Annotated in this window: 177 protein-coding genes, 1 tRNA gene and 1 pseudogene; 79 read left to right on the forward strand and 100 right to left on the reverse strand. The window is 70.8% G+C overall.

Annotated features, from left to right (window positions below; all coding sequences use genetic code 11):
- The 16 genes from WD341_RS01425 to WD341_RS01500 all read left to right on the forward strand — a co-directional run.
- On the forward strand, positions 1 to 1,072 hold a 1,072-nt coding region (locus tag WD341_RS01425), incomplete at its 5' end, for an NADH-quinone oxidoreductase subunit D (protein WP_368423623.1).
- Positions 1,069 to 1,719: an NADH-quinone oxidoreductase subunit NuoE gene (nuoE, locus tag WD341_RS01430; RefSeq protein ID WP_368423624.1), complete on the forward strand. Its 651-nt coding sequence runs from the start codon at positions 1,069 to 1,071 to the stop codon at positions 1,717 to 1,719. The genes WD341_RS01425 and nuoE, both read left to right, overlap by 4 nt.
- A complete protein-coding gene (gene nuoF, locus WD341_RS01435; RefSeq protein WP_368423625.1) occupies positions 1,706 to 3,019 on the forward strand; it encodes an NADH-quinone oxidoreductase subunit NuoF in 1,314 nt (437 codons plus the stop codon). Before nuoE ends, nuoF begins: the two co-directional genes overlap by 14 nt.
- A gap of 43 nt (positions 3,020 to 3,062) precedes the next feature.
- Entirely contained in the window at positions 3,063 to 5,156 is a 2,094-nt protein-coding gene (gene nuoG, locus WD341_RS01440) for an NADH-quinone oxidoreductase subunit NuoG (RefSeq protein ID WP_368423626.1), read from the forward strand.
- Positions 5,157 to 5,178: 22 nt separating this feature from the next.
- The gene (nuoH, locus tag WD341_RS01445; RefSeq protein WP_368423627.1) at positions 5,179 to 6,189 is read left to right on the forward strand and encodes an NADH-quinone oxidoreductase subunit NuoH; all 1,011 of its coding nucleotides are present in this window, start codon (positions 5,179 to 5,181) and stop codon (positions 6,187 to 6,189) included.
- A gap of 39 nt (positions 6,190 to 6,228) precedes the next feature.
- Positions 6,229 to 6,717, forward strand: a complete 489-nt coding sequence (gene nuoI, locus WD341_RS01450; protein ID WP_368423628.1) for an NADH-quinone oxidoreductase subunit NuoI — start codon at positions 6,229 to 6,231, stop codon at positions 6,715 to 6,717.
- A 90-nt stretch (positions 6,718 to 6,807) separates the two neighbouring features.
- Positions 6,808 to 7,422, forward strand: coding sequence for an NADH-quinone oxidoreductase subunit J (locus tag WD341_RS01455; RefSeq protein ID WP_368423629.1), 615 nt, complete (start codon positions 6,808 to 6,810; stop codon positions 7,420 to 7,422).
- The gene (gene nuoK / locus WD341_RS01460) at positions 7,422 to 7,733 is read left to right on the forward strand and encodes an NADH-quinone oxidoreductase subunit NuoK (protein ID WP_368423630.1); all 312 of its coding nucleotides are present in this window, start codon (positions 7,422 to 7,424) and stop codon (positions 7,731 to 7,733) included. The genes WD341_RS01455 and nuoK overlap by 1 nt, the downstream gene beginning before the upstream one ends.
- A gap of 10 nt (positions 7,734 to 7,743) precedes the next feature.
- Positions 7,744 to 9,684, forward strand: coding sequence for an NADH-quinone oxidoreductase subunit L (gene nuoL / locus WD341_RS01465; RefSeq protein ID WP_368423631.1), 1,941 nt, complete (start codon positions 7,744 to 7,746; stop codon positions 9,682 to 9,684).
- Between the two features lie 10 nt (positions 9,685 to 9,694).
- Entirely contained in the window at positions 9,695 to 11,236 is a 1,542-nt protein-coding gene (locus tag WD341_RS01470) for an NADH-quinone oxidoreductase subunit M (protein ID WP_368423632.1), read from the forward strand.
- 22 nt (positions 11,237 to 11,258) lie between these two features.
- Positions 11,259 to 12,716 (forward strand): NADH-quinone oxidoreductase subunit NuoN, encoded by a 1,458-nt coding sequence (gene nuoN, locus WD341_RS01475; RefSeq protein WP_368423633.1) that lies wholly within the window; start codon positions 11,259 to 11,261, stop codon positions 12,714 to 12,716.
- Complete coding sequence (locus tag WD341_RS01480; RefSeq protein ID WP_368423634.1) at positions 12,713 to 13,504, forward strand: biotin--[acetyl-CoA-carboxylase] ligase; 792 nt, start codon at positions 12,713 to 12,715, stop codon at positions 13,502 to 13,504. Before nuoN ends, WD341_RS01480 begins: the two co-directional genes overlap by 4 nt.
- Positions 13,505 to 13,580: 76 nt before the next feature.
- Positions 13,581 to 14,381: a type III pantothenate kinase gene (locus WD341_RS01485; protein WP_368423635.1), complete on the forward strand. Its 801-nt coding sequence runs from the start codon at positions 13,581 to 13,583 to the stop codon at positions 14,379 to 14,381.
- Complete coding sequence (locus tag WD341_RS01490) at positions 14,378 to 16,066, forward strand: ribonuclease J (RefSeq protein WP_368423636.1); 1,689 nt, start codon at positions 14,378 to 14,380, stop codon at positions 16,064 to 16,066. Before WD341_RS01485 ends, WD341_RS01490 begins: the two co-directional genes overlap by 4 nt.
- A 218-nt stretch (positions 16,067 to 16,284) precedes the next feature.
- The gene (mce, locus tag WD341_RS01495) at positions 16,285 to 16,689 is read left to right on the forward strand and encodes a methylmalonyl-CoA epimerase (protein ID WP_368423637.1); all 405 of its coding nucleotides are present in this window, start codon (positions 16,285 to 16,287) and stop codon (positions 16,687 to 16,689) included.
- A 6-nt stretch (positions 16,690 to 16,695) separates the two neighbouring features.
- Positions 16,696 to 16,950, forward strand: coding sequence for a DUF1467 family protein (locus WD341_RS01500; RefSeq protein ID WP_368423638.1), 255 nt, complete (start codon positions 16,696 to 16,698; stop codon positions 16,948 to 16,950).
- Positions 16,951 to 17,223: 273 nt separating this feature from the next.
- Here WD341_RS01500 and WD341_RS01505 read toward each other — a convergent pair whose 3' ends face one another.
- Together WD341_RS01505 and WD341_RS01510 are read right to left on the reverse strand one after the other, a co-directional pair.
- Positions 17,224 to 18,516 carry an NCS2 family permease gene (locus WD341_RS01505; RefSeq protein WP_368423639.1) on the reverse strand — a complete coding sequence of 431 codons (1,293 nt, stop codon included), beginning with the start codon at positions 18,514 to 18,516 and terminating at the stop codon, positions 17,224 to 17,226.
- A gap of 230 nt (positions 18,517 to 18,746) precedes the next feature.
- A complete protein-coding gene (locus WD341_RS01510) occupies positions 18,747 to 19,397 on the reverse strand; it encodes a DsbA family oxidoreductase (RefSeq protein ID WP_368423640.1) in 651 nt (216 codons plus the stop codon).
- Between the two features lie 211 nt (positions 19,398 to 19,608).
- On the opposite strand from WD341_RS01510, the gene WD341_RS01515 reads away from it, so the two are divergent.
- The 5 genes from WD341_RS01515 (at position 19,609) to WD341_RS01535 (ending at position 25,049) form a co-directional block, all read left to right on the forward strand.
- Positions 19,609 to 21,261 (forward strand): acyl-CoA synthetase, encoded by a 1,653-nt coding sequence (locus tag WD341_RS01515; RefSeq protein ID WP_368423641.1) that lies wholly within the window; start codon positions 19,609 to 19,611, stop codon positions 21,259 to 21,261.
- A gap of 242 nt (positions 21,262 to 21,503) precedes the next feature.
- Positions 21,504 to 22,268: an SDR family NAD(P)-dependent oxidoreductase gene (locus tag WD341_RS01520; protein ID WP_368423642.1), complete on the forward strand. Its 765-nt coding sequence runs from the start codon at positions 21,504 to 21,506 to the stop codon at positions 22,266 to 22,268.
- A gap of 186 nt (positions 22,269 to 22,454) precedes the next feature.
- Positions 22,455 to 23,651, forward strand: coding sequence for an acyl-CoA dehydrogenase family protein (locus tag WD341_RS01525; RefSeq protein ID WP_368423643.1), 1,197 nt, complete (start codon positions 22,455 to 22,457; stop codon positions 23,649 to 23,651).
- Positions 23,648 to 24,703, forward strand: a complete 1,056-nt coding sequence (locus WD341_RS01530) for a phosphotransferase family protein (protein ID WP_368423644.1) — start codon at positions 23,648 to 23,650, stop codon at positions 24,701 to 24,703. Before WD341_RS01525 ends, WD341_RS01530 begins: the two co-directional genes overlap by 4 nt.
- Positions 24,696 to 25,049 (forward strand): DUF6285 domain-containing protein, encoded by a 354-nt coding sequence (locus WD341_RS01535; protein WP_368423645.1) that lies wholly within the window; start codon positions 24,696 to 24,698, stop codon positions 25,047 to 25,049. The genes WD341_RS01530 and WD341_RS01535 overlap by 8 nt, the downstream gene beginning before the upstream one ends.
- A gap of 151 nt (positions 25,050 to 25,200) precedes the next feature.
- Here WD341_RS01535 and WD341_RS01540 read toward each other — a convergent pair whose 3' ends face one another.
- Entirely contained in the window at positions 25,201 to 25,752 is a 552-nt protein-coding gene (locus tag WD341_RS01540; protein ID WP_368423646.1) for a TetR/AcrR family transcriptional regulator, read from the reverse strand.
- A gap of 168 nt (positions 25,753 to 25,920) precedes the next feature.
- On the opposite strand from WD341_RS01540, the gene lipA reads away from it, so the two are divergent.
- Positions 25,921 to 26,874, forward strand: a complete 954-nt coding sequence (gene lipA, locus WD341_RS01545; RefSeq protein WP_368423647.1) for a lipoyl synthase — start codon at positions 25,921 to 25,923, stop codon at positions 26,872 to 26,874.
- Positions 26,875 to 26,890: 16 nt separating this feature from the next.
- Positions 26,891 to 27,340, forward strand: coding sequence for a type II toxin-antitoxin system RatA family toxin (locus WD341_RS01550; RefSeq protein ID WP_368423648.1), 450 nt, complete (start codon positions 26,891 to 26,893; stop codon positions 27,338 to 27,340).
- Between the two features lie 11 nt (positions 27,341 to 27,351).
- Here WD341_RS01550 and WD341_RS01555 read toward each other — a convergent pair whose 3' ends face one another.
- Genes WD341_RS01555 through WD341_RS01565 form a run of 3 tightly spaced genes read right to left on the reverse strand, consistent with a single transcriptional unit; the run spans position 27,352 to position 29,548 of the window.
- Positions 27,352 to 27,837, reverse strand: a complete 486-nt coding sequence (locus tag WD341_RS01555) for a CinA family protein (protein WP_368423649.1) — start codon at positions 27,835 to 27,837, stop codon at positions 27,352 to 27,354.
- Positions 27,819 to 28,340, reverse strand: coding sequence for a phosphatidylglycerophosphatase A (locus WD341_RS01560; protein ID WP_368423650.1), 522 nt, complete (start codon positions 28,338 to 28,340; stop codon positions 27,819 to 27,821). Before WD341_RS01560 ends, WD341_RS01555 begins: the two co-directional genes overlap by 19 nt.
- Positions 28,337 to 29,548, reverse strand: a complete 1,212-nt coding sequence (locus tag WD341_RS01565; protein WP_368423651.1) for a bifunctional 2-C-methyl-D-erythritol 4-phosphate cytidylyltransferase/2-C-methyl-D-erythritol 2,4-cyclodiphosphate synthase — start codon at positions 29,546 to 29,548, stop codon at positions 28,337 to 28,339. The genes WD341_RS01560 and WD341_RS01565 overlap by 4 nt, the downstream gene beginning before the upstream one ends.
- A gap of 96 nt (positions 29,549 to 29,644) precedes the next feature.
- Here WD341_RS01565 and ccsA point away from each other — a divergent pair, with 96 nt between their 5' ends.
- From ccsA to WD341_RS01605, 8 genes are all read left to right on the forward strand, one after another.
- Positions 29,645 to 30,448, forward strand: a complete 804-nt coding sequence (gene ccsA, locus WD341_RS01570; protein ID WP_368423652.1) for a cytochrome c biogenesis protein CcsA — start codon at positions 29,645 to 29,647, stop codon at positions 30,446 to 30,448.
- A 99-nt stretch (positions 30,449 to 30,547) separates the two neighbouring features.
- A complete protein-coding gene (locus WD341_RS01575; protein WP_368423653.1) occupies positions 30,548 to 31,654 on the forward strand; it encodes a nitrogen regulation protein NR(II) in 1,107 nt (368 codons plus the stop codon).
- A gap of 45 nt (positions 31,655 to 31,699) precedes the next feature.
- Complete coding sequence (gene ntrC / locus WD341_RS01580; RefSeq protein ID WP_368423654.1) at positions 31,700 to 33,148, forward strand: nitrogen regulation protein NR(I); 1,449 nt, start codon at positions 31,700 to 31,702, stop codon at positions 33,146 to 33,148.
- A 151-nt stretch (positions 33,149 to 33,299) separates the two neighbouring features.
- A complete protein-coding gene (locus WD341_RS01585; protein WP_368423655.1) occupies positions 33,300 to 35,675 on the forward strand; it encodes an ATP-binding protein in 2,376 nt (791 codons plus the stop codon).
- The gene (locus tag WD341_RS01590; protein WP_368423656.1) at positions 35,665 to 37,050 is read left to right on the forward strand and encodes a sigma-54-dependent transcriptional regulator; all 1,386 of its coding nucleotides are present in this window, start codon (positions 35,665 to 35,667) and stop codon (positions 37,048 to 37,050) included. Before WD341_RS01585 ends, WD341_RS01590 begins: the two co-directional genes overlap by 11 nt.
- Positions 37,051 to 37,063: 13 nt before the next feature.
- The gene (trkA, locus tag WD341_RS01595) at positions 37,064 to 38,440 is read left to right on the forward strand and encodes a Trk system potassium transporter TrkA (protein WP_368423657.1); all 1,377 of its coding nucleotides are present in this window, start codon (positions 37,064 to 37,066) and stop codon (positions 38,438 to 38,440) included.
- Between the two features lie 78 nt (positions 38,441 to 38,518).
- Entirely contained in the window at positions 38,519 to 39,400 is an 882-nt protein-coding gene (locus tag WD341_RS01600; protein WP_368423658.1) for a D-amino-acid transaminase, read from the forward strand.
- A gap of 119 nt (positions 39,401 to 39,519) precedes the next feature.
- Positions 39,520 to 40,164 (forward strand): HAD family hydrolase, encoded by a 645-nt coding sequence (locus tag WD341_RS01605; RefSeq protein WP_368423659.1) that lies wholly within the window; start codon positions 39,520 to 39,522, stop codon positions 40,162 to 40,164.
- Positions 40,165 to 40,186: 22 nt separating this feature from the next.
- Here the strand turns inward: WD341_RS01605 and WD341_RS01610 are convergent, their stop codons facing one another.
- Together WD341_RS01610 and WD341_RS01615 are read right to left on the reverse strand one after the other, a co-directional pair.
- Positions 40,187 to 40,786, reverse strand: a complete 600-nt coding sequence (locus tag WD341_RS01610; RefSeq protein ID WP_368423660.1) for an autotransporter outer membrane beta-barrel domain-containing protein — start codon at positions 40,784 to 40,786, stop codon at positions 40,187 to 40,189.
- A gap of 14 nt (positions 40,787 to 40,800) precedes the next feature.
- Entirely contained in the window at positions 40,801 to 41,487 is a 687-nt protein-coding gene (locus WD341_RS01615; RefSeq protein WP_368423661.1) for a hypothetical protein, read from the reverse strand.
- 447 nt (positions 41,488 to 41,934) lie between these two features.
- On the opposite strand from WD341_RS01615, the gene hfq reads away from it, so the two are divergent.
- From hfq to WD341_RS01640, 5 genes and pseudogenes are all read left to right on the forward strand, one after another.
- The gene (gene hfq, locus WD341_RS01620) at positions 41,935 to 42,195 is read left to right on the forward strand and encodes an RNA chaperone Hfq (RefSeq protein WP_368423662.1); all 261 of its coding nucleotides are present in this window, start codon (positions 41,935 to 41,937) and stop codon (positions 42,193 to 42,195) included.
- A gap of 103 nt (positions 42,196 to 42,298) precedes the next feature.
- On the forward strand, positions 42,299 to 43,579 hold the full coding sequence (hflX, locus tag WD341_RS01625) for a GTPase HflX (protein WP_368423663.1): 1,281 nt from the start codon (positions 42,299 to 42,301) through the stop codon (positions 43,577 to 43,579).
- A 160-nt stretch (positions 43,580 to 43,739) separates the two neighbouring features.
- A pseudogene (locus WD341_RS01630) lies at positions 43,740 to 44,021 on the forward strand (co-chaperone GroES); the annotation flags it as partial.
- A gap of 486 nt (positions 44,022 to 44,507) precedes the next feature.
- On the forward strand, positions 44,508 to 46,172 hold the full coding sequence (gene groL, locus WD341_RS01635) for a chaperonin GroEL (protein ID WP_368423664.1): 1,665 nt from the start codon (positions 44,508 to 44,510) through the stop codon (positions 46,170 to 46,172).
- 105 nt (positions 46,173 to 46,277) lie between these two features.
- Positions 46,278 to 47,099 (forward strand): inositol monophosphatase, encoded by an 822-nt coding sequence (locus WD341_RS01640; RefSeq protein WP_368423665.1) that lies wholly within the window; start codon positions 46,278 to 46,280, stop codon positions 47,097 to 47,099.
- Between the two features lie 9 nt (positions 47,100 to 47,108).
- On the opposite strand, the gene WD341_RS01645 is transcribed toward WD341_RS01640, so the two are convergent.
- The 6 genes from WD341_RS01645 to WD341_RS01670 all read right to left on the reverse strand — a co-directional run bounded on the left by WD341_RS01645 (position 47,109) and on the right by WD341_RS01670 (position 53,630).
- Positions 47,109 to 47,699 carry a DUF4142 domain-containing protein gene (locus tag WD341_RS01645; protein ID WP_368423666.1) on the reverse strand — a complete coding sequence of 197 codons (591 nt, stop codon included), beginning with the start codon at positions 47,697 to 47,699 and terminating at the stop codon, positions 47,109 to 47,111.
- A 32-nt stretch (positions 47,700 to 47,731) separates the two neighbouring features.
- On the reverse strand, positions 47,732 to 49,135 hold the full coding sequence (locus WD341_RS01650) for a hypothetical protein (RefSeq protein ID WP_368423667.1): 1,404 nt from the start codon (positions 49,133 to 49,135) through the stop codon (positions 47,732 to 47,734).
- A 112-nt stretch (positions 49,136 to 49,247) separates the two neighbouring features.
- On the reverse strand, positions 49,248 to 50,573 hold the full coding sequence (locus tag WD341_RS01655) for a TRAP transporter large permease subunit (protein ID WP_368423668.1): 1,326 nt from the start codon (positions 50,571 to 50,573) through the stop codon (positions 49,248 to 49,250).
- A gap of 30 nt (positions 50,574 to 50,603) precedes the next feature.
- Positions 50,604 to 51,131, reverse strand: coding sequence for a TRAP transporter small permease subunit (locus WD341_RS01660; RefSeq protein ID WP_368423669.1), 528 nt, complete (start codon positions 51,129 to 51,131; stop codon positions 50,604 to 50,606).
- 91 nt (positions 51,132 to 51,222) lie between these two features.
- Positions 51,223 to 52,275, reverse strand: a complete 1,053-nt coding sequence (dctP, locus tag WD341_RS01665) for a TRAP transporter substrate-binding protein DctP (RefSeq protein ID WP_368423670.1) — start codon at positions 52,273 to 52,275, stop codon at positions 51,223 to 51,225.
- A gap of 56 nt (positions 52,276 to 52,331) precedes the next feature.
- Positions 52,332 to 53,630: a hydroxymethylglutaryl-CoA reductase, degradative gene (locus tag WD341_RS01670; protein WP_368423671.1), complete on the reverse strand. Its 1,299-nt coding sequence runs from the start codon at positions 53,628 to 53,630 to the stop codon at positions 52,332 to 52,334.
- 201 nt (positions 53,631 to 53,831) lie between these two features.
- On the opposite strand from WD341_RS01670, the gene WD341_RS01675 reads away from it, so the two are divergent.
- Positions 53,832 to 55,220 (forward strand): PLP-dependent aminotransferase family protein, encoded by a 1,389-nt coding sequence (locus WD341_RS01675; protein ID WP_368423672.1) that lies wholly within the window; start codon positions 53,832 to 53,834, stop codon positions 55,218 to 55,220.
- Positions 55,221 to 55,356: 136 nt separating this feature from the next.
- Here the strand turns inward: WD341_RS01675 and WD341_RS01680 are convergent, their stop codons facing one another.
- From WD341_RS01680 to WD341_RS01705, 6 genes are all read right to left on the reverse strand, one after another.
- Positions 55,357 to 56,127, reverse strand: coding sequence for an SDR family oxidoreductase (locus tag WD341_RS01680; protein WP_368423673.1), 771 nt, complete (start codon positions 56,125 to 56,127; stop codon positions 55,357 to 55,359).
- Positions 56,127 to 57,026: a nucleoside triphosphate pyrophosphohydrolase gene (mazG, locus tag WD341_RS01685; RefSeq protein ID WP_368423674.1), complete on the reverse strand. Its 900-nt coding sequence runs from the start codon at positions 57,024 to 57,026 to the stop codon at positions 56,127 to 56,129. The genes WD341_RS01680 and mazG overlap by 1 nt, the downstream gene beginning before the upstream one ends.
- A gap of 152 nt (positions 57,027 to 57,178) precedes the next feature.
- Positions 57,179 to 58,555 carry a TRAP transporter large permease gene (locus WD341_RS01690; RefSeq protein WP_368423675.1) on the reverse strand — a complete coding sequence of 459 codons (1,377 nt, stop codon included), beginning with the start codon at positions 58,553 to 58,555 and terminating at the stop codon, positions 57,179 to 57,181.
- Positions 58,555 to 59,064, reverse strand: a complete 510-nt coding sequence (locus WD341_RS01695; RefSeq protein WP_368423676.1) for a TRAP transporter small permease — start codon at positions 59,062 to 59,064, stop codon at positions 58,555 to 58,557. Before WD341_RS01695 ends, WD341_RS01690 begins: the two co-directional genes overlap by 1 nt.
- The gene (locus WD341_RS01700; protein WP_368423677.1) at positions 59,052 to 60,116 is read right to left on the reverse strand and encodes a C4-dicarboxylate TRAP transporter substrate-binding protein; all 1,065 of its coding nucleotides are present in this window, start codon (positions 60,114 to 60,116) and stop codon (positions 59,052 to 59,054) included. The genes WD341_RS01695 and WD341_RS01700 overlap by 13 nt, the downstream gene beginning before the upstream one ends.
- 153 nt (positions 60,117 to 60,269) lie before the next feature.
- Positions 60,270 to 61,439 carry a hypothetical protein gene (locus WD341_RS01705; protein ID WP_368423678.1) on the reverse strand — a complete coding sequence of 390 codons (1,170 nt, stop codon included), beginning with the start codon at positions 61,437 to 61,439 and terminating at the stop codon, positions 60,270 to 60,272.
- Positions 61,440 to 61,571: 132 nt separating this feature from the next.
- Between WD341_RS01705 and WD341_RS01710 the strand changes: the two genes are divergently transcribed.
- The 6 genes from WD341_RS01710 to WD341_RS01735 all read left to right on the forward strand — a co-directional run bounded on the left by WD341_RS01710 (position 61,572) and on the right by WD341_RS01735 (position 67,941).
- Positions 61,572 to 62,300 (forward strand): GntR family transcriptional regulator, encoded by a 729-nt coding sequence (locus WD341_RS01710; protein WP_368423679.1) that lies wholly within the window; start codon positions 61,572 to 61,574, stop codon positions 62,298 to 62,300.
- Positions 62,301 to 62,370: 70 nt separating this feature from the next.
- Entirely contained in the window at positions 62,371 to 63,294 is a 924-nt protein-coding gene (locus WD341_RS01715) for a hypothetical protein (RefSeq protein WP_368423680.1), read from the forward strand.
- Positions 63,291 to 65,270 (forward strand): ABC transporter substrate-binding protein, encoded by a 1,980-nt coding sequence (locus tag WD341_RS01720; RefSeq protein WP_368423681.1) that lies wholly within the window; start codon positions 63,291 to 63,293, stop codon positions 65,268 to 65,270. The genes WD341_RS01715 and WD341_RS01720 overlap by 4 nt, the downstream gene beginning before the upstream one ends.
- Before the next feature lie 7 nt (positions 65,271 to 65,277).
- Positions 65,278 to 65,928, forward strand: coding sequence for a methyltransferase domain-containing protein (locus tag WD341_RS01725; RefSeq protein WP_368423682.1), 651 nt, complete (start codon positions 65,278 to 65,280; stop codon positions 65,926 to 65,928).
- A gap of 155 nt (positions 65,929 to 66,083) precedes the next feature.
- Complete coding sequence (locus WD341_RS01730) at positions 66,084 to 66,932, forward strand: transporter substrate-binding domain-containing protein (RefSeq protein ID WP_368423683.1); 849 nt, start codon at positions 66,084 to 66,086, stop codon at positions 66,930 to 66,932.
- Between the two features lie 25 nt (positions 66,933 to 66,957).
- A complete protein-coding gene (locus WD341_RS01735; RefSeq protein WP_368423684.1) occupies positions 66,958 to 67,941 on the forward strand; it encodes an amino acid ABC transporter permease in 984 nt (327 codons plus the stop codon).
- Positions 67,942 to 68,168: 227 nt separating this feature from the next.
- On the opposite strand, the gene WD341_RS01740 is transcribed toward WD341_RS01735, so the two are convergent.
- The 9 genes from WD341_RS01740 to WD341_RS01780 form a co-directional block, all read right to left on the reverse strand.
- Positions 68,169 to 68,954 carry an MBL fold metallo-hydrolase gene (locus tag WD341_RS01740; protein WP_368423685.1) on the reverse strand — a complete coding sequence of 262 codons (786 nt, stop codon included), beginning with the start codon at positions 68,952 to 68,954 and terminating at the stop codon, positions 68,169 to 68,171.
- On the reverse strand, positions 68,951 to 69,754 hold the full coding sequence (locus WD341_RS01745; protein WP_368423686.1) for a TatD family hydrolase: 804 nt from the start codon (positions 69,752 to 69,754) through the stop codon (positions 68,951 to 68,953). Before WD341_RS01745 ends, WD341_RS01740 begins: the two co-directional genes overlap by 4 nt.
- A complete protein-coding gene (gene metG / locus WD341_RS01750) occupies positions 69,751 to 71,310 on the reverse strand; it encodes a methionine--tRNA ligase (RefSeq protein ID WP_368423687.1) in 1,560 nt (519 codons plus the stop codon). The genes WD341_RS01745 and metG overlap by 4 nt, the downstream gene beginning before the upstream one ends.
- Before the next feature lie 294 nt (positions 71,311 to 71,604).
- On the reverse strand, positions 71,605 to 72,699 hold the full coding sequence (locus WD341_RS01755) for a DNA polymerase III subunit delta' (RefSeq protein WP_368423688.1): 1,095 nt from the start codon (positions 72,697 to 72,699) through the stop codon (positions 71,605 to 71,607).
- Positions 72,696 to 73,352, reverse strand: coding sequence for a dTMP kinase (gene tmk, locus WD341_RS01760; protein ID WP_368423689.1), 657 nt, complete (start codon positions 73,350 to 73,352; stop codon positions 72,696 to 72,698). The genes WD341_RS01755 and tmk overlap by 4 nt, the downstream gene beginning before the upstream one ends.
- Before the next feature lie 42 nt (positions 73,353 to 73,394).
- Positions 73,395 to 74,570, reverse strand: coding sequence for a D-alanyl-D-alanine carboxypeptidase family protein (locus WD341_RS01765; RefSeq protein WP_368423797.1), 1,176 nt, complete (start codon positions 74,568 to 74,570; stop codon positions 73,395 to 73,397).
- Between the two features lie 54 nt (positions 74,571 to 74,624).
- Positions 74,625 to 75,572 (reverse strand): septal ring lytic transglycosylase RlpA family protein, encoded by a 948-nt coding sequence (locus WD341_RS01770; protein WP_368423690.1) that lies wholly within the window; start codon positions 75,570 to 75,572, stop codon positions 74,625 to 74,627.
- Positions 75,573 to 75,715: 143 nt separating this feature from the next.
- Positions 75,716 to 76,978, reverse strand: coding sequence for a lytic murein transglycosylase (locus tag WD341_RS01775; protein ID WP_368423691.1), 1,263 nt, complete (start codon positions 76,976 to 76,978; stop codon positions 75,716 to 75,718).
- 149 nt (positions 76,979 to 77,127) lie between these two features.
- The gene (locus tag WD341_RS01780; protein WP_368423692.1) at positions 77,128 to 77,940 is read right to left on the reverse strand and encodes a YdcF family protein; all 813 of its coding nucleotides are present in this window, start codon (positions 77,938 to 77,940) and stop codon (positions 77,128 to 77,130) included.
- Between the two features lie 380 nt (positions 77,941 to 78,320).
- Here WD341_RS01780 and WD341_RS01785 point away from each other — a divergent pair, with 380 nt between their 5' ends.
- On the forward strand, positions 78,321 to 78,689 hold the full coding sequence (locus WD341_RS01785; RefSeq protein ID WP_368423693.1) for a DUF2513 domain-containing protein: 369 nt from the start codon (positions 78,321 to 78,323) through the stop codon (positions 78,687 to 78,689).
- On the opposite strand, the gene WD341_RS01790 is transcribed toward WD341_RS01785, so the two are convergent.
- From WD341_RS01790 to WD341_RS01815, 6 genes are all read right to left on the reverse strand, one after another.
- Entirely contained in the window at positions 78,637 to 78,891 is a 255-nt protein-coding gene (locus WD341_RS01790) for a hypothetical protein (protein ID WP_368423694.1), read from the reverse strand. The two genes, WD341_RS01785 and WD341_RS01790, sit on opposite strands and share 53 nt — an antisense overlap.
- Positions 78,892 to 79,128: 237 nt before the next feature.
- Complete coding sequence (locus WD341_RS01795; RefSeq protein WP_368423695.1) at positions 79,129 to 79,416, reverse strand: hypothetical protein; 288 nt, start codon at positions 79,414 to 79,416, stop codon at positions 79,129 to 79,131.
- 179 nt (positions 79,417 to 79,595) lie between these two features.
- Entirely contained in the window at positions 79,596 to 80,159 is a 564-nt protein-coding gene (locus tag WD341_RS01800; protein WP_368423696.1) for a hypothetical protein, read from the reverse strand.
- Positions 80,156 to 80,908, reverse strand: coding sequence for a hypothetical protein (locus WD341_RS01805; RefSeq protein ID WP_368423697.1), 753 nt, complete (start codon positions 80,906 to 80,908; stop codon positions 80,156 to 80,158). Before WD341_RS01805 ends, WD341_RS01800 begins: the two co-directional genes overlap by 4 nt.
- 133 nt (positions 80,909 to 81,041) lie before the next feature.
- Positions 81,042 to 82,991, reverse strand: coding sequence for a hypothetical protein (locus WD341_RS01810; protein WP_368423698.1), 1,950 nt, complete (start codon positions 82,989 to 82,991; stop codon positions 81,042 to 81,044).
- Positions 82,988 to 83,473, reverse strand: a complete 486-nt coding sequence (locus tag WD341_RS01815; RefSeq protein ID WP_368423699.1) for a hypothetical protein — start codon at positions 83,471 to 83,473, stop codon at positions 82,988 to 82,990. Before WD341_RS01815 ends, WD341_RS01810 begins: the two co-directional genes overlap by 4 nt.
- 159 nt (positions 83,474 to 83,632) lie before the next feature.
- On the opposite strand from WD341_RS01815, the gene WD341_RS01820 reads away from it, so the two are divergent.
- The gene (locus WD341_RS01820; protein WP_368423700.1) at positions 83,633 to 84,178 is read left to right on the forward strand and encodes a PEP-CTERM sorting domain-containing protein; all 546 of its coding nucleotides are present in this window, start codon (positions 83,633 to 83,635) and stop codon (positions 84,176 to 84,178) included.
- A gap of 68 nt (positions 84,179 to 84,246) precedes the next feature.
- On the opposite strand, the gene WD341_RS01825 is transcribed toward WD341_RS01820, so the two are convergent.
- The 10 genes from WD341_RS01825 to WD341_RS01870 form a co-directional block, all read right to left on the reverse strand.
- The gene (locus WD341_RS01825) at positions 84,247 to 84,513 is read right to left on the reverse strand and encodes a hypothetical protein (protein WP_368423701.1); all 267 of its coding nucleotides are present in this window, start codon (positions 84,511 to 84,513) and stop codon (positions 84,247 to 84,249) included.
- Positions 84,510 to 85,184: a hypothetical protein gene (locus tag WD341_RS01830; protein ID WP_368423702.1), complete on the reverse strand. Its 675-nt coding sequence runs from the start codon at positions 85,182 to 85,184 to the stop codon at positions 84,510 to 84,512. Before WD341_RS01830 ends, WD341_RS01825 begins: the two co-directional genes overlap by 4 nt.
- Before the next feature lie 68 nt (positions 85,185 to 85,252).
- Entirely contained in the window at positions 85,253 to 85,909 is a 657-nt protein-coding gene (locus WD341_RS01835) for a hypothetical protein (protein WP_368423703.1), read from the reverse strand.
- 64 nt (positions 85,910 to 85,973) lie between these two features.
- Positions 85,974 to 86,729 carry a hypothetical protein gene (locus WD341_RS01840; protein WP_368423704.1) on the reverse strand — a complete coding sequence of 252 codons (756 nt, stop codon included), beginning with the start codon at positions 86,727 to 86,729 and terminating at the stop codon, positions 85,974 to 85,976.
- Positions 86,729 to 86,920, reverse strand: a complete 192-nt coding sequence (locus tag WD341_RS01845) for a hypothetical protein (protein ID WP_368423705.1) — start codon at positions 86,918 to 86,920, stop codon at positions 86,729 to 86,731. Before WD341_RS01845 ends, WD341_RS01840 begins: the two co-directional genes overlap by 1 nt.
- A gap of 128 nt (positions 86,921 to 87,048) precedes the next feature.
- Entirely contained in the window at positions 87,049 to 87,423 is a 375-nt protein-coding gene (locus tag WD341_RS01850) for a hypothetical protein (RefSeq protein ID WP_368423706.1), read from the reverse strand.
- 232 nt (positions 87,424 to 87,655) lie between these two features.
- Complete coding sequence (locus tag WD341_RS01855) at positions 87,656 to 87,985, reverse strand: helix-turn-helix domain-containing protein (RefSeq protein WP_368423707.1); 330 nt, start codon at positions 87,983 to 87,985, stop codon at positions 87,656 to 87,658.
- Between the two features lie 316 nt (positions 87,986 to 88,301).
- Complete coding sequence (locus WD341_RS01860) at positions 88,302 to 89,477, reverse strand: AAA family ATPase (RefSeq protein ID WP_368423708.1); 1,176 nt, start codon at positions 89,475 to 89,477, stop codon at positions 88,302 to 88,304.
- Positions 89,467 to 90,045 (reverse strand): hypothetical protein, encoded by a 579-nt coding sequence (locus WD341_RS01865; RefSeq protein WP_368423709.1) that lies wholly within the window; start codon positions 90,043 to 90,045, stop codon positions 89,467 to 89,469. The genes WD341_RS01860 and WD341_RS01865 overlap by 11 nt, the downstream gene beginning before the upstream one ends.
- A 341-nt stretch (positions 90,046 to 90,386) precedes the next feature.
- Positions 90,387 to 90,608, reverse strand: coding sequence for a helix-turn-helix domain-containing protein (locus tag WD341_RS01870; RefSeq protein ID WP_368423710.1), 222 nt, complete (start codon positions 90,606 to 90,608; stop codon positions 90,387 to 90,389).
- A gap of 126 nt (positions 90,609 to 90,734) precedes the next feature.
- Here WD341_RS01870 and WD341_RS01875 point away from each other — a divergent pair, with 126 nt between their 5' ends.
- The 5 genes from WD341_RS01875 to WD341_RS01895 all read left to right on the forward strand — a co-directional run bounded on the left by WD341_RS01875 (position 90,735) and on the right by WD341_RS01895 (position 98,029).
- Positions 90,735 to 91,379, forward strand: coding sequence for a hypothetical protein (locus tag WD341_RS01875; RefSeq protein ID WP_368423711.1), 645 nt, complete (start codon positions 90,735 to 90,737; stop codon positions 91,377 to 91,379).
- The gene (locus WD341_RS01880; protein WP_368423712.1) at positions 91,328 to 92,533 is read left to right on the forward strand and encodes a tyrosine-type recombinase/integrase; all 1,206 of its coding nucleotides are present in this window, start codon (positions 91,328 to 91,330) and stop codon (positions 92,531 to 92,533) included. The genes WD341_RS01875 and WD341_RS01880 overlap by 52 nt, the downstream gene beginning before the upstream one ends.
- A gap of 81 nt (positions 92,534 to 92,614) precedes the next feature.
- A tRNA-Ser gene (locus tag WD341_RS01885) sits at positions 92,615 to 92,704 on the forward strand.
- A gap of 409 nt (positions 92,705 to 93,113) precedes the next feature.
- The gene (locus WD341_RS01890) at positions 93,114 to 95,093 is read left to right on the forward strand and encodes a cytochrome P450 (protein ID WP_368423713.1); all 1,980 of its coding nucleotides are present in this window, start codon (positions 93,114 to 93,116) and stop codon (positions 95,091 to 95,093) included.
- Positions 95,090 to 98,029, forward strand: coding sequence for a Dyp-type peroxidase (locus tag WD341_RS01895; RefSeq protein WP_368423714.1), 2,940 nt, complete (start codon positions 95,090 to 95,092; stop codon positions 98,027 to 98,029). The genes WD341_RS01890 and WD341_RS01895 overlap by 4 nt, the downstream gene beginning before the upstream one ends.
- 56 nt (positions 98,030 to 98,085) lie before the next feature.
- Here the strand turns inward: WD341_RS01895 and WD341_RS01900 are convergent, their stop codons facing one another.
- Positions 98,086 to 99,069 carry a sensor histidine kinase gene (locus WD341_RS01900; RefSeq protein WP_368423715.1) on the reverse strand — a complete coding sequence of 328 codons (984 nt, stop codon included), beginning with the start codon at positions 99,067 to 99,069 and terminating at the stop codon, positions 98,086 to 98,088.
- 198 nt (positions 99,070 to 99,267) lie between these two features.
- Complete coding sequence (locus tag WD341_RS01905) at positions 99,268 to 100,191, reverse strand: LysR family transcriptional regulator (RefSeq protein ID WP_368423716.1); 924 nt, start codon at positions 100,189 to 100,191, stop codon at positions 99,268 to 99,270.
- Between the two features lie 151 nt (positions 100,192 to 100,342).
- Here WD341_RS01905 and wrbA point away from each other — a divergent pair, with 151 nt between their 5' ends.
- Entirely contained in the window at positions 100,343 to 100,981 is a 639-nt protein-coding gene (wrbA, locus tag WD341_RS01910) for an NAD(P)H:quinone oxidoreductase (RefSeq protein ID WP_368423717.1), read from the forward strand.
- Positions 100,978 to 102,291 carry an MFS transporter gene (locus tag WD341_RS01915; protein ID WP_368423718.1) on the forward strand — a complete coding sequence of 438 codons (1,314 nt, stop codon included), beginning with the start codon at positions 100,978 to 100,980 and terminating at the stop codon, positions 102,289 to 102,291. The genes wrbA and WD341_RS01915 overlap by 4 nt, the downstream gene beginning before the upstream one ends.
- Positions 102,292 to 102,468: 177 nt before the next feature.
- Here the strand turns inward: WD341_RS01915 and WD341_RS01920 are convergent, their stop codons facing one another.
- Positions 102,469 to 102,690: a cation transporting ATPase C-terminal domain-containing protein gene (locus tag WD341_RS01920; RefSeq protein ID WP_368423719.1), complete on the reverse strand. Its 222-nt coding sequence runs from the start codon at positions 102,688 to 102,690 to the stop codon at positions 102,469 to 102,471.
- A gap of 102 nt (positions 102,691 to 102,792) precedes the next feature.
- Between WD341_RS01920 and WD341_RS01925 the strand changes: the two genes are divergently transcribed.
- From WD341_RS01925 to WD341_RS01940, 4 genes are read left to right on the forward strand one after another with little or no spacing between them, the layout of a single operon-like run.
- Positions 102,793 to 103,419 (forward strand): TetR/AcrR family transcriptional regulator, encoded by a 627-nt coding sequence (locus WD341_RS01925; RefSeq protein WP_368423720.1) that lies wholly within the window; start codon positions 102,793 to 102,795, stop codon positions 103,417 to 103,419.
- Positions 103,416 to 104,579 carry an efflux RND transporter periplasmic adaptor subunit gene (locus WD341_RS01930; protein ID WP_368423721.1) on the forward strand — a complete coding sequence of 388 codons (1,164 nt, stop codon included), beginning with the start codon at positions 103,416 to 103,418 and terminating at the stop codon, positions 104,577 to 104,579. Before WD341_RS01925 ends, WD341_RS01930 begins: the two co-directional genes overlap by 4 nt.
- Complete coding sequence (locus tag WD341_RS01935; RefSeq protein WP_368423722.1) at positions 104,576 to 105,709, forward strand: ABC transporter permease; 1,134 nt, start codon at positions 104,576 to 104,578, stop codon at positions 105,707 to 105,709. Before WD341_RS01930 ends, WD341_RS01935 begins: the two co-directional genes overlap by 4 nt.
- Positions 105,710 to 105,711: 2 nt before the next feature.
- Positions 105,712 to 106,419: an ABC transporter ATP-binding protein gene (locus WD341_RS01940; protein WP_368423723.1), complete on the forward strand. Its 708-nt coding sequence runs from the start codon at positions 105,712 to 105,714 to the stop codon at positions 106,417 to 106,419.
- Positions 106,420 to 106,752: 333 nt separating this feature from the next.
- Here the strand turns inward: WD341_RS01940 and WD341_RS01945 are convergent, their stop codons facing one another.
- Positions 106,753 to 107,670 carry a serine protease gene (locus WD341_RS01945; protein ID WP_368423724.1) on the reverse strand — a complete coding sequence of 306 codons (918 nt, stop codon included), beginning with the start codon at positions 107,668 to 107,670 and terminating at the stop codon, positions 106,753 to 106,755.
- A 72-nt stretch (positions 107,671 to 107,742) separates the two neighbouring features.
- Between WD341_RS01945 and WD341_RS01950 the strand changes: the two genes are divergently transcribed.
- The 4 genes from WD341_RS01950 (at position 107,743) to WD341_RS01965 (ending at position 113,028) form a co-directional block, all read left to right on the forward strand.
- A complete protein-coding gene (locus WD341_RS01950) occupies positions 107,743 to 108,801 on the forward strand; it encodes a GNAT family N-acetyltransferase (protein WP_368423725.1) in 1,059 nt (352 codons plus the stop codon).
- A 183-nt stretch (positions 108,802 to 108,984) separates the two neighbouring features.
- Positions 108,985 to 109,935 (forward strand): EDSAP-1 family PEP-CTERM protein, encoded by a 951-nt coding sequence (locus tag WD341_RS01955; protein WP_368423726.1) that lies wholly within the window; start codon positions 108,985 to 108,987, stop codon positions 109,933 to 109,935.
- Positions 109,936 to 110,203: 268 nt separating this feature from the next.
- Entirely contained in the window at positions 110,204 to 111,154 is a 951-nt protein-coding gene (locus tag WD341_RS01960; RefSeq protein ID WP_368423727.1) for an EDSAP-1 family PEP-CTERM protein, read from the forward strand.
- Between the two features lie 242 nt (positions 111,155 to 111,396).
- Positions 111,397 to 113,028, forward strand: coding sequence for an FAD-binding oxidoreductase (locus tag WD341_RS01965; protein ID WP_368423728.1), 1,632 nt, complete (start codon positions 111,397 to 111,399; stop codon positions 113,026 to 113,028).
- On the opposite strand, the gene WD341_RS01970 is transcribed toward WD341_RS01965, so the two are convergent.
- Both WD341_RS01970 and WD341_RS01975 read right to left on the reverse strand, forming a co-directional pair.
- Positions 113,029 to 113,883 (reverse strand): PEP-CTERM/exosortase system-associated acyltransferase, encoded by an 855-nt coding sequence (locus WD341_RS01970; protein WP_368423729.1) that lies wholly within the window; start codon positions 113,881 to 113,883, stop codon positions 113,029 to 113,031.
- 415 nt (positions 113,884 to 114,298) lie between these two features.
- Positions 114,299 to 114,679 carry a hypothetical protein gene (locus tag WD341_RS01975; protein ID WP_368423730.1) on the reverse strand — a complete coding sequence of 127 codons (381 nt, stop codon included), beginning with the start codon at positions 114,677 to 114,679 and terminating at the stop codon, positions 114,299 to 114,301.
- Between the two features lie 206 nt (positions 114,680 to 114,885).
- Between WD341_RS01975 and WD341_RS01980 the strand changes: the two genes are divergently transcribed.
- Both WD341_RS01980 and WD341_RS01985 read left to right on the forward strand, forming a co-directional pair.
- The gene (locus tag WD341_RS01980; RefSeq protein WP_368423731.1) at positions 114,886 to 115,551 is read left to right on the forward strand and encodes a hypothetical protein; all 666 of its coding nucleotides are present in this window, start codon (positions 114,886 to 114,888) and stop codon (positions 115,549 to 115,551) included.
- Between the two features lie 247 nt (positions 115,552 to 115,798).
- Positions 115,799 to 116,848, forward strand: coding sequence for an NAD-dependent epimerase/dehydratase family protein (locus WD341_RS01985; protein WP_368423798.1), 1,050 nt, complete (start codon positions 115,799 to 115,801; stop codon positions 116,846 to 116,848).
- Positions 116,849 to 117,006: 158 nt separating this feature from the next.
- Here the strand turns inward: WD341_RS01985 and prsT are convergent, their stop codons facing one another.
- The 6 genes from prsT to WD341_RS02015 all read right to left on the reverse strand — a co-directional run bounded on the left by prsT (position 117,007) and on the right by WD341_RS02015 (position 126,829).
- Complete coding sequence (gene prsT, locus WD341_RS01990) at positions 117,007 to 119,829, reverse strand: XrtA/PEP-CTERM system TPR-repeat protein PrsT (protein ID WP_368423732.1); 2,823 nt, start codon at positions 119,827 to 119,829, stop codon at positions 117,007 to 117,009.
- The gene (gene prsR, locus WD341_RS01995) at positions 119,826 to 121,271 is read right to left on the reverse strand and encodes a PEP-CTERM-box response regulator transcription factor (RefSeq protein ID WP_368423733.1); all 1,446 of its coding nucleotides are present in this window, start codon (positions 121,269 to 121,271) and stop codon (positions 119,826 to 119,828) included. Before prsR ends, prsT begins: the two co-directional genes overlap by 4 nt.
- The gene (prsK, locus tag WD341_RS02000; protein ID WP_368423734.1) at positions 121,268 to 123,433 is read right to left on the reverse strand and encodes an XrtA/PEP-CTERM system histidine kinase PrsK; all 2,166 of its coding nucleotides are present in this window, start codon (positions 123,431 to 123,433) and stop codon (positions 121,268 to 121,270) included. Before prsK ends, prsR begins: the two co-directional genes overlap by 4 nt.
- 55 nt (positions 123,434 to 123,488) lie before the next feature.
- Positions 123,489 to 124,907: a TIGR03013 family XrtA/PEP-CTERM system glycosyltransferase gene (locus WD341_RS02005; protein ID WP_368423735.1), complete on the reverse strand. Its 1,419-nt coding sequence runs from the start codon at positions 124,905 to 124,907 to the stop codon at positions 123,489 to 123,491.
- Between the two features lie 366 nt (positions 124,908 to 125,273).
- On the reverse strand, positions 125,274 to 125,438 hold the full coding sequence (locus WD341_RS02010; protein WP_368423736.1) for a hypothetical protein: 165 nt from the start codon (positions 125,436 to 125,438) through the stop codon (positions 125,274 to 125,276).
- Positions 125,439 to 125,731: 293 nt separating this feature from the next.
- The gene (locus WD341_RS02015) at positions 125,732 to 126,829 is read right to left on the reverse strand and encodes a GNAT family N-acetyltransferase (RefSeq protein WP_368423737.1); all 1,098 of its coding nucleotides are present in this window, start codon (positions 126,827 to 126,829) and stop codon (positions 125,732 to 125,734) included.
- 79 nt (positions 126,830 to 126,908) lie between these two features.
- Here WD341_RS02015 and WD341_RS02020 point away from each other — a divergent pair, with 79 nt between their 5' ends.
- Both WD341_RS02020 and WD341_RS02025 read left to right on the forward strand, forming a co-directional pair.
- A complete protein-coding gene (locus WD341_RS02020) occupies positions 126,909 to 128,120 on the forward strand; it encodes a glycosyltransferase family 4 protein (RefSeq protein WP_368423738.1) in 1,212 nt (403 codons plus the stop codon).
- A gap of 124 nt (positions 128,121 to 128,244) precedes the next feature.
- The gene (locus WD341_RS02025; RefSeq protein ID WP_368423739.1) at positions 128,245 to 128,967 is read left to right on the forward strand and encodes a PEP-CTERM sorting domain-containing protein; all 723 of its coding nucleotides are present in this window, start codon (positions 128,245 to 128,247) and stop codon (positions 128,965 to 128,967) included.
- 160 nt (positions 128,968 to 129,127) lie between these two features.
- On the opposite strand, the gene WD341_RS02030 is transcribed toward WD341_RS02025, so the two are convergent.
- From WD341_RS02030 to WD341_RS02095, 14 genes are all read right to left on the reverse strand, one after another.
- Positions 129,128 to 130,213, reverse strand: coding sequence for a polysaccharide deacetylase family protein (locus tag WD341_RS02030; protein ID WP_368423740.1), 1,086 nt, complete (start codon positions 130,211 to 130,213; stop codon positions 129,128 to 129,130).
- Complete coding sequence (locus WD341_RS02035; protein ID WP_368423741.1) at positions 130,210 to 131,409, reverse strand: glycosyltransferase family 4 protein; 1,200 nt, start codon at positions 131,407 to 131,409, stop codon at positions 130,210 to 130,212. Before WD341_RS02035 ends, WD341_RS02030 begins: the two co-directional genes overlap by 4 nt.
- A gap of 8 nt (positions 131,410 to 131,417) precedes the next feature.
- Positions 131,418 to 132,365, reverse strand: coding sequence for a glycosyltransferase family 2 protein (locus WD341_RS02040; protein ID WP_368423742.1), 948 nt, complete (start codon positions 132,363 to 132,365; stop codon positions 131,418 to 131,420).
- Entirely contained in the window at positions 132,365 to 134,338 is a 1,974-nt protein-coding gene (locus WD341_RS02045) for an XrtA/PEP-CTERM system amidotransferase (RefSeq protein WP_368423743.1), read from the reverse strand. The genes WD341_RS02040 and WD341_RS02045 overlap by 1 nt, the downstream gene beginning before the upstream one ends.
- 14 nt (positions 134,339 to 134,352) lie before the next feature.
- Positions 134,353 to 135,900: an exosortase A gene (xrtA, locus tag WD341_RS02050; RefSeq protein WP_368423744.1), complete on the reverse strand. Its 1,548-nt coding sequence runs from the start codon at positions 135,898 to 135,900 to the stop codon at positions 134,353 to 134,355.
- Between the two features lie 15 nt (positions 135,901 to 135,915).
- Positions 135,916 to 137,172: a TIGR03087 family PEP-CTERM/XrtA system glycosyltransferase gene (locus WD341_RS02055; RefSeq protein WP_368423745.1), complete on the reverse strand. Its 1,257-nt coding sequence runs from the start codon at positions 137,170 to 137,172 to the stop codon at positions 135,916 to 135,918.
- Between the two features lie 7 nt (positions 137,173 to 137,179).
- On the reverse strand, positions 137,180 to 138,253 hold the full coding sequence (locus WD341_RS02060; protein WP_368423746.1) for a FemAB family XrtA/PEP-CTERM system-associated protein: 1,074 nt from the start codon (positions 138,251 to 138,253) through the stop codon (positions 137,180 to 137,182).
- A gap of 13 nt (positions 138,254 to 138,266) precedes the next feature.
- A complete protein-coding gene (locus tag WD341_RS02065; protein ID WP_368423747.1) occupies positions 138,267 to 139,259 on the reverse strand; it encodes an XrtA system polysaccharide deacetylase in 993 nt (330 codons plus the stop codon).
- Positions 139,222 to 140,508, reverse strand: a complete 1,287-nt coding sequence (locus WD341_RS02070) for an XrtA/PEP-CTERM system-associated ATPase (protein ID WP_368423748.1) — start codon at positions 140,506 to 140,508, stop codon at positions 139,222 to 139,224. The genes WD341_RS02065 and WD341_RS02070 overlap by 38 nt, the downstream gene beginning before the upstream one ends.
- Positions 140,508 to 141,872, reverse strand: a complete 1,365-nt coding sequence (locus tag WD341_RS02075; RefSeq protein ID WP_368423749.1) for a TIGR03016 family PEP-CTERM system-associated outer membrane protein — start codon at positions 141,870 to 141,872, stop codon at positions 140,508 to 140,510. The genes WD341_RS02070 and WD341_RS02075 overlap by 1 nt, the downstream gene beginning before the upstream one ends.
- Before the next feature lie 84 nt (positions 141,873 to 141,956).
- On the reverse strand, positions 141,957 to 143,018 hold the full coding sequence (locus WD341_RS02080) for an AAA family ATPase (RefSeq protein WP_368423750.1): 1,062 nt from the start codon (positions 143,016 to 143,018) through the stop codon (positions 141,957 to 141,959).
- 42 nt (positions 143,019 to 143,060) lie between these two features.
- Complete coding sequence (locus tag WD341_RS02085; RefSeq protein ID WP_368423751.1) at positions 143,061 to 144,632, reverse strand: XrtA system polysaccharide chain length determinant; 1,572 nt, start codon at positions 144,630 to 144,632, stop codon at positions 143,061 to 143,063.
- Between the two features lie 20 nt (positions 144,633 to 144,652).
- Positions 144,653 to 145,282 (reverse strand): XrtA/PEP-CTERM system exopolysaccharide export protein, encoded by a 630-nt coding sequence (locus tag WD341_RS02090; RefSeq protein WP_368423752.1) that lies wholly within the window; start codon positions 145,280 to 145,282, stop codon positions 144,653 to 144,655.
- Between the two features lie 441 nt (positions 145,283 to 145,723).
- On the reverse strand, positions 145,724 to 146,341 hold the full coding sequence (locus WD341_RS02095; RefSeq protein ID WP_368423753.1) for a hypothetical protein: 618 nt from the start codon (positions 146,339 to 146,341) through the stop codon (positions 145,724 to 145,726).
- A 388-nt stretch (positions 146,342 to 146,729) separates the two neighbouring features.
- Between WD341_RS02095 and WD341_RS02100 the strand changes: the two genes are divergently transcribed.
- From WD341_RS02100 to WD341_RS02115, 4 genes are all read left to right on the forward strand, one after another.
- Complete coding sequence (locus WD341_RS02100) at positions 146,730 to 148,580, forward strand: type I secretion system permease/ATPase (protein WP_368423754.1); 1,851 nt, start codon at positions 146,730 to 146,732, stop codon at positions 148,578 to 148,580.
- Between the two features lie 93 nt (positions 148,581 to 148,673).
- Entirely contained in the window at positions 148,674 to 150,020 is a 1,347-nt protein-coding gene (locus WD341_RS02105) for an HlyD family type I secretion periplasmic adaptor subunit (protein WP_368423755.1), read from the forward strand.
- 168 nt (positions 150,021 to 150,188) lie between these two features.
- On the forward strand, positions 150,189 to 152,351 hold the full coding sequence (locus WD341_RS02110) for an NAD-dependent epimerase/dehydratase family protein (protein ID WP_368423756.1): 2,163 nt from the start codon (positions 150,189 to 150,191) through the stop codon (positions 152,349 to 152,351).
- The gene (locus WD341_RS02115) at positions 152,351 to 153,496 is read left to right on the forward strand and encodes a glycosyltransferase family 4 protein (RefSeq protein ID WP_368423757.1); all 1,146 of its coding nucleotides are present in this window, start codon (positions 152,351 to 152,353) and stop codon (positions 153,494 to 153,496) included. Before WD341_RS02110 ends, WD341_RS02115 begins: the two co-directional genes overlap by 1 nt.
- An 11-nt stretch (positions 153,497 to 153,507) precedes the next feature.
- On the opposite strand, the gene WD341_RS02120 is transcribed toward WD341_RS02115, so the two are convergent.
- Both WD341_RS02120 and WD341_RS02125 read right to left on the reverse strand, forming a co-directional pair.
- Complete coding sequence (locus WD341_RS02120) at positions 153,508 to 153,714, reverse strand: MbtH family protein (protein WP_368423758.1); 207 nt, start codon at positions 153,712 to 153,714, stop codon at positions 153,508 to 153,510.
- Between the two features lie 129 nt (positions 153,715 to 153,843).
- Entirely contained in the window at positions 153,844 to 154,602 is a 759-nt protein-coding gene (locus WD341_RS02125) for an enoyl-CoA hydratase/isomerase (RefSeq protein WP_368423759.1), read from the reverse strand.
- Between the two features lie 169 nt (positions 154,603 to 154,771).
- Between WD341_RS02125 and WD341_RS02130 the strand changes: the two genes are divergently transcribed.
- Positions 154,772 to 155,629 carry a metallophosphoesterase gene (locus tag WD341_RS02130; protein WP_368423760.1) on the forward strand — a complete coding sequence of 286 codons (858 nt, stop codon included), beginning with the start codon at positions 154,772 to 154,774 and terminating at the stop codon, positions 155,627 to 155,629.
- On the opposite strand, the gene WD341_RS02135 is transcribed toward WD341_RS02130, so the two are convergent.
- A complete protein-coding gene (locus WD341_RS02135) occupies positions 155,626 to 156,372 on the reverse strand; it encodes a 4'-phosphopantetheinyl transferase superfamily protein (RefSeq protein ID WP_368423761.1) in 747 nt (248 codons plus the stop codon). The two genes, WD341_RS02130 and WD341_RS02135, sit on opposite strands and share 4 nt — an antisense overlap.
- A gap of 119 nt (positions 156,373 to 156,491) precedes the next feature.
- On the opposite strand from WD341_RS02135, the gene WD341_RS02140 reads away from it, so the two are divergent.
- The gene (locus WD341_RS02140) at positions 156,492 to 156,653 is read left to right on the forward strand and encodes a hypothetical protein (RefSeq protein ID WP_368423762.1); all 162 of its coding nucleotides are present in this window, start codon (positions 156,492 to 156,494) and stop codon (positions 156,651 to 156,653) included.
- Positions 156,654 to 156,837: 184 nt separating this feature from the next.
- Here WD341_RS02140 and lon read toward each other — a convergent pair whose 3' ends face one another.
- Complete coding sequence (gene lon / locus WD341_RS02145) at positions 156,838 to 159,252, reverse strand: endopeptidase La (protein WP_368423763.1); 2,415 nt, start codon at positions 159,250 to 159,252, stop codon at positions 156,838 to 156,840.
- Positions 159,253 to 159,265: 13 nt separating this feature from the next.
- A complete protein-coding gene (locus WD341_RS02150) occupies positions 159,266 to 159,673 on the reverse strand; it encodes an Hsp20/alpha crystallin family protein (protein WP_368423764.1) in 408 nt (135 codons plus the stop codon).
- 238 nt (positions 159,674 to 159,911) lie between these two features.
- Between WD341_RS02150 and WD341_RS02155 the strand changes: the two genes are divergently transcribed.
- Both WD341_RS02155 and WD341_RS02160 read left to right on the forward strand, forming a co-directional pair.
- Positions 159,912 to 160,499, forward strand: a complete 588-nt coding sequence (locus tag WD341_RS02155; RefSeq protein ID WP_368423765.1) for a chalcone isomerase family protein — start codon at positions 159,912 to 159,914, stop codon at positions 160,497 to 160,499.
- 105 nt (positions 160,500 to 160,604) lie between these two features.
- The gene (locus WD341_RS02160) at positions 160,605 to 161,219 is read left to right on the forward strand and encodes a DUF1523 family protein (protein ID WP_368423766.1); all 615 of its coding nucleotides are present in this window, start codon (positions 160,605 to 160,607) and stop codon (positions 161,217 to 161,219) included.
- Between the two features lie 6 nt (positions 161,220 to 161,225).
- On the opposite strand, the gene WD341_RS02165 is transcribed toward WD341_RS02160, so the two are convergent.
- The 4 genes from WD341_RS02165 to WD341_RS02180 form a co-directional block, all read right to left on the reverse strand.
- Entirely contained in the window at positions 161,226 to 162,272 is a 1,047-nt protein-coding gene (locus tag WD341_RS02165; RefSeq protein ID WP_368423799.1) for a histidine kinase dimerization/phosphoacceptor domain -containing protein, read from the reverse strand.
- A 2-nt stretch (positions 162,273 to 162,274) separates the two neighbouring features.
- Entirely contained in the window at positions 162,275 to 162,721 is a 447-nt protein-coding gene (locus WD341_RS02170; protein WP_368423767.1) for a response regulator, read from the reverse strand.
- A complete protein-coding gene (locus WD341_RS02175) occupies positions 162,718 to 164,295 on the reverse strand; it encodes a CHASE3 domain-containing protein (RefSeq protein WP_368423768.1) in 1,578 nt (525 codons plus the stop codon). Before WD341_RS02175 ends, WD341_RS02170 begins: the two co-directional genes overlap by 4 nt.
- A gap of 81 nt (positions 164,296 to 164,376) precedes the next feature.
- The gene (locus tag WD341_RS02180; RefSeq protein WP_368423769.1) at positions 164,377 to 165,630 is read right to left on the reverse strand and encodes a NupC/NupG family nucleoside CNT transporter; all 1,254 of its coding nucleotides are present in this window, start codon (positions 165,628 to 165,630) and stop codon (positions 164,377 to 164,379) included.
- 282 nt (positions 165,631 to 165,912) lie between these two features.
- Here WD341_RS02180 and WD341_RS02185 point away from each other — a divergent pair, with 282 nt between their 5' ends.
- The gene (locus tag WD341_RS02185; protein ID WP_368423770.1) at positions 165,913 to 166,485 is read left to right on the forward strand and encodes a flavin reductase family protein; all 573 of its coding nucleotides are present in this window, start codon (positions 165,913 to 165,915) and stop codon (positions 166,483 to 166,485) included.
- On the forward strand, positions 166,479 to 167,474 hold the full coding sequence (locus WD341_RS02190; protein WP_368423771.1) for a bifunctional riboflavin kinase/FAD synthetase: 996 nt from the start codon (positions 166,479 to 166,481) through the stop codon (positions 167,472 to 167,474). Before WD341_RS02185 ends, WD341_RS02190 begins: the two co-directional genes overlap by 7 nt.
- 280 nt (positions 167,475 to 167,754) lie before the next feature.
- Here WD341_RS02190 and WD341_RS02195 read toward each other — a convergent pair whose 3' ends face one another.
- The 8 genes from WD341_RS02195 to WD341_RS02230 all read right to left on the reverse strand — a co-directional run bounded on the left by WD341_RS02195 (position 167,755) and on the right by WD341_RS02230 (position 178,091).
- Positions 167,755 to 169,377 (reverse strand): GMC family oxidoreductase, encoded by a 1,623-nt coding sequence (locus WD341_RS02195; protein ID WP_368423772.1) that lies wholly within the window; start codon positions 169,375 to 169,377, stop codon positions 167,755 to 167,757.
- A gap of 163 nt (positions 169,378 to 169,540) precedes the next feature.
- On the reverse strand, positions 169,541 to 170,428 hold the full coding sequence (locus tag WD341_RS02200) for an ABC transporter permease (RefSeq protein ID WP_368423773.1): 888 nt from the start codon (positions 170,426 to 170,428) through the stop codon (positions 169,541 to 169,543).
- 196 nt (positions 170,429 to 170,624) lie between these two features.
- Positions 170,625 to 171,494: an ABC transporter permease gene (locus WD341_RS02205; protein WP_368423774.1), complete on the reverse strand. Its 870-nt coding sequence runs from the start codon at positions 171,492 to 171,494 to the stop codon at positions 170,625 to 170,627.
- Between the two features lie 7 nt (positions 171,495 to 171,501).
- Positions 171,502 to 172,623 (reverse strand): ABC transporter ATP-binding protein, encoded by a 1,122-nt coding sequence (locus WD341_RS02210; RefSeq protein WP_368423775.1) that lies wholly within the window; start codon positions 172,621 to 172,623, stop codon positions 171,502 to 171,504.
- A gap of 184 nt (positions 172,624 to 172,807) precedes the next feature.
- Complete coding sequence (locus WD341_RS02215) at positions 172,808 to 173,893, reverse strand: extracellular solute-binding protein (protein ID WP_368423776.1); 1,086 nt, start codon at positions 173,891 to 173,893, stop codon at positions 172,808 to 172,810.
- Between the two features lie 204 nt (positions 173,894 to 174,097).
- Positions 174,098 to 175,384 (reverse strand): NAD(P)/FAD-dependent oxidoreductase, encoded by a 1,287-nt coding sequence (locus tag WD341_RS02220; protein ID WP_368423777.1) that lies wholly within the window; start codon positions 175,382 to 175,384, stop codon positions 174,098 to 174,100.
- An 84-nt stretch (positions 175,385 to 175,468) separates the two neighbouring features.
- Positions 175,469 to 176,986, reverse strand: coding sequence for an aldehyde dehydrogenase family protein (locus tag WD341_RS02225; protein ID WP_368423778.1), 1,518 nt, complete (start codon positions 176,984 to 176,986; stop codon positions 175,469 to 175,471).
- A gap of 1 nt (position 176,987) precedes the next feature.
- Entirely contained in the window at positions 176,988 to 178,091 is a 1,104-nt protein-coding gene (locus WD341_RS02230) for a mandelate racemase/muconate lactonizing enzyme family protein (protein ID WP_368423779.1), read from the reverse strand.
- A gap of 142 nt (positions 178,092 to 178,233) precedes the next feature.
- Between WD341_RS02230 and WD341_RS02235 the strand changes: the two genes are divergently transcribed.
- Positions 178,234 to 179,874 (forward strand): PLP-dependent aminotransferase family protein, encoded by a 1,641-nt coding sequence (locus WD341_RS02235; RefSeq protein WP_368423780.1) that lies wholly within the window; start codon positions 178,234 to 178,236, stop codon positions 179,872 to 179,874.
- Between the two features lie 89 nt (positions 179,875 to 179,963).
- On the opposite strand, the gene lpdA is transcribed toward WD341_RS02235, so the two are convergent.
- The 6 genes from lpdA to WD341_RS02265 all read right to left on the reverse strand — a co-directional run bounded on the left by lpdA (position 179,964) and on the right by WD341_RS02265 (position 186,772).
- A complete protein-coding gene (lpdA, locus tag WD341_RS02240) occupies positions 179,964 to 181,364 on the reverse strand; it encodes a dihydrolipoyl dehydrogenase (protein ID WP_368423781.1) in 1,401 nt (466 codons plus the stop codon).
- Between the two features lie 5 nt (positions 181,365 to 181,369).
- Complete coding sequence (locus WD341_RS02245) at positions 181,370 to 181,792, reverse strand: VOC family protein (protein ID WP_368423782.1); 423 nt, start codon at positions 181,790 to 181,792, stop codon at positions 181,370 to 181,372.
- Between the two features lie 179 nt (positions 181,793 to 181,971).
- Positions 181,972 to 183,366: a pyruvate dehydrogenase complex dihydrolipoamide acetyltransferase gene (locus WD341_RS02250; RefSeq protein WP_368423783.1), complete on the reverse strand. Its 1,395-nt coding sequence runs from the start codon at positions 183,364 to 183,366 to the stop codon at positions 181,972 to 181,974.
- 98 nt (positions 183,367 to 183,464) lie between these two features.
- Positions 183,465 to 184,910 carry a pyruvate dehydrogenase complex E1 component subunit beta gene (locus WD341_RS02255; protein ID WP_368423784.1) on the reverse strand — a complete coding sequence of 482 codons (1,446 nt, stop codon included), beginning with the start codon at positions 184,908 to 184,910 and terminating at the stop codon, positions 183,465 to 183,467.
- A 27-nt stretch (positions 184,911 to 184,937) separates the two neighbouring features.
- On the reverse strand, positions 184,938 to 186,140 hold the full coding sequence (pdhA, locus tag WD341_RS02260) for a pyruvate dehydrogenase (acetyl-transferring) E1 component subunit alpha (RefSeq protein ID WP_368423785.1): 1,203 nt from the start codon (positions 186,138 to 186,140) through the stop codon (positions 184,938 to 184,940).
- Positions 186,141 to 186,412: 272 nt separating this feature from the next.
- Positions 186,413 to 186,772 (reverse strand): septum formation initiator family protein, encoded by a 360-nt coding sequence (locus tag WD341_RS02265; RefSeq protein ID WP_368423786.1) that lies wholly within the window; start codon positions 186,770 to 186,772, stop codon positions 186,413 to 186,415.
- 242 nt (positions 186,773 to 187,014) lie between these two features.
- Between WD341_RS02265 and WD341_RS02270 the strand changes: the two genes are divergently transcribed.
- Positions 187,015 to 188,916, forward strand: coding sequence for a PEP-CTERM sorting domain-containing protein (locus tag WD341_RS02270; RefSeq protein WP_368423787.1), 1,902 nt, complete (start codon positions 187,015 to 187,017; stop codon positions 188,914 to 188,916).
- A gap of 54 nt (positions 188,917 to 188,970) precedes the next feature.
- Here the strand turns inward: WD341_RS02270 and eno are convergent, their stop codons facing one another.
- The 4 genes from eno to secG form a co-directional block, all read right to left on the reverse strand.
- A complete protein-coding gene (gene eno, locus WD341_RS02275) occupies positions 188,971 to 190,248 on the reverse strand; it encodes a phosphopyruvate hydratase (protein ID WP_368423788.1) in 1,278 nt (425 codons plus the stop codon).
- Positions 190,249 to 190,352: 104 nt separating this feature from the next.
- Positions 190,353 to 190,538, reverse strand: coding sequence for a hypothetical protein (locus tag WD341_RS02280; RefSeq protein ID WP_368423789.1), 186 nt, complete (start codon positions 190,536 to 190,538; stop codon positions 190,353 to 190,355).
- 79 nt (positions 190,539 to 190,617) lie between these two features.
- On the reverse strand, positions 190,618 to 192,243 hold the full coding sequence (locus WD341_RS02285) for a CTP synthase (RefSeq protein WP_368423790.1): 1,626 nt from the start codon (positions 192,241 to 192,243) through the stop codon (positions 190,618 to 190,620).
- 207 nt (positions 192,244 to 192,450) lie between these two features.
- Positions 192,451 to 192,846, reverse strand: coding sequence for a preprotein translocase subunit SecG (gene secG / locus WD341_RS02290; RefSeq protein ID WP_368423791.1), 396 nt, complete (start codon positions 192,844 to 192,846; stop codon positions 192,451 to 192,453).
- A 308-nt stretch (positions 192,847 to 193,154) separates the two neighbouring features.
- Between secG and WD341_RS02295 the strand changes: the two genes are divergently transcribed.
- Positions 193,155 to 193,814 (forward strand): PEP-CTERM sorting domain-containing protein, encoded by a 660-nt coding sequence (locus tag WD341_RS02295; RefSeq protein WP_368423792.1) that lies wholly within the window; start codon positions 193,155 to 193,157, stop codon positions 193,812 to 193,814.
- Positions 193,815 to 193,850: 36 nt separating this feature from the next.
- Here the strand turns inward: WD341_RS02295 and tpiA are convergent, their stop codons facing one another.
- A complete protein-coding gene (gene tpiA / locus WD341_RS02300) occupies positions 193,851 to 194,624 on the reverse strand; it encodes a triose-phosphate isomerase (RefSeq protein WP_368423793.1) in 774 nt (257 codons plus the stop codon).
- A 218-nt stretch (positions 194,625 to 194,842) separates the two neighbouring features.
- Between tpiA and WD341_RS02305 the strand changes: the two genes are divergently transcribed.
- Both WD341_RS02305 and trpE read left to right on the forward strand, forming a co-directional pair.
- Positions 194,843 to 196,714: a SurA N-terminal domain-containing protein gene (locus tag WD341_RS02305; protein ID WP_368423794.1), complete on the forward strand. Its 1,872-nt coding sequence runs from the start codon at positions 194,843 to 194,845 to the stop codon at positions 196,712 to 196,714.
- A gap of 166 nt (positions 196,715 to 196,880) precedes the next feature.
- Entirely contained in the window at positions 196,881 to 198,407 is a 1,527-nt protein-coding gene (trpE, locus tag WD341_RS02310) for an anthranilate synthase component I (protein ID WP_368423795.1), read from the forward strand.
- 13 nt (positions 198,408 to 198,420) lie between these two features.
- Here trpE and WD341_RS02315 read toward each other — a convergent pair whose 3' ends face one another.
- The gene (locus WD341_RS02315) at positions 198,421 to 198,915 is read right to left on the reverse strand and encodes a DUF302 domain-containing protein (protein ID WP_368423796.1); all 495 of its coding nucleotides are present in this window, start codon (positions 198,913 to 198,915) and stop codon (positions 198,421 to 198,423) included.
- Between the last annotated feature and the right edge of the window lie 274 nt (positions 198,916 to 199,189).

Genomic DNA, 199,189 nt, shown 5'->3' on the forward strand with positions numbered 1-199,189 from the left:
GCGCGCCGACCCGCACATCGGCCTGCTGCACCGCGGCACCGAGAAGCTGATCGAGTACAAGACCTACCTGCAGGCCGTGCCCTACTTCGACCGGCTCGACTATGTCGCGCCGATGAACCAGGAGCACGCCTTCGCGCTGGCGACCGAGCGCCTGCTCGGGCTCGAGGTGCCGCTGCGCGCCCAGTACATCCGCGTGCTCTATTCGGAGCTGACCCGGATCGCCAACCACCTGCTGAACATCACGACCTTCGCCCTCGACGTCGGCGCCATGACCCCGCTGCTCTGGGGCTTCGAGGCGCGCGAGAAGATCATGGAGTTCTACGAGCGGGTCTCGGGCGCGCGCCTGCACGCGGCCTACTTCCGGCCGGGCGGCGTGCACCAGGACCTGCCGGCCGGCCTGGCCGAGGACATCCGGCGCTTCTGCGAGGACTTCCCGAAGCTGATCGACGACTTCGAGTCGCTGCTGGACGGCAACCGGATCTTCCGGCAGCGCACGGTCGACATCGGCGTGGTCGCGCCCGAAGACGCGCTCGACTGGGGCTTCTCCGGCCCGATGCTGCGCGGCAGCGGCTTCGCCTGGGACCTGCGCAAGTCGCAGCCCTACGAGGTCTACGACCGCATGGAGTTCAAGGTTCCGATCGGCAAGAACGGCGACTGCTTCGATCGCTACCTGATCCGCATGGAGGAGATGCGCCAGTCGGTCGCGATCTGCCTGCAGTGCCTGGACCAGATGCCCGAGGGCCCGGTGATGGTGCCCAACCACAAGGTCACGCCGCCGCGCCGCGCCGAGATGAAGCGCTCGATGGAGGCGCTGATCCACCACTTCAAGCTCTACACCGAGGGCTACCACGTGCCGGTCGGAGAGGCCTACGGCGCGGTCGAGGCGCCGAAGGGCGAGTTCGGCGTGTTTCTGGTCTCGGACGGCTCCAACAAGCCCTACCGCTGCCGCATCCGGGCGCCGGGCTTCCCGCACCTGTCGGCCATGGACTTCTGCTGCAAGGGCCACATGCTGGCCGACTCCGTGGCGATCCTGGGTTCGATGGACGTCGTCTTCGGAGAGATCGACCGATGAAGGTCACCACCTACCTGGCGCCGCAGGCCGGCGACTTCGCCTTCACGCCCGAGAACGACGAGAAGGCCCGCGCCTACATCGCCCGCTACCCCGAGGGCAAGCAGGCGAGCGCGGTGATCTGGCTGCTCTATCTGGCGCAGGCGCAGAACGGCGGGCACTTGAGCGAGGAGGCGATCGAGTACGTGGCGCAGTACCTCGGCATGGCGCCGATCCGCGTCCACGAGGTCGTCAGCTTCTACACGATGCTCTACACCCGGCCGGTCGGCCGCCACGTCATCCAGGTCTGCCGCACGACGAGCTGCTGGCTGCGCGGCTCCGACGAGATCAGCCGGGCCTGCCTCGAGACGGCCGGCGTCGCCCGGCTCGGCGGCACCAGCGAGGACGGGCTCTTCACCGTGGTCGAGGTCGAGTGCCTCGGCGCCTGCTGCAACGCGCCGATGTTCCAGGTCAACGACGCCGACTACTACGAGGACCTGACGCCGGAGAGCGCGCGGCAGGTGATCGAGGCGCTGCGCGGCGGCGAGCGGCCGACGCCGGGCCCGCAGAACGGCCGGCTCGGCTCGCTCAACGCCGACGGGCCGACCAGCCTGAAGGACACCTTCGCCAAGGGCACCGCACCCGGGGGAGCCGCCGATGCTGCAGGATAAGGACCGCGTCTTCCTCAACCTCTGGGGCCAGCGGGACTGGGGCCTGGAGGGCGCGCGGCAGCGCGGCGTCTGGGACAACACCAAGGACCTGCTGGCGCTCGGGCGCGAGAAGATCGTCGAGATCGTCAAGGACTCCGAGCTGCGCGGGCGCGGCGGCGCCGGCTTCCCGGCCGGTCTCAAGTGGTCCTTCATGCCCAAGGAGCCCGACCCGGCGCGGCCGCACTTCCTGGTCGTCAACGCCGACGAGTCGGAGCCGGGTTCCTGCAAGGACCGCGAGATCCTGCGCAACGACCCGCACCTGCTGCTCGAGGGCTGCCTGCTCGCCGGCTTCGCGATGGGCGCGCACACCGCCTACATCTACATCCGCGGCGAATACTGGGAGCCGCTGCAGCGGCTCGAGGCGGCGATCCTCCAGGCCCGCGAGGCCGGGCTGCTCGGCAGCGACGCCTGCGGCTCGGGCTGGGCCTTCGACATCCACGTCAGCCGCGGCGCCGGCGCCTACATCTGCGGCGAGGAGACCGCCCTGATGGAGTCGCTGGAGGGCAAGAAGGGCCAGCCGCGCCTGAAGCCGCCGTTCCCGGCCGGCGTCGGCGTCTGGGGTTGCCCGACGACGGTGACCAACGTCGAGACCATTGCGGTCGCCCCGACCATCCTCAGGCGCGGCGCCGACTGGTGGAAGGCCCTGGGGCGGCCGAAGAACACCGGCACCAAGATCTTCTCGCTGTCGGGCCACGTGAACCGGCCCTGCAACGTCGAGGAGGAGATGGGCATCCCGCTGCGCGAGCTGATCGACAAGCACGCCGGGGGCGGGCGCGGCGGCTGGGACAACCTGCAGGCGGTGATTCCCGGCGGCTCCTCGGTGCCCTGCCTGCCGCGCGACGTCTGCTCCGAGGTGCTGATGGACTTCGACTCGCTGCGCGAGGTCAAGTCGGGCCTGGGCACGGCGGCGGTCATCGTCATCGACCGCTCGGCCGACATCGTCGAGGCGATCTGCCGGTTCAGCCACTTCTACATGCACGAGTCCTGCGGCCAGTGCACGCCCTGCCGCGAGGGCACCGGCTGGATGTACCGGGTGATGACCCGGATGGTGCAGGGCAGGGCCTCGGTCGAGGAGATCGACATGCTGCTCGACGTGTCCTATCAGGTCGAGGGCCACACGATCTGCGCCCTCGGCGACGCCGCCGCCTGGCCGATCCAGGGCCTGATCCGGCACTTCCGCCCGGAGATGGAGCGCCGCATCCTCGAGTATCGCAAGCAGGCGCCGGCCACCGTCGCCGCCGCCCCGGTCGCGGCCGAATGAGCGCGGCCCCGGGCTCCAGAGCGCAGCAGGAAATGGGTAGGCCATGCCGAAGCTGACCATCAACGGCCGCGAGATCGAGGTCCCCAACGGGATCACGGTGCTGCAGGCCTGCGAGCTGGCGGGCGCGGAGATTCCCCGCTTCTGCTACCACGACCGCCTGACCATCGCCGGCAACTGCCGCATGTGCCTGGTCGAGATGGAGCGCGCGCCGAAGCCGATCGCCTCCTGCGCCATGCCGGCCGCCGACGGCATGGTCATCAACACCGACAGCGAGAAGGTCAAGAAGGCGCGCAACGGCGTCATGGAGTTCCTGCTGATCAACCATCCGCTCGACTGCCCGATCTGCGACCAGGGCGGCGAGTGCGACCTGCAGGACCAGGCCATGGCCTACGGCTACGACCGCAGCCGCTTCCTGGAGAACAAGCGCGCGGTCCGCGAGAAGTACATGGGCCCGCTGATCAAGACGATCATGACCCGCTGCATCCAGTGCACCCGCTGCGTGCGCTTCGCCACAGAGATCGCCGGCGTCGAGGACATCGGCCTGCTCAATCGGGGCGAGAACGCCGAGATCTCGACGCTGGAGCGGGCGATCGATTCCGAGCTGTCGGGCAACCTCGTCGACATCTGCCCGGTCGGCGCCCTGACCAGCGCGCCCTACGCCTTCGCCGCCAGGCCCTGGGAGCTGCGCAAGACGCCGAGCGTCGACGTGCTCGACGCCGTCGGCTCGAACATCCGCGTCGACGCCCGCGGCCGCCAGGTGATGCGCGTGCTGCCGCGCATCCACGAGGACGTCAACGAGGAGTGGATCAACGACAAGACGCGCCACGCCTGCGACGGCCTGGCGCGCCAGCGTCTCGACCAGCCCTACCTGCGCGGGCTCGACGGCAAGCTGCGGCCGGCGCGCTGGGACGAGGCCTTCGAGGCGATCGCGACCCGCCTGGAGGCGACGCCGCCGCAGCGCATGGCGGCCATCGCCGGCGACCTCTGCGACGCCGAATCGCTGCTGGCGCTGAAGGACTTCATGACCGGCCTCGGCACGACCAACCTGGACTGCCGGCAGGACGGCGCCCGGGTCGGGCAGGGGCCGCGCTTCACCTACCTGTTCAACACCACCATCGCCGGCATCGAGCGGGCCGACGCCGTGCTGATCGTCGGCGCCGACCCGCGCCACGAGGCGGCCATGGTCAACGCCCGCCTGCGCAAGCGCTTCCTGGCCAGCGGCCTGCCGGTCGCGGTCATCGGCGAGCCGGTCGACCTGACCTTCGAGACCCGGCACCTGGGCAACGACACGGCGGCGCTCGAGGAGCTGGCGGCCGGCCGCGGCGCCTTCGCCGAGGTCCTGGACAAGGCCAGCCACCCGATGCTGATCCTCGGCTCCGGCGCGGTCGCCCGGCCCGACGGCGCAGCGGTCCACGCCCTCTGCCTGCAGATCGCGGAGCGCTTCGGCCTGACTGGCGAGTCGGCGGCCGAGGGCTGGAACGGCTTTAACCTGCTGCAGCGCGCGGCGAGCCGCGTCGGCGGCCTCGACCTCGGCTTCCTGCCGGGCGAGGGCGGCCTCGACACCGCGGGCATCCTCGCGGCGGCGAGCGCCGGCGAGCTCGACTTCCTCTGGCTGCTCGGCGCCGACGAGCTCGACATGAAGCGTCTCGGCCAGGCCTTCGTCGTCTACCAGGGCCACCACGGCGACGCCGGAGCGCATCGCGCCGACGTGATCCTGCCGGGTGCCGCTTACACCGAGAAGAACGCGACCTACGTCAACACCGAGGGTCGGGTCCAGCTCGGCCGCCTCGCGGTCTTCCCGCCGGGCGAGGCGCGCGAGGACTGGACCATCCTGCGCGCGCTCTCGGAGCGGGTCGGCACGCGCCTGCCCTACGACAACCTCGGCGACCTGCGGCGGCGCCTGATCGAGGTCGCGCCGAGCTTCGCCGTTCTCGACCGCGTCGAGCCGGCGCCCTGGGAGGCGCTGACCGCGACGCGCAGCGAGCGCGCCGAGTCGGCGCTGACGGCGGCGCCCTTCACGCTGCCGATCGCGAACTTCTACATGACCGACCCGATCAGCCGCGCCTCGTCGACCATGGCGAAGTGCACCGAGGCCTTCGTGCTGCCCAAGCGGGCGGCCACGGGCACCGAAGGCTGAGCGGGCAGGGGAGCGGGCGAACGTGAACGTGTTCTGGGAAGGCTACCTCTGGCCGACGGCCATCATCGTGGCGCAGATCCTCGCGATCCTGGTGCCGCTGCTGCTGGCCGTCGCCTACCTGACCTATGCCGAGCGCAAGGTCATCGCGGCGATGCAGCTGCGCAAGGGCCCCAACGTGGTCGGGCCGCTGGGCCTGCTGCAGCCGATGGCCGACGGCGTCAAGCTGCTGTTCAAGGAGACCATCCTGCCGGCCGGCGCCAACCGGGTCGTCTTCGTCCTGGCGCCGATCCTGACCTTCAGCCTGGCGATGGTCGCCTGGGCGGTGATCCCGGTCGGGGCGGGCTGGGTGCTGGCCGACATCAACGTCGGCATCCTGTTCCTCTTCGCGATCTCCTCGCTCGGCGTCTACGGCGTGATCATGGCCGGCTGGGCCTCGAACTCGAAGTACCCCTTCCTGGGCGCGCTGCGCTCGGCGGCGCAGATGGTCTCCTACGAGGTCTCCATGGGCTTCGTGATCATCACCGTGCTGCTCTGCGTCGGCTCGCTGAACCTGACCGACATCGTGATGGCGCAGCAGACCGTGTGGTTCTGCATCCCGCTGCTGCCGATGTTCGTGATCTTCTTCGTCTCGACCCTGGCCGAGACCAACCGCGCGCCCTTCGACCTGCCGGAAGGCGAGTCGGAGCTGGTCGCCGGCTACTTCGTCGAGTACTCGGCGATGACCTTCGCGCTGTTCTTCCTCGGCGAGTACGCCAACATGATCCTGATGGCGGGGATGACCGTCATCCTGTTCATGGGGGGCTGGCTGCCGCCGCTCGACATCGCCCCGCTGAACTGGATTCCGGGCCCGATCTGGTTCTTCGGCAAGGTCGCGCTGATCCTGTTCCTCTTCCTGTGGGTGCGCGCGACCTTCCCGCGCTACCGCTACGACCAGCTGATGCGCCTCGGCTGGAAGGTCTTCCTGCCGTTCTCGCTGCTCTGGGTGGTGCTGACGGCGGGCGCACTGATCACCTTCGGCTGGCTGCCCGAATGACGGGCGCGGCCGCACCAGCGAGCGAAAGGTAGGCTCACGATGGCGTTCGTCGAACGCACGGCGAAGGCGCTGCTGCTGACCGAGCTGCTCTCGGGCATGTGGCTGACCCTGCGCTACTTCTTCAAGCCGAAGGTCACGCTGAACTATCCCTACGAGAAGGGGGCGATCAGCCCGCGCTTCCGCGGCGAGCACGCCCTCCGGCGCTATCCGAACGGCGAGGAGCGCTGCATCGCCTGCAAGCTCTGCGAGGCGATCTGCCCGGCGCTGGCGATCACCATCGAGGCCGAGCCGCGCGCCGACGGCAGCCGGCGCACGACGCGCTACGACATCGACATGACCAAGTGCATCTACTGCGGCTTCTGCCAGGAAGCCTGCCCGGTCGACGCCATCGTCGAGGGCTCGAACTTCGAGTTCGCCGCGGAGACGCGCGAGGAGCTTTTCTACAACAAGAACAAGCTTCTGGCGAACGGCGACCGCTGGGAATACGAGCTGGCGCAGGCGATCGAGGCGGATGCGCCCTACCGCTGAGCGGCGGCAGGCAGGCGCCGGCGCGGCCGGCCGGCGAAGAGGGGAGCGGGTTTTGCAATACCGAGCCACAGCGCGTAAGGAGGGCGCAGAATGATCGTCCAGGCGCTCGTCTTCTACCTGTTCGCCGCCATCGTGGTGGCCTCCGGCGTGATGGTCATCGCGTCGCGCAATCCCGTGCACTCGGTGCTGTTCCTGATTCTGGCCTTCTTCAACGCGGCCGGCCTCTTCGTGCTGCTCGGCGCCGAGTTCCTGGCGATGATCCTGGTCGTCGTCTACGTCGGCGCGGTCGCGGTGCTGTTCCTCTTCGTGGTCATGATGCTCGACGTCGACGTGGCGCAGCTGCGCCAGGGCTTCCTGCAGTACCTGCCGGTCGGCGCCCTGGTCGGCCTGATCCTGCTGGTCGAGCTGGGCATGGTGGTCGGCGCCTGGGCGATCTCGCCGGAGGCCGGCGCCGCCGCGCGCCTGCCGATCCCGCCGCCCGAGCAGGTCACCAACACCGAGGCGCTCGGCCGCGTGCTCTACGACCAGTACGTCTACCTGTTCCAGATCGCCGGCCTGATCCTGCTGGTCGCGATGATCGGCGCCATCGTGCTGACCCTGCGCCAGCGCGAGGGCGTGCGCCGCCAGTCGATCTCCGGCCAGGTCGCCCGGCGCCGCGACCAGGCCATCGAGGTCAAGGACGTGACCAGCGGGAGCGGCGTGTGATGCTCGAGATCGGCCTGTCCCACTACCTGACCGTCGCCGCGATCCTCTTCACGCTCGGCATCTTCGGCATCTTCCTGAACCGGAAGAACGTCATCATCATCCTGATGTCGATCGAGCTGATGCTGCTCGCCGTCAACATCAACCTGGTCGCCTTCTCGGTGCACCTGAACGACCTGGTCGGCCAGGTCTTCGCCATGTTCATCCTGACCGTGGCGGCCGCCGAGGCGGCGATCGGACTCGCCATCCTGGTGGTCTTCTTCCGCAACCGCGGATCGATCGCGGTCGAAGACGTCAACATGATGAAGGGTTGAGGCCGCCGCGATGGACGTCCTGATCGTCTTCCTGCCGCTGGTCGGCGCGATCCTGGCCGGCTTCCTGGGCAAGCTGCTCGGCGACCGCGGCTGCCAGGTCGTCACCGCCGGCCTGCTGAGCCTGGCGGCGCTGCTCTCGGTCGTCGTCTTCTTCGACGTGGCCCTGGGCGGCAACGCGCGCACGACGCAGCTCTTCACCTGGATCGATTCCGGCGCCTTCGAGCTGAACTGGGCGCTGCGCGTCGACACCCTGACCGCGGTCATGTTCTGCGTCGTGACCGTCGTCTCGGCGGTCGTCCACGTCTATTCGGTCGGCTACATGGCCGAGGACCGCTCGATCCCGCGCTTCATGGCCTACCTGTCGCTCTTCACCTTCTTCATGCTAATGCTGGTCAGCTCCGACAACCTGGTCCAGATGTTCTTCGGCTGGGAGGGCGTCGGCCTCGCCTCCTACCTGCTGATCGGCTTCTGGTACGAGAAGCCGAGCGCCAACGCCGCGGCGATCAAGGCCTTTCTGGTCAACCGCGTCGGCGACGTCGGCTTCGCGCTCGGCATCGCCGGCCTGTTCCTGCTGTTCGGCGCGGTCGACTACGATCCGATCTTCCGGGCCGCGCCCGGCGAGGCCGAGACGGTGCTGCGCCTGTTCGGCTTCGAGCTGCACGCCCTGACCGTGATCTGCCTGCTGCTGTTCCTCGGCGCCATGGGCAAGTCGGCGCAGCTCGGCCTGCACACCTGGCTGCCCGACGCCATGGAGGGCCCGACGCCGGTCTCGGCCCTGATCCACGCCGCGACCATGGTTACCGCCGGCGTCTTCATGGTCTGCCGCCTGTCGCCGGTCTTCGAGTACGCGCCCGACGCCCTGACCGTCGTCACCATCGTCGGCGCCTCGACCGCCTTCTTCGCCGCGACCGTCGGCCTGACCCAGACCGACATCAAGCGGGTCATCGCCTACTCGACCTGCTCGCAGCTCGGCTACATGTTCTTCGCCGCCGGCGTCTCGGCCTACGGCGCCGCCATGTTCCACCTGATGACCCACGCCTTCTTCAAGGCGCTGCTGTTCCTCGGCGCCGGCGCCGTGATTCACGCCCTGCACCACGAGCAGGACATGCGCAAGATGGGCGGCCTGTGGCGCAAGATCCCGGTCACCTACGCCCTGATGTGGATCGGCACCCTGGCCCTGGTCGGCTTCGGCATCCCGGGCCTGGGCATCGGCTTCGCCGGCTTCTACTCCAAGGACATGGTGCTCGAGGCCGCCTACGCGGCGCACAGCGCGGCCGGCGGCTACGCCTTCTGGCTCGGCATCGCCGCCGCCTTCATGACCGCCTTCTATTCCTTCCGCCTGCTGTTCCTGACCTTCCACGGGCCAACCCGCGCCGACCACCACGCCTACGAGCAGGCCCACGAGGCGCCGCGGGTGATGATCTGGCCGCTGTTCCTGCTCGCCGCCGGCGCGGTGCTGGCCGGCGCGCTGCTCTACGGGCCCTTCGTCGGCGAGGGCAGGGAGGCCTTCTGGGGCGGCTCGCTGCTGGCGCTTGAGGATATCATCGAGGAGGCGCACCACGTGCCCTTCTGGGTCAAGGCGCTGCCGATGGTCGTGACCCTGGGCGGCATCGCCCTGGCCTGGCTGATGTACCTGCGCCGCCCGGAGCTGGCGCCGCGGATGGCCGAGCGGTTCCGGCCGCTCTACCTCTTCAGCTTCCACAAGTGGTACTTCGACGAGCTCTACGACCGCACGCTGGTGCAGCCGGCGCTGCGGCTCGGCCGCGGCTTCTGGACGACGGGCGACGGCAGGGTGATCGACGGCCTCGGGCCCGACGGCATCGCCGCGACGGCGCGCGTCCTGGCGCGGCGCGCCAGCCTGCTGCAGTCCGGCTACGTCTACCACTACGCCTTCGTCATGCTGATCGGCGTTGTGGTGCTGGTCACCTGGTATCTCTTCAGCACCCTGTGAGGGACGACCGATGAGTTCCTGGCCGCTTCTCTCGCTGGTCACCTTCCTGCCGCTGGTCGGCGCCGGCTTCATCCTGGCCGTGCGCGGCGAGCAGCAGGTCGTGGCGCGCAACGCGCGCTACGTCGCACTCTGGACGAGCCTGATCACCTTCGTGCTGTCGCTGTTCATCTGGTTCGGCTTCCAGCCCGGCACCGCGCAGTTCCAGTTCGTCGAGAAGGCGACCTGGATCCAGAGCTTCGGCGTCTCCTACCACATGGGCGTCGACGGCATCTCCATGCCCTTCGTCCTGCTCGCGACGCTGCTGACGCCGATCTGCGTACTCGCCAGCTGGAAGATGGAGCACCGGGTCAAGGAGTACATGATCGCCTTCCTGGTGCTCGAGACCCTGATGGTCGGCACCTTCTGCGCGCTCGACTTCGTCGTCTTCTACATGTTCTTCGAGGGCGTGCTGATCCCGATGTTTCTGATCATCGGCATCTGGGGCGGCCCGCGCCGGGTCTACTCCGCCTTCAAGTTCTTCCTGTTCACGCTGGCCGGCTCGATCCTGATGCTGCTGGCGATCCTGGCCATCTACATCGCCGCCGAGACCACCGACATCCCGACCCTGATCAGCCAGCAGGTGCGCCTCGACCCCGGCCTGCAGCTCTGGCTGTGGCTCGCCTTCTTCGCCTCCTTCGCGGTCAAGATGCCGATGTGGCCGGTCCACACCTGGCTGCCCGACGCCCACGTCGAGGCGCCGACCGCGGGCTCGGTGATCCTGGCCGGCGTGCTGCTGAAGATGGGCGGCTACGGCTTCCTGCGCTTCTCGCTGCCGATGCTGCCCGACGCCTCGCAGTTCTTCACGCCGCTGGTCTTCGCGCTCTCGGTGATCGCCATCGTCTACACCTCGCTGGTCGCGCTGGTGCAGCACGACATGAAGAAGCTGATCGCCTATTCCTCGGTCGCCCACATGGGCTTCGTCACGGTCGGCATCTTCACCTTCAACCAGCAGGGCCTGGAGGGCGCGATCTTCCAGATGCTCAGCCACGGCGTCGTCTCGGCGGCGCTGTTCCTGGTCGTCGGGGTCGTCTACGACCGGCTGCACACCCGCGAGATCGACCGCTACGGAGGCCTCGCCGCGACCATGCCGCGCTATGCGCTGGTCTTCATGGTCTTCATGCTGGCCTCGGTCGGCCTGCCGGGCACCAGCGGCTTCATCGGCGAGTTCCTGGTCATCGTCGGCGCCTTCCAGGTCAGCGCCTGGGTCGCGCTGCTGACCGCCAGCGGCATGGTGCTGGGCGCCGCCTACATGCTCTGGCTCTACCGCAAGACCATCTTCGGCGCCTTGACCCGGCCCGACCTCAAGGCCCTGGTCGACCTGGAGCCGCGCGAGAAGCTCGTCTTCGCGCCGCTGATCGCGCTGACCCTCTTCTTCGGCGTCTATCCGGCGCCGCTGCTCGACATCATGGCGCCTTCGGTCGAGAACCTGATCCGGAACTACGAGCTGGCGCTGCAGCCCGGCACGCTGCCCAACCTCGCCGCGCTGCCCAACCTCGCCGCGCTGCTGCCGTGACCCGCAGAGGAGTAGCCGTCCCGTGCCGACGACCCTGACGCTCGACCTGGCCGCCGCGGCGCCCGAGCTGTTCCTCGCCTGCTCGGCGATCGCCCTGCTCATGTTCGGGGTGTTCAGCGGCGACGGCGCCTCGCGCTCGGTGATGCGCTTCTCCGTGGCCGCGCTCGGCGTCGCGCTGCTGCTGGTGATCCTGCCGCTCGGCAGCGACGGCCTCCACTTCAACGGCCTGTTCGTGAAGGACTCCTTCGGCGACTTCATGAAGCTGCTGGTGCTCGCGGGCTCCGGCCTGACCGTCCTGATGGGCTGGCGCTACGTCGAGCGCGAGGGCATGGACCGGCTGGAGCTGCCGGTGCTGCTGCTGTTCGCGACCCTCGGCATGCTGCTGATGATCTCGGCCAACGACCTGATCAGCCTCTACATGGGGCTCGAGCTGCAGTCGCTGTCGCTCTACGTCGCCACCGCGATCCGGCGCGATTCCCTGCGCGCCTCCGAAGCCGGCCTCAAGTACTTCGTGCTCGGCGCGCTGTCCTCGGGGATGCTGCTCTACGGCCTTTCCATGGTCTACGGCTTCGCCGGCACGACCGGCTTCACCGAGCTGGCCGCGGCCTTCGCCGGGGGCGGGGCGGCCGGCGCCTCGATCGGCCTCATCGTCGGCCTGGTCTTCGTCGCCGCCGGCCTCGCCTTCAAGATCTCGGCGGTGCCCTTCCACATGTGGACCCCCGACGTCTACGAGGGCGCGCCGACCGCGATCACGGCCTTCCTGGCGGTCGCGCCCAAGATCGCCGCCATGGCGCTCTTCGTGCGCGTGCTGATGGGCCCCTTCGCCGACCTGGTCGGGCAGTGGCAGCAGATCGTCATCTTCGTCTCGATCGCCTCGATGGGCCTCGGCGCCTTCGCCGCCATCGCCCAGAGCAACGTCAAGCGGCTGATGGCCTATTCCTCCATCGGCAACGTCGGCTATGCCCTGGTCGGCCTGGCCGCGGGCACCGAGGAGGGCGTGCGCGGCGTCGTCATCTACATGACGATCTATCTCGCCATGACCCTGGGCACCTTCGCCTGCCTGCTGGCGATGCGCGTCAACGAGCGCAGCGTCGAGGGCCTCGACGACCTGCGCGGCCTCTCGCGGACCCACCCGATGATGGCCGCCGCGCTCGCCATCTTCATGTTCTCCCTGGCCGGGATTCCGCCGCTCGCCGGCTTCTTCGGCAAGCTCTACGTGTTCCTGGCGGCGATCGAGGCGGGGCTCTACACGCTGGCGGTGATCGGCGTTCTGACCTCGGTGGTCGGCGCCTACTACTACCTGCGCATCGTCAAGCTGATGTACTTCGACGAGCCCTCCGAGGTGCTCGACAAGCCGATCGGCCGCGAGCTCGGGCTGGTGATGGGCGCCTCCGCCGTGGCGATCCTGCTGTTCTTCCTGGCGCCGAGCCTGATCGTCGACGGCGCGGTCGCGGCGGCCTCCTCCCTGTTCGCCGGATGAGCGAGGCCGGCGACCAGCGCGCGCTGCGCCTGCCGCCGGCGTACCGGCTGCGCGTCTTCGACTCCGTCGCCTCGACCATGGACGAGGCGCGCCGGCTGGCCGAGGCCGGCGAGGAGGACGGCACCCTGGTCTGGGCGCGCGAGCAGACCGCCGGGCGCGGCCGGCTCGGGCGCAGCTGGGAGAGCCCGCGCGGCAACCTCTACCTCTCGCTGCTGCTGCGCCCCCAGTGCCGGCCGGGCGAGGCGGCGCAGCTCGGCTTCGTCGCCGCCCTGGCGCTCGGCGAGGCGATCGGCAGCGTCTCGCCGCCGATCAACGTCACCTACAAGTGGCCCAACGACGTCCTGGTCAACGGCAAGAAGGCCGGCGGCCTGCTGCTCGAGTCGCGCTCGACGCCGGAGGGGGAGCTCGACTGGCTGATCCTTGGCCTCGGCGCCAACGTCGCGCACCATCCCGCCGAGACCAACTATCCGGCGACCTCGCTGCACCACGAGGGCGTGCCGCCGGAAGTCGGGGAGCAGGACCTGCTGGAGGCCTTCGCGCGCTACTTCCTGAACTGGGCGAGTCGCTGGCTCGAGGAGGGCTTCGCCCCGGTGCGCGCCGCCTGGCTGCGCCACGCCGAGCGGCTCGGAGAGCCGATCGAGGTGCGCCTGCCCAAGGAGAGGCTGTCGGGCATCTTTCGCGACCTCGACGCCGAGGGCCACCTGCTGCTCGAGCAGGACGGCACGGTGCGCCGCGTCGCCGCCGGCGAGATCTTCCCGCTTGAGCCGGCGCCGGGCGGCGGCTCATGACCCCCCTCGACCTCGGCGTACGCCACGCCCACATGCAACGGGGGCGCACGCGCCCGCGCTCCGGGATAGGAACCTGATGCTTCTCGTCGTCGACATCGGCAACACCAACGTCGTCTTCGCCGTCTACGACGGCGAGACCCAGCGCGGCCGCTGGCGCGTCGCCACCGACGCCCGCCGCAGCGGCGACGAGTACGCCGTGCTGCTCAGCCAGTTCCTGTCGCTCGGCGGCCTGGCGCCGCAGCAGATCGAGGCGGCGATGATCTCCAACGTCGTGCCGGCGGTGCAGCGGCCGATCGAGCAGCTGTGCCGGCAGTACCTGGGCCGCGAGCCGATCTCGGTCGAGCAGGCGATCGCCGCCAGCGACTTCGCGATCCGCATCGCCCGGCCCGAGCAGGTCGGCGCCGACCGCATCGCCAACGCCGTGGCCGCGCACCGCAGCTATGGCGGCGCTCTGATTGTCGTCGATTTCGGCACGGCCACGACCTTCGACCTGGTCGACCCCGACGGCGCCTATTCGGGCGGCATCATCGCGCCGGGCATCAACCTCTCGATCGACGCGCTCTATGCGGCGGCGGCGCGCCTGCCGCGGATCGCCCTGGAGCGGCCGCGCGAGGTCGTCGGCCACGACACCGTCTCGGCCATGCAGTCGGGGGTGTTCTGGGGCTACGTCGGCCTGGTCGAGGGCCTGATCGCGCGCATCAAGGCCGAGCGCGGCGAGGAGCACCGGGTGATCGCCACCGGCGGCCTGGCGCCGCTGTTCAACGACACCACGACGGCCATCGACGAGGTCGACGACGACCTGACCCTGCGCGGCCTGATGCTGATGCACCAGGCGCTGGCGCGGCGCCAGCAGGCCGACAGGGGAGTCGCGGTATGACCGTCCAGCCGCGCCGCCCGGCCGAGCCCGGTGCCGACGAGCTGCTCTTCGTGCCGCTCGGCGGCACCGGCGAGATCGGCATGAACCTCAACCTCTACGGCCATGCCGGCAAGTGGCTGATGGTCGACTGCGGCGTCGCCTTCGGCGAGCACGACCTGCCGGGCATCGAGGTCGTGATGCCCGATCCCGACTTCATCCTGGAGCGGCGCGACGACCTGGTCGGGATCCTGCTGACCCACGCCCACGAGGACCACCTCGGCGCCTTGCCCTACATCTGGCCCGAGCTCGAATGCCCGGTCTACGCGACGCCCTTCACCGCGGCCCTGCTGCGCCGCAAGCTGCGCGACGACGGCGTCGCCCTGCCGGCCGAGCTGATCGAGGTGCCGCTCTCGGGGCGCCTCAAGATCGGGCCCTTCGAGATCGAGCTGGTGACCCTGACCCACTCGATCCCCGAGCCCAACGCGGTGCTGCTGCACACCGCCTGCGGCACGGTCTTCCATACCGGCGACTGGAAGCTCGACGACGACCCCCTGATCGGCGAGACCTACGACGCGGCGCGCCTGCAGAAGCTCGCCGGCGAGGACATCCTGGCGATGATCTGCGACTCGACCAACGCCCTGGTCCCGGGCAGCGCCGGCTCGGAGGGCAGCGTGCGCGAGGCCCTGGACCGTACGCTCGGCGGCCTCAGCGGCCGGATCGCCGTCGCCTGCTTCGCCAGCAACGTCGCGCGCCTGGAGACCATCATCACGCTCGCCGTGGCCCACGGCCGCAAGGTCGCCCTGGTCGGACGCTCGATGCACCGCATCGTCGCCGCGGCGCGCGAGGCCGGCTACCTCAAGGACCTGCCGGCGGTGATCGACGCGCGCGAGATCGGCCACCTGCCGCGCGACCGGGTCCTGCTGCTCTGCACCGGCAGCCAGGGCGAGCCGCGCGCCGCCCTCTGGCGCATCGCCAACGGCGACCACCCCGACGTGGTCCTGGAGGAGGGCGACACCGTGCTGTTCTCCAGCCGCGTCATCCCGGGCAACGAGAAGGCGATCTTCGCGCTCTACAACGCGCTCAGCCGACGCGGCGTCAAGGTGCTCTCGGACCGCGAGGCCGAGGGCATCCACGTCTCCGGCCACCCCTGCCGCGACGAGCTGACCCAGATGTACCAGTGGGTGCGGCCGCGCATCGCGATCCCGGTCCACGGCGAGTCGCGCCACATGGCGGCCCAGGCCGAGCTGGCCCGCGCCTGCCAGGTGCCGGAGGTCGTGCTCGCCGAGAACGGCGCCGTGGTCCGCCTGGCGCCCGGCCGCGCCGCCATCGTCGACCACGTCCACGCCGGGCGCATGGTCGTCGACGGCACGACGCTGCGCACCACCGACAGCCCGGTGCTGCGCCAGCGCCGCAAGATGGTGCGCGAGGGCTCGGCCGTGATCGGCGTCGTCGTCGACAGCCACGGCGACCTCTTGAGCGAGCCGCGGATCGCCGCCGCGGGCCTGTTCGACTGCGTCGAGGAGCCCGAGGTCGAGGAGGCCGTGGTCGCCGCGGCCGAGGAGGCGGTGCACCGCGCCTCGCGCCACGACCGCCGCGACGACCACGCGCTCGGCGAGGCGGTGCGCCTGGCGGTGCGCCGGGTCCTGCAGCGCGAGCTCGGGCGCCGGCCGGTCGTCGAGGTCCAGCTGATCCGGCTCGAGGAGTAGCCGGTGCGCGCGCGTGCCATGCGGTTGCAGCCTGCTCCCACATCCCTCGACAAGCTCGGGATGAAGCGGACTCCAGGTCGGCTCGGTCGCCCGCTTCCTCCCCGGTTCGGGATGAAGCGAGCTTGCGGCGCGCACCCTGCGATGCTTCGTCCCGAGCTTGTCGAGGGGCGTGAATGCGCAGAGGGAAGCGCGCGGCGCTCATGCGGGGAGAAACAGGGATGATCGGCCGTCTCAACCACGTCGCCATCGCCGTCCCGGACCTGGAGGCCGCCGCGGCGACCTACCGCGACACGCTCGGCGCCAGGGTCTCCGAGCCGCAAGCGGAGCCGGACCACGGCGTCACCGTGGTCTTCGTCGAGCTGCCGAACACCAAGATCGAGCTGCTGCACCCGCTCGGCGAGGGCTCGCCCATCGCCGCCTTCCTCGAGCGCAGCCCGGCCGGCGGCATCCACCATCTCTGCTTCGAGGTCGAGGACATCCTGGCGGCGCGCGACCGCCTGCAGGCCGAGGGCGCCCGGGTCCTGGGCGACGGCGAGCCGAAGATCGGCGCGCACGGGAAGCCGGTGCTGTTCCTGCACCCCAAGGACTTCCTGGGCTCGCTGATCGAGCTCGAGCAGGTCTAGCCCCCTGTGACCTGGTTCGAAAGCGTCGTCGTCTACCTGCTGGTCTGGTGGCTGACGCTGTTCTGCGTCCTGCCCTGGGGCGTGCGGCCGAGCGACAGCCCGGAGCCGGGCCACGAGCCCGGGGCGCCGGAGCGCCCGCGGATGTGGCGCAAGATCCTGATCACCACCGCGCTCGCCGCGCTGGTCTGGGGCGTGATCTTCCTGGTCGTCGACAGCGGCCTGATCTCCTTCCGCGGCATGGTCGAGCGCGCGCCCTACTGAGGCGGGCTCCCTGGCTCGCGGAGCCCGGAAAAGAGGCAGCGTTCAAGGAAGAGGCAGAAAAGAAAACGGCAGGACCGAATCCTGCCGAGGTCGCAGCGCGTTTAGTCGCGCATTGTGCTGACGCGTCGCGTCGAATTGGGTGCCGAGCGACGATCCTCCCCAAACTTGGGCCTTGCCGAGCCTTTGCGGCTTCATGCCGCAACTTGATAGCCGAAGCAGCGCCCGCGGTCACGCAAATTCTTCACTTATCTGCCCACTCAGCGGGCAGGCTGCCTACGCACCGAGCACCGCCAGCTTCACGATGAAGAGCGCCGCGACGAGGTAGACGGCGATCGAGCAATCCTGGGGGCGGCCGGCCAGGATCTTGATGCCGGCGTAGGTGACGAAGCCGAAGCCGAGCCCCTCGGCGATCGAGAAGGTCAGCGGCATGGCGACGGCCGTGACCACGGCCGGGGCGTACTCGCTGACGTCCTCCCAGTCGAGCTCGGCCAGGCCGCGCGCCATCAGGCAGGCGACGAACAGCAGGGCCGGCGCCGTCGCGTAGCCCGGCACGGTCTGGGCCAGGGGGCTGAGCAGCAGGCAGGCCAGGAACAGCAGCGCGACGACGACGGCGGTCAGGCCGGTGCGCCCACCCGCCTTGATGCCGGCGGCGCTCTCGATGTAGCTGGTCGTCGTCGAGGTGCCGACCAGCGCGCCGAACAGGGTCGCGCCCGAGTCGGCGAGCAGCGCCCGGCGCAGCCGGGGCAGGCGGCCCTGGGCGTCGAGCAGGCCGGCGCGGTGCGAGACGCCGATCAGCGTGCCGGCGGTGTCGAAGAAGTCGACGAACAGGAAGGCGAAGACGATCGTCACCAGCCCGAGCTGCAGGGCGCCGGCGATGTCGAGCTGGAGGAACACCGGGGAGGGATCGGGCGGCAGGCTGACCACGCCCTGGAACTCCGAGACCCCGAGCAGCACCCCGATGACGGTCACCGCCAGGATGCCGATGACGATGGCGCCGGGCACGCGGCGCCAGTCCAGCGCGACCATCACCATGAAGCCGAGAATCGCCAGGATCGCCGGCCAGGCGGTCATGTCGCCCAGGCTGACCAGGGTCGCCGGGTTGTCGACGACGATGCCGGCGTTCTTGAGCGCGATGATCGCCAGGAACAGGCCGATGCCGGCGGAGATCGCCAGCTTCAGGCTGCGCGGGATGGCGTTGATGATCCACTCGCGCACCGGCAGCACCGAGATGATCAGGAACAGGATGCCGGAGAGGAAGACCGCACCCAGCGCCGCCTGCCAGGCGACGCCCATGCCGAGCACGATGGCGTAGGCGAAGTAGGCGTTGAGGCCCATGCCCGGCGCGAGCGCGATCGGATAGTTGGCGTAGAGCCCCATGACCAGGGTGCCGAAGGCGGCGGCCAGGCAGGTCGCGACGAAGACCGCGCCGAAGTCCATGCCGGCGTCCGACAGGATCGCCGGGTTGACGAAGGTGATGTAGGCCATGGTCAGGAAGGTCGTGACGCCGGCCAGCACCTCGGTGCGCACCGTCGTTCCCTGCTGCTTCAGGCCGAAGAACTTCTCCATTTGCCCCCTCCAGGTCTGCAGGCGTCCGCGAAGCGCCCGCACGCCGGCGGGGCGCGCGAGCGCGCCGCCGGAACAGGCGAACCGTCTGCCGTGGCCGACTTCCCCCGACCCTTCGCCGCGCTTGCCCCGCGCGGTCTCGAAAACCGCGCCGAGGATAGGTGCGGCCCGGCCGCCGCGCTACAGGAATGTGACGCCCGGAGGCTGCCTCGGATGCTGCCTGCGGGCGTCGGTCAGCCGGCGGCGGCGCGCTCCAGCTCGCCCTGCTGGGCGAGGTCGAACATCTGCAGCAGCGCCTCCGGTGGCTGCGCGCCGGGCAGGGCGTAGCGGCCCTCGAAGATGAAGCAGGGCACGCCGGTGATGCCGGCCATGCGCGCGCGCAGGTCCTCGGCACGGACCTCTTCCGCCTCCTCCTCGCCGGCCAGGAAGCGCGCCGCGGCCTCGCGCTCGAGGCCGGCCGCCCCGGCGGCCGCGGCCAGCACCGCCGGGTCGCCGAGGTCCTCGGCCTCCAGGAAGGCGGCCTCGAACAGCCGCTCGACCAGGGGCGTCTGGCGGTCGAAGCGCTCGGCCCAGCGGATCAGGCGGTGCGACTGCAGGGTGTTGGGCGTACGCTTCATGCGCTCGAAGGCGAAGGCGATGCCTTCCTCCTCGCCGGCGGCGCGAACCGGCGCGTAGACCCGCTCGGCCTCGCGCGCGCCGCCGAACTTGCGCTCCAGGTAGGCCTGCCGGTCCATGCCCTCGGGCGCCATGTCGGGATTGAGCTGGAAGGCGCGCCAGCGGATCGTCAGCCCCGGCTGCGGACGCTCGGCGAGCGCCCGGTCGAGGCGCTTCTTGCCGATGTAGCACCAGGGACAGATGGTGTCTGAGAAGATGTCGATCTGCATGGCTCGGCTCCTGCGGGACCCTGTCGGAACAGCTTACGAGTCTAGCACGTCCGCCGGACCGGCCCAGTCCTGCCCGCGCCCGGCTTCTACACCCCGGGGGCCGGAAGGGAGCCGCGCGCCGCCGCCGTCTTGACCGCTCCCGCGCGGGCCGTGACAGTAGCGGCCCCGCGGTCGAGTAGCGGGCGCGGCAAGGCGGGCGACGGGACGGCACATGACGGGCAGCATCTACGACCTCGACCTGGAGCGCACGGCGGCGAACCACGCCGCCCTCTCGCCGCTGTCCTTCCTGCGCCGCGCCGCCGCGGTCTATCCGCACAAGCCGGCGGTGATCCACGACCACGTCCTCAACTACCGCCAGCTCGCCGAGCGGGTGCGCCGCCTCGCCTCGGCGCTGGAGGGGAGGGGCCTCGGCCCCGGCGACACGGTCGCGGTGATGGCGCCCAACGTCCCGGCCCTGCTCGAGGCGCACTACGGCGTGCCGCTGATGGGCGGCGTGCTCAACGCCCTCAACATCCGCCTCGACGCCGCGACCATCGCCTTCATCCTGCAGCACGGCGGGGCCAAGGTGCTGATCACCGATCGCGAGTTCGCGCCGACCGTCGAGCGCGCCCTGGCGCAGCTCGAGCGCCGGCCGCTGGTCATCGACATCGACGACCCCATGACCGAGGCGCAGAAGGGCGAGAAGGGACCGTCGCTCGGCGAGCTCGACTACGAGGCCTTCCTGGCCGAGGGCGACCCGGCGCGGCCCTGGACGCTGCCCGAGGACGAGTGGCAGGCGATTTGCCTCAACTACACCAGCGGCACCACCGGCAATCCCAAGGGCGTGGTCTACCACCACCGCGGCGCCTACCTGAACGCCATGGGCAACGCCATCACGATGAAGCTCGCCCGCGACAGCGTCTATCTCTGGACGCTGCCGATGTTCCACTGCAACGGCTGGACCTACACCTGGGCGGTGACCGCCATGGCCGGCACCCACGTCTGCCTGCGCCGCGTCGACCCCGAGCTGATCTACCCGCTGATCGAGAGCCAGGGCGTGACCCATCTGTGCGGTGCGCCGATCGTGCTGAACCTGCTGGCCCACGCGCCCGAGGGCGTCCGCAAGCCGCTGCCGAACCGGGTCAAGGTCGGCACCGGCGGCGCCGCGCCGCCCTCGACGGTGATCGCCAACATGGAGCGCCAGGGCTTCGAGATCACCCACATGTACGGCCTCACCGAGTGCTACGGCCCGGCGACGCTCTGCGCCTGGCAGGACGAGTGGAGCGAGCTGGAGCTCGAGGGCCGCGCCGCCCGGATGGCGCGCCAGGGCGTCAGCCTGGTGACCCTGCACGACTGCACGGTGCGCGACGCCGAGACCCTGGAGGAAGTGCCTCACGACGGCGAGACCATGGGCGAGCTGATGCTGCGCGGCAACACGGTGATGAAGGGCTACCTGAAGAACCCGAGCGCGACCGCCAAGGCCTTCGCCGGCGGCTGGTTCCGCACCGGCGACCTCGGCGTCGTCCACCCCGACGGCTACATCGAGGTCAAGGACCGCACCAAGGACGTGATCATCTCGGGCGGCGAGAACATCTCCAGCCTCGAGGTCGAGGAGGTGCTCTACCGCCATCCCAAGGTGATGGAGGCGGCGGTCGTCGCCCGGCCCGACGAGAAGTGGGGCGAGACGCCTTGCGCCTTCGTCACCCTGAAGCCGGGCGAGAGCGCAACCGTGGCCGAGATACTGACCTTCTGCCGGGACAACCTGGCGCGCTTCAAGGTGCCGAAGACGGTGGTCTTCACCGAGCTGCCGAAGACCTCGACCGGCAAGATCCAGAAGTTCGTGCTGCGCGAGCAGGCGGCCGCGCTGAAGGGGGCGGCGGAATGACGTCGCGCCCACGCTCCCTGGTTCGACAGGCTCACCATGAAGCGACGGGGACGGCGGTGCGGCGGCTCGGTCGCTTCGTGGTTCGAGGCTCACCATGAAGCGACGGGGAGGCAGGTGCGATACTCGGGTCGCTCCCTGGTTCGACAGGCTCACCATGAAGCGACGGAAACATCGCGCCGGCATCAGTCCCGCTTCATGGTGAGCCTGTCGAACCATGCAAGCGCAAGGACCGCGAGGCCGCGATGACCGACCTGCTCGACCTGACCGGCAAGACCGCCCTGGTCACCGGCGCCTCCAGCGGCCTCGGCCGGCACTTCGCCCAGGTGCTGGCGCGCCACGGCGCCCGCGTCGCCGTCGCCGCCCGGCGTAGCGAGCGCCTGGAGGCGCTCTGCGCCGAGATCGAGGGGCAGGGCGGCCGGGCCATGCCGGTCAAGCTCGACGTCCGCGACCCCGAGAGCGTCGCCCACGCCGTCGCCAGCGCCGAGACCGAGCTCGGCGCGATCTCGGTGCTGGTCAACAACGCCGGCGTCGCGCCCAGCGGGCCGGCCCTGGAGACCGCGCCCGAGCAGTGGGACCAGGTGCTCGACACCAACCTGCGCGGCGCCTGGCTGGTCGCCCAGGAGACCGCGCGCCACATGGCGCGGCTCGGCCACGGCGGCTCGATCGTCAACATCGCCTCGATCCTCGGCCTGCGCGGCGCCAGCCAGGTGCCGGCCTACTGCGCGGCCAAGGCCGGCCTGATCAACCTGACCCGCGCGCTGGCCGGCGAGCTGGCGCGCCACGAGATCCGCGTCAACGCGCTCTGCCCCGGCTACATCGTCACCGACCTCAACCGGGCGTTCCTGGAGAGCAAGGCAGGGGAGAGCCTGAAGAAGCGCATCCCCCAGCGCCGCTTCGGCCTGCCCCAGGACCTCGACGGCACCCTGCTGCTGCTCGCCTCCGACGCCTCGCGCTACATGACCGGCGCGGTGCTGGCGGTCGACGGCGGCCAGTCGGCGACGCTGTGAGGCGGGACGATGCGTCGCCGCGCTTTCACCATTCCCCGCTCTTTCTCCGTCATTCCCGCGAAAGCGGGAATCCAGAAGACCTCGTGGTGAGCACCAACGGCCTGCGGTCCGCACTCACGGCGCCTTCCTCTGGATCCCCGCTTTCGCGGGGATGACGGAGAGGCATGAACAACAAAGGCTTATGACATGGACTTCACCCCCTCTGTCGAGATCGAGAGGCTGCGCGGCAGGATTCGGGACTTCGTCGCTGCGGAGATCCTGCCGCTGGAGAGCGACCCGGCGAACTACGACGCGCACGAGAACATCCGGCTCGACCGGCTCGAGCCAGTGCGCGCCAAGGTCAAGGCGGCCGGCCTGTGGGCGCCGCAGATGCCGGTCGAGCGCGGCGGGCTCGGCCTCGACCAGGTCGGCATGGCGGTCTGCTACGAGGAGATGGCGCGCTCGATCTTCGGCCCGGTCGCCTTCAACTGCGCCGCACCCGACGACGGCAACATGTTCATCCTCAACAAGGTCGCCGGCGAGGACCAGAAGCAGCGCTGGCTGCAGCCGATCGTCGACGGCAAGGTGCGCAGCAGCTTCGTGATGACCGAGCCCGCGCCCGGCGCCGGCTCCGATCCCGGCCTGATGCGCACCACCGCCGAGCGCAAGGGTGACCGCTGGATCGTCAGCGGCCGCAAGTGGTTCATCACCGGCGCCGAGGTCGCCCAGCACTTCATCCTGGTCGCGCGCACCTCGAACGACCCGCGCAAGGGCCTCTCGGCCTTCCTGTTCGACCGCGACCAGCCGGGCTGGGAGATCGTCCGGCGCATCCCGATCATGGGGCCCGAGGAGCACGGCGGCCACTGCGAGCTGCTCTTCGACGGCATGGAGATCCCCGACGAGCACCGCCTGATGGCGGTCGGCGACGGGCTGAAGCTGACCCAGATCCGCCTCGGCACGGCGCGCCTGACCCACTGCATGCGCTGGCTCGGGATGGCCAGGCGCGCCCTGGAGATATGCCAGCCCTACGTGCGCGAGCGCGATTCCTTCGGCATCAAGCTGGCCGACCGCGAGTCGGTGCAGAACCAGCTCGGCGAGGCCGCCATGGCGATCGAGGTCGGTCGCCTGCTGACCATGCGCGCGGCCTGGAAGCTGGCCAGCGGCGACTTCGCGCGCAAGGAGGTCTCGATGGCCAAGATCCAGGTCGCCGAGGTGCTCCAGACCTGCGTCGACACGGCGATCCAGCTGATGGGCGCCAAGGGCTACTCCAAGGACACACCGCTGGAGTGGATGTACCGCTACGCCCGCCAGGCGCGCCTGGTCGACGGCGCCAGCGAGGTCCACAAGATGGTCCTGGCGCGCTTCCTGATGGCCGAGGAGCGCGACTTCTGGAGCTGGTCTTGAGCGAGCGCCCCGGCCTCGACCTCGCCGCGCTGGCGTCCTGGCTGGCCGGGGCCGCCGGCGCCGAGCGTGTCGAGATCCTGAAGGCGGAGCCCCTGAGCGGCGGCGCGATCCAGGAGAACTGGAGCCTCGACGCCCGCTTCGAGGGCGGACCCGAGGCCGGCGAGCGGGCGCTGGTGCTGCGCAGCGACGCGCCCTCGCGCGTCGCCGTCAGCCTCAGCCGGCCCCAGGAATTCGCCCTGCTGCAGACGGCGGCGGCCGCCGGCGTCACCGTCCCGGAGCCGCTCTGGTGTTGCGCCGACCCGGCCGTGCTGGGCCGCGCCTTCTACGTCATGGCGAGGCTCGGCGGCGTCGCGCTCGGCCCCAAGGTGGTCAAGGACGAGAGCCTGGGCGGCGACCGCGAGGCCCTGGCCGAGCGGCTCGGGCGCGAGCTCGCGCGCATCCATACGATCCGCCCGCCGCGCCCCGACCTCGCCTTCCTGGCGCTGCCCGAGGGGCCGGCCGCGGCGCGCGCGGGCCTCGCCGACGTCGCGCTCTACCGCCGCCACCTCGATGCCCTCGGCCAGCCGCGCCCGGCGCTCGAGTGGGGCCTCGCCTGGGCCGAGCGCCACGCGCCCGAGAGCCGGGAGCTCGTGCTGCTGCACCGGGACTTCCGCACCGGTAACTATCTGGTCGACGCGCAGGGGCTGACCGCGATCCTGGACTGGGAGTTCGCCGGCTGGGGCGACCCGATGGCGGACCTCGGCTGGTTCACGGCACGCTGCTGGCGCTTCGGCCGGCCCGACCGGGAGGCCGGCGGCATCGGCTCGCGCGCCGCCTTCTACCGCGGCTACCGCGCCGAGAGCGGCCGCGAGATCGACGAGGCGGCGGTCGCCTACTGGGAGGTCATGGCGCACATCCGCTGGGCCGTCATCGCCCTGCAGCAGGGCCATCGCCACTGGTCGGGCGGCGAGGCCTCCCTGGAGCTGGCCCTGACCGGCCGCATGGCCGCGGAGCTGGAATATGCGGTGCTGACCATGACCGCGCCTGAGACCTGGAGGAACGACCATGCGTGACCGTCCCGGCGGCGCCGAGCTGCTCGCCGAGGCGCGGCGGCTGCTGCGCGAGGAGCTGGTCCCGACCCTGGCCGGCGCCCAGCGCTACCAGGCGCTGATGATCGCCAACGCCCTCGGCATGGCCGAGCGCGAGCTGCTCGCCGGCGAGCGCCCGCTCGAGGCGGAGCGGGCCGCCCTGAGCCGGCTGCTGAGCCGCGAGGGCTCGCTGGCGGCCCTCTCGGCAACCCTCGCTGCCGCCCTGCGCGACGGCCGCCTGGCCGGCGACCCCGAGGCCTACGTCCTGCTGCTCGAGGAGACGCGCAGCCGCCTCGCCGAGAGCAACCCGCGGGCGCTGGAGGAAGGGTAGGCCGGGCTCGTCCGGCGCTTCCACGTCCCTCGACAGGCTCGGGACGAAGCAAAGCCGAGCGCGGCTTTGCCATCCGACCCTTCGAGGCCCGCTCCCACTCCCGCTTCGTCCCGAGCCTGTCGAGGGGCGTGCCGCCGCCGACGCCCGCCGGCTAGGCGGTGACCGCGGCCATGACCTGGCGGGTCAGCTGCGGGGCGGCGCCGGAGAGGGGGGCGGGGATGCGGCCGTGGCGCACGAACATGGCGTTGTGGACCAGGATGCCGAAGAGGGAGGCGGTCGCCGCCATCGGCTCGACGACCCGCGGGTCGGCGGCCAGCAGGTCGTGGACGACGTCGATGGCGTTGGGCAGCTCGGCGGGCAGGCGCTCGATCTGGCGGTGCTGGACCATCAGCAGGAAGCCGAACAGGATCGGGTCCTCGTCGTAGAGACCGCAGAAGAGGGCGACCAGGCACGCGACCTTGCCCTCCAGGCCCGGCACCGCCGCGGCGGCGCCCGAGAGGCGCTGCGAGAAGGCGACGTAGTGCTCGGTGAATATCTCCCGGATCATCTCCTCCTTGCTGTGGAAATGCCGGTAGAGCGTGCCCTCGGCGATGCCGCAGGCCTCGGCTATGTCGCGCACCGAGGTGCCGTTGACGCCCTTCTCCAGGAACAGGGCCATGCTGGCCCGCTCGATCTTCTCTCTGGTCGCCTGTCCGCGCTTCATCGCTTCCCCGTCAGAACTCGCCGGCCGGCGCGAGGCGCCCATGGCAGCAAACGTTCGCTCACCCTAGCCGGTGGGCGGGCGGGTGACAAACGGGAGCGTGCAGGCCATATTCCGGCAACGGCACTCCTTGCCTCGACAACGTCCCTCGAGCCCGACAGGTTCTTAGCCATGTCCGACGCCAGCGGCGGCCGTCAGCGCCACCCGGAGAAGGCGCACCGCCCCGACAACCCGGTGCAGCGGCGCAAGCCCGACTGGATCCGGGTCAAGGCGCCGACCAGCCGCGCCTATGCCGAGACCCGCCAGATCGTGCGCCAGCACAAGCTGCACACGGTCTGCGAGGAGGCGGCCTGCCCGAACATCGGCGAGTGCTGGTCCAAGGGCCACGCCACCATGATGATCATGGGCGAGATCTGCACGCGGGCCTGCAGCTTCTGCAACGTCGCGACCGGCAAGCCGGGCCGGCTCGACCCCTTCGAGCCGACCAACGTCGCCGAGGCGGTCGCGAAGCTCGGGCTCCGGCACGTCGTCGTGACCTCGGTCGACCGCGACGACCTGGAGGACGGCGGCGCCGAGCACTTCGCAGAGACGATCCGGGCGATCCGCTCGGCAGCGCCCGAGACCACGATCGAGATCCTGACGCCCGACTTCCTGCGCAAGGAGGGTGCGCTCGAGGTCGTAGTCGCCGCCCGTCCCGACGTCTTCAACCACAACCTGGAGACCGTGCCGCGGCTCTACGGCCCGGTGCGCCCCGGCGGGCGCTACTTCCACTCGCTGCGCCTGCTCGACCGGGTCAAGGCGCTCGACCCGACGATCTTCACCAAGTCGGGGATCATGGTCGGCCTCGGCGAGGGCCGAGACGAGGTGCTGCAGGTGATGGACGACCTGCGCTCGGCCGCCGTCGACTTCATGACCATCGGCCAGTACCTGCAGCCGAGCCCGAAGCACCATCCGATCGACCGCTTCGTCACGCCGGAGGAGTTCAAGGAGTACGAGAGGCGCGCCTTCGGCAAGGGCTTCCTGATGGTCTCGGCCTCGCCCCTGACCCGCAGCTCCTATCACGCCGACGCCGACTTCGCGCGGCTGCGCGCCGCCCGGGACCAGCAGCTGGCCGCCGCCGGCTGAGGTCCCGGGTTCCGCCATGCCGACCCATGCCGAGCAGCGCCGGCTGCCCTATCCGCCGCGCCAGCTCTACGAGCTGGTCGCCGACGTCGGGCGCTATCCCGAGTTCCTGCCCTGGTGCGTCGCCGCGCGGGTCCGCGAGCAGGATGCCGAGCACGTCGTCGCCGACCTGATGATCGGCTTCCGGATGGTGCGCGAGCGCTTCACCAGCAAGGTGACGCTGCGCGACGAGCCGGACCAGCCGCTGCGCGTCGACGTCGCCTATGTCGAGGGCCCCTTCCGCTACCTCAACAACCACTGGATCTTCTACGAGACCGAGGAGGGCGGCACGCTGATCGACTTCTTCGTCGACTTCGAGTTCCGGTCCAGGCTGCTGCAGACCATGATCCAGCCGCTGTTCAACGAGGCGGTGCGGCGCATGGTCGGCGCCTTCGAGACCCGCGCCCACCAGCTCTACGGAGCCCGCTAGACGCGCACGGCTCAGCCGAGGCCCTCGCGGAGCAGGGCGAGGGCTTCGCGGACGCTGGCCAGGCGCACCGCCTGGCGGTCGCCGGAGAAGAGGCGGCGGCGGTGGAAGACGCCGCGCGCTGTCGCCAGGCCGAAGAACACAAGCCCGACCGGCTTGTCGGCCGAGCCGCCGTCGGGGCCGGCGATGCCGGTGACCGAGACGGCGACCTCGGCGTGGGCGCCGGCCAGGGCGCCGGCAGCCATGGCCTCGGCCGTTTCGGCGCTGACCGCGCCGAAGGCCGCCAGCGTCTCGGCCGGCACCGCCAGCAGCTCCTGCTTGGCCTCGTTGGAATAGGTGACGAAGCCGCGCTCGAGGACGGCGGAGGAGCCGGCGATCTCGGTCAGCAGGCCGGCGACCAGGCCGCCTGTGCAGGATTCGGCGGTCGCCAGGCGGCTGCCGGCGGCGCGGTAGGCCTCGATCAGGGCGGCGGCGCGGACGATCAGTTCGTCTGAAAACATGTCTCGGCTCCGGTCAGGTAGGCGATGCCGTAGAGCAGGGGAGCGGCATAGAGCGCCGCGAAGACGTCGTCGAGCATGATGCCGATGCCGCCGCCGAGCCGCCGGTCGACCAGGGAGGCCGGCCAGGGCTTGGCCACGTCGAAGACGCGGAACGCCAGAAAGCCCAGCAGGTAGATCACCGGATCCAGGCAGAAGGGCACCAGCACCAGCCATTGCGCGACGACCTCGTCGACGACGACCTCGCCGGGGTCGCCGCGGCCCTTGGCATAGCTGTAGACTTGGCTCGCCCAGACGCCGAGCGGGAACAGCGCCACGGCCGCCGCGAGCAGCGCCCAGGGGCCGCCGGCCCAGGCGATCGCCGCGGCGAAGGGCAGGGCGGCCAGCGAGCCCCAGGTGCCCGGGACCCAGGGCAGCCGGCCGCTGCCGAACCAGGTCGCGATCCACCAGGCCGGGTGCCAGGCCGGGAGGTGGCGGGTCGCAGCACCGGCCGGCGTCGTCTTCACGCCGCTTCGCCCCCCGGCACCGGCTGCGGCCTCGGCAGCTCGAGTGCGGCCGTGGCCTGGGCGGCGATGCCCTCGCCGCGGCCGGTGAAGCCGAGGCCCTCGGTGGTCGTCGCCTTGACGCCGACGCGCTCGACGGCGATGCCGAGGATCGCCGCGATCCGCGCGCGCATCGCCTCGCGATGCGGGCCGACCTTCGGGCGCTCGCAGATCAGCGTCACGTCGAGGTTGACGATGCGGCCGCCGCGCGCCGCCAGCAGGCCGCCGGCGTGGGCCAGGAAGGCGGCCGAATCGGCGCCTTTCCAGCGCGCGTCGCTCGGCGGGAAGTGCTGGCCGATGTCGCCGGCGCCGAGCGCGCCGAGCAGGGCGTCGGTCAGCGCGTGGAGGCCGACGTCGGCATCGGAATGGCCGAGCAGGCCCTGGCTGTGGGCGAGCGGCACGCCGCACAGCACGACTCCCTCGCCGGGCCCGAAGCGGTGCACGTCGAAGCCGTTGCCGACCCGCGTCTCCCAGGCGCCGCCGGCCGCCAGCAGTCGCTCGGCGCGCGCCAGGTCCTGCGTCGTCGTCACCTTGACGTTCTCCTCCTCGCCGGCGACCAGCGCCACCGCCAGGCCGGCGCGCTCGGCCAGGGCAGCATCGTCGGTCAGGGCCTCGCCGGCCAGGGCGCGATGGGCGGCGCGGATCGCCTCGAAGCGGAAGGCCTGGGGCGTCTGGGCGCGCCACAGGCCGTCGCGCGCGACGGTCTCGCCGCACAGGGTGGCGCCGTCGCCGCCCTCGAGGCCGCGCTTCAGGGTGTCGGTCACCGGCAGCGCCGGGATCGCGCCTTCGCGCTCGGCGAGCGCGGCGAGCAGGCGGTCGAGCAGGCCGGCGCTCGGGAAGGGGCGGGCGCCGTCGTGGATCAGGATCCGGCGCGGCGGCCCGCCGGGCAGCGCCGCCAGACTGTCGAGGCCGAGGCGGACCGAATCCTGGCGCTCGGCGCCGCCGGCGCAGGGCTCCAGGGTCGCCAGGTCCGCCGCCGCCTCCTCGTAGAGCGCGCGGTCGTCGGGATGGATGACGCAGCGCACCGCCTGGATGCCCGGGTGCGCGAGCAGGCGCTGCAGGCTGTGGCGCAGCAGCGGCACGCCGGCGAGCCGACGGTACTGCTTGGGCAACTCGCCACCGAAGCGGTGACCCCGCCCAGCTGCGACGACGAGCGCAACGGTGTCGGTCATTGGGCCTCCCCTCACGAACGCCGCCCGGCGGCCCCGATTGGCGGCCGGACGTTACGGCCCGCTGTCGTCGAGGCCAAGAGGTGATATATCCGGCCCATGCTCGCACTCGCCCTGCCCCTGGCCGCCGTCGCCGTGCTGCTGGCCGCGACGCTGGCCAGCCTCCGCTCGGCCGGCGGCGCGGCGGGCCCGCGCTTCTGGCTGCTGCTCGGCGCGGCGCTCACCGGCAGCGCAGCCGTCGTCGCGCTGCGCACCGCGACGGGCTGGGACAGCAGCCTCTCGACCGCGCTCTGGTGGTCGGTCGCGGTCTGCCTGGCGCTGTTCCTGCCGCTCGCGCTGCTCGGGCCGAGCGCCCGGCGCCTGGCGCCGCTGCTCTACGGCTACCTGCTGCTGCTCGCCCTCGCGGCCCTGGCCAGCGCCGGGCTGCCGGGCCACGTCCGGATGGGCGGCGGCAACGACGCCTGGCTGGCGGCGCACATCGCCATGTCCCTGGCGACCTATGCCCTGGCGACCTTGGCCGCGGTCGCCGGCCTGGCGGTGTTCCTGCGCGAGCGCGCCCTGAAGCGCAAGGAGCAGGGCGGCCTGGTCGCGCGGCTGCCCTCGATCGCCGACGGCGAGCGCTTGCAGTTCGGCCTGCTCGGCGCCGCCGAGGCGGTGCTCGGCGCCGGCCTCGCCACCGGCCTCGCCCTCGACTGGGTCGGCTACGGCTATCTCGTCGCCCTCGACCACAAGACGCTGCTCTCGGTGCTGGCCTTCCTGCTGATCGGCCTGCTGCTGCTGCTGCACGCCCGCGGTGGCCTGCGCGGGCGGCGGGCCGCCCGGCTCGGCCTGCTCGCCTACCTGCTGCTCAGCCTGTCCTACCTCGGCGTCAAGGTCGTCACCGACGTCCTGCTGGTGGCGTGACATTCCCGCCTCTGCCTAATTGCGCGGCTTCACAGCGATGCTGCGGTGCGGTATGACGACTTGTTGAATGGTTGTTGGGCAACTGCCCAAGGAATAGGCATGACCAGTGTCCCCGCACAGCTGCTGCGCCGCGTGATCGGCTCGTCCCTCGACCCGGCGGCGGTGCTCAATGCCCTGGCCGAGCCGGTGTTCTGTGTCGACGAGCGCAACTGCTTCCTCTACCTCAACCTGGCCGCCGAGCAGTTCTTCGGATCCTCGGCGCGCAGCTTGGCGGGGCGCCCGCTGGCCGACCTCCTGCCGGAGGACAGCCCGGTCTTCGGCCTGATCGAGCAGACGCGCCAGGGCCTGCAGAGCCTCTCGGAGTACGAGGTGGTGCTGGAGAGCCCGCGGATCGGCACGCACGTCGTCTCGATCGACGTCTCGACGGTGCCGGAGACGCCGGGCACCGTGGCCGTGGCCTTCAAGGAGCGCGCGATCGCCCGCAAGATCGAGCACCAGTTCACGCACCGCAACGCCGCGCGCTCGGTCACTGCGATGGCGGCGATGCTGGCGCACGAGGTCAAGAACCCCCTGTCGGGGATCCGCGGCGCGGCGCAGCTGCTGGAAAGCGTGGTGGAGGGCGACGACCGCGAGCTGACCCGCCTGATCACCGCCGAGGCCGACCGCATCGTGGCGCTGGTCGACCGCATGGAGATGTTCTCCGACCGCCGCCCGATCGACCGGCAGCCGGTCAACATCCACGAGGTGCTGGGCCACGTGCGCCGCCTCGCCGAAAACGGCGTCGCGCGCAAGGTCCGCTTCGTCGAGATCTACGATCCCTCGCTGCCTCTGGTGCTCGGCAACCGCGACCTGCTGATCCAGGTCTTCCTGAACCTGGTCAAGAACGCGGCCGAGGCGATCGGCCGGCAACGCGACGGCGAGATCCAGCTCTCGACCCGCTACCAGCAGGGCGTGCGCCTGGCGATCCCCGGGGGCGGCAGCCGGGTCGACCTGCCGCTGGTGGTCTCGGTGCAGGACAACGGCCCCGGCATCCCCGAAGACCTGCGCCGCCATCTCTTCGACCCCTTCGTCACCGGCAGGCCGAACGGCAAAGGCCTGGGTCTTGCATTGGTCGCCAAGATCGTCGGCGACCACGGCGGGGTCATCGAGTTCGACAGCGAGACCAACCGGACCGTCTTTCGCACCCTATTGCCGAAAGCCGACTGACCGGCCGCCCCTTCGCCAGGACCTACGTCGGGAGACCCCAGGCCCGTGCCCACCGCCACCATACTCATCGCCGACGACGACCGCGCCATCCGCACCGTGCTGTCCCAGGCGCTCGGGCGCGAAGGCTACGAGGTGCGCACGACCGGCAACGCCGCGACCCTCTGGCGCTGGGTCGAGCAGGGCGACGGCGACCTGGTGATCACCGACGTGGTCATGCCGGACGAGAACGGCCTGGACCTGATTCCGCGCATCAAGAAGATCCGGCCGAACCTGCGCATCCTGGTGATGAGCGCGCAGAACACCCTGCTGACCGCGGTCAAGGCGACCGAGCGCGGCGCCTTCGAGTACCTGCCCAAGCCCTTCGACCTGCGCGAGCTGGTCTCGGTGGTGCGGCGCGCGCTGTCCGAGCCGCGCGGCCCGGCGGCCGCGGCGGGCGCGCTGCCCGAGGAGGAGCAGCTGCCGCTGATCGGCCGCTCGCCGGCGATGCAGGAGATCTACCGGGTGCTGGCGCGCCTGATGGGCACCGACCTGACGGTGATGATCTACGGCGAGTCGGGCACCGGCAAGGAGCTGGTCGCCCGCGCGCTGCACGACTACGGCAAGCGGCGCCACAGCGCCTTCGTGCCGATCAACATGGCGGCGATCCCGCGCGAGCTGATCGAGAGCGAGCTGTTCGGCCACGAGAAGGGCGCCTTCACCGGCGCCACCACTCGCTCGGCGGGCCGCTTCGAGCAGGCCGAGGGCGGCACCTTGTTCCTCGACGAGATCGGCGACATGCCGCTCGAGGCGCAGACCCGCCTGCTGCGCGTGCTGCAGGAGGGCGAGTACACGACGGTCGGCGGCCGCACGCCGATCCGCACCGACGTGCGCATCGTCGCGGCGACCCACCGGGAGCTGCGGCAGATGGTGCGCTCGGGCCTGTTCCGAGAGGATCTCTTCTACCGGCTGAGCGTCGTGCCGATCCGCCTGCCGCCGCTGCGCGAGCGCGCCGAGGACATTCCCGAGCTGATCCGCCACTTCTTCGTGCAGGCACAGTCGGAGGGCCTGCCGAGCAAGAGCCTCGACCGTGGCGCCCTGGACTTCCTGCAGTCCTACCGCTGGCCCGGCAACGTGCGCGAGCTCGAGAACATGGTGCGCCGCCTGGCCGCGCTCTACAGCCAGGAGGTCATCGGCGTCGAGGAGATCCGCCTGGAGCTGGCCAGCGACAGCCAGGCGGAGCCGGGGCCGGGCGAGGGGCCGCCGGCCAGCGAGTCGCTGGGCGGCGCGGTCGAGCGCATCCTGCGCGGCTACTTCGAGGCCCTCGAGGGCGGGCTGCCGGCGCCCGGCCTCTACGAGCGCGTGCTGCACGAGATCGAGCGGCCGCTGATCGAGCTGACCCTGGGCGCGACCCGCGGCAACCAGCTGAAGGCGGCGCATCTGCTGGGGCTGAACCGCAACACCCTGCGCAAGAAGATCCGGGACCTGGACATCCAGGTCGTCCGCGGCCTTAAATAGGCCTGTGGCCGCTTTGCAACAGGATGGGGCGCGAGGACGCCCGGCGCGCAGGCCCTCACTCCGACCGGAGCGGGAGCGATCCGGCAATGGGGATGCGGCCCGCGGCAGGGCTGTTTACGGCCGCGGCCTTCGCCGGACGAACGGAGCCTGAATGACCGAGTCGAGGCCGGAGTCCCAACGGGGCGGGCAGGGCGGGCCTGAGGCATCCCCAGGGGGCGCGCGCGACGGCGCGCTCCTGGCCTGGTTCGTCGCCTTCGCGCGGCGCACCCACCTGGAGCGCTGGCTCTCGCTGCTGCTGCTCGGGCTCGCGCTGGTCGCCTGCGCGACGACCTTCCTGGCGATGACCGGGCGCCTGCCCGGCACTCTCGACGCCGTCGAGATCCAGCTGCTGCTGACCGCCGACCTGGTGCTCGTGCTGCTGCTCACGGCGATGATCGGGCGGCGCCTGATCGTGCTCTGGCTGCAGCGTCGGCGCGCGGCGGCCGGCGCCCAGCTCCACGCCCGCCTGATGACGCTCTTCGCCCTGGTCGCGGTCACGCCGACGCTGATCGTGGCGATCTTCTCGGCCCTGCTGTTCGTCGGCATGCAGGATTGGTTCAGCGAGCGCGTGCGCACGGCGGTGCGCGAATCCCTGGCGGTCGCCGAGTCCTACCTGGAGGAGCACCGCCGGACCATCGTCGGCGACGCCCTGGCGATGGCCCAGGACCTCAACCGCGCCGGTCCCTCGATGCTGATCAACCCGCAGCGCTTCGAGCAGTTCGTCAGCGCCCAGGCGGCCTGGCGCTCGCTGACCGAGGCGCTGGTCTTCGACGCCAGCGGCCAGGTGCTGGCGCGCGCCGGCTTCTCCCTGTTGCTGGAGTTCGAGCCGGACCTGCCGCCCTGGGCGATCGAGCAGGCGAACCGGGGCGAGGTCGCGATCCTGGAAGCCGAATCCGACGACCGGGTGCGCGCCATCATCAAGCTCGAGGCCTTTCCGGACACCTACCTCTTCGTCGGCCGGCTGGTCGACCCGAGGATCCTGGCGCACACCCAGCGCTCCTCCGACGCGGTCCGGCTCTACGAGCAGATCGAGAGCCAGCGCGAGTCGATCCTGGTGACCTTCGCCGTGACCTTCGCCGTGGTCTCGCTGCTGCTGCTGCTCGCCGCGGCCTGGGTCGGCCTGGCCTTCGCCAACCGCCTGAGCCGCCCGATCGCGCAGCTGATTGAGGCCGCCCAGCGGGTCGGCGCCGGCGACCTGGCGGCGCGCGTGCCCGAGGACGACGAGGGCATCGAGATCGACGCCCTGGCCCGCGCCTTCAACCACATGACCGGCGACCTGCAGCGCCAGCGCGAAGAGCTGGTCGAGGCCAACCAGCAGATCGAGGCGCGTCGGCGCTTCGGCGAGGCCGTGCTGTCCGGCGTGACCGCCGGCGTCCTCGGCCTCGACCGCGAGGGCAACGTGACCATCGCCAACCGGCGCGCCCACGAGCTGCTGAACCTGCAGCCGGGCCAGCTGCTCGGACGGCGCGTCGCCAAGCTGTCGCGCGAGATGCGCCAGCTGCTCGAGGAGGCACGCCGTCGGCCGCGCCGGATCCACGAGCGCCAGACCGCCATGGCCGGCGCCGACGGCTCGGCGCGGACCCTGCTGGTGCGCATCGTCGCCGAGCAGGACGGCGACAGGATCATCGGCTTCGTCATCACCTTCGACGACATCACCGAGCTGCTCTCGGCCCAGCGCAAGGCGGCCTGGGCCGACGTCGCCCGGCGCATCGCCCACGAGATCAAGAACCCGCTGACCCCGATCCAACTCTCGGCCGAGCGACTCAAGCGGCGCTACCTGAAGCAGATCCACGACGACCCCGAGACCTTCGCGGCCTGCACCGACACCATCGTCCGGCAGGTCGGCGACATCGGCCGCATGGTCGACGAGTTCAGCAACTTCGCGCGCATGCCGACGCCGGCCAAGGCGCCGGGCGACCTGGCGCGCCTGGTCACCGACTCCCTGGCCCTGCAGCGCGGCGCCCACGGCGCGATCCGCTTCCTGTCCGAGCTGCCGGACGCGCCGGTGCCGGTGCAGGTCGATGCCGCCCAGATCCGCCAGGCCCTGACCAACCTGCTGCAGAACGCCGTCGATGCCATCGACACCCGTCTGGCGGGCGAGCCGGAGGGCGCCGGCGAGCCCGGCCTGGTGCTGGTCCGCCTGGCCTGTGCCGGCGGTCGCGCGGTCCTGGAGATCGAGGACAACGGCAAGGGCCTGCCCCGCAAGGACCGCGACCGCCTGACCGAGCCCTACGTCACGACCCGCGAGAAGGGCACGGGGCTGGGCCTGGCGATCGTCAAGAAGATCCTCGAGGACCACGACGGCCGCCTGACCCTGGGCGACCGGGACGGCGGCGGCGCGGTCATCCGGATCAGCCTGCCGCTCGACGAGACCGGCAGCCGCGACGAACCGGGTGCAGGCGGCCCGGGTGCAGGCGGCCCGGGTGCAGGCGGCCCGGGTGCGGAGGAATCGGCCCCCGAAGAACGGATCGCTGTTCATGGCTCATGACATCCTGATCGTCGACGACGAGCACGACATCCGGCTGCTGATCGAGGGCGTGCTGCAGGACGAGGGCTACCGGACCCGCTCGGTCGCCGACAGCGACCAGGCGCTGGAGGCGGTGCGCAGCCGCCGGCCGCACCTGGTGATCCTCGATATCTGGCTGCAGAACTCGACCCTGGACGGCCTGGAGCTGCTGCAGGCGCTGCAGCGCGAGCGACCCGGCATGCCGGTGGTCATGATCTCCGGCCACGGCACCATCGAGACCGCGGTCTCGGCGATCCGCTACGGCGCCTACGACTTCATCGAGAAGCCCTTCAAGTCGGACCGCCTGCTGCTGATCGTCTCGCGCGCCATCGAGGCCGCGCGCCTGCGCCAGGAGAACGAGGAGCTGCGCCAGCGCGGCGCGCCGGAGATCGAGCTGATCGGCCGCTGCGCGCCGATCCAGCAACTCCGCCAGCAGGTCCAGAAGGTCGCCCCGACCGGCAGCCGCGTGCTGCTGACCGGCGCCGCCGGCACCGGCAAGGAGGTCGTGGCGCGGCTGCTGCACAGCCTGTCGAAGCGCGCCGAGAACCCCTTCGTCGTGCTCAACTGCGCCAGCCTGCACCCCGAGCGCATCGAGGCCGAGCTGTTCGGCGTCGAGCCGGGCGACGGCGAGCGCGCGACAGTCGGCACCTTCGAGCGCGCCCACGGCGGCACGCTGCTGCTCGACGAGGTCGCCGACATGCCGCTGGAGACCCAGGGCAAGATCGTGCGCGTGCTGCAGGAGCAGACCTTCGAGCGGCTCGGCAGCCGGCGCCGGGTCGAGGTCGACGTGCGGGTCATCGCCTCGACCAACCGCGACCTCCAGGCGCGCATCGCCGAGGGCCTGTTCCGCGAGGACCTCTACTACCGCCTCAACGTCGTGCCGCTGCGCGTGCCGACCCTGCGCGAGCGCCGCGAGGACCTCCAGGAGCTGGTCGAGTACCTCGGCGCGCGCTCGGCCGAGAGCACCGGCATGCCGGCGCGCACGCTCGGCAACGACGTGCTGGCGGCGCTGCAGGCCTACGACTGGCCCGGCAACGTGCGCCAGCTGCGCAACCTGGTGGACTACCTGATGATCATGTCGCCGGGCGGCCCGCAGGAGCCGGTCGGCGCCGAGCTGCTGCCGGCGGAGATCTCGGCGCGCGCGCCGGCGCTCTTGCCCGGCGCGGGCAACGGCGAGATCATGACCCTGCCGCTGCGCCAGGCACGCGAGCACTTCGAACGCCAGTACCTGGAGGCCCAGGTCGTGCGCTTCGGCGGCAACATCTCCCGGACCGCCTCCTTCGTCGGCATGGAGCGCTCCGCCCTGCACCGCAAGCTGCGGGCCCTCGGCATCAACACCTCGGAACGCCAGCCATGAAGGTCATCGCCTCGTGAAAGTGATCGTGTGCGGCGCCGGCCAGGTCGGCTTCAACATCGCGCGCTACCTGGCCGGCGAGAACGCCGACGTCACGGTCATCGACCAGTCGCCGGAGCTGGTCCAGAAGATCAGCGAGTCGCTCGACGTCACCGGCCTGGTCGGCTTCGCCTCGCACCCCGACGTGCTCGAGCAGGCCGGCGCGCGCGACGCCGACATGCTGATCGCCGTGACCTACGCCGACGAGGTCAACATGGTCGCCTGCCAGATCGCCCACTCGATCTTCGAGGTGCCGACCAAGATCGCCCGCGTGCGCCACCAGTCCTACCTGAACCCGCTGTGGTCGGACCTGTTCAGCCACGACCACATGCCGATCGACGTCATCATCTCGCCCGAGGTCGAGGTCGCCAAGGCGATCGGCCGGCGCCTGCAGGTTCCCGGCGCCTTCGACGCCATGCTGCTGGCCGACGGCCGGGTCAACCTGATCGGCGTCCACGTGCGCGAGGACACGCCGATCATCCAGACGCCGCTGCGCCAGCTGACCGACCTGTTCCCCGACCTGCACATCGTCGTGGTCGCGATCTCGCGCGGCGGGCGGACCATCGTCGCGCACGGCGACGCCGAGCTGATGCCCGGCGACGACGCCTACTTCGTCTGCGAGAGCTCGCACCTCAACCGCGCCCTGATGACCTTCGGCTACGAGGAGCGGGCGGCGCGCCGGGTGCTGCTGATCGGCGGCGGCAACATCGGCCTCAACCTGGCGCGCACCGTCGAGGAGAGGCACCCGCAGGTGCAGCTCAAGGTGATCGAGATCAACAAGGCGCGCGCCGAGTTGGTGGCGCAGGCCCTGGAGCGCTCGGTGGTGATCCACGGCGACGCCCTCGACCTGGAGATCCTGACCGAGGCCAACATCGCGGCGACCGAGACCGTGATCGCCGTGTCCAACGACGACGAGGTCAACATCCTGGCCTCGCTGCTGGCCAAGCGCTACGGCGCCAAGCGCGCGATCACGCTGATCAACTCGGCCTCCTACTCGCAGCTGGTCGGCAGCCTGGGCATCGACACCGTGGTCAGCCCGCGCGCGATCACCGTCTCGACGATCCTGCAGCACGTGCGCCGCGGGCGCATCCGCTCGGTCTATTCCCTGGCCGAGGGTATCGGCGAGATCATCGAGGCCGAGGCCATGGAGACCTCCGGCCTGGTCGGTCGCCCGCTGCGCGACGCGCCGCTGCCGAACGGCTCGGTGGTCGGGGCCGTGGTGCGCGACGAGGAGGTCATCATCCCGCGCGGCGACACGGTGATCCGGGCCGGCGACCTGGTCGTGATGTTCGCCGCCGCCGAGGCGGTCAAGAAGGTCGAGAAGCTGTTCGCCGTGAAGCTGGAATTCTTCTGAGCCTTCGCTAGGTTGGCCGGAGGAGCGCCCGGCCGACGGCGCCGAACAAGCCCAGAGCCCCCCGAGTCCGAGGACCGCATGCCCCGTACCGCCTACGTCAACGGCCGCTACCTGCCGCACCGCCAGGCCGCCGTGCACATCGAGGACCGCGGCTACCAGTTCGCCGACGGCGTCTACGAGGTCGTGCCGGTCTACCAGGGCACGCTGGTCGACGAGGAGCTGCACCTCGACCGCCTCGAGCGCTCGCTGGGCGAGCTCCGGATCGCCCTGCCGATGGCGCGCCGCGCGCTGAAGCTCGTCGCGGCCGAGATCATGCGTCGCAACGGGCTCACCAACGGCTTCGTCTACATGCAGGTGACCCGCGGCGTCGCGCCGCGCGACCACAAGTTCCCCAGGAAGCCGGTCAGGCCGGCGGTGGTCATGACCGTGCGCCAGACCCGGCCACTGGCACCGGAGGTGCTGGAGCAGGGCATCAAGATCGTGACCCTGCCGGACATCCGTTGGCAGCGCCGCGACATCAAGTCGACCTCGCTGCTGCCAAACTGCCTGGCCAAGCAGCAGGCCTACGAGGCCGGCGCCTTCGAGGCCTGGCTGGTCGAGCCCGACGGCCTGGTCACCGAGGGCGCCTCGACCAACGCCTGGATCGTCACCAAGGACGGCAAGCTGGTGACGCGCAGCGCGAGCAACTCGATTCTCAACGGCATCACGCGGATCTCGCTGCTCAAGGTCGCCGCCGCCGAGGGCGTCGAGTTCGAGGAGCGCGCCTTCACCGTCGAGGAGGCCCTGGAGGCGCGCGAGGCCTTCATCACGGCCTCCAGCATCTACGTGCTCCCGGTCACGGAGATCGACGGTCGGCCGGTCGGCAACGGTCACCCGGGCATGCTCAGCCGCAAGCTCCGCGAGGCCTACATCGAGCGGGTCGCCCGCACCGGCACCTTCCGCGCCGAGGCCGCGGCCTGACCATGGCCGGCCCGGGGATCAACGGAAGCGGCCAGGGGGCAAGCGGCCAGGGGGCAAGCGGCCAGGGGGCAAGCAGGCAGGGGGCAAGCGGCCAGGGGGCGGCGCGGGCGCGCCTGGCGTTGCCGGCGCCCAAGGCGATCCTGTTCGACTGGGACAACACCCTGGTCGACACCTGGAGCGTCATCCACCACGCCCTGGCGGTGACCTTCGAGGCCTTCGGCCGCACGCCCTGGACCCTCGAGGAGACCCGGCAGCGGGTCCGCGCTTCGGCGCGCGACGCCTTTCCCGAGCTGTTCGGCGACGACACCGAGGCGGCCACGGAGCTGTTCTACGAAACCTTCGCGCGCGACCACCTGAAGGGCCTGGCGCCGCGGCGCGGCGCGCCCGAGACGCTGGCCGCCCTGGCCGCGCGCGAGGGCCTGTGGCTCGGCGTCGTCAGCAACAAGACCGGGCGCTACCTGCGCCAGGAGGCCGAGCACCTGGGCTGGAACGGCCACTTCCGGCAGCTCGTCGGCGCCCTCGACGCGGTGCGCGACAAGCCGGCGCGCGATCCCGTCGTGATGGCGCTGTCCGGCAGCGGCCTGGAGCCGGGGCCGGCGGTCTGGTTCGTCGGCGACACCGACATCGACATGCTCTGCGCCCGCAACGCCGGCTGCACCGGCCTGCTGATCCGCGACGAGGCGCCGGCCGAGGGCGAGTTCGCCGAGGCCGCGCCGCACCGGCACGTCGCCACCTTCGAGGAGCTGCTGGCGCTGCTCGAGTAGCCGGTGGCGTCACCCTCTGCCGTCACCAGCTGTAGCGGACCCCGAGCTGGCCGGCATGGCTGGCGTAGCCGGTGGAAAAGACGCCCTCGTAGGCGGCGAAGACGTCGACGTTGTCCCAGGGCGCCCAGGCGAGGCCGAGGCCGATCTCGGCGAGGTCGGCGGGCAGGCGCTGGCCCTCGAGGGTATAGGACGGGCCGCCGAGCAGCGTGGCCTCGGTCGTCCCGTCGGGGTCCGCCAGCTCGTGGCTCCAGGCGGCGCGGGTGTAGAAGGTGGCGCGCTCCAGCTCGAAGGCCAGTTCCGCGCCGAGCCGGCCGCGCAGCGAGTCCTCGCTGTTGCTGCCGACCGAGAGGCCGGCGAGCCCCGTCTCGCTGTAGGCGTCGCGGCTGCTGTGCGTATAGCGCAGTCCCGCCAGGGGCGTCAGCGTCGCGGTGTCGGACAGCGCGAGATCGTAGGCCGCCTCCGTCTCCAGCGCCCAGACGGCGGCCTCGTAGCCGGCGCTCTGCGTGCCGAAGCCCGTGACGCTGCGGCTGCCGTCGAGGGCGGCGGTGCCGCCGACCTCCAGGCGGTCCGCCCCGCTCGCGTCGACCTCGACCTCGTAGACGGAGCCGGGACCGAAGGTCACGTCGCCGGTGACGTTCAGCGTCCCGACCGAATTGCCAGGCGCGAGCGGCCGCTGCCCATGGTCAGGCTGCCGAGCCTGCCGGTGCCGCCGATCCGGCCCCCCGTCACCGTCGCGGACCCGACGCTGCCGGCGACCTTGAGCGTGCCCTGGGCGACGGTCCAGGCCTGGGAGTCGCTGCCGGTCAGGCTCCAGGTCCCCGTGTCGGTCTTCTGGAAGCTCGCGAAGCCCTGCAGCGAGGAGCGGAGCGCGTCGTTGTCGAATTCGCCGGTGCTGCTGCCGCCGAGCAGGAAGGCGTTGTCGGTGCCGGTCGCGACGATCTCGCCCTCGAAGCTGCCGCCGGGCTGCAGCTCCAGGCGGTTGTCGTTGCCAGTGATCGTCACGGCCCTGGCGCCGACCGAGCCGTTGCCGTCGAGGCCGCCGGCGATCAGGCCGCCGTTGACCAGGGTCTGACCGTTGCCCGCCATCACGACGCCGGCGCCGCCCTGGCCGACCGTGCCGTCGTTGCCCCCGCTGCCGCCGCTGCCGCCGTCGCCGCCGGCGCCGCCGCCGACGACGGAGCCCAGGGCGTTGGTGAAGGCGGTGCCCGCCGTGACCTCGAGGGCGCTGCCGCCGACGCCGCCGGCCCCCGCCGTGCCCGTGAAATCGGCCGCCGGTGCCGGCTGGGCCGCCAGCACGGCCAGGAAAGCCGCGAGGCCGGGCATGCAGGATCCGGTGACGTCGGGGAGGGTGCGACGGCGTCGCGGCGTGGCTGTGATGTCCCGAAGGTTCAACAGCCGTTGCGCGGCGGCACGCCTCGACCGGCGGCCCAAATTCTCATGCCCCATTCCGCGATCTCCCTGATCCATTTCCGGTTGCAGTAGATCAGGATTCGCGATTCGCCGGACGCCGAGAGCGCGCCACGCGCCAAGGCTGCCGTTCTTGGGACGAGGCCCGTCTCCTCGACGAGCCGGTCAGCGAGGGCTCCCCGCACCAGGCGCACGTCCGGTCCGCGCCTTTGCCTGGGCGCCGCCAGCCTGCATACTGTACCCTGCTTGCCGGGCCGCGCCCGAACGCCCACATGAGGTCGGCAAAGGCGGGACGGGTGCGCGCGCCCCGTAAGAAGTCGAAAAACAACGATCAACGACGAAGAAAAAAGGGGGTTCACTCCAATGGCTGCCGACAAGTCCCAGAACGTCCAGGATGTCTTTCTCAATCACATCCGCAAGCACAAGATCCCGGTCACCGTGTTCCTGGTCAACGGCGTAAAGCTGCAGGGAATCGTCACCTGGTTCGACAATTTCTGCGTCCTGCTGCGCCGGGACGCCCACTCGCAGCTGGTCTACAAGCACGCGATCTCGACCGTGATGCCGGCAGCCCCGATCCAGCTGTTCGAGGGCAACGACAAGGAGGAACAGCCTGCCGAAGCCTGATCCCAACGCGCCCGGCGGCCCCGAGGGGCCGGCCGGCGCCAAGCAGTCGGCGCGCCGCGGCGGCGGCGGCGAGACGCGGCGTCCGGCGGAGCGCGCCTTCGTCGTGCATCCCGACCGCCACGAGCGCGGCGTGCCGCTGCGCGATGCGGCGGCGCGCCTGGAAGAGGCCGTCGGCCTCGCCCACGCGATCGCCCTCGACATCGTCGCCGCCGAGATCCTCTCGGTCGGCCAGCCGCGCCCGGCGACCCTGTTCGGCAGCGGCCAGGTCGAGCGGCTCCACGAGCTGGTCGAGGAGCAGGAGGTCGAGATCGTCATCGTCGACGCCCAGCTGACGCCGGTCCAGCAGCGCAACCTCGAGAAAAAGCTGGACTGCAAGGTCATCGACCGCACCGGCCTGATCCTGGAGATCTTCGGCGAGCGGGCCCGCACCCGGGAAGGCCAGCTCCAGGTCGAGCTGGCGGCGCTCAGCTATCAGCGCTCGCGCCTGGTGCGCTCCTGGACCCACCTGGAGCGGCAGCGCGGCGGCGCCGGCTTCATGGGCGGCCCGGGCGAGCGGCAGATCGAGCTCGACCGGCGCCAGATCGACGAGCGCATCGTCCGGCTCAAGAAGGACCTGGAGCAGGTCAGCCGCACCCGCGGCCTGCACCGCGGCGCCCGGCAGCGCGTGCCCTATCCGGTGGTCGCGCTGGTCGGCTACACCAACGCCGGCAAGTCGACGCTCTTCAACCGCCTGACCAACGCCGAGGTCCGCGCCGAGGACCTCCTGTTCGCGACGCTCGACCCGACCATGCGCCGGCTCGTCCTGCCGTCCGGCCAGCAGGTCATCCTGTCCGACACCGTGGGCTTCGTCAGCGACCTGCCGACGCAGCTGGTCGCGGCCTTCCGCGCCACCCTCGAGGAGGTCCTGGAGGCCGACCTGGTGCTGCATGTGCGCGACGTCGCCCACGCCGACACCGAGGCGCAGAAGGCCGACGTCGAGACGGTGCTCGCCGACCTCGGCCTCGCCGTCGAGCCGGACGACGAGGCGACGCCGCTGCAGGTGCTCAACAAGATCGACCTGCTCGAGCCCGAGGCGCGCGAGGTCCTGCTGGCCCAGACCGCCCGCCAGCCGAACAGCGTCGCCGTCTCGGCGGCCACCGGCGCCGGCATCGACCGGCTGCTCGAGACCGTCGAGCAGCGGCTGGCGCGCAACGAGCGCGTCGTCGATCTGGAGGTCGATCTCGCCGACGGCGCCGAGCTGGCCTGGCTCTATCGCCACGGCCGGGTTGTCGAGCGGAGCGACGAGGGCCAGCGCGCCCGCCTGCGCGTCTCCTTCGACAGCCGCAATCTCGCACGCTACCAGCGGCGCCTGGACGAGGCCCCGGAGGCCGGAAAATCGCCCTGACGTCCGTCGTTTAGGCGGCGCCCCGGTTGACAGTCCCGCGGCGCGTGCTTATTGACCGCTTGGCACTCTCGCGTGCCAAGTGCCAACGGCGGCCTCGGGGTGGGGCACGCCACCCGCAAACGGGCCGTCCATGATCGGACAGGGCCAGGGGAGATCCGCCATGAAGTTCCGTCCGTTGCACGACCGCATCGTCATCGAGCCGATCGCCGCCGAAGAGCGCACGGTCGGCGGCATCATCATTCCCGATACCGCCAAGGAGAAGCCGCAGCACGGCAAGGTCGTCGCGGCCGGCCCCGGCGCGCGCGGCGAGGACGGCCGCCTGACGCCGCTCGACGTCAAGGTCGGCGACACCGTGCTCTACGGCAAGTGGTCCGGGACCGAGGTCAAGATCGACGGCACCGACCTGTTGGTCATGCGCGAATCCGACGTCATGGGGATCGTCCAGCAGCCGGCCAAGGGCGCGGCCAAGCCCGCCGCCAAGGCCGCCGCGAGCCGGTCGGCGGCCAAGCCGGCTGCAGCCAAGTCGGCCAAGGCGAAGGCAGCCAAGCCGAAGACGGCCAAGGTCGCGGCGAAGCCCGCCAAGGCTGCGAAGCCCGCCAAGCCTGCCAAGGCCGCCAAGCCTGCCAAGGCCGCGAAGCCTGCCAAGGCCGCCAAGACCAAGGCGCCGGCCAAGGCCAAGTCGCCGGCCACGAAGACCGCCAAGTCTGCCGCCCGGGCGAGCGCCGCCAGGTCCTCGACCAAGCAGACCGCCGCGGCGGTCGGCAAGGCGACCCGCGCCGTCGCCAAGAAGGCGGCGACCGCCGGATCCGCGGCGAAGAGCGTCGCGAAGAAGGCTGCGCCGAGGAAGGCGACCGCCGGAAAGGCCGCCGCCAAAGGGGCCGGCCGGAAGAAATAGCCCCCCTCACTATTCAGCCATTGGAGGTTAACCATGGCAGCCAAGGACGTTAAGTTCGGTGGCGACGCCCGCGATCGCATGCTGCGCGGCGTCGACATCCTCGCCGATGCCGTCAAGGTGACGCTCGGCCCGAAGGGTCGCAACGTCGTCCTGGAACGGTCGTTCGGCGCCCCGCGCGTCTCGAAGGACGGCGTCTCCGTCGCCAAGGAGATCGAGCTTTCCGACAGGTTCGAGAACATGGGCGCGCAGATGGTCAAGGAGGTCGCGACCAAGACCAGCGACATCGCCGGCGACGGCACGACCACCGCGACCGTGCTGGCCCAGGCGATCGTGCGCGAGGGCGCCAAGTCGGTGGCTGCGGGCATGAGCCCGATGGACCTCAAGCGCGGCATCGACCGGGCCGTCGCTCTGGTCGTCGAGGACCTGCGCAAGGCCTCCAAGAAGATCTCGACCGCCGAGCAGGTCGCCCAGGTCGGCACGATCTCGGCCAACGGCGACGCCGAGGTCGGGGCCATGCTGGCGCGGGCCATGCAGAAGGTCGGCAACGAGGGCGTGATCACGGTCGAGGAGGCGAAGAGCCTGGAGACCGAGCTGGACGTCGTCGAGGGCATGCAGTTCGACCGCGGCTACCTCTCGCCCTACTTCGTGACCGACGCCGACAAGATGCGCGTCGAGCTCGAGGATCCCTACATCCTGATCCACGAGAGCAAGCTGTCCGGCCTGCAGGCCATGCTGCCGGTGCTCGAGGCGGTCGTGCAGTCGGGCCGTCCGCTGCTGATCATCGCCGAGGACGTCGAGGGCGAGGCCCTGGCGACCCTGGTGGTCAACAAGCTGCGCGGCGGCCTCAAGGTCGCGGCGGTCAAGGCCCCGGGCTTCGGCGACCGGCGCAAGGCCATGCTCGAGGACATCGCGGTCTTGACCAAGGGCCAGGTCGTCTCCGAGGACCTCGGCATCAAGCTGGAGAACGTGACCGTCCAGATGCTCGGCACCGCCAAGCGCGTGACTCTGACCAAGGACGAGACCACGGTCATCGAGGGTGCCGGCAAGAAGAAGGACATCGAGGCGCGCTGCAACCAGATCCGCGCCCAGGTCGAGGAGACGACCTCGGACTACGACCGCGAGAAGCTGCAGGAGCGGCTGGCCAAGCTGGCCGGCGGCGTCGCGGTGATCCGCGTCGGCGGCGCCACCGAGACCGAGGTCAAGGAGCGCAAGGACCGCGTCGACGACGCGATGCACGCGACCCGCGCCGCGGTCGAGGAGGGTGTGGTCGCCGGCGGCGGCGTCGCCCTGCTCAACGCCTCCAAGGTCCTGACCAAGGTCGCCTACGACAACGACGACCAGCGCGTCGGCATCGACATCGTCCGCAAGGCGCTGCAGGCGCCGATCCGCCAGATCGCGGCGAACGCCGGCGTCGACGGCTCGATCGTCGTCGGCAAGGTCATGGAGTCGAAGGACCGCAACTTCGGCTACGACGCCCAGAAGGGCGTCTACGGCGACATGGTCAAGGCCGGCATCATCGACCCGACCAAGGTCGTGCGCCATGCCCTGCAGGACGCGGCCTCGATCGCCGGCCTGCTTATCACGACCGAGGCGATGGTCGGCGAGAAGCCGGAGAAGAAGGACGGCGGCGGCATGGGCGGCGGCATGCCCGGCGGCGGCATGGGTGGCATGGGCGGCATGGGCGGCATGGACTTCTAGCCCGCCGCTCTCCATCTGACGCAAAAGGGCCGCGGGGGGCCGCCGTTCCCCCGCGGCCCTTTCTGCGTCCGCGCCTCGTCCCAACCTGCCGGAGACCCTTGCCCCGTGCCTCTCGTCGACATCGCCGCCGTCGCCCGCCTGATCGCCGAAGCCGGCGCCGAGGAAGCCCTGCCGCGCTTCCGCCAGCTCGCCGCGCACGAGGTCACGCAGAAGGCCTCGGGCGAGCTGGTTACGGTCGCCGACCACGCCGTCGAGGCGGTGTTGACCCGCCGCCTCGCCGAGCTGCTGCCCGGCTCCCTGGTCGTCGGCGAGGAGGCGGTCGAGGCCGACCCCGCGGTCCTGGCGCGCTTCGAGCGCGACGAGTACGTCTGGATCATCGATCCGATCGACGGCACCGGCAATTTCGCCAAGGGCCGGCCGGTCTTCGCCGTGATGGTCGGGCTGGTGCGCGGGCGCGAGCTGCTCGCCGGCTGGATCCACGACCCCATCGAGGGGGTGACGGCCATGGCCGAGGCCGGGCAGGGCGCCCTGCTGGCCGGTCCGGAGGGCGAGCGCCGTCTGCGCCTGACGCCGGCGCCGCCGCTGGCCGAGATGACCGGCGCGCTGAACGCCGGCACCTTCGGCTCGAAGGAGCTGGCCGCGACCCTGGCGCGCAACCGGCGCCGGCTGGCGGCGCTCGACGGACTACACTGCGCCGGCCAAGACTACCTGCGCCTGGTGCGCGGCGAGATGCACTTCCTGCTGTTCAGCAAGACCAAGCCCTGGGACCACGTGCCCGGGCTGGTCATCCACCGCGAGGCCGGCGGCTTCGGGCAGTTGCTCGAGGGCCGCGCCTACCGGCCGACCGACATCGCCAGCTACGGCCTGCTCTCGGCGCCCGACGAGGCGAGCTGGCGGACGCTCCGCCAGACCCTGCTCCAGGACTGACGGGGCGGATCAGCTCCCGGCCTCGGTCCGCAGCCGGACCAGCAGCTCCTGGGCCTGCCGCAGGTGGTCGAGCACCGCCGGCAGGGTGTCTGCGGCGAAGCGCTGCATGTCGGCGTCCTGGCCCGAGCCGATCTCCCAGGCAAGCAGCTGCGCGGTGCGGATGTGGTCGCGGACCTGCCCGCTCATGTAGGCGAGGTCGAAGTCGCGGCCCGAGAGCGGCTCAAGGCGATCGCGCTGGGCCTGGTGCTCGGCGTCCGGGGCGTCCGGCAGCGGGATGCCGGCCTCTCCGGCGACGCCGACGAGGCGCTCGTTCGCCTTCGAATGCTCCTCGACCATGCGCTGGGCGAAGCCCTGCACCGCTTCGCCGCCGCCCTGGCGCGTCGCCAGCTCCCCGAGTTCGACCTCGGCCAGGCCGCCCGCCACGGCGAGGCGCGCGAACAGCCGGGCGGTGGCGTTCGGATGATCCGGCGCCGGCACGCCCGGCTTCTCCTGGGGAGCGCCCGGCGTCATGCCGGCAGGATTGCCGTACTGGGCGGCTGCCGGCGCAGCCAACAGAGCGCCGAGCAGGCCGATCGTCGCTGCCGTCGCGAAGCCGCGCATCCCTTGCTCCCGTCTCAAAGCGCCGGCCCGGGTCACAGGGCCAGCATGTAGGCGACCAGCGCCTCCTTCTCGGACTGCTCGAGATCGAGCCCGAGCACCAGATTGAAGAACTCGACCGTGTCGGCGAGCGTCAGCAGGCGTCCGTCGTGCAGGTAGGGCGGGGTGTCCTTGATCCCGCGCAGCGTGAAGGTCTTGATCGCGCCGTCCGGCTGGGTCACCAGGTCGTTCACGGTGGTGCCGACCTGGTAGAAGCGCTCGAGCTTCAGGTCGTGCATGTTGTTGTTCATGAAGGCCGTCTCGGGCACGTGGCAGACGGCGCAGCGGCCCTTGCCCAGGAAGATGCGCTCGCCCTCCAGCTCCTGCTCGCTCGCCAGCTCCGGGTCGAGCCGGCCGAAGGGGTCGAGCTTCGGCGCCGGCGGGAAGTCGATGATGTTCTGCATCTGCGCCATCATCGCGACCTGGTTCGGGCGGTCGGGCAGGTGGACGCCCTTGCGCGTCGCGCTGACGTGGTCGCCGTTGAAGTAGGCGGTGCGCTGCTCGAACTCGGTGAAGTCCTCGACCGAGCGCAGCGAACGCTTCGAGCCGTGGATCTGCTGGTTGAACAGGCCGCGCAGGCTGGTCGAGTCGAGCCGGAAGCGGTGGGCCTGCGGCCGCACGTCCGGCGTCAGGTGGAAGGCCGCGTTGGTGTTGAAGTTGGCGTGGCAGTCGAGGCAGGTGACGCCGAGGCTCTGCTCCTCGACCTTCCGGTCCTCGGTCATGTTGAACTCTTCCTGCGGGAAGGGCGTCAGCAGCAGGCGCAGGCCTTCCATCTGGACCGGCGTGAGGATGCCGTTCAGCAGCTCGTAGTGGTTCTTGATGGTCAGCAGCTGCCCCTGGGAGACGTCGCCCAGCTCTGGCCGCGTGGTCAGGAAGATCGGCGGCGGGAACTCGGGGGTCAGGTGCTTCGGCAGGTCGAACTCGACGTCGAAGCGGCGCAGGTCGCGGCTCTCCTGCTCGAGGATCGCCTCGATCTGGTCGTCGGGGAAGACCTGGCCGCCCGTCGCCTGCTTGACATGCGGCAGCGGCAGGAAGCCACCGGGCAGCAGGCCACGCTCGCGAATCTCCGAGGGGCTGAGGGACGAGAGCTCCTCCCAGGTCACGCCTTCCGGCAGCTTCACCCGCACGCCGCCCTGCACCGCCCTCATGCCGCCGGACATGAAGACCTCCGGGATCGGCCGGTCGGACAGGTCGTAGCGCTCCTCGAGCAGGTCGGCCTGGCGCTGCATGACCTGCGGCTTCTGCGCCTCGTCCATCGCCTTGACGTCCGAGAAGGGCTGGGTCGGCAACGGCCGGTAGGTCAGCGAGGGCGGCAGGGGATCGGCGGATCCGGCCGGAGGTGCGAAGCCGAGCAACGCGCCGGCGACGGCAAGGGCAACGAAGCCCGGGATTCGAGCCATGGGTGCCTCCCCTCGATGAACCGTGACGAGATTAGAGCCATTCCATGAACACCCCTCTTGAGAGAAAGTTCCCGCTCGTCCTTGCCAGGCGATGGCGCGGGCATGGATGGCGCTAGCGCAGCATCAGGGTCGGCAGCCAGGTCGCCAGGCCGGGTACCGCCAGCAGCAGCAGCAGGCCGAGCAGCTGGAGCAGGAAGAAGGGCAGGATGCCGCGGTAGACGACGCCCATGCCGAGCTCGGGCGGCAGGGTGCCCTTCATGTAGAAGAGCGTGTAGCCGAAGGGCGGCGAGATGTAGCCCATCTGGATGGTCACGGCGTAGAGCACGCCGAACCACAGCTCGTCGAAGCCGAGGAACCGGACGATCGGTATGAAGACCGGAACGGTCAGCAGGATGATGCCGATCTCGTCGAGCACCATGCCCAGGAAGACCAGCACGGCCAGCATGACGCCGAGCACCAGGTAGGGCCCCGCGTCGAGCGTGCGGATGAAGTCGAGCAGCGCGTCGGCGCCGCCAAGGCCTGTGAAGATCGCTACGTAAGCCTTTGCGCCCAAAGTGATCCAGAGGATCATGGCGGTGGCCTTGGTGGTCTCGATGGCCGAGGCGCTGAGGGCCTCGAAGGTCAGGCGGCGCTCCAGCGCCGCGGCCAGGGCGGCGCCCAGCACGCCGACCGCCGCCGCCTCCGTCGGGGTCGCCAGCCCGAAGAAGATCGAGCCCAGGATCATGACGATCAGCAGCGCCGGCAGGACCAGGGAGCCGAGCGCGGCGAAGCGCTCGCGCCAGCTCGCCGTGCGGTGGTCCTCGGCCAGCGGCGCCGCCTCGGGCCGCAGCCACGACAGCACGACGATGTAGAGGATGTAGAGGCCGGCCAGGATGACGCCGGGCACGATGCCGGCGATCAGCATGCGGCCGATCGAGACCTGGGCGGTGACCGCGTAGACGATGGTCAGCACCGAGGGCGGGATCAGGATGCCGAGGGTGCCGGCGGCGCAGATCGTGCCGGTCGCCAGCTCGGCGCGGTAGCCGCGGCGCAGCATCTCGGGCAGGGCCAGCAGGCCCATGGCGGTGACCGCGGCGCCGACCACGCCGGTCATGGCCGCCATGATCACGCAGATCACGACCGTGCCGACGGCGAGGCCGCCGCGCAGGCGGCCGAACCACAGCTCCATCGCCCGGTAGAGGTTGTTGATGATGCCCGAGCGCGACAGCAGGCCGGCCATCAGGATGTAGAGCGGGATCGCCAGCAGCGCCTCGGAGCGCATGGTGTCGAAGATCTGCAGCACCAGGACGACGACCGCGTCGGCGTTCCACAGCGTCACGGTGATCAGCAGCGACAGGCCGCCGAGCACGAAGGCGATCGGCAGGCCGGTCGCCATGAACAGCACCAGCCCGCCGAACATGATCGCCAGGATCGCGCCGGAGCCGAGGGTCTCGGTCATCGGAGGGGGCCGGTCATAGCGAGGAGCCGGTCATCGGCTGGCCTCGCCGGAGGGCGTCACGACCCGCTCGGCGGGGGCGGGGCCCTCGATCAGGGTGCGCAGGAACTCGGCGACGGTCTGCAGCAGCAGCAGGAAGAGCGCCAGGGGCACCGCCGCCTTGGTCCACCAGATCTGCGGGTTCCAGGCCGAGAAGGAGGTCTCGCGGTACTGCCAGGATTCGAAGGCGAGCGGCGTCGCGTACCACAGCAGGATCACGCAGAAGGCGGCGATCACCGGGAAGTTGAGCAGCTCGACGAGGCGCTCGACGCGCGCCGGCAGGGCGCGGCGGACGACGTCCATGGCGACGTGGCCCTTGAGATGCAGGACGTAGGGCCCCGACAGCAGGAACATCGGCCCGAACAGCAGCAGCGCCAGCTCCGAGGCCCAGACCGTCGGGCTGTCGAAGAGATAGCGGCAGACGACGTCGATCAGCATGGCCGGCGCGATCGCATAGAGCAGCGCCGCGCTGGCCAGGAAGGCCAGCCGGTTCAGGCCGGTGATCGCGCGCACGAAGGGCATGGCGAAGAACGCGCCTCGACGGGAAAGGGCGCCGGGCCGGGGTGGCCGTCGGCGAAGCCTCGGGCCACCCCTATAGGCCGGCGCGGCGGTGCTAGGCCAGGATGCCGAGCTGCCGCATGAAGGCCATCTGGCTGTCGAGGATCCGCTTGGCCAGGTCGTCGTCCTTGGTCGCGGCCTGCCAGGCCTCGACCGCCTTCGGGCGGTTGGCCAGGATGTCCTCGGCGGACAGGATGGAGACGGTGACGCCCTGGGCCTTGTACTTCTCCAGAACCTCGACGTCCTGCACCAGGATGTGCTGGCGCAGGGCGCCCGAGACCTCGCGCGCGGCGACCGCCAGGGCCGCCTTGTAGGCCTCGGGCAGGGCGTCGTAGGCGCGCTGGTTGGCGACGTAGCTGGTCGCCGTGGTCGGCTGGTGGACGCCCGGCAGCACGATGTACTTGGCGACCTCGCCGATGCCGGCCTCGTAGTTCGCGGTCAGGTCGCCGCGGTCGGCGAGGTCGATCACCCCCTTGTCGAGGGCGCTGTAGACCTCGCTGGTCGGCAGCGGCGAGACGGCGATGCCGAACTTCGCCATGACCGAGGAGGCGAGGCCGACGAAGCGGCCCTTCTTGCCCTGGAAGTCGGCGATCGATTCGATCGGCACCTTGGAGTGGATCGGCTCCTCGCCGTAGACGCTCGGGGCGATGTAGTGCAGGCCGGCGGCGCCGTAGGCTTCGCGGGCCAGCTCCAGGCCGCCGCGCTCGTAGAACCAGGCCTCGTACTGGTCGGACTCCGGGAAGCCGAAGGGGATCGTGCTGGTGAAGGCGAAGGCGGGGATCTTGCCGGCCTCGTAGCCGTCGAAGGTCTTCATCATCTGGAAGGCGCCGCCGCGCACGGCGTCGAAGGCCTGGGCCGCAGGCACGATCTGGCCGGCGGCGAAGAGCTCGATCTGGAAGCCGCCGTCGGTCAGCTCGGCGACCCGGGCGACGAAGCGCTCCTCGAACTTCTGCGGCGTCGTGCCCGGATCCCAGAGCGCCTGCATGCGCCAGCTCACCGTGTCCTGGGCGCGGGCGGGGCGGGCGAGGGCGGCGGTGCCGGCCAGGCTGCCGGCGGCGAGGGCCGCGGTGCCGGCGGCCTTCAGGAAACTGCGACGATCGTTGCTCATGTCTCTACTCCTCCCGGTTCTTCTTTTGACGGTCGCCCCCGACGCGGGAGCGCCGCTCAGGTGCCGCGCAGGCGCGCCAGGATCTCCCTGGCGCGGTCGGCGCGCACGTCGTGGGCCTCGGCCAGCTCGGCCGCCACGGCGTCGATCTCGGGGCCGGCGGCGCCGGCGCCGATGGCGATGTTGCGGGCGTGCAGCGCCATGTGGCCGCGCTGGATGCCCTCGGTGGCCAGCGCTCTCAGCGCCGCCATGTTCTGCGCCAGGCCGACCGCGGTCGCGACCTCGGCGAGCTCCTGGGCGCTGGCGACGCCGAGGATCTTGAGGGCGACCTGGGCCAGGGGGTGGGTGCGCGTCGCGCCGCCGACCAGGCCGAGCGCCATCGGCAGCTCCAGGGTGCCGACCAGGCGGCCGTCGGCGGCGCGCTCCCAGGTCGTCAGCGAGCCGTAGCGGCCGTCGCGCGCGGCCCAGGCGTGGGCGCCGGCCTCGATCGCCCGCCAGTCGTTGCCGGTGGCGACGACCACGGGGTCGATGCCGTTCATGATGCCCTTGTTGTGGGTCGTCGCCCGGTAGGGGTCGATGGCGGCCAGGGTGTAGGCGTCGAGGATGCCCTCGATCATGCGCTCGCCGGAGAAGGCCTTGGTCTCCAGGGCCTCGGCGGTGACCGAAACGCGGGCCCGGGCGAGGCGCCGGTCGGCCAGGTTCGACAGGATGCGCAGGCGCACGCTGCCGCCGGTCAGGCGCTCGACCAGCGGCGCCACCGCCTCGGCCATGGTGTTGACCGTGTTGGCGCCCATGGCGTCGCGCACGTCGACCAGCAGGTGCAGCACCAGCATCGGGCCGCGCGGCGTGTCCGGGAAGACCTGGACCTCGATGTCCTTGCAGCCGCCGCCCAGGCCGATCAGCACGGCGTCGCGGGCATTGGCCAGCGCCAGGATCTCCTCGCGCGCGGCGAGCAGGGTCAGCCGGGCGCCCTGCGGATCGCCGAGGCCGACGACCTGCACCTGGGCGCGCATGATCGGCAGGCTGCTCGAGGTCTGGAAGCCGCCGCAGCCGCGTGCGATGCGCGCCATGTAGGAGGCGGCGGCGACCACCGAGGGCTCCTCGACGACCATCGGGATCAGGTAGTCGCGGCCGTTGATGCGGAAGTTGGTGGCGATGCCGAGCGGCAGCGCGAAGCCGGCGACGACGTTCTCGATCATGCCGTTGGCGCGCTCGAGGCCGAGCGCGTCGGGATCGGCGAGCAGCGCGCGCTCCGCCTCGCTCAGCCCGACCCGCTCGGCGAGCCGCTCGAGGCGCTCGGCCGGGGTCAGGTTGCGGTAGTTCTCGATCCGCGAATCGAGGGCGTTGGGAATCGTCACGTGACGGGAGCCTCCTCTCGGCCGCCTTCGCTGGCCCTGGGCCCGAAGGTCGTTGTCGCGGGCCCTCTGGCGGGGTCGCGAGCCCTCTATCGGGCCTTGTACGCGAGCATCGGGAGAGGCGGGCGGCAGCACAAGGTACAGTTTGTGGATTTGTCCAAGTTACTGTACCAGTCGATTACCTGGCACACTTAGAGGCCGCCCGTGCGACCCTCCCGCGCCGCCGAGATCGCCGCCATCGTCGCCCGCCTGATCGAGGAAGGGCACCTGCCGCTCGGTAGCCGGGTGCCCTCGGTGCGCGCCGCCGCCGAGCAGCACGGCGTCTCCAAGAACACCGTGGTCGAGGCCTACGACCGCCTGGTCGCGAGCGGACACCTGGAGCCGCGGCGCGGCTCGGGCTTCTACGTGCGCCGGCCGAAGCGGCGCGGCGGCGACCTGCGCCCGGTCCACGTCAGCGAGGCGATCGACCTGGTCTCGCTGCTGCGCGAGCAGCTCGACCGGCACTACAGCGTGCGCGTCGGCGACGGCCGGCCGCCGGCGAGCTGGATGGAGGAGTCGGAGCTCGGCCGGCATCTGCGGCCGCGCAGCGCCTTCGGCGAGGGCCGCATGGAGCACGGCTACGGCACGCCGCCCGGCTACGAGCCGCTGCGCGGCAAGATCGCCCACAGCCTGATCGAGCGCTCGATCCGGGCCTCGGCCGAGCAGGTCCTGCTGACCTTCGGCGCCAACCACGGGCTCGACCTGATCGTGCGTCAGTACGTCGAGCCGGGCGACAGCGTTCTGGTCGACAGCCCCGGCTACTACCCGCTGTTCGGCAAGCTGCGCCTGGCGCGCGCCGGCGTCGTCGGCGTGCGGCGCGGGCCCGAGGGGCCGGACCTCGAGGACTTCGAGGCCAAGGCGCGGGCGGTCCAGCCGAAGCTCTTCTTCACCCAGACCCTGGCCCACAACCCGACCGGCGGCTCGGTGCCGCTCGACGCCCAACACCGCCTGCTGCAGCTCGCCGAGCAGCACGGCGTCACTTTAGTGGAGGACGACCCCTTCGCCGACATCCTGCCGCTCGGCAGCCCGCGCCTGGCGGCGCTCGACCAGCTCGAGCGGGTGATCTACGTCGGGACCTTCTCCAAGACGCTCTCGGCCAGCCTGCGCTCGGGCTACATCGCCGGCAGCGCCGAGCTGATCCGCCAGCTGACCGACGTCAAGATGCTGACCGTGGTCAACAGCTCCGGCTACGTCGAGCGCCTGCTGTTCGAGCTGATCGCCGGCGGCCACTACCGGCGCCACCTGAAGCGCCTGCGCGAGCGGGTCGAGCGGGCCAGCGCGACGGCGCTGGAGCGGCTGCGCGGCCTCGGCTTCGAGGGCCTGGGCGAGCCGGCCGGCGGCTTCTACCTCTGGTGCCCGCTGCCCGAGGGCCTCGACGACATCGCCCTGGCCCGGCTGGCAGCCCGGCAGGGCATCTTCCTGGCGCCCAGCTCGATCTTCGCCGTACCCGGCGACTACCGCACCGCGCCGGCGATCCGGATCAACGTCGCCTACGCCGACGACCCGGCCTTCCTGGCCTTCATGGCCGAGGTGCGGGCGGGGGAGTTCGCCTGAGGGCGCGGGCGGCCCTGGGCACCCACGCCCCTCGACAGGCTGGGGACGAAGCGACCTTTAGAGATGGCTCCTGCTTTCGCTTCGTTCCGAGCGTGTCGAGGGGCGTGGGTGCGCCCGGCCGTGCCCGGCCGGGCCGTCAGCCGCGGTGGATCGCCAGGGGGCTGAAGGCCTGGATCACCGGCATCATCTCGATGCGGTTGATGTTGAGGTGGCGGGGCAGGGTGGTGACCCAGAAGATCGCCTCGGCGATGTCCTCCGGGACCATCGGCTCGACCTTTTCGTAGACCTTGGCCGCCTTGTCCGAGGCGCCCTTGAAGCGCACTTCGGAGAACTCGGTCTCGGCCAGGCCCGGCTCGACCGAGGTCACGCGCACCTGCTTGCCGAGCAGGTCGGCGCGCAGGTTGAGCGAGAACTGCGTCACGAAGGCCTTGGTCGCGCCGTAGACGTTGCCGCCGGGGTAGGGGTAGCTGCCGGCGATCGAGCTCAGGTTGACGACGTGGCCGCGATTGCGGGCGACCAGGCCGGGCAGCAGCGCGTGCGTGCAGTGCAGCAGACCCTTGATGTTGGTGTCGACCATGGTGTCCCAGTCGTCGAAGTCGATCTCGTGGGCCGGCTCCAGGCCGAGCGCCAGGCCGGCGTTGTTGACCAGCACGTTGATCTCGGCGAAGCCGGCCGGCAGGCCCTCGATCGCCTTCAGCACCGCCGGGCGGTCGCGCACGTCCAGGGTCACGGGATGGAAATTCTCGCCCAGTTCCTGCTTCAGCTCCTCCAGCCGCTCGCTGCGCCGGCCGGTGCCGACGACCTTGGCGCCGGCGCCGACGTAGCGGCGCGCCAGCGCCTGGCCGAAGCCGGAGGTGACGCCGGTGACGAAGGCGGTGAGCTCTGCGGGGTCGAGGGTCTTGTACATCAGGTCGGCTCCTTCTGTTCGCTGCGCACCGGGTCGGGCGCTGGTTCTGGGGGCGCGGGTTCTTCGGGAGGGGGGCGCTCGCCGCGCTTCGCCCGCTGCCAGGCGGTCTCCATCTCCTCCAGGCTGGCGTCGCCCGGAGATTTTCCTTCTTGTTCAAGGGCCTGCTCGACCAGGCCGAAGCGGCGCTCGAACTTGGCGTTGGTGTGGCGCAGGGCCGCTTCGGGGTCGATCTTCAGATGGCGCGCGAGGTTGACCACGGCGAACAGCAGGTCGCCGAGCTCGTCTTTGAGGCGTGCGGGGTTGAGCCGCGCGCGATCGGCGCCGACGGCGATCTCGTGGCGCAGCTCCTCGAGCTCCTCCTCGACCTTGGCCAGCACCGGCGCGGTCTCGGGCCAGTCGAAGCCGACCCGCGCGGCACGCTTCTGCAGCTTGACCGCGCGCAGCAGGGCCGGCAGGCCGCGCGCGACGCCGGCGAGCGCGCCGGTCTCGCCGCGCGCCACGCGCTCGGCGGCCTTGCGCGCCTCCCAGTCCCGCGTCTGGGCGGCCGCGTCCGCGAGGTCGGCAGCGCCGAAGACGTGCGGGTGGCGGCGCACCATCTTGTCGGCGACGGCGCCGGCGACCGCCTCGAAGTCGAACTGCCGGGCTTCCTCGGCCATGCGGGCGTGGAAGACGACCTGCAGCAGCAGGTCGCCGAGCTCGTCCTGCAGGCCGGGCAGGTCGCCGCGCTCGATCGCGTCGGCGACCTCGTAGGCCTCCTCGATGGTGTAGGGCGCGATGGTCGAGAAGTCCTGGGCCAGATCCCAGGGGCAGCCGCCCTCGGGATCGCGCAGCCGCGCCATCACCGCCAGCAGGCGGTCGATGTTGCGCGTGCCGTCGGAAGCGGGCGGTCGATCGTCCATGGCGCGCAGCATAGAGGCGGAGCGGCGACGGTCAACGGCGGCACGCGGCGCGCTGCAGAGAGCATTCCGGAATGCGTATAATGTATATTATGGAAAATATTAGAACGATCTCTTGGGTTAGCTGTCGCCGACAAGCCCTTGTGCAGGCTGCCTTAGCGCGCCAGCGACGGCAGCCAGAGGGAGATCTCCGGGACCAGCAGGATGGCGGCCAGCACCAGCAGGTCGAGCACCAGGAAGGCCGCGACGCCGCGGAAGATCTGCTCGAGCGGAATGCCGCTCGGCGAGCAGGCCTTGATGACGAAGACGTTGAGGCCGATCGGCGGCGTGATCAGCCCGACCTCGAGCAGCTTGATGACGACGACGCCGAACCAGACCAGGTCGAAGCCGTAGCCCTCGACCAGCGGCACCATGAAGGGCAGCGTCAGCACCAGGATGCCGATCGAATCCAGGACCATGCCGATCAGCAGGTAGAAGACGACGACGCCGAGGATGACCAGGGCCGGATCGGCGCCGGTGCCCTGCAGCCACTCCAGCGCCGCCGGCGTCACCCGGGTCAGGGAGATGAAGGAGACGAACAGCTTGGCGCCCATGGCGATGACGAAGATCATCGCGGTCTGGCGCGCGGTGACGCTCAGCGCCTCCTTCATGCCGGCCCGGGTCAGGTTGCCGCGCAGCACGCCGATGGCGATCGCCATAGCCAGGCTGACCGCCGCCGCCTCGGTCGGCGTGAAGATGCCGAGATAGATGCCGCCGACGATGACCAGCAGCAGCGCCACGACCGGCCAGAGCTTGCCGAGTGCGGCCAGGCGCTGCTCGGCGGTGAAGTGCGGCGCCTCGGCCCATGCCTCTCCCGACCCCCCCTGCCCGGCGCGCGGCGCCGCGGCCGGCTGCAGGCGGACCCAGATCAGGATCGTCGCGACGAAGCCGGCGAGCGACAGCAGGCCCGGCAGGATGCCGGCCAGGAAGAGGTTCTTGACCGACTGGTCGGTGAAGATCGCGTAGATCACGAACAGCAGGCTCGGCGGGATCAGCGAGCCGAGGGTGCCGCCGGCGGCGACCGAGCCGGTCGCCAGGGTCGGCCGGTAGCCGTGGCGCAGCATCTCCGGCACGGCGATGCGGCCCATCGCCGAGGCGCAGGCGACCGAGGAGCCGGTGATCGCCGAGAAGCCGCCGCAGCCGAGCACCGAGGCGATGGCCAGGCCGCCCGGCAGCCTGGCGGTCCAGACCTGCAGCGCGTCGAACAGGTCGGTGGTGATGCGCGCCTGGTAGGCGACGTGGCCGAGCCCGACGAACAGCGGGATCATCGAGAGCGGATAGTTGTGCACGAAGCCGAAGGCGGTCGAGCCGACGATCGAGAGCGTCGGCGCCAGGCCGCGCGCCAGGTCCGCCTCCGCGCCGGGCCGCCAGGAGAAGAACAGCAGCAGCCCGACGCAGGCCGCCAGGCCCAGGCAATAGGCGATCGGCACGCGCAGCACGAGCAGCAGCAGGGCGCCGCCGAGCACGCAGAGCGCCAGCAGTTGCGGATCCATCAGGCCCTCGCGTCGCGGACCAGCAGGAAGACGAGACGCAGGATGACGCCGGCGAGCGCCGCCGTCGCCAGGGCCAGCCCCGGCCATTGCGGCAGGCCGAGCAGCCCGTCGTAGTACTCGCCGGTGCGCCAGGACTTGGCCAGGAGGGTCCAGAAGGCGACCAGCAGGAAGCCGAAGAAGGCGATTCCCGCGAGGTGCGCGAGGCAGGCCATGAGGCGCCGCGCGCCCGCTCCCGCGCGCGCCGTGAAGACGGTCACCGCGATGTGCTCGCGCTCGGCCGTGACCAGGGCGAGCGGCCCCAGGATGACCAGCAGCATGAGCTCCGACACCAGCAGGATGTCGTCGGGGATGACGGCGTGCCAGAGCGCGCGGGTGACGACGTTCAGGGTGACGATCAGGCAGAGCAGGACCAGGGCGAGCCCGGCCACGCGCACGCCGGCCCGTTCGAGCAGCGTGTGGCGGCCGGGCTCGTCGAGACCCGGTGAACCGGCGGCCCTTATCGGGTCCACGGATATCCCTTGTCGGCCAGCTCCGCGGCGTAGCCCTCGATCCGCGCCTCGTAGTCGGCCAGCAGGGCGGCGCCGTCGAGGCCGCTGCCGGCGGCCTCCTCGGCCCAGGCCTCGACCTGGCGGCTGCCGGCCTCGAGCACCTTCTCGCGGTCGGCCTCGGAGAAGCGGACGACCTCGATCGCCTTGCCGTCGATGCCCTCGACCATGGCGGAGCGGTCGGCCTCCAGCTCCTCGATCATGACCTGGGCCATGCGGTCGATGAAGTCGTCGCTGACCGCCTCGACGACCGCGCGCTGCTCGTCGCTCAGCGCCTGGTAGCTGTCCTTGTTCATGAAGACGCCGAAGGACATGTTCTGGCCCCAGTCGAGCTCGGCGACGTGGCCGGCGACCTCGTACTGCTTATAGGCGCGCATCGAGTAGTAGTAGTTCTGGTTGCAGTCGATCAGGCCGCTGTCGAGCGCCGGGTAGACGTCGGCCTGGCTCATGCCCTGGACGTCGGCGCCGAGGTCGGCGAGCGCCTTGCCGTAAGGACCCGAGGCCCGGATCTTGAGGCCCGCCAGATCCTCGGCGCCGGCGACCGGCCGGGTGCAGATCAGCTGAATCGGGCCGGTCGTGAAGTTCGTCAGGTAGACGACGTTGGCGGCGTCGAACTCGGCCTTCAGCGCCGCGTTCTCGCTGGCCAGGGCGTCGAGCGCGCGCAGGCCGACCCACTCGTCGGAGTTCTCGACCGGCAGGTCGCCGATGTTGTAGCCGCGCAGTTCGCTCGGCGTGAAGAAGCCGATCACCGTGCCGGCGTCGGCGACGCCGGTCGAGAGGCCGCCCAGCGTCGCCTTGCCGCCGAGCAGCGCGCCGCCCCAGTGGAACTCGACCTTGAGGTCGCCGCCCGAGCGCTCCTCGATCTGGTCGGCCCACCACTGCAGCGTCTCGGCGCGCGAGCCTCGGTTGGGGCCGTAGTCGGAATAGCGGAGGACCGTCTCCGCCATGGCGGTGCAGGCCAGGCCCGCGGTCAGGAACATGCCGGCTCCGGCCAGCAGCAGGTTTCGCGTGCGCATTCTGGTGGTCCTCCCGTTCAAGCGTGTTGGTCTTTTCTTCGGCGGGCGATGGCCCGCCGCTAGTCCTTCGGGGCGCGCGGCCCCGGCGCCTCGCCCCCTGCCCCTCGCCCCCTGCCCCCTGCCCCGCAAGTCCGCCGGGCAGGGCGGGCGGGATCAGTTCGGCCAGTTCTCCAGCAGGTCGACGTCGTCACCGTAGCGGCGCGCGGCCTCGCGCACCTGCGGGTCGTCGAGCGCCGTCAGATAACCCTTGTCGATCAGTGTCGTATTGTCCGCGGTTACGGTGCTGTCGAAAGTGATGAGGTCCATGTGGATCGGCGGCTCCTCCCAGTCCGGCATTTGCCGGCGGATGTAGTCGCAGGGCTTGGCGAGATCGATGCCGAAGTGCAGCACGCCCGGCGAGTTGGAGCCGGCCGGATAGATCTCGTAGCGCGGCGCCTTGGGGTTGAAACCGCAGCCGAGCTCGATCAGCTGGCCGCCAACCAGCATGTCGCGCAGGATCTCGGCGTCCCTGCTCGCGCCGCCGACCTCGACGATGCGATCGTCGGCGAAGACCACCGGGATGCGCTCCTCGAAGGGCCGCTCGAAGCCGACCGCCCATTGCGGATAGAGCACGCCGTTGATCGGCACGACGACGCTGTCGTCGTTGCTGACCATGGTGCGGTCGTAGAGGTTTGGTCCGTGGCACGGCAGGTAGTGGACGTAGCAGCCGGGCTGGTCGGCGATCATCTCGCCCTTCCAGCGCGTCGTGCCCAGCAGGTTGTCGACCATGCCGCCGTCGACCGCGATGCCGAGCTCGGTGCCGCGCGCGTCGGCGAACTGCAGCGAGAAGTCGCGGCCGCGCGGGTACTGGCGCGCCGTGGCGCGGATGATCTCGCCGAGCAGCTCCGGCGCGAAGCGCGCCTGGGGCGTGTCGAGCAGGTCGAGGTCGCGGAAGTAGGTGATCTTGATCCAGCGCTGGCCCTTCTCCCGGCGCATCCGGATGGCGAAGGGGTCGAGCACCGAGCAGAACCAGGTCGAGACGACGAAGGTCGCCTCCTCGAGGTGCGGCTTGGCCCACTCCGGCATGGTCTCGTGCTGGGTGGTGTGGCTCATCAGGACCAGCGGCTCCTTGACGCCGCGCGCCTTGGCCAGGCCGGTGATCGCCGACGTGACGCGCGGGTCGAGCTTCTTGTCCGCCAGGATCAGCAGCTTGTCGTCCGGGCGCAGCGCGAGAACCCGGCAGAAGACGTCGTAGGCCGCGAAGGCGTTCTCGATCCTGGTGGTCGGCAGATCCTCGCGGGTCGGCAGCCCCCGGCCGATGAAGTCGCCCTCGGCATTGAACATTCCGGCGCATCCCCGTGCTTGAACTTAGATATCTTAGAACAGAAAATGCGTGCAATCTTCGGAAGCTGTCAAGCGCGGGCGGCCGCCCTGGGCCGAGGACGGCGCTTTTTGCGTGCAAGACGGGAGGACCGGGTGTCGAAGCAACTCGCAGAGGTGAAGGACGAGATCCGCGCCCGGATTCTGTCGGGTGCCTACGGCGCCGGAGCCTGGCTGAAGGAGGCGCACGTCGCCGCTCACCTGGATACCTCGCGCACGCTGGTCAAGCTGGCCTTCACCGCCCTCGAGAGCGAGGGCCTGCTGATTCCGCTCGAGACGCGCGGCTACCGGGTCGCCAGCTTCAGCCCCGAGGAGGTCCTCGACGCGATCACCCTGCGCGCCCAGATCGAGGGCCGCGCCGCCCGCCTCGCGGCCGAGCGCGGCCGCGGCGGCGGCGAGCTCGCTCAGATCGTCGCGGACGGCGAGATCGCCGTGCCGGCGCGGCTCGACGAGGCTCTGCGCGGCCGCCTGGTGGAGATCAACGGCCGCTTCCACCGCGCGATCGAGGCCCTGGCCGGCAGCCGCGCGGTCAGCCGCGCCCTGGCGGCGCTGCGCGCGACGCCGCTGTCCGGGCCGAGCGCCATCGTCTTCGATCCTGCGGATCCCGAGCGCGACCTGGTGCGCCTGCGCCGCGCCCAGGACGACCACCGCCGGATCGCAGAGCTGATCGCCGCCGGCGCAGGGCGCCGCGCCGAGGCGATGATGACGGAGCACATCCTGTCCTCGGCGGACCACAAGCGGCGCTACTTCGACGACCTCCAGGCCCGGCGCCTGGTCACGCTGACGCCGGGCATCGCCCTGATCGCCGAGCCCGCCGACGGCTGATCGCCGCGGGCTCGGAGCGCGGACGGGAGCCCTGGCGCTCGCCGCCGGGCGCCCCTATCGTGCCGCAATCATGACCGGAAGCGCTCGCCTCGACCCGCCCGCCCGCCCCGGCCCTGCCGAGGGCGCCTACGTCGACGTCAACGGCGTCAGCGTCGAGCCGGCCGCCGAGGGGGCTGAAACGCCGCCTCCCGGCGACAAGGCGGTGCCGGCGCGCGACGACCGCAACTGGATGCTCTCGCCGGGCCGGCAGGCGGACCTCGAAGCCGCCGTCGTCGCCCGCCTGGCCCCGACCCTGGCCGCCATCCTGGGCCGGCCGGAGGCCGAAACCGCGGGGCGCGCCGCCGAGGCGATCGCCGAGTTCTTTCCGCTCTATCGCGAGCGGCCGATCCGCAGCAACAAGGGCGGCGGCCTGATCAACGACAGCCTCAGCCTCTACCTGGTCGCGCGCCTGTTGCAGCCCGAGACGATCGTCGAGAGCGGCACCTACCAAGGCCACTCGGCCTGGCTGCTGCGCCGCGCCTGCCCGGCGGCGGCGATCGTCACCTTCGACGTCCGCCCCGAGCAGCTGCGGCACCGCGAGCCCGACGTCGACTACCGCGCCGGCGACTGGAGCGCGGCCCCGCTGCCCGACTTCGATCCGGCGCGCACGCTGGTCTGGTTCGACGACCACGTCAGCCACGCCCGGCGGCTGGTCGAGGCCCGGAACGCGGGCTTCCGCCACGCGTTGTTCGACGATAACTTCGATGCCTATAGTCTTTATGCGACGGGCGGCGCGCCGGTGCCGACCCTGGCCATGACGATCGATCGGGGCCTCGCGGACGGCGAGGAAATCGTCTGGATGCGGCACGGGAAGACCTATCGCTACCGCCTCGACGGCGCTGCCTGCCGGGCCGCCCGCGCGGCCATGGCCGACTACCGTCCCCTGCCCGACCTCTCGCCGATCACCCGCTACTCGCCCTCTTCCGGAATGACCTACGTGAGGATCGCGCCATGACGCCTTCGCGCCTGACGCCTTCGAACGGGACCTGGCAGGCCCCCGGCCTTCTGGCCGCCGGCGCCCTGGCCCTTCTTCTGGTCACCGCGCCGCAGGCGCGGGCCGAGACGGAGGTCTACGAGCTGCCGGAGGTCGCGCTGCCGGGAAGCCTGGTCGAGCCCGACAGCCTCAAGGCCAAGGTCGAGGCCGGCGAGCTGCCGCCGGTCGCGGAGCGGCTGCCGGAGACGCCGCTGGTCGTCGAGGCGACGGAGGGGCGCAGCTACGGGCGCTACGGCGGCGACCTGCGCATGCTCGTCGGCCGGCCCAAGGACAGCCGCCTGCTCTCGGTCTACGGCTACGCCCGGCTGGTCGGCTTCGACCAGGACTTCGAGCTGAAGCCCGACATCCTGCGCCAGGTCGAGGTCGAGGACGGCCGGATCTTCACCCTGCACCTGCGTCCGGGCATGCGCTGGTCGGACGGCGAGCCCTTCACCGCCGAGGACTTCCGCTACTGGTGGGAGGACGTCGCCAACAACGAGTCGCTGTCGCCCACCGGCGTGCCGCGCGCCATGATGGTCGACGAGAAGCCGGCGACCTTCGAGGTCATCGACGAGCACACCCTGCGCTACAGCTGGGAAGCGCCCAATCCCTTCTTCCTGCCGGCCCTGGCCCAGGCGGCGCCGCTCTTCATCTTCCGCCCGGCCCACTACCTGAAGCAGTTCCACGAGCGCTACGGCGAGGCCGACTTCATCGCCCACCAGGCCGACAAGTACGCGGTGCGCGGCTGGGCACCGCTGCACAACCGGCTCGACGACCTCTACCGCTTCAACAATCCCGACCTGCCGGTGCTCCAGCCTTGGCACCTGACCCAGGAGGACATGGGCCAGGAGCGCATCGTCGCCGTGCGCAACCCCTATTTCCACCGGGTCGACGCCGAGGGGCGCCAGCTGCCCTACATCGACAGCTTCACCCTGGTGGTGACCTCGGCCTCGCTGATCCCGGCCAAGACCGCCTCCGGCGAGACCGACCTGCAGTCGCGCGGCGTCAACTTCAGCGATTACACCTTCATCAAGGGCAACGAGCAGAAGGCCGGCTACAGCCTGCGGCTGTGGGATACGGTGCGCGCCTCGGAGATGGCGATCTACCCGAACCTCAACGCCAACGACCCGGTCTGGCGGGAGCTCAACCGCGACGTCCGCTTCCGCCGGGCGCTGTCGCTGGCGACGCCGCGCGAGGAGCTCAACCAGGTCGTCTACTTCGGGCTCGGCTCTCCCGGCAACCAGTCGGTCCTGCCGGGCTCGCGGCTCTACAAGGAGGAGTACCGCCAGGCCTGGGCGCACTACGATCCGGAGCAGGCCAAGGCCCTGCTCGACGAGATCGGCCTGAGCGAGCGCGGCAGCCAGGGCATCCGCCGGCTGCCCGACGGCCGGCCGCTCGAGATCGTGGTCGAGACGGCGGGCGAGAACCCGCAGGAGTCGGACGTGCTGCAGCTCGTCGCCGACGGGTGGCGGGACGTCGGCGTCAAGCTGTTCATCAAGCCGACCTCGCGCGAGGTGCTGCGCAATCGCATCTTCGCCGGCGATACCGTGATGGCGCTCTGGTACGGCCTGGAGAACGGCATCCCCTCCTCGGACTTGCCGCCGAGCGAGTTCGTGCCGATCCAGCAGCATTCCTTCCAGTGGCCGAAGTGGGGCCAGCACTACGAGACCAAGGGCCGCTCCGGCGCGGCCGTCGACGTCGAGGCCGCCGAGCGCCTGATGGCGCTCTACGACGACTGGCTGCGCGCCGAGACGCGCGAGGAGCGCCGCGCCGCCTGGCAGGAGATTCTGGAGATCAACGCCGAGCAGGTCTTCACCCTCGGCCTGGTCGCCAAGGTGCCGCAGCCCATCGTCGTCTCCAACCGCCTGAAGAACGTGCCGGAGAAGGCGATCTACAACTGGGATCCCGGCGCGCAGTTCGGCGTCTACCGCCCCGACAGCTTCTACTTCGAGAAATAGGCGACCCTTGTCCGACTTCGCCTGCCCGGTGTGCGGCGTCACCGGACCCTTTCGCGACCATCCGCGCTCCGGACGCCGCAACGCCAGCTGCGGGCACTGCGGCGCGCGCGAGCGGCACCGCCTGCTGGCGCTCTACCTGAAAGGCCACCCGGACCGCAGGCCGCCGCTCGCCGGGCGCCGGCTGCTCCACGTCTCCCCGGAGGCCATCCTGGAGCCCCTGCTTGCCGACCTCGCCGAGTACGTGACCGGCGACCTGACCGACCCCGAGGTCGACCTCGCGCTCGACCTGACGGCGACCGGCCTGCCCGCCGGCAGCTTCGGCGCGGTCATGGCCAACCACGTGCTCGAGCACATCCCGGACGACCGGGCTGCCTTCGCCGAGATGTTCCGGATCCTGGCGCCGGGCGGCCTGGCGGTGATCACGGTGCCGGTCGTCGAGGGCTGGGAGCGGACCTACGAGGACCCGGCGATCGACACGCCGGCGCTGCGCGAGCTCCACTTCGGCCGCCACGACCACGTGCGCTACTATGGCCGCGACCTGCGCCAGCGCATCGCCGCGGCCGGCTTCGACCTCGAGGTCTGGCAGCCCTCGCCCGCCGACTGCCTCGCCTACGCCCTGCATCGCGGCGCCAGCGTCTTCGTCGGCCACCGGCCCTGAGCGCCAGGCGCCCGCGACCGCTCGCCGCCCGCGACCGCCCGCGTTGCGCTGACCGCCGCCTTGGCTTAGCCTCGTTTGCGCAAAAGGCAGCGGCGCCAAGCCGCGCGGCAGGCGATTCCGCCGGAACGCCCGAAGCAGACAGGGAGAGGCACAGCATGAACCGCAAGACACTTCTCACCGCCATCACGCTTGCCGCTGGGTTCGGCGTCGCCCAGGGCGCGCTGGTCGGCGCCGTCGAGGCCGGCGAGGTGCTCGACCGGGTGATGGAGAGCAAGACCCTCAAGGTGGCGACCGATCCCGCCTACCCGCCGCAGTCCTCGCAGAAGCCGGACGGCAGCTTCGAGGGCTTCGACATCGACGTCGCGACCGCCATCGCCGAGCGACTGGGCGCCGAGGTCGAGTTCGTGACGCCGGCGTGGGACGTCATCACCGCCGGCCACTGGGGCAGCCGCTGGGACGTCTCCGTGGGCTCGATGACGCCGACGGAGCAGCGCGCCGAGGTGCTCGACTTCCCGGCGATCTACTATTACACGCCGGCGAGCTTCTTCGTGCACCAGGACGCGAGCTACGGCTCGGTCGAGGAGCTCTCGGGCAAGACGGTCGGCGTCTGCGCCGCCTGCACCTACGAGGACTACCTGCGCGGCAACCTGACGATCGACGCCGAGGGCGTGCCGCCCTTCGAGTTCCTGGTCGAGCCGGGCGAGATCCGCACCTACGACACCGACCTCAACGTCATGGACGACCTGCGCCTCGGCGACGGCGTGCGCCTCGACGCCGGCCTCTCGGCGCTGCCGACGGTGCAGGGCGCCATCGATTCGGGCTATCCGCTGAAGGTGCTCGGCGAGCCGGTGTTCTACGAGCCGCTGGCGGTGGCGACCGACAAGGGCGACCCGGAGTTCGACGCCAAGATCCAGGAGGTCATCGCCTCGCTGCACGAGGACGGCACGCTCGGCGAGCTGTCGGAGAAGTGGTACGGCGTCGATCTGACCTCCGCGGACAAGTAGCGGGGAACCGGGCGGCGGCCGGCGCGTGCTGGACCTGCTCTTCGAAGGATGGGAACGGCCGGGGATTCGCCGGCCGTTCCTTTTTCTGCTGTTCTTCGGGCTGCTGTTCTGGCTCGACCTCTCGGCCTGGACGACCGGCGAGGGCCCCTTCGCCCTCTTCGGCGTCGTCCCGGAGGAGGGCCTCGGCGAGGCCTCGGCCCTGGCCGCACGCGCACTGCCCGCGGCGCTCATCGCCGGCTTCCTGATCCTCGACTTCTGGCTGCTGTCCTTCCTGCCGCTGCTCTGGCAGATCGGCCTGGTCTGGGGCCAGCTGCTGGCGACCTTCGTGCTCTTCGTCTACGCCTTCGACCTCGACATCCCCTACATCGTCGAGCGCCTGCCGATCATGATCGGCACCGGTGCTGTGCTGACCATCGGCGTGTCGGCGGCCTCGATCTTCTTCGCCTGCTTCATCGCCCTGGCCGGGGCCCTGGCGCGCCTCTCGAACAGCGGGCCGGCCTACGCCATCGCGACCTTCTACATCTCCTTCTTCCGCGGCACGCCGCTGCTCCTGCAGATCTTCCTGATCTATCTCGGCCTGCCGCAGTTCGGCGTCCACCTCGAGGCCGTGCCGGCCGGCATCCTGGCGCTCTCGCTCTGCTACGGCGCCTACCTCGCCGAGATCTTCCGCGCCGGCATACAGGGCGTGCCCTACGGCCAGGGCGAGGCCGCGACCTCGCTCGGCCTGAGCCGCAGCCTGACCCTGCGCAAGATCGTGCTGCCCCAGGCGATGAAGCTGATCGTGCCGCCGACCGGCAACCAGTTCATCGCCATGCTCAAGGATTCCTCCCTGGTCTCGGTGATGGGCGTGCTGGAGCTGATGTACCTGGCGCGCACCCAGGGCCGCGCCGGCTTTCGCTACTTCGAGATGCTGATCACCGCGGCGGTGATCTACTGGGTCATCTCCTTCTGCTTCGAGCTGGTCCAGGCGCGCATCGAGCGGCACTACGGCAAGGCCGACAAGCGCTGAGGGCGGCGGGGCCGATGCCGGGGCCGGGGCCGGTGCCTTCACCCTTCGACAGGCTCAGGGTGAAGCAGACTGTGGTGCGGGTGTCGGCTTCGCCCTGAGCCGGTCCAAGCGCTCCCACGTCCCTCGATAGGCTCGGAACGATGCGGACGGTCGGCGCAACGCCCCGCCGACCCGCACCGCCTTCTGCTTCGTCCTGAGCCTGTCGAAGGGCGTGGCAGCGCCCCGCCCTACTCCGGCAGCTCCAGCACCAGGCCGTCCCAGGCCGGCTCGACGCCCTCGGGGCAGAGCGCCAGGACCCGGCGGTAGTCCATGGTGTGGTTGAGGTGGGTCAGGTAGGCGCGCTTCGGCCCGACCCGCCGGATCCACTCCATAGTCTGCTCGAACCAGGAATGGGTCGGGTGCGGCTTCATCGCCAGGCAGTCCACGATCCAGGTCTCGACGCCCTCGAGCGCGGCGAAGGCGGCCTCGTCCAGCTTCCAGGCGTCGGTCGAGTAGGCGAAAGAGCCGAAGCGGAAGCCGGCGCTCTCGACGCCGCGGTGGTCCTGGCAGAAGGCCCGCACCGGCACGCCCTCGGCCTCGAAGGCGCCGTACTCGAAGGTGCGCTCCTCGAGGATCGTCGGGTACTGCTGGTGGCGCGGGGCGGCGTGCCGGAACATGTAGTCGAAGCGCCCGGTCAGCATCCGCCGCGTCTCGGCCGACATGTAGGCGGGGATCTGGCCGCCCTTGGCGTAGGCCATGGCGCGCAGGTCGTCGAGGCCGTGGCAGTGGTCGGCGTGCCAGTGGGTCAGCAGCACGGCGTCGATCGGCGGCACCGCGAAGGTCAGCAGCTGCTCGCGCACGTCCGGTCCGGCGTCGACCAGCAGCACCTTGCCGCGGGTCTCGACCACGATCGAGACCCGGCGCCGGCGGTTGCGCGGCTCGGCCGGGTTGCAGTCGATCCAGGCGCCGCCGGGCGAGCCGTCGGGCAGCGGCACGCCGCCCGAGCCGCCGCAGCCGAGCACCGTGACCTTCATCGGGCGGCGGCGCCCGGCGCCACGGCCTTGGCGAAGAGCCGGAAGAAGTTCGCCGTGGTCGCCGCGGCCAGCGCCTCGAGCGTGACCTCCTTGAGCTCGGCGAGGCGCGCGGCCGTGTGCGGCACGTAGGCCGGCTCGTTGGTCCGGCCGCGGTAGGGCACCGGCGCCAGGTAGGGCGCGTCGGTCTCGACCAGCAGGCGGTCGAGCGGGACACGCCGCACGGTCTCGCGCAGGGCGTCAGCCGTCTTGAAGGTGACGATGCCGGCCAGCGAGATCGAGAAGCCGATCTCCAGCGCCGCCTCGGCCAGGGCCGGTCCGGCGGTGAAGCAGTGGATGACGCCGGGGAAGGCGCCGGCCGCGTACTCCTCGCGCAGCACCCGCACGGTCTCGTCGTCGGCGTCCCGGGCGTGGACGATCAGCGGCAGCCCGGTCTCGCGCGCCGCCGCGATGTGGCTGCGGAAGGAGGCTTCCTGCGCCCTGCGCGGCGAGTGCTCGTAGTAGAAGTCGAGGCCGGTCTCGCCGATGCCGACGACCTCGGGCTCGGCGGCCAGCGCGATCAGCCGGTCGGGCGTCTCCTGGCCTTCCTTTTCGGCCTCGTGGGGATGCACGCCGACCGAGCACCAGACCTCGGGGTAGCGGCGGGCGATGGCGTGGACGCCCTCCCAGGTCGAGAGTTTGGTCGAGATGGTCAGCAGCGTGCCGACCCCGGCGTTGCGCGCCCGCGCGATCACGCCGTCGAGGTCGCCCGCCTCCTCCAGGTAGTCCAGGTGGCAGTGAGAGTCGACAAGGAGGGCGGTCACGAGGTGGCCGCCTCCACTTCCGGCTCGACGAAGCGCGGGAAGACGCCCTCCGGCTTGGGCAGCGGCGTGCCGGCGAGGAGCCGCGTCTCCAGGTCGGCGAAGCCGCGCCGCCCGGCCTCGACGCCGAGCTGGTCGAGCAGGGCTGCCATGGCCTGGGGCATCACCGGCTGGACCAGCAGGGCGACGTGCCGCACGGTCTCGGCCAGGACCCAGAGCACCGTCGCCATGCGCGCCGGGTCGGTCTTGCGCAGCGTCCAGGGCGCCTGCTCGTCGACGTAGCGGTTGGCGTCGCCGACGACCTGCCAGACCGCCTCGAGCCCGCGGTGGAAGGACTGTCGGCCGAACTCCTCGCGCAGGCGCGCCAGCAGGCCGCCGGCCTTGTCGAGCAGGGCCTTGTCGGCCTCGCTCAGCGCGCCCGGCTCCGGCACCGCGCCGCCGCAGTTCTTGGCGATCATCGAGAGGCTGCGCTGGGCCAGGTTGCCGAGATCGTTGGCCAGGTCGCCGTTGATGCGCGCCACCATCGACTCGTGGCTGATGTAGCCGTCCTGGCCGAAGGGCACCTCGCGCAACAGGTAGTAGCGGACGGGATCGAGCCCGTAGCGCTCGACCAGGTCGGCCGGGTTCAGTACGTTGCCGAGCGACTTCGACATCTTCTCGCCCTTGTTGAGCAGCCAGCCGTGGGCGAAGACGCGGTGCGGCGGCTCCAGGCCGGCGGCCATCAGGAAGGCCGGCCAGTAGACCGCGTGGAAGCGCAGGATGTCCTTGCCGACCATGTGCAGGTCCGCCGGCCAGAACTTCTTGAAAGACTCCGAATTTTCATCGGGATAGCCGACGGCCGTGATGTAGTTCGTCAGCGCATCGAGCCAGACGTACATGACGTGCGCCGGGTCGTTCGGCACCGGGATGCCCCAGCCGAAGGTGGTGCGGCTGACCGAGAGGTCGTGCAGGCCGCCCCTGACGAAGGACAGCACCTCGTTGCGCCGGCTCTCCGGCAGGATGAAGTCGGGGCGCGCCTCGTAGAGCGCCAGCAGGCGCTCCTGCCAGGCCGAGAGGCGGAAGAAGTAGGAGGGCTCCTCGACCCACTCGCACTCGGCGCCCGAGGGCGCGACCATGGCGCCGGCCTCGTTGCGGGTCAGCTCGTCCTCGCCGTAGAAGGCCTCGTCGCGCACCGCGTACCATCCGGCGTAGCTGCCCAGGTAGATGTCGCCGGCCTCGAGCAGCTTCCGCCAGAGCACCTGGCAGGCCGCCTGGTGGCGCGGCTCGGTGGTGCGGATGAAGTCGTCGTTCGAGAAGTTCATCAGCCGCGCCAGCTCGCGGAAGTTCTCGCTGACCGCGTCGGTGAAGGCCTTGGGGTCGAGGCCCTTGGCCTGCGCCGACTTCTCGACCTTCTGGCCGTGCTCGTCGGTGCCGGTCAGGAAGTGGACGTCGCGGCCGTCGAGCCGCATGAAGCGTGCCAGCACGTCGCAGGCCAGGGTCGAGTAGGCGTGGCCGATGTGGGGCCGGTCGTTGACGTAGTAGATCGGCGTGGTGACGTAGTAGCGGGCGGAAGCGGACATCGCGGCTCTTCTTCTCCTTGGCGCCGGCCGGCCGGCGGGCTCCTCATCTGGGCGGCGAGACAGGCGGGACAAGCGATGGCCTTCCCCTTCCCGTCATCCCCGCGAAGGCGGGGATCCATAGGCAGATCGCGGCCGCCCCGACGTCGCCGGCTCGGTCTCCGCCTCGGTCTCCGCCGGACTCCCCATGGATCCCCGCCTTCGCGGGGATGACGGGATGGAAAGGTCCCTGCCCACTTAGGAGGTCGGGACTAGCGGCTTCGGCGCGGCTTCAATGCCACAGTTCGGCCGCCCGATCTAGGCGGCGCGGGCCTGCAGGGCCAGGAAGGCGGTCAGGATCGCCTGCTTGCGGTCGAGGCTGGCGCCCTCGGTCCGGCTGAACAGGCCGGACAGCCTCTCCCACAGCTGGAGCCAGGATTCAAGGCTGCTCCGTTGCAGCAGCCGGGCGATCAGCTCGGCCTCGCCGGGCACGACCTCGGGCGGCGGCGCCCCGCCGGCGCCGACGCGCAGCAGGCGCGCCAGCCAGCGCTCGAGCAGCTCGCCGACCGTGCGGAAGGCCTCGCCGCTGCTGTCGCGCGCCAGGCGCTCGCCGAACTCGTGCAGCCGCGCAACGTCGAGGCGCGGCAGGGCTTCCAGATAGCGCAGCAGCTCGCGGTAGAGCGCCAGGCCGCCGAGCTCGGCGAGCGCCTCGGCGCGGCCGATCGAGCCCTCCGCGAGTACCGCGAGGCCGCGGCGGTCCTCGGCCTCGAGCTCGGGCCGGAACTCGCCGAGCAGCCGCTCGACCGTCTCGGTCGGCAGCGGCCGCAGCGCCAGCGTCCGACAGCGCGAGCGGATCGTCGGCAGCAGGGCGCCCGGGCTGTGGCTGACCAGCAGCAGGATCGCCGCTTGCGGCGGCTCCTCAAGAACCTTCAGTAAGGCATTGGCTGAATTCGGGTTCATGTCGTCGGCGGAATCGACGACCACGAGCCTGCGGCCGCCGCCGGCCGAGGTCAGGCGCAGGAAGTCGGTAGCCTTGCGCACCGACTCGACCGAGATGTCGCGCTTGGTGCGCCCGGTCTTGGCGTCGACCTCGCGGGCGATGGTGACGAGATCGGGATGGCCGGACGCGCGGACCTGGTGGAAGACGGGGTGCTCGGGCGACATCGCCAGGCTCGCCGGCGCCGGCACCTCGCCGAACAGGCCGGGCCCCTCCTGCCCCACCGCCGCCGCGCCGCCGGCCAGCAGGTAGCGGGCGAAGCGGAAGGCCAGAGTCGCCTTGCCGATGCCGCGCGGGCCGACGAACAGCCAGGCGTGCGGCAGCCGGCCGGAAGCCTCGGCCTCGAGCAGGCGTGCCTCCGCGGCCTCCTGGTCGAGCAGCAGCGGGTTGGCGCGCGGCTCGGGCGCCGCGCTCACGACCAGGCCTCGGCCAGCGAGGGCTGGAGCCGCTCGACGACGCTCTGCCAGACCGCCTGCTCGACCCTTTCGAGGGTCCCCGTGGCGTCGAGCAGCAGGCAGCGCTCCGGCTCGGCGGCGGCGATGGCGTGGAAGCCGGTCCGCACCCGCTCGTGGAAGTCGCGGTCCAGCGACTCGTAGCGGGCGCCGCCGCCCCGGCGCCGCGCCGCGCGCTCGAGGCCCTGCTCGACCGGCAGGTCCAGGATCAGGGTCAGGTCGGGCTTCAGGCGGCCCACGGCGATGTCGTAGAGCGCCTGCAGCTTCTCCGGTGCCAGGCCGTGGCCGAAGCCCTGGTAGGCGGTCGTCGAGTCGGCGAAGCGGTCGCACAGCACCCAGCAGCCGGCGGCTAGGCCCGGCTCGATGGTGCGGACCAGATGGTCGCGCCGGGCCGCGGAATGGAGCAGCGCCTCGGCCGTGCGGTCCCAGCGCTCGGCGGTGCCGTGGACCAGCAGCTCGCGGATCTGCTCGGCGCCGGGGCTGCCGCCCGGCTCGCGGGTCTCGACCACGGCCAAGCCGTGGGCCGCAAGGCGCGCCGCCAGGCGGCGGAGCTGCGTCGACTTGCCGGCGCCCTCGCCGCCCTCGAAGGTGACGAAGCGCCCCCCGGCTCCCGTCATGAGTCCAGCCCGGTCATGCTTCACGCCCGGTCATGGATCCCCTCAGGGCTGCCCCAGGACCAGGTAGCGGGCGGCCGCCGCGATGCGGCCGAAGGAGCCGAGCTTCTCGACGTCGGCCCCGGCGTAGAGCGGAAAGCTCCGGGGTTCGAGGTCGGGCGCGGTCACCGTCAGGGTCGCGATCTCCTGGCCCTTGGCGATCGGCGCCGGGATCGGCGCGTCGTAGGAGACGGTGACCTCCATGCCCGGCCGCGAGGTGCGGTTGAGCGTGATCGCGATCGGGTCCATCGGCACCAGCGGCACGTAGTCCTCGGTGCCGAGCCAGACCGGCGCCTGGTCGAGCGGCTCGGCGGCGGCGGCCAGCTCGTACGTCTTGAACTCGCGGAAGCCCCACTGCAGCAGCCGCTCGCCCTCCTCGGCGCGGGCCCGCACCGAGGGCAGGCCGGTGATGACCAGGACCAGGCGCCGCCCGTCGCGCTCGGCCGAGGCGGTCAGGCAGTAGCCGGCTTCCTCGGTGTGGCCGGTCTTCAGGCCGTCGGCGCCGATGTTGCGGTAGAGCAAGGGGTTGCGGTTCGACTGCTTGATGCCGTGCCAGGTGAACTCGAGCTCGGAGTAGAGCTTGTAGAAGCGCGGGTGGTCCTCGATGATGCGCGTCGCCAGGGTCGCGAGGTCGCGCACGGTCATGTAGTGCTGCGGGTCGGGCCAGCCGGTCGCGTTGGCGAAGTTGCTGCCGGTCAGGCCGATCTCCTCGGCCATCTCGTTCATCCGCTCGGCGAAGGCCTCCTCGCTGCCGGCCAGGCCCTCGGCCAGGACGATCGAGGCGTCGTTGCCCGACTGCACGACGACGCCGCGCAGCAGGTCCTCGACCCGGACCCGGTTGCCGACCTCGACGAACATCTTGGAGCCGCCCTTGCGCCAGGCCTTCTCCGAGACCAGGAACTCGTCGTCGAGCGAGATGCGGCCGGCCTCGATCGCCGCCTCGACCATGTAGGCGGTCATCATCTTCGACATGGAGGCCGGCGGGATCGCCTTCTCGGGGTTCTTGCTGAACAGCACCGTGCCGCTCGTGACGTCGACCAGGAGCGCCTCCCGCGCCTCGGTCTCGAAGGCCGCGGCGCCGCGCGGGTCACCGGCCGCCAGGAGCAGCAGGAAGAGCGGCAGCAGCAGGCCCGCCCGCAGCAGGCGCCCGCGGCGCCCGTCTCGAATCCCGGATTGAAGCATCGTCACCCCTTGCGGTTGGTCTTGATCGAGCCTCCGGCCGCGCCGGCCTGCCGGTCAGCGGACGACGACGTGGGCCTCGGAGAAACCGTAGTCGATCAGCCGGCCCAACAGCATATCAGCCTCGTCGACGCTGGCCAGGGGGCCGAGCTGCACCCGATAGTAGCTGGTCCCGTTGACGTTGGCCGGCGCGACCCGCACCGACCCGAGCGGGTCGAGCCGCCCGGCCAGGCGCTGGGCGTTGACGGGCTCGGTAAAGGCGCCGGCCTGGACGAAGATCGCGCTGGGCAGGACCGCCGTCTGGGTGATGCGGCCGTCGAGCAGTGGCGCCGGCTCCGGCGGCGTCGAGCGCACGACGGCCGGCTGGGCCGCCGCGCGACCCTGGGCGGCCGGTGCCGGCGCGCCGGCGAGCGGCTCGGCCGAGACCTCGGTCAGGGGCACGGCCGGCGGCGCACTGCCCGCCTGGGCGAGCAGCTCGGGCGAGCGGCCCTGGGCGATCGCGGCGAGCTGCAGGCTCTCCTCGCGCAGCACCCGGACGCGGACCTTGGCGGTGCCCCTGCGCGTCACGTCGAGCAGGTCGGCGGCGCGCTTCGAGAGATCCAGGATGCGGCCGTTCTTGTAGGGCCCGCGATCGTTGATCCGCAGCTTGAGGACGCGGCCGTTCTCGAGGTTGGTGACCTCGACCAGGCTCGGCATCGGCAGCGTCGGGTGCGCCGCCGTCAGTGCCTGCTGGTCGTAGCGCTCGCCGTTGGCGGTCTGCTTGCCGTGGAAGCCGGGCCCGTACCAGGAGGCGATGCCCGTCTCGTCGTACGCCAGGTCGGCCTGCGGATAGTACCACTTGCCGGCGATCTGGTAGGGATTGCCGACCTTGTAGCGGCCCACCTGCTCGCTGCCCGGCGGGCCGGCGAAGCCCTTGGCCGTCTGGGCGGCAAACTGGACCTCGGAACAGGCGGTGAGCGCGAGCAGCAGGCTCAGCGCCAGAACCCCCGCCGGACGCACGATCACCCGCAACATCTTGTGGACCTCGGATAGAAAAAGACCAGGATTGGACGGCAACCTATCAGGTGGCGCCGTTGGCCCGCAAGCGGTCGCGGGCGCCGCGCGCGTCACCCGGCCGGGCCACCCCGTCGCAATCCTTCGCTCTCCGCTCAGCCCTCCGCGCGCAGCCGGGTCAGCAGGGTCGGGTCGGCCAGGGCATCGGCCGGGAAGCCGCGAGACTGCTGGTAGTCGCGGATCGCGCCGCGGGTCTGCGGGCCGACCCGTCCGTCGGGCTCGCCGACGTCGAAGCCGAGGCGCGCCAGGTGGGTCTGGATCTCCGTGACCTCCTCGCTGGTCAGGCGCTGCTCGACCGCCGAGGGCTCGGCGGCGAGCGGCGGGCCGCCGGCGACCCGGTCGGCCAGGACGCCGACCGCCAGGGCGTAGAGGATCGAGCGGTTCCAGTCGAGGAAGCGCCGGTAGTTGTCGTAGACCAGGAAGGCCGGGCCGTCGTAGCCGGCCGGCAGCAGCAGCGCGGCCTGGACCTCGGCCTGCGGCAGCGGCCCGCCGTCGGCCGCGCGGACGCCGCGGCGCGCCCACTCCGAGAGCGGCAGCCGGGTCTCGGGGTAGGTGTCGATCGAGGACAGCGAGTGGTCGAAGTCCCGGGGCAGCCGGACCTCGCGGCCCCAGGTCTCGCCGCTGTTCCAGCCGAGGTTCTGCAGGAAGTGCCCGGCCGAGGCGAAGACGTCGGGCAGGCTGCCCCAGATGTCGCTGCGGCCGTCGCCGTCGGCGTCGACGGCGTGGGCGCGGAAGGTCGTCGGCATGAACTGCAGGTTGCCCATGGCGCCGGCCCAGGAGCCCTCCATGCGCACCGGCTCGATATGGCCGGCCTCCAGGATCTCCAGGGCGGCGATGAGCTCGTTGCGGAAGAAGTCGCCGCGCCGCTGGTCGTAGGCCAGGGTCGCCAGGGCGTGGATCACCGAGAAGTTGCCGAAGGTCTGGCCGTAGTTGGTCTCCAGGCCCCAGAAGGCGATCAGGAAGCGGCCCGGCACGCCGTACTCGGCCTCGACCCGCTCGAGCAGGGCGCGATGCTCGCGGTAGAGCTGCTGGCCCGTCGCCACCCGCTGGTCGCTGACCGCGCGGTTGAAGTAGTTCCAGAAGGTCAGGGTGAATTCGGGCTGGCTGCGGTCGAGCTCGACGACGCGCTCGATCGGCGCGTCGATGCCGGCGAAGGCGGCCTCCAGGGTCGCCTGCGAGATGCCCCTGGACCGGGCTTCATCCCGGAAGTCGGCGAGCCAGTCCGCGAAGCTCGGCTGCCCCGGGGAGTCCGACGCGGGCGCGACCTGCGCGTCGCCGGCGGCGACGCTTTGGGTGGCGCAGCCGGGCAGCAGGAGCAGCAGGGCGACGGTCAGGGCGAAGGCGATGGGTTTCGGCATGGGAGGGGACCTTCCGAGGTCGAAGCGGCCTGCTTGTGGCACGGCCGGCGAGTCGAGCGAAGAGCGGCGGGGGGTGCGGAGCCTTGCGGGCGGGCGCGGCGGCATCGTGGCACGGGCTACGCGGCACGGGCTACGTGGCATGGGCGGCATCATTGCACAGGCGGGCGCGGCGCGGGGAACAGGCTGTCGGTCCAGCCAAGCAGGCGGTAGCCGAGCAGGCCCAGCCATTCCTTGAGGCCGCCGTTGAGGCGCCGGAGCCGCCCGGCGAAGTCCAAGAGCAGCGGCGCGCCCGCGGCAGAGGCCTCGAAGTCGACCGGATAGGCCTCGACCTCCCAGCCGGCCGCGCGGAAGCTGGCGACGGCCCGCGGCATGTGCCGGGCGGAGGTCACCAGCAGCCAGCGCTCGCCCGGCTGGGGCTGGGCCAGGCGCAGGGACTCCAGGGCGTTCTCCCGGGTGTTGCGCGAGCGCGTCTCCAGCAGGACTCGCCCCGGCGCCAGCCCCGCGGCCTCGGCCAGCGCACCGGCATAGTCGGCCTCGGTGCGGTCGGGGTCATAGGAACCGCCGGCACCGCTCGAGTAGACGACGGTGGCCTCGGGGTGGCGATAGGCGAGCTCGAGCATGCCCAGGATACGGTCGCCGGCCTCGTTCAGTTCCCCCCGCCCGCTCTGCCGGCTCCGGCCCACCGAGATGCCGCCGCCCAGGGCGACGACGCCGTCGACCCGGGCCGGGTGGGGGTCCGGCGGCGGGAAGCGCCGCTCCAGCGGCGCCAGGATCCACTGGTCGAGCGGCAGCACCGCCACCGCCAGCGCGAAGACCACGCCGCCGGCGAGCAGCCGGTTGCCGAGCCGGCGCCAGCGGCCGCCGCCGCGCCAGGCCAGCAGCCCGCCGAGGCCGAGCGCCAGCAGCAGCAGCGTCTCGGCGTTGACCAGCCACCAGACCAGCTTGTTGACCCAGAACAGCATCGGCGCCCCTGCCCTTTGGACCGGCTTGCCCGAGGCGGGCCCCCGCGGTCAAGCCGGCGTCAGGGGTTCTTTGCGCGCGGCTCGTCGGCCTCCGGCTCGGCCGCAGGGCTGAGGGCCGGCGCATCCCGGCCGCTTCGCGCGACCGCCCTTCCCCGCCGGGCCCGGCTTTGCTAAGCCGGCGGGACCTCGCGGGAGGGGTGGCCGAGCGGTTGAAGGCACCGGTCTTGAAATGCGGGTAGACCGATAGCAGGCCGCGCATTCGTGTGCGCTACCGCGCAGTTCTCTGCGCCGCCGAAGCGCAATCAGCGCACTGCAGCGCAGCCTCCTATCCGCTCGTGGTAGGCTGTGCGGTGGCAATTCGGGTGGCAAGGGAGACGACCATGAAGCGCGACATGGACCTGTGCCGGCAGATCCTCTTCAAGCTGGAGGAGATGGATCGGCCGCCGCGCGGGACCGCGGACTTCGAGGGGCGCTTCCGAGAGGCGCCGGCAGAACTCTACTACCAGGTCTACCTCCTCAAGGATGCTGGCCTGATCGAGGCAATGGACGCTAGATCGTCCAGCGGCGACCGCTGGTTGCCCCAGAAAATCACCTGGGCTGGTCAGGAGTTCCTCGACGCGGCCCGGAGCGATACGGTGTGGAGCAAGGCGAGGGCGCGCGCGACCGAAGTCGGAGGTACGCTCGCCTACCAGATCCTCAAGGAGCTCTGCCTGCAGTACGCTCGCGAGCAGCTTGGGCTGCAGCGGTAGAGGCTGCCGGCAGCCGGTACATCGCCGGGAAGCCCCGCCGCACCTGGCGCAGCCGTTCGAGCTGCCCGGCCGCGACCAGCCGATCGGCAAGCGCGGCGTCCTCGGGGTCGACCAGGCACTGCCAGTACCCATCGAGCTTCGCCAGCAGCCGGGCCTCGGCGTCTTCGTACTCGTCGGCGTCCGTGGTCGCGTGGTCGGTCACCGGCTCCTCCTGTGCCCGCGGTGGACACCGAGGATGACCCCAACGCCGGCGCGTCGCATCAGCGGCCACTGGCGGCCCAGGACGGCGATGCAGGCATGTGAGGCTCCTCGCGGCAGCCCGTGAGGCAAACCTGCCCGTCCTGGGGCTCCCTGGCGGCCTGGCGGGCAAAGAGAAGGGCAGCCGAAGCCGCCCCTGGCCGTCGCGGAGAAGGGGCGCCGGCAAGCGTCCCCTCTGCCGTTACCCTGCGTCGACCGCCTGCGGTCGCGACTTCAGGAGCGTCCGCCGGTCGAGCTCGATGCCCTGGCCGACAAGGGCCGCGGTCATCCGTTTGGCGTCGGTGACGTTGGCCTCAAGGGCATCGAGCAGCACGTAGACCGCATGCTCGCGCGCCGCGATCTCCGACCGCTCCATGTTGCTGCGATTGACGGCGAGATCCTGCCACATGAGCTGCAGGGCGCGAACGCCCTCCAGCGCGGAGCCGGTAGCCTCTTCGAGGGAATCGGGGTTATTGGTCCGGTAAGCCATCCTTGCCTCCATCTCAGGCGGGTTGGTCAGGGCCGGCGCCTCTGTTGCCGCAGGGGCGCCGGTCCGCCTATTGCCGCACGGACCGATTCGCGCGTCAAGGCGACGATCCTGTTACATCGCAACCAGCAGGGGCACAGGATCGGTTGCATCGGGGCTCTGCCAGCCTCGCAGCCTATCGGCTACGGTTGGTCAGGCTGTTCACCGGGTGGTTTCGGCCATGGGAACTGCTGCTGAGGATCCTCAGGCGGCAGATCGAGATGCGCGACATGGATCCCCCGCAGTCCTGCGCGGGCAGCCATCCCTAGAACCTGCTGATCGCCCGCATATATCGCCTCCGCCTGCTCGGTCTTGGCGACGGCCACGATCTGATAGTCGAACTTGATCTTCGCGCGAGGCGAGGACGGATCTGCGCGGGCCCGGAGCCCGCCTCGGCTCATCGCCTCCCGCATCATCAGTGCAGCCTCGATGGCGGCAATCTGGTCGAACGGTGCGACTCTAAAGCAGCTCTGCCGTTCAATGATCTCGAGGTACCCAACATCCCCGTCCCCGGCGACCACCAGCACCTCGCTCAGCACCGGCGTAGGGATAATGATCTTGGCTCGATCATCGGCGAGGCTCTTGATCAGGTAGTTCACCCTCTCGCGTACCCTCGGTATCTCTTCGCGGGTTTCGGGATCGGGTGGCGCCGGGGCGTCTTCGCTGAGGAACAGCAAAAGCACCGATGTGTCGATCGCGACGATCAATGCTGACTAGCCTCGTCGTCTCTAAGCTCTTCCAGAGTGCGGCGAGCCTCCTCCGGACTCGGGCGCGCGCCAGGGGCCTTCCGGAGCGACTCGATCACATCGCGCAGATCGCCGCTCTCCAGAGCCTCAAAGCTCTCGACTTTGAAGTTCCTGAGCGTCCAATTGCCGTCTTCCTCTCGAAGCCACCGACCGCTGCCATGGATGCGGATCGGCTCGAACAAGTGGTGCCCGAGCTTCCGAGCTAGGCTCCGGTCTCGCGTTTCGCAGCCGGTGTACTTGATGCTCCCGTTCAGCAGTTGCAGCGAGATCGTCTGATCCGTGCCGCCAATGCTGACCAGAAGGCCGTCGAGGCTGCCCCTCTGATTGAAGGGGCCATACGTCTTTGGTTTCGGACGGTCGCGCCCAGGAAAGCGGATGATCTCTCCGGTCGGCCGCGCTTCACCATCCTCATAGAGGCTGCCGGCTGCGTTGTCGTCGGCCATCAGTCGGTCGAGATCATCGAACGCCTTACGAACTTCCTTCGGCGCCTCTCCTCGGGCTGCCGCCACCAAGCGCTCACGCACCTTCGGCACGTCCTCGAAATCGACCCGAGCGACCAGCTGCGTGCTACCCGTCTCAACGGTCTCAAAGTGCACGCTCTTGTCGTAGCCCATAAGGCTGGCGAAGCCCTGCATATAGCTCGCCAGCCGCGCCATCGGGATGGTCGCGGGGCTATAGGCGTCGATGCGGAGCCTGTAGATCGTGCTCATGATCCGATACCGTCACTGGCAGTAACCCCTGGGATGGTCACCAGTTTCCCCGGAAGCTGCACCGCCGTACTGCGGCGAGCATCTTTGCCCGCCCTATCGAGAGATGGCAATCTCCTTCGCGGTCGCGCGAGCGTCACCCCGGCACTGCCTCGCCCGGTGCCCAGAAGAAGTCCTGATCGAACTCCTGCCGATAGCGCTGCTCCAGCCGGCGGAAGCCCTGGCGGTAATCGGGGTCGAGCTGGGTCTGGAGCTGGTCGAACAGCAGCCGGTCGAGCGCCAGGCGCGCGTACCAGACCGAGGATCCCGGCGTGTTGTGGCGCAGGAACCGGACCATATCGCGGCCCCAGTTGGCGTCGTCGCCGCCGGCCGCCGTCGCGATGTTGCCGGCGGTCAGGCTGGCCACGTCGTCGATGATCCCGAAGGCCGGACCGCCCAGGAAGGTCGCCGCGAAGCTGCGTCCCTCGCGGCTGATCCCGGCATAGAGGAAGTCGCCGAAGATGCCGGCGCCGCCGCCCTGGACGAAGGCCGCCGCCCAGAAGCGATGGTCGGCCATGTCGCGCGGCTCGCGGCCCTTGGCGATCTCCTTCATCTGCATCGCCCAGGCGCCCATGACCGTCATCGAGAGCACGATGCTGGCCAGGTACTGCCCGTGGTCGCCGCCGCGCGCCTGGCGCAGCCCGCGCATCCCGTGGGTCAGCGCCATCGAGACCGCGAACGACTTGAACTGCCCGAAGGTGCGCAGCAGCTCGCCGCTGAGGGTGCCCGGCCGGGTGCTGCCCAGGATCGTCGCCCGCTCGACCGCGCCCGGCGTCGGCACCGCGAAGGCGGTCTCCTCGAGCACCATGCCCATCAGCTTGGTCGCGGCCTCGGCCCGCGCGCCGCCCTGCTTCGCCAGCGCCTCGGGCCAGATGAAGCTCACCCCGTCCTGCTCGAGGGCGTCACCCGTCCTGATCAGGTTCCAGTCGTCAGGCGTCAGGCCGTAGCGGCGGAACTGGCGCTGGAAGGGGTCGGGCAGCCGCGTGAACGGCACGTCCGACAGGTCCGCCAGCTCCGCATAGAAGGCTTGCCCAAAGGCCTTCCGCGCCGCGTCGGTGTGGGTGGAGAGGAACGAAGCCCGCAGCACCGTGTCGGCGACCCGCGACGGCAGCTCGGTGCCGACCACATCGAGGGTGTGCCGGCTGGCGGCGTGCATGGTGCGCAGCCCGGTCTCGGCGACCAGGCCCAGCTTCGTCGCAAGGCGCCGGTCAGCCTCGTTCGCCGGGTTCAGGCCCTTCAGGTAGAAGCCGAGCAATTGCACTGTGTCGAGCCCGTTGAACTTGGCCGTCTGCCGCAAGGTCGAGAAGTCGGTGACGCTGGAGAGCATCGCCGAGCCCAGCTTCGTGGACGTTGCCCAGCTCCTGAGCCCGCGCATGAAGGTGGCCGCACCCTCGTTGACCGGACTGTGCGCCTTGCCGGTCACCTGGTCCCAGATCGCTCCCAGGTGCCGCTCGGCGCCGGCGGGCCCGTAGTCGAACAGGCCGCTCTTCTCCTTGCTGCCGGCCCACTGCTTCGCCAAGTCGATCATATGGCGCGCTGAGGCCTCCGGGTTCGGACCGAACTGCTCGAGCAGGGCGATGTCGCGGGCGATCGAGCGCACATGCCCGGTGACCACGTCCATGATCCCCTCGCGGCCCATGCCGAAGCGGTCGTTGAACTCCAGCCAGGCGTCGGCGCTGGTCCACTCGAAGACGCGGGGATCGCTGCGGCTGTTGGCCAGCTTGGTCCCGCCGCGCCGGCCCGGCACCAGCTCCGACAGCCCGTTGGTGCGGATCTTCTCGTAGGCCTCGTCGATGATCTCGACCGCCTTCAGCCGGGTCACCGGGGCGCCGGTCTCGAAGTCCCGGATCGCGAGCCGCCCGGTCTCCAGCGCCGTCATCATGTGCTCGCGGAAGGCCTGGCCGCCGGCTGAGATCACCTTGTCGCGCTGCCAGACCTGCGGCAGGCGCCAGCTCTCCTTGCGCTTGAGCGTCCCGCCGGCGGCGTTGAAGCGGCTGACCGCATAGTCGGTCATCTCGCCCCACTGCGCCGCGGCCGCCCGGCTCATGTCGTGCCGACGTTCTCGCCGTAGAGCTCGCGCACGAAGCGCTCCAGGCCCATGGAGTTGCGGCGCAGGCCCGCCATCTTGCTGCGGAACTGCTCGACACCCGACACCCACATCGCGAACAGCAACTTCTCGACGGCCATCTGCCGGCCCTCGGCGGAGCCGTAGGAAGCCGAGTCATGCAGGTCCCGGCCGATCAGCGCGGCGACCCCAGCGACCATGCCCTGTGGATGGCTCTCCGCCATCGCGCGCAGCTCGGTCACCCTGATCACATGGAGAGCCGTCTTCCGCTTGCGCTCGGCGGCCTCGGCGACCAGATCGGCCGCCACCTTCGCCGCCGCCTCGGCCTCCGCCTGGCTCTGCCCCATGGTCTTGGCGAACTGGTCGGTTTCCCGCTTGAAGCGGCGCAGCAGATCCTCGGCCTGGGCGCGGGTGAGACGGCCGGCGTCGACCGCGTCGCCCAGGCACTTCTCGATCCGGCTCATGCGACCTTCCTCTCCCCTGCGCTGTCAGCGCCTCCGACACTGCTTGCCGTGATCGTCGGCGCGCTTTCCATCAATCGGTGCGTGCGGCCGTTGAAATCGGGGCTCACTCGCGGTTGGCCCGGATCTTGCGGCGCCTGCGGGACCAACCAGGAGGAAGCCATGCGCACGCTATCCTGCATCCTTACCCTTGCGGCCGGTCTGGCCCTCTCTGCGCCCGCGTCGGCCGGCGTCCTCTGGAACGAGTCGATCGACGGCGACCTGGACGGATCGCAGATCTTCGCCTTCGACATCGGTCGCAGCGATGCCGCAGGGCGGGCATCCGCACTCGACCAGGACGCTTTCACCTTCACCGTCCCTACTGGGGCTTATCTGTGGGCGGGCGTGTTCTCGATGCAGACCCGGTACGAAGGTGGCGCGTTTACGGTGTGCATCGACGCCTGGTGCAGGGGCACTGCGACCCACAAGGGAGACCGGCCATTCTTGAAGGCCAACAACTACGAGGATCCATTCCCGTCGGGAACCTACGCTTTGACGATCGATATTCATGGCGCGGCGACTGTCGATTACGAGCTTTTTATGTATGTCGGGACGGATCCCGAAAGGCCGCCACTTCTGGCATTGCAGGAAGTCCCGGAACCGGGGGCGCTTGCGCTGATCGGCGGCGCGCTCCTGGGTCTCGCCGCCCTGAAGCGCCGCCCGCGCTAGGCCGCCAGCTTCAGCGGTCGACGCGGCGCCCGCCCCCGGCTGTCGACCACGGCGGGCTGCGGCGCCCGTCATCGAACAGGCCGCCGCCTGGGTGATGTAGTCAGTTGCGTGCGGGGTGGCTGACGGGCATTCAGCGGTTCAGCCGCCGATCCGAGCAGGTTCACGAAGGCGCCGTAGCCGGCGGCCGCAGCCGGGTCGGTCGTCCGCATCCGTTCGTAGACTGCGCGGAAGGCGCCGGCCTCCTGCGGCCCGTCGGGGCCCTTGGCGATTGCCTCCAGCGAGCGAAGCACCTGCACGTCCTCGTCGGCCTCGGCTAGTGTCCGGTCGGTCGTCATCGGCCGCGGCCCCCGGGCAGGCCGTCCAGCACCGCGTCATGGGCCCGGCGCTCGCCGTCGGCGAAGTCGGCCGAGAGGTCGTAGCGGAAGGTTGGCGCCCGCACGTCCAGCCAGCTCGAGGCCCGCAGCGCGCAGACCGTGTTGCGCAGCCGCACCGCCACCGCTCCCGGCATCAGGTTCTCCATCGCCCAGGACTCCGGCTTCTGCAGCCCGTGACGCTGCGCAAGCTGCGGAACCTCCACTCGGATCTCTGCAGCCAGGTCGCCAGCCTCCTGCACCGCCTCCGCGAACGCCCGCAACGCATCCTCGGCCCGTTTCGCCGCCGCCAGGCGCCGCTCGGCCTTGCGCCGGAGCACGGCCACCTCACGCGCCACCGTGGCCTCACGCTCGCGCTGCTCCGCCTCCGCCAGCCGCTCCCGGGCGCTGGCAATTGCATCGTCCTGGCTGCGCAGGTCCTGCTGCAGCTCGTACTCGCGAGCAGTCGCCCGATCGAGCGCTTTCTGAGCCTCCGCGTCGCCCTCGGCCGCGGGGAAGGCGTTGGCCTTCCGCGAGTCCACCGCGCCCTGCAGCCGCGCCGCGAGCGCATCGCGCTTCGACTGGAGATCCTGGACCCTGTTCCTCCAGTCGGCCGGGCTGTCGCCCTTGCCCAACACCCTCGCCAGAGCGTTCATGCCGCTTCGCCTCCTCCGTTGCCCAGTTCGCCGCTCGCGGCCGATCTCTCCACCAATCCGGCGCCGGATCAGCCCAGCCAGCCGCTGAAGGTGTCCTCGTCCGGCCGGGTCGGGGCCAAGTACTGGCTGACGAGGACGTCTTCCCAGACGTCGCGGTTGGCCGTACTGAAGAAGGAGCGCAGCGAGACGACGGTCCCGAGGAAGTCGCCGCCAGTCCCATAGGGGTGGGTCACGCTCGCCAGCTCGGTATCGCCGGCCGCGTTCAGCACCCGCGCGGTGAAGACGCCGGCCGCCGTGCGCTCTACCTCCAGCGTGTAGGTCGTGTCCTCGACGGGCGACCAGTCGTCCGTGTCGTCGGATAGGCCGGCGTCACCATCGATGTCGCGGAGCTGCAGGCTAGAGCTATTGACGAAGGCGAGGGCGCCGTCGTTGTAATCGAGGCCGAGGCAGATCCCCATGATGGCGATCGAGGGCGACCAGCGGAAGTGGGCTCGAACGTGCAGCGCGACGGTTGACGTATCGACCGAGGCCCAGGCTGTCGTGTTGAGGTTCCGGATGCCCTCGACAGTCCCGCCGCCGCCGTCGTCCCATCCCCGATACTGGCTCGACGACCAGGCCCGAGTCCCGCTGCCGCCGAGGGCGTTGTTGAGGTTGACGCCGTCGGGGTTCGCGCCACTGGCAAGGCCGGAGAAGTCTTCCGATGCGATCGCTGCGCCCTGGGGCATCTCTAAGCAGCTCCCTTGAACCAGAAGTCGGGATTGCCCTTCCCAACCACTTTCGCGAGCGGGTTCATGCCGCATCCCCTCCCTCGCCGGCCGACTCGCCGGCGGCTGCCTGATAGAGCGCTGTGACCTCTGCCACCGCGTCACGGTGCCCCGGGTGCAGGCGGTCGACGTAGGGGTGCCCCTCGCCGGCATCCTTGAGCTCCGCCTGCTTCGCCTCGAGCCGGCTGCGTGCGGTCGCCTGCTCGGCCGACTGCCCGGCCGCCGGCGCCGCCGCCCGGGCCGTCTCGCCGCCGTGGCCGAGCTCGTGCAGCCGGGTCCAGGCCCGCGAGAGGTAGGCCTGCGCGCCGTCGCCCTTGTCGACCAGCGAGCGCGAGAAGGCCGCGTTGTCCCGCAGCTCGGCGATAGCCTCGCGAGCCTGGTCGGGCGTCATCTTCTCGATTGCCGACAGCACCGCGGCGTCCTCCGGATCCAGCCCGGACAGGTCCGGCGCGCCGGCCGTGCCCTCGCCGGCGGAAAAGACCCCGGCCTGCGTCGCGCTCCGGACTTGCTCGGCGGAGAGCTTGGCAAGCGGCAGCGGCTCGCCGGCGTCCGTCTGCGGATGCTCGGCGTTCCAATAGTGCAGCTGCAGGCTGCTCTCGACTGCGAGGCGGTGGTAGGCGTGCGTCCGGTCGGTCATCGCCTTGACCACCTCCGCCTGCTGCCGCCCCCAGGCCAGGATCCGCGCCGCCTCCGCCCGCGTCATCGGCTCGGCGCGCGGCTTGTCGATCGTCTTCGCGTACTCGGGAAACGCCTGAAGGAAGAGCGCGCGGATGTCCGCCATCAGCCGACGCTCGCCTCGAGGATCGCGCCCTCGATCGCGCGCAGAGCCGCGATAACCTGCCCGGTGCCGGGCCCGCTGCCAGGCTGCCAAGTGACCAGAACCTCGACCAACGCGGCGCCGTCCTCGGCCTCCGTGTCCACGGTCACCGCGTCCTTGCGGCTGGTGCTGGCGGAAAACTGATAAGCGGCCATTTTTCAGATCCTCCGGACTTCGCGAGGGAATCGTGCGAGGGGAAGGGGGCGGCTGGTGTGGCGCGCGCCGAATTCTGGCCCCCGCCCCCTCGGATTGCCGGCGGCCGGTCGAGACCCTCAGGCCCCCCTCATCGGTCTTCGCTCCCGCTGTCGATGGTGACGGCCGGCAGGGGCGCGCCGTCGTCCGGCTGCTGGTTGCCGAAGAGAAAATTGAAGGTGATGCCGCCCGCCGGGAACGACGCCTCGCCGCCGCCGATGACGCCCGCGCCGGTCAGTGCCGCCCGCGCCAGGTCGGCCCGCACCCGCTCGGAGACGGCGCCGCCCAGCAGGTGCTCGAAGACCCCGATCGCGCGCGGCACGGTCGAGCCCCGGAAGAACTTCCGCGCCTTGGTCTGGATCAGCTCTTGGCCGCGGTCGGAGTTGATGTGCCGGGACAGCGCCTCGCGCGTTCGGCCGACCTTCTCGGCTGCCTCGGCGATGGTGTCGGCCTCGCCGCGCATCATCAGGTCGACCGCCTGGCCGACCCAGGGCGACAGAGGCCTGGCAGCGCGCGCAGGAGCCGCTTTCCGCGGGGCGTCGGTGTCAGAGACCGGTGCCAGGCGCTCGCTATTGCTTTGATCCGCAACGGCTTCCCGGTGAGCCGAGCGGCTCTTGCCACCGCCCTTGCCACCCGCCGCGCTCTCCGACCTGCTCCGGCCCCGGTCGTCCATTGTCCTGTTGCTCCTCACTGCGCCGTCACCGTGAGGTCTTCGATTCGGAGGCGGAAGGGGCTGTAGCATGTGGCGCAGCAACCTGTGGCGTGCGCTGCAGCAGTGCGCCGATCATGTAGGAGTTTGGCAGGGGGATGACGGGCTCGGCGCCGAGAGCGGCGTACCACTCGAGCAGGCGCTCGTAGCTGGGCCGCCGGCCGCTCTCGTAGCCGCGACAGGTGCCTTCCCGCCAGTGGGCGAGCCGGTCGACCTTGGCAGCCGAGAGCCCGAGGACCACGCGCAGCCGTGCGAGCTGGTCGACAGGGGTGCCACCCTGGATCGCGCCGTTGACCTCGACCGCCGGGCGGTCGCTCACGGCCGCAACCCTCGAGCCAGAGAGCGCGGAAGCCGGGCCGGCTGGCGGGTGCTGGCGGCGCGCCCTGCCCGTCCCGCCCGATCGGCCGGCAGGCGCGTGACCCCTCGCGCGAGGCGCCAACGTCTCCCGCTCACCCCTGCTGCAGTCCTTCGGGCAAGGTTTCCGCCCCGCTTGTGGCTCTGCTGCTGGGTACGGAGCGCCCAGGTTTCCGCCCCCGGACAGACCGGACACCCCCTAAAGGGGGTTGTCCTGTCCTGTCCGGTGCCCGGCCCGGACAACCGCGCAATCTGTCCGGTCTTGTCCGGTCTTGTCCGGGTCATCGGGCCAACCACACGCGATCGTTATGAAAGCCAATGATTTCCTTGTCTTGGAGCGTCTGAAACGCGCGCTTGAAGGCCTTCCGCAGCGCCTCCGACTTGTCCTTTGAGTTGTCCGCCGCGACGAGCCCATGCGTCCCGCAGGCAGTGCGCCAGAGGCTGAGAGAGATGCCCTTGACGTTGCGAGGTGTCCGGTCGGTTGCCGGCAGGATCTCGCCGCTCCGGTCGATCTCGTTCTGCAGGATGGAGAGGGCGATGCTGGTCTGTGGCGACAGCTTCGGACGACGGGCTGTCACCTGTCCGACCGCCTCGCATTCGGCGAGCGCCAGGCTCCCCCTCACCCGGCCCGACTCGTCAGGGGGTAGTGGCACCTCGACCGTCTTGAAGGCGAAGGTTTCGCCGGTACGATGGTCGCGTTGCTTCTCGGACCGCACGCTGACGATCGGCTGCGTGCCGCTGATGGAGAGCTCGGTATCCGCGGCCGCCCGCAACAGCGAGTGGCCGCGGGCGCCCTTCGCCTCGTCCTTGCCGCTGTGGTGGACCAGCATGACGTGGGCGCCGGTCTCGGCCCGGATGCGGTCCATCTGCATGACGAAGGCTCCCATGTCCTCGGCACCGTTCTCGTTGCCGCCGGCCATCGCCCGCGAGAGCGTGTCGATGACGACCAGGCCGAGTTCCAGCCCCGGCTCGAGCGGCAGTGCCTTCGCTTTCTCGATCAGAGCTGAAACGTGGCCACCGTCGTTCTCGGGGGAGCGAAGGTTGATCGGATTGACGCTGACGAAGAGCGGGATGTCCTCGGGGACGCAGTGGTGCAGCCGCATCGCCTCCAGGCGATCGACGAACCCGCGACCACCCTCTGCGACGACGTAGAGCACTGCGCACCGGCGGACGCGGCGTCCGCGCCAGGGGGTCCCGTCGGCCAGGCACCGCGACAGGTCGATTGCGAAGAAGGTCTTGCAGGTGCCAGGAGGGCCGTACAGGACCGAAAGCGCGGTGCTGTCCAACAGGTCCTCGACCAGAGCCTCGCGTCGGGGAATCCCGCGCAGTTCGGTCCAGTGGAGCAGTTCCACTTCGCCTTGAGCCGCCCGCCCCGAGCCGCGCCCGTCGCTCTCCGGCAGCGGCGGCTCCTGGGGGCGCTCGGCCGGCGCCGTCTGCGCCTCGTCATCACGCAGCATCGCGTCGAGCCTCCGCTACGGTGATGGCAGTGGCCCAGCGCGCGCATTCGGCCGCCCGACGCGCCAGCCTCTCGGCCACCGCCGGCGAGCTGCAGCGGATCTCCGCGAAGCCGCTCAGCAGGTCGCGCGGGTCAGCCCGCCAGTCGAGCACCGTTGCCCCCTGCCCCCCCGCCCGCACCCAGGCAAGCGGGCTCGCGCGAAGGTGCAGCACCGGCCGCGGCTGGAATCGCGCGTCGTCCAGATCGCCCAAGACGCCAGCGGCGCCCGTCCTGCGCCACCAGCGCTGCGGGGCGCTGGGGCGCCAGGCGACCAGGTCGACGATGCTCAGCCAGCCGCCGTCTCGCCGGTCGTGCTCACCGGCGGCGACCATGAGCAGGGGCTCGCCTTCCGGGTCGGGAGCGAACAGGATGGCGCTGTCAATCCGGCCGCGACCAACGGCAACGATCGAGCGCCCGGGCGGCAGTTCCGCCAGGCTGACGCCGATCTGCTCCAGCAACGCGAACTCGGCCCGGCCCATTGCGCCAACGACGGCGGCGAACTCGGCCGCGATCTCGTCGCGGTCAGCCACCGCCACCTCCCGCCAGGCGCTCGAGCTCCGAGGAGGCCTTCCGCAGCGCCTCGGCAACGCGCAGGGCCCGGCCGGGTAGGAGACGCACACCCTTCCGGGTCGGGCGCAGCTCGCCGGCGACGGCCGCCCACAGGCGAAGGTCAACGCCGTACCGGCCGTTCTGGTCGACAGCGACCCGGACGCGCAGGCGCCTGCCCTGGCCGGCGTCCTCGTCCAACAGGAACGGGTCGAGCGGAGCGTGCAGCGCCGCTTGCGCGGCTCGGGCGCTGCTGGCATGATTCGGAACTGCTGTTTCGCTAAGAGCCCGGTTCCCGCTGCCAGTGCGGGGCCGGGCTTTTTCGTCAGGCGGCCTCGCCATGCTCGGCTGCGCCCTTCAGCGCCTGCTCGGTCATCTCAGCGAACCGCTGCTCCATCGCGGCTATCGGCACGATCAGCTTCCGGCCAACTCGCACGGTCGGGATGACCCCCTCCTCGGCGAGCTGATACGCGCGCCTCTCGCTCACATTCAGGAACTCCCGCCCGGCCTCGGGAACCGTCATCGTCCGCTTCTGGACGCTCTCCATGGTTTACCCTCCTTCAGAGGACGCAAGATGTTGTGTCCGCTGATCGTCCTACTGCGGGCCTTGCGCCGCAACGCGATATCTGGAAGAATTGGATTATCCGTATTTTTCCAGATGCTCGGAGGGCCGATGGCAACGATCTCGACCCACTTCGAATGGCAGGTGGACTCGAAGGGCTACCGGTTCGAACGAAGCCACAAGCCGAAGGGATCGCTCCTCGGCCGCCGCGAGCACGACGCGATCGTGCGAAGAGGCGGCGGCCTGCAGACCCGGCACCCACTCGAGCACTTTGACACGCTCTACAAGCAGTTCTCAGAGCTGGATGACTCGGTTGAGGCTTACATCGACTTCGCGTCGAAGTTCGGCCCGCTCACCGAGAACGGGCACGCTCCAGAGGGCGACCCAGTCGAAGATTGGCGCTTCTGGGTCAGCTACATGAAGCATCTCATCGTCGTGCGGGAGGTTGACCCTCAGAAGCTGATCTACGACGCCCCGAGTCCGACAGAGTTCGGTCGGATGCGGGCAAGGCTGGTCGCCCAGGGCCCCGGCGGCCGGCCCGCCCTTCGGCTGATACCGGTTTCGCTGCGCGACGCCCTATGGCTCCAGTTCGCGCAGTCGACAGTTTCAGGCGCCGATCTTCGCACCTGCGACTGGTGCGGAACGTGGTTCGAATCCGGCGGTGGTGCCGGCCGCCGAGCGGGAGCCCGGTTCTGCTCGGAGAAATGCCGCTCGACCTTCAACAATCGCAAGAAGTCGAAAGGGGTGCGCTCATGAGTACCGGACACATCCGACAGCGCTCGGCTGGCAGCTGGGAGATCAAGTGGGACGCCGGGACCGACCCGCTGACCGGTCGGCGCCGTACGCGCTTCGCCACGGTCAAGGGCACGAAACGTGACGCCCAGCGGGCGCTCCGCGAGCGCCTGGGCGCCGTCGACCGCGGCGAGATCCCCGACGCCGGCAAGATGACGCTTGGGCAGTACCTCGAGCAGTGGCTGACCGCCCAGGAGAGCCAGGTGTCGGCCAAGACGCACGAGCGCTATTCCGAGCTGGTGCGCGGCCACCTGATCCCGGGCCTGGGCGCGGTGAAGCTCGGTCAGCTCCGGGCCGCAACCATCGAGGCCTTCTATGCCGACCGGCTCAAGAGCGGCCGGAAGAACGGCAAGGGCGGCCTGTCGCCGCGCACCGTGCGCCATCTGGACCGGGTGCTGAATGCCGCCCTCCGCCGCGCCCGCCGGCTCGACCTGATCGCGAGCAACCCCGTGGAGCTGGTCGAGCGGCCGGCCGTCCAGCCGAAGGAGATCGAAGTCCTGGACCCTCGGCAGGCGGCCATGCTCCTCAAGACGGCCGAGGGCACTCGGCTGCGGACGCCCCTGTTCTTGGCCCTAGCGACGGGGCTGCGCCGCGGCGAGCTGCTGGCCCTACGGTGGCGCGACCTGGACCTTGACCGCGGGCAGCTCACCGTCGCCCAGGCGCTCGAGCAGACGACGGCCCACGGCCTGCGGTTCAAGGCGCCGAAGACCAGGCGCAGCCGGCGAACGGTCAAGATCGGCCCTGCAGTGGTCGAAGAGATGCGGGCCCACAAGCGGCGCCAGGCCGAGGAACGCCTGAGGGCAGGCCTGGGCAAGGACGAGCTCGATCTGGTGTTCGCCACCGGCGCCGGCGCGATCGTCGACCCGCGCACCTTCTCCAAGGAGTTCGCGCGGCTAGTCGCGAAGGCAGGGGTGCCGGCGGTCGGGATCCATGCCTTGCGGCACACGCACTTCACCGAGCTGCTGAAGGCCGGGATTCACCCGAAGGTCGCCGCCGACCGCGCGGGCCATGCGAGCGTCGCCGTGACCATGGACATCTACTCGCACATCGTCCCCGGCCTGCAGGAAGGTGCCGCGCTCCAGATCGACGGCGCCCTGAGAACGCTCCTCGAACAGTAGCCGGACGCGCCGGTGGCAATCGGGTGGCAAGCGCGCTAGTTTTCCCGCCGCCCGGCGCCAGGAATGGCAGTTTTCCTCGCCGGAGGGGTGGCCGAGCGGTTGAAGGCACCGGTCTTGAAAACCGGCAGGGGCGCGAGCCCCTCGTGGGTTCGAATCCCACCCCCTCCGCCACCTTTCAGTCGCGAACCCGATGCAAGCTGCCCGATGGGTCCTTTCCTGTCGTTGGCGGTCTGAAAGAAACCTGCGGTCCGTCCTGTCCGAAACGGACATCAATCGCAGGCGCTCCGGGCTGGTGAGCCTCCCCCAAAGCGGCGGAGTCCGTAGAGGACTTTCAGGTGGCGGTGGAAGAAGGCTCGCTTGAAAACAAGCATCAAACGCGGCTTAATCTAAGAACTGGTTGTTATTGAAAGTGGCAGGTCAGGCTTTGTTTACGTGCGTGTCCGGGAACCTTATCCCCGTGGCGCTGTGCCGGACCAATCTTCGGGCAGGGCCATCGCAAGGCGACTGTCGATAGGCCGGTCGTTGTCTTCGAAGCCATGTAATCGCCGTCCGTTGCCTATTGTCTTGCAGGGGTCTATTCATGAAAAATCTTGCGAGCGGAACGACATCAGAGCCGCCGCGGCATGTGCTCGTCTCGACACGGCTCAGTCCCTCGGTCGAAATGGCCCGCTGGCTCTTCGAAGCCTATCGCATTGCCTATGAGGAACAGGCCCACGCGCCCATCTTCCATGCCTTCGTGTCGAAGCGACACAGGGTCGGGATCGAGCTCCCGCTGGTCCTGACGCCCGACGGGCCGTGGGTCGGGCTGAAGGGTTTCCTTTTCGGGCTGGACGCCAAGACGCGGCCGGGACAGAGGCTGCTCGGCGAAACGCAGGCGGAGCGGGAGCAGACCCTCGAATGGGTCGACCTGTTCTACGACAAGCTCTTCTGGCCCGCGGTTCAGGTCTATTACCACTTCATGCTCGATCACCGAGAGACGGTGACGAAGTACGCGGTGGACCGCGCGCCAAGCTGGCAGAAAGTCCTCGTATCGAGAGGCTTTCGCGTCTGGCGCAAGGGGATGCTGGCCGGGATCAAGCTCAAGGGTTTCGATCTGGACGCGACGCTTGGCCGTATCGACGCGGCCTTCGACGCGGTCGAGGCCGCCTGCGAGGGGCAGCCCTTCCTCGGCGGAGCCCGGCCGGGCACGGCGGATATCGTCTTTGCCTCGCTCTCGGGGCCGCTGCTCCTGCCGGGGAAGTTCGCGGCCCCCTTGCCGTCGCTGGAAGAGCTGCCGACGGCCTATCGCAAGATCGTCGAGCGCTACCGCGCGCGGCCCGCCGGCCGCATCGCACAGGAGATCTACGAGACCGCGCGGCCCGAACCGCAGCCGCCGATGAAACGACCGCGTATCGGATGGTCCCCGACCGGATGGCTGGCCGGTTCGACCCTTCCCGCCCTGGCGCTGCGGACCCTCGTGCGCTTCCGCCCGACCCTGCGCCTGCGCGGGACCGTCTTCGCGCTCTCATGGGAGAACGTCACCGAGGTCCTGCGACGCGACAGCGATTTCGCCATCGAACCGGTCAACAAGGAAAGAATCACGGCGGTGAGCGGGCCCTTCATCCTCGGCATGGATCGCTCCGCGCCAGACATCTTCGCGCAGCGCGAGGCGGTCTACACGGCGATGCGCGAGGCCAGGATGAGCCCGGCGCGCAGCCTACTCGACACCGAAGCGCGGCGGCTGCTCGAGGACGCGGCGGAGCGGCACGGCCGGATCGACCTGGTGAACGGCTACGCCCGCCTGGTAGCCGCGCGGACCGCAACGGCGATCTTCGGCATCGCAGGGCCGACCGAGGCGGACATGACCCGCGTGCTGCGGGCGGTGTTCCACGAGACCTTCCTCAATCCCAAGGGCGACAACGTCGTGCGGGACAAAGGGATCGCCGCGGGTCGGGAGCTGGGAGACTGGATCGACGCCGAGATCGCGCGGCGCGGCGATCGGCCCGAGGACGACGTTCTCGGCGGCCTGATCCGGGCACAGAAGGCCCTGCCGCTCGAGCCCGAGGCCGTGCGCTGGATGCTGGCCGGGCTGATCGTCGGCGCCGTCGATACGACGGCGACGGCGGTCGCGAATGCCGCACGGGTGCTGCTTTCGCGGCGGCGCACCCTCGAGGCGGTCCGCCGCGATCTCGACGATCACGACCGGATGTTGAGTTGGTGCTACGAGGCCCTGCGCCAGCTTCCGCACAACCCGGTCGTCCTGCGCAAGACCCAGCACGCGACCTCGCTCGACGGGATGCAGATCGCGCCCGGCACCAGCGTGATCCCGGTGACGCTTGCGGCGATGCAGGATGCGAGCCGCTTCCCGCGGCCGGGCCGGCTCCTGCCCGGGCGAGAGATGCGTCGATACCTGCATTTCGGCTACGGGCTGCATTGCTGCTCCGGCCGCGACGTCAACGACCGACAGATCCCGGCGCTGGTGGCGCATCTGCTGCGGGCGGGCGCGACCGGGGTCGAGCGCTACCACGCCCGCGGACCCTTTCCCGACGAAGTGATCGTCAGGCTCGGAGCGGACCGATGACCTTTACCTACTTGACCATCGCCCTGCCGTTCGACGGCGCCAGGATCGGCGCCGTCGACGAGATCCTCGCGACCGAAGGCCGGCAAGCCTATCGGGGCGGCCGCGTGCGCAAGAGCCTGCGCGGCAAGGGCGTGCATTTTCTCAGCATCACGACGGTGCCGGAAGGCATCGGCTCCGGCGCGTTCCTGGTACTCGAATCCTCCCATGACGGCGACCGGAACTCGGCGATCCGGACGCTGGCGGACAACTTGTCGGAGAGCCTCACGGCGATCTTCGAGGGGGCGGGTATCCGGGTCACGGGGGGCGATATCGCCGGGCTGCTCCGGGAGCACTCGATCGAGACCGGGACTGGGCTCTTCTCCGTGCCGGGGCTGAACCACCGCGGCGTCCCGGGAATGACGGTCGACCGCATCTTCCGGGAAGAGGATTTCGGCAACAGGGTCCGCGATCTCGTCGTGGCGGACCGAAGCGACGCTTCGCGGCTGCAGCGGCTGCGCGCTTTGCGCGAGGCCGTCGCGAAGGACGAGGCCCAGGCGGACATGATGAAGACGGACGACGTGTCCTTCCTCTACCCCGGCCCGGCCGGCGCGTTCGGGCCCGCGGCGCTGCTCGGGCTGGTCGGGCGGGGCATCGTGAACTTCGCCTGGCCGGGCCTGATCGTCGCGGCGCTCACGACACTCCTGGCGGGGATCTGGATCGGTGCGACCTCCGGCCCCTGGGCGGGGATCGGCATGGCGGCGCTGGTCCTCCTGCTCTGGTGCCTGGTCCTGGTCGCGGCGGCCGGCGCGCTCTACGCCGGGCTCCGGCGCCGGGAGACGACCGACGCGCCGGACGACAGCGCACCCGCATACCAGGTCCTGAGCGATGTCATGGGCATCGAGGACGATGGCGACGTCAACCACCTCGCCGGCATCTCGGTGATGAAGGCGGGCCGGCTGCGGCGGTTCACTTTGCGCCTCGCCTTCTGGTTCGTCGGCGAGCTTGCGGCGACACGCTTCCGTCCCGGGTTCCTTGGCGATCTCGGCACGATCCATTCCGCACGCTGGGTGCTGCTGCCGGGCACGGACAAGCTGCTGTTCTTCTCCAACTACAGCGGCAGCTGGGAGAGCTACCTGGAGGATTTCATCACCAAGGCCTCGACCGGCCTGACGGGGGTCTGGAGCAATACCGAGGGCTTTCCGCGCACCTCCAACCTCTTCTTCGACGGCGCGACCGATGGCGACCGGTTCAAGCGATGGGCGCGGCGCCAGCAGCGGCCGTCCTGGTTCTGGTATCGCGCCTATCCGAACAAGACCACGCATACGGTCCGGCTGAACGCCGCGATCCGGCATGGGCTGCTCACCGCGGCGACCGAGGACGAGGCAGCCGCCTGGTTCGACCTTTTCGGGTCGTCCCAGCGAAGGGCGGCGACGCTCCAGACGGACGAGATCCAGAAGATCCTGTTCGGCGGCATGGGGTCGCTGCGCGACGGCGTATGCCACCTGATCCGGCTGCCCGAGGACGCAGACGCGGCGCGCGACTGGCTGCGCAAGGTCGAGCCGATGATCTCCTACGGTGACGACAAGCCCGGCGCGACGGCTACCATTCTCGCGCTGACCGCGACCGGACTGAGCCGGTTCGGGCTGACGGAAGCGGAGCTCGCCACCTTCCCCGCCGCGTTCCGCCAGGGCATGGCCGAGCCCCGCCGCGCCCGGTCGGTCCTGATGGACACCGGGGAGGACAAGCCCGCCACCTGGGACTGGGGGCAGACGGAGAAGCCCGTCGACGCGGCGCTCTATGTGCTGTCCCGGGTTCCCGACGAGGGGACGGAGAACAGCGCCGGGGCCCACGCAAGCGAGGTCGTCGAGGCGCTCCAGGCGGCCGGCGGCGCGCTGGTCTGGACGATCGAGGCCGAGCGCCTGCCCGAGGACGCCCCGGTGCGCGAGCCCTTCGGCTTCGTCGACGGCGTATCGCAGCCGATCCTGCGGGGCATCCCGCGCTGGCGGCAGAACCAGAATTCGCGCGACGTGGTCGAACCGGGCGAGTTCATCCTCGGCTACCCCGACAACCGCGGCTACCTGCCGCCCTCGCCGAGCGTTGCCGCGACAGCGGACCCCGCGAACCGCCTGCCCGCCGTGGATACGAGCACCGCAGACGCCGACTGGCCGGATTTCCGCCGCAGCACCGCCAATGCCGACCGCGACTTCGGGCGCAACGGGTCGTTCCTCGTGATCCGCGAGATGGAGCAGGACGTGGACAAGTTCCGGCAGCAGGCGCTGGAGCTGGCCGACCAGCTGGCCGACCACCCGGCCCGGCCGCACGGCCTCTCCCGCGACCAGTTCGCGACCTGGATCACGGCGAAGTCCATGGGCCGGTGGCCGGATGGAAGCTCTCTGACACGCCATCCCTTCGCGCCGGCGAGCGGCTGGGACGGCAAGACCCCGATCCGGCCGGACAACGACTTCCTGCACGGGGTGGAGGATCCCGACGGCAAGCGCTGTCCCTACAGCGCCCATATCCGCCGAAGCAATCCGCGCGAGAGCTTCGAGCCGGGCTCGGAGGAGCAGCTTTCGATCGTGAACCGCCACCGGATCCTCCGCGTCGGCCGACCCTACGCGCGCGGCGCCGGCCCGTCACGCAAGCGCGGGCTCCTCTTCCTGTGCCTGAATGCGGATATCGAGCGGCAGTTCGAATTCGTCCAGCAGACCTGGGCGATGTCGCGTCAGTTTCACGGACTGACCGACGAGGTCGACGCCATCGTCGGTCGCGGGGGAAAAGCCGGGCAATTGACCATTCCCACGTCCTCCGGGCCGATGTGCGCCAAAGGCTTCAACGACGTCGTTCGCATTCGGGGCGGGGCCTATTTCTTCCTGCCGAGCAGAAGCGCCGTCGCCTTTCTCGCGGGATTGAAACAGGGCGGTTCCGGCGCGGATGGTCTGGGCAGTGTTCAGAGATAGGCGCTCTCGGAGCGCCCGAGTGCGCGGTGCGTAGCAGACCGACTTCTGCAAGCCGCCTATGCGCCGAGACGCGCCTTGCTCATCCGCAGCGTCACGATGACGCCGTCGTCGGTCCAGTCGCGGGTGATGGAGCCCCCGATCTGTTTGATCACCCTTGCCGTCAGCTTGCTGCCGAATCCTTCACGACCGTGCGGCGCGTTCGGAGGCGGGCCGCCACTTTCGGCCCAGACCAGTTCCAGCTCGTTCTCCCCTTCATTGCACGACACGTCCAGCCCTCCCTCGGCGGTCGACAGGGCGCCATACTTCGCCGCGTTGGTGGCCAGCTCGTGGACGATCATGGCGAGTGCGGCGATGGAATGTTCGCCCACCAGGACCTCCGGCGCGGAAAGGGCTACGCCTTTTGAGTTCGAGCCATTGTCCGAGTAGGCTTTCAGGAGAACGACGAGGAGATCTCGCAGGGGAACGGCACGTGTCTGTTTGCTGAATGCCGGGTGAATCAGGTCGTGGGCCGCGGACAGGGCGGCCAGGCGACGCGTCAAGTCGCCAGCCATCTCAGTCGCGGTCTCGGTCGACCTCGAGGCGATTCCGGTCAGCGCCGAGGTGAGGCTGAACAGGTTCTTGATCCGGTGCTGCATCTCGCTCGCGATCATTTCCCGCTCTTCTTCCGCGAGCTTGCGAACCGTGACGTCCAGGAACACGCCGAACATGATCCGGCCGACGATGCCTTGATCGTCGCCACGCCCCCGCGCGGAAACCCACCGCACATCGTCACCGTGCAAGATCCGAAAATCCGTTTCGTAGGCGCCGCTCAGGTCCCTTGTGGAGCTGAAGGCTGCCCGAACCTTGTCCAGGTCGGACGGGTGGATACGCTCGGACAGTTCCTCGAAGGTGATGTGATCTCTGGGCGGCACGCCCCAAAGCTCGAAAGCATGCTCGTCCATGGCGATCTTGTCGGTATCGACGTTCCAGGACCACAGCGCCACTCCAGCGGCATCCGTGGCAATGCGCAGTCGTCGCTCGTCCCAAACTGCGTCATCCATGGCTGGCAGTGCCTCTCGGTGTCATAGTTCCTCAATCACATTACATCAGGCGCATAGGTGCGCCACGGCAGGGGGCAGCCAAACGACTGGAAGAGCTGCCGCCACGCCGCGAGAGCCCCGGACAGCAGTAGCAGGTGCGACCGCTCGGTGCTGCGAAATAGCAGATTTCTCCATCGGTCGCCTCGGTCGGGGACTGCGCTACGCGGTCGCGCCCCACGCCCCGGCCTGCCGGAACAGCGTCTCCCGGAAGGCCCTGGCCGCCGGGCCGGGCTGCTCGTCCGTACGGCGCATCAGCCAGACGCGGGCCAGCGATTCGCCTTCCGGGCCGAACTCGGCCGCAGGCACGCGCACGAGCCGCCCTTCCGCCAGGTCGCGCTCCACGATCCAGAGCGGCAGGCTGCCCCAGCCGAGGCCGGCGAGGATCAGCGCGTGCTTGGTGGGATTGTCGCTCACCCGCCAGGTGCCGGGCGAGAGCACGTCGTAGTCACGGCCCTCGGTCAGGGGCGACGGGTCCTCGGCCACGATCTGAAGCTGGTCGGCGAGCTCCGCCGCCGTGACCGGCTCGCGGCTGGCGGCTCGCCGGGCCAAGGGATGGCCCGCGGCGACTACCGCGGCCCTCGGCACGAGGGCGAGCGCCTGCCGCTCGATCTGCGGGTCCGGGATGTCGACGCTGCTGATCGCCAAGGCGCAGCGCCGCTGCCGCAGGGCATGCACGGCTTCCCCCAGCGAGGCCGTGAAGATCCGCACCGCGACCGACGGATAGGCCTCGTGCAGCTCCTTCAGCGCCGCGGTGGCGAGCCCGATCGGAAACTGCGGGTCGAGGGCGATCGTGAAGCCGAGCTCGAGGCCCTCCCCGAGGCCCCGCGCCCGCGCCCGCATCGTATCCACCTTGAGCAAGACGGCGCGCACGTCGGCGAGCAGCGAGCGGCCCTCCGGCGTCAGGGCGGGCCGATGCGCCGAGCGGTCGAAGAGGCTGACCCCGAGCTCCGCCTCCAGCTTGGCGATCGCGTGGCTGACCGCCGACTGAACCCGCGAGAGACGCGCAGCCGCCGCCCGGAAGCTGCCCGTCTCCGCGACGGCCACGAAAGTGCGCATCTGGTCGAGCGTGAGGGCGTCCAACATGATCGATCTCATAGATCGGATTGAGCGATTTTTTCTCAGTTACGCCGATCGGCCTCGACTGTCATCTGCTTCTCGAACGGCGCAGTCGGCGCCGAAGGAGAAGCGCAACGCGCGCGGCGAACGTTCGACGCGCCCTGCTGGAAGATGACAGATGACCAAGGTTCTCGTGCTCTACTACTCCTCCTACGGCCATATCGAGGCCATGGCCAAGGCCCTCGCCGAAGGCGCGAGGCAGGCCGACGCGGCGGTCACCGTGAAGCGGGTGCCGGAGCTGGTGCCCGAGGAGATCGCCAGGAAATCCGGCTATCGCCTCGACCAGGAGGCGCCCGTCGCGACCGTCGCCGAGTTGGCCGACCACGACGCCATCGTCATCGGCACGCCGACCCGCTTCGGCAACATGGCGAGCCAGATGAAGAACTTCCTCGACCAGGCCGGCGGCCTGTGGTTCGAGGACAAGCTGGTCGGCAAGGTCGGCAGCGTCTTCACCTCCACCGGCAGCCAGCACGGCGGCCAGGAATCGACCATCCTCTCCACCCACGTCGTGCTGCTGCACCTGGGCATGGTGATCGTCGGCCTGCCCTACAGCTTCAAGGGCCAGATGCGCATGGACGAGGTCACCGGCGGCTCGCCCTACGGCGCCTCGACGCTGGCGGAGGACGAGAACCAGAGCGACCGCCAGCCGAGCGCCAACGAGTTGGAGGGCGCGCGCTTCCAGGGCCGGCACGTGGCCGAGATCGCCAGGGCGATGGCGCTCGGCCGCAGGCAGCCGGTACCGGAGCCCGCCGGTTGAACGGAGGCCACGCCCTGCCATCCAGCTCGGCCTGGCCCGCCGTCTTCCTGATCCTTGGCGCCGGCGTCGTGTCGGCCTTCCAGGTCGGCAAGGCGCCCTTGGCGCTCTCGGCCGTGCAGGACGAGCTGGGGCTCAGCCTCGCCACCGCCTCCTGGCTGAACTCGGCTTTCGCCCTCATTGGGGCTGTCGCCGGCGCGCCGATCGGGCTGGCCGTCGACCGCATCGGGGCCAAGCGGATGGCGGTCGCGGGCCTGCTCCTTATGGCCGCCGGCTCCGCGCTGGGGGCGGTCGCGAGCGGACCGGCCGTCCTGCTCGGCACGCGGGTGATCGAGGGACTGGGCTTCCTGGGGCTCATCGTGGCCGCGCCGGTCATGGTCGTCGCGGTGGCTCCGCTTGAGATCCGGGACCGGGCGATGGCGCTCTGGGCGAGCTTCATGCCCGTCGGCATGACGATCGTCCTGCTCGCAGCGCCGCTGCTGAGCCTGCTCACCTGGCGGGGTTTCTGGACGCTCAACGCGGTGATCCTTTTCGGCTACGCGGCGCTCCTGGCCCTGACCCTGGAGCTGCCGCCGAGCCGCCGGGACAGGCATCCACCGATACGCCAGGACATCGGCAGCGCCCTGAGAGCGCCAGGACCGTGGATCCTCGGCGGGCTTTTCGCGGCATTCGCGACCGGCTTCTTCGCCCTCTTCGGCTTTCTCCCCTCCTATCTCTCCGAGCGGCTCGGGATCGGCCTCGAAGCCGCGAGCCTGCTGAGCGCGGCAGCGATCGCGGCCAGCGGCCTCGGCAACCTCGCCTGCGGGCAGCTCCTGGCGCGCGGGGCCCGGCCGGTGCGCCTTCTCGCCGCGAGCTTCGGCATCCTGGCGATCTGCGGCGCCGGCGCGTTCGCCGCGCCCGTCCCGGGCGCGGCGGTCGTCGCCCTGTGCGTCGTCTTCGCCTTCGCCAGCGGCCTCGTCCCGGTCGTGATATTCTTCAGCGCTCCCCTCTACGCCCCCACTCCGGCGCTGGTCGGGGCGACGCTCGGGTTCGCCATGCAGGGCAACAACGTCGGCCTGCTCCTCGGTCCCGCCGCATCGGGCGCGATCGCCGCTGCCTTCGGCTGGCCGGCCGTCTCCCTCCTGATCGCCGCGATCTGCCTGCTTGCGGCCCTGCCGATCGTCGCCTATCGGGTGTTCGGCAGGCGGCGGAGCGGCCAGGGCGCTGGCGGCCCTGCCGGCGCTTTCGGCGGGGCAGTCAGGAAGCCCTCCGGCGCAGGGTCCGAAGCTTTAGGGCTTGGGCGACGATCAGGGGCGCCAGGCTGCCGCCGATGAGCAGAGCCCAGCCCTCGGCGCTCGGTGGCATGGCGCCGAGCACCGGGCTCAGGACCGGCAGGTAGCCGCGGCCAGCATCAGCGCGACGCCGATGGCGATGGCGATTCAGACGTACTTGTTGCCGGTGATCTCGTTCCGGAACAGCGGCGAGTCCGGGCCGCGCATGTTGAACACGTGTCAGAGACGCGCGAAGGCGAAGGTCAGGAACGAGACCGTCACCGCCTCCTCCTGGCTCGCTCCCTGCCCCAGCGCATAGAAGAACACGGCCAGGACCGAGCCGCCGATCAACAGGCCGTACCCGCCGATGACCGCCCAGATCCGGCGGGTCAGGATCGGCTCCTTCGGATCGCGGGCCGGCGTTTCGCCCTCGGGGCCGAACTCGGCGGCGGGCTCGCGCACGAGCCGCCCGTTCGCCAAGCCGCGCCACGAGCGCGACCCGTGAGTTGACAACATTCACGTCAGCTACTAGTTAGTGATAGATAACTAACTAGGACGGTTCCGATGCGCGTCCGGAAAACTGCGGAAGCTCGCAAGGCGGAAATCATCGATGCCACGCTGCGCCTCGCCGACGAGCTTGGCCCTGAGCGGCTGACGACCGAGGCTGTTGCCAACGCCGTGGGCCTCACCCAGCCAGGCATATTCCGGCATTTCCCGAAAAAACAGGACTTGTGGGAAGCCGTCGCGGGCCGCGTCGGCGCGATGATGGAGGCGCGCTGGTCCAAGGCGCAGAGCCCGGATGCCGCGCCGATCGACCAAATTCGCGCGCTGATCGCCGGGCAATTGCGGCTGATCCAGTCCACACCGGCGATCCCGGCGATCCTGTTTTCGCGGGAGCTGCACACCAAGAACAAGGGGCTGCGCACAGCCTTTTTCGGCCTCCTGAGCCGCTTCCACCAGATGATTGCCGATCTGGTGGCGCGTGCTTGCGAACGAGGCGAATTGCATGGCGATCTTAATCCCGACGATGCGGCCTTCCTCATCGTCGGCCTGGTCCAGGGGCTGGCTGTCAGATGGTCTATCAGCGGGCGCTGCTTCGACCTGACCGAGGAAGGTTGCCGCCTCCTTGATGTTCAATTGAGCGGGTTCGCGTGTGAACGCGCGGCGGCGCGCAAGGAAGCGAAGTCATGAGAAAGCGGATTGCCCGGTATTTGCTTGCGTTGCTCGGGATCGGGGCGGCGGGAGCCGCTGTATTTCTGTTCATCTTCATGCGCCCGCTGCCGGTCGAGGTGGCGCGGCCTGCCGAAGGCGTGCCGGTACAGGTCTTCGGTCTTGGCACGGTCGAGGCGCGCATCCTCTCGAAGCTTGGATTCGAGGTCGGCGCGGCGCTCGTCGAGCTGAACGCCGACCATGGTGACCGGGTAAGGCAGGGTGATGTTCTGGCGCGGTTGCACGACGGCGAACAGCAAGCCCGCGTCGCCAAGGCGATGGCCGGGCTGGTCAACGCCGAAGCGGCGGTCCGAATGGCGCAGGCCGCTGTCGGCAAGGCACGTGCGGTGCTGGCCCAAAAGAAGCTGACGAACGAGCGCAAACAGGCGCTCTTGTCCCGGCAGACGGTCTCGGTGGAGTCCGCCGAGGAAGCGCAAATGGAAGTGGATGTGGCTGCCGCCGACCTGGCCGTGGCGGCCAGCGACGTCGATGTCGCGAAGGCCGCCCTCCAAGACGCAAACGCGCAATATCAATTGGAGACGGTGCTCCTCGATCATCATGTCCTGAAAGCTCCCTATGACGCGATCGTGGTGGAACGTCACAAGGAGCTGGGCTCGGTCCTGAGCCCAGGTGAGGCGCTGTTCACCCTGGTCGCCCCGGAAACGGTCTGGGCGCTTGCCTATGTCGATGAGGCGCGTGCTGGCGGTATCAAGGTGGGCCAGCCCGCCGAAGTGCGCTTGCGGTCCCTGCCACGACAGATGTTCCAGGGTCATGTGAGCCGAATCGCCATCGAAAGCGACCGGGTGAGCGAGGAACGCCGCGTCTATATTGCCTGCGACCGCTGCCCAGAGCGCTTCCACCTTGGCGAACAGGCAGAGGTCTTCATCAGGACCGCCGTGCTCGACAAAGCGCTGCTGGTGCCGGAGACGGTTGTCGAGAGCTTTGACGGAACCAAAGGCGTGGTCTGGACTGTCGAGGACGGCGAGCTGCGCCGCCGCGAAACGACCTTTGGCGTCCGGACACTCGATTCCCGCCTCGAGATTACCGGCGATTTGCCCGACGGCGCCCAAGTCGTGACCACGCTTCGTCCGGGGCTACGCGAAGGCCGTGCGGCCAAGGTGACGGAGGAGGCCGCGCCATGAACCTGGCCTATCGGGATATCCGGCACAATCTCGGGCGCTTCCTGCTCACCTGCTTCGGGCTGAGCCTCCTGCTAGGCGTGGTCCTGTCGATGATCGGCATCTACCGGGGCCTGGTCGAGGACGCGCTGACGCTGGTCCGCACCCCTGCGGTCGATGTCTGGGTGGTCGAGTCCGGCACGCGCGGCCCGTTCGCGGAATCGTCGCGAATTCCTGGCGACACTCGCGAAGCGATCGCCCGCCTCCAGGGCGTCGGCGCGGCGGGCAGCGTCACCTATCAATCCGTCGAGACGCCCCACCGGGGCGAGAAGCTCCGGCTTTATGTCGTCGGCTATGAGCCGGGACGTCCCGGCGGTCCCGACCGGATCGGGACCGGGCGGCCCATTGCCCGCAGCCATTACGAAATGGTGGCCGATCAGCGTTCCGGGTTGTCGCCCGGCGACCGGGTAGAGCTGGGCCGCAACACCTTCACGGTCGTCGGCCTGACCGACGGACAGGTGTCTTCGGGCGGCGATCCGGTGATCTACATCACGCTTCTGGATTCCCAGGAACTGCAATTCGAGCTGGCCCCGCCTGCCGCGCGGCGGGAGGTCGCACGCGGTAACGGTCCCGGCGGCACGGACACGATCAACGCGGTCGTCGCCCGTGTCCTGCCCAATACCCCACCTGAAAGCGTGGCGGAAGCTGCGCGCCGTTGGAAGCACCTCTCGGCGATGACACAAGCCGGGCAGGAAACGATCCTGACGCGCTCGGTCGTCGAGCGGGCGCGCCAGCAGATTGGACTGTTCACGTCCCTGCTCCTGATTGTCTCGGCCGTCATCATTGCGCTGATCCTCTACACCATGACCATGGACAAGATTCGAGAGATCGCCACGCTGAAGCTGATCGGCGCACCGGATCGCACCATTATCAGCCTGATTATGCAGCAGGCTCTTGCTATGGGCGTGATCGGGTTTGGATTTGGCGCGCTCCTGATTACGGCGATCAAGGATTATTTTCCGCGCCGTGTCGTGCTCCAACCGGAGGACGGCCTCGCTCTGGCGGGAATCGTGATCCTGGTCTGCATCCTTTCCAGCGGCCTCGGCGTCCGGCTCGCGCTCAAGGTCGATCCGGCAACGGCCTTGGGAGGCTGATCATGAACAGCTCGGCCGAGAAAGAGCCGCTTGTTCATGTTCGCAATGTCTCGAAACATTTCGGCGAAGGCGACACGCGCGTCGATGCCCTGCGTAATGTCAGCCTGGAAGTCCACCCCGGTCAGGTTGTCGCACTGCTTGGCCCGAGCGGATCAGGCAAGACGACGCTCCTGAACGTCATCGGCTGCATCCTGGAGCCGAACAACGGTTGGATCAGTCTCGACGGCGAAGTGGTCTATGACGGGCGCTGGCTGCGCTCCGATTTGCGCAAGCTGCGCCTCGAAAAGGTCGGGTTCATTTTCCAGTCCCACAACCTGCTGCCCTTCCTCAACAGCACCGACAATGTGGCCGTGGTCCTCAATCTGGCGGGATACGACACGGTGGAATCCAAGAAGCGCGCGATCGAGCTTCTGGACTATCTGGAGGTCGGACACCGCAAGGAAGCCATGCCCGCCAATCTGTCGGGCGGCGAGGCCCAGCGGGTCGCGATTGCGCGCGCGCTGGCCAACCGGCCCCGGATCATCCTTGCCGACGAACCCACGGCGGCACTCGACTCACAACGTGCGGGGATCGTGATGGATTTATTGCGCAAGGTCGCCGTTGAGCAGGAGGCAGCGATCCTCGCCGTAACACATGATGAAAAAATCTTTGATCGCTTTGACCACATCTTCTACCTGCGGGACGGCAGGCTGGAAGCGGAAAATGCATAAGCCGAGGGAGGAACTCCTATGCCTGGAATACACCCAACGAACCGTTTGGTTATACCCGTGCTTGCGATCCTCGCTTTCGGTGAACGCACGAGCAGCGGCTGAGGCTGCGCAGCGGCGGGGGCGGTTTCCCTGGATAGGGTGGCGAGAGACAGCTTCCTGCGCGTGAAGCAGCAGATCGCGGCCGCCGAGGCCTCGCTCGCCGGAACGAAGGGGTCTGCGTGAAGGTCGCGAGCTTCGAGGGCGAGGACCGGGCGCGCAGGTCGCTTTCGCCAGGCGGAGAAGCCGCGCGGTGAGCCTGGGCCGATCCGGGCCCCTGCCCTGCGATCGCCCGGCCTAGGACCGGCAGTCGATGCGCAGGACGTAGCTGCGCGCGCTTTCGAGGAGCGGGTCGCCGCGCTGGGGCGGGGCCTCGGTGCTCACCTGCGGGGCTACGCCGAAGGCGGTCAGGAACTCGACCAGCCGGCGGGCCGGCAGCGCGAGGCCGCCGGCCGGCGGCAGCTCGCCGGTCGCGGCGTAGGTCTTCACCTGGTCGCGCTTGGCGCTGACCATGCCGACGACACGGCCCGACTCGTCGAGCAGCGGCGAGCCGCTGCCGCCCTGGCTGACGTCGCCGCGGAACCAGAGCGCCTGCCCGCCCCCGCCCATTGCCCCGCCCACTGCCCCGGCCATCGCGTCGGACTCGGCGACCACGGAAGACAGCAGGGCCTCGCGGCGCGCCAGCCCCTGGGCGGGGTAGCCGACGACGCTGAGCGGTGCCGCCGCGGCCGGGCGCGGCGGCCCGGCAAAGCGCGCGTGGGGCCCCCGCGTTCCGGTCGCGAGCAGCGCCATGTCGAGCTGGGGGTGCAGGGCCAGCAGCCTGGCCTCGCCCAGGCTGGCGCCGTCCTGCACCAGGTCGAGCCGGCGGCAGCCTTCGACGACGTGGCGGTTGGTCAGCACGTGGCCCTGGCTGTCGACGCGGAAGCCCGTGCCCGTCCGCACCGGCCGGGCCTGGGGCTGGCGGGTCGGCGATCCCGAACGCTGCAGCCGCTGTAGCCGCTGCTCGCGGATCTCGGCGCGCCGCGCCTCGGCCTCCTCGGGTGTCAGCACGCGGCCCTGGCACTGCCAAGGCAGGGCTCGCAATACGACCTGCCGCGCGCTATCCAGGCAGTCGACGAGGGCCGAGGCGCCCGCCTCGGCCGGAGCGCCGGCCAGGAGCGCCGGCAAGGCGAGCGCCAGCAGCGCGAAGGAGAGCCGGAGCCGTGGCGCAGGCAAGGAGTACCTCCCGGGCAGATGGGCCGGCAGCGTCGGGTGCTCCGGCCGGCCTTTCCGCATGACGCGCACAGCATGACGCGCCTCGCCTTCGATTGCGAGCCTCTGGTCGGCGAAGCCTACCGGCGCTCCGGCTGGGACCGGCTGGCCGGACAGGCCGGCTCCTTCTTCCAGACGCCGCTGTGGGTCGAGTCCTGGCTCGACCACCGGCCGCCGGACAGCCGGATCCGGCTGTGTCGGCTCGGCGAGCCGGCGGCGCCGCGGGCCCTCGCCCTGCTCGGCCGGCGTCGGGTCCGCCTCGCCGGCGGCCTGCCCCTGCCGCTGCACTCAGCCAGCCTGATGGAAAGCGGCGATCCTGCCTACGACCGCCTGACGGTCGAGTTCAACGCGCCGCTGACTGCCGACCGCGAGGCGCTCGAGGCCTTTCTCGACCGGCTGGTCGAGGCGACGCGCGGCGACTACGAGCTGCTGGTCGCGCGCTGCCGGCCGGAGCTGGCCGAGCGGCTGCGCGCCGCCGCCTTGCGCCAGGGGCGCGGCTTCCGGGTCTACCGCCGCGCGCTCGGATGGCTCTGTGACCTGCCGCCGGCGACCGGCGGCTGCTACCTGGACCGCCTGGGACGTAACACCCGCCAAGCCGTTCGGCGGACCCGGCGCCGGCTCGAGGCCGAGGGTCCGGTCGTGCTGGAGGAAGCCGCCGACGCGGCGCAGGCGCTGGCCTTCTTCGGCGAGCTGCGCCGCCTGCACGACCGCACCTGGCTTGCGCGCGGCGACCCGGGCGGCTTCGCCACACCGCGGCTCGTCGCCTTCCACGAGCAGCTGATCGCGCGCGGTTGCCCCGGCTCGGTGCAGCTGCTCGCCCTGCGCGCGGGCGCCCGCGCGCTCGGGTACCTCTACAACTTCCGGCACCGGGACCGCGTCTACCAGTACCAAGTCGGCTTCGACTATCCGGCCGACGGCAGCCTCAACCTGGGCCTGCTGGCCCATGTCCTGGCCGCCGAGCACTACCGCAGCCGCGGCGCCGCGGCCTACGACCTGCTCGCCGGCGACGCCCGCTACAAGCGCCAGCTGGCGAGCCGCAGCTACGAGCTGCTGTCCTGCAGGGTCGCCAGCGCCGGCCTGCTGGGTCGGCTGTAAGCACAGCGGTTGGTACCGTCGGCTGACTTTACAGGACAGGCCTTCTTTCAGGGGGCTGGCGCAGCCCTCGCCAGCCGGACACCTTGAAGGCCGCAGTTTTGCTCGCTTCTCCCGCCCCGCCGGAAACTGGCACGCCACTTGCGTCTCCAGGATCCAGGGTTGGGGCCCAAAGGGAGCTTAGTAATGAATTTGACATACAGTTTCGCTGTGACCACCAGGAAGGCGACGCTGCCTCTGGTCGCCGCGGCGGCCGTCGCCATGCTGCTCGGCGCGGCACCCGAGGCGAAGGCCTCGGCCATCGCCTACTCGAACCTGGGGATCGCCAACTTCCAGGTCTTCAACAGCGCCGGCGACCAGTACGACGCCAGCGACTTCACGAACCTGGCCGTCGGCAACTACACCAACGCCAACGCCAATCTCGACGGCTCCGGCATCAGCGACGACGACCTGAGCGGCGGCGCCAGCGACGTGCCGCTGCAGTGCCTGGGCGCCGGTTGCGCCGGGATCGGCCAGAACGACTTCTCGCAGCAGGCGGGCGGCGTCTTCTCGCGCGGCGATGCCAACCTCGACGGCGCGATCATCACCGGCCTCGGCGGCGCTTCTTCCGCGACCGCCAACACGGTCGGCGAGCTGCGGATCGACTCCTCGACCGCTTCGAATGGCGCGACGGTCGGAACGACGACCGACTTCGCCTTCGCCCTCCAGACTAGCGACACCATCACCTTCGAGTTCGACGCGACCCCGTACCTCGACGTGGCGCTGGCGGACGGCACCGGCCAGACGCAGGCCAGCATCGCCTTCAGCATCACGATCTCGGACGAGACCGGTCTCGAGGTGTGGTCCTGGGCGCCGAACGGCTCGACCGACCTCGGCAACGGCGAGAGCTCCGATCCCTTCTCGCTGAACACCAGCCGCGGCCAGCTGACCGAGGGCCAGAAGCTCTACAACCCCGGCACCGGCGCCTTCTCGGCGACCAGCGTTATGCTCGCCGGCGGCCAAGTCTACACGCTCTCGATCGCCCATGAGAGCGAGACCAGCGGCAGCTTCACGGCCGTGCCCGAGCCCGCCACCCTGCTGATGCTCGGTGCCGGTCTGCTCGGCCTGGGCGTCGCCGGACGGCGTCGCAAGGCATAAGCAGGCAGAACAAGAAGTTCTGCCCGTTGCGAGCCCGGACGGCAGGTAGCCGTCCGGGCTCGTCCCGTTTCGGGGCAAGTGTAAGCAGGGTGATCGGCGGCGTCGGCTGACTTTACAGGGCCCGCCCTCTTTCCGGGGGGGCTGCGGTAGCCCTCGCCAGCCGGGCGTCTTGAAAGGCCGCAGTTTTGCTCGCTTCCTCCACCCTATCGGAAACTGGCACGTTGTTTGCTTCTCTAGGGACAGGATTGGGGCCAAAGGGAGCTGAGTAATGAATACGACACACAACTTCGCTGTGACCGCCAGGAAGGCGACGCTGCCTCTGGTCGCCGCGGCGGCCGTCGCCATGCTGCTCGGCGCGGCACCCGAGGCGAAGGCCTCGGCCATCGCCTACTCGAACCTGGGGATCGCCAACTTCCAGGTCTTCAACAGCGCCGGCGACCAGTACGACGCCAGCGACTTCACGAACCTGGCCGTCGGCAACTACACCAACGCCAACGCCAATCTCGACGGCTCCGGCATCAGCGACGACGACCTGAGCGGCGGCGCCAGCGACGTGCCGCTGCAGTGCCTGGGCGCCGGTTGCGCCGGGATCGGCCAGAACGACTTCTCGCAGCAGGCGGGCGGCGTCTTCTCGCGCGGCGATGCCAACCTCGACGGCGCGATCATCACCGGCCTCGGCGGCGCTTCTTCCGCGACCGCCAACACGGTCGGCGAGCTGCGGATCGACTCCTCGACCGCTTCGAATGGCGCGACGGTCGGAACGACGACCGACTTCGCCTTCGCCCTCCAGACTAGCGACACCATCACCTTCGAGTTCGACGCGACCCCGTACCTCGACGTGGCGCTGGCGGACGGCACCGGCCAGACGCAGGCCAGCATCGCCTTCAGCATCACGATCTCGGACGAGACCGGTCTCGAGGTGTGGTCCTGGGCGCCGAACGGCTCGACCGACCTCGGCAACGGCGAGAGCTCCGATCCCTTCTCGCTGAACACCAGCCGCGGCCAGCTGACCGAGGGCCAGAAGCTCTACAACCCCGGCACCGGCGCCTTCTCGGCGACCAGCGTTATGCTCGCCGGCGGCCAAGTCTACACGCTCTCGATCGCCCATGAGAGCGAGACCAGCGGCAGCTTCACGGCCGTGCCCGAGCCCGCCACCCTGCTGATGCTCGGTGCCGGTCTGCTCGGCCTGGGCGTCGCCGGACGGCGTCGCAAGGCATAAGCAGGCAGAACAAGAAGTTCTGCCCGCTGCGGGCCCGGACGGCAGGTAGCCGTCCGGGCTCGTCTTTTTTTGGGGGCAAGGCCCCCTCGCGGACCGCGGCCTCCCGCTGCCGCAAGCAGGAGCTTCGGCGTCAAGTCTGCTGACAGTTCGTATCGGCGCGTGACCGGGCCCGCCTTCTTCTCGAACCGGGCGACAGGCGCGCGCCGCGAACCGGCCGGCGCTCCGCCAGAAAGCCGATCATCATGGCTGTTGACCTCTCGGTTGCACTCAAGCGCTGGACCGCGGTCGTCGGCCAGGACCGCGTCTTCGCCGACGAGGCCACGCTCGATCGCTATGCCGCCTCGACCCTGCCGCGGGCGCCGCGGCCGCTCGCCGTGCTGCGGCCGCGCAACCGCGAGGAAGTCGTCGGCTGCGTAGCCGCCGCCCGCCGCTCGGGCATCCCGCTCTATCCGATCAGCCGGGGCAAGAACTGGGGCTACGGCGACGCCTGCCCGGTGCGCGAGGGCCAGGTCGTGCTGGATCTCTCGGGCATGGACCGCATCCTCGAGGTCGACCAGACCCTCGCCTACGCGGTGATCGAGCCGGGCGTGACCCAGGGCCAGCTCGCCGAGCGGCTGGAGGCCCTCGGCGGCGCGCTCTGGCTCGACAGTACCGGCGCCGGTCCCGACACCAGCATCGCCGGCAACATCCTGGACCGTGGCTTCGGCCATACGCCCTACGGCAACCGGCCCCAGTTCGTCTGCGGCCTGGAGGTGGTGACCGGCACCGGCGAGGTGCTGCGCACAGGCCTCGGCCACTATCCGGCGGCGCGCGCGGCGGCGACCTTCCCCTACGGCATCGGGCCGAGCCTCGACGGCCTGTTCCTGCAGTCGAACTTCGGCATCGTCACGCGGCTCTGCGTCTGGCTGATGCCGCGGCCCGAGGCCTATGCGTTGTTCGTCTGCAGCCTGCCCCGCGACGAGGACCTGCCGCGGGCTGTCGATACCCTGCGCGGCCTCAAGCTCGACGGCACCCTGCGCAGCGTCGTGCACGTCGGCAACGACCTGCGCCTCATCTCCAGCGGCCGCACGGCGGCCTCTCTGGGCGCCGAAGGCGGCGCACTCAGCACGGCGCAGCGCGAGGCCCTGCGCCGTGCGGCCGGGATCGGCGCCTGGACCTTCGCCGGCGGCCTCTACGGCGATCCCGGGCAGGTCGGGGCCGCCCTGCGCCGGCTGCGCCGCAGCTTCCGGCCGCACGGCTGGCAGATGAACGTCGTGACCTCGCGCCGGCTCGACCTGGCCGACCGGGTACTGCCGCTGGCCGGCCGCTTCCGCTTCGGCCGTCAAGCCCTTGGCAAGCTGCGCGCCGTGCGCGGCCTCTTCAACCTGAACCGCGGCATGCCGAGCCGGCAGTTCCTTGCCGGCGCCTACTGGAAGCGCCGCCAGGGGCTGCCCGAGGATTTCCCGGCGCGCGCCGACCCTGCCCTCGACAACTGCGGCATGCTCTGGCTTTCGCCGGTGATGCCGATGACCGGCGAGCAGGCCAGGGAATTGCTGGCGCTCGTCGAGCCGCTGTTCGCCGAGCACGGCTTCGACTTCTTCGTCACCTTCAGCACGGTCAACGAGCGGACCCTGGCCGCGGTCATGACCATCGCCTTCGACAAGGAGAACGAGGACGAGCGGCGTCGGGCCGAGGCCTGCTACGAGAGCTGCTTCGGCGCGCTGATGCGCGCCGGCTTCATCCCCTACCGCGTCGGCATCCAGTCCATGGCCGACCTGGCCGGCGGCTCGCAGGGCTACTGGCCGCTGGTCGCGAAGCTGCGCACGGCGCTGGATCCCGACGGTGTCGTCGCTCCCGGGCGATACCAGCCGGACTTGCCGGCGCCGGAGGCCTGATCAGGCCAGCGCCACGCCGCGCGTCGCCGCCGGGCCGCCGGCGAGGTCGCGCCAGAAGCCGCCCACCCCAGCCGAGTCGGTCGCCGTCTCGGGCGAGAGGCTGCCGCGGTCGGTGACGATGTTCCACAGGTCGCGGCGCTTGGCTCGCATGCCCTGCAGCAGTGCGGCGATCTCGGTGCAGCAGGGCTGGCGCCGGCCGTGGTACTCCACGATCGGCCCGAGCTTGGTGAATTGCATGCCCATGCGTCCCAGCAGGCGCAGCAGCGCGGGCTCGACGACCAGGGTCCAGTGGGTGATGCCCTGCTCCAGGCTCAGCATCAACAGGCCGCGGATCAGGCCGAGGATGGTGTAGGGCGCCAGCCGACCCTCGGTTTCGTCGGTGTCCGCGCTCCTGCGGCAGGCCGCCTGGATGCGTGCGCGGGCGGCGGTGGAGAGGCAGAAGCGCGAAACCTCGGCGGTCGAGGCCGCCGGCAGCAGGTCCTCGTCGAACAGCCGTGGGTCTCGGCAGATCTGCTGGATCGGCCAGGAGGCGCCGAGCTTGAGGGGGTTCGGACGGATCAGCCGCGCCGTGCCGACCGGGATGCCGGTCTCCCGGTGCCGCAGCAGGCAGTGGAGAGAACGCCCGTCGAAGGCGTCGCACTCGAGACCGAGCGGGTTCACCGCCGGATCCTCGAAGCCCTTCTCCAGGCAGTAGACCTGGTAGCGTAGCGCAAAGGCCTCGACGGAAGTCTCGCGGGTGCACGCCGGCGAGACCTCGTAGGCCTGGTCGTAGAGCCGCCAAAGCGGGCGCTGCTCGGCCGCCGCCGGCCGTTCGATGTGGATTGCGTCCTTCGGAAGGAATGCCTGCTGCATCATTCTGACCCCCCTTCTGCCGCCGCTACTCCGACGGGCTGCTGCTGCGCGGAAAAATCTGTTGTCGGCACGGCACCAGGCTCGCAGAATTCGCGTCTGAATCCGGTCACTGCAGGGTGCCGGGGAACCGGAGCCGGTTCCCGTCGTTAAAGATGCGGGATACTTCGTTCCCGAACGGTTAAGGTCGCGGGAGAATGGGGCGCACTGATGGCGCCCGACGCTCGATTCAAGGCAATACGGGCACGATTACCCGTGCGGATTATGCGGTTTGCTTGCATTGGCGCCCGGCGGCGGCGCGCTCAGCGAGGTCCCACGCTCCTTCTTGACGTGCCGCGTTCCGTCGAGTCTACGCCGCGCAGCCCATCGCGCGGTGGGGAGCGCCCATTGCATTGCGATACCAGGCGGGAGGCGACTCCGGCTAAGCGCCGACCGCTCTCAGCCTCGCGTCGGCGGCGCGCCCCAGCAGGTAGCCGGCCGCCAGGCCGCTCAAGTTCGCAGCCACGTCGAGCAGGCTCGCTTCGCGGGCCGGAATGAGCAACTGGACCGCCTCGGCGGCGGCGATGCCGGCGGCGGTCAGGGCGATTCCCCAGAAGGCGAAGCGGCCGCGCGCCGAGCCGAGCCGGCAGAGCAGTCCCAGGCCGAGCGAGACGACGAAGTGGGTGAGGACGGCGCCCGGACCCCACTTCGGCCCCGGGGCCGAGGGAGCGACACTGCCGTAGACGAAGGCGATCATCGCCAGGACGAGCAGAGTCCGGAACAGCGTGACCCGCAGCCGCAGCCTACGTTCGGGATCCACCATGCCTCGCCGCCCTCCTCGTGATGATCGATGCCGCCGGCCGCGGCCGGCCCTTCCACAACGCCACTGAGAGGAAGTGGATGCATCGCGCGGCGAGTGGGCGCAGGCCGCAGGGACTCACCTGACACGCGCGATTCGTGGCATGGAAATTGCGTAGTTGTGGAGGCTCCTTGCGTCCCGCAACCTTCTTCGGAGTCTGATTCCTCATCATGCTGCGTGCCGCTCTCCTCGCTCCGCTCGCCCTGGTCCTTTCGACGGGCCTGTGCGCGGCAGGCCCGATCCCGCCGACCTTCGACTATTCCTGGCGCTTCTCCGGCGTGGTCACTGAGGTCGCCGAGGCGCCCGCGCCCGACGTCTACTACGCGCCCTTCCTGGGGGTCGGCGATCGTATCGAGGGCCGAGTCAGCGTCAATTTGCCGGCGGGCACCGATACCTCGGGCCCGATCATGCTGCCAGTCGAGGAGATCCACGCCCAGGGCGGCCTTTTCGAGGCCAGCTTCACCGCCCGCGCGGACTTCGACCCTTCCCGCCCGAGGGCTGGGCTCATGGACTTCCAGTTCTCCGGCGCGTACGACGGCTACGTCAGCTTCCTCGGCTCGACCGGCACCCTGCTCGACGTCGGGGGCTATGCCGAGCAGGGCTATGCTGGCGGTCCCTTCGCGCAGTTCCGGTGGGGTCCGACTGGAAACCAGATCCAGCAGCTCGCCAACGACCAGGGTCAGAGCGTACCCTCCCACTTCTTCACCTACGAGTGGGAGGCCGAGCTCGTCCGACCGTGGCAGATTCCAGAGCCTTCGGCCGGACTGCTCTACGCCTCCGGCCTTGCGCTGCTGGCCGCGTCGCTGGGGGTCCGCAGGAGGCGCGCCGGCCACTAGGGCGCGCCAGCGCCCATCCGCCCGCCCCTGCCAGCCAGGGTGGGGTTGATACTGTCAGTTATTTCGTGACCCGGGGATCGATTGCGTAAACGCTTTCGACACACCTGGGTGCTATGCTTTTTCCAGGAAGCCCGGAACCCGGAGCGCATGCTCCACGTTTGCCGGGAGACGGTCGCCTGCGTTCAACTGCAGGTAAGTACTTTCGTTTCTTGAAAATCGCTTTCTCGAGGTGCTGAACTTGTTTCTTGTGACAGGTGGCTGCGGCTTCATCGGGTCCCATCTGGTCGAGGAGCTTCTGGCGCTGGGCAAGAGCGTCCGCGTGCTGGACGACCTGTCGACGGGTCGCCGTGACAACGTCCCTGCCTCGGTCGAGGTCATCGTCGGCGATGTCTGCGATCAGGCGGCTCTCGCCCGCGCGTGCCAGGGGGTGGAGGGCTGCTTCCACCTCGCGGCGGTCGCCTCCGTGCAGCGCTGCAACGAGCAGTGGCTGTCGTCGCACTGCACCAATCTCAGCGCCTTCGTCGACCTGCTCGATCTCGCACGCCCACGGCGCGGCGACTTCCCTGTGGTTTTCGCCTCCTCCGCTGCGGTCTATGGCATGCCGGAGCAGCTGCCGCTGGCAGAAACCGCCCGAACCGAGCCGCTGTCCGCCTACGGCGCCGACAAGCTCGGCTGCGAATTGCACGCGCGCGCCGGCGCCGCGGTACACGGCACGCGCAGCGTCGGGCTGCGCTTCTTCAATGTGTACGGCCCCCGGCAGGATCCCTCCTCGCCCTACTCCGGGGTCATCTCTATCTTCGCGAACCGCGTCGTGGCGGGGGAGCCCGTCACCCTCTTCGGCGACGGCCTGCAGAGCCGCGACTTCGTCTACGTCAAGGACGTGGTGGGGGCGCTGCTGGCCTCCATGGACCGCGCGGCGGGCAGCAAGGAGCCGCTGTTCGAATCGGTCAACGTCTGCACCGGCCGGGGCACCACGGTGGCCGGCCTGGCAAAGGCGCTGATGGCCGTAGCCGGCGGCGAGGTCGAGATTCACTTCCGGCCGGCACGCGCCGGCGACATCCGCGAGTCGGTTGGCAATCCCGTGAAGATGTCCAGCCTGCTCGGCCTCGGCCGGACCACCGAGCTCGAGACCGGCCTCGCCGCCCTGCTCGCCAGCATCGACCCCGGTACCCGAGCGGGGGCGGCGGGCGAAGAGAGGTGGCTCGCCCGCGGCCACCCCGCGGTCTCCCGCCTTTCAGCCGAACGGCGCAAGCGCGGCTTCAACGGCAGACCGGCCGCCGAGGCGGCCGAGGGCTAGCTCACGGCCTGCCTCGCGGCCTCGATTCCGCCGCGGCTTCCGTCGTCACACCTGACACTCACGCCGAGGCCGCACGCAAAGGAAGGGCCCCGGTCGGGGCCCTTCCTCATTTGTGGCGGTTGCGGAGCGGCGAACGCCCTGCCCGGCCTGGAAGACCGCTACTGCGGGCGGTTCTCCAGCTCGCTGCGCAGCTCGCGGGCGGCTTCTGCGTCCGCGAAGTCCGCCTCCTCCGTGTCGATCTCCTCGAGAACCGCCAGGGCGTCCGCAGTCTTGCCGTTCTTCGCCAGGGCGAAGGCCAGGTGGTAGGCGACGGCCGGGTCGGCCGGCGCGTTGCCGGCGGCCTGGCGCAGGAGCGCCTCCCCTTCCTCGAGCTCGCCGCGCTGCACCAGGATCCAGCCCAGGGTGTCCGCGACCTGCGGCGAATCCGGCGCCATGCCCAGCGCCCGGCGCGCCAGCTCCTCGGCTCCGGCCATGCCGGTGGTCGAGCGGAGCCATGCGAGGTTGTTGAGCAGGGTCACGTTGTCCGGCGCCCCCGGCAGCGCGGCCGTCAGGATGGCCTCGGCCTCTTCGTAGGCCTCGCGGGTGATCAGCTGGTTGGCCAGCAGCAGCGCCGGGCCCGCCTCCTGCGGGTGCTCCGCTACCCACTGCCGCAGCAGCTCCTCCGCGCGCTGAACGTCACCCGCTTGGAAGCGCGCTATGAAACGCTCCTGGACAGTCTCCGGCGAGGGCTCGGCGACCTGCTCGAGAATATCCGCCGCCTCCGCCACCTCACCCTTGCGCGCCGCGACGTGGGCCCGCAGCCGCGCGTGCAGCTCCGGATCGGTCTCGGCGGCCGCCGCCAGCAGCGGGTCGAGGGCGGCCTCCTTGCCGTCGTTGAGGTAGAGGTCGACCAGCAGACGGTTGGCGAGGAAGTTCTCCGGGCGCGCCTCGACCAGCGCCTCGGCCGCCCGCTCGGCACCGGCCTGGTCCTTGGCGCCGATGCGCGCCTGGATCAGCAGCTCGATCGGCTGGGTGGAGGTTCCGTCGGACAGCTCCCGCAGCCGCTCGAAGCGGACGGCGGCGGCCTCGAAGGACTCGGCCTGCAGCAATGCCCGTCCGGCCTGGAGATGGCCCTGGGGATCGTCCGGCAGGCGCTCGGCCAGCCGCTCGGCCGCGGCTTCGGCGGCCGGTCGGTCCTCGGCCCGGACCGCCAGGGTGATGGCGGCGACCAGCAGCTCGCGCCGCTCCGGATGCGCATCGATGGCCTGCTCGACGAGCGCCCTGGCCTCCTCGATGCGGTCGCGCTGGGCGAGGAAGGCGGCGTGGTGCAGCACGGCCAGCGGGTCGTTCGGATTGCGCTCGAGATAGGCCTTCTGCCGCTCCTCGATCGCTTCCAGGTCGCCGGCACGCAGGTCGAGCCGGTCCAGGTTCTGGTGCGCGGCACGGAAGGAGGGTTCGATCTCCAGGGCCTTCTCGAGCTCGGCCCGCGCCGCCTCGCTCTGGCCGCGAACCAGGAACACGCCGGCCAGGGTGTTGTGAGCGACCGGGCTGTCCGGGTGTGCCTCGACCAGCGCCCGCGCACCGCGCTCGGCTGCCTCCAACTCGCCCAGCTGCAGGTCGTTGAGAATCAGCGCCAATTCGTTGGCGAGATCCTGCCCCTCGACCTCCAGCTCGCCGGAGCCGGCGTCGAGGACGTCGGCGAGCGAGCGTGCCTGGGCCGAGAGACGCGGGTCCGGGGACTGCGCCAGCTCGCGCAGCGTCACGGTCGCGGCGTCGGAATCGCCGCTGCGCATCTGCGCGGTGGCGAGCAGCCGCAGGAGGCCCGAATCCTGCGGCAGGCGCTGCCTTGCTTCGGTCAGGACCTCGACCGCACGTTCCGGCTGGTCCGAGCGCAGCAGGGTCGCGGCCAGGAGCCGGATCGCGACAATATTATTGGGATCGTTCCCCAGGTAGCGTTCGACCAGCGTACGCGCCTGGGCGTGGCGGCCGACCTGGTACTTGACCATGGCGGTCAGGAACTGCGCGGGAGCGTAGTTCCTCAGCTGGTCGCCGAGCTGGTCGAGGATCTGCTCGGCGCCGGCGAAGTCCTTGCGGGCGGTCAGCAGGGCGGCCTGCAGATAGCGCGGCTCGATCGCCTCGGGATCGGCCGCGAGAAGCGGCGCGAGGGTTTCCTCCGCCTCCTGAAGCCGGCCCTGGCGCAGGGCGACCTCCGCGAACAGCAGGCGCGGTGCGGTGCTGCCGGGCGCGAGCGCCTCGGCACGCTTGGCGAACTCGGCGGCATCGTCGTGGCGCTGCTGGGAGAGCGCCACCTGGGCCCGGATCAGCCAGGCACCCGGCGCGTCGGGAGCGACCTCCGTCGCCTCCAGGGCGAAGCGCGCCGCCTCCTCGGGCTGCTTGCGGGCCAGCGCCGTGCGGGCCCCCAGCACCGAGACGCGGACGTCGGTCAGGCGCTGGCCGCGCAGGTCCTCGACGATCTCGGCCGCGACGTCGGGACGCTCCAGCCCGAGGTTGGCCTCGGCGCGCAGCATCTGGGCCTCGTAGGCCAGCTCCTGGTCCGAGATCTGGCTCGGCAGGCCGCGCAGCACGCCCTCGTAGTCGCGCAGACCGAAGCGCGCACGCGCCAGCAGCAGAGCCGCCTCCTGATCGTCGGGCTGTGCCTGGAGCAGGCGCGCGAGCTCCTTCTCGGCCGGCTCGAAGTGGCCGGCGCCGAGATACAGCTGGCCGAGCAGTCGCCGTGCGGCGAGGTTCTCCGGGTCGGCCTGGAGCGCGTTGCGCAGCTGGATCAGGGCGGCGTTGCCGTCACCCTGCTCGAGCCGCTCCACGGCGTCGTCCAGAAATTCTTGCGATTCCGGCGAAGCGGCGGTCGCGATGCCGGGCAGCCCGGCCGCGCCGGCTGCGAGCAGCAGGCCGGCGAGCAGGCCGGCGGCGGCCTGCTTGGTCCGGCGGCGCGACGATCGTGGCGCCTGCAGGCACGGATGCTGCAGCCCTGTCCCGGTGGTCATGCCAAACTCCCTGTCTCTTCTGTTTCGGTGGATGCGTCGCCGGCCGGGCTCTCCCGGTTGCGCATGAGGTAGTAGAGCGTCGGCCGGCTCACTTCCAAAAGCTTCGCCGCTTGGGAGATGTTCCCGCCCGCGCGCTCCAGCGCGGCCTCGACGAGCCGTGTGTCGACCATCTCCCGCGCCTCGCGTAGCGTCATCAGGCGGTCGCCGACGCTGAGCGGCGGGAGGGCGTGCGGATCGGCGGTGCCCTCCGCCTCTGCCGGCGCGACCGCGGCGAGGTCGAGATCCTCAGCCGTGACGGTCGACCCCTGGGCGAGGATGGCGGCCCGCTTGGTGCGGTTGGCGACCTCGCGGACATTGCCCGGCCAGTCGTAGCGGCGGATCGCGGCCGTGGCGTCGGCGCCCAGGCGCAGCGAGCGCAGCGAGTTCTCGCGGCAGAAGCGGTCGAGAAAGTCCTGGGCCAGCAGCACGGCGTCCTCGCCGCGGTCGCGCAGGGGCGGAATCTCGATCGCGATCTCGCTGATCCGGTAGTAGAGGTCCTCGCGGAAGGTCTCCGCCTCGATCAGCCTGGCCAGGTCGCGGTGGGTCGCCGTGACGATCCGCAGGTCGACGCTGATCGTCTTGCGGCCGCCGACGCGCTCGAACTGCCGCTCCTGGACGAAGCGCAGCATCTTCGCCTGCAGCGCAAGCGGCATGTCGCCGATCTCGTCCAGGAACAGCGTGCCGCCGTGGGCCTGCTCGATGCGGCCGACGACCTGGCGATGGGCGCTGGTGAAGGCGCCCTTCTCGTGACCGAAGAGCTCCGACTCGAGCAGCTGCTCCGGAATTGCCGCGCAGTTGATGGCGATGAAGGGGCCGTCGCGACGCTGGCTCGCCCGGTGCAGGCCCTGCGCGAGCAACTCCTTGCCGGTGCCGCTGTCGCCGCGCAGCAGGACGCTGGCGTCGGTGGTCGCGACCTTCTCGATGGTCCGGCAGACCTGCTCCATGCGCGGGTTGGCGGTCAGCAGGTCAAACAGCTCGCCGGTATGCGACTTCAGGAGACGGCGGTTCTCCTCCTCGAGCTCCCAGATGTGGAAGGCGCGGCGCACGATCAGGTCGAGAACGTCGGTGTCGACCGGCTTGGAATAGAAGTCGTAGGCGCCCTCAGAGACCGCCCGCACCGCGTTCTCGCGGTGTTCGTTGCCGCTGACGACAATGACCTTGGTGCGCGGCGCCAGGGTGTGGATCTCCTCGAGCGCGCGAAAGCCCTCGCTGGCGCCGTCGCCGTCGGGCGGCAGCCCGAGGTCGAGCAGCTCGACCTGCGGATCGTGCTGCCGGACCGCGGCCACCGCCGCCTCGCGGTCGATGGCGGTCACGACCTCGTAGTCGTCGAGCGCCCACTTGATCCCCTTGAGGATGCCGGGGTCGTCGTCGACGACCAGGATCTTGGCCTTACTCTCGCTCATGGATGAAAGAGGTTCCCCCTTGCGCTTCCGGAGTCCGCCTGAGCCTGGATCCGAGGCGCGGCGGAGGTGTCCGCCTGCCCGAGCGGCAGGCGGATGCTGACCACGGTGCCGGCCCCAGGCGAAGACGCGACCTCGAGCGTCCCGCTCCAGCCCTCGACCAGCTCCCGGCACTGGTACATGCCAAGCCCGAAGCCCCCTGGCTTGGTCGAGGCGAAGGGCTGGAAGAGCTGCTTGCGGACGAACTCCTCAGTCATGCCGCAGCCCTGGTCCTCGACGCGAAGAAGCGCCCGGTCGCCGTCCCGCCCGATGCGGAGCACCACCGGCTGCGCGTCGGCGCTGGCCTCCGCCGCGTTGACCAACAGATTATCGAGAACCGCCGTGAAGCCCGTGGGTTCCACCGAGACGTGAATCCCCTGCACCTCCGCCACCACGAGGACACGGTCGCGGCCGCCGCGGCGGCGCGCAGCCTCCTCGACGATCGGCGCCAGCTCGACCTGGTGGGCCGCTGCGTCGGGCGCGTCCGCATCGACCTGGTTCAGGCGCACCAGGGTCGAGCGCATCTTCTCGACCGAAAGCGCGACCGTCTCCAGGACGTCGGCCTGGAACTCAGGATTCGAGCCGTGCTTCTTGGCCTGCTGGAGCATCACCGAGAGCTGGCTGGTCACGTTCTTCAGGTCGTGGGCGACGAAGCTGAAGCCCTTGCTGATGCGCTGGAAGCGCTGCGCCTCCAGCAGCGCGCGCGTGGTCTGCTCTTCGGCGATGAAGCTTGCCACCTGGTCGGCGAGAACCGCCAGCAGCGCCCGGTCCTCCCAGGTCAGCGCCTTGGGCACCCGCGGGTTGGCCAGCACCATCGCGCCGAGCTGCTTGCCGTGGACCGTCGAGATCGGCACCAGCAGCCAGGCGCCGGGCAGCGCCTTGCGCACCTGCTCGAGCGCGGGCGACAGGGGGTCCCGCCGCAGGTCGACGACCTCCGGCTTCTGGCGCAGCTCCTCGCCGACCTCGCCCGGCAGTGCCAGCATGACCAGGGCCGAGCGCCAGAAATGCCGCGCCGCCAGATAGAGGGTCTGGGAGCGGTCGGTCAGGTAGAGGCAGCCGCTCGAGCAGTTCAGGGGCTCGGCCATGCTGCGGATCGCCCGCTCGTAGAGCGGCGTGACCTCGTCGTCCTGCCCGCTGATCGTGCGGACGAAGCGGAGCCACTCCTTCCTGTAGTCGTAGTGGAAGCTGAAGAAGTAGCGCTCGGCGAGACTGCGCAGCCGCGCCCGCATCTGGTTCGAGGCGAGCAATGCCGCCAGGCCGATGAGTGCGGCCGACAGCCAGGCGAGCTGGAGCATCGGCCCCCAGGACAGGCCGATCTCGCGCACCAGGTAGCCGCTGAGCGCGATCGCGATCAGGTAGGCGCCGCAGATCATCAGCGTCCAGGTGTGCAGCACGAAGTCGCGCGAGATCGAGACGTCGAAGGACAGTCCCCGGACGCGTACCGCCGAGACCAGCAGCAGGGGCAATGCCACGGCGTTGACCAGCGGCCGGCTGAGATAGGCGACCTCGCCGAGCTGGCGGAGCAGCAGGCCGTCGGAATAGAGGAACAGGTCGTAGGCGAAGATCGCGCCGCCGGCGCCGATCAGCAGGTGCTTGGTCGCCCAGCGGGTGTTGCGATCGCCGGCCGAGAAGATGTTCTCGACCAGGAGCAGCCCGGCCACGGCCGCGGCGATCGCCCAGATCATGAAGCCAAGCGTCACGGCCGCGAAGGGATGCGTCCCCTCGCCGGGCAGCGGCAGGGGGGCCGGCTGGGCGGTCCAGCTCTGCCAGGCGACCAGCCCGAGACCGGCCGTGAAGAGCGCCGCCACGATCAGGTAGGCCCGGTGTCGCCCGAATCCCCTGCGGCCGCCGCCGCCGGTGACCAGCTCCAGGATGACGCCGAGCGCGAGCAACCACAGGCTGCTGCGCACCACCTCCGCTACCGGCAGGCTCCAGGCCGGCAGAAGGTCGGGACGGGCGGTCTCCGCGATCACCACGCCGGCCCAGGCGGCGGTTCCGCCGGCGGCCAGAAGCAGGCCGACGCCGGCGCGCTGTCCGCCCCAGCCGAGCAGCAGGACGAGCCACAGGACGCCGAAGCCGAGCGCCGCGGCCGCATGGGTCCAGATCGCTATCCCCGGGTCGTGCATCGTCGACAGGGTATCGTCCCGCTCCCCCTCGTCCGCCCTGCCGGTCCCGGCTGGGCTATCGCGCGCCCTCCTGGAACAGCACGACGCGCACCGTCTGCAACAGGATCAGGAAATCGAGCATCAGACTCTGATGCTTCATGTAATAGAGGTCGTAGGTCAGCTTCTCGCGGGCGTCCTCCAGGCTGGCGCCGTAGGGCGCGCGGACCTGGGCCCAGCCGGTGATGCCCGGCTTCACGCGATGGCGGTCGGCGTAGTATTCGATGGAGCGCGCCAGCTCTTCGACGAAGCAGGGCCGCTCCGGGCGCGGCCCGACGAAGCTCATGTCGCCCTTCAGGACGTTGATGACCTGGGGGATCTCGTCGATCCGGGCCTTGCGGATGAAGCCGCCGACCCGCGTCACGCGCGCATCGTTCTGGCTCGCCCAGCGCGGCCCGCCTGCCTCGGCGTCGGTGCGCATGCTGCGGAACTTGGTCAGCCAGAAAACCTTGCCGTCCAGGCCGACCCGCTCCTGCCGGTAGAACACCGGACCCGGGCTGTCGAGCTTGATCAGCAGCGCGGTCATCAGGCAGAGCGGCAGGGTGAACAGCAGGAAGGTGCCCGACACCAGGATGTCGAAGAGGCGCTTGGACAGGCGGAACAGCAGGTTCGAGCTGAAGCCGCCCGAGAAGATCAGCCAGCTGGGATACAGGTCGGACAGGTTGACGCGGCCGGTCTCGCGCTCGAGGTAGCTGGTGAGGTCGAGCACCTCGATGCCCTTGAAGCGGCACTCCAAGAGCTCACGCGTCGGCATCGCGCCGCGCCGCTCGTCCAACGCCACCACGACCTGATGGACTCCCAGCTCCTGGGCCAGGCTGGCGAGCGAGCCCGACGGCTCGAGCAGCCGGTCTTCGGCAACGGCGATGCTCGCCGCGCCCGCTCTGGCGCGGCGCTCGCCGACGGGGTTTTCGGGGGGCTGGTAGGGCAGGAAGCCGACGATGCGGGAGGTTGCCTCCTGGGGCAGCACCGCCGACAGGCCTGCCGCCTGCTGGCCGGCCCCGAGGATCAGGACCCGCTGGGAGAGCCCCCCGGTCGCGGAGAATACGTGGATGGCGACGTAACGGACGAGCCCGACCAGGGGCACCGCCAGGACCATGGAGAGCGCGATCGGCAGTGCCAGAGCGTTCATGTCAGCCGTCCCTGCGAGCGCCAAGGCGAGCAGGCCGGCGAGTCCGAAAACCAGGGCCGCGCGCAGGATCGCGGTGCGCAGCGAGGTGCGGGCCTTCGGTTCGTAGAGCCCCAGCGAGAACATCAGGGTGATGAGAAGCCCGCTCCAGGCTGCGGCGACCAGCGTGTCTCCCGGCAGGCTCCCCTCGGTCTCGACCGACATCCCCAGCTGCGTCGACAGCGCCGCGAGAACCAGAAGCCAGAGCAGTGCCCACTCACCCAGCGCCAGCGCCACCGTCGCTCTGCGTGTGTAGATTCCGAAGAACGTCATCGCTCACCCCATGAAGAAACGACCAACTTGGCTCGCAAAAACCCAAGCGGGCACAGCGTGGCGGCGGCAATCTCGAACGTCGGGTAGTGAGCAGATGCCGGAACGGCGTATGGATACCTTCCGACGGGGCTGCCACTACCTGTGACGATAATCGCTACGCTAGAAAGCTACGTACTGCCTTCTCGCTCCGCAGACCATGCGGTGAGGAGAACGCCGAAGCGCCGATCGCGTTCCACACCAAATTGGCGAGAAGTACGATTCAATGCGCGTCAGGTCCCGGACTATCCGGAGTCGCTAGCAATTCCGCGGGATCCGGGCGCGCGCGCCCCGGCAGCGTGGCGCTCTGGAATCAGGAAGCGCGCGCGCTCAGAGGAGGCCCGTCAGGCCGAAGTAGATCGCAAGCCAGCCGAGCAGCGACAGCGCGAGCCACAGGCCGAGCGCCGCCCCCGCCGACAGCCGCCGCCGTGGGCGGGAGGAGGTGGTCCTCTGCCCGGTGGCTTGGCCCTTGGTCGCGGAGACGATGCGGCTCATCAGCGATCCTCACCTCGGTTCGACAGGCGCGCCGGCTGCAACCGGGACCGGCCAATGCTATCAGGGAGTCTTCTCAGGCCCCGCCGGCAAACTGGAATCGGTCGGTGGAGCATCCTGAGTAGGACATCCTATCCTTCGTGTGCTTTCGACACAATTCACATAATATTAAAACGGGTAGTATTCAACTGGAAACTCGTTAGTTTTCTGGTCTTCGTTCGTTCCGACTCTAGGTTAATCGCAGCGGATCTTGTCGTCGGGACGGGCACTTCATTGGTGTCGGACCTGGGCCATCTCTACAGTTCGCCGGTCGGTCGTCCTCGAATGTATTTGGGACCCAGATTGCGCGCGGCGATTGCAAGCCCGAAGAGCGTCCTCTTGCTGTAGGCAGCGAGCCCCCAGCGCTGAAGGCGCGTGGTCATCCAATCCGACTTATAGTGATCATCCCCCCGCCCGAAATCTACTAGAGCGAAGGTGCCGCTGTCCAGCGCGCACTCGATCGCCCGGTAAATGAGCAGCGTGCCCGGGGACCAGTGCTTCCAGGCCGAATCGTAAGCGAGCTTGAAGATCGTCGCCTTGCCGGCCGCGACCGACCAGATCTGCGCGGCGATCGGCCGGGCGTCGGCCTGCAGAATCCAGACGAGCAGCGAGCCGTCGCCGAGGCCGCGGCGAATCAGTTCGGGCAGGAAGGCCTTGTGCGGTTCCGGCGGCTGCCAGGCGGCGGCCTGGACGGTCTCGTAGCAGCGGAGCGCCTCCTCGGCCTCCTGCGGCCGGTCGAAGCACCGGAAGGCGATCGCGTGCTCGCGTTCCAGGGCCTTGAGCTTGCGTCGCACGGTGCTGCGCAGCCGGCCCGGGCGGCCCTGCCAGTAGTCGCCGAAAGCCAGGCCGTCGCACGGCAGGGACCAGTTGCCGAAGTCGGCGAAGCGCTCGACCCGGAAGGCTGCGCCGCGCAGTGCGCTCTCGAGGATGCCGAGCGTTCCGTCGGCCTCGTCGAGCGCGCGGAAGACCAGGCGGTCGGGCGGGCGGCGCCGCGCGCCGAGGGCGCTGGCCCACTCCGCGATGGCGCGGCGCGAGCTCGGGTCCTCGGCCAAGCCGGGGGGCGCGTAGTAGCTGCTGTAGAAGTTCGCCAAGGCGTGCAGCTCGTAGCCGCGCAGGCCGAAGCCGCGCAGCGGCGCGCGCCTCAGCGGCAGGTCGATGACTTGACCCGACCCGCCGTGGAGCCGATGGACGACGGCGGTTTCGCCGGGGCCGAGGCAGGTATCGGCGAGCAGGCGGAACCATTCGCGCGATGTGAAGTATTCCGACGAGCAGATCGCCGGCCCGGCGACGCCGCCCCGGTCCCCGGCGTCGGCCTCGGGCAGGCGCAGATACTCCGAGAAGGGAATTTCCTGCATGCCTCGCCTTTCGAGCAAGCCCGCGTCCGAAGCCTCTTGGCAGGAGGCGACCGGGACCGCGGAGCGGCCGGTCAGGCTGTTGACGATCACCACTCTCTACCCGAACGCGGCCGAGCCCAACAAAGGTATCTTCGTCGAGAACCGCCTGCGCCACCTGCTCGCCAGCGGCCGCGCCCGCTCGCGCGTGATCGCACCGGTGCCCTGGTTTCCGAGCGCCCACCCGCGCTTCGGCACCTACGCCGCCTACGCCCGCGCGCCGCGGCAGGAGCAACGGCATGGCATCGAGGTCGCCCACCCGCGCTACCTCGTCGTCCCCAAGGTCGGGATGACCCTGGCGCCCTTCCTGCTGTTCCTGGCGATGTGGCGGGAAGTCCGGCGCCTGCGGCGCGCTGGCTTCGAGTTCGACGCGATCGACGCGCACTACTATTATCCGGACGGTGTCGCCGCCGCGCTGCTGGCGCGCCTGCTCGGCAAGCCGCTGACGATCACGGCCCGGGGCACCGACATCAACCTGATACCGCGCTACGCCCTGCCCCGACGCCTGATCCGCTGGGCGATCGGCCAGGCCGCTGCCTCGATCACCGTGTGCCAGGCACTCAAGGACGTGCTTGTCGAGCTGGGTGCCGAGCCCGACAGCGTCACCGTGATCCGCAACGGCGTGGACCTCGAGGCCTTCCGACCCCTCGACCGCGAGGCGATCCGGCGGAGGATGAAGCTCGAGGGCCCCGTCGTGGCCTCGGTCGGCTATCTGATCGAGCGCAAGGCCCACGACCTGCTGATCGCCGCCCTGCCCGAACTTCCGGGAACGACGCTGCTGATTGCCGGATCCGGGCCCGAAGAGGCGCGGCTGCGCCGCCAGGCCGAAACCCTGGGCGTCGCCGGGCGCGTGCGCTTTCTCGGCGCCCTGCCCCACGATGCCCTGCTCGAGGTCTACAACGCCGCCGACGTCACGGCGCTTGCCTCGAGCCGCGAGGGCTTCCCCAACGTCCTGCTGGAATCGATCGCCTGCGGCACGCCGGTCGTCGCCAGCCGCGTCTGGGGCACGCCCGAACTCATCACCAGCCCGAGCATCGGCCGGCTCGTCGACCCGCGCGAGCCCGCCGAGTTCGCCCGGCAGATCCGGGCGGTGCTCGACGAGCGGCCCGATCGCTCCCAGGTACGCGTATTTGCCGAAGGCCTTTCATGGGACAAGGCGACCCGGGCCCAGCTCGCACTGTTTTCGCGGGTGATGGGGGCCGGACATGCCCGGAGTGGATGTAAGGCGAGGCTGACAGGGACCCCGATCCTGTAACGCAATTTGACAGGCCCGGGGTGGCGTGCGGCGCAGTCGCCTGTCGGGAGCCCTCCACAACCGCTTGGCACGGGGATTGCGTCTCACCCCGTCATGAGTGGGGGCACTCATGTAGGAGCGACCGATGTTTTCCGGCTTACGAGCCTTATCTCTCGCCGCCACCATGGCTGCGGCCATGGTGGCGAGCGGGACCGCATCAGCGGCCGACGCGAGGACCCTGAGCGGTACCGCACTCTGCCTGGACTGGCTGGATGTCAGCAGCGAGCACCTCTGCCGTTGCGGCGACCTGCAGCTCGTCGCAAACCAGCCGGCGGGCGCTCAGGCGTCGAAGCCGGCCTGGCGCTATGCGCCCGTGGGACCGGCCGGGACTTCTGGCTGGGCCGGTGCGGGCGGCGCACCCGCGCCCGTGCAGACCGCCTTCATCCCGGACGGCTTCCTTCCGAACAGCGGCCTGGTGGGCGGACCCTCCGCTTCCGGACTGTCGAACTCGGCGGCCCCGCCGTTGAGCAACGGCCCGCAATCGACGTCGACGCCCGGCGGCCCCAAGGACCAGGGACCGATCGTACCGGCCCCTAGCCAGAAGCAGCCCCCGGCGATCTCCGGACCGCCTGTGACCGGCGGCGGCACTGGCGACGACCTGCTTGAGGAGGACGACCTGGAGCAGGTGATCGAGACCGCGCTGCCGCTGCCGCCGGTGCCCGAGAACCCCGCGCCGATCGCGTCGCCCCAGGTGACCCAGGTGCCCGAGCCGTCCTCGATCCTGCTGCTGCTGGGGCTCGGCGGACTGCTCTGCGGCTATCGCTTCGCCGCAGGAAGCCTGCGCCCGGCCCGGAGGACCGACTGCTAGGCCGGTCCATTCAGTCACGCTCCGCCGTCGCGGGGGAGCGTCCTCGACACGGCCGCGGCTGCCATCCGTTCGTTGCCCCCTCCCCCCAAGAGGCTAGGCTGATGGATGGGCGGCCGCGGTCGTGGCCGTTCGGTGCAAGGCTCGGACTGGCAAGCGGCCCTCAGCTTCGTCCTGTGGCGATGGCGGCGCGGGGGTCACCCGCCCCGCGGGGATCGGCGAGACCGGCCGGCCGGTCCTGCTCCAGCGCCCGGGCCCGCAGGGCGAGCGGGCCGATCGGCTGCCCGTTCAATTCTCCCATGAAGAAGGCCAGATAGCGCTCCAGCCTGCTTACCAGCGCATCGCGCTCTGCCACCGTCGCCGAGTAGGGGGTGCCGCCGACCATCGAGGAAGGGCTGTGCAGGCTGACGACGAAGCACTGCTGGCCCTGGCCCAGGCGCCTCAGGGTGAAGCGCTTCATGTCCTCGAAGCGATGGCCTTCCGGACTCAGCCTGATCCGCTCGACCAGGCGCAGGCGCGCCATCAGCCCCGCGGCGCGGGCCATGCGGCCGGCCGGGCGGCCGCTGAGCTCGAACATGCGCGCGCCCCAGCGGGCCAGGCCGCCGACGAAGCCGCCGCTGTTCGGCAGCTCCAGAACGCCGCCGGGCTGACCCAGCCAGCCGATGCGGTCCTCGAAGCGCAGGTAGTTGGGGCCGCCGTCGGGCGAGAAGTCGAAGGCCGGCGTGGCGCTCATGTCGACCAGGAAGCCGAGCCGTTGCAGGATCTCGAGCGTGTTCGCGCCGAAGCCGTAGCGGCCCGCCTTGTGGATCAGGGCCGGGTGGCCGAAGCGCTCGCGGATGCGCCCGGCAAGGCGCTCCAGCTTCTCGGCCTCCAGCGCGGCCGGCAGGTTGCCCTGATAGCTGTTGAAGTTGTCGATCGCCTCGGCGAAGGGCGGGTTGACCCAGGTGTGCAGCTGGGCGCCGATCTCGGCGCGGCCGTCCTCGACCAGCCGGCCGAGGACCTCGACGGCGTGGTCGCTGTCGGCGACCGGGTAGTCGATGGCATAGACCGGCCGCACGCCGTAGGCCTCGAAGATCCGCTGGAAGCGCCCGATCTCGTCAATGGCGGAAACCGAGGTCTCGCCGCGGTCGAAGGGCTTGTGCCAGTCGAACTCCTCCTCGGTGTCGACGACGACGACCAGCGCCGGCCGCTCGAGACGAAGCGGTGCGGACAGGCGCCGATGGCGCTGGGCGAGTGCGCAGGGGATCATGGCCGCCCCTCGCTTTCCCGTCCGGCGGGCGCGCTCGTCCCGGCGACCCGCTGCGCGCCTAGCCTCTCGGCCAGCTGCTCGACCCGCCGGGCATTCGCGGCCCAGGTCCATTCCCGTGCCAGCAGGTGTCGTGCGGCCGCGGCGCCCAGGCTCGCGCGCAGGTCGGGCTCGTCGCACAGCCGGCGCAGCGCCGAGCCGAAGCCCTCGGGGTCGGCCTCGTCGAACAGCAGGGCGTTGCGCTCGTGCTCCAGGATCTCGCGGACATTGCGCGCCGCCGGCGCGACGATGGCGCGGCCGGCCGCCATGTACTCGAACAGCTTGAGCGGCGAGGCGTAGTCCACGACCCTCGGCTGCAGGGCGATGTCGAAGGCCGCGACATAGGGCGGCAAGGCGGCGCGCCGGAGCACGCCCGTGAAGGTCACGTTGCCGGTCAGACCGAGCGCCTCGACCTGCCGCTTCAGGGCGGGCAGCGCGGGTCCGTCGCCCACCGCCAGCAGATGCAGCGACTCCCTGTCGGGCTGCCGGGCGAGCCAGTCGATGACCCGGTCGAGCCCGTGCCACTCGCGGATGAAACCGACGAAGCCGAGCACCAGCTTGCCCTGGAGCCCCAGCCCGTCGCGCAGGCTCGCGCCATCCTGATCCGCCAAAAACGCCTCATTTACGCCATTCTGCACGACGAGGATACGCTCCTCGGGCACGCCGGCCCGGCGCACATGGTCGGCGAGGGCATCCGTGACCGGCAGCACGGCGTCCGCCGCGCGCCAGACCGTGCGCTCGCTCCAGCGCGCGAGCGAGACCAGCGATAGTCCGCCGTGGTCGCGCCGCTCCGCGAAGAGAGGCGCGTTCACCTCCAGGATCAGCGGCACGCCGGTCAGCCGCTTGAGCAGCACGCCCGACAGCAGGAAGAGCGCGTAGCGCTCGTAGAAGACCTCCGGCCGGACGCGCCTGTAGGCGCGCCAGAGCCGCAGGAAGGCCGGCAGGTTGTAGCCGAGCTCGAGCAGCTCGAAGGCCGCCCGCGGCAGGATTCGCTTGATCCGCGACTTCATCGTGGTGCCGGTGCCGAAGCCGACTCCCGACACCTTCGGGCCGACCATCTCGAGGGCGTGGCCGCGCGCGCGCAGGCACTGCGTCAGTTCCTCGATATGGACGAACTGCCCGTCGGCCGAGGCCACCCTGTGCTGGTAGAGAATTCTCATCGGCGGCCTCAGTACTTGATCTTCTGGGACCGCCGCGCCGAGCGCAGCATGGGCTTGACGATCTGCTTGGCGTAGAGCGCCGGCCGCGACGACATCACCAGGTAGGCGAGGTTCGGCAGCACGCTGTCGCCCTGGAGGATCGCCTTGGAGAGGAGCTGCAGGCCGAGCCTCGGATGCGTCAGGTAGAGGTGCCGGCCGACCCGCGTGTAGCGGGTGCCCAGGATGGTCCGCCGCTCGGCGGGCGTTATCCTGGAGCCGAGGGTGGCGACGTGGCGCCGCACCATCGCCAGCTCGTTCTCGACCCGCCACAGCACGTTCTCGTTCGACAGGCTGCCGGCGCGCAGGTAGACGCGGACCAGGGGGCGGTCGACGAAGGCGAGATCCCCGACCATCGACAACCGGATCCAGAGATCCTGGTCCTCGGCGACCCTGAGCGCCTCGTTGAAGGGCCCGGCCTGCGCCAGGGCCTCGCGCCGGACCACGACCGAGGGCGTGCCGATGAAGTTGTAGGCCAGCAGGGTTCGCCAGACCTCCGGTCCGGAGCGGGGCTCGAGCCGGTCGTAGAGCCAGCTTTCCTCTTCGGTCCCCTCCTTGACGGCGATGCAGCGGGACGAGGCGAAGACCGCCGCCGGGTTGCTCTCCAGGGCCGCCAGCTGGGCCGTGAGCTTGCCCGGAAGCCAGGCGTCGTCGGCATCAAGGAAGGCGATGAAGGCGCCCTTGGCTAGGGCGATGCCGCGATTGCGTGCCGCCGAGGCGCCCTTGCGCCCCGGGTTCGCCGCCAGCACCAGGTTCGGCAGTCCGAGGCTCTTGACCGCCTCGACCGTCCGGTCGCTGCTGCCGTCGTCGACGACGATGATCTCCAGGTCCTCGAAGCGCTGCTCGACCACGGAGCTCAGGGCGCGGACGATGGTTTCCTCGGCGTTGAAGCAGGGTATGACGACGCTGACCTGGACCATCAGAGGCGCACCGCCGTCGGCTCGGCCGTCCGGATCGGCGGCGCCAGGTCGGCAGGCCCCGGCGCCTGGGCCGCCTCGCCTGCCGCCGCCCAGTCCTGGGCCAGGAAGGCGTCGAACATCAGCAGGCTCCAGATCGCCTGGCTGTGGTCGCGCGCGCCGCTGCGGTGTTCGCGCACCACGGCCTGCAGCCCGTCCGGGTCGATGATCCCGGTTTCGGCCAGCCTGCCGCTGCCGACGAGGGTGTCGAGCCGGCCTGCGAGGCCGCGCTGCATCCACTTCGCCAGCGGCAGCGAGAAGCCCTGCTTGCGGCGATAGAGCAGCTCGGCGGGCACCAGCGGCTCGAAGGCGCGCTTGACCAGGATCTTGCCCTCGCGGTTCGCCATGCGGTCGGCGAGCGGCAGCCCGGCGGCCCATTCGGCGAGCTCGTGGTCGAGCAGCGGCGGCCGCACCTCGAGGCCGTGGGCCATGCTCGCGCGGTCGACCTTGACCAGCATGCGGCCCGGCAGCCAGGTCTTGAAGTCGAGATACTGGGCCAGGCCCAGGGGGTCGTCGGTCCCTGCCCGCTCGGCGTGGCGGGCGAGCACGGATTCGGGGCGGTAGTCGCCCAGCGACTGCTGGAAATCGGCGGTCAGCAGGCGCCGGCGCTCGCTGTCCGGCAGCACGGTGACGCTGCGGAAGTAGCCGGTGACGCTGTCCTGCGCCAGCGACTCGAAGGTCGACTTGCCGCGCAGCCACTGCGGCGCCCGGTCGAGCTTCGGATAGTGCCGCGCGAGCGGGGCGAAGAGGCCGCGCCGGAGGCCTTCCGGCAGGTGCCGGCGCAGGCGTTCCTGCATCAGGAAGAACCAGTAGCGCCGGTAGCCGGCAAAGAGCTCGTCGCCGCCGTCGCCCGACATGGCGACGGTAACCCGCTCGCGCGCCAGCCGGCTGACGAGGTAGGTCGGCAGGGCGGAGCTGTCGGCGAAGGGCTCGCCGTACGCCTTCGCCAGGGTCTCGATCATGGCGCAGGAGTCGACGGCGACGGTCCGCTCCAGGTGGTCGGTGCCGTAGCGCTCGGCGACGAGCCGCGCGAAGGGCCGCTCGTCGACCGCCGGGTCGTCGAAGCCGATCGTCGAGGTTTGCACCGGGGCGTCGGAGAGGCCGGCCATCAGCGCGACGATGCCGCTCGAGTCGACCCCGCCGGACAAGAAGGAGCCCAGGGGCACGTCGCTCATCCGGCGCAGCGCGACGCTCTCGGTCAGCCGCTCGACCAGTTCCTCGCGGCGATCGACGCCGTCGGCCGCGCTCGGATCGAAGCAGATGTTCCAGTAGGCGCGCGGCTCCGGCCGGCCCGCCTGTCCCCGGCGCAGCGTCAGGCTGTACCCTGGCTCGAGCTTGCAGATCCCGGCGAAGATCGACTTGGGATCGGGCACGTAGCCGTAGGCGAAGTAGTCGGCCACCGCGCTGTTGTCGAGCGAGGGCGCGCCGCCGAGGCCGACGACCACGGCGCGCAGTTCCGAGGCGAAGACCAGGAGGCCGTCGGGGGTTACGGCATAGTAGAGCGGCCGCTCGCCGACGCGGTCGCGCGACAGGAACAGGCTGTCGGCCGCCCGGTCCCAGATCGCGAAGGCGAACATGCCGCGCAGGCGTGTCGGCAGGCTCTCGCCCCACTCCTCCCAGCCGTGGACCAGGACCTCGGTGTCGCAGCGCGTCTCGAAGCGATGGCCGTCGGCGAGCTCGCGCCTCAGCGCCTCGTGATTGTAGATCTCGCCGTTGTAGGTCGTCAGGACCGTGCCGTCCTCGTTGGCCATCGGCTGGCCGCCGCCGGCGAGGTCGACGATCGAGAGGCGCCGGTGCCCGAGGCTGAGGCCCGGCTCGTGATGGAAGCCGGAGCCGTCGGGACCGCGGTGGGCGAGCGCAGCCGTCATCCGCTCCACCCGCGCCGGGTCGAGCGGTCGCCGGCCGCGCAGATCGAAGAGTCCCGCAATGCCGCACATGTCCGTCAGCCCTGCTACTCGGCGCCGCGGGTGCCGGCCCGCGACGGCAGCACCGGCGCCGCCTGCTGCAGGAAGCGGCGAATCCGCTCCAGGGCGCTCTCGACGTCGTTCACGACCGGCGTGCTGACCAGGAAGGCCGCAGCCGGCGCCTCGCGCAGCTGCATCCGGGCCGCGGCCTGGCGCAGCTTGAGGCTGAGGGCGTCGTCGACGAAGACGCCGTCGATCCAGTAGAAGACGGCGACCAGGCGCCGCTCGCCGCCGCGGTCGATCCGGAACACGCGTCCGGGCGCGGGCAGCCCGCCGATCTCGGCGCTCCAGGTCCTGGTGTCGACCCGCGTCCAGTCCTTGCCGAACAGCAGGTTGGAACCGTGGATCAGCTCGGCGCCCTGGCGCTGATAGCGGTAGTAGGCGAGGTAGAGGTCGAGCGGCACGCCCTCGACCTCGTAGCGCGCACGCTCGATCGCGTCGGCCGAAGCGAACTCCGGCTGCCAGGCGCCGCCGGTCTCGGCCGAGGGCCAGCCGGTCGACGCCAGCGTGGGCAGCGCCTCCTCGCCGCTCGCCGCGGCGCGGGTCATCAGCAGGCCCCAGACCGGCCCGGCCAGGGCGACGGCGATCGCCAGCGCGGCGAAGCCGATGCCCAGCCGGCGCCGGTCGGACGCCGGTCGCGGCGCCGCGGCCGCGGGCTCGACCGTGCCCAGGCCGGCCATGCCGCGGTCGGCGAAGAGGTTGCCGACGAACAGCGAAAGCAGCATCACTATCGTGAAGAAGCCCCAGCCGTAGACCAGGTGGTCGACGCCGACGGCGACCGTGTTGTCGGTCTTGTAGGCGACGTAGATGATGCCGAAGGCGCGCAGGCCGTTGGCGAGGATGGGGATGATCGTGGCCAGGGCCATGAAGGCCACCCACTTCCACCAAACCCGGTAGGTGAAGTGGCAGAACAGGAAGGCGACGACGAGGTTGGCGATCAGGAAGCGCAGCCCGGCGCAGGCCTCGGCGACCTCGAAGAAGCCGGTCGGAGTCTGGATCAGCACGCCCTCGTGGAACACCGGGATGCCGATCAGGCGCAGCAGGCGGACCGAGAACTGCGCCGTCACGTCCTGCAGCGCCGGCACCAGCTCCTCGCCGAAGGGCACCATGGCGAAGGCGAAGAGCAGCGGGAACCACAGGACCCGGGCAGCCCGCCAGCCCATCAGGGCGGGGACCAGGCCGGCCAGCAGGCCGATCAGGCCGAGCTGCTGGAAGAACAGGACGTCGCCCGCCGAGCCGAGCGCCCAGAGCAGGCCGAAGGGAACAAGGCAGAGCGCGCCGAGGGCCGAGCCGGTCGGCTCGACCAGCGCGAGCCGTCGCCGCTGCCGCCAGACCAGGAACAGGCAGATCGGCAGCACGATGAAGCCATGGTGATAGGTCGTGGTCGTCGACCAGGTGCCGATCATGGCTGCCACGACCTCGCGGCCGGCCAGCAGCAGCAGCGCCGCTCCGACCGCGTAGGCCGTCAGGCTGCGCTGCCAGGCGCTGCTCGACAGGGGATGCGGATGGACCCGCGCGAGCGGCGAATCAGTCATTGGGGCGGGTTCCCGTCATGCCGGTACGGCCAGGGGCGCGGAGCAATCCGCACCCGGTGCCGCGCGCTCCAGGGCGCGTTGAAGGATGAGATCCAGCTCGCGCTCGCGGGCCTGCCAGGAGAACTGCTCGCGGACCAGGGTCCGAGCCGCGGCACCGAGATCGCGGACGAGGTCCGGCTCCTCTAGCAGTCGGCAGACCGCGGCGGCGAAGCTGCCGGGCTCGCCGGCGACCAGCAGGTCACGACCGGCGACGCACTCGATGCCTTCGCGCGCCTCGGGCGTCGCGACGACGGCGCGGGCCATGGCCATGGCCTCTAGCACCTTGTTCTGGATGCCGCGGGCGACCCGCAGCGGCGCGACGACGGCCTCGGCGTGGGCGAGGTAGGGGCAGACGCTCTCGACGCGCCCGGTCACCCGCACGCCCTCCAGGTCCGCGAGCTGCTGCACGGCGGCCGTGGGCCGGGCGCCGATGATGCTGAAGACGGCCTGCGGGTGGCGCCGGCGCACCAGCGGCAGGATCTCGCGCGCGAACCAGGCGACCGCCTCGACGTTGGCGCGGTAGTCCATGGCCCCGGTGAAGACGAGGCTGCGTTCGCCCGCCGGGAAGGGCGAGGCCCAGTCCCGCCCGGAGTCGAACTGCACGAGGTCGACGCCGTTGCCGACGGCGCCGACGGCGGCCTCGTCCAGCCCGGTCTTGCAGCGGAACAGGGCCGCTTCGGGCTCGCTGACCAGGGTGCTGAAGGCGGCGCGCTCGGCGATCCGCCGTTCCTCGCGCTCGAGCAGCCGCGCCTCGCGGGCGAACAGCCAAGACAGCGGCGGCTTCGCCTCCTCGGCGTACTGCCGCCACTTCTCGGAATCGACGTCGACGAAGTCGACGATCACGGGCGGGCCGCCGCGGCCGGCCAGGGCGAAGGGCGCGACGCCCGAGGAAAAGACGTAGACGAATTTCAGCGGCCGCTCCGCGATCACCCGACGCGCCCAGCGCCGCAGCCCGGCCTTGCGGAAGTAGGCGAAGGTCAGCGGCTCGCCCGTCAGCAGGCCGCTCAGGCTGAGCAGCTTCTGGCGGCGCGGCGAGATCTCCTCCACGTGCAGGCTGGCGACGCGCTCGGCCAGGAACGGCAGATGCGCGCGGTCGTCCGGGTCGTCGAGCAGGCAGCCGAGGTGGACCCGATAGCGCGACGCCAGGTGGCGCAGCACGTGCCACGAGCGGATCTTGTCGCCCTTGTCCGGGGGATAGGGAATCCGGTGGGACAGAAAAAGGATCTCGTCCATCGGCGTTTCAGCCCAGCTGCCGGGCGACCAGGGGGCCGACCCGCCTGGACAGCCACAGCGGCAGGTGCTGCCAGGTTCGCACCATCATCCGGTACTTGGGGTTCAGCGGGTTCACGTCGGGCAGCGCGCGCGCCCGCACCAGATGATACTGGTAGCTGAGCGGCTGCGGCTCGAAGCCCCAGAACCTCTTGTAGTCGTAGGAACCGGTGCCGGTCTTGCTGCGGCCGAAGTCGAAGATCCGAACCCCGCGCGCCGCCGCCCGCTGCATCAGCGTCCAGTAGAGGTAGTCGAAGGCGTGATGCCCGCGCGCCGCTGGGGTGGCGCCGGCGAAGTAGGGCAGCACCTGGTCGCGGAAGAAGAAGCTCAGGAGCGAGGCCAGCCCTTCGCCGTCCTTGCGGATCAGCGACAGCTCCGTCGCGTCCGGAAACTCCTCGAGGATCGCCTCGACGAAGCGCTGGGAGAAGACTGGGGTGCCGTGGTTGCGCAGGGATTCGGCATAGAGCGCGTAGACCTCCGCGACCGGCGCGTCGATCTCGACGCTCAGGTCCGACTTGATCGCCTTGCGCACGTCGGCGCGCTTCTTGCGCGGGATCGCCTTCAGGTTCTCCTCGTCGTCCTCGGCCAGCGGGCGGCGAAAGACCGCGTAGGTCCCGTCCTTGACCAGCCAGTCGTCGAGGACCGCCGTCTCGGAACGCAGCTCGACGTAGTCGACGCCGCGCTCGCGTCCGATCTCGGCGGCGCGCTCCGCCAGCAGGCGCCGCGCCGGGTCGCTCGCAGCGGCGATGCCGCCGCCGACCGTGAAGCCCGTCGAGATCAGCGCCTTGCCGAAGATCGGCGAACTGACCAGCACCAGCGGCAGGACACCCTCGATCGCCTCCTCCCGCTCGGCCAGCAGGTACCAGGTGCGGTGGCCGTGCGCCTTGCGGACGACCTCCGACCAGCCGAAGCGGTGGAAGAAGGTGGCTTCCTCGCAGCCCTCGACGAAGTCGTCCCAGCGCGGGCGGTCAGCCGCCTCGGCGGCGCGCACCCGCAGGGCGGGCGGGGTCGCGGAAGCCGCGGGCGGCATTTCGGGCTTGAGCATGGCGGACATAGCTTTAGGCCGTCGCAGCCAAGCGCGGCGCCGCGGCCGGGGCGTTGTCGACCTGGACGGCGGGAGTGTGCACGAGGCCGTAGCGGCGGTCGATGCGGTCCCAGGCGAAGTCGCGCAGCAGGCGTTCGAGCTTGCCTTCCATGGCCGACAGGCGGCTGTAGTGGCGCAGCCTGGCGCGGGCCGGCAGCCGCTCGGCGACCGGCTGTCCCGGATCGACTTCCCAGGGGTGCAGGTAGAAGGTCGCCGGCAGACCGTCGAGCCGGTTCAGGCGGGCGATGTTCATGCGGCTCCAGGCGTAGGGCAGCAGCCGGAAGAAGCCACCGCCGCCGCAGGACAGGCGCTTGCCGAAGCGCTCGACCACGGCGACCGGGATCTCGAGCAGCCCGGTCTGCTGGCAGCGCACCGGGTGGCGTGGGTGGTCGGGCGCGCCGTAGTGGTCGTGCGCGATCGGGTGCAGGCTGGAGCTGTAGTGGTGGCCGGTCTCGACCAGGCACTCGTAGGCCCAGGGGGTGCGTTCGCAGATCGAGAAGCTGGGCGCGCGGTAGCCGATCACCGCCCGGCCGGCGAGCTCCTCGAGCAGGTCCTTGGTCCGGCGCAGGTCCTCGGTGAAGGCCTCGGGGGTCAGCTCGAAGACCTTCTGGTGCCCGTACCCGTGGCTCGCCACCTCGTGGCCGCCGCGCGCGATCTCGCGCACCAGATCCGGGAACTCCTCGGCGACGACGCCGAGCACGAAGAAGGTCGCCTTGACCCCTGCCCGCTCAAACAGCGCGAGCAGGCGCCGGGTGCTGGCGTCGACGCGGCGCTCGGGAAGGTGCCAGCTGTCACGCGGGTAGGCGCCGGACAGCGCCCAGACGTGATAGTAGTCCTCGACGTCGACCGAGAGCGCATTGACCATCGCCGCTCCCGCCGGCGCCTGCCAATCCGGGGCCTGCCAATCGGGGGCCTGCCAGTCCGCCGCCTCAAGCATCCTGTTCGAGCGCGCCGGGGACACGTCCATCCGCGTTCTCCTGTCTGGGGGTGGCGAGCGGCGCCTTGGCGACGAACTCGATCAGCGACTGCAGGGTCTGCCGGAGGGCCGCCTCCTCGGCCGAGACCCGCTCGTCGAGCGAGCCGAGCGTGCGTTTGATCTCCTTCAGCTGCCCGCGCAGGGTTGTCAGCTCGCGCTTTTCGGCGAAGCCCCCCTTGCCGCGGCTGAGCTCGGCCAGGGCCTGCTCGACGGCCTCGACCCGCTCGGCCAGGGCTCCGGCCTCGGCGCCCCCCTGGGCAGGGCCCATCGAGTAGCGCTGCAGCAGCTGCTCCAGGCGCCGCTCGAGGTCGAGCCTCTGGCGGCCCTCGCTGCCGCCGTCGGCCGCCGGCGCGCGCGCCGTGCCGTTGGCCGCGCCGTTCGCGGCGCCTTGCTGGGCCTGGCCGGCGGACGGCTCCGCGGTCAGCTCCCCGCGCAGGTCCTCCAGCACCTCTGCGACCGTGGCTTCGTTCAGCTCCTCGAGCTCCTCGAGGGCGCCGAACAGCAGCAGGCGGGCGCAGATCTGGTTGATCCGACGCGGCAGGCCGCGGCTCGCCTCGTGGATCGCGCGGAAGGCGCCGGGCGTCAGCGCCGGGCGGTCCTGCCACCCGACCAGCCGAAGCCGGTGCTCGATGTAGCGCCGCGTGTCGTCCTGGTTCAGCGGCTGCAGGTGGAAGGAGGCGACGACGCGCTGGCGCAGCTGCTCCAGGTCCGGGTCGAGCAGGATGTCGCGGAACTGCGGCTGCCCGACCAGGAAGATCTGGAAGACCGAGCGGCCCTCGACCTGGAAGTTGGTCAGCATGCGGAACTCTTCGATCGTCCGCTTGGGGATGTTCTGCGCCTCGTCGACGATCAGCAGGACCCGCTTGCCGGCGCTGTGCTGGCGCCGCAGGAAGCTGGAGAAGGCCTCCAGGGCCGCCGCCTTCTGGCGCTCCTCGACCTCGAGGTCGAAGGCCGAGACGATGAGCTTCAGGGCCTCGTCGGCTTCCACGGCGCTGGTGACCAGCGTCCTGGCGACGATCCGGGTCTGGTCGACCTCGGCGAGCATGTGCTCGATGATCAGCGACTTGCCGGCCCCGATCTCGCCGGTGATGACGATGAAGCCCTCGCCCTGCTCAAGCCCGAAGTTGAGGTAGTTCAGTGCCTTGCGGTGCACCGAGGTATCGACGAAGAAGCGCGGGTCCGGGGTCAGTCGGAAGGGCGCGGAGCTCAGGCCATAGAAGTCTTCGATGATGTCCTGCATCAGAACCTTAGTCGGCCCGCGACGAAGGCCGTGTTTTCCGTGTACTCGTCGCTCTCCTCGCTGGCGTGGCGCTGGGTGTGCGAAACGCCGAAGGAGATCACGGTGTTCGTGTAGATAAGGTAATCGAGCGACGCCTGGGCGCCGAAGGTGTTGGTGCTGTCTTCGTCGTCGACATGGGTCGCGAAGCCGGACAGCCGGCTGCTCCAGGTCCGCGATAGCTGGCGTGACCACAGGCCGGTCAGCCCATAGGTCGTCTCGCTGCGGGTGTCGAACTCGCGGTCGATGTAGACGAACCCGAGGTTGAGCGCGTTGCGGCCGTAGAGGCCCGAGAGGCCGACATCGCCGCGCCAGGTGACCGCCACGCCGCTCTGGCTGTCCTCGATCAGGTCCTCCGGGCCGGGCCCGATCACCAGCTCGCCCGTCACCGGGTCGAAGACGTTCTCGCGACGCCGGTCGCGCCTGCGGTCGGTGTTCGACTCCAGGACTCGGTTGATGGCGCCGGTCAGCGTCAGGCGCGGCGTGATCTCGTGGGCGAAGTCGCCCTCGACCCAAAGGCCGCCGTAGCGCTGGCCGACGCCGATCGAAAATTCCGTACGCGGACCCGGGCGGCTGTCGAAGCCGACCTGATAGAAGGGACCGCTGAGGTCGCGCGAGCTTTCCGAATCGATCTCGTCGTAGCCGAGCTTGGCGGTCGGCGAGAACTGGCGCCAGGCCGCGTACTTGCCGGAGACCATGGCGGTCGAGCGCTCGAGGTCGTCGCTGGCGAAGCCGTCGTCGTCGGAGTCGCCCTCGTCGCGGATATGCTCGAGCAGCAGCGCGCCCTGGGTGCGGGTGAAGCGGCTGCCGCTCTGCAGCTCCAGGCGCTGCTCCTCCTGGGTGGTGTCGCCCGATCCCGCGAAGGTCTCGATGCGCCGGTAGCGCAGCTCCCCGTCGGCCCAGTTGCCGAAGGAATGGGCGAGATAGGGGCTGGCTTCCAGCACCGTCACGCTCTCGCGGTCGCCGCGGCCGGAACCGGAGGCCGAAACGCGGCTCGCCGGCTCGAGCAGCTGGCGGCTCGAGGAGCCCTCGAGGTCGAGGTACAGCCAGTCCTCCCACAGCTCGGCGGTGGCGGCGCCCAGGACGTTCTGGTCGACCAGAAAACTGTCGTCGTTCGAGAAATGGCGCAGGGCGACGGTGCCGCTGAACAGCAGGTCTAGCCGGTTGCCGTCGACGATCACGCTGGCGGACGGCGACACGGATGTGATCAAAGCGCCCTCCTCCTCGCCGTCGGGTGCCAGATCGACGTTGTCGGTCACCGTAAGGCTACTCCCAATCGACTTGGTTACCCGCACGTCGGCCGCCGCCGCTGGGCTGCTGCCGATCATTACACACGCCGCAAGCGCTGCCCCTGTCAGGCCGTGATATCTGAACACTCCGTGTCTCCCCCCCGGGCGAACACCTCGGCCGCGTCAAGCCGCTTCCTGTCCTCTCGACGCTGCCGTGCCGCCTTGATACAGCGAATGCCCATAGCCGTAGCTCATGGACTGAACCTCGTCGCCCTTGATTGTACAATGATTGAGGACGAGGCTGAGGCGATCTCTGTGGCCCAGGACGTCGAGCGCGGTGCGAATCGTCGCTTCGGTTGTCTTGCCGGCTTCCACCACCATCAGGATCTGCTGAATCTGCTTGCTGAGCACCATCGGGTCGTGCGTTGCCAGGATCGGCGGCGCATCGAAGAGGATCAGGCGGTCGGGGTAGCGGTTTGACAGCTCCTCGAGCAGCCGCGTCATCGCCGGGCTGCCGAAGAGATCCGTGGGACTGGCGGTGCACCGCCCGACAGGCAGGACGGACAGTGTCGAGTTCTCGGCCCGCCACAGCGCATCCGACAGGTCCATGTTGGGATCGACCAGCCGGTCGAGGAGGCCTTTCTCCTCGCTGCCGATCTTGAAGAACTTGGTGACGCTGGCCTGCATCGCGTCGGCGTCGACGAGAAGCACATGGATACGATCCTCGAGCGCTAGGCTGAGGGCTAGGTTGATCGCCAGGAATGACTTGCCTTCGCCCTGCCGGGCCGAGGTGATCAGGACCAGGTTTTGGCCGCTGCGCCCGCGCGTACCGCGCTTGACGTCGAAGAAGTCGAGGCTCGACATCAGTCGCGACTTGATCGTCCGGATCTCGCGCTGGAGGCGCCTGGCGTGGCGCGAGGGCCCGATCAGGCGCTGGTTCTCAAGCTCGTCCCAGTCGGGGCGAAAGCTCCTGCTGGAGGTCGAGGCCGGCCGCCGTCGCACGACGGCCTGCGGGGTCTCCTGGACGCGTGCTCCCGGACTTGCAGCGGGCGCAATCGGCGCCGCCGTGTCCGCGGCGGAAGCAGTCGCGGCTGCGGGTGGATTGGAGGCCGACGGGGAGACGGGCCCGGCTGCCGGGGTCGGATCCGGCGTCGGGGTCGTCGCGCCGCGGGACATCGCCCGGTCGATCAGGGAGGATCGGCCGGCCCCGCTCCGCTTGCTCGCCGCCTTGTCGATGATGCTCATGGCCATCCTGGAAAAAATTGTGCTGAAGAAATCGCGCGGGCGTCAGAGCAGGCGCCGGCCCTGCTCCATCAGGCTACCGTTCAACCCCGAAAGCAGGCTCCGGACGTCGGGCTGGTCGTCGCTGAACTGGTAGAGGTAGAGCACCCCTCCGAAGACCAGCAGTAGAGCCAGCACGGAACTCACGAACGCCGACCCCTGAACCATTGTTCCGGGAAGGCTGCGCGACCTGATCTTGCTGACGCTGCCGAGCACGGGCAGGCCGAAGCTCCGGGCCAGCGCATCGCTGGTCTGGAAGCCGCCGGCGAGCTGCAGCCTCAGAAGGGCGAGCGCGATGCCGGCACCGAGCCCGGCGAAGAGCACCGCCGTCATGTAGAGACCGTGCGGCGGTCCACTCGGCGTCGCGGGCACGATCGGCGGCTCGACCACCCGGAATTCGACGGCGCTCGTCTCCACCTTCATGTCGCGTGCCATGCGCGCCGACTCCCGGCGCGAAATCAGGGTCTCGTAGTTGCGCCGGGTCGTGTCGTAGTCGCGGGTCAGCTGCGTCAACTGGGCCTGGGCCTCGGGGGTCTGCTCGATCAGCGTCTCCAGGTCCTCCATGCGGGCCTGGGCGTTCCCGATGCGCGTCTCCGTCGCCTGGATCTGGCCCTCGACCCGCCTAAGCTCCGAGGCCAGGGCCTCGTATTCCGGATTGGGCGCCTGAGTCGTCGAGGAACCGCGGCCGCCCGAGCCGACTTCGCTCTGGAGCCGGTTGATCAGGTTCTGCTTAGAGATCACGTCCGGGTGCCGCTCGGTGTAGGTCAGCAGCAGCGCGTTCAGCTCGTCGCGGAGCTGGCTCAGCTGCCGCTGCTTCGGAGAGGAGCCGCCGGCCGTGGTGCTCGTGGTGAACTCCGGGGTCTCCGCCAGCTGCATCCGCAGCTGATTGCGCGACCAGTTCAGAGACGACAGCTCCTCCTGCAGGCGCTGAACGACGGTCGTCTGCACGTCTATCTGGCGCAGGGCCCGATCGCTGCCGCCGAGCTCGCCGGCGTGCTGCCGTTGGAACTCGGCGACGGCCTGCTCGGCCTCCCGCAGCTCACGCTCGTGTCGGGCGATCTGCTCGTTGATGAACCGTTCGGCCTTGTCCGCGTCGCTCTGCGAAGCACCGAGGTTGCGCTCGACGAAGATGTTCAACAAGGCTGAGACGACGCGCTGCGAGAGCTCCGGGGAGGTGCTGTTGTAGCTGATGCGGAACAGTGCCGGCCCCTGCGTCTGCAGCTGGATGTTCTGGGAGAGCGATTCCAGCAGGCGATCGAGTTGAGCCGGCGTGTCGGCTCGCAGGTCCAGGTCGGTGACCTGCGCCAGCTCCTGCATGTTCGGCCGGGACAACAGCGTGCGGCGGACCACGTCGACCTGCGCCTCGATGTCCTGCCTCACCGCCAGCCCCTCCATCAGGGGGCCGAGCAGGGACTGGGTGTCGATGTAGATTTGCGCGGTCGAGGTATAGCGGTTGGGCATCGAGGCGACCCAGAGCCAGCCGCCCAGGCACACCACCCAGGCGACGACTGCGATCGTCCAGCGTCGGTCCCACAGGCCGTAGGCGTAGAACCGGAGCAGGCGTACGAGTTGCGACAAGCCCTCGTTCATCGGGATGCTTAGAGCCAGCTTTCGGGGATCAGGATGACGTCGCCCGGCAGCACGGGAGCGTTGGCGTCGATGTCGCCGTCGCGCAGCAGATCGTCCAGAGCGAGCGAGAACCTCTGGGCGTCCGGCCCCTCGCCGCGGATCAGCACCGCGCCGTTGCCGGCCGCGAACTCGGTCAGCCCGCCGACCTCGATCATCACGTCGAGAACGGTCATGCCCGTGCGGTAGGGAAGAGCGACCGGCCTCTGGGCCTCGCCGACGACGCGAACCTGCTGGGTGAAGGGGCCGACGAAGCTGTTGACCAGGACTGTCACCACCGGGTCCTGGACGTAGGGCAGCAGCGCCTCCTCGAGATCCCGGGACAACTGCGTCGGAGTCTTGCCCGCGGCGACCATGTCGTCGACCAGCGGCGTCGAGATCCGGCCGTCAGGTCGCACCGGGATGCTGGTGGTGAGCTCCGGCGCGCGCCACACGAAGATCTGCACGGAATCGAGCGGTCCGATGCGGTAGTCCGGCGCTTCGGCCCCGGAGGTCGGAATGGCGGCCGGCACCTGCGGATAGTCGTTGCTCGCGCAGCCCGCGACCGCGAACCCCAGCAGGAGCGCCAGCGCCCCGCCCCACGTCTTCGCCAATTGCCTCATCTCGAGTCCCCCCTCGTGTCTCAGTTGGACCGGTGTTCCGACAGTCCGGAACGCGTCCGATCTTGAAGCCCGCCCAGCTTCGCGTCCACTACAACCGGCACGATAGATGCGCCGTCGCAGGGGATGCGATGCGATGCAGAAACTGCCGAAGGTGCAAAAAGTTTCCTCGCCCGGCAAACCCTGTCCTCCGCATCGTCGGCCACCCGCGAGGGAACGAACAGGCAGTCCGCTGCCGGAGCGCTATGGAGCGCAGAGCCGCGGTCGTCGCACCCGCTCCCGTCAGAATTCACCGTAGTAGGCGATCAGGAGTAGGCGATCAGGCGTCCGTTCTCTTAAACCGAGTAAAGGCGCGGCCCTCGAGTTAAGGAATTCCGGCGAACCTTAAAGTAAGAGAGTTTCGAGACTCTTTATGCTTTCAGCGGGCTGATCGGGCAAAGCGCCTCAGCCCGCGCCGATTGCGCCGCGCAGCCCTTCGATCAGGGGAATGGGAGTCAGCGACAGGAGCAGCACCGCGGCCAGTGCGCCAGCCACCAGGGCCGCCACCACACCCAGCGCCAGAGCCAGCGGGCTGGTCGGCTTGCGCCGCGCGGCGCGCGTCGCCTCGGCCAGACGGGCCATCCGCTCGTCGACGGAATCGAGGGTCTGCGCGATGCGTGTGCCGGAGCCTTCGGGGATACGCGCGACCGCCTGTTGGAGCTGGGCCAGCTCCTGCGCCACCGCGGCCTGCTGACGCGTCTGGGCCTCCTCCAGGACCTGGAGGCGCCGCAGCGCCTCGCCTTGTCCCTCCTGGAGCGCGCCGGCCTGCTGGCGCAGCCGATCCAGCACCTCGGGCAGCGAGACGAGCGCCGGCGGCATCGGCGCGTGCCGGGACAGCGCCTCCTCGACGACCTCGGCGAGCAGGGCGCGCACGCGGGTCGGGTCGCCGCCGGCAGCGTCGGCCACCAGCCCGTCGGCCTGCCGGCCCGCCATCGCCGAGCCGAGGGCATCGGCGAGGTAGGTCAGGTTGTTGCGGTCTTCCGCGCTGTCGGGCGCGGCATCCACGGTGCTTTGTCCTGGCATCGTCTCTCCCATCTGGTTCCTCGCAGCCACGTGACGAAGCGCGGGGGGCGACTTAGGCACGCCCCGGCCCCCCAAGCTCCTTCATTTGGCCAACATTCTCGCCTTTTGTAGTCGACCGAGGAGCGTCGCGCAGGGGCGGCGCTATCCGGGTTTTGCCGTCCTCTCGCGCATTTTTGCGACAGGACAACTCGGCAGGGGACGATTCGATCCCGTGGCACGCGGCTCTCGCGGGCGTCACGGGGGCAGCGCCGCCGTCGGGTGCTCCACGGATTGTTAAGGGATGGGGGGTACTTTCATGGCTAACGAAGAGACCGGTCGGTCGGCGCGAGGGGGCCGTCGCGACCGGCGCGCCTCGATCGCTCCTCCTTCCGCCGGATACCCCAGTGACATGCGCCCAACCGACGACCAATCCTCCGGCCCGGGCTTCCTGGGCATCTGCGGCCAAGCCTTCGGGGTGACGGCGCTGTTCAGCGTCGGCGTCGCCTTCATGGCCTTCGCCTCGCCGCTGTTCTCCATGCAGATCTACGACAGGGTGCTGTCGAGCCGCAGCGCGGCCACGTTGCTCTGGCTGGCGGTCATCGTCGCCTTCCTGCTGGGCGCCATGGCCCTGCTGGACGCGATCCGCTCGCGCATCCTGCAGCGCGCGGCGGGCCGCCTGGAGCGCGAGTTCGTCCCAAAGCTGCTCGCCATCTCCTTCGACCGTGCCCTGACCGACAGCCCGGCGAAGGGCGGCCTCGTGCTCCGCGACTTCGACACCCTGAAGTCCTTCCTCGGCTCGAGCCAGGCGCTCGCCTTCTTCGACGCGCCGATGGCGCCGCTGTTCATCGCGGCGATCTGGCTGCTGCATCCGATGCTCGGGCTGATCGCGACCGGCGGCGCGCTGCTGCTGGTGGTGCTCGCCTGCGGCAACGAGTTGAGCGCGCGCCGCCCGATGGCCCAGGCGCAGGCGCGCTCGATCGCCGCCTCGACCCTGCTGGACAACTCGCTGCGCAACGGCGAGGCGATGCACGCCATGGGCATGGTCGGGCCCTTCTCTGCACGGCTGGCCGGAATGCGCGGCCACGCCGTCGCCGCCGGCATGCGGGCCGGCGACCGGGCCGGCACCTACCTCGGCCTGACCAAGTTCGTGCGCCAGATGCTCCAGGTCGCACTGCTCGGCTGCGGCGCCTGGCTGGTCATCGGCCAGGAGCTCTCGGCGGGCGCGATCATCGCCGTCTCGATCCTGTCGCAGCGCGCGCTGCAGCCGGTCGAGCAGATCATCGGCGCCTGGAAGCGCTTCCAGCAGGCCAGCCGCGCCCACCGCAACCTGAGCGAGGCGATCGCCACGCTGGCGCCGGACGTCCCGCGGGTCGAGCTGCCGGCGCCCCTGGGCAACCTGAGCGCGGAGGGTGTCGTAGTGTGCCCGCCGGGCCGGGCGGAGCCGGTGATCCGCGGCGTCGACCTGCGCGTGCCGGCCGGCACCGCGGTCGCCATCGTCGGGCCCAGCGGCTCGGGCAAGTCGAGCCTCCTGCGCGCCCTGATCGGGACCTGGCCGCTGAAGTCGGGCGTGGTGCGTCTCGACGGTGCCGACCTGCACCTCTGGGAGCGGGGGCAGCTCGGCCCGCACGTCGGCTACCTGCCCCAGGACGTCGAGCTGTTCCCCGGCACGGTCGGCGAGAACATCGCCCGCTTCGGCGCGATCGACTCCGAGGCCGTCGTCGCCGCCGCCCGGCGCGCCAACGTCCACGAGACGGTGCTGGCGATGCCGGACGGCTACGACACCCTGATCGGCCCTGGCGATCATGCGCTCTCGGCCGGACAGCGGCAGATGATCGGCCTGGCACGGGCGCTTTACGGGGACCCGAAGCTGCTGCTGCTCGACGAGCCCAACGCCCATCTCGACGAGGCCGGGGAACGCAAGCTCTCAAGCGCCATCCGGGACGCCAAGCAGCGCGGCGCCGCCATCGTAGTCGTCTCCCACCGCAGCGGCATCCTGGACGCCATCGACGCGCTGGTGATGCTGGAGGACGGGCGCGTCAGCGGCATCCGCAAGCGCCGCGACGCCGTCGGCGAGGCGGCCGAGCCCCTTGCCGCTCCCGCTGCGGGCGAGGGCCGGATCGCGGCGGCCTTTCCCCAGCGCGCTCCCAAAGAAGCCCCGGCGGCGGACGGCGCAGCCTCCGAGCCACGCGGCCAGGTGATGCCGCTGGACGTCGCCGCCCGCGCAAGGCACCGCCTGGCCGAAGCGGCTGCCCAGAGCTGAACTGCCCAGAGCTGAACTGCCCAGAGCTGAACTGCCGAGAGCCGAACCGCCGCGCGAAGCGACCCGCGAACCTCCAACCCAGGGCCAGCAGCCATGTCGCTAACCACCCTCGTTCCGACCCCGCCGGGCACGCCGCAGGGCCTCGAGAGTCACCCGGTCGCCTGGGGTGGCTCCACGCGCCTCGGCCTCCTGGTCCTGCTCGTCGCCTTCGGCGGCTTCCTCGCTTGGTCGCTGAGCGCGCACCTGGCCAGCGCCGTGATCGCCAGCGCCTCCGTCGTGATCGAGACCGACCGCAAGGCCGTGCAGCACCTGGAGGGCGGGATCGTCCGCGAGGTGCTGGTCGGCGAAGGCGACCTCGTCGCCCAGGGCCAGCCGCTGGTGCGCCTCGACCCGCTCCAGGACCAGGCCGAGAGCCAGGCGCTGAGTCTCAGGATCGCCGCGGCGCGCGCCCAGATCGCCCGCACCACCGCAGAGCAGGAGGGGCTGTCGTCGGTCGCCTTCCCATCCGACCTGCAGGCCGACGCCGAGCGCGACCCGGCGGTCGCCGGCGTGCTGCGCTCGGAGCAGAAGCACTTCCAGGCGCGGCGCGCCAAGCTGGTCGGCGAGCGGGACATCCTGGCCAACCGGCGCGCCCACGCCGAGGAGCGCCTCGCCGCCATGGCCGACGAGCTGGCCTCGACGAACCGCCAGATCGAGCTGGTGACGGAGGAGCTGGCCGGGGCGACCACGCTCCACAAGAAGGGCTACGCACCCAAGACCCGCCTCCTCGCCCTGGAGCGCGAGCGCGAGCGGCTGCGCGGCATCGGCAGCGGGACCCGCGCCCAGATGGCGCAGCAGCAGCAGCAGGTAACGGAGAGCGAGCTGGAGGTGCTGCAGCTCGAGACGAGCATGGCCGAGGAGGCTTCAAAGCAGTTCCGCGCCGCGCAGAGCGAGCTGGGCGACCTGACCGGGCGAGCGACCACCGCCGGCGACCGTCTCGACCGCCTGGCGCTGCGTGCGCCGGCCGCCGGCTACGTCGTCAAGATGATGGGCCACGGGCCGGGCTCCGTGGTCAGGCCCGGCGAGACCCTGATGGAGATCGTCCCGCGCGACGAGGCACTGGTCATCGAGGCCATGGTGGCGCCGGCGGACGTCGACAACGTCGCCGTCGGGCGCCGCAGCGAGATCCGATTCTCCGGCCTCACGGACCGCAACCAGGCGCCGGTCTTCGGCAGCGTTGCCGTGGTCTCGGCCGACCGCCTGCTCGACGAGGCGACCAACACGGCCTACTACAGCGTCCGCGTCGCGGTCGACGAGAGCGAGCTCGGCAAGCTGCCCACCGGCGCCTTTCGGCCGGGCGCTCCGGCCGAGGTGCTGATCCTCGGCTCCGACCGCACCCTGCTCGACTACCTGACCGACCCGCTGTTCTCCAGCCTGAGGCTCGCCTTCCGCGAGGAGTAGCGGCCCCACCGCCGCTTCGACGACGCGCGGCGCGATTCTTTGGAACCGATGGCGGGCCGCAGGACTTTGGCCGCAGCGGAGCGGCGTGGGTGCCCCGGGAGCGGTGCGCCCCTTTCCGCTTGTCGCCCGCTGCGGCGGAGTCCCAAGAAGCTAGAGAGCAGGAGTGTCATGCGAAGGATCTGCCTCGTCGGCGCCGGCGTGATCGCTGAAACCCACGCCGAGGTCCTGAGCGGACTTCCGAACACGCGCATCGCGGCCGTCGTCGACCCCTCCGAGACCGCCCGGCGGGGGCTCGCCGGACGGTGGAGCGTCCCGGCGCACTTCGCCGATTCGGCCGAGGCCATCGCCGCCGGCGTCGCCGATCGTGCGCACATCCTGACGCCGCCCAATCTGCATGCGCGCGCGGCGCTGCCCTGGCTGCAGGCCGGCCTGCCGGCCCTGATCGAAAAGCCGGTCGCGGCCACCGTCGCGGAGAGCGCCGAACTGCGCGCCGCGGCCGAGGCCGCGGGGATCGCCGCCGGGGTCAACCACAACTTCCTGCACCACCCGGCCTTTCTCGCCCTCAAGGATGCGCTCGACGACGGCAGCCTGGGTCCGCTGCGGGCGCTGCACTGCAGCTTCAACGTGCCGCTGCGCCAGCTCGCCGCCGGGCAGTTCGGCCACTGGATGTTCGACCGGCCCCTCAACCTGCTGCTCGAGCAGGCGGTGCATCCGCTGTCGCAGGTCGTCGGCCTCGCCGGCAAGGTGACGGTGCGCGCCGCCCAGGCCGGCCCGTTCCGCGAGATATCGCCCGGCGTGCGCTTCTACGAGTCCTGCACGGCGCTGCTCGAGGGCGAGGCCCTGCCCGTGACCCTGCAGTTCCGGGTCGGCGCCGGCTTCCCCGACTGGACGCTGACGGCGACCTGCGACGACGGCGTCGCCGTCGCCGACATGCTCGGCAACCGCTTCCACACGCGCCGACGCGGACCCTGGATCGACTTCGTCGACGCCTACCTGGCGAACCGGGCCAACGCCGGCGAGCTGCTGCGCGCCGGCCGCCGCAACGCCTCCAACTATCTGGCTTCGCTGGTCAAGCTGCAGCCCCGCTCGGACCCCTTCTTCAAGTCCATGCAGGGCAGCATCGCGGCCTTCCACGAGGCGCTCGACGCCGGCCGTCCGCCGCGCTCCGACCTCGCCTTCGGGGCGGACCTCGTGGCGCTTTGCGCCGAGCTCGCCGAGCGCGCCTTTCCTGCGCCCGCCAAAGCCTCGCCCACCAAGTCCCGCGGCGCGGAGCCGGTCTCGGCAGACGCCCAGGACTGGGACGTCGCCGTGCTCGGCGGCACCGGCTTCATCGGCCGCCACACGGTCGCCGGACTGCTCGATGCCGGCCACACGGTCGGGGTGATGGCGCGCAACCTGCGCAACCTGCCCGCCCTCTACACCCATCCCCGGGTGCGGCTGCTGCAAGGCGACGTGCGCGACCCCGAGGCGGTCGGCAGGGCGATCGGCAAGGCCGGCATCGTCGTCAACCTCGCCCACGGCGGCGGCGGCGGCTCCTTCGAGGAGATCCGCGCAGCGCTGGTCGGCAGCGCCGTGACCGTCGCCGAGGCCTGCCTCGACAGGGGCGTCCGGCGCCTGGTCCACGTCGGCTCGATCGCCGGGCTCTACCTCGGCGAGGAAGCCGTGGTGACCGGCGAAACCCCGGCCGACCCACAGGGCGAGCAGCGCGCCGACTACGCCCGCGCGAAGGCCGAGGCCGACGAGGCGCTGCTGGCGCTGCATCGCAGCCGGGGTCTCCCGGTCGTGGTGCTGCGCCCCGGCCTCGTCGTCGGCGCCGGCACCAGCCCCTTCCACAGCGGCCTCGGCCTGTTCAACAACGAGCAGCACTGCGTCGGCTGGAACCGCGGCGACAACCCCCTGCCCTTCGTCCTGGCCGAAGACGTCGCCGCCGCCATCGAGGCCGCCTGCCGGCAGCCGGACATCGAGGGGCGCAGCTTCAACCTGGTCGGCGCCGTGCGGCCGAGCGCCCGCGAGTACCTGGCCGAGGTCGGCCGGCGCACCGGCCGGCCGCTGGTCTTCCATCCCCAGGCGCCTCGCCGCCTGTGGGCCGAGGAGGTCGCCAAGTGGGGCGTCAAGCGCGCGATCGGGCGCCGCGCCGCCTGGCCCTACTTCCGCGACATCCGCTCGCGCGGGCTGACCGCGCGCTTCGACGTCTCCGACGCGCAGCGCGCGCTCGGCTGGCAGCCGGTCTCCGACCCGGCGGCCTTCTACGAGCGCTGCCTCGCCGGGGAGGAGCCGGCGGCGCGCCCGGACCCGGCCGAACAGCCGGCGGCCCGGCGGAGCGGCACCTGATGGCCGAGGCCGCGCGGCGGCCCTGGCGCCGCCTGCTGCACGTCTTCTCGACCTTCGACGTCGGCGGCCCGCAGATCCGCTTCGTCCAGCTCGTGCGCGGCCTCGGCGACGCCTTCGAGCACCAGGTCCTGGCGATGAACGGCGAGAACCGGACCATGGAGCGCCTGCCCGCGGGCGCGCCGGTCGAGCTGGTGCCCTTCGCCCACGACAAGGGCGAGCCGCTGCGCAACCTCTGGCGCTTCCGGCGGCGCCTGGCGGCGCTGCGGCCCGACCTGCTGGTGACCTACAACTGGGGCGCCGTCGAGTGGGGACTGGTCAACGCCCTGGCACCGGTCTGCCCGCACGTCGACGTCGAGGACGGCTTCGGGCCTGAGGAGGCCGAGCGGCCGCTGCCGCGGCGCACGCGCCTGCGTCGCTTCGTCTATGGCCGCGCGCGCTGCGTGGTCGTGCCGTCGCGGACCCTGCAGGCCATCGCGCGCGACGCCTGGGGCCTGCCGGACGAGCGCCTGATCTACCTGCCGAACGGCATCCGCACCGAGGAGCTGGCCGCTCCGCCCGACCGCGCGTTGCTGGCCGCCCACGGCCTCGCGCGGGACGAGCCCGTGATCGGCACCCTCGCCGCCCTGCGGCCGGAGAAGAACCTCGGCCGTCTGCTCGAGGCCTTCCGGCTGGGGGTCGTCGCGCCCGGCCGGCCCGGCCATCTGGCGATCATCGGCGACGGCCCCGAGCGCGCCGCCCTGGAGGCCCGCGCCTCGAAGCCGGACCTCGCCGGGCGCGTCACCTTCACCGGCTACCTCGACCGCCCCGGCCGCCTGCTCGGCGCCATGACCGCCTACGCGATTTCCTCGGACACCGAGCAGATGCCGATCAGCCTGGTCGAGGCCATGGCGGCCGGCCTGCCCGTCGCCTCGACCGATGTCGGCGACGTCGCGACCATGGTCGCCGAGGGCAATCGCCGCCACGTGCGCGGCCGCGAGGCGGGGCCGCTCGCCGAGTCGCTCGCGGCCCTGCTCGACGACCCGGCCGGGGCCGCGGCCCTCGGCGCCGCCAACCGCGAGCGGGCGCGTCAGGAGTTCGCCGAGGACGTCATGGTCGAGCGCTACCGGCGGATCTTCTCCGGAGAGGCGCTGCCGACGGGCGCCTGAGCGCGCGGGCGTCAGGCGCCGCCCTCCTCCATTTTTTTGCGCAGCGAGAGCGGGCGCATGTCCGTCCAGATCTCCTCGATGTAGTCGAGGCACTCCTGCTTGCTGCCCTGCTTGCCGGCCGGCGACCAGCCGAGCGGCAGCTCGCGTTCGGCGGGCCAGATCGAGTACTGCTCCTCCCCGTTCACGACCACCTGGTAGACCGTGTCGTCGTCGTGCATCTCCCTCTCCCCTCAATGCCGCTGCGGTCCGAGGCTAGGCGATGGTGCCGGACGCCGCGACAGCAAATCGCCGCAGCGCCACCTGTCAAGGGCGGCTCGACCTGCGCAGCCAGGGCGCAGAGGGAGCCCTCAGCTCTCCCAGGGGAACTTGAGCTCGGTGACGTAGCGGCGGATGTTGCGCTGGACGGCCGGGTCGGCGAAGAGCGCGCGGTTGGCCGCTAGCGCCGCCGGCCGGCAGCGCTCCAACTCGCCCGAGATCTCCCCCAGATAGCCCTTGTAGCGCGCGAGCGCCGGCCGGCCGAGGTGGCGCAGGCGTGCCAGGTGCGCGCCGAGCAGGCGCTCCGGGTCCTCGTCGAGGGCGTCGGCGAGGCCGCAGGCGAGCGCCTCCTCGGCGCCCAGCGGCCGGGTCATCAGGGTCATGTAGTGCGCCTTCTGGCGGCCGACGCGGCGGATCAGGAACGGCAGCACGCAGGCCGGGAACAGGCCGAACAGCAGCTCCGACAGGCCGAAGCTGGCGCCCCGCCCGGCCAGCACGATGTCCGAGGCGGCGACGAAGCCGAGGCCGCCGGCGTTGGCGCGGCCCTGGACGAGGCTGATGCTGACGAAGGGCCCGCTCGCCAGGCGTAACCAGAGATCGTAGAGCGGCCCCGGGTCGCTGACCTCGCCGGCCGCCGTCGCCTCGAAGTCGCCGCCGGCGCAGAAGACCTCCGGCGAGCCCTCCAGCACGACCACCGTCACCGCCGGCTCCTCGGACGCCTCGCAGCGCGCCAGCACCGCGCCGAGCTCCGCGACCAGGCGGTCGGTGATGGCGTTGCCCGCGTCGGCGCGATCGAAGCGGACCCGGCAGAGGCCGCCGTCGAAGCCGACCGACAGGGTTTCGTAGCGCATGGGCGGACCCTCAGACTGCCGCCGCGGCGGGCCCGGCAGAAGAGCCCGCCGCGCGCCGGCCCGTCAAGCACGGGCGTTGCCGCCGGACAGGCGACTCCCCTCACCTGCGGCATCCCGGCACGGGAGCGCGCTTTGCGCTGCGGGCAGGCGCGCTGGTAGGGTCCGCGCCATGCGACTCCTGGCGATCAGCGACCTCCACCTGGCCAACCCGACCAACCGCGAGGCGCTGGCCGGACTGCCGGCGCGCTCCGACGACTGGCTGATCCTGGGCGGCGACATCGCCGAGCGGCTCGACCATGTCCGCGACCTCTTCGCGCTGGCGAGCGAGCGCTTCGCCAAGGTCTTCTGGGTGCCGGGCAACCACGAGCTCTGGACCGTGCCGGAGGAGGAGGCCGACGGCCGCCGCTCGCCCGAGCTGCGCGGCCTCGCCAAGTACGAGGCGCTGGTCGCGCTGGCGCGCGGCTTCGGCGTCGTGACGCCGGAGGACCCCTACCCGCTGTGGACCGGCCCGGGCGGCCCCTGCGTCGTAGCGCCCCTGTTCCTGCTCTACGACTACAGCTTCCGGCCGCCGGAGATCTCCCGCGAGGCGGTCGTGCCCTGGGCGCGCGAGCAGGCCTCGGTCTGCGCCGACGAGCTGCTGCTCAGCCCCGAGCCCTACGCCTCGCGCGAGGCCTGGTGCTGGGCGCGCTGCGCGGACGCCGAGGCGCGCCTCTCGGCGCTCGAGCCGGACCTGCCGACAGTGCTGGTCAACCACTTCCCGCTGCGCCAGGAGCTGGTGCGGATTCCCCGGGTGCCGCGCTTCTCGCCCTGGTGCGGCACGACCCGCACCGAGGACTGGCACCGCCGCTTCAACGCCAAGGTCGTCGTCTACGGCCACCTGCACGTGCGCCGCACCGACTGGCGCGACGGCACCCGCTTCGAGGAGGTCTCGCTCGGCTACCCTCGCCAGTGGGACCGGAGCCTGGGGCTGCTGCCCTACCTGCGCGAGATCCTGCCGGGGCCGGCCGGTCCGAGAGATCCGGGTTAGTCCGCCAGGGCGAGCAGCGCGGCGAGGTCGGCGGGCGCGGCCGTCACCGTCAGGCGCGCCGGGTCGGGGTCGCGCACGGCGACGGCCAGGGCGTGGGCGGGGCCCGGGCGGAAGCGGCGGAACAGCCAGTGCAACGGCTCGTCGACGATCGGCGGCAGGAAGCCGATGGCGAGCGGCTGGCCGGCGGGATCGAGGGTGAAGGCGAAGGCGTCGAGGGGCAGCGAGAGGCCCTGCCCGACCGCCTTGATGTAGGCCTCCTTCAGGGTCCAGAAGGCGAGGAAGGTCGCCTCGACCCGCTCCCTGGGCACCGCCGCCAGCTGCCGGCATTCCGCCGGCGCGAAGAAGCGGTCGGCGATCTCCAGGGTGCTGCCGCCGCGCTCCAGCCACTCGACGTCGACGCCGAGGTCGCGCTCCAGGGTCACGGCGACGGCGGCGAGGCCGCGGGTGTGGGACAGGTTGGCGCGCAGCGGCGGCTCGCCGGGCAGCAGGATCGCTTCCGGCTTGCCGTAGTCGTCGACCGCAAAGCGCCAGTCCTGCGGCGCCCGGCCGGTCAGGCCCGACAGCGTGGCGCGCAGCAGGGCGTGCGCCGCGATGTAGACCTGCCGGTCGCGCTCGAAGTGGAAGCGCGCGGCGCGCCGGCGCTCGGCCTCGTCGAGCAGGCTCGCCAGGCGCGGCCAGTCCGCGGCGCCGATGCGCTCCGTCGCCAGCCAGAAGGCCGCGACCCTGTCGGCTTCCAGGATCATGCCGCGCTGATAGCCTCGGGGCCCTCCGCGCCGCCAGGGTTTTCCGCCCGGGCCGCGGAACCCCGGCGTCGCCCCTGCTGTTCTCAGGAGCGCAAGAGTCCGTCGCAGGGAGCGAGCGCATGGCCAGGACAGGCGAGCGCGGGCAGGGTCCGCGAGAGTATTCGGGCGATAAGGCGCGACAGGGGGAGGTCATCCTGAAGGCGCGCTGGCAGCGGGTCGTCTTCGTCGCCGGCCTCGTCGGCTTGGCGCTGGTCCTGCTGCTCGCCGGCTCGTTCGGCTGAGACGGCGAAGGTCGAAGCTGGCGCTGCCACGTCCCTCGACAGCTCGGGACGCCGCTCCAGAATCCGCTTCGTCCCGAGCTTGTCGAGGGACGTGGCAGCGGCGCTCCGGACGAAGCGACGGCGGGATCGGCTCCCCTGCCGACGCGGGCCCAGGCCAACGCCAGAGACGGCGAAGCGCGCCGCCTCAGGCGCGCGCCGCGACCTTCCCCGGTTCCGCGCCGGTCGGCTCCAGGGCGGCCTCGACCGCCTCGTCGATGCGTTCGAGCCAGACGAACTCCAGCCGCTCGCGCGCGTCCTTCGGAATCTCCTCGTAGTCGCGGCGGTTGCGCGCCGGCAGCAGCACGCGGGTGATCCCTGCGCGCGCCGCGGCGGTGACCTTCTCCTTGATGCCCCCGACCGGCAGCACCAGGCCGCGCAGCGAGATCTCGCCGGTCATGGCGGTGTCGCTGCGCAGGGTCCGTCCGGTCAGCACCGAGACCAGGGCGAGGGTCATGGCGACGCCGGCGCTGGGGCCGTCCTTCGGGGTCGCGCCGGCCGGCACGTGGATGTGGATGTCCTGCTTCTCGAACAGCTCGGAGTCGATGCCGAGCGCCTCGGCGCGGCCCTTGACCAGGCTGAGGGCAGCCTGGGCGCTCTCGCGCATGACCTCGCCGAGCTGGCCGGTCAGGATCAGCTTGCCGCCGCCGGGGCTGCGCGTCGCCTCGATGAACAGGATGTCGCCGCCGACCGGCGTCCAGGCCAGGCCCGTGGCGACGCCCGGCAGGCTGACCCGCAGCGCGACCTCGTCGTCGAAGCGGCGCGGCCCGAGCAGCTCGCCCAGCTCCGCCATGCCGATGCGCGCATGGGTCTCGGTGCCCTCGGCGATGCCGACCGCGACGTGGCGCAGGACTCGGCCGATCTCGCGCTCCAGGCTGCGCACCCCGGCCTCGCGGGTGTAGCCGCGAATGATCTCGGCCAGCGCCTCGTCGTCGATCTCGACCTGGCCCTTGCCCAGCCCGTTCGCCTCGAGCTGGCGGCCGACGAGGTAACGCTTGGCGATCTCCAGCTTCTCGCTGTCGGTGTAGCCGGACAGGCTGATCACCTCCATGCGGTCGCGCAGGGGGCCGGGGATGGTGTCGAGCAGGTTCGCGGTGGCGATGAAGACGACCCGTGACAGGTCGAAGGGCACCCCCAGGTAGTTGTCGCGGAAGGAGTTGTTCTGCTCGGGATCCAGGACCTCCAGCATCGCCGAGGAGGGGTCGCCGTGGATGCCGGCGCCCATCTTGTCGATCTCGTCGAGCATCATCACGCAGTCGCGCGCGCCGCACTTGCGGATCGCCTGCACGATGTTGCCGGGCAGCGCGCCGATGTAGGTCCGGCGATGGCCGCGGATCTCGGCCTCGTCGTGGAGGCCGCCCAGGCTGACCCGGACGAACTTGCGATTCATGGCGCGGGCGATCGACTGGCCGAGCGAGGTCTTGCCGACGCCGGGCGGACCGACGAAGCAGAGGATCGGCGCCTTGCCCTGCGGCGCCAGCTTGCGCACCGCCAGGTACTCGACGATGCGGCGCTTGATCTTGTCGAGGCCGAAGTGATCCTCGTCGAGGATGCGCCGGGCCTCGGCGATCTCGATCGGCGGCGGCTCGGGCAGCGCCCAGGGCAGCTCGATCAGCCAGTCCAGGTAGGTCCGGATCATGCCGTACTCGGCCGCGGCATCGGGCATCCGCGCGAGCCGGCGCAGCTCCTTGCGGGCCGCCTGCTCGACCTCCTCGGGCATGCCGGCCTCGTCGATCGCCTTGGTCAGCTCGGCGACCTCCTCCGCCTTGCCGTCGTCCTCGCCGAGCTGGCGCTGGATCGCCGCCATCTGCTCGCGCAGCAGCACCTCGCGCTGGCGCTCGTCGAGGGAGGCCCGGGTCTGCTGGCCGATCTCGTGGGACAGGCGCAGCACCTCGATGCGCTCGGCCAGCAGGCGGGCGACCCGGTCCATGCGGGTCGTGAGGTCGAGCGTCTCGAGGATCTCCTGCTTCTCCTCGGCGCTGGCGTCCATGTAGGCGGCGACCAGGTCGGTCAGCGCGCTCGGCGAGCTGGTGCCGGAGATCGCCGCCGCCAGGTCGGGCGGCGTCTGCGGCAGCAGCTGCAGGGCCTCGCCGGCGCGGGCCTTCAGGTTGAGGAAGCGTGCCTCGATCTCCGGCGAGTCCTCCGCCGGCTCTTCCAGGCGCTTCACGCGGGCGGCGAGGAAGGGCTGCTCCTGGACGAAGGCTTCGACCTGGAAGCGCTGCTCGCCCTGGCAGATCAGGTGGTGGGAGCCGTCCTGCCCGGTGACGTAGCGCAGGATGTTGGCGATCGTGCCGGTGCGGTGCAGGTCGACCGTCGCCGGCTCGTCCTGTGCCGCGTCGCGCTGCATCAGCACGCCGATCGGGCGACCCTGGCGCGCCGCCTCCTGGGCGGCGGCGATCGAGGCCGGACGGCCGAGCGCGACCGGCATGACGACGCCGGGAAACAGCACGAAGTTGCGCACCGGCAGGATGATGAGCGCGTCGGAAGCCAGCTCGGGGCCCGCCTGCGGCGCCGTGCCGGTGCCGACCTCGGCGGCGAAGGCCGCCCGCGTCGAGGATGTCATGTCCGTCCTTCCCTCAGGCCAGCTTGCGCAGCACGACGACGAGGCAGCCGTCGACCATCTCGGGCGGCGCCACCTCGTAGCGGCCCGGCGGCAGGGGCAGCTGGCGCTCGAAGCGCCCCTGAGGCAGCTCCAGGCGATGGATGACGGCGGTGCGCAGCTGCGGCGGCAGGCGCCGCTCGCCGGCGATCAGCAGCTGGCCGTTCTCGATGGCGACGCTGATGCCCTGCGGGTCGACGCCGGGCAGGGCCGCCAGCACCAGCAGCTCGCGCTCGGTCTCGAGCATGTCGACAGGCGGTTCCCAGCAGGGCGCGTGGGAGCGCGTCCGAACCGGGCGGAAGGCCTGGCGATGCAGCCGCTCGGCGCGGCTCAGCATCTCGACTGCCTCCGACCACATGAGGTTCCGGGGATCCGGCTTGGCCATGCCTGTTGCTCCGCTCGACGGCTTGGGACGCTCCGCCCAACAAATGGGAAGCCCGGCGCGACCCTGCCAGAGGCGCCCGGCGACGGGCCGGCGCCAGCGTCGTGGAGCGGCCGTTCGGCCGGCCGGACCCGGAACGCCGCCGCCTGCGCGGCGTTGCATCAAAGGGGCAGCGACGCCCTTGCCGTCCACAATCGAGGAATGAAGAACGATGCGCAAAGCCTTGCCGCCAAAGCGAACGATGCTGCTCCCGGGGCTTGCCCTGGCCCTGCTCCTGGGGGCGACGCTGGGCGCAGGCGGCCGCGAGGCGGCTGCGGCGGGGCCTGCCGAGCTGGCGGTCGCGGGCGGGCCGCTGGTGCGGGCCGGCGAGGCGGTGCGCCGTCTGCTGTGGATCGATCTCTACCGGGTCGAGCTCTACCTGCCGCCGGCGCGCCGGGAGTCCCGGGAGCTGGGGCGGCCCGGACTCGCCAAGGCCTTCCGCGTCGAGATGCTGTTCGGCGGTGAGCTGCCCGAGACGATCCCCGAGGAATGGGCCGAGAAGCTGCTGCCGCCCCTGGCCCCGGCCGATCAGGAAACCCTGAAGGTCACGTACGCCGGGCTGGAGTCGGGCGACGAGTTGCTGTTCAGCTTCGCGCCCGGGCGCGGCACGCTGATGGAGGTCAACGGCCGTCCGAGGATCACGACCGGCGACCACCGCTTCATGGCGGGGATACTGGCGCTCTTCGTCGGGCCCGACGCGGCGTCGCCCTCGATGCGCCGCGATCTGCTGGCCGAGGTCGCACCCCGGGCCGTTCCACCGGCGACCGCGCGCCCCGCACCCGCTCGGTGAGCCCCCGGGCGCGGCGCCGCGGAGGCTGTCCCGGCGAAGGAGGTCGCGTCGGCGTTCCTGGCAGCCTAGATTAGTGTAGCCAATCCAGTTCCCTGCCGGGGTCCCATGCGCTTCGTAAAGCCCGTCCTGATCGTCCTGCTGCTGCTCGTCGTCGGCGGCTTCCTGCATTTCTATCTGCCGTCCAAAGACGTCGTGCGGATCGTCGGCACCGACGTGAAGCGGGTCGACATCGCCGGCAGCGGCCGCCAGCCCGAGAGCGCCGCCGGCACGCGCGACGTCCGCTTCATCAACGCCGTCTGGGAGGACGGCCGACCCCGCGTCTATCGCAACGAGGAGACCGGCTGGGGCTTTCCCTGGTACTTCAAGTTCGACAGCGGCAACCTGCAGGCCGAGGCGCAGAACCTCGTGTCCAGCGCGGAGACGCCGAAGTGGGTGCAGGCGACCCACTACGGCTGGCGCATCCCGATGTTCTCGATGTTCCCGAACGTGGTCGACCTGGAGCGGGTCGAGAGCGCCGACCACACGCCGATCCCCTGGTTCAACATCGCCCTGCTGCTGCTGCTGCTGTTCGTCGCCTGGCAGATCTGGCGCTTCATTGCGCGCTTCCGCGCCGAGCGCATCGAGCCCTTCATCGACCGGGTCGACGAGGAGGCCGACGAGATGCGCGACGAGGCCGGCGGCTTCATCCGGCGCCTGCGCGACCGTGTCGACCGGTCATGATTTGGTCTAGGCGTCGATCTCGAGTTTGAAGTTCAGCCGGGCACGGGTGCCGACCGCGCAGCGGTCGTAGACCACCGAGCCGCCGAGATTGCTGGCCATCGCCTTGACGATGCGGCTGCCCAGGCCGGTGCCCTTGGCCTCGCCCTCGCCGCTCCAGCCGACGCCGTCGTCCTCGACGCAGAGCTCCGCGCCGCCCTCGATCGGCGTGAAGCGAACCCTGACCTCGCCGTCGATGCGTCCCGGGTAGGCGTACTTGAAGGCGTTGGTGACGAGCTCGGTGAGCAGCACCCCGATCGAGACCGCCTTGTCGGTCGGCACCGCGAGCTGGCCGACCTCCAGGCGCACCTGGGCGCCGTGGCCGACGGTCTTCATCGAGGCCTCGAGGTCGTCGATCAGGCTGCGCAGGTAGTCCGCGAGCTCGACGACCCGCACGTCGTGGGAGGTGTAGAGGCGGCGGTGGATGCCGGCGATCGCGAGGATCCTCGCCTGGGTCTCACTCAAGGCCTCGCGCGCGGCCGGCTGGGCGGCCGCCTTGGCCTGCATCGAGACCAGCGCCGCGACCAGGGCCAGGCTGTTCGAGACCCGGTGGTTGACCTCGCCGAGCAGCAGCTCGGCGCGTTCCTTGGCCTCGCGCATCTCGCGCTCGGCGCGCTCCTTCTCGCGGCCCAGGCGCGCCTTGTCGATGGCCTGGTCGACGGCGCTGCCGAGCAGCGCCAGGAACTCCTCGGCGGTCGCCTTGGGGACGTAGTCGCAGGCCCCGGCCTTGAGCGCGTCGACGGCGATCGCGGTCTCGGCCGAGCCGGTGACGTAGACCACCGGCGGCGCGCCGGGCAGGTCGCTCAGGGTCGTCAGCACCTCGAGCCCGGTGCCGCCGGGCAGGTAGTGGTCGAGGGCGATCACGTCGATGTCGCCCTGGGCGAGCCGGTCCAGGCCGGCGTCGGCGGTCTCCGCGGTCTCGACCCGGTAGCCGCGCCGGCCGAGCGCCTTCTGCACGAGCCGGCCGAGCCCCGGATCGTCGTCGATGTAGAGAATGGTGACGTCGCGGTTCGGCATGGTCACTCGGTTTCCGGAACCTGCATCACGAAGAAGAACAGGCCGAGCTGGCGGATCGCATTGGCGAAGCTCTCGTAGTCGACCGGCTTGGTTATATAGACGTTGGCGCCGAGATCGTAGCAGCGCTGTATCTCGCGGGCGTCGTCGGTCGTGGTCAGGACGACGACCGGCGTGCGCCGGGTGTGGGGGTTGTTCTTGACCCGCTCCAGGATCTCGACGCCCGTCGTGTCCGGCAGGTTGAGGTCGAGCAGCACCAGCAGGTGCCGCCCCTTGCTGACCTCGCCGCTGCCGTCGGGCCCGAACAGGTAGTCCAGCGCCGAGGTGCCGTCGGCGAAGGGCAGGATCTCGTTGTTGACGCCGGCGCGGCGGATGTTCTTCTCGATCAGCCGGGCATGGCCCTCGTCGTCCTCGATCATGACGATGGTGACCGCTCTGCCTTCTCCGCTCATTGGCCTCTACTCCTCAGGATTGTCTTCAGGTCGCGCGGCAGCTGGACCCGGAAGGTCGAGCCCTGGCCGGCCTCGGAGCGCAGGCCGATGTCGCCGCCGAGGGAGCGCACCAGGGTCCGCACGTGCGCCAGGCCGATGCCTTCGCCCGGCTGGTCCTGGCTGCCGGCGCGCCGGAACAGCTCGAAGACGCGCTCCTGGTCCTGGGCGGCGATGCCGCGGCCGTTGTCGCGGACCTCGGCGACCAGATAGCCCGAGCCGAGGGCGCGCACCGAGACCGACAGCGCGGGCGGCCGCTCGGGATGGCGGTACTTCACCGCGTTGTCGATCAGGTTGCCGAAGATCTGCTCCAGCGACAGGCGGTCGCTGACCAGGCTGCCGGCCTCGACGTCGAGCTCGACCGTGCCATCGCTCTCGGCGATGCGGTGGCGGATGCCGTCGATCTGGCTCTGGAGCAGCGCCTGGAGGTCGACCGGCTCGGGCTTCAGCGGCCGTCTGCCGTCGCGCGAGATCTTCAGGATGGCGTTGATCAGGCCGTCCATCTTGCGCGTCGAGGAGCGGATGAAGCCGATCGCCTCCGGCAGGTCCTGCTCGATGGCGATGCGCGCCTCGGCGGTCGCCGGGTCCTCGACGACCTGCGCGACCTGCGCGCCCGTCGCCTCGCCCGCGCTCGCCCCCTCGCCCGCGCTCGCCCCCTCGCCATGGCCGTTCCGCTGGTCGATGACCTGCGCGACATAGGCCTGCAGGGATGCCAGGCTGGCCTCCAGCTCGGCGGTGAAGCCCATGATGTTGACGAGCGGCGCGCGCAGGTCGTGGGTCACGATATAGGCGAAGCGCTGGACCTCCTCGTTCGCGCGCAGCAGGTCGGCGGTGCGGTCGCGCACCCGTTCCTCGAGATCGGCGTTGAGCTGCTCGACCTCGCTGCGCGCGCGCGCCAGGTCGCGGGTGTAGCCGGCGATCAGCAGGATCGCGCCGGCGACCACCGCGATCACCACGGCGGCGCCGAGGATGGAGACCCAGCGCAGCAGCAGGGCGCTGCGCTCCTGGCTGGCGATGCTCAGCTGAAGCCGGACCTCGGCGGACTCGCGCAGCCGCTCGAGGTCGCCGCGCAGCCGGTTCATCATCTGGTTGCCGCGGTCGGTCTCGATGATCGCGACGGCACGCGCCCGCTCGCCGTCGTCGGACAGCCGGATCGTCTCCTCGATCTCCTCGAGCTTGGCGGCCAGCGTGGCGCCCAGCTGCTCGAGCACGGGCGCCAGGTCGGGATAGCCCCTGAGCGCCTCGCGCAGGTCCTCGAAGGCCGGCACGATGCGCCGCGCCGCCAGCCGGTAGGGATCGAGGTAGGCCGCCTCGTCGGTCAGCAGGTAGCCGCGCTGGGCGGTCTCCATGTCCTGGACCATCGACAGCAGGTCGGCGGCGCCGCTGCGCACCTGGCGCGCCGCCAGGACCTCGGCGAACTGGTCCTGGGTCCGCGCCACCAGGACCAGCGAGGCCGCGACGATGCCGCCCAGCGCGCTGAGGCCGAGCAGCAGCAGCAGCGCGGTGACGCGGATGTAGGTCTTCTTGGAGATCGGCATGGCGGCTCGAAACGGGCGGGTCGCGCCTACATGGGGCAAGTCGGTGCAAACGGCAAGCGTCGGGCTCTCCTCAGGCAGGGCTCACGAAAGCAGCCCGACAACGGCGCCGGTCAGGCCGGTCGAGAGGGTGCCGGAGAGGATCGACTTGCCGGCCAGGCCGACCAGCTCGCCGCGCCGCTCCGGCGCCAGCGCGACCAGGCCGCCGATCATGATGCCGAGGCTGCCCGGGTTGGCGAAGCCGCAGAGCGCGTAGACCAGGATCAGGCGGCTGCGCTCGCCGAGCTCGGCCTCGGGCACCTGGGCGAGCTGGAGATAGGCGATGAACTCGTTGAGCACGGTCTTGACGCCGAGCAGCTCGCCGGCGACCGCGGCCTCGGCCCAGGGCACGCCGAGCAGCCAGGCGTAGGGCGCGAACAGCCAGCCGAACAGCCGCTCCAGCGACAGCGGCGCGCCGAAGGCCTCGGGCAGCAGCCCCAGCAGCGCGTTGACCAGCGCGACCAGGGCGATCAGCACGATCAGCATGGCCGTGACGTTGATCAGCAGCTTGACGCCCTGCTCGGTGCCGCGGGTGATCGCGTCCATCGAGCTGTCGTAGGCCAGCGCCGGGATCGAGGCGTCGCTCTCGGTCCTCTCCAGGCCCGGCACCATCAGGCGCGCGACCAAGAGCGCCGCCGGCACCGAGATGATCGAGGCGGTCAGGATGTGGCCGAGCGCGCCGGGCACGCTGTCGGCGATGAAGGAGGCGTAGAGGATCATCACGGTGCCGGCGACCGTCGCCATGCCGCAGGTCATGACCATGAATATCTCGGCGCGGGTCAGGCGGGCGAAGTAGGGCCGCACCAGCAGCGGCGCCTCGACCATGCCGACGAAGATGTTGGCCGCCGCGCTGACGCCGACCGCGCCGCCGATGCCGAACAGCCGCTCCAGGACGCGCGAGACGCCCTTGATGACGACCGGCAGGATGCGCCAGTGCCAGAGCAGCGCCGCCAGCGCCGAGATCACCAGGATCAGCGGCAGGGCCTGCAGCGCCAGCACGAAGGCGTTGCCCGGCCGGCTCGCCTCGAAGGGCGCCGGGCCGCCGCCCAGGTAGCCGAACACGAAGGCGGTGCCGGCACGGGTCGCCGCCTCCAGCGCCAGCACCAGGCCGTTCAGGCCCAGGAAGGCCTCGCGCGCCGCCGGCAGGCGCAGCAGCAGCAGGGCCAGGGCGAGCTGCAACCCCAGGCCGACGGCGACGGCGCGCCAGTCGAAGCGCCGCCGGTCCTCGCTGACCGCCCAGGCCAGCAGGAGGATCGCCGCGATCCCGAGCAGCCCCTGCAGGTTCTCGATGGCCCCCACTCCCCCATCGCTTGGCCGCTTCCCCTATGCCGCCTGCCCGCCGGGGGTGCAAGTGCCCGTGGCTTGCCGCGCCGGCCGGGCAGGATGGGCATCCACGCCCTTCGACAGGCTCAGGGTGAAGCGGAGGACGGTGCGAAGGGTCGCCGGGCCGTTGCGCCCCCCGGTCGGCTTCGTCCCGAGCCTCGTCGAGGGGCGTGGGCGTGCTGGGCCCCGGCAAAGGCCCGCTCTTGCGCTCGCAAGGCCAGCCGCCATTATGGGCCGGCCCTTTCCGACCGGAGTCCCATGTCCCCAGCGCTCGACATCGCGGCCCTCAAGACCGCCTTCGGCAGCTTCGCCACCGGCATCACGGTGGTGACGACGCGTGACGGCGCCGGCAATCCGATCGGCATCACCTGCAACTCCTTCTCCTCGGTCTCGCTGAAGCCGCCGATGGTGCTGTTCAGCCTGGCCAGGACCGCCTTCAGCCTGAATGCCTTCCTGCGCTGCGACCATTTCGGCGTCTCCGTGCTCTCGGCCGGCCAGGAGGCGGTCTCGGCCCGCTTCGCCACGGCCTCGGCCGACAAGTGGGCCGGCGTCGCCTGGCACGCCTGGGAGCGCGGCTCGCCGGTCGTGGTCGGCGCCGTCGCCGGCTTCGAGTGTCGCAAGACCGCGGTCCACGAGGGCGGCGACCACCTGATCTTCCTGGGCGAGATCGAGCGCATGGAGACCCGGCCCGACCGCCGGCCGCTGGTCTACCTGCGCAGCCGCTACGGCCACTTCACCGCCAACGAGCCCCGAGGCAATTCCGAACCGGCGCCCGATCGCAAGCCCGGTCCGGGGCCGCGCGCCGACGGCGGGGATCCCGAGACTTGCTGATCCTACGCCACTGGACGGGCACGGCGTCGGCGGCGCGAGGGGCGGTCGTCGCGATCGGCAACTTCGACGGCATCCACCGCGGCCACCAGGCGCTGATCGCGGCGGCCGCACGCCAGGCCCGGGCGCTCGGCGCGCCGCTCGCGCTGATGACCTTCGAGCCGCACCCGCGGCTGTTCTTCCAGCCCGACCAGCCGCCCTTCCGCCTGACCAACTGGCGGACCAAGGCCAAGCTGATCGAATCGCTCGGGGTCGACCTGCTGTTCGTGCTCGCCTTCAACGCCGAGTTGGCCGCCCTGGAGGCCGAGGACTTCGTCGCCCGCGTCCTGGTCGAGGGCCTGGCGGCGCGCCACGTCGTGGTTGGCGACAACTTCCACTTCGGCCGCAAGCGGCGCGGCGACGCGGCGCTGCTGGCGGCGGAGGGCGCGCGCCACGGCTTCGGCGTCACCGCCATGGGCCGGGTCTCGGGGCCCGGCCAGGAGCCCTACTCCTCCTCGCTGGTGCGCGAGTACCTGAAGGCCGGCAACCCGACCCGCGCCGCCCTGCTGCTCGGCCGCTACTGGGAGGTCGAGGGGCGCGTCGAGCAGGGCTTCCGGCGCGGCCGCGAGCTGGGCTTCCCGACCGCCAACCTCAAGCTCGGCGCCCTGCTGCGCCCGGCCTTCGGCGTCTACGCCGTGCGCGCCGCCCTGGAGGACGAGGCCGGCGGCGAGACCCTGTGGCGGCCCGGCGTCGCCAGCCTCGGGGTCAATCCGATGTTCGAGGTCCCCGAGCCGCTGCTCGAGACCCACCTGTTCGACTTCTCGGGCGACCTCTACGGCCGCCACCTGCGCGTCGCCCTGATCGACTACCTGCGCCCCGAGGCGCGCTTCGAGAGCGTCGAGGCGCTGGTCGCGCAGATGCGGGCCGACAGCGAACGGGCCCGGGCGACCCTGGCCTGGGAGACCTGGACCTCCGACTGGCCGGTCAGCCCCTTCATCGCCGGCGGCGGGTGAGGATGCGCCGGCTTTCGGGCGTCGTCCCTTTCCCCCAGCCGTCATTCCCGCGAAAGCGGGAACGACGACCCAAAGGGGGAAAGACGGCGTCCGTCCCGGCCTCTCCCGTCATTCCCGCGCAGGCGGGAATCCAGAGGCCGGCGACGCCGGTGCGGACCGGCGACGGTCCGCGGCGGCCATCAGGGTCCTATGGATCCCCGCTTTCGCGGGGATGACGCAAAGGGTGGAAATGACGACTGGAGGCTGCAGGAATGACGACGCAGGGACGCGAGGATGAGGGCTACCCCTCCGCCAGCACCAACTCGGCGCCCTTCTCGCCGACCATGATGGCGGGCGCGTTGGTGTTGCCGGAGGGCACGCTGGGGAAGATCGAGGCGTCGATCACGCGCAGGGCCTCGAGGCCGTGGACCTTGAGCCGCGCGTCGACCACCGCGCTCGCCGGGTCCGGGCCCATGGCGCAGGTGCAGGAGGCGTGGAAGACCGTGCCGGCGCGCGCGCGAACGTCGGCGAGGATCGCCGCCTCCCCGCCCGGCAGGTCCGCTATCCCGGCCCCGGGCGTGATCTCCGACTCGATGAGGCCGGCGAAGGCCGGCGTCGCGGCCAGGCGGCGCATCAGCCGCCAGCCGTCGAGGTGGTCGGCGAGGTCGGCCTCGCTGGCCAGGTAGTTCGGGTGGATCGCCGGCGCCTCGAAGGGGTCGGCGCTGCGGATCTCGAGATGTCCCCGGCTGGTCGGTCGGCAGGCCGAGTAGCCGAGCAGGAAGGCCGGATAGGGATCGGGGTTGAGCAGCGGCCGGGTTCCGGGCGGCGCCTTCAGGTAGCTGACCGGCGAGAAGTAGAGCTGCAGGTTGGGCCGCTCCAGCCCCGGGCGGCCGCGCACGAAGCCGCCGCCCTGGTTGACGCTGAGCGCCAAGGGGCCGCGGTGCAGGGCGAGATAGGTCAGGCCGGCGCGCAGCTTGCCCCACCAGGGCCGCAGCTGCTGGTTCAGGGTCGGCAGGCGCGAGCGGAACAGGAAGTCGAGGCCCAGGTGGTCCTGGAGGTTGCGCCCGACCGCCGGGCTATCGAGCTGGACCGCGAGGCCGTGGCGCCGCAGCAGCTCGGCCGGCCCGACGCCGGAGAGCTGCAGCAGCTGCGGCGAGTTGACCGCACCGGCCGAGAGGATCACCTCGCGGCCGGCCAGCGCCTTCTCGAGCCGGCCGTGCCGGCGGTACTCGACGCCGATGGCGCGGCGGCCGTCGAGCAGCACGCGCGTCGCCTGGGCATGGGTCTCGACGCGCAGATTGGGCCGCCGGCGCGCCGGCGCCAGGTAGGCGCTGGCCGCCGAGGCGCGGCGGCCGTCCTTGATCGTCAGGTGATAGAGGCCGGCGGCGTCGGGCTCCGGGCCGTTGAGATCCTCGACCAGGGTGAAGCCGGCCTCGGCGCAGGCCTTCAGGTAGACTTGGCAGAGCGGGTGGGCGTCGCGGGCGATGCCGCTGACGCTGAGCGGGCCCGCGCCGCCGCGCAGCGTGCTCTCGCCGAGCACGTGGCGCTCCATGCGCCGGAACACCGGCAGCACGTCGGCCCAGGACCAGCCCGGATTGCCGGCCGCCGCCCAGTCGTCGAAGTCGCCCGGCTGGCCGCGCACGTAGACCATGGCGTTGATCGAGCTGGAGCCGCCCAGGACCTTGCCGCGCGGCCAGTAGCTGACGCGGCCGCCGGTGCCGGGGTCTGGCTCGGTGCGGTACATCCAGTTGACGCCGGGGTCGTAGAAGATCCGGCCGTAGCCGATCGGCGTCGAGATCCAGAAATTGCGGTCGCTGCCGCCCGCCTCGAGCAGCAGCACCCGGTGCCGCCCGCTCTCGCTCAGGCGGTTCGCCAGCACGCAGCCGGCCGAACCGGCGCCGACGACGATGTAGTCGTAGTCCATGCAATCTTCCCGGGAGATGCGGAAGTCCGCGCTTCAGCCGCTTCGTGGTTCGACAGGCTCACCACGAAGCGGCGGTGGCGCCGTCGCCGACGCCGGGTCGCGCTTCATGGTGAGCCTGTCGAACCACGAAGCGCGAGTTGCTCAGGCCTCTCGTCGGCGCCCGTCAGTCGTGCCCCTCGGCCGGCGCCGCCCGCGCCCTGGGCTCGCGCTGCACCAGCACCGAGATCAGCGCCAGGGTGCCCGAGGCGATGATCAGGAAGAAGGAGGTCGCGTTCAGCACCGGGGTCGAGCCGACCTTGGCGATGCGGTCGTACATGGTGATGGTCAGCGGCGCGTCGGAGCCGACCAGCATCAGGGTCGTGTTGAAGTTCTCGAAGGAGACCAGGAAGGCGACCAGGCCGGCGGCGATCAGCGCCGGCTTGAGGAACGGCAGGGTCACGGTCGTCAGCACGCGCAGTCGGCTGGCGCCGAGGTTGAGGGCGGCCTCCTCCAGCGCGATGTCGAACTTCTTCAGGCGCGCCGCCACGACCAGGGTGGTGATCGTGGTCAGGAAGGAGAACTGGCCGAGCACGACCAGCAGGATGCCGGGCCGCAGCAGGCTGATCTCGACGCCGTAGCTATCGTAGACGCCGTTGGCGATCATGCTGGCCATGACCAGGATCGAGATGCCCAGGATCACGCCGGGGATCACCAGCGGCACGATCATGACGACGTAGAGGAAGGACTTGCCGGGAAAGTCGCGCCGCTCGAACAGGAAGGCGTTGCAGGTCCCGACCGTCACCGAGAGCGTCGCCACGATCAGGCCGATGATCAGCGAGTTCTGCATGCCGCGCAGCAGGCGGCGGTCGTGGAACAGGCCGAGCTTGGGCTCGCTGTCGTTGAAGAACCAGTCGAGGGTGAAGCCCTGCCAGGGCAGCGCCGGGAACAGCGAGTCGTTGAAGGCGAAGACGCTGGCCGCGACCAGGGGCGCCGCCAGGTAGAGGAAGAACAGCAGGACATAGGCCCGGTAGGCCAGCTTCAGCCCGGGGCTCTGCGGCGCGGCGACGTTCATGGGTCGACTCCCGGGGCGACGGCGCACACCCCTCGTTCGTCGACCCCGCCCCCTCTTTCGTCATCCCCGCGAAAGCGGGGATCCATAGGGAGGCTGCCGGCCCCCACCAGCCCCTGTCCGAGCGCGTTCAGAGGCCCGATGGATCCCCGCCTGCGCGGGGATGACGGTCCAGAAGGCTGCCCCATCCCGCCCTTCCTCATCGCTTGGCCACCGTGTTGGCCAGGTTCTGTCCGGTCAGGCGCAGGCCGGCCCAGACGACCAGGGAGGTGAAGACCAGCAGCAGGATGCCGAAGGTCGAGCCGCTCTCCCAGTTGTAGCGGGTGATGAACTGGTCGTAGATCTGCTCGGTGAACCACATGGAGTTCTTGCCGCCGAGCAGGATCGGCGTCAGGTAGCTGCCGGCGGTCAGCATGAAGACGATGATGCAGCCGGCGACGATGCCCGGCATGGCGTAGGGCACGACGATCCGGCGCAGCACCGTCAGACGGCCGCCGCCGAGGTTGTAGCCGGCCTCGATCAGGCTGTCGTCCATGCCGTCGAGGGTCGAGACGATCGGCACGATCATGAACAGCACGACCGTGTAGATCAGCCCGACGATCACCGTGGCGTCGTTGTAGAGCATCTCGACCGGCCCGGCCGAGAGCCCGCTCCACTGCAGCAGGCCCGACAGGATGCCGGTCTCGCGCAGCAGCATGATCCAGCCGAAGGCGCGCACCAGGTCGCTGACCCACAGCGGCACCAGGCACAGCAGGAACAGGGCGGCGCGGCTGCGCCGGCCGGCGACCTTGGCGATGTAGTAGGCGATCGGAAAGCCGATGAAGAGCGTCAGCACCGTCACCAGGACCGACATCCAGGCGGTGCGCAGCAGGGTGTTCCAGTAGATCGGCTCCCGGATGAAGTCGATGTAGTTGGCGAAGCCGAACTGGTAGACGCGCGGCGCCACCTTCTCGCGCAGCGACAGGTAGCCGATGCCGAGGTGCGGCAGCACGATCAGCAGCAGGATCCACAGCGCGAAGGGCGCCAGCAGCAGGAACAGCGCCAGGCGGTCGGCGTCGCGCTTGCTCATCGCGCGCTCACGCCGAGGCTGCCGCGAAGCAGGTCGCCTCGGCCGGCGCGAAGCCCAGGACGACGGCGTCGCCGGGACGCAGCTCCGGCACGCCCGGCCCCGGCACGTGGCCGACCTCGACCAGCTGGTCGCCGGCACCGCGCACCAGCACCCGGCTGGCGGCGCCGTTGAACAGCAGGCTGTCGACCCGCCCCTCGAGGCGGTTGGCTGGGGAGTTGGCCGGGCCCTCGGCCTCCGGCGCGCCGGCCGGCTGCAGCGAGAGCGCCTCGGGGCGCACGAAGACCTCGACCGCCGCGCCCTCGGCCAGCGCGCCCGCGCCCGGCCGGCAGCGCAGCCGGACGCCGTCCCCGGTCTCGACCTCCAGCAGCTCGCCGCCGCCCCGGACCCGGCCGCGCCAGCGGTTGCTGTCGCCGACGAAGCCGGCGACGAAGCCGGTCGCCGGCGCGTGGTAGAGCTCCTGCGGCGTGCCGATCTGCTCGAAGCGGCCGCCGTTCATGACGGCGACGCGGTCCGACATGACCAGGGCTTCGGACTGGTCGTGGGTGATGTAGACGAAGGTCGTGTCGAACTGGTGCTGCAGCAGCTTCAGCTCGATCTTCATGCGCTCGCGCAGCTTCAGGTCGAGGGCGCCGAGCGGCTCGTCGAGCAGCAGTACGTCGGGCTCCAGGACCATGCAGCGGGCGATCGCGATGCGCTGCTTCTGGCCGCCGGAAAGCTGGTTGATCTGCTTGGTCTCGACGCCCGGCAGGCCGATGCGCTCGAGCACCGCGCCGACCCGCCGCTCGACCTCGGCGCGGCCGACGCCGGCGCAGCGCAGGCCGTAGGCGATGTTCTCGCCGACGTTCATCATCGGGAAGAGCGCCAGGTGCTGGAACACCATCTTGACGTTGCGCTTGTTGGCCGGCGTGCCGATCACCGAGCGGCCGCGGATGCGGATATCGCCGGCGGCCGGCTCCTCGAAGCCGGCGATCATGCGCATCAGGGTGGTCTTGCCGCAGCCCGAGGGCCCGAGGATCGAGAAGAAGGAGCCGCTCGGGATCTCGAAGGAGACGTCGTCGACGGCGGTGAAGGCCCCGAAGCGCTTGGTCAGGCGCTCGCACTCCAGATCGTTCGTTGAATCGCTGGTCATGGTCCCCCGGCCGCTGGCCTTCCGATTCTCGCCCGTGCTCCCTCTCCGCCCCGGGGGGCGGAGAGGGACGGGGTGAGGTGGGGCGACTCCCCTTCTCCCCTGATGTACCGACCCCCCACCTCTCCCTGCCCTCTCCGCCCCCAGGGGCGGAGAGGGAAAGCACGGAGGAGGACCTCGGCTATGCTCAGCCGCCGGTGGCGGCCTTGATCTTCTCCAGGGTCTTGCCTTCCATGTCCTCGACGCCGGCCGGGATGTTGGCGAAGAACTTCAGGCGCGCCACGTCCTCGTCGCTGAAGGCCGCGTTGTAGGCCGCCTTCTTGTCGTCGGGCAGCAGCTCCTTGCCGCCCTTGATCGCGCACATGCTGCCGGTGCTGGCCGACATGAGCTTCACGATCTCCGGCTGCAGGACGAAGTTGATCCACTTGTAGGCAGCCTCGTCGGCTTCGCCCTTGGCGGGGATCGAGAAGGTGTCGATCCAGGCCAGCGCGCCGGTCTCGGGCGGCACGAAGACGATGTTCGGGTTCTCGTTGTAGATCCGGAAGGCCGTCGAATCCCAGGTCTCGGAGGCGACCACCTCACCCGAGAGCATCAGGCTGGCGAGGTCGTCGCCGCCCTGCCAGTAGGCCTTGATGTTGTCCTTGCAGGCGATCAGCTTCTCGGCGACCCGGTCGAGGATCTGCTGGTACTCCTCGAGGTCGTCGTAGGCGGCGAAGGGATCCTCGCCCATGGCGAAGGCCGTGCCGAGCAGGATCGTGCGCTTCAGGCGCATCGAGGTCCGGCCCTTGTACTTGGGATCGCAGAGGTCGGCCCAGCTCTTGATCTCGGGCGCCTTGGTCTTGTCCACCATGATGCCGGAGGTGCCCCACTGGTGGGGCACCGAGTAGACCTCGCCGTCGATCGTGGTGTTGGCCTTGACGCCCTCGAGCAGCGAGGGCTCGTAGACCGAGGTGTCGATCTTCGACAGGTCGAGCGGCTTGTAGAGCCGGTACTCCTGCTGGACCGCGTAGATGCGGTCGTGGCTCGGCTGGGCCAGGTCGTAGCCGGCGCCGCCGGTGGCGCGCAGCTTGGCGATCATCTCCTCGTTGTTGGAGAAGGTCACCTCGACGTCAATGTCGGGGTACTTCTCCTCGAACAGGCGGACGACCTCCTCGGGGGCGTAGGAGCCCCAGGTCAGCAGCCGCAGGGTCTCGGCCTGCGCGCCCGGCATCCCCGCCAGCATGGCGAGCGTGACGACGCCCGCCGACAACAGCTTCGTTCTCGTGCTCTTCATGATGTCCTCCTTCCCAGACGCCCGAACCGGCCCCGCGGGCCCCCGAGCCTCGGTGTCAAGCTTCCCTGCGCGCGACGCTCTTGTTGTTCTCGGCCCCGGTCCAGGGGTCCGCCGCGCGATCGAACCGCCAGTAGAGGCCGGCAATGGTCGCGAGGGAAGGTCCATTCTGGACAAAAGGCAGGACCATTCCCACCGCCCCCCGCCTCAGAGGTTGAGCCGGTCACGCCAGCGGTAGAAAGCGACCGAGGGCGCCAGGAACCAGGGATTGCCGCGGTAGAGCGGCCGGGTGTCGAAGGCCAGGCCGTCGAAGGCGGTGCGGCCCTCGGCCAGGCCCAGGACCTGCTGGCCGACGCGCATGCCCAGGTAGCCGGCCATGGAGACGCCGGAGCCGCAGTAGCCCATGGCGTAGTGCAGGCCGTCCTGGCGGCCGACGTGGGCCAGCTCGTCGAAGGTGTAGGCGACGAAGCCGACCCAGGAGTGGCTGATCCGGGTCTCGGCCAGCTCCGGGAAGATCCGGGTCATGGCGGCGTGCAGGCGCGGCCCGCTGACCCTGGGGTCGGTCTCGGAGAAGGAGACGCGGCCGCCGAACAGGATGCGCTGCCGGTCCGGCGAGGCGCGATAGTAGTAGACGACCTTGCGGCTGTCGCCGACGACGCGGTCGCGCGGCATCAGCCGGTCCATCAGCCCGGGCGCGAGCGGCTCGGTGGCGATGATGTAGCTGCCGATCGGAATCACCCGCCGGCGCTGCCAGGGCGTCAGGCTGCCGGTGTAGCCGTTGGTCGCGACCACGACCTCGCGCGCCCGGATCGTGCCGAGCGGCGTCGCGACCTCGAAGCCCTCACCCTCGCGCCGGATGCCCTCGGCCGGGCAGTGGGAGACCACGGTCGCCCCCGCCGCCTGGACCAGCCCCAGCAGACCGAGGTGGTAGCGGCCGGGGTCGAGCACGGCGTGGCGCGGGTAGACGATGCCGCCGTGGTAGGCGTCGGTGCCGAGCTCGCTGCGCTGCTCGGCGCGCGGCACCAGCCGGCCGTCGCTCTCCAGGCCCTTGGGCTCGCGGCTGAGCGCGCGGCCCAGCTTCTCGTACTGCGCCGGGTTGTGGGCGGCGTGGAAGCGCCCGCAGACCCGGAAGTCGCAGTCGAGGCCCTCGGCCGCGAGGAAGTCGCCCGTCCAGGCCAGGGCGTCGTGGCCTTCCCTGAGGATCGCGTAGGCCTTGTCGGCGCCGTAGCGGGCGGCCAGCGCGTCGTACTTCGGCTTGATCGAGGTGCTGATCTGCCCGCCGTTGCGCGAGCTGCAGCCCCAGCCCGCGGCCTCGGCGTCGAGCACCACGGTCGAGCGGCCGCCACGCGCCGTCTGCAGGGCGGCATGGAGGCCGGTGTAGCCCGAGCCGATGACCAGGACGTCGGCCTCCGCCGGCAGCGCCGCCGCCGGCAGCCTCGGCCGCGGCGCGGCCTCCCACCAGAAGGGCTCGGCCTTGAAATCCTCGGTGAACAACGCCCCGCCCGCCGGTGCCCCGGCACCCGCGGGCCTCGCACTACCCTGCCCCACCCTCGTCACTCCCCAGATTGATTCGGTGGCTCAGGATGCCCGGATTCGCGCGGCGACGCTCTTGACCTTGCAGTAGGCGCGCAAGCCGTCGAGGCCCTTCTCGCGGCCGAAGCCCGACAGGCGGTTGCCGCCGAAGGGCGTCTCGATGCCGCCGGCGAAGTACTCGTTGACGTAGACCTGCCCGCAGTCGAGGTCGCGGGCCAGCGCCAGGGCGCGGTCGACGTCGCGCGTGTAGATGCCGGCGACCAGGCCGTAGTCGGTGCCGTTGGCGAGCGCCAGGGCGTGCGCCGCGTCCTCGGCGACCTGCACCGAGAGCACCGGCCCGAAGATCTCCTCCTGGACGCAGGGGTCCGAAGGCTCCAGGGCGTCGAGGATGGTCGGCTGGAAGAACCAGCCGGCGCCGGTCTCGGGGTCGACGGTCGTCTCGCCGCCGGTCGCGACGGCGACGCCGCGCGCCTTGGCCGCCTCGACGTAGCCGCGGATCCTGGCGAGCTGCGCCGGCGAGCTGATCGGGCCGACCTGGGGGTCGCGCAGGCCGTGGCCGAGGCTGAGCGCGCGGGTCCGGCGCACCAGCTCCTCCAGGAAGCCGTCGTGCAGGCCGCGCTCGACGACCAGGCGCGAGCCGGCCGAGCAGATCTGCCCGGCGTTCTCCCAGATCGCGCCCATGACGCCCTCCAGCGCCGCCTCGCGGTCGCAGTCGGCGAGCACCACGACCGGCGACTTGCCGCCGAGCTCCAGGGTCACGCTGGCGATGCTGCGGGCGGCGGCCGCCATGACCGTGCGGCCGGTCTCGACCGAGCCGGTGAAGGTGACGTGGCGCACCGCCGGGTCGGCGACCAGCGGCGCCCCGGCCTCGGCGCCGGTGCCGGTGACGACGTTGCAGACGCCGTCGGGCAGGCCGGCGCGCTGCAGCAGCTCGGCCAGCAGCAGCGCCGTCATCGGCGTCTGCTCGGCCGGCTTGGCGACGACCGAGCAGCCGGCGGCGAGCGCCGGCGCCAGGCCGCGCGCAGCGGTCGAGATCGGGTAGTTCCAGGGAATCACGTGGGCCGTGACCCCGACCGGCTCGATCAGGGTGTAGGCCAGGTAGTCGCGGCCGAGCGGGATGGTCTCGCCCTGCAGCTTGTCGCAGGCCCCGGCGTAGTACTCGAAGGCGCGCGCGGCACCCCGCACGTCGCCGGCGGCCTCGCCGAGCGGCTTGCCGCAGTCCAGACTCTCGGCCACGGCGAAGCGCGCCGCCTCGGCGCGCAGCAGCTCGGCGGCGCGCTGCAGCACGCGGCCGCGCTCGGCCGGCGCCGTCGCCGACCAGCGCCGGAAGCCCTCGCGGGCCGAGGCCACGGCCTCGGACACGTCTGCGGCGTCGCCCGCGGCGAAGCGCGCGTAGGCGCGGCCGGAGCCGGGATCCCAGCTCTCCAGGCTGCGGCCGGCCGCGGGCGCCTGCCAGGCGCCGTCGATCCAGTGGCGCTCCGGCAGCGCCAGGACGGCGGCGGCCTCCTCGCCGGCCGCCAGGACCCGGGCGGCGAGCCCCTGCAACGTCTCGCTCTCGGCCATGTCAGTTCGCCTCGCTGATCAGGTGGTCGGCGCGCTCGAGCCAGGCCGGGTCGATCTCGACGCCCCAGCCGGGCGCGTCGGTGACCGTGACGTGGCCCTCGGTCACGGCGAAGGGCTCGCCCAGGAACAGGCCCTCCTGCCAGGGATAGTAGTCCGGTCCCTCGATCGAGAGCTCCAGGTAGGGCCCGGCGTTGGGAATAGCGCGCAGCAGGTGCATGGTGAAGAGCGTGACCAGGGAGAGGTTGGCGCTATGGGGCGTGCAGGGCAGGCCTGCCGCCTCGGCCATGCGCGCCACGCGCAGGGTCCGGACCAGGCCGCCGAGGTAGCAGACGTCGGGCTGGACGACGTCGACGGCGCCCATCTCGATCATGTGCCGCCAGCTCGGCAGCAGGCAGTCCTGCTCGCCGCCGGTGACGTCGAGGGACAGGGCCTCGCGGACCTCGCGGGTCTGCTCCAGCTCCCACCAGGGGCAGGGCTCCTCGTAGTGGCAGATGCCCTGGTCCTCGAGCAGCCGCCCGACCTCGATCGCGCGCTTCGGCGAGAAGCCGCTGTTGGCGTCGGCGAGCAGCGTCGCCTCCGGGCCCAGCGCCTTGCGCAGGGCCGGCACGATCGCCTCGGTGCGCCCCGGCCACTCGTCGACGTCGTGGCCGAACTCGGCGCCGACGCGGAACTTGAAGGCCTCGAAGCCATGACGGTCGCGCAGCCGGAGGAAGCGCTCGGCTTCCTGCTCCGGCGTGATGTCGCGCTTCATCGAGGAGGCATAGGCGCGCAGCCGGCCCGGCGTGCCGCCGAGCAGCTCGCAGACGCTGCGCCCCTCCAGCTTGCCGCGCAGGTCCCAGAGCGCCGTCTCCAGGCCGCCGAGGGCGCGGAACAAGTAGGGGCCGGGAAACTTCAGCTCCTTCTCCGGCACCAGGTCGACCAGGGCGTCGATCGCCAGGGCGTCGGCGCCGAGCGACCAGGGCGCGACCTGGCGGTGCAGCACCTGGGCGGTGATGTCGGCGTTGTAGGTCGACATCTGGCCCCAGCCCTGGCGCCCCTCGTCCGTGGTCACGCGCACGAAGCCGACGTAGCGGCTGGAGAAGGTCTCTATCGAGCGGATCTTCATGGGGCTCGGGGTCCGGGTCTGGCTGGCGTGACAGGGCACGCGGGAGCGGTCCTTCCTACAGAGGCCCTAAGTGGTCTGGACGGAAGGTCCATTCTGGATAATCTTGGAGTCCGATTCGCCGCCAAGCGGGGACCCGACAGCCATGGTCAAGACCTCCGGTGGCGCGCTTCTGCTCTCCCTGAAGCTCGACCAGGGCTCGGCCAAGCCGCTGAGCAGCCAGCTCTGCCTCGCCCTGCGCGAGCTGATCCTCTCGGGCGCGCTGCGCGCCGGCGACCGCCTGCCGGCCAGCCGCACCGTCGCCCGCGACCTCGGCGTCTCGCGCACCACGGTGATCGAGGCCTTCGCCCGGCTGCAGGCCGAAGGGCTGATCGAGGCGCGCGTCGGCGCCGGCTCCTACGTCAGCGCGGCGCTCGACGGCCCCCGCCCCTCGCCGGCGGGCGCGCCCGCGGCGGCCCCGGCCCCCCCGCCCCCGCGCCTGTCTGAGACCATGACGCGGCGCGCCGAGACCTTCTTCGACCGGCTGCCGCACGAGCCGCGCGCCTTCACCACGGCGATGCCGGCCTTCGACGCCTTTCCGATGGCGCTCTGGTCGCGCCATGTCGCCAAGCACTGGCGCGACCAGCGCGAGGTCGTGCTCGGCTACGGCGACAGCCAGGGCTACCTGCCGCTGCGCCGGGCCGTCGCCGCGCACCTGCGCGCCAACCGGGCGATCGCCTGCGAGCCCGAACAGATCTTCATCGTCAACGGCGCCCAGCACGGCTTCCAGCTGATCGCCAGCATCCTGCTCGACCCCGGCGATCCCGTGTGGATCGAGAACCCCGGCGCGATCGGCGCCCGCAACTGCTTCGCCGCGGCCGGCGCCGAGCTGGTGCCGGTGCCGGTCGACGAGGAGGGCCTGGTGGTCGAGGCCGGGCTGGTGCAGGCGCCGGGCTTCCGCCTGGCCTTCGTGACGCCCTCGCACCAGCAGCCGATGGGCAGCACCATGAGCCTGCGCCGCCGTCTCGCCCTGCTGGCCGCCGCCGAACAGGCCGACGCCTGGATCGTCGAGGACGACTACGACGGCGAGTTCTGCTACGCCGGCCGGCCGCCGCCGACCTTGAAGAGCACCGACAGCGCCGGCCGCGTGATCTACGTCGGGACCTTCTCGAAGTCGCTGTTCCCGGCGCTGCGCCTCGGCTACGTGCTGGTGCCGCCGGGCCTGGTCGAGGTCTTCGACAAGGCGATGCGCTGCTTCGTGCCGGGCGTGCCCTCGAACCCTCAGGCGGTGGTCGCCGACTTCATGGAGGAGGGCAACTTCGCGACCCACATCCGGCGCATGCGCAAGCTCTACGCCGAGCGCCACGAGGCCCTGCTGGCGGCGGCGCGCGCGCGGCTCGGCGGCCTGCTCGAGGTCGTGCCGACCGGCACCGGCCTGCACACCGTCGGCCTGCTCGCCCCCGTCCTGGAGGAGACCGAGGTCGCGCGCCGCGCCTGGGAGCGCGGCATCACCGTGGTACCCCTGCAGCGCTTCGCCCTCGCCCCGATCGCCGCGCGCGGCCTGGTCCTCGGCTTCAGCGGCGTCGGCCCGGCCGAGCTCAAGCGCGGCGTGGCGGTGCTGGGAGCGGTGATGGAGGAGGTGCTGGCGGAGGCGGCCGCGGCGCCCTCTCTCGTCGACCGCCATCCCCGCCCCCCCTCTCGTCATCCCCGCGGAAGCGGGGATCCCGAGGAAGAGGCCGCGGACACGAGCCCGACCGCGTCTGCGCAGGCGGCGCCTGTCTCTGGATCCCCGCTTTCGCGGGGATGACGGAAGACGGGCGGGTGCGACGGAAAAAGCGACCGGGACGGGGCGCGGGCGGCGGAGCGGGAGGGCGAAGGAGCGAGAGGGGTGGGTCCCTAGAAGTGGATCGCGCGGCCGTAGGCCGAGAGCACGGACTCGTGCATCATCTCGGAGAGGGTCGGATGCGGGAAGACGGTCTGCATCAGCTCCTGCTCGGTGGTCTCCAGGTTCATGGCGACGACGTAGCCCTGGATCAGCTCGGTGACCTCGGCGCCGACCATGTGGGCGCCCAGCAGCTGGCCGGTCTTGGCGTCGAAGACCGTCTTGACCAGGCCCTCGGACTCGCCGAGCGCGATCGCCTTGCCGTTGCCGATGAAGGGGAAGCGGCCGACCCGGACCTCGTGGCCGGCCTCCTTGGCCTTCTTCTCGGTCAGGCCGACCGAGGCGATCTGCGGGTGGCAGTAGGTGCAGCCCGGGATCTTCAGCTTGTCCATCTCGTGGGGATGGCCGCCGGCGATCGCCTCGACGCAGAGCACGCCCTCGTGGCTGGCCTTGTGGGCCAGCATCGGCGGCCCGGCAACGTCGCCGATGGCGTAGACGCCCGGCTCGTCGGTCTTGCCGAGGCCGTGGGTGACGATCAGGCCGCGCTCGGTCTTCACCTTGGTGTTCTCGAGGCCCAGGTCCTCGACGTTGCCGACCACGCCGACCGCCGAGATCACGCGATCCACGGTCAGCTTCGTGTTCTTGCCCTTCTCGTCTTCCAGGGTCGCGGTGACCGAATCCGAGCCCTTCTCCAGCTTCGCGACCTTGGTCGAGGTCAGGATCTTCAGGCCCTGCTTCTCGAGCTGCTTGCGGGCGTGGCCGGCGATCTCCTCGTCCTCGGCCGGCAGGATCTGCGGCAGGATCTCGACCACCGTGACCTCGGCGCCGAGCGTGAGGAAGAAGCTGGCGAACTCGATGCCGATGGCGCCCGAGCCCATGACCAGCAGCGACTTCGGCATCTTCTCGGGCACCATGGCCTCGAAGTAGGTCCAGACCAGCTTCTTGTCGGGCTCGAGGCCGGGCAGCACGCGCGGCCGCGCGCCGGTCGCCAGGATGATGTGCTTGGCCGCGTAGCTGCTCTTCTTGCCGTCCTTGTCGGCGACCTCGACCTTGCCGCCGCCCTTCAGGGTGCCGCGGCCCAGCAGCGTCGTCACCTTGTTCTTCTTCAGCAGGTGCGTCACGCCCTGGTTGAGCTGCTTGGCGACGGCGCGCGAGCGCTTGACCACGGCGGCGTTGTCGAAGCCGATCTTCTCGGCCGAGAGGCCGTAGTCCTTGGCGTGCTGAAAGGTCCGGTAGACCTCGGCCGAGCGCAGCAGCGCCTTGGTCGGGATGCAGCCCCAGTTGAGGCAGATGCCGCCGAGCTCCGCGCGCTCGACGACGGCCGCCTTGAGGCCGAGCTGCGCGGCGCGGATCGCAGCGACGTAGCCGCCCGGCCCGGAGCCGACGACGATCAGATCGAAGGAGGTCTCGGCCATCTTCGCTATCCCATGCCCAGTTTGGCGGCGAGCTCCTGGTCCCAGAAGACCGCCTCGATCTTGTGCCCGTCGGGGTCGCGCAGGAAGGCGCCGTAGTAGGGCGCGCCGTACGCCTCGCGCGGTCCCGGCGCGCCCGCGTCGCTGGCCCCGGCGGCGAGCCCCTCGCGGTGGAAGGCCTCGACCTGCGCCTGCGAGGTGGCGCCGAAGCCGACGTGCGTGCCGTTGCCGACCGAGGCCGGCCGGCCGTCGACGGGCGTCTGCACCCAGAACTCCGGATAGGCCCGACCGTAGGCGACCGCGCCCGGATGCTCCAGGACCCGGCCGATGCCGAGCGCCGTCAGCAGGCGGTCGTAGAAGGCCGTCGCCCGCTCGAAGTCGTCGGTGCCGACCGAGACGTGGGACAGGATGCTTGGGTTCTCTTCGCTCATTGGGGCAGTTCCTAGCTCGGGCAGCTCGGCTTCCTCGATCCGATAGCGGCAGGGCCGGGGCGCTTCATGGTTCGACAGGCTCACCATGAAGCGACGGAACAGACGGCGCCGGCCCCTGGTCGTGCTTCATGGTGAGCCTGTCGAACCATGACGCACGAGCGAGCACCGGCATCGGATCCTCAGAGCAGCATCGTCAGCGGGTCCTCGATCAGCTTCTTGAAGGCCGCCAGGTACTCGGCGCCGACCGCGCCGTCGACGACCCGGTGGTCGACCGAGAGGGTGCAGCTCATGACGGTGGCGATCGCGAGCGCGCCCGCCCTGACGACTGGACGCTGCTCCCCGGCGCCGATCGCCAGGATGCAGCCCTGGGGCGGGTTGATCACCGCCTCGAAGTGCTTGATGCCGAACATGCCGAGGTTGGAGACCGAGAAGGTACCGCCCTGGTACTCCTCCGGCTTCAGCTTGTTGTCGCGGGCACGCCCGGCCAGGTCCTTCATCTCCTTGGAGATCTGCGCCAGGCCCTTGTTCTCGGCCTGCTTGATGATCGGCGTGATCAGGCCGGCCGGCGTCGCGACGGCGACCGAGATGTCGGCGTGCTCGAAGAACAGCAGGCCGCTCTCGTCGTAGGCGGCGTTGGCCGTCGGCACCTGCTTCAGGGCCAGCGCCGAGGCGCGGATGACGAAGTCGTTGACCGAGAGCTTGTAGGCGTCGGAGCGCTCGTTCAGCTCCTTGCGCACCTTGAGCAGCGCGTCGATCTCGCAGTCGAGGGTCAGGTAGAAGTGCGGCACCGTCTGCTTGGACTCGGTCAGGCGCCGGGCGATGACCTTGCGCATGCCGCTGAGCGGCTCCTGTCGGTAGGCCATGCCGAGCTTGTCGGCCCATTCCTTGGCGCGCACGCCGGCCGCCGGCGCCGCCGCAGCGGCCGCCGCCGGCGCTTCACCCCGGGCCGCCGCCTCGGGCCTGGCCTCGGCCTTCGGCGCGCCGCCCGCGAGCGCCGCCTCGACATCGGCCTTGACGATGCGCCCCTTGGGGCCGCTGCCCTCGATCCGCGAGAGCTCGAGCCCGGCCTGCTCGGCCATGCGCCGGGCGAGCGGGCTGGCGAAGACCCGACCGCCCTCGCCGGCGCCGTCGCCCTCCTTGCTCTTGGCTTTGGGCGCGGGCGCCTTCGCCTCGGGCTCGGCCTTGGCCTGGGACTTCGCTTCCGGTTTGCCTTTCGCCTCGGGCTTGGCCTCGGGCTTGGCCTCGCCCTCGCCCTTGTCCGCCTTGTCGCCGCCGGGCGGCGGCGGCGAGGCCTGCTTGGCGGCCTCGACGTCGAGGTCCTCGGCGCTCTCGCCCTCCTCCAGCAGGATCGCGATCACGTCGTTGACCGGCACGCCCTCGGTGCCCTCGGAAACCACGATCTTGCCGAGCGTGCCCTCCTCGACCGCCTCGACCTCCATTGTCGCCTTGTCGGTCTCGATCTCCGCGATCACGTCGCCCGCCGATACGCTGTCGCCCTCCTTGACCAGCCACTTCGACAGCGTGCCCTCGGTCATGGTCGGCGATAGCGCCGGCATCAGGATGTTCGTCGGCATGTCTTCCCTCTTGCCCGGCGGCCCGGGGCCTCAGTCAGTGCAGTCTGGCAGTACAGCCTGGCAGTGCGGTCTGGCGTTGCTGCTCACGGATCGGGTCGTCAGTCGGCGTAGCAGACGGCCTTGGCCGCGGCGATCACGTCGGCGGTCTGCGGCAGGGCCATCTTCTCGAGGTTTGCGGCGTAGGGCATCGGCACGTCCTTGCCGGTGACCCGGATCACCGGCGCGTCCAGGTAATCGAAGGCCTGCTCCATCATCACGGCGACGATCTCGGCGCCGATCCCGCAGGTCGGGAAGCCCTCGTCGACCGAGACGCAGCGGTTGGTCTTCTTGACCGAGCGGACGATTGTGGCGGTATCCATCGGCCGGATCGTGCGCAGGTCGATGACCTCCGCCTCGATGCCCTCCTCGGCGAGCTTCTCGGCGGCCTCCAGGCAGCGCCCGACGCAGATCGAGTGGGTCACCAGGGTCAGGTCCTTGCCCGGCCGCACGATGCGCGCCTTGCCGATCGGCACGGTCCAGTCGTCGCTCTCGGGCACCTCGAAGGACTGCCCGTAGAGCACCTCGTTCTCGAGGAAGATCACCGGATTGGGGTCGCGGATCGCCGACTTCAGCAGGCCCTTGGCGTCGGCCGCGCTCCAGGGCGCCACGACCTTGAGGCCGGGGACCGAGGCGTACCAGGCGGCGTAGTCGTGGGAATGCTGGGCAGCGACTCGAGAGGCGGCGCCGTTCGGGCCGCGGAACACGATCGGGCTCTGGATCTGGCCGCCGGACATGTAGAGCGTCTTGGCCGCCGAGTTGATGATCTGGTCGATTGCCTGCATGGCGAAGTTGAAGGTCATGAACTCGACGATCGGCCGGATGCCGTACATGGCGGCGCCGACGCCGAGGCCGGTGAAGCCGTGCTCGGTGATCGGCGTGTCGATCACACGCTTCGCTCCGAACTCCTCGAGCAGGCCCTGGGTGACCTTGTAGGCGCCCTGGTACTCCGCGACCTCCTCGCCCATGACGAAGACCTTGGCGTCGCGGCGCATCTCCTCGGCCATGGCGTCGCGCAGCGCCTCGCGCACGGTCTGGGTCTTGGTCGGGCCGTCCCACTCGGGCTCGGGCTCGGGCGCGGGCTCCTCGGGCGACTCGTCGGCCGTGTCGCGCTTCGGCCGGGCCGGCGCCTTGGCCTCCGGCTCGCCCTTCTCCGCCTCGTCCTCCTCTGCGCCCTCCTCAGCCGGCTTGTCCGCCTTGTCGCCGCCGGGCGGCGGCGGCGAGGCCTGCCTGGCGGCCTCGACGTCGAGGTCCTCGGCGCTCTCGCCCTCCTCGAGCAGGATCGCGATCACGTCGTTGACCGGCACCCCCTCGGTGCCCTCGGAAACCACGATCTTGCCGAGCGTGCCTTCCTCGACCGCCTCGACCTCCATCGTCGCCTTGTCGGTCTCGATCTCCGCGATCACGTCGCCCGCCGATACGCTGTCGCCCTCCTTGACCAGCCACTTCGACAGCGTGCCCTCGGTCATGGTCGGCGATAGCGCCGGCATCAGGATGTTCGTCGGCATCGTTTCTTCCCCTTGCCCTGATCCGGCCTATTCGGCCGCGACCGGCGGCTGGTCCGCCGTGTAGATGTCGGTCCAGAGTTCCGACGGATCGGGCTCGGGGCTGTTCTGGGCGAACTCGGCGGCGTCGGTGACGATCTCCTTGACCCGCTTGTCGATCTCCTTGAGGTCGGCCTCGGCGGCGTGACTCTCCTGCAGCAGCATCTGGCGCAGGCGGTCGATCGGATCGTGCTCCGAGCGCATCCGCTGGACCTCCTCCTTGCTGCGGTACTTGGCCGGGTCCGACATCGAGTGGCCGCGGTAGCGGTAGGTCATCATCTCCATGATGTAGGGCCCCTTGCCGGACCGCACGTGCTCGATGACCTCCTGGGCGGCTTGGCGCACCGCCAGCACGTCCATGCCGTCGACCTGGCGGCCCGGGATGCCGTAGGCCTGGCCGCGCTGGTGCAACTCCTTGGAGTTGGCCGCGGCGCGCGCGGTCGAGGTCCCCATGCCGTACTTGTTGTTCTCGATGACGTAGATCACCGGGATCTTCCAGAGCGCCGCCATGTTGAAGGACTCGTAGACCTGGCCCTGGTTGACCGCGCCGTCGCCGAGGTAGGTGACGCAGAGCCCCGGCTCCTCGAGGTACTTCATGGCGAAGGCGACGCCAGTGCCGATCGGCACCTGGGCGCCGACGATGCCGTGCCCGCCGAAGAACTTCCGCTCCCGGCTGAACATGTGCATCGAGCCGCCCTTGCCCTTGGAGTAGCCGCCGCGCCGGCCGGTCAGCTCGGCCATCACGCCCTTGGCCTCCATGCCGGTCGCCAGCATGTGGCCGTGGTCGCGGTAAGAGGTGACGACGGCGTCGGAGCCGTCCTCGAGCGCCGACTGCACGCCGACGACGACGGCCTCCTGGCCGATGTAGAGGTGGCAGAAGCCGCCGATCAGGCCCATGCCGTACATCTGGCCCGCCTTCTCCTCGAAGCGGCGGATCAGCAGCATTTCCTCGTAGAGCTTGAGCAGGAGCTCCTTGTCCTCGCCCTTGGCCCGTGCGGCCAGGCGCTCGACCGGATGCTCCTTCTTTTCGGCCGATTTGGAGGCCGAGCGGCCCTTGGCGGCGCCCTTGCGGGGCGCCCCGGCTTTCGGTTTGGCCTCGGCCCGCTTGCTGTCCGCCTTGCCGCCCTTCTGGCCGCCCGTCTTGCCGCCCTGTGACCGCTGGGCGGCGCCGCCGCTCTTCGCAGAGGTCGCCATCTCGTCTCCCGGCGCTGCCGCGCTCTTTACTGGACCGGCCGCTCCGGACCCTCTCGAGGCCGAAACGCCCCGACGCCGAAACGCCCCGACCGGCCGCCCTGGTTCCCCGGAGACTGCGGGAGGCGCCGACGCGCGCTCCCGCCGACCCCGGCCGCGTTCCCTGAACCGCAGACTAGGGCCAAGCTTCGGGGGACGCAAGGGACAGCCCAAGCGACTGAAAGGACTACATTTTTGATTGATTAACCGAAGTTAGGCTAATTTGTGCGCCGCACTTAGTTCAGGCCCGCGGTCCGCAGCTCCCGACGCGCCGGTGCTCGGGCGCGATCGTAGAAGATCACGACCTCGTCGGCGCGGCCGAAGTTGATGAGCGCGCGGGCGCGCTCCTCCAGCATGTCGGGATCGAGCGGGTCGTTGCGCAGCAGCGAGACACGCTGCTCCAGCCGCCGGCGCTCGTCCGAAAGCTCGGCGGCGGCGGTCTTGGCCTCCTCCAGCTCGGCGGTGATCCGCAGGTAGGCCTGCAGGCCCCGGTCGCCGGTCATCATGTGGAAGCCGAAATAGGCCACGGTGGCGGCGGCGAGGCCCTGCCCCACCACCCGCCAGGCGCGTCGCTTGATTTCCAGCCAGAGCGTCATGGCCGGCAGTGAATCACGCCCGCGACTCGGCGTCAAAAGGAAAGGCAAGACTTTTTCGCGGCAGGCGAATTGCCCTGCCGCCTGTGGCCGCCGGGACTCACTCTTCCCGTTTCAGCGTCGCGCAGCGCGGCGGCAGCGGCCGGTTCATCACCCATTCGGGTGATGCGGAGTCCGCCCGGCCTGTCCACACTCCTCCTGTCGGGTGGGCGCGCGACCGGGGGATTCTTGCTGGGAGAGATGCCATGCGCGACTCATCTTTCTTGTCGAACCTGCGCGTCGGGCGTTACGCGGTGCCGATGCTGCTCGCGGCCTTCGCGGCCCTGGCGACCGCGCCGCCGGCGGCTGCGACCGTCATCGCGGCCGGAGATGTCGCGCCGGGCGGCCTCGGGCCAGGCGACACGACCCTCTCGACCGGGCTCGCCGTCGGCGGCGCATCGGGCGGCGCGACCTCGGGCTCGCTCGTCATCGACAACGGCAGCCAGCTCGTCCTGCAGCAGCCGCTTCCCTTCGCCACCGTCGCCGGGCCGGCTGGCAGTTTCGGTACCGTGACGGTCCGCGGCGGCGCGGGCGGCACACCCTCGCAGCTGCGACTGGAAGGCACCGACGGTTTCGACGGCGCCTTCCTCAACGTCGGGCGGAACGGCGACGGCATCATCAACATCGAGGATGGCGGCAGGGTCGAAATAGACTCGAAGGGCGCGCAACTCGGCCGCCTGATTCCAGGGCTAGGCGCGCCGGCCGGATTCAATCTCGGGCGCAACGCGGGCGGCAGCGGCGTCGTCAACATTACCGGTGCCGGCTCCGAGCTCTCCGTCACCAGCGCCTTCGCCTACGGCGCCATCGGCCGCAGCGGCGACGGCGAGATGAACGTCACCGCCGGCGGGCTCCTGTCCTTCTCGGGGATAAACGGCGACCTCAACGTTGGCAGCGACACGGGCGCGTCGGCGCCCGGTCTCGGCGTCCTCAACGTCAACAGCGGCGGGCGCGTCGAGGGGCCGGTCTTCCTCGACGTCGGCGCCACCCCCGGCGGTCGGGGCGTGGTCGACCTGGCGGGGGCCGGCTCCTCGATCGAACTGCGCGGCGCCTGCACGCCCGACTGCCCTGTCGGCTTCTCCTACCCGAACCAGGGGGCCTTCCTGACCCTCGGGGCGAACGAGGGCGCGGGGGAGATGACCATCCGCGACGGCGCACAAATGCTGATCGACTCCGCGCAGACTGAGGACGCGCGCCATGCCGGCTTTACCCTCGGCGGCAGCTCGATCCTGGGGCCCCGCGGCGACGGTATCCTGCGGGTCGAGGGCCCAGGTTCCGAGCTGCGGGTCCGCGGCGACGAGAACTTCTTCGCCGTGGGACGTCTCGAGGACGGCAAGGGCCTGCTGGAGATCCGCGACGGCGGCCGGGTCGTGCTCGAGAACGACGACGGCCTGGCTACCGGATTCGTCGGGGACCGCCCGGGTGCAACAGGCACGGTCCTGATCGAGGGGACCGGCGCGCTGCTCGACGCCGGCAGCTACCTCGGCATCGGCGTCGACCAGGCCGGCGCCGCCGCCGGCAAGGGCACCGTCGAGCTGGTCCAGGGCGGCACCCTGAAGGCGGACCGGATCGTCGTCGACAACGGCGGCACGATCAGCGGCTCCGGCACGCTGACGGCGAGCTCGGCAGGCGGCACGCTGGTGACCGTGGAGACCAACGGGACGATCGACGTCGGCTCGTCGACCGGCGCGATCCTGGTCGAGGGCGACCTGGTGCTCAACGGCGGTTCCCTGCTGCTCGAGGCCGACGGCCCGGCCGACCTAGACCGGATCACCGTCACCGGCGACCTGCTGTTCGATACCGGCTTCCTCGACGTCGTGCTCGGCTTCACGCCGGACCCGGGGCTGACCTTCGACTTCTTCGACGTGCTCGGCTCGATCAGCGTTGCGGAGAGCTCCGGCGGGATCCGGGCTCGGGCGGCGCCGGGTTCGGGCGTGCCGGCCGGCACCCCGGTCGCGCTCGAGCTCGACGGCAGGCTGCTGACCGCCCGGATCACGGCTGTACCCGAGCCGGCCTCGCTGGCGGCGATCATGGCCGGCCTCGTCGGAATCGGCGGCGCGGCGCGCCTGCGGCGACGGAAGGGGCCCGGCACCCGGCGAAGCCGAGCCTGACCTGACGGTCGGCCGGAGCGGTCCTGGGGGCGGATCGCTCCGGCGGCCCCGCCCCTACCGCCGGAAGACCGCCGGGCCGGCGTAGCGCGCGGCGCTGCCGAGCTCGGCCTCGATGCGCAGCAGCTGGTTGTACTTGGCGGTGCGGTCGGAGCGCGACAGCGAGCCGGTCTTGATCTGCCCGCAGTTGGTCGCGACCGCGATGTCGGCGATGGTCGTGTCCTCGGTCTCGCCGGAGCGGTGGGACATCACCATGCCGTAGCCGTTGGCCTTGGCCAGCTCGACGGTCTCCAGGGTCTCCGACAGCGTGCCGATCTGGTTGATCTTGACCAGGATCGCGTTGGCGACGCCGCGCCCGATGCCGTCGGCGAGGCGCAGCGGGTTGGTCACGAAGAGGTCGTCGCCGACCAGCTGGACGCGCTCGCCGAGGCGCTCGGTCAGGGCTGCCCAGCCGTCCCAGTCGTCCTCGGCCAGGCCGTCCTCGATCGAGACGATGGGGTAGCCGTCGCAGAGCGCCGCCAGGTGCTCGACCAGGCCGTCGGCCTCGAGCGTGCGGCCCTCGCCGGCGAGCGCGTAGCGCCCCTCCTTGAAGAACTCGGTCGCGGCGCAGTCGAGGCCGAGGAAGACCTCGTCGCCGGCGCGGTAGCCGGCCGCCTCGATCGCGGCCATCAGCAGGTCGAGGGCCTGCTCGGAGGACTTGAGGTCGGGTGCGAAGCCGCCCTCGTCGCCGACGTTGGTCGAGAGGCCGGCGGCCTTGAGGCCGGCCTTCAGGGCCTGGAACACCTCGGCGCCCATGCGCAGGGCCTCGGCGAAGGTCGGGGCGCCGGCCGGCAGGATCATGAATTCCTGGAAGTCGATGGCGTTGTCGGCGTGGGCACCGCCGTTCAGCACGTTCATCATCGGCACCGGCAGGGTCCGCGCGTAGGCGCCGCCGAGGTAGCGGTAAAGCGGCAGGCCGGCCTCCTCGGCCGCGGCCTTGGCGACGGCCAGCGACACGCCGAGGGTCGCGTTGGCGCCGAGGCGCGCCTTGTTCGCCGTGCCGTCGAGCTCGACCAGCAGGGCGTCGAGCGCCACCTGGTCCTCGGCCTCGAGGCCGGAGAGCGCGTCGAAGATCTCGTGGTTGACCGCCTCGACCGCCCGCAGCACGCCCTTGCCGCCGTAGCGCCCCTTGTCGCCGTCGCGCAGCTCGACCGCCTCGTGGGCGCCGGTCGAGGCTCCCGAGGGCACGGCGGCGCGGCCGAAGGCGCCGCTCTCCAGCTGGACGTCGACCTCGACCGTCGGGTTGCCGCGGGAATCCAAGATCTCGCGGGCACGGATGTCGGTGATGGCGGTCATGGCGCTGCTGGTCCTCGAGGCTGGTTCTGCGGTGCCGGGTGGCTGCGATGGATAGCCGGGCCTGCCGGGCGCCGCAAGGCCCTGCCGGGCGCCGGAAAACCGCGCTACTTGCCGGCGGCCCGGTTGGTCTCGGTGCCGAAGCAGTAGCCGATGACCAGGGTCACGACCGGCAGGATCACCGAGGAGAGCAGCTGGATCAGGCGCTCGGCGCCGGTGTCCCAATCGCTGGTCGCGAAGCCGGTCCAGACGGCGACCAGGATGAAGGCGACGGTGCCCAGGCAGCGACACAAGGTCGCCCGAGCCGGGCCTGGCGCTCGTCGAGGCCAAGTCGTCCGCTCCCCCCGCATGGCCCCGGTACGGCCCCCGGCGCTACATCAGGCGCGACTGCTCGACGGCGGCGCGCACGAAGGAGATGAAGAGCGGATGCGGGTCGTAGGGCTTGGACTTCAGCTCCGGGTGGAACTGCACGCCGACGAACCAGGGATGGCCGGTGAACTCGACGATCTCCGGCAGCTCGCCGTCGGGCGACAGGCCGGAGAAGCGCAGCCCGACCGCCTCCAGGGCCTCGCGCTGGCGGACGTCGACCTCGTAGCGGTGGCGGTGGCGCTCGCTGATCTGGCGGCTGCCGTAGATCTCGGCGACCTTGCTGCCGGCCTCGAGCACCGCCGGGTAGGCGCCGAGGCGCATGGTGCCGCCCAGGTCGTCGGCGTTGCCGCGGCGCTCGACCTCGTTCTCCCGGACCCACTCGGTCATCAGGCCGACGACCGCGGGATCGCAGGGGCCGAACTCGCTGGAGCCGGCGCCGGTCATGCCGGCGAGATGGCGCGCCGCCTCGATCACCGCCATCTGCATGCCGAAGCAGATGCCGAAGTAGGGCACCTTGCGCTCGCGTGCGAAGCGGGCGGCGGCGATCTTGCCCTCGCTGCCGCGCTCGCCGAAGCCGCCCGGCACCAGGATGCCGTGGACGCCCTCCAGCTCCTGGACGTGGCCTTCCTTCTCGAAGATCTCGGAATCGAGCCAGTTGATGCGGACCCTGACGTCGTTGGCGACGCCGCCGTGGGTCAGCGCCTCGGCGAGCGACTTGTAGGCGTCGATCAGGCTGGTGTACTTGCCGACCACGCCGATCGTGACCTCGCCGTCGGGCTGGCGCAGGGTGCCGGCGATGCGGTCCCAGATCGAGAGGTCCGGCGTCGGCGTCTCCAGGCCGAAGTGCCGGCAGACGACCGCGTCCATGCCCTCCTCGTGATAGGCGCGCGGTACGGCGTAGATGGTGTCGACGTCGAGCGCCTGGATCACCGCCTCTTCGCGCAGATTGCAGAACAGCGCCAGCTTGCGGCGCGCCTCCAGGCCGATCGGGTGCTCGGAGCGGCAGAGCAGCATGTCGGGCTGGATGCCGACCGACTGCAGCTCCTTGACCGAGTGCTGCGTCGGCTTGGTCTTCAGCTCGCCGGCCGAGGCGATGTAGGGCACCAGGGTCAGGTGCACGAACATCGAGCGGGCGCGTCCGAGCTCGTTGCCGAGCTGGCGGATCGCTTCGAGGAACGGCAGGCTCTCGATGTCGCCGACGGTGCCGCCGATCTCGCAGATCACGAAGTCCTCGTCGGCCAGGTCGGCGCGCACGAACTCCTTGATCGCGTCGGTGACGTGGGGAATCACCTGGACCGTCGCGCCCAGATAGTCGCCGCGCCGCTCCTTGGCGATGATCTTGGAATAGATCTGGCCGGTCGTGACGTTGTCGCTGCGTGTAGAGGCGACGCCGGTGAAGCGCTCGTAGTGGCCCAGGTCCAGGTCGGTCTCGGCCCCGTCGTCGGTGACGTAGACCTCGCCGTGCTGGTAGGGGCTCATGGTCCCGGGATCGACGTTCAGGTAGGGGTCGAGCTTACGCAGGCGCACCTTGAACCCGCGCGCCTGCAGGATGGCACCCAGTGCCGCGGAAGCGAGACCCTTGCCGAGTGAGGAGACCACGCCGCCGGTTATGAAGATGAACCGCGCCATGGGCCCCCACTATCTCGACGGTCGCGCGCTCGGGCAAGCGCGTTGGTGGCGATGAGGCATGCAAGCTCCGCAATGCTAGGCAAACGGCGGTCGCCGGCTTGTGGAGCCGGCTCGGCGTCGGTCGCGGGGAAGTGGGTCCGGGAGACCCTCGGGGTGCGCCCCCGAGTCGCAGGACTCGGGACGGGCAGGACGTAGCGAGCCCGGCCGCTACTGAACCGGCACGCTGGGCGTCGAGGAGCCGCTGCCCGGGCTGCCCGTTCCCGGCGTGCCCGTTCCCTGGGTCCCCGACGTCTCGGGCACCGCGCCCTCGCCGGCTGCCGGGGGCGGCGCCTGGTCGAGGATCGAGGCCGGCACGCCGGCGCGATCGCCGCCGGTCAGGATCGCGAGGGAAATCGAGCTGACCATGAAGAGCGCGGCCAGGATCGCCGTCGCCCGGGTCAGCACGTTGGCGGTGCCGCGGCCGGTCATGAAGCCGCCCATCCCGCCGCCGCCGCCACCGCCGCCGCCGATGCCGAGGCCGCCGCCCTCGCTGCGCTGGAGCAGGACGACGCCGATCATCGCCAGCGCGATCAGCAGGTGAACGATCAGCAGGATCTGGATCATGGGAACGGTTCCAACTCGAGTAGATTCAACAGCGCAGCCTGGCGAAACGCGCGCGCTTCGGACCCAACGGGCCGATTTCGACCCGCTATGTAATGCCTTCGCCTCCCTATGACTAGGGCCGATCGGCGGGCGATCGCGTCAGCTCCTCTGACACCGCGCCACCTTCCGGTGTCAGCCCGTCTTACGAAGAACGAGCCACCGCCCGCAGATTCATCTTCGCGTCACGAGGACAGTGAGGCTGCGCTCTTCGCGGCATGATACTTGCGTGCGATCGGTCGTGTCTCAAACGAACGTGGGAGGGCGATGTCATGCGACCTTGGTATTGGGCGAGTGCGTTAGCGTTTCTTCCCCTTGCGGTCGGCTCGGCGCAGGCCGCGCCCATCTACCTCAACGATGCGAACATTTCGGTCGCGCTCGGCGCGTCGATGTCGCCCGAGCCCTTCGCGAACCGCACGACCGCGGCCTCGCTGGCCAGCGTGATCGATGCCCCTTCCGCGACGGCAGGCGAGTTGCACTTGCAGTCGACGCACGTGTGGGTCAGCGGCGGTCCGCTTGAGCTGGACTTCGACTTCGGCGTCGAATACGACCTCACTACGTTGCATTTCTGGAATTATCATTCCGAAAGCTACGACGTCGACAGTATCGACTTCACCTTCTACGACGGCACCGGCGGCTTCGTCGGCGAGCTCCTCGACGTCATGCCCGCGCTCGGCAATGCGACAGGCAGCGACGGCGACCCGATCTTCGCCGAGGACATCGCCCTCTCGTTTCCGTCGAACGTACGCTACGTGAACGCCTTCCTGACCGGATCGAACAACCAGGTCGACTTCAACAACATCGGATTCACCGCGGAACTGTCGGATCCGAATCCCGATCCCACCACCGTTCCCGAACCCTGGACCTTGGCGCTGCTGACGATCGGCGTCGCCGGCCTCGGATTCGCAAGAGCCAGGCGCGACGATCGCTAGAGGGCAACGGAAGCCGATCGCCGAGGTGGCGGGGGCCTAGCCAACCGCCTCGGCGATCCGCCAGAAGTCGTCGGCCTTGAGGCTGGCGCCGCCGACCAGGGCGCCGTCGACGTCGGCGTCGCCCAGGAGTGCGGCGGCGTTCTCGGGCTTGACCGAGCCGCCGTAGAGGATGCGCACCGCGCCGGCGGCCTCTGCGCCGTAGCGCTCGGCGAGCGCGCCGCGGATCGCGCGGTGGACCTCGGCGGCGTCTTCCGGCGTCGCCGTCTTGCCGGTGCCGATCGCCCAGACCGGCTCGTAGGCCAGCACCAGGCGCGGCGGCTCGAAAAGCTCCGGCAGGCTGCCGGCGACTTGGCCGGTCACCACCGCCAGCGCCCGGCCCTCGTCGCGCTCGGCCTCGGTCTCGCCGACGCAGACGATCGGCACCAGGTCCTCGGCGATGGCCGCGGCGGCCTTGGCGCGGACCAGGGCGTCGTCCTCGCCGTGGTTCTGGCGCCGCTCGGAATGGCCGACGATCACGTAGGAGCAGCCGAGGTCGGCGAGCATCGCCGCCGAGACGTCGCCGGTGTGTGCGCCGCAGGCCTCGGGGTGGCAGTCCTGGCCGCCGAGCAGCACGCCGCTGCCGGCGAGCGCGCGGTGCACCGCCTCGAGCAGGGTGAAGGGCGGGCAGACGAGCAAGTCGCAGGCCGGCAGCGGCGGCACCCCGGTCTCGGTGGCGCGGTGCACGCGCTGGGCGATCTCCTCGGCCAGCAGGCGGCCGTCGGCGAGCCGGCCGTTCATCTTCCAGTTGCCGGCGATCAGCGGGCGGCGCATGCGCTTGCTCCTTGTTCTGTTCTTTGGGTGGCGCCGGCCTTGAATAGCATGGCGCTGGCCGCGGGAACCAGTGCGTCCCGGCCCGCGCCGCCGTCCGGGCCGAGCCCCGGCTGCGGCGGTTGCCGTGCCCCTGCCCGGCACCTAAGATGCGCCGCCTTCGCGCCCCGGCCGGCACAGCGCGCCCCGGGACGCCCACCCGCACCCCACGGACAGGTTCAATGGACAAGCTGCGCGGCGCCTTCACCAAGGTCTTCCTCTTCGTGCTGTTCGGGCTGCTGATCATCAGCTTCGCCTTCTGGGGCGTCGGCGACATGCTGCAGCAGGGCGGGGACGCGCCGGTCGTGGCGGAAGTCGGCGACGAGCGGATCGAGGAGCAGGTCTTCCGGCGCGAGCTCTCCGAGACCATGAGCCTGCTGTCCCGCCGCATGGGCAGCCAAGTCGACCTGGAGATGGCGCAGGCGCTCGGCCTGCCCCAGCAGGTCCTGCAGCGCCTGGTCACCGACAAGCTGATCACGGCCGAGGCCCAGGCGCGCGGCCTGCTGGTCACCGACGAGCAGGTGCGCCAGGCGATCTACGCCAACGAGGCCTTCCGCGACTCGACCGGCACCTTCAGCCGCGGCCGCTTCGAGCAGACCCTGATGCAGGCCCGCCTGACCGAGGCCGGCTACGTCGCCGAGCTGCGCGAGCAGCTGCTGCAGGAGCAGCTCAGCATGGCCCTGGGCGCGGCGATCGAGCCGCCGGCGCTGCTGGTCGAGACCCTCTACCGCCGCCAGGCCGAGCAGCGCCGCGCCGACTGGGTCGAGCTGGCGGTCTCGGCGCAGCCCGAGACGCCCCTGCCCGGCGAAGCGGAGCTGCGCGCCTACTACGAAGCCAACAGCCAGGCCTTCATGGCGCCGACCTACCGCAGCCTGTCCTACCTCTGGCTGCAGCCAGAGGACCTCTACGACGAGGTCTCGGTCGAGGAGGCGCGGCTGCGCGAGGAGTACGAGGACAACCTGGACGCCTACGTCGAGCCGGAGCGCCGCACGATCTCCCAGGCCGTCTACGACGACGCCGAGGCGGCCGAGGCCGCCTACGACCGCGTCCAGGAGGGCGAGGACTACGAGGCGGTGGTGCGCGAGACCACCGGCGGCGCCCCGGTGCCGCTCGGGACCCTGCCGCGCGGCGCCCTGCCGGCGGACCTGCGCGAGGCCGCCTTCGCCGCCGAGGCGCCGGGCGTCGTGGCGCCGGTCGAGAGCAGCTTCGGCTGGCACCTGGTGCTGGTCGAGGACATCCAGGCCGGCGAGCACCCGAGCTTCGAGGCGATCCGCCCCGAGATCGAGAACGCCCTGAAGCGCGGCCTCGCGGTCGACGCCCTGATCTCCATCGTCAACCAGCTCGACGACGAGCTGGCGGCGGGCGCGACGCTCGAGGAGGCGGCGCAGAAGCTGGCGGTCGAGTTCCGCGAGGTGCCGGCGATCGACAACCAGGGCAACGCGCCCGACGGCAGCGGCGTGACGCCGCTGCCGCAGCCCGACCGCTTCCTGCGCCAGGCCTTCGAGACGCCGGTCGGCGAGCAGTCGCTGGTCCTGGAGACCGAAGAGGGCGGCTACTTCCTGGTCCGCGCCGAGGGCGAGACCCCGGCCGCGCCCAGGCCCTTCGAGGAGGTGCGCGACCGGGTCGCCGAGCGCTGGCAGCAGGAGCAGAAGCAGGCCGCGGCCTGGGAGCGTGCCGACGCGCTGCAGCGGAGGCTGAACGAGGGCCTGACCCTGGCCGGGCTCGCGGCCGACGAGGGCCTGACGGTCACCGAGGGCGAGCCGGTGCGCCGCGACGCCTCCCAGCCGTCCCAGGCGCTGGTCCAGGCGCTCTTCGAGCTGGAGCCGGGCGCCAGCGTCACCGCCGAGGGCCCCAACGGGCCGCTGCTGGCGGTGCTGCGCGAGGTCGAGACGCCCGACCCGGCCACGGCGCCCGCGGAGCTGGCGGAGATCCGCGAGGAGCTGAGCCAGCGCCTGCGCGGCGATCTCTTCAACCTCTACCTGCGCGCCCTCGAGCAGCAGCACGGCGTGCGCCTCTACCAGGAGCGCATCGACCGGACCCTGGTCGGCTTCTAGCCATGGCGGGTGCTTCGGTTCCGGCCGGCGTTCTTCTCCCACGCCCCTCGACAGGCTCGGGACGAAGCGAAGCCGGCAGCTTTCCCAAGGGTGGCTTCGCCCCGTGCTTGTCAAGGGGCCTGTCGGGGGGCCTGCCGAGGGGCCTGGCGGCCCCGGAGGCCGCCTCATGGAGGTGACCCCCGACTTCGCCGCCTTCGAGGCCGCCTACCGGGCCGGGACGCCGCAGGTCGTCTCGACCCGCCTGATCGCCGACCTGGAGACCCCGGTCTCGGCCTACCTGAAGCTGGCCGAGGGGCGGCCCTATTCCTTCCTGTTCGAATCGGTCGAGGGCGGCTCGACGATCGGCCGCTACTCCTTCATCACCATGAAGCCGGACCTGATCTGGCGGGCCAAGGGCGGGCGCTGCGAGATCAACCGGCGCGCCCGCTACGCCGCCGACGCCTTCGAGCCGATGGACGGCCCGCCGCTCGAGGAGCTGCGCCGCCTGGTGCGCGCCAACGACCTGCCGCTGCCGCCCGGCGCGCCGCCCATGGCGGCCAGCCTGATCGGCTACCTGGGCTACGACATGGTGCGCCACATGGAGCGCCTGCCCGACGGCAACGCCGACCCGCTCGACGTGCCCGACTCGATCTTCGTGCGGCCGACCGTGACCTGCGTCTTCGACCGGGTCGAGGACCTGATCACCGTCTTCACGCCGGTCCACCCCCAGCCCGAGGTCGGCGCCACCGCCGCCTACGACCGCGCCCTGGAGCGCCTCGGCGAGGTCGCCCAGGACTTCGAGCGCGCCCTGCCCTACCGCCGCGGCTGGCACGACGCGGTCGAGAGCCTGCCCGAGCCGGCATCGAACATGACGCCCGAGGCCTACAAGGCGATGGTCGAGCGGGCCAAGGAGTACGTCTACGCCGGCGACGTCTTCCAGGTCGTGCTGTCGCAGCGCTTCTCGGTGCCCTTCAAGCTGCCGCCCTTCGCGCTCTACCGCGCGCTGCGCCGGCTCAACCCCTCGCCCTTCCTGTTCTACCTCGACCTCGACGGCTTCTCGCTGGTCGGCTCCTCGCCCGAGGTGCTGGTGCGCCTGCGCGACGGCCGCGTGACCATCCGGCCGCTCGCCGGCACCCGCCCGCGCGGCGCCACGCCCGAGGCCGACCGGGCGCTCGCCGAGGAGCTGCTGGCCGACCCCAAGGAGCGCGCCGAGCACCTGATGCTGCTCGACCTCGGCCGCAACGACGTCGGCCGGGTTTCCCAGATCGGCTCGGTCGAGGTCACCGAGCGCTTCGTCATCGAGCGCTACAGCCACGTCATGCACATCTCCTCCAACGTCGAGGGCACCCTCGACGCGGGTCGCTACGACGCCATCGACGCGCTGGCCGCCGGCTTTCCCGCCGGCACCGTCTCCGGCGCGCCCAAGGTCCGGGCCATGGAGATCATCGAGGAGCTGGAGCCCGACCGCCGCGGCCCCTACGGCGGCGCGGTCGGCTACTTCGGCGCCGGCGGCGCCATGGACACCTGCCTGGCCCTGCGCACCGCCCTGGTCAAGGATGAGGTCATGCACATCCAGGCCGGCGCCGGCGTCGTCGCCGACAGCGACCCGGAGTCCGAGCACCAGGAATGCCGCAACAAGGCCCGCGCGCTGGTCAGGAGCGCCGAGGAGGCGGTGAAGGTGGCGGACCGGATGCAGGCGGGGCGGAACCGGTAGGCCTCGGACCCCTTCAGTCGCCGGCCGCCCCGACCGCCTCGGCGATCAGCTTCTCGGGCCCGGCGAGCCGCTCGGCCATGCCCGCGGGCAGGCCGTGCCGGCCCTCGAGCGACTCGGCCGGATTGAAGACGACGTAGGTCGTGCCGTCCTCGCTCTCTCGGACCAGCACGCGCAGCGGCAGCTCGAGGGCGAAGTTCGGCGCCGCCAGCATCAGCGGCGTGCCGCCCTTGGGATTGCCATAGACCAGGACGGTGGTCGGCGGCATCTCGAGACCGGCCGCGAGCGCGCCGGCGCGATGGTCGAGGGTCGCGAAGATCGTGAGGCCCTTGGACTCCAGCGTCGAGCGCAGCCGGTCCAGCGTCTCGGTAAAGGAGTAGGCGCTTTCCAGCTGCACCGCCTGCTCCGCCGCGACCCCGCCCGCCGGCAACCCGGCCGTCAGCAGGGCGATCGCCAGCAGGCCGGCGCGGACCCGCCGGGACCGTGGGGTTCCGGGGAAGCGAAGGCGCATGACGATGACTCCTGACCGAGCGGTGGCGCCGCCCCGGTCGAGGAACCGGTCGACGGCCGAGGGGTGCGTCGGAGCCGGAAATTATCACCGCGCCCCAGCCGGAGGGGGTCACGTTTTCTTGTGGGAACGGGCCCGGCCGTGACCCTCCAGGCCGCCGCGGCGGGTGCGGCTGCCCTCACGCGTTTCGACGAATTGCCGGTGCCGTCACGCCCCTCGACGAGCTTCTGTAATCGGGTGCAAGCAAGAAAGCATCCTTGGGGCTCCGCGCTTCTGT

It is taken from the genome of Tistlia sp. (assembly GCF_040905785.1).
Taxonomy (GTDB): domain Bacteria; phylum Pseudomonadota; class Alphaproteobacteria; order Kiloniellales; family DSM-21159; genus Tistlia.

Excerpts from the sequence above, each read along its gene's own strand:
- nuoE (WP_368423624.1), top strand. The coding sequence starts at position 1,069 with ATGAAGGTCACCACCTACCTGGCGCCGCAGGCCGGCGACTTCGCCTTC.
- nuoF (WP_368423625.1), top strand. The coding sequence starts at position 1,706 with ATGCTGCAGGATAAGGACCGCGTCTTCCTCAACCTCTGGGGCCAGCGG.
- nuoG (WP_368423626.1), top strand. The coding sequence starts at position 3,063 with ATGCCGAAGCTGACCATCAACGGCCGCGAGATCGAGGTCCCCAACGGG.
- nuoI (WP_368423628.1), top strand. The coding sequence starts at position 6,229 with ATGGCGTTCGTCGAACGCACGGCGAAGGCGCTGCTGCTGACCGAGCTG.
- WD341_RS01455 (WP_368423629.1), top strand. The coding sequence starts at position 6,808 with ATGATCGTCCAGGCGCTCGTCTTCTACCTGTTCGCCGCCATCGTGGTG.
- nuoK (WP_368423630.1), top strand. The coding sequence starts at position 7,422 with ATGCTCGAGATCGGCCTGTCCCACTACCTGACCGTCGCCGCGATCCTC.
- nuoL (WP_368423631.1), top strand. The coding sequence starts at position 7,744 with ATGGACGTCCTGATCGTCTTCCTGCCGCTGGTCGGCGCGATCCTGGCC.
- WD341_RS01470 (WP_368423632.1), top strand. The coding sequence starts at position 9,695 with ATGAGTTCCTGGCCGCTTCTCTCGCTGGTCACCTTCCTGCCGCTGGTC.
- WD341_RS01480 (WP_368423634.1), top strand. The coding sequence starts at position 12,713 with ATGAGCGAGGCCGGCGACCAGCGCGCGCTGCGCCTGCCGCCGGCGTAC.
- WD341_RS01485 (WP_368423635.1), top strand. The coding sequence starts at position 13,581 with ATGCTTCTCGTCGTCGACATCGGCAACACCAACGTCGTCTTCGCCGTC.
- WD341_RS01490 (WP_368423636.1), top strand. The coding sequence starts at position 14,378 with ATGACCGTCCAGCCGCGCCGCCCGGCCGAGCCCGGTGCCGACGAGCTG.
- mce (WP_368423637.1), top strand. The coding sequence starts at position 16,285 with ATGATCGGCCGTCTCAACCACGTCGCCATCGCCGTCCCGGACCTGGAG.
- WD341_RS01505 (WP_368423639.1), bottom strand. The coding sequence starts at position 18,516 with ATGGAGAAGTTCTTCGGCCTGAAGCAGCAGGGAACGACGGTGCGCACC.
- WD341_RS01510 (WP_368423640.1), bottom strand. The coding sequence starts at position 19,397 with ATGCAGATCGACATCTTCTCAGACACCATCTGTCCCTGGTGCTACATC.
- WD341_RS01515 (WP_368423641.1), top strand. The coding sequence starts at position 19,609 with ATGACGGGCAGCATCTACGACCTCGACCTGGAGCGCACGGCGGCGAAC.
- WD341_RS01520 (WP_368423642.1), top strand. The coding sequence starts at position 21,504 with ATGACCGACCTGCTCGACCTGACCGGCAAGACCGCCCTGGTCACCGGC.
- WD341_RS01525 (WP_368423643.1), top strand. The coding sequence starts at position 22,455 with ATGGACTTCACCCCCTCTGTCGAGATCGAGAGGCTGCGCGGCAGGATT.
- WD341_RS01535 (WP_368423645.1), top strand. The coding sequence starts at position 24,696 with ATGCGTGACCGTCCCGGCGGCGCCGAGCTGCTCGCCGAGGCGCGGCGG.
- WD341_RS01540 (WP_368423646.1), bottom strand. The coding sequence starts at position 25,752 with ATGAAGCGCGGACAGGCGACCAGAGAGAAGATCGAGCGGGCCAGCATG.
- lipA (WP_368423647.1), top strand. The coding sequence starts at position 25,921 with ATGTCCGACGCCAGCGGCGGCCGTCAGCGCCACCCGGAGAAGGCGCAC.
- WD341_RS01550 (WP_368423648.1), top strand. The coding sequence starts at position 26,891 with ATGCCGACCCATGCCGAGCAGCGCCGGCTGCCCTATCCGCCGCGCCAG.
- WD341_RS01555 (WP_368423649.1), bottom strand. The coding sequence starts at position 27,837 with ATGTTTTCAGACGAACTGATCGTCCGCGCCGCCGCCCTGATCGAGGCC.
- WD341_RS01565 (WP_368423651.1), bottom strand. The coding sequence starts at position 29,548 with ATGACCGACACCGTTGCGCTCGTCGTCGCAGCTGGGCGGGGTCACCGC.
- ccsA (WP_368423652.1), top strand. The coding sequence starts at position 29,645 with ATGCTCGCACTCGCCCTGCCCCTGGCCGCCGTCGCCGTGCTGCTGGCC.
- WD341_RS01575 (WP_368423653.1), top strand. The coding sequence starts at position 30,548 with ATGACCAGTGTCCCCGCACAGCTGCTGCGCCGCGTGATCGGCTCGTCC.
- WD341_RS01585 (WP_368423655.1), top strand. The coding sequence starts at position 33,300 with ATGACCGAGTCGAGGCCGGAGTCCCAACGGGGCGGGCAGGGCGGGCCT.
- WD341_RS01590 (WP_368423656.1), top strand. The coding sequence starts at position 35,665 with ATGGCTCATGACATCCTGATCGTCGACGACGAGCACGACATCCGGCTG.
- WD341_RS01600 (WP_368423658.1), top strand. The coding sequence starts at position 38,519 with ATGCCCCGTACCGCCTACGTCAACGGCCGCTACCTGCCGCACCGCCAG.
- WD341_RS01615 (WP_368423661.1), bottom strand. The coding sequence starts at position 41,487 with ATGCCCGGCCTCGCGGCTTTCCTGGCCGTGCTGGCGGCCCAGCCGGCA.
- hfq (WP_368423662.1), top strand. The coding sequence starts at position 41,935 with ATGGCTGCCGACAAGTCCCAGAACGTCCAGGATGTCTTTCTCAATCAC.
- groL (WP_368423664.1), top strand. The coding sequence starts at position 44,508 with ATGGCAGCCAAGGACGTTAAGTTCGGTGGCGACGCCCGCGATCGCATG.
- WD341_RS01645 (WP_368423666.1), bottom strand. The coding sequence starts at position 47,699 with ATGCGCGGCTTCGCGACGGCAGCGACGATCGGCCTGCTCGGCGCTCTG.
- WD341_RS01650 (WP_368423667.1), bottom strand. The coding sequence starts at position 49,135 with ATGGCTCGAATCCCGGGCTTCGTTGCCCTTGCCGTCGCCGGCGCGTTG.
- WD341_RS01655 (WP_368423668.1), bottom strand. The coding sequence starts at position 50,573 with ATGACCGAGACCCTCGGCTCCGGCGCGATCCTGGCGATCATGTTCGGC.
- WD341_RS01660 (WP_368423669.1), bottom strand. The coding sequence starts at position 51,131 with ATGCCCTTCGTGCGCGCGATCACCGGCCTGAACCGGCTGGCCTTCCTG.
- dctP (WP_368423670.1), bottom strand. The coding sequence starts at position 52,275 with ATGAGCAACGATCGTCGCAGTTTCCTGAAGGCCGCCGGCACCGCGGCC.
- WD341_RS01680 (WP_368423673.1), bottom strand. The coding sequence starts at position 56,127 with ATGTACAAGACCCTCGACCCCGCAGAGCTCACCGCCTTCGTCACCGGC.
- mazG (WP_368423674.1), bottom strand. The coding sequence starts at position 57,026 with ATGGACGATCGACCGCCCGCTTCCGACGGCACGCGCAACATCGACCGC.
- WD341_RS01690 (WP_368423675.1), bottom strand. The coding sequence starts at position 58,555 with ATGGATCCGCAACTGCTGGCGCTCTGCGTGCTCGGCGGCGCCCTGCTG.
- WD341_RS01700 (WP_368423677.1), bottom strand. The coding sequence starts at position 60,116 with ATGCGCACGCGAAACCTGCTGCTGGCCGGAGCCGGCATGTTCCTGACC.
- WD341_RS01705 (WP_368423678.1), bottom strand. The coding sequence starts at position 61,439 with ATGTTCAATGCCGAGGGCGACTTCATCGGCCGGGGGCTGCCGACCCGC.
- WD341_RS01715 (WP_368423680.1), top strand. The coding sequence starts at position 62,371 with ATGACCGGAAGCGCTCGCCTCGACCCGCCCGCCCGCCCCGGCCCTGCC.
- WD341_RS01720 (WP_368423681.1), top strand. The coding sequence starts at position 63,291 with ATGACGCCTTCGCGCCTGACGCCTTCGAACGGGACCTGGCAGGCCCCC.
- WD341_RS01730 (WP_368423683.1), top strand. The coding sequence starts at position 66,084 with ATGAACCGCAAGACACTTCTCACCGCCATCACGCTTGCCGCTGGGTTC.
- WD341_RS01740 (WP_368423685.1), bottom strand. The coding sequence starts at position 68,954 with ATGAAGGTCACGGTGCTCGGCTGCGGCGGCTCGGGCGGCGTGCCGCTG.
- metG (WP_368423687.1), bottom strand. The coding sequence starts at position 71,310 with ATGTCCGCTTCCGCCCGCTACTACGTCACCACGCCGATCTACTACGTC.
- tmk (WP_368423689.1), bottom strand. The coding sequence starts at position 73,352 with ATGACGGGAGCCGGGGGGCGCTTCGTCACCTTCGAGGGCGGCGAGGGC.
- WD341_RS01765 (WP_368423797.1), bottom strand. The coding sequence starts at position 74,570 with ATGCTTCAATCCGGGATTCGAGACGGGCGCCGCGGGCGCCTGCTGCGG.
- WD341_RS01775 (WP_368423691.1), bottom strand. The coding sequence starts at position 76,978 with ATGCCGAAACCCATCGCCTTCGCCCTGACCGTCGCCCTGCTGCTCCTG.
- WD341_RS01780 (WP_368423692.1), bottom strand. The coding sequence starts at position 77,940 with ATGCTGTTCTGGGTCAACAAGCTGGTCTGGTGGCTGGTCAACGCCGAG.
- WD341_RS01785 (WP_368423693.1), top strand. The coding sequence starts at position 78,321 with ATGAAGCGCGACATGGACCTGTGCCGGCAGATCCTCTTCAAGCTGGAG.
- WD341_RS01795 (WP_368423695.1), bottom strand. The coding sequence starts at position 79,416 with ATGGCTTACCGGACCAATAACCCCGATTCCCTCGAAGAGGCTACCGGC.
- WD341_RS01805 (WP_368423697.1), bottom strand. The coding sequence starts at position 80,908 with ATGAGCACGATCTACAGGCTCCGCATCGACGCCTATAGCCCCGCGACC.
- WD341_RS01810 (WP_368423698.1), bottom strand. The coding sequence starts at position 82,991 with ATGAGCCGGGCGGCCGCGGCGCAGTGGGGCGAGATGACCGACTATGCG.
- WD341_RS01815 (WP_368423699.1), bottom strand. The coding sequence starts at position 83,473 with ATGAGCCGGATCGAGAAGTGCCTGGGCGACGCGGTCGACGCCGGCCGT.
- WD341_RS01820 (WP_368423700.1), top strand. The coding sequence starts at position 83,633 with ATGCGCACGCTATCCTGCATCCTTACCCTTGCGGCCGGTCTGGCCCTC.
- WD341_RS01825 (WP_368423701.1), bottom strand. The coding sequence starts at position 84,513 with ATGACGACCGACCGGACACTAGCCGAGGCCGACGAGGACGTGCAGGTG.
- WD341_RS01830 (WP_368423702.1), bottom strand. The coding sequence starts at position 85,184 with ATGAACGCTCTGGCGAGGGTGTTGGGCAAGGGCGACAGCCCGGCCGAC.
- WD341_RS01835 (WP_368423703.1), bottom strand. The coding sequence starts at position 85,909 with ATGCCCCAGGGCGCAGCGATCGCATCGGAAGACTTCTCCGGCCTTGCC.
- WD341_RS01840 (WP_368423704.1), bottom strand. The coding sequence starts at position 86,729 with ATGGCGGACATCCGCGCGCTCTTCCTTCAGGCGTTTCCCGAGTACGCG.
- WD341_RS01845 (WP_368423705.1), bottom strand. The coding sequence starts at position 86,920 with ATGGCCGCTTATCAGTTTTCCGCCAGCACCAGCCGCAAGGACGCGGTG.
- WD341_RS01850 (WP_368423706.1), bottom strand. The coding sequence starts at position 87,423 with ATGATGCGCGGCGAGGCCGACACCATCGCCGAGGCAGCCGAGAAGGTC.
- WD341_RS01860 (WP_368423708.1), bottom strand. The coding sequence starts at position 89,477 with ATGCTGCGTGATGACGAGGCGCAGACGGCGCCGGCCGAGCGCCCCCAG.
- WD341_RS01870 (WP_368423710.1), bottom strand. The coding sequence starts at position 90,608 with ATGGAGAGCGTCCAGAAGCGGACGATGACGGTTCCCGAGGCCGGGCGG.
- WD341_RS01875 (WP_368423711.1), top strand. The coding sequence starts at position 90,735 with ATGGCAACGATCTCGACCCACTTCGAATGGCAGGTGGACTCGAAGGGC.
- WD341_RS01880 (WP_368423712.1), top strand. The coding sequence starts at position 91,328 with ATGCCGCTCGACCTTCAACAATCGCAAGAAGTCGAAAGGGGTGCGCTC.
- WD341_RS01890 (WP_368423713.1), top strand. The coding sequence starts at position 93,114 with ATGAAAAATCTTGCGAGCGGAACGACATCAGAGCCGCCGCGGCATGTG.
- WD341_RS01895 (WP_368423714.1), top strand. The coding sequence starts at position 95,090 with ATGACCTTTACCTACTTGACCATCGCCCTGCCGTTCGACGGCGCCAGG.
- WD341_RS01900 (WP_368423715.1), bottom strand. The coding sequence starts at position 99,069 with ATGGATGACGCAGTTTGGGACGAGCGACGACTGCGCATTGCCACGGAT.
- WD341_RS01905 (WP_368423716.1), bottom strand. The coding sequence starts at position 100,191 with ATGTTGGACGCCCTCACGCTCGACCAGATGCGCACTTTCGTGGCCGTC.
- wrbA (WP_368423717.1), top strand. The coding sequence starts at position 100,343 with ATGACCAAGGTTCTCGTGCTCTACTACTCCTCCTACGGCCATATCGAG.
- WD341_RS01925 (WP_368423720.1), top strand. The coding sequence starts at position 102,793 with ATGCGCGTCCGGAAAACTGCGGAAGCTCGCAAGGCGGAAATCATCGAT.
- WD341_RS01930 (WP_368423721.1), top strand. The coding sequence starts at position 103,416 with ATGAGAAAGCGGATTGCCCGGTATTTGCTTGCGTTGCTCGGGATCGGG.
- WD341_RS01935 (WP_368423722.1), top strand. The coding sequence starts at position 104,576 with ATGAACCTGGCCTATCGGGATATCCGGCACAATCTCGGGCGCTTCCTG.
- WD341_RS01940 (WP_368423723.1), top strand. The coding sequence starts at position 105,712 with ATGAACAGCTCGGCCGAGAAAGAGCCGCTTGTTCATGTTCGCAATGTC.
- WD341_RS01950 (WP_368423725.1), top strand. The coding sequence starts at position 107,743 with ATGACGCGCCTCGCCTTCGATTGCGAGCCTCTGGTCGGCGAAGCCTAC.
- WD341_RS01955 (WP_368423726.1), top strand. The coding sequence starts at position 108,985 with ATGAATTTGACATACAGTTTCGCTGTGACCACCAGGAAGGCGACGCTG.
- WD341_RS01960 (WP_368423727.1), top strand. The coding sequence starts at position 110,204 with ATGAATACGACACACAACTTCGCTGTGACCGCCAGGAAGGCGACGCTG.
- WD341_RS01965 (WP_368423728.1), top strand. The coding sequence starts at position 111,397 with ATGGCTGTTGACCTCTCGGTTGCACTCAAGCGCTGGACCGCGGTCGTC.
- WD341_RS01970 (WP_368423729.1), bottom strand. The coding sequence starts at position 113,883 with ATGATGCAGCAGGCATTCCTTCCGAAGGACGCAATCCACATCGAACGG.
- WD341_RS01975 (WP_368423730.1), bottom strand. The coding sequence starts at position 114,679 with ATGGTGGATCCCGAACGTAGGCTGCGGCTGCGGGTCACGCTGTTCCGG.
- WD341_RS01980 (WP_368423731.1), top strand. The coding sequence starts at position 114,886 with ATGCTGCGTGCCGCTCTCCTCGCTCCGCTCGCCCTGGTCCTTTCGACG.
- prsT (WP_368423732.1), bottom strand. The coding sequence starts at position 119,829 with ATGACCACCGGGACAGGGCTGCAGCATCCGTGCCTGCAGGCGCCACGA.
- prsR (WP_368423733.1), bottom strand. The coding sequence starts at position 121,271 with ATGAGCGAGAGTAAGGCCAAGATCCTGGTCGTCGACGACGACCCCGGC.
- prsK (WP_368423734.1), bottom strand. The coding sequence starts at position 123,433 with ATGCACGACCCGGGGATAGCGATCTGGACCCATGCGGCCGCGGCGCTC.
- WD341_RS02005 (WP_368423735.1), bottom strand. The coding sequence starts at position 124,907 with ATGACGTTCTTCGGAATCTACACACGCAGAGCGACGGTGGCGCTGGCG.
- WD341_RS02010 (WP_368423736.1), bottom strand. The coding sequence starts at position 125,438 with ATGAGCCGCATCGTCTCCGCGACCAAGGGCCAAGCCACCGGGCAGAGG.
- WD341_RS02015 (WP_368423737.1), bottom strand. The coding sequence starts at position 126,829 with ATGCAGGAAATTCCCTTCTCGGAGTATCTGCGCCTGCCCGAGGCCGAC.
- WD341_RS02025 (WP_368423739.1), top strand. The coding sequence starts at position 128,245 with ATGTTTTCCGGCTTACGAGCCTTATCTCTCGCCGCCACCATGGCTGCG.
- WD341_RS02030 (WP_368423740.1), bottom strand. The coding sequence starts at position 130,213 with ATGATCCCCTGCGCACTCGCCCAGCGCCATCGGCGCCTGTCCGCACCG.
- WD341_RS02035 (WP_368423741.1), bottom strand. The coding sequence starts at position 131,409 with ATGAGAATTCTCTACCAGCACAGGGTGGCCTCGGCCGACGGGCAGTTC.
- WD341_RS02040 (WP_368423742.1), bottom strand. The coding sequence starts at position 132,365 with ATGGTCCAGGTCAGCGTCGTCATACCCTGCTTCAACGCCGAGGAAACC.
- WD341_RS02045 (WP_368423743.1), bottom strand. The coding sequence starts at position 134,338 with ATGTGCGGCATTGCGGGACTCTTCGATCTGCGCGGCCGGCGACCGCTC.
- xrtA (WP_368423744.1), bottom strand. The coding sequence starts at position 135,900 with ATGACTGATTCGCCGCTCGCGCGGGTCCATCCGCATCCCCTGTCGAGC.
- WD341_RS02055 (WP_368423745.1), bottom strand. The coding sequence starts at position 137,172 with ATGGACGAGATCCTTTTTCTGTCCCACCGGATTCCCTATCCCCCGGAC.
- WD341_RS02060 (WP_368423746.1), bottom strand. The coding sequence starts at position 138,253 with ATGCTCAAGCCCGAAATGCCGCCCGCGGCTTCCGCGACCCCGCCCGCC.
- WD341_RS02065 (WP_368423747.1), bottom strand. The coding sequence starts at position 139,259 with ATGGACGTGTCCCCGGCGCGCTCGAACAGGATGCTTGAGGCGGCGGAC.
- WD341_RS02070 (WP_368423748.1), bottom strand. The coding sequence starts at position 140,508 with ATGCAGGACATCATCGAAGACTTCTATGGCCTGAGCTCCGCGCCCTTC.
- WD341_RS02075 (WP_368423749.1), bottom strand. The coding sequence starts at position 141,872 with ATGATCGGCAGCAGCCCAGCGGCGGCGGCCGACGTGCGGGTAACCAAG.
- WD341_RS02080 (WP_368423750.1), bottom strand. The coding sequence starts at position 143,018 with ATGAGCATCATCGACAAGGCGGCGAGCAAGCGGAGCGGGGCCGGCCGA.
- WD341_RS02090 (WP_368423752.1), bottom strand. The coding sequence starts at position 145,282 with ATGAGGCAATTGGCGAAGACGTGGGGCGGGGCGCTGGCGCTCCTGCTG.
- WD341_RS02095 (WP_368423753.1), bottom strand. The coding sequence starts at position 146,341 with ATGCCAGGACAAAGCACCGTGGATGCCGCGCCCGACAGCGCGGAAGAC.
- WD341_RS02100 (WP_368423754.1), top strand. The coding sequence starts at position 146,730 with ATGCGCCCAACCGACGACCAATCCTCCGGCCCGGGCTTCCTGGGCATC.
- WD341_RS02105 (WP_368423755.1), top strand. The coding sequence starts at position 148,674 with ATGTCGCTAACCACCCTCGTTCCGACCCCGCCGGGCACGCCGCAGGGC.
- WD341_RS02110 (WP_368423756.1), top strand. The coding sequence starts at position 150,189 with ATGCGAAGGATCTGCCTCGTCGGCGCCGGCGTGATCGCTGAAACCCAC.
- WD341_RS02115 (WP_368423757.1), top strand. The coding sequence starts at position 152,351 with ATGGCCGAGGCCGCGCGGCGGCCCTGGCGCCGCCTGCTGCACGTCTTC.
- WD341_RS02120 (WP_368423758.1), bottom strand. The coding sequence starts at position 153,714 with ATGCACGACGACGACACGGTCTACCAGGTGGTCGTGAACGGGGAGGAG.
- WD341_RS02125 (WP_368423759.1), bottom strand. The coding sequence starts at position 154,602 with ATGCGCTACGAAACCCTGTCGGTCGGCTTCGACGGCGGCCTCTGCCGG.
- WD341_RS02130 (WP_368423760.1), top strand. The coding sequence starts at position 154,772 with ATGCGACTCCTGGCGATCAGCGACCTCCACCTGGCCAACCCGACCAAC.
- WD341_RS02135 (WP_368423761.1), bottom strand. The coding sequence starts at position 156,372 with ATGATCCTGGAAGCCGACAGGGTCGCGGCCTTCTGGCTGGCGACGGAG.
- WD341_RS02140 (WP_368423762.1), top strand. The coding sequence starts at position 156,492 with ATGGCCAGGACAGGCGAGCGCGGGCAGGGTCCGCGAGAGTATTCGGGC.
- lon (WP_368423763.1), bottom strand. The coding sequence starts at position 159,252 with ATGACATCCTCGACGCGGGCGGCCTTCGCCGCCGAGGTCGGCACCGGC.
- WD341_RS02150 (WP_368423764.1), bottom strand. The coding sequence starts at position 159,673 with ATGGCCAAGCCGGATCCCCGGAACCTCATGTGGTCGGAGGCAGTCGAG.
- WD341_RS02155 (WP_368423765.1), top strand. The coding sequence starts at position 159,912 with ATGCTGCTCCCGGGGCTTGCCCTGGCCCTGCTCCTGGGGGCGACGCTG.
- WD341_RS02160 (WP_368423766.1), top strand. The coding sequence starts at position 160,605 with ATGCGCTTCGTAAAGCCCGTCCTGATCGTCCTGCTGCTGCTCGTCGTC.
- WD341_RS02165 (WP_368423799.1), bottom strand. The coding sequence starts at position 162,272 with ATGCCGAACCGCGACGTCACCATTCTCTACATCGACGACGATCCGGGG.
- WD341_RS02170 (WP_368423767.1), bottom strand. The coding sequence starts at position 162,721 with ATGAGCGGAGAAGGCAGAGCGGTCACCATCGTCATGATCGAGGACGAC.
- WD341_RS02175 (WP_368423768.1), bottom strand. The coding sequence starts at position 164,295 with ATGCCGATCTCCAAGAAGACCTACATCCGCGTCACCGCGCTGCTGCTG.
- WD341_RS02185 (WP_368423770.1), top strand. The coding sequence starts at position 165,913 with ATGTCCCCAGCGCTCGACATCGCGGCCCTCAAGACCGCCTTCGGCAGC.
- WD341_RS02195 (WP_368423772.1), bottom strand. The coding sequence starts at position 169,377 with ATGGACTACGACTACATCGTCGTCGGCGCCGGTTCGGCCGGCTGCGTG.
- WD341_RS02200 (WP_368423773.1), bottom strand. The coding sequence starts at position 170,428 with ATGAACGTCGCCGCGCCGCAGAGCCCCGGGCTGAAGCTGGCCTACCGG.
- WD341_RS02205 (WP_368423774.1), bottom strand. The coding sequence starts at position 171,494 with ATGAGCAAGCGCGACGCCGACCGCCTGGCGCTGTTCCTGCTGCTGGCG.
- WD341_RS02210 (WP_368423775.1), bottom strand. The coding sequence starts at position 172,623 with ATGACCAGCGATTCAACGAACGATCTGGAGTGCGAGCGCCTGACCAAG.
- WD341_RS02215 (WP_368423776.1), bottom strand. The coding sequence starts at position 173,893 with ATGAAGAGCACGAGAACGAAGCTGTTGTCGGCGGGCGTCGTCACGCTC.
- WD341_RS02225 (WP_368423778.1), bottom strand. The coding sequence starts at position 176,986 with ATGGCCGAGAGCGAGACGTTGCAGGGGCTCGCCGCCCGGGTCCTGGCG.
- WD341_RS02230 (WP_368423779.1), bottom strand. The coding sequence starts at position 178,091 with ATGAAGATCCGCTCGATAGAGACCTTCTCCAGCCGCTACGTCGGCTTC.
- WD341_RS02235 (WP_368423780.1), top strand. The coding sequence starts at position 178,234 with ATGGTCAAGACCTCCGGTGGCGCGCTTCTGCTCTCCCTGAAGCTCGAC.
- lpdA (WP_368423781.1), bottom strand. The coding sequence starts at position 181,364 with ATGGCCGAGACCTCCTTCGATCTGATCGTCGTCGGCTCCGGGCCGGGC.
- WD341_RS02245 (WP_368423782.1), bottom strand. The coding sequence starts at position 181,792 with ATGAGCGAAGAGAACCCAAGCATCCTGTCCCACGTCTCGGTCGGCACC.
- WD341_RS02250 (WP_368423783.1), bottom strand. The coding sequence starts at position 183,366 with ATGCCGACGAACATCCTGATGCCGGCGCTATCGCCGACCATGACCGAG.
- WD341_RS02255 (WP_368423784.1), bottom strand. The coding sequence starts at position 184,910 with ATGCCGACGAACATCCTGATGCCGGCGCTATCGCCGACCATGACCGAG.
- pdhA (WP_368423785.1), bottom strand. The coding sequence starts at position 186,140 with ATGGCGACCTCTGCGAAGAGCGGCGGCGCCGCCCAGCGGTCACAGGGC.
- WD341_RS02265 (WP_368423786.1), bottom strand. The coding sequence starts at position 186,772 with ATGACGCTCTGGCTGGAAATCAAGCGACGCGCCTGGCGGGTGGTGGGG.
- WD341_RS02270 (WP_368423787.1), top strand. The coding sequence starts at position 187,015 with ATGCGCGACTCATCTTTCTTGTCGAACCTGCGCGTCGGGCGTTACGCG.
- eno (WP_368423788.1), bottom strand. The coding sequence starts at position 190,248 with ATGACCGCCATCACCGACATCCGTGCCCGCGAGATCTTGGATTCCCGC.
- WD341_RS02285 (WP_368423790.1), bottom strand. The coding sequence starts at position 192,243 with ATGGCGCGGTTCATCTTCATAACCGGCGGCGTGGTCTCCTCACTCGGC.
- secG (WP_368423791.1), bottom strand. The coding sequence starts at position 192,846 with ATGATCCAGATCCTGCTGATCGTTCACCTGCTGATCGCGCTGGCGATG.
- WD341_RS02295 (WP_368423792.1), top strand. The coding sequence starts at position 193,155 with ATGCGACCTTGGTATTGGGCGAGTGCGTTAGCGTTTCTTCCCCTTGCG.
- tpiA (WP_368423793.1), bottom strand. The coding sequence starts at position 194,624 with ATGCGCCGCCCGCTGATCGCCGGCAACTGGAAGATGAACGGCCGGCTC.
- WD341_RS02305 (WP_368423794.1), top strand. The coding sequence starts at position 194,843 with ATGGACAAGCTGCGCGGCGCCTTCACCAAGGTCTTCCTCTTCGTGCTG.
- trpE (WP_368423795.1), top strand. The coding sequence starts at position 196,881 with ATGGAGGTGACCCCCGACTTCGCCGCCTTCGAGGCCGCCTACCGGGCC.
- WD341_RS02315 (WP_368423796.1), bottom strand. The coding sequence starts at position 198,915 with ATGCGCCTTCGCTTCCCCGGAACCCCACGGTCCCGGCGGGTCCGCGCC.